201 protein-coding genes, 3 pseudogenes and 2 riboswitches (2 of these 206 cut by a window edge) are annotated in these 230,686 nt (G+C 69.9%); of the genes and pseudogenes, 118 read left to right on the top strand and 86 right to left on the bottom strand.

Going from position 1 to position 230,686, the window contains the following annotated elements; translation table 11 throughout:
• From OG966_RS11920 to OG966_RS11885, 8 genes and pseudogenes are all read left to right on the top strand, one after another.
• Window positions 1–413 carry the 3' portion of an extracellular solute-binding protein gene (locus tag OG966_RS11920; protein ID WP_326649527.1) on the top strand. The gene continues 859 nt to the left of window position 1, outside the view, so 413 of the gene's 1,272 nt are visible here — the last part of the coding sequence; its start codon lies beyond the left edge, outside the window; its stop codon occupies window positions 411–413.
• 133 nt (window positions 414–546) lie between these two features.
• Window positions 547–1,545: a carbohydrate ABC transporter permease gene (locus OG966_RS11915; RefSeq protein WP_326649525.1), complete on the top strand. Its 999-nt coding sequence runs from the start codon at window positions 547–549 to the stop codon at window positions 1,543–1,545.
• Window positions 1,546–1,606: 61 nt separating this feature from the next.
• Window positions 1,607–2,533, top strand: a complete 927-nt coding sequence (locus tag OG966_RS11910; RefSeq protein ID WP_326649524.1) for a sugar ABC transporter permease — start codon at window positions 1,607–1,609, stop codon at window positions 2,531–2,533.
• A gap of 87 nt (window positions 2,534–2,620) precedes the next feature.
• Window positions 2,621–4,288, top strand: coding sequence for a glycoside hydrolase family 13 protein (locus tag OG966_RS11905; protein ID WP_326649523.1), 1,668 nt, complete (start codon window positions 2,621–2,623; stop codon window positions 4,286–4,288).
• The gene (locus tag OG966_RS11900; protein ID WP_406732292.1) at window positions 4,273–5,343 is read left to right on the top strand and encodes a LacI family DNA-binding transcriptional regulator; all 1,071 of its coding nucleotides are present in this window, start codon (window positions 4,273–4,275) and stop codon (window positions 5,341–5,343) included. The genes OG966_RS11905 and OG966_RS11900 overlap by 16 nt, the downstream gene beginning before the upstream one ends.
• Before the next feature lie 333 nt (window positions 5,344–5,676).
• Window positions 5,677–7,059, top strand: a pseudogene (locus OG966_RS11895) (alpha-amylase); the annotation flags it as partial.
• Window positions 7,060–7,320: 261 nt separating this feature from the next.
• Complete coding sequence (gene pulA / locus OG966_RS11890; RefSeq protein WP_406733895.1) at window positions 7,321–12,597, top strand: pullulanase-type alpha-1,6-glucosidase; 5,277 nt, start codon at window positions 7,321–7,323, stop codon at window positions 12,595–12,597.
• Window positions 12,598–12,664: 67 nt separating this feature from the next.
• The gene (locus tag OG966_RS11885; RefSeq protein WP_326649519.1) at window positions 12,665–14,260 is read left to right on the top strand and encodes a fused response regulator/phosphatase; all 1,596 of its coding nucleotides are present in this window, start codon (window positions 12,665–12,667) and stop codon (window positions 14,258–14,260) included.
• Window positions 14,261–14,280: 20 nt separating this feature from the next.
• Here OG966_RS11885 and OG966_RS11880 read toward each other — a convergent pair whose 3' ends face one another.
• A complete protein-coding gene (locus OG966_RS11880) occupies window positions 14,281–14,790 on the bottom strand; it encodes a GNAT family N-acetyltransferase (RefSeq protein WP_326649518.1) in 510 nt (169 codons plus the stop codon).
• A gap of 114 nt (window positions 14,791–14,904) precedes the next feature.
• On the opposite strand from OG966_RS11880, the gene OG966_RS11875 reads away from it, so the two are divergent.
• A complete protein-coding gene (locus OG966_RS11875; RefSeq protein WP_326649517.1) occupies window positions 14,905–15,030 on the top strand; it encodes a hypothetical protein in 126 nt (41 codons plus the stop codon).
• On the opposite strand, the gene OG966_RS11870 is transcribed toward OG966_RS11875, so the two are convergent.
• The 4 genes from OG966_RS11870 to OG966_RS11855 form a co-directional block, all read right to left on the bottom strand.
• A complete protein-coding gene (locus OG966_RS11870) occupies window positions 15,015–15,764 on the bottom strand; it encodes a TetR/AcrR family transcriptional regulator (RefSeq protein WP_326649516.1) in 750 nt (249 codons plus the stop codon). The genes OG966_RS11875 and OG966_RS11870 overlap by 16 nt on opposite strands.
• Before the next feature lie 108 nt (window positions 15,765–15,872).
• Window positions 15,873–17,909, bottom strand: a complete 2,037-nt coding sequence (locus OG966_RS11865; RefSeq protein ID WP_326649515.1) for a hypothetical protein — start codon at window positions 17,907–17,909, stop codon at window positions 15,873–15,875.
• Between the two features lie 47 nt (window positions 17,910–17,956).
• Window positions 17,957–18,757, bottom strand: coding sequence for a tyrosine-protein phosphatase (locus OG966_RS11860; protein ID WP_326649514.1), 801 nt, complete (start codon window positions 18,755–18,757; stop codon window positions 17,957–17,959).
• Window positions 18,758–18,884: 127 nt separating this feature from the next.
• Window positions 18,885–21,971 carry an alpha-N-acetylglucosaminidase gene (locus tag OG966_RS11855; protein WP_326649513.1) on the bottom strand — a complete coding sequence of 1,029 codons (3,087 nt, stop codon included), beginning with the start codon at window positions 21,969–21,971 and terminating at the stop codon, window positions 18,885–18,887.
• A gap of 104 nt (window positions 21,972–22,075) precedes the next feature.
• Between OG966_RS11855 and OG966_RS11850 the strand changes: the two genes are divergently transcribed.
• A complete protein-coding gene (locus OG966_RS11850) occupies window positions 22,076–22,570 on the top strand; it encodes a hypothetical protein (protein WP_326649511.1) in 495 nt (164 codons plus the stop codon).
• A gap of 80 nt (window positions 22,571–22,650) precedes the next feature.
• On the opposite strand, the gene OG966_RS11845 is transcribed toward OG966_RS11850, so the two are convergent.
• A complete protein-coding gene (locus OG966_RS11845; protein ID WP_326649509.1) occupies window positions 22,651–24,207 on the bottom strand; it encodes a DUF1996 domain-containing protein in 1,557 nt (518 codons plus the stop codon).
• 197 nt (window positions 24,208–24,404) lie between these two features.
• Between OG966_RS11845 and OG966_RS11840 the strand changes: the two genes are divergently transcribed.
• Window positions 24,405–24,938, top strand: a complete 534-nt coding sequence (locus OG966_RS11840) for a GNAT family N-acetyltransferase (RefSeq protein WP_326649507.1) — start codon at window positions 24,405–24,407, stop codon at window positions 24,936–24,938.
• 95 nt (window positions 24,939–25,033) lie between these two features.
• Here OG966_RS11840 and OG966_RS11835 read toward each other — a convergent pair whose 3' ends face one another.
• Both OG966_RS11835 and OG966_RS11830 read right to left on the bottom strand, forming a co-directional pair.
• Window positions 25,034–25,690 carry a response regulator transcription factor gene (locus tag OG966_RS11835; protein WP_326649506.1) on the bottom strand — a complete coding sequence of 219 codons (657 nt, stop codon included), beginning with the start codon at window positions 25,688–25,690 and terminating at the stop codon, window positions 25,034–25,036.
• A gap of 92 nt (window positions 25,691–25,782) precedes the next feature.
• Window positions 25,783–27,051: a sensor histidine kinase gene (locus tag OG966_RS11830; protein WP_326649505.1), complete on the bottom strand. Its 1,269-nt coding sequence runs from the start codon at window positions 27,049–27,051 to the stop codon at window positions 25,783–25,785.
• 218 nt (window positions 27,052–27,269) lie between these two features.
• Here OG966_RS11830 and OG966_RS11825 point away from each other — a divergent pair, with 218 nt between their 5' ends.
• Window positions 27,270–29,441 carry an MMPL family transporter gene (locus tag OG966_RS11825; protein ID WP_326649504.1) on the top strand — a complete coding sequence of 724 codons (2,172 nt, stop codon included), beginning with the start codon at window positions 27,270–27,272 and terminating at the stop codon, window positions 29,439–29,441.
• Between the two features lie 472 nt (window positions 29,442–29,913).
• Here the strand turns inward: OG966_RS11825 and OG966_RS11820 are convergent, their stop codons facing one another.
• On the bottom strand, window positions 29,914–30,909 hold the full coding sequence (locus OG966_RS11820; RefSeq protein ID WP_326649502.1) for an SDR family oxidoreductase: 996 nt from the start codon (window positions 30,907–30,909) through the stop codon (window positions 29,914–29,916).
• Between the two features lie 112 nt (window positions 30,910–31,021).
• On the opposite strand from OG966_RS11820, the gene OG966_RS11815 reads away from it, so the two are divergent.
• Window positions 31,022–31,633 carry a hypothetical protein gene (locus OG966_RS11815; RefSeq protein WP_326649501.1) on the top strand — a complete coding sequence of 204 codons (612 nt, stop codon included), beginning with the start codon at window positions 31,022–31,024 and terminating at the stop codon, window positions 31,631–31,633.
• A gap of 45 nt (window positions 31,634–31,678) precedes the next feature.
• Entirely contained in the window at window positions 31,679–33,091 is a 1,413-nt protein-coding gene (locus OG966_RS11810) for a PepSY-associated TM helix domain-containing protein (RefSeq protein WP_326649500.1), read from the top strand.
• Between the two features lie 146 nt (window positions 33,092–33,237).
• On the opposite strand, the gene OG966_RS11805 is transcribed toward OG966_RS11810, so the two are convergent.
• Both OG966_RS11805 and glnII read right to left on the bottom strand, forming a co-directional pair.
• On the bottom strand, window positions 33,238–33,855 hold the full coding sequence (locus tag OG966_RS11805) for a winged helix-turn-helix domain-containing protein (RefSeq protein WP_326649498.1): 618 nt from the start codon (window positions 33,853–33,855) through the stop codon (window positions 33,238–33,240).
• Window positions 33,856–34,261: 406 nt separating this feature from the next.
• Window positions 34,262–35,281: a glutamine synthetase gene (glnII, locus tag OG966_RS11800; RefSeq protein ID WP_326649497.1), complete on the bottom strand. Its 1,020-nt coding sequence runs from the start codon at window positions 35,279–35,281 to the stop codon at window positions 34,262–34,264.
• A gap of 324 nt (window positions 35,282–35,605) precedes the next feature.
• On the opposite strand from glnII, the gene OG966_RS11795 reads away from it, so the two are divergent.
• Window positions 35,606–36,520: a Gfo/Idh/MocA family protein gene (locus OG966_RS11795; protein WP_326649496.1), complete on the top strand. Its 915-nt coding sequence runs from the start codon at window positions 35,606–35,608 to the stop codon at window positions 36,518–36,520.
• A gap of 81 nt (window positions 36,521–36,601) precedes the next feature.
• Here the strand turns inward: OG966_RS11795 and OG966_RS11790 are convergent, their stop codons facing one another.
• On the bottom strand, window positions 36,602–37,309 hold the full coding sequence (locus OG966_RS11790; protein WP_326649495.1) for a hypothetical protein: 708 nt from the start codon (window positions 37,307–37,309) through the stop codon (window positions 36,602–36,604).
• A gap of 95 nt (window positions 37,310–37,404) precedes the next feature.
• Window positions 37,405–38,838 carry a MocR-like pyridoxine biosynthesis transcription factor PdxR gene (gene pdxR / locus OG966_RS11785; RefSeq protein ID WP_326649493.1) on the bottom strand — a complete coding sequence of 478 codons (1,434 nt, stop codon included), beginning with the start codon at window positions 38,836–38,838 and terminating at the stop codon, window positions 37,405–37,407.
• A gap of 47 nt (window positions 38,839–38,885) precedes the next feature.
• Here pdxR and OG966_RS11780 point away from each other — a divergent pair, with 47 nt between their 5' ends.
• Both OG966_RS11780 and OG966_RS11775 read left to right on the top strand, forming a co-directional pair.
• Complete coding sequence (locus OG966_RS11780) at window positions 38,886–39,371, top strand: carboxymuconolactone decarboxylase family protein (RefSeq protein ID WP_326649492.1); 486 nt, start codon at window positions 38,886–38,888, stop codon at window positions 39,369–39,371.
• Between the two features lie 256 nt (window positions 39,372–39,627).
• On the top strand, window positions 39,628–40,251 hold the full coding sequence (locus OG966_RS11775; RefSeq protein ID WP_326649491.1) for a TetR/AcrR family transcriptional regulator C-terminal ligand-binding domain-containing protein: 624 nt from the start codon (window positions 39,628–39,630) through the stop codon (window positions 40,249–40,251).
• Here the strand turns inward: OG966_RS11775 and OG966_RS11770 are convergent.
• On the bottom strand, window positions 40,248–40,610 hold the full coding sequence (locus tag OG966_RS11770; protein ID WP_326649490.1) for an arsenate reductase family protein: 363 nt from the start codon (window positions 40,608–40,610) through the stop codon (window positions 40,248–40,250). The genes OG966_RS11775 and OG966_RS11770 overlap by 4 nt on opposite strands.
• 121 nt (window positions 40,611–40,731) lie before the next feature.
• Here OG966_RS11770 and OG966_RS11765 point away from each other — a divergent pair, with 121 nt between their 5' ends.
• Window positions 40,732–41,001, top strand: a complete 270-nt coding sequence (locus OG966_RS11765; RefSeq protein ID WP_326649489.1) for a hypothetical protein — start codon at window positions 40,732–40,734, stop codon at window positions 40,999–41,001.
• 294 nt (window positions 41,002–41,295) lie between these two features.
• The gene (locus OG966_RS11760) at window positions 41,296–42,630 is read left to right on the top strand and encodes a glycoside hydrolase domain-containing protein (protein ID WP_326649488.1); all 1,335 of its coding nucleotides are present in this window, start codon (window positions 41,296–41,298) and stop codon (window positions 42,628–42,630) included.
• Window positions 42,631–42,652: 22 nt separating this feature from the next.
• Here OG966_RS11760 and OG966_RS11755 read toward each other — a convergent pair whose 3' ends face one another.
• Window positions 42,653–43,495, bottom strand: coding sequence for an MOSC domain-containing protein (locus tag OG966_RS11755; protein WP_326649487.1), 843 nt, complete (start codon window positions 43,493–43,495; stop codon window positions 42,653–42,655).
• Between the two features lie 146 nt (window positions 43,496–43,641).
• On the bottom strand, window positions 43,642–44,235 hold the full coding sequence (locus OG966_RS11750; protein ID WP_326649486.1) for a GNAT family N-acetyltransferase: 594 nt from the start codon (window positions 44,233–44,235) through the stop codon (window positions 43,642–43,644).
• Between the two features lie 265 nt (window positions 44,236–44,500).
• On the opposite strand from OG966_RS11750, the gene OG966_RS11745 reads away from it, so the two are divergent.
• From OG966_RS11745 to OG966_RS11730, 4 genes are all read left to right on the top strand, one after another.
• Window positions 44,501–44,824, top strand: a complete 324-nt coding sequence (locus OG966_RS11745) for a winged helix-turn-helix transcriptional regulator (protein ID WP_406733897.1) — start codon at window positions 44,501–44,503, stop codon at window positions 44,822–44,824.
• Between the two features lie 244 nt (window positions 44,825–45,068).
• Window positions 45,069–45,938: a HalD/BesD family halogenase gene (locus tag OG966_RS11740; RefSeq protein ID WP_326649483.1), complete on the top strand. Its 870-nt coding sequence runs from the start codon at window positions 45,069–45,071 to the stop codon at window positions 45,936–45,938.
• 69 nt (window positions 45,939–46,007) lie between these two features.
• Complete coding sequence (locus OG966_RS11735) at window positions 46,008–46,931, top strand: class I SAM-dependent methyltransferase (protein ID WP_326649482.1); 924 nt, start codon at window positions 46,008–46,010, stop codon at window positions 46,929–46,931.
• A gap of 28 nt (window positions 46,932–46,959) precedes the next feature.
• Window positions 46,960–48,771, top strand: a complete 1,812-nt coding sequence (locus OG966_RS11730) for a choline/carnitine O-acyltransferase (RefSeq protein WP_326649481.1) — start codon at window positions 46,960–46,962, stop codon at window positions 48,769–48,771.
• A gap of 216 nt (window positions 48,772–48,987) precedes the next feature.
• Here the strand turns inward: OG966_RS11730 and OG966_RS11725 are convergent, their stop codons facing one another.
• The 4 genes from OG966_RS11725 to OG966_RS11710 form a co-directional block, all read right to left on the bottom strand.
• Complete coding sequence (locus OG966_RS11725) at window positions 48,988–49,545, bottom strand: HAD domain-containing protein (RefSeq protein ID WP_326649480.1); 558 nt, start codon at window positions 49,543–49,545, stop codon at window positions 48,988–48,990.
• The gene (locus OG966_RS11720) at window positions 49,484–50,248 is read right to left on the bottom strand and encodes a class I SAM-dependent methyltransferase (RefSeq protein ID WP_326649479.1); all 765 of its coding nucleotides are present in this window, start codon (window positions 50,246–50,248) and stop codon (window positions 49,484–49,486) included. The genes OG966_RS11725 and OG966_RS11720 overlap by 62 nt, the downstream gene beginning before the upstream one ends.
• Window positions 50,249–51,160 carry an aminoglycoside phosphotransferase family protein gene (locus tag OG966_RS11715; protein WP_326649478.1) on the bottom strand — a complete coding sequence of 304 codons (912 nt, stop codon included), beginning with the start codon at window positions 51,158–51,160 and terminating at the stop codon, window positions 50,249–50,251.
• Between the two features lie 71 nt (window positions 51,161–51,231).
• On the bottom strand, window positions 51,232–51,972 hold the full coding sequence (locus OG966_RS11710) for a hypothetical protein (protein ID WP_326649476.1): 741 nt from the start codon (window positions 51,970–51,972) through the stop codon (window positions 51,232–51,234).
• Window positions 51,973–52,201: 229 nt separating this feature from the next.
• Between OG966_RS11710 and OG966_RS11705 the strand changes: the two genes are divergently transcribed.
• Window positions 52,202–53,560 (top strand): tetratricopeptide repeat protein, encoded by a 1,359-nt coding sequence (locus OG966_RS11705; RefSeq protein ID WP_326649475.1) that lies wholly within the window; start codon window positions 52,202–52,204, stop codon window positions 53,558–53,560.
• Window positions 53,561–53,593: 33 nt separating this feature from the next.
• On the top strand, window positions 53,594–54,094 hold the full coding sequence (locus tag OG966_RS11700; protein WP_326649474.1) for an NUDIX domain-containing protein: 501 nt from the start codon (window positions 53,594–53,596) through the stop codon (window positions 54,092–54,094).
• A gap of 580 nt (window positions 54,095–54,674) precedes the next feature.
• Here OG966_RS11700 and OG966_RS11695 read toward each other — a convergent pair.
• Together OG966_RS11695 and glnA are read right to left on the bottom strand one after the other, a co-directional pair.
• On the bottom strand, window positions 54,675–55,319 hold the full coding sequence (locus tag OG966_RS11695; protein ID WP_405811326.1) for an SAV_6107 family HEPN domain-containing protein: 645 nt from the start codon (window positions 55,317–55,319) through the stop codon (window positions 54,675–54,677).
• Between the two features lie 920 nt (window positions 55,320–56,239).
• On the bottom strand, window positions 56,240–57,649 hold the full coding sequence (glnA, locus tag OG966_RS11690) for a type I glutamate--ammonia ligase (RefSeq protein WP_326649473.1): 1,410 nt from the start codon (window positions 57,647–57,649) through the stop codon (window positions 56,240–56,242).
• 208 nt (window positions 57,650–57,857) lie between these two features.
• On the opposite strand from glnA, the gene OG966_RS11685 reads away from it, so the two are divergent.
• Window positions 57,858–58,325 carry an RDD family protein gene (locus OG966_RS11685; protein ID WP_326649472.1) on the top strand — a complete coding sequence of 156 codons (468 nt, stop codon included), beginning with the start codon at window positions 57,858–57,860 and terminating at the stop codon, window positions 58,323–58,325.
• Between the two features lie 102 nt (window positions 58,326–58,427).
• On the opposite strand, the gene OG966_RS11680 is transcribed toward OG966_RS11685, so the two are convergent.
• The 4 genes from OG966_RS11680 to lipB form a co-directional block, all read right to left on the bottom strand.
• Window positions 58,428–59,135, bottom strand: a complete 708-nt coding sequence (locus OG966_RS11680) for a DUF4191 domain-containing protein (RefSeq protein WP_326649471.1) — start codon at window positions 59,133–59,135, stop codon at window positions 58,428–58,430.
• 19 nt (window positions 59,136–59,154) lie between these two features.
• Window positions 59,155–59,364 (bottom strand): SCO2195 family GlnR-regulated protein, encoded by a 210-nt coding sequence (locus OG966_RS11675; RefSeq protein WP_326649470.1) that lies wholly within the window; start codon window positions 59,362–59,364, stop codon window positions 59,155–59,157.
• 272 nt (window positions 59,365–59,636) lie between these two features.
• A complete protein-coding gene (lipA, locus tag OG966_RS11670) occupies window positions 59,637–60,602 on the bottom strand; it encodes a lipoyl synthase (protein ID WP_326649468.1) in 966 nt (321 codons plus the stop codon).
• 102 nt (window positions 60,603–60,704) lie between these two features.
• Entirely contained in the window at window positions 60,705–61,499 is a 795-nt protein-coding gene (gene lipB, locus OG966_RS11665; RefSeq protein ID WP_326649466.1) for a lipoyl(octanoyl) transferase LipB, read from the bottom strand.
• A gap of 249 nt (window positions 61,500–61,748) precedes the next feature.
• On the opposite strand from lipB, the gene OG966_RS11660 reads away from it, so the two are divergent.
• Window positions 61,749–63,209, top strand: coding sequence for a regulator (locus OG966_RS11660; RefSeq protein ID WP_326649465.1), 1,461 nt, complete (start codon window positions 61,749–61,751; stop codon window positions 63,207–63,209).
• Window positions 63,210–63,287: 78 nt separating this feature from the next.
• Here OG966_RS11660 and OG966_RS11655 read toward each other — a convergent pair whose 3' ends face one another.
• Both OG966_RS11655 and OG966_RS11650 read right to left on the bottom strand, forming a co-directional pair.
• The gene (locus tag OG966_RS11655; RefSeq protein ID WP_326649464.1) at window positions 63,288–64,613 is read right to left on the bottom strand and encodes an NAD(P)/FAD-dependent oxidoreductase; all 1,326 of its coding nucleotides are present in this window, start codon (window positions 64,611–64,613) and stop codon (window positions 63,288–63,290) included.
• 171 nt (window positions 64,614–64,784) lie between these two features.
• A complete protein-coding gene (locus OG966_RS11650; RefSeq protein WP_326649462.1) occupies window positions 64,785–65,684 on the bottom strand; it encodes a TIGR01777 family oxidoreductase in 900 nt (299 codons plus the stop codon).
• Window positions 65,685–65,720: 36 nt separating this feature from the next.
• Here OG966_RS11650 and OG966_RS11645 point away from each other — a divergent pair, with 36 nt between their 5' ends.
• Complete coding sequence (locus tag OG966_RS11645; RefSeq protein ID WP_326649461.1) at window positions 65,721–66,230, top strand: GNAT family N-acetyltransferase; 510 nt, start codon at window positions 65,721–65,723, stop codon at window positions 66,228–66,230.
• A gap of 9 nt (window positions 66,231–66,239) precedes the next feature.
• Here the strand turns inward: OG966_RS11645 and OG966_RS11640 are convergent, their stop codons facing one another.
• On the bottom strand, window positions 66,240–66,761 hold the full coding sequence (locus OG966_RS11640) for a DUF4240 domain-containing protein (RefSeq protein ID WP_326655165.1): 522 nt from the start codon (window positions 66,759–66,761) through the stop codon (window positions 66,240–66,242).
• Between the two features lie 111 nt (window positions 66,762–66,872).
• Here OG966_RS11640 and OG966_RS11635 point away from each other — a divergent pair, with 111 nt between their 5' ends.
• The gene (locus OG966_RS11635; protein WP_326649459.1) at window positions 66,873–67,790 is read left to right on the top strand and encodes an SDR family oxidoreductase; all 918 of its coding nucleotides are present in this window, start codon (window positions 66,873–66,875) and stop codon (window positions 67,788–67,790) included.
• Window positions 67,791–67,795: 5 nt separating this feature from the next.
• On the opposite strand, the gene OG966_RS11630 is transcribed toward OG966_RS11635, so the two are convergent.
• The 6 genes from OG966_RS11630 to OG966_RS11605 form a co-directional block, all read right to left on the bottom strand.
• Complete coding sequence (locus OG966_RS11630; RefSeq protein ID WP_326649457.1) at window positions 67,796–68,761, bottom strand: helix-turn-helix transcriptional regulator; 966 nt, start codon at window positions 68,759–68,761, stop codon at window positions 67,796–67,798.
• 184 nt (window positions 68,762–68,945) lie between these two features.
• Window positions 68,946–71,624, bottom strand: a complete 2,679-nt coding sequence (aceE, locus tag OG966_RS11625; RefSeq protein ID WP_326649456.1) for a pyruvate dehydrogenase (acetyl-transferring), homodimeric type — start codon at window positions 71,622–71,624, stop codon at window positions 68,946–68,948.
• Between the two features lie 364 nt (window positions 71,625–71,988).
• A complete protein-coding gene (locus OG966_RS11620) occupies window positions 71,989–72,612 on the bottom strand; it encodes a GntR family transcriptional regulator (protein ID WP_326649454.1) in 624 nt (207 codons plus the stop codon).
• A 160-nt stretch (window positions 72,613–72,772) separates the two neighbouring features.
• Window positions 72,773–74,554, bottom strand: coding sequence for a 2-oxoglutarate dehydrogenase, E2 component, dihydrolipoamide succinyltransferase (sucB, locus tag OG966_RS11615; protein WP_326649453.1), 1,782 nt, complete (start codon window positions 74,552–74,554; stop codon window positions 72,773–72,775).
• 53 nt (window positions 74,555–74,607) lie between these two features.
• Window positions 74,608–75,996 carry a dihydrolipoyl dehydrogenase gene (gene lpdA / locus OG966_RS11610; protein WP_326649452.1) on the bottom strand — a complete coding sequence of 463 codons (1,389 nt, stop codon included), beginning with the start codon at window positions 75,994–75,996 and terminating at the stop codon, window positions 74,608–74,610.
• 282 nt (window positions 75,997–76,278) lie between these two features.
• The gene (locus OG966_RS11605) at window positions 76,279–77,847 is read right to left on the bottom strand and encodes a leucyl aminopeptidase (RefSeq protein ID WP_326649450.1); all 1,569 of its coding nucleotides are present in this window, start codon (window positions 77,845–77,847) and stop codon (window positions 76,279–76,281) included.
• Window positions 77,848–78,121: 274 nt separating this feature from the next.
• On the opposite strand from OG966_RS11605, the gene OG966_RS11600 reads away from it, so the two are divergent.
• From OG966_RS11600 to OG966_RS11580, 5 genes are all read left to right on the top strand, one after another.
• Entirely contained in the window at window positions 78,122–80,176 is a 2,055-nt protein-coding gene (locus OG966_RS11600; RefSeq protein ID WP_326649448.1) for a hypothetical protein, read from the top strand.
• A gap of 64 nt (window positions 80,177–80,240) precedes the next feature.
• Window positions 80,241–81,692: a GT4 family glycosyltransferase PelF gene (gene pelF, locus OG966_RS11595; RefSeq protein ID WP_326649446.1), complete on the top strand. Its 1,452-nt coding sequence runs from the start codon at window positions 80,241–80,243 to the stop codon at window positions 81,690–81,692.
• Complete coding sequence (locus OG966_RS11590) at window positions 81,689–83,299, top strand: hypothetical protein (protein WP_326649444.1); 1,611 nt, start codon at window positions 81,689–81,691, stop codon at window positions 83,297–83,299. The genes pelF and OG966_RS11590 overlap by 4 nt, the downstream gene beginning before the upstream one ends.
• Window positions 83,296–83,943 (top strand): spherulation-specific family 4 protein, encoded by a 648-nt coding sequence (locus tag OG966_RS11585; protein WP_442806683.1) that lies wholly within the window; start codon window positions 83,296–83,298, stop codon window positions 83,941–83,943. The genes OG966_RS11590 and OG966_RS11585 overlap by 4 nt, the downstream gene beginning before the upstream one ends.
• Entirely contained in the window at window positions 83,940–84,836 is an 897-nt protein-coding gene (locus OG966_RS11580; protein WP_326649441.1) for an endo alpha-1,4 polygalactosaminidase, read from the top strand. Before OG966_RS11585 ends, OG966_RS11580 begins: the two co-directional genes overlap by 4 nt.
• On the opposite strand, the gene OG966_RS11575 is transcribed toward OG966_RS11580, so the two are convergent.
• Entirely contained in the window at window positions 84,833–85,597 is a 765-nt protein-coding gene (locus tag OG966_RS11575; protein WP_326649440.1) for an adenosylcobinamide-GDP ribazoletransferase, read from the bottom strand. The two genes, OG966_RS11580 and OG966_RS11575, sit on opposite strands and share 4 nt — an antisense overlap.
• Before the next feature lie 117 nt (window positions 85,598–85,714).
• On the opposite strand from OG966_RS11575, the gene OG966_RS11570 reads away from it, so the two are divergent.
• Entirely contained in the window at window positions 85,715–86,470 is a 756-nt protein-coding gene (locus OG966_RS11570; RefSeq protein ID WP_326649438.1) for a hypothetical protein, read from the top strand.
• Here OG966_RS11570 and OG966_RS11565 read toward each other — a convergent pair.
• The 4 genes from OG966_RS11565 to OG966_RS11550 all read right to left on the bottom strand — a co-directional run bounded on the left by OG966_RS11565 (window position 86,419) and on the right by OG966_RS11550 (window position 91,429).
• A complete protein-coding gene (locus tag OG966_RS11565; RefSeq protein WP_326649437.1) occupies window positions 86,419–87,129 on the bottom strand; it encodes a hypothetical protein in 711 nt (236 codons plus the stop codon). The genes OG966_RS11570 and OG966_RS11565 overlap by 52 nt on opposite strands.
• Window positions 87,126–88,901, bottom strand: a complete 1,776-nt coding sequence (locus OG966_RS11560) for a phosphatidylglycerol lysyltransferase domain-containing protein (protein ID WP_326649436.1) — start codon at window positions 88,899–88,901, stop codon at window positions 87,126–87,128. The genes OG966_RS11565 and OG966_RS11560 overlap by 4 nt, the downstream gene beginning before the upstream one ends.
• Window positions 88,902–88,980: 79 nt before the next feature.
• Window positions 88,981–90,042, bottom strand: a complete 1,062-nt coding sequence (gene cobT, locus OG966_RS11555; protein WP_326655164.1) for a nicotinate-nucleotide--dimethylbenzimidazole phosphoribosyltransferase — start codon at window positions 90,040–90,042, stop codon at window positions 88,981–88,983.
• Between the two features lie 187 nt (window positions 90,043–90,229).
• Window positions 90,230–91,429 (bottom strand): bifunctional adenosylcobinamide kinase/adenosylcobinamide-phosphate guanylyltransferase, encoded by a 1,200-nt coding sequence (locus OG966_RS11550; RefSeq protein ID WP_326649435.1) that lies wholly within the window; start codon window positions 91,427–91,429, stop codon window positions 90,230–90,232.
• A 91-nt stretch (window positions 91,430–91,520) separates the two neighbouring features.
• On the opposite strand from OG966_RS11550, the gene OG966_RS11545 reads away from it, so the two are divergent.
• The gene (locus OG966_RS11545) at window positions 91,521–91,730 is read left to right on the top strand and encodes a hypothetical protein (RefSeq protein WP_326649434.1); all 210 of its coding nucleotides are present in this window, start codon (window positions 91,521–91,523) and stop codon (window positions 91,728–91,730) included.
• Window positions 91,731–92,348: 618 nt separating this feature from the next.
• On the opposite strand, the gene OG966_RS11540 is transcribed toward OG966_RS11545, so the two are convergent.
• Together OG966_RS11540 and OG966_RS11535 are read right to left on the bottom strand one after the other, a co-directional pair.
• Window positions 92,349–93,143, bottom strand: coding sequence for a class I SAM-dependent methyltransferase (locus tag OG966_RS11540; RefSeq protein WP_406733900.1), 795 nt, complete (start codon window positions 93,141–93,143; stop codon window positions 92,349–92,351).
• Complete coding sequence (locus OG966_RS11535) at window positions 93,143–93,742, bottom strand: DUF3043 domain-containing protein (protein WP_326649433.1); 600 nt, start codon at window positions 93,740–93,742, stop codon at window positions 93,143–93,145. Before OG966_RS11535 ends, OG966_RS11540 begins: the two co-directional genes overlap by 1 nt.
• 304 nt (window positions 93,743–94,046) lie before the next feature.
• On the opposite strand from OG966_RS11535, the gene OG966_RS11530 reads away from it, so the two are divergent.
• The 5 genes from OG966_RS11530 to OG966_RS11510 all read left to right on the top strand — a co-directional run bounded on the left by OG966_RS11530 (window position 94,047) and on the right by OG966_RS11510 (window position 100,435).
• Window positions 94,047–94,832 carry a PspA/IM30 family protein gene (locus OG966_RS11530; protein WP_326649432.1) on the top strand — a complete coding sequence of 262 codons (786 nt, stop codon included), beginning with the start codon at window positions 94,047–94,049 and terminating at the stop codon, window positions 94,830–94,832.
• 9 nt (window positions 94,833–94,841) lie between these two features.
• Complete coding sequence (pspAA, locus tag OG966_RS11525) at window positions 94,842–95,120, top strand: PspA-associated protein PspAA (protein WP_326649431.1); 279 nt, start codon at window positions 94,842–94,844, stop codon at window positions 95,118–95,120.
• A 123-nt stretch (window positions 95,121–95,243) separates the two neighbouring features.
• Window positions 95,244–96,464 (top strand): sensor histidine kinase, encoded by a 1,221-nt coding sequence (locus tag OG966_RS11520; RefSeq protein ID WP_326649430.1) that lies wholly within the window; start codon window positions 95,244–95,246, stop codon window positions 96,462–96,464.
• Window positions 96,461–97,147, top strand: coding sequence for a response regulator transcription factor (locus tag OG966_RS11515; RefSeq protein WP_326649429.1), 687 nt, complete (start codon window positions 96,461–96,463; stop codon window positions 97,145–97,147). The genes OG966_RS11520 and OG966_RS11515 overlap by 4 nt, the downstream gene beginning before the upstream one ends.
• A 156-nt stretch (window positions 97,148–97,303) precedes the next feature.
• Complete coding sequence (locus OG966_RS11510; RefSeq protein ID WP_326649426.1) at window positions 97,304–100,435, top strand: efflux RND transporter permease subunit; 3,132 nt, start codon at window positions 97,304–97,306, stop codon at window positions 100,433–100,435.
• 84 nt (window positions 100,436–100,519) lie between these two features.
• Here OG966_RS11510 and nadA read toward each other — a convergent pair whose 3' ends face one another.
• Window positions 100,520–101,710 carry a quinolinate synthase NadA gene (nadA, locus tag OG966_RS11505; protein WP_326649425.1) on the bottom strand — a complete coding sequence of 397 codons (1,191 nt, stop codon included), beginning with the start codon at window positions 101,708–101,710 and terminating at the stop codon, window positions 100,520–100,522.
• Window positions 101,711–101,955: 245 nt separating this feature from the next.
• Here nadA and OG966_RS11500 point away from each other — a divergent pair, with 245 nt between their 5' ends.
• Complete coding sequence (locus OG966_RS11500; RefSeq protein ID WP_326649424.1) at window positions 101,956–102,312, top strand: HesB/IscA family protein; 357 nt, start codon at window positions 101,956–101,958, stop codon at window positions 102,310–102,312.
• A 93-nt stretch (window positions 102,313–102,405) separates the two neighbouring features.
• Here the strand turns inward: OG966_RS11500 and OG966_RS11495 are convergent, their stop codons facing one another.
• Window positions 102,406–103,875: a hypothetical protein gene (locus OG966_RS11495; RefSeq protein ID WP_326649423.1), complete on the bottom strand. Its 1,470-nt coding sequence runs from the start codon at window positions 103,873–103,875 to the stop codon at window positions 102,406–102,408.
• 93 nt (window positions 103,876–103,968) lie between these two features.
• On the bottom strand, window positions 103,969–104,175 hold the full coding sequence (locus OG966_RS11490) for a hypothetical protein (RefSeq protein ID WP_326649422.1): 207 nt from the start codon (window positions 104,173–104,175) through the stop codon (window positions 103,969–103,971).
• 131 nt (window positions 104,176–104,306) lie between these two features.
• On the opposite strand from OG966_RS11490, the gene OG966_RS11485 reads away from it, so the two are divergent.
• Window positions 104,307–105,281, top strand: coding sequence for a carbohydrate kinase family protein (locus OG966_RS11485; RefSeq protein WP_326649421.1), 975 nt, complete (start codon window positions 104,307–104,309; stop codon window positions 105,279–105,281).
• A gap of 7 nt (window positions 105,282–105,288) precedes the next feature.
• On the opposite strand, the gene OG966_RS11480 is transcribed toward OG966_RS11485, so the two are convergent.
• Window positions 105,289–106,671: a cysteine desulfurase/sulfurtransferase TusA family protein gene (locus OG966_RS11480; RefSeq protein WP_326649420.1), complete on the bottom strand. Its 1,383-nt coding sequence runs from the start codon at window positions 106,669–106,671 to the stop codon at window positions 105,289–105,291.
• A 249-nt stretch (window positions 106,672–106,920) separates the two neighbouring features.
• Between OG966_RS11480 and ctaC the strand changes: the two genes are divergently transcribed.
• The 4 genes from ctaC to OG966_RS11460 all read left to right on the top strand — a co-directional run bounded on the left by ctaC (window position 106,921) and on the right by OG966_RS11460 (window position 111,386).
• Window positions 106,921–107,883 carry an aa3-type cytochrome oxidase subunit II gene (gene ctaC, locus OG966_RS11475; protein WP_326649418.1) on the top strand — a complete coding sequence of 321 codons (963 nt, stop codon included), beginning with the start codon at window positions 106,921–106,923 and terminating at the stop codon, window positions 107,881–107,883.
• Window positions 107,880–109,619 carry an aa3-type cytochrome oxidase subunit I gene (ctaD, locus tag OG966_RS11470; RefSeq protein WP_326649417.1) on the top strand — a complete coding sequence of 580 codons (1,740 nt, stop codon included), beginning with the start codon at window positions 107,880–107,882 and terminating at the stop codon, window positions 109,617–109,619. The genes ctaC and ctaD overlap by 4 nt, the downstream gene beginning before the upstream one ends.
• A complete protein-coding gene (locus OG966_RS11465; RefSeq protein ID WP_326649416.1) occupies window positions 109,616–110,014 on the top strand; it encodes a cytochrome c oxidase subunit 4 in 399 nt (132 codons plus the stop codon). Before ctaD ends, OG966_RS11465 begins: the two co-directional genes overlap by 4 nt.
• Before the next feature lie 118 nt (window positions 110,015–110,132).
• Window positions 110,133–111,386 carry a L,D-transpeptidase gene (locus tag OG966_RS11460; protein ID WP_326649415.1) on the top strand — a complete coding sequence of 418 codons (1,254 nt, stop codon included), beginning with the start codon at window positions 110,133–110,135 and terminating at the stop codon, window positions 111,384–111,386.
• Between the two features lie 66 nt (window positions 111,387–111,452).
• Here the strand turns inward: OG966_RS11460 and OG966_RS11455 are convergent, their stop codons facing one another.
• Entirely contained in the window at window positions 111,453–111,854 is a 402-nt protein-coding gene (locus OG966_RS11455; protein WP_326649414.1) for a hypothetical protein, read from the bottom strand.
• 170 nt (window positions 111,855–112,024) lie between these two features.
• Here OG966_RS11455 and ctaE point away from each other — a divergent pair, with 170 nt between their 5' ends.
• The 6 genes from ctaE (at window position 112,025) to OG966_RS11425 (ending at window position 119,373) form a co-directional block, all read left to right on the top strand.
• Complete coding sequence (gene ctaE / locus OG966_RS11450) at window positions 112,025–112,645, top strand: aa3-type cytochrome oxidase subunit III (protein WP_326649413.1); 621 nt, start codon at window positions 112,025–112,027, stop codon at window positions 112,643–112,645.
• A 77-nt stretch (window positions 112,646–112,722) separates the two neighbouring features.
• The gene (gene qcrC / locus OG966_RS11445) at window positions 112,723–113,532 is read left to right on the top strand and encodes a cytochrome bc1 complex diheme cytochrome c subunit (protein WP_326649412.1); all 810 of its coding nucleotides are present in this window, start codon (window positions 112,723–112,725) and stop codon (window positions 113,530–113,532) included.
• Complete coding sequence (gene qcrA / locus OG966_RS11440) at window positions 113,529–114,581, top strand: cytochrome bc1 complex Rieske iron-sulfur subunit (protein WP_326649411.1); 1,053 nt, start codon at window positions 113,529–113,531, stop codon at window positions 114,579–114,581. Before qcrC ends, qcrA begins: the two co-directional genes overlap by 4 nt.
• Window positions 114,578–116,206 (top strand): cytochrome bc1 complex cytochrome b subunit, encoded by a 1,629-nt coding sequence (gene qcrB, locus OG966_RS11435; protein WP_326649410.1) that lies wholly within the window; start codon window positions 114,578–114,580, stop codon window positions 116,204–116,206. Before qcrA ends, qcrB begins: the two co-directional genes overlap by 4 nt.
• A 130-nt stretch (window positions 116,207–116,336) precedes the next feature.
• Window positions 116,337–117,401 carry an anthranilate phosphoribosyltransferase gene (gene trpD / locus OG966_RS11430; RefSeq protein WP_326649409.1) on the top strand — a complete coding sequence of 355 codons (1,065 nt, stop codon included), beginning with the start codon at window positions 116,337–116,339 and terminating at the stop codon, window positions 117,399–117,401.
• Window positions 117,402–117,499: 98 nt separating this feature from the next.
• A riboswitch (SAM riboswitch) is annotated at window positions 117,500–117,617 on the top strand.
• Between the two features lie 229 nt (window positions 117,618–117,846).
• On the top strand, window positions 117,847–119,373 hold the full coding sequence (locus tag OG966_RS11425) for an aminotransferase class V-fold PLP-dependent enzyme (RefSeq protein ID WP_326649407.1): 1,527 nt from the start codon (window positions 117,847–117,849) through the stop codon (window positions 119,371–119,373).
• Between the two features lie 60 nt (window positions 119,374–119,433).
• Here OG966_RS11425 and OG966_RS11420 read toward each other — a convergent pair whose 3' ends face one another.
• Window positions 119,434–119,715 (bottom strand): Lrp/AsnC family transcriptional regulator, encoded by a 282-nt coding sequence (locus tag OG966_RS11420; protein ID WP_005318592.1) that lies wholly within the window; start codon window positions 119,713–119,715, stop codon window positions 119,434–119,436.
• Window positions 119,712–120,437, bottom strand: coding sequence for a rhomboid family intramembrane serine protease (locus OG966_RS11415; RefSeq protein ID WP_326649406.1), 726 nt, complete (start codon window positions 120,435–120,437; stop codon window positions 119,712–119,714). Before OG966_RS11415 ends, OG966_RS11420 begins: the two co-directional genes overlap by 4 nt.
• 150 nt (window positions 120,438–120,587) lie before the next feature.
• On the opposite strand from OG966_RS11415, the gene OG966_RS11410 reads away from it, so the two are divergent.
• From OG966_RS11410 to OG966_RS11390, 5 genes are all read left to right on the top strand, one after another.
• Complete coding sequence (locus OG966_RS11410) at window positions 120,588–120,830, top strand: hypothetical protein (protein ID WP_326649405.1); 243 nt, start codon at window positions 120,588–120,590, stop codon at window positions 120,828–120,830.
• Between the two features lie 35 nt (window positions 120,831–120,865).
• Window positions 120,866–122,227, top strand: a complete 1,362-nt coding sequence (locus OG966_RS11405) for an NYN domain-containing protein (protein WP_326649404.1) — start codon at window positions 120,866–120,868, stop codon at window positions 122,225–122,227.
• 321 nt (window positions 122,228–122,548) lie between these two features.
• Complete coding sequence (locus tag OG966_RS11400; RefSeq protein WP_326649403.1) at window positions 122,549–123,574, top strand: C40 family peptidase; 1,026 nt, start codon at window positions 122,549–122,551, stop codon at window positions 123,572–123,574.
• Between the two features lie 205 nt (window positions 123,575–123,779).
• Entirely contained in the window at window positions 123,780–124,808 is a 1,029-nt protein-coding gene (locus OG966_RS11395; RefSeq protein WP_326649402.1) for a C40 family peptidase, read from the top strand.
• Between the two features lie 67 nt (window positions 124,809–124,875).
• Window positions 124,876–126,075, top strand: a complete 1,200-nt coding sequence (locus OG966_RS11390; RefSeq protein WP_326649401.1) for a hypothetical protein — start codon at window positions 124,876–124,878, stop codon at window positions 126,073–126,075.
• Here OG966_RS11390 and OG966_RS11385 read toward each other — a convergent pair.
• Window positions 126,076–126,228: pseudogene (locus tag OG966_RS11385) on the bottom strand (PadR family transcriptional regulator); the annotation flags it as partial.
• 146 nt (window positions 126,229–126,374) lie between these two features.
• Window positions 126,375–127,622, bottom strand: coding sequence for a glycosyltransferase 87 family protein (locus OG966_RS11380; protein WP_326649400.1), 1,248 nt, complete (start codon window positions 127,620–127,622; stop codon window positions 126,375–126,377).
• Window positions 127,623–127,722: 100 nt separating this feature from the next.
• Here OG966_RS11380 and OG966_RS11375 point away from each other — a divergent pair, with 100 nt between their 5' ends.
• Both OG966_RS11375 and OG966_RS11370 read left to right on the top strand, forming a co-directional pair.
• Complete coding sequence (locus OG966_RS11375) at window positions 127,723–128,865, top strand: glycosyltransferase family 4 protein (protein ID WP_326649399.1); 1,143 nt, start codon at window positions 127,723–127,725, stop codon at window positions 128,863–128,865.
• A 262-nt stretch (window positions 128,866–129,127) separates the two neighbouring features.
• Window positions 129,128–130,747, top strand: a complete 1,620-nt coding sequence (locus tag OG966_RS11370) for a GMC oxidoreductase (RefSeq protein WP_326649398.1) — start codon at window positions 129,128–129,130, stop codon at window positions 130,745–130,747.
• Window positions 130,748–130,771: 24 nt separating this feature from the next.
• Here OG966_RS11370 and OG966_RS11365 read toward each other — a convergent pair whose 3' ends face one another.
• Window positions 130,772–132,568 carry an AMP-dependent synthetase/ligase gene (locus OG966_RS11365; RefSeq protein ID WP_326649397.1) on the bottom strand — a complete coding sequence of 599 codons (1,797 nt, stop codon included), beginning with the start codon at window positions 132,566–132,568 and terminating at the stop codon, window positions 130,772–130,774.
• A 281-nt stretch (window positions 132,569–132,849) separates the two neighbouring features.
• On the opposite strand from OG966_RS11365, the gene OG966_RS11360 reads away from it, so the two are divergent.
• The 6 genes from OG966_RS11360 (at window position 132,850) to OG966_RS11335 (ending at window position 137,850) form a co-directional block, all read left to right on the top strand.
• Window positions 132,850–133,617 carry a metallophosphoesterase family protein gene (locus OG966_RS11360; RefSeq protein ID WP_326649396.1) on the top strand — a complete coding sequence of 256 codons (768 nt, stop codon included), beginning with the start codon at window positions 132,850–132,852 and terminating at the stop codon, window positions 133,615–133,617.
• A 91-nt stretch (window positions 133,618–133,708) separates the two neighbouring features.
• A complete protein-coding gene (locus tag OG966_RS11355; RefSeq protein WP_326649395.1) occupies window positions 133,709–134,158 on the top strand; it encodes an SRPBCC family protein in 450 nt (149 codons plus the stop codon).
• Window positions 134,158–135,432 carry an ArsA family ATPase gene (locus OG966_RS11350; RefSeq protein ID WP_326649394.1) on the top strand — a complete coding sequence of 425 codons (1,275 nt, stop codon included), beginning with the start codon at window positions 134,158–134,160 and terminating at the stop codon, window positions 135,430–135,432. Before OG966_RS11355 ends, OG966_RS11350 begins: the two co-directional genes overlap by 1 nt.
• A gap of 74 nt (window positions 135,433–135,506) precedes the next feature.
• On the top strand, window positions 135,507–135,947 hold the full coding sequence (locus OG966_RS11345; protein ID WP_326649393.1) for a DUF5304 domain-containing protein: 441 nt from the start codon (window positions 135,507–135,509) through the stop codon (window positions 135,945–135,947).
• Between the two features lie 67 nt (window positions 135,948–136,014).
• Window positions 136,015–136,956, top strand: coding sequence for an ROK family glucokinase (locus tag OG966_RS11340; RefSeq protein ID WP_326649392.1), 942 nt, complete (start codon window positions 136,015–136,017; stop codon window positions 136,954–136,956).
• 126 nt (window positions 136,957–137,082) lie between these two features.
• Window positions 137,083–137,850 carry an endonuclease/exonuclease/phosphatase family protein gene (locus tag OG966_RS11335; RefSeq protein ID WP_326649390.1) on the top strand — a complete coding sequence of 256 codons (768 nt, stop codon included), beginning with the start codon at window positions 137,083–137,085 and terminating at the stop codon, window positions 137,848–137,850.
• Between the two features lie 111 nt (window positions 137,851–137,961).
• Here the strand turns inward: OG966_RS11335 and OG966_RS11330 are convergent, their stop codons facing one another.
• Both OG966_RS11330 and OG966_RS11325 read right to left on the bottom strand, forming a co-directional pair.
• Window positions 137,962–138,537: a hypothetical protein gene (locus OG966_RS11330; RefSeq protein WP_326649389.1), complete on the bottom strand. Its 576-nt coding sequence runs from the start codon at window positions 138,535–138,537 to the stop codon at window positions 137,962–137,964.
• On the bottom strand, window positions 138,530–139,309 hold the full coding sequence (locus OG966_RS11325; protein WP_326649388.1) for an alpha/beta hydrolase: 780 nt from the start codon (window positions 139,307–139,309) through the stop codon (window positions 138,530–138,532). The genes OG966_RS11330 and OG966_RS11325 overlap by 8 nt, the downstream gene beginning before the upstream one ends.
• A gap of 202 nt (window positions 139,310–139,511) precedes the next feature.
• On the opposite strand from OG966_RS11325, the gene OG966_RS11320 reads away from it, so the two are divergent.
• The 4 genes from OG966_RS11320 to OG966_RS11305 all read left to right on the top strand — a co-directional run bounded on the left by OG966_RS11320 (window position 139,512) and on the right by OG966_RS11305 (window position 143,395).
• Window positions 139,512–140,273, top strand: coding sequence for a lysophospholipid acyltransferase family protein (locus OG966_RS11320; RefSeq protein WP_326649387.1), 762 nt, complete (start codon window positions 139,512–139,514; stop codon window positions 140,271–140,273).
• A 30-nt stretch (window positions 140,274–140,303) separates the two neighbouring features.
• On the top strand, window positions 140,304–141,515 hold the full coding sequence (gene macS / locus OG966_RS11315; RefSeq protein WP_326649386.1) for a MacS family sensor histidine kinase: 1,212 nt from the start codon (window positions 140,304–140,306) through the stop codon (window positions 141,513–141,515).
• Window positions 141,512–142,222: a response regulator transcription factor gene (locus tag OG966_RS11310; protein ID WP_326649385.1), complete on the top strand. Its 711-nt coding sequence runs from the start codon at window positions 141,512–141,514 to the stop codon at window positions 142,220–142,222. The genes macS and OG966_RS11310 overlap by 4 nt, the downstream gene beginning before the upstream one ends.
• A gap of 144 nt (window positions 142,223–142,366) precedes the next feature.
• Window positions 142,367–143,395 carry a 6-phosphofructokinase gene (locus OG966_RS11305; RefSeq protein WP_326649384.1) on the top strand — a complete coding sequence of 343 codons (1,029 nt, stop codon included), beginning with the start codon at window positions 142,367–142,369 and terminating at the stop codon, window positions 143,393–143,395.
• A 75-nt stretch (window positions 143,396–143,470) separates the two neighbouring features.
• Here the strand turns inward: OG966_RS11305 and OG966_RS11300 are convergent, their stop codons facing one another.
• Entirely contained in the window at window positions 143,471–145,408 is a 1,938-nt protein-coding gene (locus OG966_RS11300; RefSeq protein WP_326649383.1) for an anthranilate synthase family protein, read from the bottom strand.
• Between the two features lie 103 nt (window positions 145,409–145,511).
• Complete coding sequence (locus OG966_RS40790) at window positions 145,512–145,568, bottom strand: trp operon leader peptide (protein ID WP_351454571.1); 57 nt, start codon at window positions 145,566–145,568, stop codon at window positions 145,512–145,514.
• A 285-nt stretch (window positions 145,569–145,853) separates the two neighbouring features.
• Here OG966_RS40790 and OG966_RS11295 point away from each other — a divergent pair, with 285 nt between their 5' ends.
• Both OG966_RS11295 and OG966_RS11290 read left to right on the top strand, forming a co-directional pair.
• A complete protein-coding gene (locus OG966_RS11295; RefSeq protein ID WP_326649382.1) occupies window positions 145,854–147,206 on the top strand; it encodes a class II 3-deoxy-7-phosphoheptulonate synthase in 1,353 nt (450 codons plus the stop codon).
• Between the two features lie 143 nt (window positions 147,207–147,349).
• A complete protein-coding gene (locus OG966_RS11290) occupies window positions 147,350–147,598 on the top strand; it encodes a (2Fe-2S)-binding protein (protein ID WP_326649381.1) in 249 nt (82 codons plus the stop codon).
• A 14-nt stretch (window positions 147,599–147,612) separates the two neighbouring features.
• Here OG966_RS11290 and bfr read toward each other — a convergent pair whose 3' ends face one another.
• Window positions 147,613–148,092, bottom strand: coding sequence for a bacterioferritin (gene bfr / locus OG966_RS11285; RefSeq protein WP_326649380.1), 480 nt, complete (start codon window positions 148,090–148,092; stop codon window positions 147,613–147,615).
• A gap of 155 nt (window positions 148,093–148,247) precedes the next feature.
• On the opposite strand from bfr, the gene OG966_RS11280 reads away from it, so the two are divergent.
• Entirely contained in the window at window positions 148,248–148,880 is a 633-nt protein-coding gene (locus tag OG966_RS11280; RefSeq protein WP_326649379.1) for a sulfite oxidase-like oxidoreductase, read from the top strand.
• A gap of 25 nt (window positions 148,881–148,905) precedes the next feature.
• Here the strand turns inward: OG966_RS11280 and OG966_RS11275 are convergent, their stop codons facing one another.
• From OG966_RS11275 to thiO, 6 genes are all read right to left on the bottom strand, one after another.
• Window positions 148,906–149,409, bottom strand: coding sequence for a DUF4396 domain-containing protein (locus tag OG966_RS11275; protein ID WP_326649378.1), 504 nt, complete (start codon window positions 149,407–149,409; stop codon window positions 148,906–148,908).
• A gap of 83 nt (window positions 149,410–149,492) precedes the next feature.
• Window positions 149,493–150,341, bottom strand: a complete 849-nt coding sequence (locus tag OG966_RS11270) for a deoxyribonuclease IV (protein WP_326649377.1) — start codon at window positions 150,339–150,341, stop codon at window positions 149,493–149,495.
• Window positions 150,342–150,346: 5 nt separating this feature from the next.
• Entirely contained in the window at window positions 150,347–152,299 is a 1,953-nt protein-coding gene (gene pknB / locus OG966_RS11265; RefSeq protein WP_326649376.1) for a Stk1 family PASTA domain-containing Ser/Thr kinase, read from the bottom strand.
• 285 nt (window positions 152,300–152,584) lie between these two features.
• A complete protein-coding gene (locus OG966_RS11260; protein ID WP_326649375.1) occupies window positions 152,585–153,379 on the bottom strand; it encodes a thiazole synthase in 795 nt (264 codons plus the stop codon).
• A gap of 6 nt (window positions 153,380–153,385) precedes the next feature.
• Window positions 153,386–153,610: a sulfur carrier protein ThiS gene (gene thiS / locus OG966_RS11255; protein WP_326649374.1), complete on the bottom strand. Its 225-nt coding sequence runs from the start codon at window positions 153,608–153,610 to the stop codon at window positions 153,386–153,388.
• Window positions 153,607–154,764, bottom strand: a complete 1,158-nt coding sequence (thiO, locus tag OG966_RS11250; protein WP_326649373.1) for a glycine oxidase ThiO — start codon at window positions 154,762–154,764, stop codon at window positions 153,607–153,609. Before thiO ends, thiS begins: the two co-directional genes overlap by 4 nt.
• Window positions 154,762–154,874, bottom strand: a riboswitch (TPP riboswitch). (Overlaps the previous gene by 3 nt.)
• 51 nt (window positions 154,875–154,925) lie before the next feature.
• Between thiO and OG966_RS11245 the strand changes: the two genes are divergently transcribed.
• From OG966_RS11245 to OG966_RS11220, 6 genes are all read left to right on the top strand, one after another.
• Window positions 154,926–155,267: a hypothetical protein gene (locus tag OG966_RS11245; protein WP_326649372.1), complete on the top strand. Its 342-nt coding sequence runs from the start codon at window positions 154,926–154,928 to the stop codon at window positions 155,265–155,267.
• 28 nt (window positions 155,268–155,295) lie between these two features.
• Window positions 155,296–156,531 carry an NAD(P)/FAD-dependent oxidoreductase gene (locus OG966_RS11240; RefSeq protein WP_326649370.1) on the top strand — a complete coding sequence of 412 codons (1,236 nt, stop codon included), beginning with the start codon at window positions 155,296–155,298 and terminating at the stop codon, window positions 156,529–156,531.
• Between the two features lie 43 nt (window positions 156,532–156,574).
• The gene (locus tag OG966_RS11235) at window positions 156,575–156,940 is read left to right on the top strand and encodes an Rv2175c family DNA-binding protein (RefSeq protein WP_326649369.1); all 366 of its coding nucleotides are present in this window, start codon (window positions 156,575–156,577) and stop codon (window positions 156,938–156,940) included.
• 87 nt (window positions 156,941–157,027) lie between these two features.
• On the top strand, window positions 157,028–157,723 hold the full coding sequence (thiE, locus tag OG966_RS11230) for a thiamine phosphate synthase (RefSeq protein ID WP_326649368.1): 696 nt from the start codon (window positions 157,028–157,030) through the stop codon (window positions 157,721–157,723).
• Window positions 157,724–157,790: 67 nt separating this feature from the next.
• The gene (gene metF, locus OG966_RS11225; RefSeq protein ID WP_326649367.1) at window positions 157,791–158,708 is read left to right on the top strand and encodes a methylenetetrahydrofolate reductase [NAD(P)H]; all 918 of its coding nucleotides are present in this window, start codon (window positions 157,791–157,793) and stop codon (window positions 158,706–158,708) included.
• A 51-nt stretch (window positions 158,709–158,759) separates the two neighbouring features.
• The gene (locus OG966_RS11220; RefSeq protein ID WP_326649366.1) at window positions 158,760–159,623 is read left to right on the top strand and encodes a hypothetical protein; all 864 of its coding nucleotides are present in this window, start codon (window positions 158,760–158,762) and stop codon (window positions 159,621–159,623) included.
• 15 nt (window positions 159,624–159,638) lie between these two features.
• On the opposite strand, the gene OG966_RS11215 is transcribed toward OG966_RS11220, so the two are convergent.
• The 7 genes from OG966_RS11215 to OG966_RS11185 all read right to left on the bottom strand — a co-directional run bounded on the left by OG966_RS11215 (window position 159,639) and on the right by OG966_RS11185 (window position 167,766).
• Complete coding sequence (locus tag OG966_RS11215) at window positions 159,639–161,126, bottom strand: phytoene desaturase family protein (protein ID WP_326649365.1); 1,488 nt, start codon at window positions 161,124–161,126, stop codon at window positions 159,639–159,641.
• 66 nt (window positions 161,127–161,192) lie between these two features.
• Window positions 161,193–161,810 carry a DUF4126 domain-containing protein gene (locus OG966_RS11210; protein ID WP_326649364.1) on the bottom strand — a complete coding sequence of 206 codons (618 nt, stop codon included), beginning with the start codon at window positions 161,808–161,810 and terminating at the stop codon, window positions 161,193–161,195.
• 443 nt (window positions 161,811–162,253) lie between these two features.
• Window positions 162,254–162,865, bottom strand: coding sequence for a TetR/AcrR family transcriptional regulator (locus OG966_RS11205; protein WP_326649363.1), 612 nt, complete (start codon window positions 162,863–162,865; stop codon window positions 162,254–162,256).
• Window positions 162,866–162,894: 29 nt separating this feature from the next.
• Window positions 162,895–164,982, bottom strand: a complete 2,088-nt coding sequence (locus tag OG966_RS11200) for a YhgE/Pip domain-containing protein (RefSeq protein ID WP_326649362.1) — start codon at window positions 164,980–164,982, stop codon at window positions 162,895–162,897.
• Entirely contained in the window at window positions 164,954–165,847 is an 894-nt protein-coding gene (locus tag OG966_RS11195; protein WP_326649361.1) for an ATP-binding cassette domain-containing protein, read from the bottom strand. The genes OG966_RS11200 and OG966_RS11195 overlap by 29 nt, the downstream gene beginning before the upstream one ends.
• A gap of 77 nt (window positions 165,848–165,924) precedes the next feature.
• A complete protein-coding gene (locus OG966_RS11190; protein WP_326649359.1) occupies window positions 165,925–166,884 on the bottom strand; it encodes an MASE1 domain-containing protein in 960 nt (319 codons plus the stop codon).
• Window positions 166,885–166,938: 54 nt separating this feature from the next.
• Complete coding sequence (locus OG966_RS11185) at window positions 166,939–167,766, bottom strand: PP2C family protein-serine/threonine phosphatase (protein WP_326649358.1); 828 nt, start codon at window positions 167,764–167,766, stop codon at window positions 166,939–166,941.
• A gap of 161 nt (window positions 167,767–167,927) precedes the next feature.
• Here OG966_RS11185 and OG966_RS11180 point away from each other — a divergent pair, with 161 nt between their 5' ends.
• From OG966_RS11180 to OG966_RS11170, 3 genes are all read left to right on the top strand, one after another.
• Window positions 167,928–168,467: an SAV_6107 family HEPN domain-containing protein gene (locus OG966_RS11180; protein ID WP_326649357.1), complete on the top strand. Its 540-nt coding sequence runs from the start codon at window positions 167,928–167,930 to the stop codon at window positions 168,465–168,467.
• Between the two features lie 135 nt (window positions 168,468–168,602).
• On the top strand, window positions 168,603–169,361 hold the full coding sequence (locus OG966_RS11175; RefSeq protein WP_326649356.1) for a class I SAM-dependent methyltransferase: 759 nt from the start codon (window positions 168,603–168,605) through the stop codon (window positions 169,359–169,361).
• Between the two features lie 249 nt (window positions 169,362–169,610).
• Complete coding sequence (locus tag OG966_RS11170; protein WP_326649355.1) at window positions 169,611–170,012, top strand: DUF3040 domain-containing protein; 402 nt, start codon at window positions 169,611–169,613, stop codon at window positions 170,010–170,012.
• A 143-nt stretch (window positions 170,013–170,155) separates the two neighbouring features.
• On the opposite strand, the gene OG966_RS11165 is transcribed toward OG966_RS11170, so the two are convergent.
• The 4 genes from OG966_RS11165 to OG966_RS11150 all read right to left on the bottom strand — a co-directional run bounded on the left by OG966_RS11165 (window position 170,156) and on the right by OG966_RS11150 (window position 175,721).
• Window positions 170,156–172,579, bottom strand: coding sequence for a transglutaminase TgpA family protein (locus OG966_RS11165; protein ID WP_326649354.1), 2,424 nt, complete (start codon window positions 172,577–172,579; stop codon window positions 170,156–170,158).
• Complete coding sequence (locus OG966_RS11160; RefSeq protein ID WP_326649353.1) at window positions 172,576–173,931, bottom strand: DUF58 domain-containing protein; 1,356 nt, start codon at window positions 173,929–173,931, stop codon at window positions 172,576–172,578. The genes OG966_RS11165 and OG966_RS11160 overlap by 4 nt, the downstream gene beginning before the upstream one ends.
• On the bottom strand, window positions 173,931–174,977 hold the full coding sequence (locus OG966_RS11155; RefSeq protein WP_326649352.1) for an AAA family ATPase: 1,047 nt from the start codon (window positions 174,975–174,977) through the stop codon (window positions 173,931–173,933). The genes OG966_RS11160 and OG966_RS11155 overlap by 1 nt, the downstream gene beginning before the upstream one ends.
• A 201-nt stretch (window positions 174,978–175,178) precedes the next feature.
• Window positions 175,179–175,721 carry a beta-class carbonic anhydrase gene (locus tag OG966_RS11150; protein ID WP_326649351.1) on the bottom strand — a complete coding sequence of 181 codons (543 nt, stop codon included), beginning with the start codon at window positions 175,719–175,721 and terminating at the stop codon, window positions 175,179–175,181.
• Window positions 175,722–176,060: 339 nt separating this feature from the next.
• On the opposite strand from OG966_RS11150, the gene rsmH reads away from it, so the two are divergent.
• The 16 genes from rsmH (at window position 176,061) to OG966_RS11070 (ending at window position 194,058) form a co-directional block, all read left to right on the top strand.
• A complete protein-coding gene (rsmH, locus tag OG966_RS11145) occupies window positions 176,061–177,014 on the top strand; it encodes a 16S rRNA (cytosine(1402)-N(4))-methyltransferase RsmH (protein ID WP_326649350.1) in 954 nt (317 codons plus the stop codon).
• Window positions 177,011–177,706, top strand: coding sequence for an FtsB family cell division protein (locus tag OG966_RS11140; protein WP_406732359.1), 696 nt, complete (start codon window positions 177,011–177,013; stop codon window positions 177,704–177,706). Before rsmH ends, OG966_RS11140 begins: the two co-directional genes overlap by 4 nt.
• Before the next feature lie 4 nt (window positions 177,707–177,710).
• Complete coding sequence (locus OG966_RS11135) at window positions 177,711–179,645, top strand: peptidoglycan D,D-transpeptidase FtsI family protein (RefSeq protein ID WP_326649349.1); 1,935 nt, start codon at window positions 177,711–177,713, stop codon at window positions 179,643–179,645.
• A 58-nt stretch (window positions 179,646–179,703) separates the two neighbouring features.
• Entirely contained in the window at window positions 179,704–181,371 is a 1,668-nt protein-coding gene (locus OG966_RS11130; RefSeq protein WP_326649348.1) for a UDP-N-acetylmuramoyl-L-alanyl-D-glutamate--2,6-diaminopimelate ligase, read from the top strand.
• 4 nt (window positions 181,372–181,375) lie between these two features.
• Complete coding sequence (locus tag OG966_RS11125) at window positions 181,376–182,791, top strand: UDP-N-acetylmuramoyl-tripeptide--D-alanyl-D-alanine ligase (RefSeq protein WP_326649347.1); 1,416 nt, start codon at window positions 181,376–181,378, stop codon at window positions 182,789–182,791.
• Window positions 182,788–183,858, top strand: a complete 1,071-nt coding sequence (gene mraY, locus OG966_RS11120; protein WP_326649346.1) for a phospho-N-acetylmuramoyl-pentapeptide-transferase — start codon at window positions 182,788–182,790, stop codon at window positions 183,856–183,858. Before OG966_RS11125 ends, mraY begins: the two co-directional genes overlap by 4 nt.
• The gene (murD, locus tag OG966_RS11115) at window positions 183,855–185,273 is read left to right on the top strand and encodes a UDP-N-acetylmuramoyl-L-alanine--D-glutamate ligase (protein WP_326649345.1); all 1,419 of its coding nucleotides are present in this window, start codon (window positions 183,855–183,857) and stop codon (window positions 185,271–185,273) included. Before mraY ends, murD begins: the two co-directional genes overlap by 4 nt.
• 90 nt (window positions 185,274–185,363) lie before the next feature.
• Window positions 185,364–186,932: a putative lipid II flippase FtsW gene (gene ftsW, locus OG966_RS11110; RefSeq protein WP_326649344.1), complete on the top strand. Its 1,569-nt coding sequence runs from the start codon at window positions 185,364–185,366 to the stop codon at window positions 186,930–186,932.
• Between the two features lie 6 nt (window positions 186,933–186,938).
• Window positions 186,939–188,033 (top strand): undecaprenyldiphospho-muramoylpentapeptide beta-N-acetylglucosaminyltransferase, encoded by a 1,095-nt coding sequence (murG, locus tag OG966_RS11105; protein WP_326649343.1) that lies wholly within the window; start codon window positions 186,939–186,941, stop codon window positions 188,031–188,033.
• A 15-nt stretch (window positions 188,034–188,048) separates the two neighbouring features.
• On the top strand, window positions 188,049–188,855 hold the full coding sequence (locus tag OG966_RS11100) for a cell division protein FtsQ/DivIB (protein WP_326649342.1): 807 nt from the start codon (window positions 188,049–188,051) through the stop codon (window positions 188,853–188,855).
• 274 nt (window positions 188,856–189,129) lie between these two features.
• Window positions 189,130–190,335, top strand: a complete 1,206-nt coding sequence (gene ftsZ / locus OG966_RS11095; RefSeq protein WP_326649341.1) for a cell division protein FtsZ — start codon at window positions 189,130–189,132, stop codon at window positions 190,333–190,335.
• Window positions 190,332–191,087: a peptidoglycan editing factor PgeF gene (gene pgeF / locus OG966_RS11090; RefSeq protein WP_326649340.1), complete on the top strand. Its 756-nt coding sequence runs from the start codon at window positions 190,332–190,334 to the stop codon at window positions 191,085–191,087. The genes ftsZ and pgeF overlap by 4 nt, the downstream gene beginning before the upstream one ends.
• Before the next feature lie 9 nt (window positions 191,088–191,096).
• Window positions 191,097–191,816, top strand: a complete 720-nt coding sequence (locus OG966_RS11085) for a YggS family pyridoxal phosphate-dependent enzyme (RefSeq protein WP_326649339.1) — start codon at window positions 191,097–191,099, stop codon at window positions 191,814–191,816.
• Between the two features lie 124 nt (window positions 191,817–191,940).
• Window positions 191,941–192,546, top strand: a complete 606-nt coding sequence (locus OG966_RS11080; protein WP_326649338.1) for a cell division protein SepF — start codon at window positions 191,941–191,943, stop codon at window positions 192,544–192,546.
• Window positions 192,547–192,614: 68 nt separating this feature from the next.
• Window positions 192,615–192,911, top strand: coding sequence for a YggT family protein (locus tag OG966_RS11075; protein ID WP_326649337.1), 297 nt, complete (start codon window positions 192,615–192,617; stop codon window positions 192,909–192,911).
• A gap of 49 nt (window positions 192,912–192,960) precedes the next feature.
• Window positions 192,961–194,058 carry a DivIVA domain-containing protein gene (locus OG966_RS11070; RefSeq protein WP_326649336.1) on the top strand — a complete coding sequence of 366 codons (1,098 nt, stop codon included), beginning with the start codon at window positions 192,961–192,963 and terminating at the stop codon, window positions 194,056–194,058.
• Window positions 194,059–194,515: 457 nt separating this feature from the next.
• Here OG966_RS11070 and ileS read toward each other — a convergent pair whose 3' ends face one another.
• Window positions 194,516–197,653: an isoleucine--tRNA ligase gene (gene ileS, locus OG966_RS11065; RefSeq protein WP_326649335.1), complete on the bottom strand. Its 3,138-nt coding sequence runs from the start codon at window positions 197,651–197,653 to the stop codon at window positions 194,516–194,518.
• Window positions 197,654–198,222: 569 nt separating this feature from the next.
• Here ileS and OG966_RS11060 point away from each other — a divergent pair.
• From OG966_RS11060 to OG966_RS11040, 5 genes are all read left to right on the top strand, one after another.
• The gene (locus OG966_RS11060; protein ID WP_326649334.1) at window positions 198,223–199,257 is read left to right on the top strand and encodes a TraR/DksA family transcriptional regulator; all 1,035 of its coding nucleotides are present in this window, start codon (window positions 198,223–198,225) and stop codon (window positions 199,255–199,257) included.
• 73 nt (window positions 199,258–199,330) lie between these two features.
• Complete coding sequence (gene lspA / locus OG966_RS11055; RefSeq protein ID WP_326649333.1) at window positions 199,331–199,897, top strand: signal peptidase II; 567 nt, start codon at window positions 199,331–199,333, stop codon at window positions 199,895–199,897.
• A 17-nt stretch (window positions 199,898–199,914) separates the two neighbouring features.
• Window positions 199,915–200,856, top strand: coding sequence for an RluA family pseudouridine synthase (locus tag OG966_RS11050; RefSeq protein WP_326649332.1), 942 nt, complete (start codon window positions 199,915–199,917; stop codon window positions 200,854–200,856).
• Window positions 200,853–201,326 carry a GNAT family N-acetyltransferase gene (locus OG966_RS11045; RefSeq protein WP_326649331.1) on the top strand — a complete coding sequence of 158 codons (474 nt, stop codon included), beginning with the start codon at window positions 200,853–200,855 and terminating at the stop codon, window positions 201,324–201,326. Before OG966_RS11050 ends, OG966_RS11045 begins: the two co-directional genes overlap by 4 nt.
• A gap of 264 nt (window positions 201,327–201,590) precedes the next feature.
• Entirely contained in the window at window positions 201,591–203,177 is a 1,587-nt protein-coding gene (locus tag OG966_RS11040; protein WP_326649330.1) for a Na+/H+ antiporter, read from the top strand.
• 37 nt (window positions 203,178–203,214) lie between these two features.
• Here OG966_RS11040 and OG966_RS11035 read toward each other — a convergent pair whose 3' ends face one another.
• The gene (locus OG966_RS11035) at window positions 203,215–204,381 is read right to left on the bottom strand and encodes a mechanosensitive ion channel family protein (RefSeq protein ID WP_326649329.1); all 1,167 of its coding nucleotides are present in this window, start codon (window positions 204,379–204,381) and stop codon (window positions 203,215–203,217) included.
• A gap of 50 nt (window positions 204,382–204,431) precedes the next feature.
• On the opposite strand from OG966_RS11035, the gene OG966_RS11030 reads away from it, so the two are divergent.
• The gene (locus tag OG966_RS11030; protein WP_326649328.1) at window positions 204,432–205,010 is read left to right on the top strand and encodes a dienelactone hydrolase family protein; all 579 of its coding nucleotides are present in this window, start codon (window positions 204,432–204,434) and stop codon (window positions 205,008–205,010) included.
• A 61-nt stretch (window positions 205,011–205,071) separates the two neighbouring features.
• Here the strand turns inward: OG966_RS11030 and OG966_RS11025 are convergent, their stop codons facing one another.
• The 5 genes from OG966_RS11025 to OG966_RS11005 form a co-directional block, all read right to left on the bottom strand.
• Complete coding sequence (locus OG966_RS11025; RefSeq protein ID WP_326655161.1) at window positions 205,072–206,022, bottom strand: zinc metalloprotease; 951 nt, start codon at window positions 206,020–206,022, stop codon at window positions 205,072–205,074.
• Window positions 206,023–206,370: 348 nt separating this feature from the next.
• The gene (locus OG966_RS11020) at window positions 206,371–208,023 is read right to left on the bottom strand and encodes an alkaline phosphatase D family protein (RefSeq protein WP_326649327.1); all 1,653 of its coding nucleotides are present in this window, start codon (window positions 208,021–208,023) and stop codon (window positions 206,371–206,373) included.
• A 266-nt stretch (window positions 208,024–208,289) separates the two neighbouring features.
• On the bottom strand, window positions 208,290–209,111 hold the full coding sequence (locus OG966_RS11015) for a DsbA family protein (protein ID WP_326649326.1): 822 nt from the start codon (window positions 209,109–209,111) through the stop codon (window positions 208,290–208,292).
• Between the two features lie 57 nt (window positions 209,112–209,168).
• Window positions 209,169–209,855 carry a hypothetical protein gene (locus tag OG966_RS11010; protein ID WP_326655160.1) on the bottom strand — a complete coding sequence of 229 codons (687 nt, stop codon included), beginning with the start codon at window positions 209,853–209,855 and terminating at the stop codon, window positions 209,169–209,171.
• Between the two features lie 110 nt (window positions 209,856–209,965).
• A complete protein-coding gene (locus tag OG966_RS11005) occupies window positions 209,966–211,300 on the bottom strand; it encodes a DUF2252 domain-containing protein (RefSeq protein WP_326649325.1) in 1,335 nt (444 codons plus the stop codon).
• 196 nt (window positions 211,301–211,496) lie between these two features.
• On the opposite strand from OG966_RS11005, the gene dnaE reads away from it, so the two are divergent.
• On the top strand, window positions 211,497–215,036 hold the full coding sequence (gene dnaE / locus OG966_RS11000; RefSeq protein ID WP_326649324.1) for a DNA polymerase III subunit alpha: 3,540 nt from the start codon (window positions 211,497–211,499) through the stop codon (window positions 215,034–215,036).
• Between the two features lie 104 nt (window positions 215,037–215,140).
• On the opposite strand, the gene OG966_RS10995 is transcribed toward dnaE, so the two are convergent.
• Complete coding sequence (locus OG966_RS10995; protein ID WP_326649323.1) at window positions 215,141–215,323, bottom strand: hypothetical protein; 183 nt, start codon at window positions 215,321–215,323, stop codon at window positions 215,141–215,143.
• A 250-nt stretch (window positions 215,324–215,573) separates the two neighbouring features.
• On the opposite strand from OG966_RS10995, the gene OG966_RS10990 reads away from it, so the two are divergent.
• From OG966_RS10990 to OG966_RS10975, 4 genes are all read left to right on the top strand, one after another.
• Window positions 215,574–216,809, top strand: a complete 1,236-nt coding sequence (locus OG966_RS10990; protein WP_326649322.1) for an NYN domain-containing protein — start codon at window positions 215,574–215,576, stop codon at window positions 216,807–216,809.
• An 81-nt stretch (window positions 216,810–216,890) separates the two neighbouring features.
• Window positions 216,891–217,865, top strand: coding sequence for an ABC transporter ATP-binding protein (locus tag OG966_RS10985; RefSeq protein WP_326655159.1), 975 nt, complete (start codon window positions 216,891–216,893; stop codon window positions 217,863–217,865).
• A 119-nt stretch (window positions 217,866–217,984) separates the two neighbouring features.
• The gene (locus OG966_RS10980) at window positions 217,985–218,713 is read left to right on the top strand and encodes an ABC transporter permease (RefSeq protein WP_326655158.1); all 729 of its coding nucleotides are present in this window, start codon (window positions 217,985–217,987) and stop codon (window positions 218,711–218,713) included.
• A 34-nt stretch (window positions 218,714–218,747) separates the two neighbouring features.
• Complete coding sequence (locus OG966_RS10975; RefSeq protein WP_326649321.1) at window positions 218,748–219,428, top strand: ABC transporter permease; 681 nt, start codon at window positions 218,748–218,750, stop codon at window positions 219,426–219,428.
• Between the two features lie 261 nt (window positions 219,429–219,689).
• Here the strand turns inward: OG966_RS10975 and ybaK are convergent, their stop codons facing one another.
• From ybaK to OG966_RS10955, 4 genes are all read right to left on the bottom strand, one after another.
• Window positions 219,690–220,193 carry a Cys-tRNA(Pro) deacylase gene (gene ybaK / locus OG966_RS10970; protein WP_326649320.1) on the bottom strand — a complete coding sequence of 168 codons (504 nt, stop codon included), beginning with the start codon at window positions 220,191–220,193 and terminating at the stop codon, window positions 219,690–219,692.
• Between the two features lie 15 nt (window positions 220,194–220,208).
• On the bottom strand, window positions 220,209–220,949 hold the full coding sequence (locus OG966_RS10965; protein WP_326649319.1) for an LON peptidase substrate-binding domain-containing protein: 741 nt from the start codon (window positions 220,947–220,949) through the stop codon (window positions 220,209–220,211).
• An 11-nt stretch (window positions 220,950–220,960) separates the two neighbouring features.
• Window positions 220,961–221,983, bottom strand: a complete 1,023-nt coding sequence (locus OG966_RS10960) for a hypothetical protein (RefSeq protein WP_326649318.1) — start codon at window positions 221,981–221,983, stop codon at window positions 220,961–220,963.
• 117 nt (window positions 221,984–222,100) lie between these two features.
• Window positions 222,101–223,702, bottom strand: a complete 1,602-nt coding sequence (locus tag OG966_RS10955) for an oxidoreductase (RefSeq protein WP_326649316.1) — start codon at window positions 223,700–223,702, stop codon at window positions 222,101–222,103.
• 149 nt (window positions 223,703–223,851) lie between these two features.
• Between OG966_RS10955 and hisD the strand changes: the two genes are divergently transcribed.
• The 9 genes and pseudogenes from hisD to OG966_RS10910 all read left to right on the top strand — a co-directional run.
• A complete protein-coding gene (gene hisD, locus OG966_RS10950) occupies window positions 223,852–225,201 on the top strand; it encodes a histidinol dehydrogenase (protein ID WP_326649315.1) in 1,350 nt (449 codons plus the stop codon).
• On the top strand, window positions 225,198–226,343 hold the full coding sequence (locus tag OG966_RS10945; RefSeq protein WP_326649313.1) for a histidinol-phosphate transaminase: 1,146 nt from the start codon (window positions 225,198–225,200) through the stop codon (window positions 226,341–226,343). Before hisD ends, OG966_RS10945 begins: the two co-directional genes overlap by 4 nt.
• The gene (hisB, locus tag OG966_RS10940; protein ID WP_326649311.1) at window positions 226,340–226,933 is read left to right on the top strand and encodes an imidazoleglycerol-phosphate dehydratase HisB; all 594 of its coding nucleotides are present in this window, start codon (window positions 226,340–226,342) and stop codon (window positions 226,931–226,933) included. Before OG966_RS10945 ends, hisB begins: the two co-directional genes overlap by 4 nt.
• 4 nt (window positions 226,934–226,937) lie before the next feature.
• Window positions 226,938–227,105: a hypothetical protein gene (locus OG966_RS10935; protein WP_326649310.1), complete on the top strand. Its 168-nt coding sequence runs from the start codon at window positions 226,938–226,940 to the stop codon at window positions 227,103–227,105.
• Window positions 227,102–227,743, top strand: coding sequence for an imidazole glycerol phosphate synthase subunit HisH (gene hisH / locus OG966_RS10930; RefSeq protein ID WP_326649309.1), 642 nt, complete (start codon window positions 227,102–227,104; stop codon window positions 227,741–227,743). Before OG966_RS10935 ends, hisH begins: the two co-directional genes overlap by 4 nt.
• Complete coding sequence (gene priA / locus OG966_RS10925; RefSeq protein ID WP_326649308.1) at window positions 227,743–228,468, top strand: bifunctional 1-(5-phosphoribosyl)-5-((5-phosphoribosylamino)methylideneamino)imidazole-4-carboxamide isomerase/phosphoribosylanthranilate isomerase PriA; 726 nt, start codon at window positions 227,743–227,745, stop codon at window positions 228,466–228,468. The genes hisH and priA overlap by 1 nt, the downstream gene beginning before the upstream one ends.
• Window positions 228,465–228,881 (top strand): RidA family protein, encoded by a 417-nt coding sequence (locus OG966_RS10920; protein ID WP_326649307.1) that lies wholly within the window; start codon window positions 228,465–228,467, stop codon window positions 228,879–228,881. Before priA ends, OG966_RS10920 begins: the two co-directional genes overlap by 4 nt.
• A complete protein-coding gene (hisF, locus tag OG966_RS10915) occupies window positions 228,878–229,633 on the top strand; it encodes an imidazole glycerol phosphate synthase subunit HisF (protein WP_326649306.1) in 756 nt (251 codons plus the stop codon). The genes OG966_RS10920 and hisF overlap by 4 nt, the downstream gene beginning before the upstream one ends.
• A gap of 224 nt (window positions 229,634–229,857) precedes the next feature.
• Window positions 229,858–230,686, top strand: a pseudogene (locus tag OG966_RS10910) (MFS transporter); it runs 405 nt beyond the window's last position.

Below are 230,686 nucleotides of genomic sequence, written 5' to 3'. Positions count from 1 at the left end.
TGGGCATCTCCAACGTCCCGGCCACCGGCTCCGGCAAGGCCGGCGCCCCGACGGGCGGTCACAACCTCTCCGTGTACGCCGGCTCCGACAAGGCGCACCAGGCCGCGGCCCAGAAGTTCGTCGGCTTCATGACCTCGGGTGAGACCCAGGCCAAGATCGCGCTGAAGAACGGCACGCTGCCGACCCGCACCTCCGCCTACACCGCCGAGGTCAAGGCCACCCCCGGCATCACCGAGTTCCAGGCGATCCTCGCCGGCTCCGCCCGGCCGCGTCCCGAGCTGCCCGAGTACAGCTCGCTCTTCGCCGACCTCGGCACCAACCTCACCGCGATCCTTCAGGGCAAGGTGAGCACCCAGAAGGGCCTGGACACCACCGCCGAGTCCTACAAGAAGCTGCTCAAGGACTTCTCCTAAGGCGGCCGCCGGCCGTCCGGACCGCCCCCGAACAGGGGCGGGCCGGACGGCCGCCCGTGGTGGTACGGCCGGGATCCCGGCCGTACCACCACGCCGTACACCCGCTCAAGAATCTGTCGTAAAGGTGTCGAAGATGACCGTCGCCGTCGAGGGCGGAAGCCGAAAGACCCAGCGTGGCGCCGGGCCGCGCCGCGGGCCGATGAGCCGTATCAGGCAGTCGTACAACCGGAATTGGTACGCCTGGGCGATGGTGGCCCCGGTGGTCGCGGTCATCGGCGTGCTGGTGCTCTACCCCCTGGTGCGCGGCATCTATCTGTCGCTGACCGATGCCAACAGCAACAACGTCGGCCGGACGATCGGCGTCAACGAGATCCCCGACAGCTTCTCGTGGGTGGGTTTCGACAACTATGCGGAGATCCTCTCCGGTGGCGACCATCAGTTCTGGCCCCACTTCATATGGACCATCGTCTGGACCGCCATCTGTGTGGCGCTGCACTACGGGATCGGCATGGGCCTCGCCCTGCTGCTCAATCGCAAGATCCGCGGCCGCACCTTCTACCGGATGGTCCTGATCCTGCCGTGGGCGGTGCCGACCTTTGTCACCGTCTTCGCCTGGCGGCTGATCCTCGCCGACGACGGCGGTGTCCTCAACATGGCTCTGGAATGGGCGCATCTGCCCACGCCGGCCTGGCTCAGTGAGCCTTTCTGGCAGAAGACCGCCGCCATCATGGTCAACACCTGGGTCGGCGTCCCCTTCATGATGGTCTCTCTGCTCGGCGGTCTGCAGTCGATCCCGCCCGAGCTCTACGAGGCCGCCGAGGTGGACGGCGCCACCCCCTGGCAGCGCTTCCGCCATGTGACGATTCCCGGCCTGCGCTCGGTGAGCAGCACGGTCGTCCTGCTCGGCGTCATCTGGACCTTCAACCAGTTCGTCGTCATCTTCCTGCTGTTCGGCAACAACTCGGGCACGGACGCCCAGATCCTCGTCACCTGGGCATACCGCCTCGGCTTCGGACAGGACCCGCGCGACTACGCCGGCTCCGCCGCGTACGGCGTCATCATCCTGTCGATGCTCATCGTCTTCGCCTCCTTCTACCGGCGATGGCTGGCCCGCAACGAGAAGGCCGTCTGACGGCCCGCCCAGGGCAACCGGGCAATCAGCACCAGCCATGACGAAAGAGAGGGCCAACCCCATGAGCACCACAGCAGATGTCCGGGTCGCGGGAGCGGCCGAGTCGGCCACCGCCGGCCCGCCCCGCAAGCGGGCCGCGGGCAGGCGCCAGTTGAAGCGCGGAGAGCGCCCCCGTTCCGTATCCCTGCTGATCCACGGCGCGCTGATCATCGCGAGCTTCATCGCGGCATTCCCGATCGGCTGGATCGCCTGGATCTCGCTCGGCCCGGACAAGACCGACTTCCTGCACCCCGGCGACATCGCCGACAAGATCAGCTTCGAGAACTACACGACGGTCCTGAACGACACCTCGTTCCTCCAGTGGTTCGTCAACTCGCTGATCGTCGCGCTCGGTACGTGCGTGCTGGGTGTCTTCATCGCCGCCAGCTCCGGCTACGCCGTCTCCCGGATGCGTTTCCCCGGACACCGGCAGCTCATGTGGACCTTCCTGGTCACCCAGATGTTCCCGGTCGCCATCCTGATGGTGCCGCTCTACAACATCCTGGCGAACCTGGGTCTGCTCGACACCTACTGGGCCCTGATCCTGGTCTACTGCACCACGGCCATCCCGTACTGCGCCTGGCTGCTCAAGGGGTACTTCGACACCATCCCGGCGGAGATCGACGAAGCCGGCCGGATCGACGGTCTCACTCCGTTCGGCACCTTCTACCGGCTGATCCTGCCGCTCGCCCGGCCGGGCATCGCGGTGGCCGCGTTCTACACCTTCCTCACCGCCTGGGCGGAGGTCGCCTACGCGTCGGTCTTCATGCTCAGCGAGGGCAAGTACACCCTCGCCATCGGCCTGACCACCTTCATCAGCGAGCACGACACCCAGTGGGACCTGATGGCCGCGACCTCCGTACTCATCGCCATCCCCGCGTCGCTGTTCTTCTACCTGGTCCAGCGCCATCTGGTCACCGGCCTCACCGCCGGTGCCGCCAAATCCTGACCCGTACGAACCCCGGCACCCGGCCCGGCCGGCCGGGTGCCCCGGTCTTGCCCCGAATCGCTGCACCGAGCCTCAGAGGGATCGAGAATGACCCAGTACCTGGCTGACGCCCATCGCGCCGACCTGCCCGCGGCTTCCGCGGACTGGTGGAGAGACGCCGTCATCTACCAGGTGTACCCGCGCAGCTTCGCCGACGGGAACGGCGACGGCATGGGCGACCTTCCGGGCATCCGCAGCAGACTGCCGTACCTCAGGGAACTCGGCGTCGACGCCGTGTGGCTGAGCCCCTTCTACGCCTCCCCGCAGGCCGACGCCGGCTACGACGTCGCCGACTACCGGGCCATCGACCCGATGTTCGGCACGCTGCTGGACGCCGACGCGCTGATCCGGGACGCGCACGACCTCGGGCTGCGCATCATCGTCGACCTGGTGCCCAATCACTCGTCGGACGCCCACGAGTGGTTCAAGCGCGCTCTGGAGGAGGGCCCGGGTTCCGCGCTGCGCGACCGCTACCACTTCCGTCCCGGCAAGGGTGATGACGGCGAACTCCCGCCCAATGACTGGGAGTCCATCTTCGGCGGCTCCGCGTGGACTCGTACCGAGAACCCCGACGGCACCCCCGGCGACTGGTATCTGCACCTCTTCGCCCCCGAGCAGCCCGACTTCAACTGGGAACACCCGGCCGTCGCGGACGAGTTCCGCTCGATCCTGCGCTTCTGGCTCGACATGGGCGTCGACGGCTTCCGGATCGACGTCGCCCACGGCCTGGTCAAGGCACCGGGTTTGCCCGACATCGGCGGCAGCGACCAGCTGAAACTGCTGGGGAACGATGTCATGCCCTTCTTCGACCAGGACGGCGTCCACGAGATCTACCGCGCCTGGCGCAAGATCCTCGACGAGTACCCGGGCGATCGCATCGCCGTGGCCGAGGCATGGACCCCCACCGTCGAGCGCACCGCCAACTACGTGCGCCCCGACGAGCTGCACCAGGCCTTCAACTTCCAGTACCTGGGCACCCATTGGGTCGCGGACGAGCTGCGCCGGGTGATCGACGAGTCGCTTGACGCCATGCGGCCCGTCGGCGCCCCGGCCACCTGGGTGCTCTCCAACCATGATGTGACCCGCCACGCCACCCGCTTCGCGGGCCCGCCGGCGGGGACCCAGATCCGTGAGGCCGGCGACCGGGAGCTGGGACTGCGACGCGCCCGCGCCGCCACCCTGCTGATGCTGGCGCTGCCCGGATCCGCCTATCTCTACCAGGGCGAGGAGCTCGGTCTTCCCGACGTCACCGACCTGCCCGACGAGGTCCGGCAGGACCCGGCCTTCGGACGCACGGAGGGGCAGGACGGCTTCCGCGACGGCTGCCGGGTGCCGATCCCGTGGACCACCGAGGGCTCGTCGTACGGCTTCGGCACGGGCGGCAGCTGGCTGCCCCAGCCGGACAGCTGGGCCGGGCTCAGCGTCGAGGCGCAGACCGGTGACCCGGACTCGACCCTGGAGCTGTACCGCAGTGCCCTCGCGGCCCGCCGCGCGCACCCGGCGCTGGGCACGGGCGACGCGGTCGAGTGGCTGGCGGCGCCCGAGGGCGTGCTCGCCTTCCGCCGGGAAGGCGGCTTCGTCTGCACCGTCAACACCACGGGCACGGCCGTACGGATACCGGCACCCGGCCGCGTACTGCTGGCCAGCAGCGCTGCTCGGACGGCCGAGGGCGAGGCCGAGCTGCCCGCGGACACCGCTGTGTGGTGGACGGTGTGACGATTCCCCCGGCGCGGGGCGGCGTCGTCCAGACCGGCACCGCCCCGCGGCTCGCGGACATCGCGGCTCAGGCCTCCGTCAGCGAGGCGACCGCGAGCCGGGTGATGAACGGCAAACCGGGCGTGGCGAGCGGCACCCGCCAGCGGGTGCTCGCGGCGCTCGACGTGCTCGGATACGAGAGGCCCGTACGGCTGCGGCAGCGCAGTGCCGGTCTCATCGGCCTGCTGACCCCCGAGCTCACCAACCCGATCTTCCCCGCGTTCGCCCAGGCCGTCGAACAGGTCCTGGCCGGGCACGGCTACACCCCGGTGCTCTGCACCCAGCTGCCGGGCGGCGCGACCGAGGACGAGCTGGTCGAACAGCTCCAGGAGAGCGGCGTCAACGGCATCGTCTTTCTGTCCGGACAGCACTCCGACACCTCGGCCGATCACACGCGGTACGCCGAACTCGTCGCCCGGGGAGTTCCGTTCGTCCTCATCAACGGGTACAGCGAGCACATCAGCGCGCCCTGCGTCTCCTGCGACGACCGGTCGGCGATGCGTATGGCTGTGCACCATCTGGCGGAGCTGGGGCACGAGAGGATCGGTCTGGCGATCGGTCCGGGCCGCTATGTGCCGGCCCACCGCAAGACCGAAGGCTTCCTGGACGGTCTCGCCTCCATCCTCGGTTACACCGACGCCGCTGCCGAACAACTGGTCCAGCGTTCCCTGTTCAGTGTCGAGGGCGGCCATGCGGCGGCCGGTGCGCTGCTGGACAAGGAGTGCACCGCCATCGTCTGCGGCAGCGACATGATGGCGCTCGGTGTAGTCCGGGCGGCCCGGGAGCGCGGCCTCGATGTGCCGTACGACCTCTCGGTGGTCGGGTTCGACGACTCGCAACTGGTGGCGTTCACGGATCCGCCGCTGACGACGATCCGCCAGCCGGTGAAGGCGATGGCGGCCGCGGCGGTCGGCGCGCTGCTGGAGGAGCTGCAGGGAAGTCCGGTACAGAGCACGGAGTATGTGTTCCAGCCGGAACTGGTGGTCCGGGGCACCACCGCGCAGGCGCGTCGGTAGACGCGTAATCCGGTGGACGCGTAACCGGACCGGCCGGCCGAGCGCGTGGGGACCGGAGCTGCCGGGCCCCCGGCCGGCCGGCCCGGAGCCATGGCTGAAAGTAGCACCACTGCAAGCCTTGCGTAAGGTCTTGCAGTTGGGAAACGGCAAGATTTCCGCAGTGCGACGAGAGTGTGTCCGAAGGGTTGACCCCGGACCAGGAGGCTCGTACGGTCGCGACCGCAATAACTTTCTGCTGCCTTGCAGCAAGAACTCTCAAAGGCCTTACGGGCACGGCGCGTTGCCGGACAAGGCTGCACCGTCACCCGCACCTCCCCCCATGCAGGAGGAAAAATGGCCGGCAAACCTCTGGCCGCGGCGCTCGCCCTTGTGGCGGGCGCCGCGGTGAGTGTGGTTGCACCGACGGGCGCCGCGCAGGCGGCCCCGCCGGGGGACAGGGACGTCACGGCTGTCCTTTTCGAGTGGAATTTCGCGTCGGTCGCGAAGGCGTGCACCGACACCCTGGGGCCGGCCGGCTACGGCTATGCCCAGGTCTCTCCGCCCCAGGAGCACATTCAGGGCGGGCAGTGGTGGACCTCGTACCAGCCCGTCAGCTACAGGATCGCCGGGCGGCTCGGCGACCGCACCGCGTTCCGGAGCATGGTGAGCACCTGCCACGCGGCGGGTGTGAAGGTCGTCGTCGACAGCGTGATCAACCACATGGCGTCCGCGTCCGGTACCGGCACCGGCGGCTCCTCGTACGACAAGTACAACTACCCGGGCACCTACTCCGGCGCCGACATGGACGACTGCCGGTCGAACATCACCAACTACGGCGACCGCGCCAACGTCCAGAACTGTGAACTCGTCGGGCTCGCCGACCTGGACACCGGCGAGGATTACGTGCGCGGCCGCATCGCCGCGTATCTGAACGACCTGCTCACCCTGGGCGTCGACGGCTTCCGTATCGACGCCGCGAAGCACATGCCCGCCACGGACCTCGCCAACATCAAGTCCAGGCTCAGCAATCCCGGCGTGTACTGGAAGCAGGAAGCGATCTACGGGGCCGGCGAGCCGGTCTCGCCCAGCGAGTACCTGGGGAACGGCGACGTCCAGGAGTTCCGGTACGCCCGTGACCTCAAGCGCGTCTTCAACAACGAGAACCTCGCCTATCTGAAGAACTACGGCGAGGGGTGGGGGTACATGGAGTCCGGCAAGTCCGGGGTCTTCGTGGACAACCACGACACCGAGCGCGGCGGCGACACCCTCAATTACAAGGACGGCGCCAACTACACCCTCGCGAATGTCTTCATGCTGGCGTGGCCGTACGGATCGCCGGACGTTCACTCCGGCTACGAGTGGTCGGACAAGGACGCGGGACCGCCCAACGGCGGGACGGTGAACGCCTGCTGGCAGGACGGCTGGAAGTGCCAGCACGCCTGGCCCGAGATCAAGTCCATGGTCGCCTTCCGCAATACGGCGCGCGGTCAGGGCGTCGTCAACTGGTGGGACAACGGCGGGGACCAGATCGCGTTCGGGCGGGGTTCGAAGGCGTACGTCGCCATCAACCACGAGTCGTCGTCACTCACCCGCACGTTCCAGACGTCGCTGCCCGCGGGTGGTTACTGCGATGTGCAGTCGGGCCGTCCGGTGACGGTCGGCGCCTCGGGCCAGTTCACGGCAACGCTGCCCCCGAACACGGCGGTGGCGCTCCACGCGGGAGCCCGCGCCTGCGGCTAGCCCTTGCCGGGGCGGGGCTCCTGTTGGGGCTCCGCCCCAAGCCCCGCGCCTCAATCGCCGGCGGGGCTTGATTTGGCACCGTCCGACCTGGGGCTCCGCCCCAGACCCCGCGCCTCAACCGTCGGCGGGGCTGAATTCCGCCGGACCGGCGGGAATTTCAGCCCGTCCGGCGATTGAGGACACGCCCGAAGGGCGTCCCCACCCAAGGAGAACCAACCGGTGACCACCACCCCCCGCGTCAGCGCGGCCGGCACCGCCATAGGCACCGCCGCCGCCCTCCTCGCGGCGCTCATAACCGCCGGGCCGGCCGCCGGCGCGCCAAGACCCCCCGCCCCGCCCTCGGACAAGGCGCTCGCCGCGCAGCCCGCGCGACATGATCTGACGCGGGAGCAGTTCTACTTCGTCCTCCCCGACCGGTTCGCCAACGGCGATACGGCCAACGACCGTGGCGGGCTCACCGGTTCGCGGCTGGAGACCGGGTACGACCCCACCGACAAGGGCTTCTACCAGGGCGGCGACCTCAAGGGTCTGACGAGCAAACTCGACTACATCAAGGGCCTGGGCACCACCGCCATCTGGATGGCGCCCATCTTCAAGAACCGGCCCGTCCAGGGCACCGGCAAGGACGCGTCCGCCGCGTACCACGGGTACTGGATCACCGACTTCACCCAGGTCGACCCGCACTTCGGCACCAACGCCGACCTCGAGAAGCTGATCGACAAGGCCCACTCCAAGGGCATGAAGGTCTTCTTCGACGTCATCACCAACCACACCGCCGACACCGTCGACTACGCGGAGAAGAAGTACGGCTACCGCCCCAAGGGCGCCTATCCGTATCTGGACAGCAGCGGCCGCCCGTTCGACGACCGGGCGGGGACCGGGAAGGTCGACGCCGGCTCCTTCCCGTACACGCCAAGGACCAGCGGGAAGAAGGTGCCCGCCTGGCTCAACGACCCGACGATGTACCACAACCGCGGCGACTCGACCTTCGCGGGCGAGAGCTCCGAGTACGGTGACTTCTCCGGTCTCGACGACCTGTGGACCGAGCGCCCCGAGGTCGTCAGGGGCATGGAGGAGATCTACGAGAAGTGGGTCCGCGACTTCGACATCGACGGCTTCCGCATCGACACCGTCAAGCACGTCGACATGGACTTCTGGACCCAGTGGGCCACGGCGCTCGACGCCTACGCCGCCAAGCGCGGCCGGGACGACTTCTTCATGTTCGGCGAGGTCTTCGCCGGGGACACGGCGATCACCTCGCCGTACGTCACGCGCGGCCGGCTCGACGCCACACTGGACTTCCCCTTCCAGGGGGCTGCCCGCGCCTACGCCTCGCAGGGCGCGTCCGCCGACCAGCTCGCCGGCGTCTTCGGGAACGACTACCGATACACCAGCGACAAGGCCAACGCCTATGAGCAGGTGACCTTCCTCGGCAACCACGACATGGGCCGTATCGGCACCTTCCTCAAGCAGGACAATCCGAAGGCGGGCGACGCCGAGCTGCTGAAGCGGGCGCGGCTCGCCAACGAGCTGATGTTCCTGTCCCGCGGAAATCCGGTGATCTACTACGGCGACGAGCAGGGCTTCACCGGCGCGGGCGGCGACAAGGACGCCCGCCAGAGCCTCTTCGCCTCCCAAACCGCGGACTATCTGGACGACGACCAGCTCGGCTCGGACCGTACACACGCGTCCGACGCGTACGACACCTCGCACCCCGTCTACCGGTCGATCGCCGCGCTGTCGAAGCTCACCAAGGAGCATCCGGCGCTGCGCGACGGTGTCCAGACGGAGCGGTACGCCAAGGACTCGGTGTACGCCTTCTCCCGCACCGACGCCAAAGCGCGCACCGGTTCCATCGAGTATCTCGTCGCCGTCAACAACGCGGACACCGCGAAGACCGTGACCATCCCGGCAGACGCCAAGGACTTCCGTACGCTGTACGGCGGCTCGGGCGCGGTGCACGCTGTCGACGGGAAGATCACCGTCACCGTGCCGGCGCTGTCATCCGTCGTGCTCCGGGCCACGAAGCCGCTCGCCGGGCCCGCCGCCAAGCCCACGCTCACCCTCAAGGCGCCGGCCGCCGGCGCCACCGGCACCGTCGAGATATCTGCCGACGTGAACGGCGGAGGCCTCAACCGCGTCGTCTTCGCCGCCCAGGCCGGCAACGGCAAGTGGCGCACCCTCGGCTCGGCCGACCACGCCCCGTACAAGGTCACTCAGTACCTCGATACGGCGGCCGGAACCCCCCTGCGCTACAAGGCGGTTGTGGTGGACAGCGCGGGCCGTACCGCCAGTGACCGGGCGGAGACGACCGCCGGCCAGGCCCCGCCGCCGGAGAAGCCGGTGGCTGTCGAACGCGACTACGCGGTCGTCCACTACCAGCGGCCCGACGGCGACTACGACGGCTGGCAGCTCAGCACAGGCACCCGGCGGACCGCCTTCACCGGCCGTGACGCGTACGGCGCCTTCGCCTGGATCAAGCTCGCCGAGGGCGTCACGACCGTCCCGTACACCGTCGAGAAGAACGGCACCGTGGACGGCCCGCAGCGCACCGTCGAACTGGCCCGCACCGGCCAGGTCTGGATCGCGCAGGGCAGGGAAGGCCAGTCGGACACCGCGCCCGACGGTGCCTACCCGCCGCAGGACAGGACGAAGGCCGTCCTCCACTACAACCGCGCCGACGGCGACTACGACGGCTGGGGTCTGCACACCTGGACCGGCGCCGCATCGCCCACGGACTGGTCCAAGCCGCTCCAGCCGGTGAGGAAGGACGCGTACGGAGTCACCTTCGAGGTGCCGCTCGCCGCCGGCGCGACCTCGCTCAGCTACATCCTCCACAAGGGCGACCAGAAGGACCTGCCGACCGACCAGTCCCTGGACCTCGCGACGTACACGAACGAGGTCTGGCTGCTCGCCGGGCAGCCGAAGTATCTGCTGCCGCAGACCGGCGGCGCGCCCTCGCTCGACCTCGCCAGGGCCGAGGCCCAGTGGATCGACCGGGACACCGTCGTCTGGAAGGTGAAGGCGAGCGATGCCACCAGTCAGCAGCTGGTGTACGCGGCGGACGGCGGTATCACCGTCAAGGACGGCGCACTGTCCGACGAGGGCCGGTGGCTGCGTCTCACCTCCGCCGCCCTGACCGACGCGCAGAAGGCGAAGTACCCGCACCTCAAGGACTATCCGGCGTTCACCGTCGACACGCGCGACCGGGACCGGGTCCGGCAGTCGCTGCGCGGCCAGCTCATCGCCACCCAGCGCGCGGCCAACGGCGCGCTGCTCGCCGCCACCGGCGTCCAGACGGCAGGGATCCTCGACGACCTGTACGCGGCCAAGGCCACCAAGGCCGCCCTCGGACCGGTCTTCGACCGCGGCCGCCCCACCCTCTCCCTCTGGGCTCCCACCGCTCACTCCGTCTCGCTCGAACTCGACGGCCGGACGGTCGCCATGCGACGGGACGAGGCGAGCGGCGTCTGGTCCGTCGCCGGCCCCAAGGGCTGGGCCGGAAAGCAGTACAGATACGCGGTGAAGGTCTGGGCGCCCGGCGTCCAGAAGCTCGTCACCAACAAGGTCACCGACCCGTACTCCACCGCCCTGACCACCGACTCGGCTCGCAGCCTCGTCATCGACCTCGCCGACCCGAAGCTCGCCCCGGCGGGGTGGACCGGTCTCAGGAAGCCGGCCGCGACACCGCTGCGCGACGCGCAGATCCAGGAGCTCCACATCCGCGACTTCTCGGTCGCGGACCGCACATCGAAGCACCCGGGCCAGTATCTGGCCTTCGCCGACCGTGACTCGCAGGGCATGAAGCATCTGCGCGCGCTCGCCGCCGCCGGTACCTCCTACGTCCACCTCCTGCCCGCCTTCGACATCGGCACCATCCCCGAGAAGAAGTCCGACCAGACCGTGCCCGACTGCGATGTGAAGGTGTACGCCCCGGACTCGGACGAGCAGCAGGCGTGCGTCGCGAAGGCCGCCGCCAAGGACGCCTACAACTGGGGCTACGACCCGCTGCACTACACCGTCCCGGAGGGCTCGTACGCCTCCGACCCGGAGGGCACCAGGCGTACGCTCGAGTTCCGGCAGATGGTGCAGTCCCTGAACTCCAGTGGCCTGCGCACCGTCATGGACGTCGTCTACAACCACACCGTGGCGAGCGGACAGGCCGACAAGTCCGTGCTCGACAAGATCGTGCCCGGCTACTATCAGCGGCTGCTCGCCGACGGCACAGTCGCCACCTCCACCTGCTGTGCGAACACCGCCCCCGAGAACGCCATGATGGGCAAGCTCGTCGTCGACTCGGTCGTCACCTGGGCCAAGGAGTACAAGGTCGACGGCTTCCGCTTCGACCTGATGGGCCACCACCCGAAGGCCAATATCCTCGCGGTGCGCGCGGCGCTCGACGCGCTGACGCCCGCGCGCGACGGCGTGGACGGAAAGAAGATCATCCTCTACGGCGAGGGCTGGAATTTCGGGGAGATCGCGGACGACGCCCGCTTCGTCCAGGCCACCCAGAAGAACATGGCAGGCACGGGGGTGGCGACCTTCTCCGACCGGGCCCGTGACGCGGTGCGCGGCGGCGGGCCCTTCGACGAGGACCCGCGCGTGCAGGGCTTCGCCTCCGGCCTCTACACCGACCCCAACTCCTCGGCCGCGAACGGAACTCCGGCCGAGCAGAAGGCCCGGCTGCTGCACTACCAGGACCTGATCAAGGTGGGTCTGACGGGCAATCTCGCCGCGTACTCCTTCACCGACAGCTCCGGCCGGAGTGTCAAGGGATCCGAGGTCGACTACAACGGCGCCCCGGCCGGGTACGCCGCCGCTCCCGGCGACGCCCTCGCCTACGCGGACGCCCACGACAACGAGTCGCTGTACGACGCCCTCGCCTTCAAGCTCCCGCCCGCCACGTCACCGGCGGACCGGGCCCGTATGCAGGTACTGGCGATGGCGACCGCGGCTCTCTCCCAGGGACCGGCGCTCTCACAGGCCGGGACCGACCTGCTCCGTTCCAAGTCGCTGGACCGCAATTCGTATGACAGCGGTGACTGGTTCAACGCGATCCACTGGGACTGCCGGGACGGCAACGGCTTCGGCCGCGGGCTGCCGCCGCAGGCCGACAACAAGACCAAGTGGCCCTATGCGAAACCGCTGTTGACGGCCGGCTCACTGACAGTGGGATGCCCGCAGATCAACGGCGCGTCGGCCGCCTACCGGGACCTCCTCACCATCCGCCGTACCGAGAAGGCTTTTGGTCTGAGCACGGCCGGTGAGGTGCAGTCCGCGGTTTCCTTCCCGCTCTCCGGCAAGGACGAGACCCCGGGAGTGATCACGATGAGGGCCGGCGATCTGGTCGTGGTCTTCAACGCCACACCGGAGCGGCAGACGCAGCGGGTCACGGCACTGGCCGGGAAGGCGTACGCGCTCCACCCGGTGCAGCTCGCGGGCGCGGATCCTATCACCAAGTCAGCTTCATACGAAGGGAGTTCTGGCACCTTCACCGTACCGGCGCGTAGCGTCGCCGTCTTCTCCCACAGTTGACCGCAGCGCGCTAGCGTGGTGGGCCGACTACGGAGCGGGGTTTCCTCCGTCCGAGGAGATGCGCGACATGAGCGAAGCCGACGGCGCCACTGTGCTGGTCGTCGACGACCTCGAGGCCAATCGCTACGCCATGGGCGCGGTACTGCGCCGGGCAGGTCACCGGGTGGTGCCCACCGCGAGCGCCGGCGACGCACTGATCGAGCTCGATACGAGACTCAGGTCGGGTGCGTTGCCGGACGCCGCGCTGGTCGACATCGGCCTGCCCGACATGAACGGCTTCGAGCTCTGCCGCCGGATCAAGGCTCACCCGGTGATCGCCGCGATGCCTGTGGTGCACTTCAGCGCCGCGGCGATCACCCCGCGCGACCGCAGCCGCGGTCTGGACGCGGGCGCCGACGCCTATTTGACGATCCCGGTGGAACCGGAGGAGATCGAAGCGGTGATCAGGGCCGCGCTGCGCGGGGCCCGCTCCCGCCACGACGCCGAGGCGCAGGCGAGCCGGCTGACCCGGCTCGCCGCCGCGATCACGGAGGTGCACTGCGCGCACGGCCCGCAGGAACTGGCCGATCTCGCCGCCGTCGCCACCGCCCGGCTCACCGCCGGCCCGGCGGCGGCCTTTGTCTTCGGCCCCGGGGACGCGCTGTACGCGGGCAGCCTGCGCTGCGACTTCCCGCCGGACTCCGGCGCCCGCACGGCCGTGGCCCAGCTGCTGCAGCGGTGCATGGCGGGCCGCTCGGGCGTACATCCCGTGACAGCGCCGGCGCCGCTGTGGCCGCCGGGATTCCTCGTCCCCGAAGTCAGCGGCGGCGCGGCCCTGTTGCTGGCCCGCAGCCGGGCGGACCAGCCGCCGGTCTGCCTGGCCCGCCCGGCCCGCGCCTCCGACGATCCGGACACGGCACACCTGCTCGGTCGGCTCGCCCAAGCCACGGCCCTCACCGCCGAGACGCTGCGCACCACCGCCGAGGAACGCCATGTGGCGCTGACCCTGCAGCGCAGCTTCCTGCCCCAGCGGCCGCCGGCGCTGCCCGGGGCCGACCTGGCTCTGCGCTATGTGCCCGCCTCCCGGAACGCCGAGATCGGCGGCGACTTCTATGTCGCACTCTCCACCCCCGCCGGACTGCTGGTCGGTGTCGGCGACGTCGTCGGCCACTCACTGGACGCGGCGACCGTGATGGTCGAACTGCGACACGCCCTGCGCGCGTACGCGACCGACGAGAGCGACCCTGCCGTTCTGCTGCGCCGCCTCGACCGGATGCTCCAGCGCTACCACCCGGAGGCCACGGCCACCGTCTGCCTGGCCCTGATCGACCCGCACACCGGCCGCGCCCGGATCGCGAACGCCGGCCATATCCGCCCGCTGGTCGTCACGGACGACGGAGAGGCGTCCTACCTGGCGGTCTCCGGCCCATTGCTCGGTCTCGAGCTGGATCATCCGCATCCGGCAGAGGTCCAACTGGCTCACGGTGAACGGCTGTTGATGGTCACCGACGGACTGATCGAGACCCGCGGCACGGACCTCACGGTCTCCCTCGAACGACTCCGCCGCGCCGCGGCGCACGCGCCGCAGGGCGTCGCCGCGCTCTGCGACGCCTTGCTGGACTGCTTCGGCACCCGCGAGGACGACGTCGCGCTGCTGGCCCTTCAGCTGACCGGGTTCAGCTGACCGGCCCCGATCGACCGGCTTCAGCTCACCAGCTTCTCCAGCAGGACCACTCCGTAGCGGCTGCCGTCCTTCCCCACCTTGCCCGGCTCCTCACCGGCGACGCGGTAGCCGGCAGCCTCGTAGTACGTCCGCAGCCCGGGATTGTTCGACAGGCAGTCCAGCCGTACGAACTCCCGCCCGGTATCGGCGATCCGCTGCTCCGCGTGCGCGAGCAGCAGCCGGCCGAACCCGGCCGGAGCCGTATCCCGGTCGATCATCAGCCGGTGTACGTACCCGGCCACGGGAGGCTGGATTCCCCAGGCGGCCTGGTCCTCCCACCACAGTTCGTACGCCCCGATCGTTACGCCGTCCCCGGTCTCCGCGATCCAGACCTCCCCCTCCTTCATCCAGTGCCCGAAGTGATCGGCGTCCTTGTCGCCGGGCTTCCACTGGGCGATGCCGTTGAGCTGCATCCAGCGGGCGGCCCCGTCGAAGAGAGCGACAAGGGTTTCCACATCGGTGTGGGCGGCGAGCCGGCAGATGATCTTCATCCCCGCATTATTGACGGGATCACGGAGGCCTGCGTAAGGGTGGAGTCCCGCAACTGCCCGACCGGGCCCCGACCGTGCCCCGACCATCCCTCGTCACCCGTGCTGGAGCGCCCGATGCCGCAGATCACCGTCGACGAATCCGCGAACCTGGAATCCACCGGCGAACCGAAGCGGGCCGAGGGCGTAGCGCCCGTCTGCGCCGAGGTGCGCGACCTGGAAGCGTCCTACCGCAGGCGCTGAGCGGGCACCTCGGGGAGCGAGGGCTTCAGCGTCATGAGCCGGCCGACCAGATCGCCGAACGGGCCGTCGGCCGGCTCGTCCACGAGTACGCGGATCAGGATGTCCGCCATCTCTTCGTCGTACGCCGCACTCACCGCACACAGCGCCGCGAAGTCGTGCACCAGCTGCAATTCCAGCTCGCCGCGCGGAATGCGCCGTCCGTCCAGCCAGATCAGCGCCGTCGACTCGGCGAGCGACACCCAGGACCGTACGACCAACTCCAGGCGGGGTGAGGGCGTATCGACCCCCAGATGGGTCAGGATCTGCTCGTACGCGGCCTGCCGCACATCATCGATCATGGCGTTCGTCGCCGACAGCGCATTCCTTGAGCAGGCTCCGCCCGCGGGGACCGCGGGACCGCCCCGCATCAGCGCCGAGAACCCGGCCCCGTGGTCGTCCACGAAGTCGAAGAACCGTCCCATGACCCGCAGCAGCCGCGCGCCGAGAGGCCCCTCGGGCGGCTCCCTGAACCGCCCGGCCAGCTCGTCGGCGGCCCGCCGCAGCGCGGCCTCGTACAGGCTCTGCTTGCCCGGGAAGTAGTGGTAGACGAGCGGCCGCGAGATACCGGCGGCCGCGGCGATCTCGTCGATCGACACATCGTCGGGCGAGCGGTGGCTGAACAGCTCCAGAGCCACCCGGATCAGCTGCTGCCTGCGCTCTTCGACGTCCATCCTGCGGCGTACCCCGGTCGTCATGCGAACACCCTAACGGGCGGCGAACGTACGTCGGGAAGATGGTCGGTGCGGCCCGAGTGGTCCGGACCGGCCTCGAGGGAGCCGGGGCCGCCCGCCGGCGGGAGCCGCTCAGTGCAGCGCGCCCACCCGACTGCCGTCCTCCAGGCGGCCGTTCAGCTCCGCCCGTGCACCCTCCTTCGCCGGTACCGCCAGCAGATGCCCCTTCGCGCTGCCGTCCACCCCACCGGAGGTGGCCAGCGAAGCGAACTGCTCGCTTCCCGCCGCCAGTACGAACCAGTGCCCGGCCCGCGACTTCCACAGCACACCCGCCAGCACCCGCGGATCCCGCACTCCGCAGGACGGCGTGTCCTCGGCCCGCGCCGCGATCGCGCCCGGCGCACCCGCCCGGGCCCCCGGCGCCTGGAACTGGGCCATGACCCGGCTCCCCGTACCCCGCCAGGTCTCCGCACGCGTGCACAGCCAGGCCGCCGTGCCGTTCGACTCGGGCAGCGACTGCTGCGCGTACTGCCACGAGTTGACGCTGCGCACACCGTGCACGCGCACCCCGGACAGCAGACAGCCCGTACGGGCCCACGCGGCGCGGGCCCCCTGACCGGTGACGTCCTTCGGGGCGGACGGCGGCCCCGAGGTGAGCCGGGCGGGGGTCAGTTCACCGAGGTCCGTCAGCAGCCGGTCGGCCGTGTCGTCGCGCAGCTCGAGCACGTCCCAGGACCGGCAGTCCCGCGCCTGCGCGGGGCTCGGCAGCGGACCGGTCACGCCGTCGGTACCCCGCTGGAGGGGACGCGGACTGCCCGCCGGGTCGAGCAGATCGCGTACGGACGTCTTCTGCACCCACGGAGCCGTCAGATAGCGGACACTGCCGTCGGTACGGCCTGCCACGAGCGCGCCCGAGGAGGCGGCGTCGGCGCCGTCCGTCCGCGCGAAGTCGAGCGCCACACCGCCGGTTCCGTCCTTCGGCTCGGCATAGCGGACCACCCGCAGCCCGTCGTGGAGCAGCACCACACGCGCCTGGTCGACCTCGCCCGCGTACAGCAGTTGCGGCGAGCCCATCGGCGGTCCCGGCGGAGTGCCGGGTGTCGCCGAGACCTGCACCGCGTTGCCGGGCCTGGCCCAGACCACGAGCGCGCGGCGCAGCAGCGCCTCGTCATCGGTGAGACCGCCGCGGGCCGGCCAGACGGAGAAGTCCGTACGGGAGGAGCGCTGCCACGCCGTGGCGGGGACCCGGGTCAGCAGCGCCGGGTCCAGGGCGGACTCGGCCGCGGGGTTACGCGCGTACGGGGGCGCGGCCGCACCGTCCCTGCCCCAGCCGTCGCCCGGCAGCCCGAGCAGCGCGCCGCACACCGCGAGGGCCGCGGCCGCCACCACGGCCGCCTTGACATGCTGGCGGCGGCGCATCAGATCGGTGGGGCGCGCCTGCAGAGAACACGGGTCGAACTCGGAGGACTCGAGAAGAGCGGCGGCGCCCTTTCCGCCGGTGCCCGTTCCCTCGGCGCCCCTGCTCTCCGTGCCCCCTCCCTCCGGGCCCACTCCCGCGGCCGGGTCCAGGCCGTCCGCCTCGGCCAGCGCGGCCTGCGGATCACCGACCCCGGCCGCGCCGAGGGCCTGCTGTACATCGGCGTCGGACAGCCCTTCCAGACCGCGCAGCACATAAGCGGCCCTCGCGGGCCCCGAAAGCGCGGAGAGCCACTGGTCCAGGGCGAGTTCATCGGCACCGCCCGAGCGCGGGAAGACCCGCAGACCCCACACGTGCGGCAGCAGCGGCGGGAGCTGCGAGCGCTTCGGCCAGGCCAGCCGCCGCAGCGGGAGTCCGGCGTCCAGGGCCTGGCGCAGCACCCTTCCCCGCACATACGCATATCCGGGGTCGGCGTCGCCCGGCGCCCGACGGGAGGCAGGGATCGCGGTGTCCATGGCGTCTGTGGCGCCCGCGGGAGCGGTGCGGCCGCGCGGCAGCGAGCGCTGCGCGAGGGCGTGCGCGGTCAGCACGCGGCGGTTGCGGCCGAGTGACGGCGGCAGTACGAGATACGCGATCCGTACGAGCCGGGGATAGTGCTCGACAAGGGCCGCCTCGGCCTGTTCGACCTCGACACGGCCGGCGGTGGGGGAGGGGGCGGGAGCGGGAGGGGTGACGACATCCTGTGGGCGCACGTTCAGCAGAACGAGCGAATCGTCTTACGGTCACCAGGCCCGGGAACTCAGCCGGTCGTTGTCAGTCGCTCCCGGATGCGTTCGATCGCCTCCGGCGGGACGCCGAGCCCTTCGCGTACGTACCTCTCCATCGTGCCGTGGCGGGCAGCGACCTCGTCCAGCGCCGCCGCCAGATACTCCGGGAAGACACCGATGACCGCGAGGGCGATCTCCGGGTCGCCGCCCTGCGCGGTGAAACCCTCCACCAATGAGGCGAAAGCCTGCCGTACCGCCGTATTGACGGAGAGGTACTCCGCCTCGACGGTCTCCGGGGTCGCGCCGAGGAGGGTGAGCAGGATCGTCGTCGCCCAGCCGGTGCGGTCCTTGCCCGCCGTGCAGTGGAAGAGCAGCGGTCCCGCGCCTTCCTCGGCCAGTTCGCCGAGAAAGGCGCCGTAGGCGTGCCGCGCGGAGTCACTGCCGACGAAGGCGCGGTAGGTGCGCGCGAAGAGCTCCTGCGCACGGCCGCCGCCCAACTCCCGCTCGGCGAAGGCCGGATCGCTCAGCACCTGCTTGAGCTGGGCCGCGGCCGGCGTCCGGCCGAAGGCCACCTGGTCGGCGAAGACGTCGGCGAGCAGAAGCCGCCCGCCCGCGGGGACGCGGTCGGGGCGGGAGCGGCGTTCGGCCTCGGTGCGGAAGTCGACGACCGTACGGATCCCCAGCGCGGCGACGACCGGATCGGCGGCGGCGTCGAACCGGTCTAGCATCCCCGAGCGGAAGGCGAGGCCGGAGCGTACGGAACCGCCGCCGGCCAGCGCGATGGAGCCGAGGTCGCGGAGATTGGCGACGGTGTGGGCGGGGATCGCGGTCATCGCGGGAAGGCTCCCTGACTGATCGTGCGGGTCGATATCTACCGAATAGCCGTGCTCTGTGCGGAACGGTAGTCGACGGTCGGGCCACCGGCGCGGCACCGGCTGTGCCGGTGCTGCCCGCAGCGGATCACCCCGCGGTGACCGACCAGCCGCTGAAGTGCACCGTGCCCCTGACCCCGCTGCCACCGCCGGCCGCGCTCATGAAGAGCCCCACGTCCTGGACCGCGGCGGACCCAGGCACGGAGACGGTGGCGACCGTGCGCCAGGTGGCACCGCCGTCCGTGGAGCAGGCACCGGTGAAGGAGACCCCGGCGTCGCGGGTGAGCCGCAGCAGCACCGGAGCCTTGATACCGGTGATGCGCCGGTATGTGTCCAGGGTGCCGTCGGCGTTGGTGTCGTACGAGAGCACGATGCCCTGGCCGGGAGTCGCGGCCAGATTCAGGAATCCGGTGTCTTGCGGTTTCGCCAGACTGTTGCGTACGACAATGCCGGACCGGGCCCAACTGCTGGTGTTCTCCTGGGAGTCCACCCGCAGGACCACGCTCGCGCCTTCGGTGAGCGCGCCTTCCCGGTAGGCGGCGCCGAACTGCGTGGTGCCCCTCCACAGGTCGTTGCCCGCGCCATTGATCGCGAAGCGGTCGCCGACCTGCCCGAAGACTGCCGCATTGCTGGTGCAGGTGCGCCACTCGGGATCCAGCGGCGCCGCCAGGTGCAGCTTGCCCTTCTGCGTGACGGCCACCCGCTCCTCGCCACGCGGTCCGTACTGCGTGCGCAGCCCGTAGTCCATGGCGACCAGTGGCTCGGTGAGCGGTTCGGGGGGCGCCGTCACCCGCCAGGAGACCGTGCCGGTGCCGCCGGCGGGCACGCTCTTCAGGAAGGTCGCGCCCTGCGGCTCGGCGGCCGGGCCGGTCAGGGCGAGGTCGACGCGGCCGGTGGGGCGCAGCCCGTTGAAGTTGCGGAAGGCCGCGGCGACAGTGCCTGTGCTGCCGGGGGTGAAGGCCGGCGGGTCCGCGCTGACGGCGACGAAGCCCTGGTACGGGGCGGTGGCGAGCGTGTCGTACACGCGCTGGGCGGTGCGGTACGCGTCGCCCGTCTCCCGCACCGGATAGGCGCGCCGGTCCTTCGTCCACGCCTCCTCCGCCGGATACCAGTCGAAGGACCTGGGGGCGCGGCCCTCGGTCATCGCCGCGGCCTGCTCCTCCAGATACGCCTCCCACTGCGGCACATGGACGTCGTTGATCAGCCCGTGCCAGTCGCGGTTGGCGTAGTTGCTGAGCTGGTTGGCGGCGGTCCGGTCCGCCCAGGTGGTGATCAGCACACGGGCGGTGCGCTCCAGCTCCACCGCCTCGGCCGGACCGGTGGCCAGCCGCTTGGCATCCTCCAGCCAGGGACCGAGCAGGAACGAGCGATGGCAGCCGGCCATGGTGTCGCTCAGCCGCATCAGCTTCAGCCAGAGCGCGGACAGGGCACGGAAGGTGTCCACGTCCTTGTCCAGGTAGGCGGCGCGCAGCGGGAGCTGGAGCGTGCGCGAGCGGTTGGCGAGCGCCTGGCGGGCCAGATCGGTCACGTCGTGGCGGTACGCGTCACAGTCGCGCAGCGAATGCCGTACGTCCAGCAGCGCGGCGAAGGCCCGGTCGAACCCGGCCGGGTCGAAGGCGGTGCCGATGGAGGAGGTCATGCTGGGCCGACGGCAGAACAGTGAGTCGTACGGGCGGCCGTCGGTGCTGGTCAACTTGTACGCGGTCGCGGCGAGCGCGGCGAAGGCCGTGCGCGCGGAGCGGTCCTCGCCGCCGTAGCGGATGTCGGCGTACTGCGCGAACCACGCGTCGCGGTCGATCTGCTCCTCGCGCCAAGCGAGCTCGCTGAACAGCTCCAGGGCCGCGGGATCGCGCTCGGCCGCCTCCGGCATGTACGCGGTGCCGGCCAGCGCGCTGCCCGGCTTGTCCCGCCAGGCGGTGAACTTCGCGGTCCACCGGTCGGTGTTCGCGCCGATCGTCGTACGCCCGCCGAAGTTGGGGATGGTGCCGAAGGCGTACGGCGCGCCGCCCCACTCCGTCTCCCGGTCGGTGACCGTGTCCAGGTCGGAGAGGCCGTCGACGATCAGCACCCGGTCGGTATCGATCGCGTCGAGCAGCGCGGGCCGCGGATTGGACTGCCAGCCGAGGATCACCCAGGTCGCGCCGGGACGGGCGGTCCGGAGCGACTTCTCGACGGCACGGGCGGCGTCGGCCACCGGGACGTCCCCGGCGGTGCCGCCCTCGTGCAGCAGATCCATCTTGAAGTGGCCGGCCTCGCCGAAGAGTTCCGACTGGTGCCGGTAGAAGGCCGCGGCGACGTCGCTGAAGCTCGCGGTGCGGGGGTCGAGCCAGTCGGGGCGGCGCCTGCCGTTCCAGGTGCCCTGCGGGACGACGCGGGCGCCGGGGTTGCGGGCGACGAAGCCGTCCGGGACCGTTCCGAAGTAGCCGGGCAGGACGGGGTGCATACCGAGTTCACGCATCCGGTCGGTGATCTGTCGGCCGAGGCCGGCGCGTCTCTCGATGAGTGCGGGGCTGAGCGGGCCGCCGTACTCGCTCATGTTCTGCAGCAGCCACCACGGCTGGTGGGAGGGCGCGGGGAGCCAGGTGCGGGCCTCCGTGTCCGTGTACCCGAAGTCCTGCAGGAGCCGGTGGTAGACGGCCTCCTGGCCGGGGGTGACCAGGACCTCGTTGCAGCCGTGCAGGGCGAGGACATCGAGCAGCCGCTCCCAGCGGGCCCAGTCGGCGTACGGGGCGGTGTAGCCGTCGTGCGTGTCGTTGCACGCGAACCGGTGCGGGACGGTCGCCGAGCGTTCGAGCGCGTCACGGGGCGCGGGCAGCAGTCCGGGCAGATCGAGCTGGCTGCCGGACCAGGAGATGTGCGCCCGGCAGGTGTACTTGAGGTACCAGTGGACTCCGGTGAGCAGCACGGCGGGACTGGTGCCCGCGACCTCGATACGGCCGGTGGAGCCGGTGACACGGAAGCGCTCGGGGCCTTCGAGAGCCCGTAGCCGGAACTGGCGGGCGTGGCGGGGAAGCAGCCGCTGGAGTGCCGCGTGGGCGGGTGTCGTGGAGAACGCCGGGGCCGGGGCCGGGACGGCGGCTCCGGCGGCGGCCGCGGGCGTGTGCCCGGCTAACGCCGCGCCGATGCCGATCGCTCCTGCGGTGCCCAGCAGAGTACGTCTCGACAGCTCGTTCATCAGCGCTCCTCCATGTTGCTCGAGTGACAACAGGTGCGTGCGTGTCGCGCAGGTTACCCGGCGTTCGGCTACCCGACAGGAGGGCGAGAGGGCACGATGGCCGGATGAGTACGAGTACGAACACCGGCGCGAGGCGGACGGCCCGGGCAGCACTGGCAGTTCTGGTGCTGACCCTTACCGCGGCCTGCGGAGCGGGCGATGACGGCGACGGGCGTGGCGGCGGCGACAAGAGTCCCGAACCTCCGAAGACGGCGACGGGCAGCCTTGAGCAGCTGGCGGCGAAGGCCGAGTGCAAACCGAACATCCAGACGGATGCGGCCGAGCTCCGGCAGGCCAACTGCACCACGGGTGACGGAAAGTATGTGCTGGCCACCTTTGCCACCGACCGCGGCCAGCGCGAATGGATCAACGAGGCCAACGACTACGGCGGCACGTATCTCGTCGGCAGGAAGTGGGTCGCGGTCGGCGACGCGAAGGTGGTCACAGCGCTGCGCGGCCGGCTCGGTGGATCGGTGGAGACCGGCTCGCAGCACCACTCGGGGAGCAGCGGTGACAGTGGGGAGAGCCAGGGGGGCCACTCGGGGCACCACGGGAGCTGACCGCGCAGGTACTTGGTGGGGGGCCGACCACAGCGGAGCGGCCCCCCAGCCAGGGGGGCCGCTCCGTCCGGGTCAGTGGATCACGTGCACTTCTTGCCGCCGTTGATGCAGTTCACCACCTTGTTCATCAGGTTGTCGTCGAAGACGTTGATGAAGTCACCGTGGTCGGTGACCGGCTTGTGCAGCTGCTCCGGGAAGGAGTCGACCGCGAAGCCGGGGCCCGGCGGGACGTCGTACACGATCCGCTGGACCAGCTGCGGGATCGCCTTGAACCCGTTTCCGCAGTTGCCGTTGTTGTCCGCGAAGGCCACATGGGTGCGGTGATTCGCACTGTCGGTGTTCTGGCCGTCCCAGCAGCTCTGGAACTTGAACGAGCGCACCACCTGGCTGCCCTCGGGGCAGATCGGGTACTTGTCCTTCAGCTGACGGTCCTCGAATCCGGTGCAGCTCCAGGACGCATTCGCGTTCGCATCGCCGTTGGTGAATGCCTTGGCGTCACCGGTGATGATCCGCAGGAAACGAGGCATTGCGGTGACCTTGCTCACCGGATTGCCGACGAAATTCAGCGTGACCTGGGACGGAGTCTGGATCTCTCCGATGTTCTGGTCCTTGCCACCGCCGTCCGCCTGGGCGTCGTTCTCGTCCTGCCCGTTCTGCAGTCGCAGTACAGGCCAGTAGTACGTGGACTTGTCGCCCTGGTTCTGGCAACTGGTGTCACCGTTTGCGAGGTCGTCGTCACTGGCGAATGCGTCATTGGCCTGGTTGCCGACGTAATCGTGCATATGGTGCGCGCCATTGCTCACACCAGGGGCGACGATGACATTGTCCGGATTGAACTTGCCGTTCTCGTTCTTTCCGCACTCGGTGACGAAGGATCCCTTGGAGCCGCCCTGCTGCTGCTGGGGCTGGGCGACGTTCGGCTGGACCGACTGGATGTCTACGAAGTCGGCGGCCTCGGGGCCGTTGCCCTGTGCGCCGCCGTTCCCCTGGCCATCGCCCTGACCCTGGCCATTGCCCTGGTCACCGCCCTGACCGTTGTCCTGGCCGCCATTCTGGTCACCATTCTGACCACCGTCCTGGCCGGTGTCACCCTGCCCGGCGCCGTCGTTCCCGTCGGCCTGGCCGCCTGCGTCACCCTGGCCGTCGTCCTGCCCGTTGGGGTCGTCGGCCTGAAGCGAGCAATCGGCGAGGTCTTCCATGCCCTGCGGACGCTGGGCGTTCCGGCCGATGGCCGTGGCAATCCGGTCGATGCTCGCCCGCCGCTTGTCCCTGAGGGGATTCAGGATGGCGTTCTTGCCGAATTGGGGATCGCTCTCGACCTGCTGCTTCTGGTCGGCGAATCTCTTGTACGCGTCGGTGATCTGGCTGTCCATCTTGGCCAGCTCACCGTCGACTTCCTGGCGTGCCTGGGGCGGCACGTCCGGGAGGTCGTTCGCGACTTCGGGGCAGTCGATGGTGGACACCTGCTGCCCCTGCCCGGCTTTCTTGGTCCACTCGGAGCCCTGACCGGAATGGTTTTCGCCCGCGGATGCATACACATTGACCGCGACCAGCCCACCCCCGCCCAGGATCAATGCGGCGGAGGCGACGATCGCCCTGTTCGCCAGCGTCGAGCGTTTTCTCGTTGCGTGTCCCATGGAACTCCTCTGCTTCGTCGCCGGGTGTGGGTTAGGGGGGTACCGGCTGAGGGAGAAGCGCGTCGTTCCATACGGGTGTGGCTCATGGGGTGTTCAAGCCGCGTGGTTCCGGATCGGGAATTCGTAGAATTCTCCATCAGCAAAACCGTCGTATTGCGCTGAAGTCGGACGCGCCCGCGGATGGCAGGATGGGGCCCATGACCGAGATCCAGACTCCCCGACTCCTCCTCCGCCGCTGGCACGAGGACGACCTTGCCCCGATGGCCGAGATCAACGCGGACCCGGAGGTCATGGAGTGGATCGGCGACGGCTCGGTCCGCGATCTCGAGCAGACCGCCGAGGACATCGAGCGATGGGAGGAGGAGTGGGACGAGGAGGGCTTCGGCCTCTTCGCCGTCGAGCTCCTCGCCTCGGGCGAACTGGCAGGCTTCGTGGGCCTGTCCGTCCCTGAGTTCCTGCCGGAGGTGCTGCCCGTGGTGGAGATCGGCTGGCGGCTCGGCCGCCAGTTCTGGGGCCAGGGGTACGCCTCCGAAGCCGCCCACGCCTCACTGGAGTTCGCGCTCCAGGACCGCGGCCTGGACCGCGTGGTCAGCATCGCGCGGACCGGCCACGAGGCATCGGAGAATGTGATCCGCAAGCTCGGCATGGAGCTGGTGCGCCAGACGACGCACCCGCAGTACGGCTTCCCGCTGAGCGTCTATGCGATCGACCTCACGGAGTACGAGGCCTGAGGGCCGCCCCGCGTTTCAGAAGTGGTGCCGTCCGCCCGCCGGGCTGGGGGCCCCGGACGAAGTCCGGGGGAGGGACTTCTCGAAAACGCTGCGGATCACTGCAACTGGCCGCGGTCCAGATACGCCAGAACCGCCAGCACCCGGCGGTTGTCGTCGTCCGACACCGGCAGATCCAGCTTCCCGAAGATGTTCGAGGTGTGCTTGGCCACCGCCCGCTCCGTGACCACCAGCTGCCCCGCGATCGCGGCATTGGAACGGCCTTGCGCCATCAGCTCCATGACCTCCAGCTCGCGCGGGGTCAGTCCGCCCATCGGCTTGTCCTGCGCCCGCCGCGAGAGCAGCTGCGAGATCACCTGCGGATCCATCGCCGTACCGCCGGCGGCCACCCGCCGTACCGCGTCGATGAACTGCTCCGCGTCGAAGACGCGGTCCTTGAGGAGATAGCCGACCCCGCCGTTTCCGTCCGCCAGCAGCTCACGCGCGTACAACTGCTCCACATGCTGGGAGAGCACGAGCACCGGCAGCCCGGGTCTGGCCCGCCGCGCCGCCAGGGCGCACTGCAGACCCTCGTCCGTGTGCGACGGCGGGAGCCGGACATCGACGACGGCGACGTCCGGCTCCAGCTCCGCGAGCGCTTTGGTGAGTTCGGGCCCGCTCTCCACGGCGGCCAGGATCTCGAAGTCGTAAGCCTCGAGCATGCGGACCAGGCCGTCACGCAACAGGAACAGATCTTCGGCCAGGACAACGCGCAAGGGGGGCTCCATCTTCAGGGTTGTCGGCTGCGGTGCCGCTCGCCGGACTGCGGCCGGCCGGCATGCCGTCGCACGTCAATGATCCGCGCCCGCTAGGACAACTCGCAAGGGATCTCCATGGTGACCATGGTGGGACCGCCTGCGGGACTGCTGACGGCCAGGACGCCGTCAAATGTGCCGAGCCGGCGTTCGATACCGCTCAGGCCGGAGCCGGTTCCGATGGTGGCGCCGCCCCTGCCGTTGTCGGTGACCGCGATACGCAGCGAGCCGCCCGAGTGGCTGACGTCGACCCAGAACCGTTCCGCGCCCGAGTGCTTGACCGCGTTGGTGAGAGCCTCGCTGACCGCGAAGTACGCCGCCGACTCGACCGGCGCGTCCACCCGGCCGGACAGCTCCACGTCCACCTCGGTCATGACCGGCAGCCGCAGCGCCAGGGCCTTGACCGCGTCGCCGAGGCCCCGTTCCGCCAGCACGGGCGGGTGGATGCCGCGGACCAGGTCGCGCAGTTCGGTCAGCGCCTCGGCGGAGGACTTGCGGGCGCTGGAGATGAGCTCCTTGGCCTGCGCCGGATCCTTTTCGATGAGCGCCTCGATGGCGCCCAGGTTCATTCCCATGGCGACCAGCCGGGCCTGTGCTCCGTCGTGCAGATCCCGCTCGATACGGCGCAGTTCGGCTGCCGAGGTGTCCAGGGCGTCGTGACGGGTCTCGGTGAGGCGGTCGATGCGCTGCTCGAGCTCGAGGTCGAGGTTCGGGGCGAGCATGGCGCGGGTGAGCCTGAAATGGGTGCGGATCAGCAGCCCGCCGGCGTTCATGGCGACGGTCAGCCAGACCAGACCGAGCAGCGCGGCCAGACCGGCCGTGCCCCAGCCGGTGACCGGGACGAACGAGTACCAGTAGGTGCCGCTCGCACTGACGATCGGCTGCCACAGCCCGGCCGGCAGCAGCAGCCCGAAGACGCCCTCCAGCACCAGCGCAGGAGGGAAGATCGCGACGACGGCCCCCGCCGTCATGTCCACCACCAGCCACTGCATATCGCGCCACGTCGCAGGGTCTTTCAGCATCAGCGTGCAGCGCTCGACCCGGCCGGTGATGCCGGTGCGCATATCGCGGGGGAAGGGGCGGTACGGGAGGGGGATGCGTACCGAGGACCACTGGGCAGCCAGCAGCCGCCGCCTGTTGGCGTGGGCCCGCACCAGGTGCAGAACGGCGGGTGTGGTGAAGACACCCACACCGATCGGGACGAGCGTGATGGAGACCACCGCCAGGACGAAGACCGTGACCGAGCCGACCAGCGCCATCAGTGCCAGCGCAAGTCCCTGTGCGCCGGCCAGCACCGCGGCACGTGCCTTCGTCGCGTTCATCGGATTCCCCTCGTTGTCCGTTCCCGGACACCAGTGTGGCCGGTGCCGGTTTGTCACGGCACTGGGCCCGGACACCAACTGGGGGTGTACCTGGCACCACCCCCCTGTACTCGCCTTTCGTCTCCGCGGAAGGGGGCCTTGACGGCTGGGACGGCGGGGCGCGGATTTCTAGGGTCGTACTCGACTCATCCGGCGCTTACCAATGGGGGAGAAACGCCATGCGGCGTAACCTCGCGACACGTATCGGTGTGTGGAGCGCACACCACCGCAAAACGGCGATCATCGGCTGGCTGCTCTTCGTCGTCCTGGCCACGGCCGTCGGCGGGGCGTCGGGCATGGTCGAGATGTCCCAGTCCGAGCAGAACACCGGCGACTCCGCACGAGCCCAGAAGATCCTCGACGACGCCGGCCTGGTTCAGCCGGCCGGCGAGCTGGTCCTGGTCAGCAGCGGGACGGCCGGCGGCTGGAAGGACGCGGCGCGCGAGCTGGCCGTGGCCATCGAGAAGACGGGCGAGGCACAGAAGATCGAGGCTCCGCTCGCCTCCGAGAACGGCAGGGAAGCGCTGATCCGCTTCCAGATCAAGGGCGACTCGAAGACGGCGGCGGACCGTGTGCAGCCCGTGCTCGACGCCGTACGGGACACGGACAAGGCCCAACAGGGCGTCGAGATCCATCAGTTCGGGCAGGCCAGCTCGGAGAAGTGGCTGGGCGATCTGCTCGCCGAGGACTTCCAGAAGGCCGAGTTCACCGCCGTACCGCTGGCGCTCGGCATTCTGCTCGTAGCCTTCGGGGCCGTCGTCGCGGCGCTGCTGCCGGTCGTTCTCGCGCTGACCGCGTGCATGGCGGCCTTCGGCCTGCTCTCGCTGGCCAGTCACCAGTTGCACCTCTTCCAGACCACCTACTCCGTGATGTTCCTGATGGGGCTGGCGGTCGGCGTCGACTACTGCCTCTTCTATCTGCGGCGCGAGCGTGACGAGCGGGCCGCCGGGCACGACGCCGAGACCGCGCTGCGGATCGCTGCCGCGACCAGCGGGCGGGCCGTCCTCGTCTCCGGTGTGACCGTGATGCTGGCGATGGCCGGGATGTTCCTGTCCGGGCTGATGCTCTTCAAGGGCTTCGCGCTGGCCACGATCATCGTTGTCTTCATCGCGATGCTCGGCTCGGTGACGGTGCTGCCGGCGCTGCTGTCCTGGCTCGGGGCCCGGATCGACGCGGGACGGATTCCGTTCCTGAACCGGCGCGGCAAGAAGGGCGCGCACGAGAGCGGCGCGGTGGCGGGCGCGGTACTCGGGCCCGTACTGGCCAGGCCGAAGCTGTTCGCGTTCGGCGCGGTCGCCGTGCTGCTGGTGCTCGCGGCGCCCGCGCTGGGCATGAAGACCGAACAGCTCGGGATGGAGAAGCAGTTCGGCTCCGACGCCGCCCTGACCGTCGCGTACAAGAAGATCACCGAGGCGTTCCCCGGCGGTCCGGAGCCGGCACGGGTGGTCGTGAAGGCCGACGACATCGACTCCGAGCGGATGCGGGGTGCGCTCGCGAAGTTCGACGCGACGACCGACAAAGTGACGGTGCACAAGGCGCGGAACATCGCGGAGATCGAGGTGGCGCTGGCCGGCAACGGCAGCGACGACCGCTCCAAGAACGCGCTGGCGGACCTGCGCGAGAAGCGGGTGCCCGCGGCGTTCGCCGGGACCGGGGCGCAGGTGCATGTGGGCGGCGAGCTGGCGGGGTCCGTCGACTTCAACGACCAGCTGAAGCGCGGCATCGTGCCGGTCTTCGCGTTCATCGCGGCGGTGACGTTCCTGCTGATGCTGTTCTGCTTCCGGTCGTACGTCATCGCGCTGACGTCGATCCTGCTCAACCTGCTCTCGGTGGCGGCCGCGTACGGCGTCATGGTCGCCGTCTTCCAGTACGGCTGGGGGGCGTCGGCGCTCGGTGCGGAGTCGGTGGGCGCCATCGAGGGCTGGCTGCCGCTGTTCGTCCTGGTGGTGCTGTTCGGTCTGTCGATGGACTACCACGTATTCGTGGTGTCGCGGATCCGCGAAGCGCGTGACAGCGGGAAGGACACGCGCGCGGCGATCAGCGAGGGCATCCGCCGCACGGCGGGCGCGGTGACGGGCGCGGCGGCGATCATGGTGGCGGTGTTCGCGGTCTTCGGAACGCTGTCCATGCAGGACATGCAGCAGATGGGCGTGGGCCTGGCGGTGGCGGTGCTGCTGGACGCGACGATCGTACGGATGGTCCTGCTGCCGTCGGTGATGGCGCTGCTGGGCGAGCGGAACTGGCGCACGCCGAGGGGTCTGAGGTGGCTGCCGCAGCTGGAACACGGCGAGTCGGACGTGCGGCCGGCGCCGCAGGGCCGCCGGCCGGCACCGGTGAGCGCGGGCCGCTAGGGGCGTGTGGAAGAAGTCCGTCCCCCTGGACTTCGTCCGGGGGGACCCCCCAGCCCCGGGGCAGGTGACGACACCGAAACAGGCCCGCGCCGGAGGCGCGGGCCTGTCGGGCCGGGTGACGGCGTCCCCCCGCCCCCTCGGTTGCGGCGGCTTCGCGCCGCGGTGCCCGGCGAACCGCTTCGGACGGCGGGACCGTCGCCCGGCGTGACCCGGTCGGGCCGCACCCGCTCGCCGGCGATGCGGGCCTGTGCCTCAACTGCCGTGACAGGCCTGTCCGCAGGCCGATCCCCCAGACTGATCCCCCGACCGATCCGCAGGCCGATCCGCAGGCCGTCCGTCCGGCGGATCCTCAGCGGATTCGTGCCCCGGCGACGGGCATGCGCGGCCCCGTGCCCGCTGCGGACTTGGTCCTGCAGGGCGCCGCCTTGACGGTGCGGGACTGTGGCCCGTCCCGCCCGGCCGGCGCTGTCACCTACAGCCCCAGCACCTTCGCCTCGACAGCCGGGTCCAGGCCCAGCACCGGGCGGTCCGGTCGCTGGGGAGGGGTGCCGCCGATGGACTGGAGCCAGGTCCAGGTGTCCGTCACCGTGTCCGTGGGCGGACGGCAACTCAGGCCCGCGGCAAGCGCCTTGGTGACATTCACTTGGTGGATCGCGCGGTGGAGCTCCGGCTGCGGCTCCCGCGGGATCCAGATCGGGAGGTCCGTCCAGGGTTCGATGCCTGCCGTCAGGATCGCCTCCGGGGACGTCCAGCGCAGTTCCGCGTCCGAGCCGGTGGCTCGCGCACACGCCTCCAGCAGTTCGCCGATGGTCGTGTGGCCCTGCTCGCTCACCAGGTTGTACGGGCCGCTCAGGCCCCGTACCGACGCATCGAGTATCCACTCCGCGAGGTCGCGTACGTCGATGTACTGCAGCGGGGTGTCCCGCGGACCCGGCGCCAGCACCGGGCCGCCGCGGGCCATCCGCCGCAGCCACCACGGCAGTCGGCCGATGTTCTCCCACGGGCCGATGATTAGCCCCACCCGCACCAGCAGCGAACGCTCCTCGCCGAACGAGTCCAGCACCGCCAGCTCTCCGCCACGCTTGGCCTCCGCGTACGGGACTTCGACCGCGTCGGGTGAGGCCTCCACCACCGGACCGGTCTCGTCGTTGCCGGCCGCGGGCGGCCAGGCGTACACCGAGCAGCTCGATACATAGACATAGCGACCGACCCGCCCCGCCAGCAGCCGGGCCGCGTCCCGTACCACCGACGGCGCGGCCGACCAGGTGTCGACGACCACGTCCCACTCGCCCTCCGCGAGCGCCGCGAGCCCGTCCGGCGCCGTGCGGTCGCCGAGCAACGAGGTGACACCCGCCGGTGCTTCGTGCCGCCCGCGATGGAAGACCGTCACCTCCCAGCCGCGCGCAAGGGCAGACTCGACCACCGCACGGCCCGCGAACTCCGTACCCCCCAGAACCAGAAGTCTCATACCCGTGACTCTGCCTGCCGGGACGCTCGGGACGAAAGAGATTCCGCTGCCAGTGGAAGCGAACGCAGGCCCCTCCCGGACCTGGGCCCCGGGATGGCAACATGTGCAGACCATGACAGATGCCCGGTCGCCGATGCGCGCCCTTCGGGCCGCGCTCTTCGCGGCGGTGTCCGTCATTCTGGCCGCCGTCGCGCATGCGCGTATGCCGGCGGATCACATCCCGTTCACCGCGCTGCTCGCCGCCTTCGCCGCGACCGGGACCGCGGGCTGGCTCGCCGGCGGGCGGCGCCGCGGCGTACCGACCATCGGCACCGGCCTGCTCGCCGTACAGGCCACGCTGCATCTGATCTTCTCCGGAGCCGGCGGAGCCACGGCCGGGCAGCACCACCACCATCCGCAGTACGAGCCCGCCACTGCGGTGATGGACGCGGATGCCGGCATGCTCGCCGCCCACCTGCTCGCCGCGGCCGTCTGCGCGCTCTGGCTGGCCCGCGGCGAGGCCGCGTTCTTCCGGCTCGCCCACGCCATCGGCACCCTCGCCTTCACTCCACTGCGGCTGCTGCTGACCGCCGTCCGGATGCCCGAAGCCCCGCGGCCCCCGGCGCGTCCCCGGCCGTCCCGCACCCTCCGGCTCCCCGGCGTCGTACTCGCCCACACCCTGGTGCGCCGCGGCCCGCCCGCTTTCCCCGTACCCCGCGCCACGGCCCCCGGAGCAGCCGTCTGACCTGGGGCCGGTTCCCCATGTCGACGCCAACTCCCTAGGAACACCATGGCCATTGACGCCCCCGCGCAGAACACCGAGAATCCACCGGAGACCGGATCGGGATCCACCTGGAGCTCACTGCGCCCCCTCATCCTCCGGCTCCACTTCTACGCCGGCCTGCTCATCGCGCCGCTGCTCCTGATCGCCGCCGCCAGCGGACTGCTCTACGCCCTCTCCTTCCAGGCCGAGAAGATTCTCTACAGCCATGAGCTCGAGGTACCGGTCGGCGACCGCGCCCTCCCGCTCGGCACCCAGGTCGAAGCCGCCCGCAAGGCCCGACCCGAGGGCACGGTGACCGCCGTCTGGCCCTCGAACGAGGACGGCGCGACCACTCGCGTCCTGATGACCACCCCCGACATCGAGGAAGGCAAGTCCCTCGCCGTCTTCGTGGATCCGTACACCGCACAGGTGCGGGGCGAGCTGACCTCCTACGGCGGTTCGGGCGCCCTCCCGCTGCGCACCTGGCTCGACCAGCTCCACCGCGATCTGCACCTGGGCGACCTCGGCCGTAACTACAGCGAAATGGCCGCCAGCTGGCTCTGGGTCGTCGCTCTCGGCGGACTGCTGCTCTGGCTCGGCCGCAGGCGTACGACGAAGCGCGCCCTGTTCGTCCCCCAGCGCGGCGCCAAGGGCCGCCGCAGGACCCTCTCCTGGCACGGCTCGGTCGGACTGTGGGCCGTGACCGGGCTCGTACTGCTCTCCGCCACCGGACTGACCTGGTCGCGCTACGCGGGCGAGAACATCGGCGCGGTCCAGGACCAGCTCGGCGGCGCCACGCCCACCGTCTCCGCGACCCTCGAGGGAGCCGGCGGCACGGGCGGCGGACACGAGGGCCACGGCAGCGGCCACGGCGGCGCGCACCAGGGCGCGGACGTCGGCATCGACAGGGCCGTCGCCTCCGCACGCGCCGCGGGAGTCGACACGAAGATCACGGTGACCCTCCCGGAGGAGGGCAACGGCTATGTCGTCAAGGAGAGGGACACCCAGTTCCCCGTCCATCTCGACTCGGTCGCCGTCGACCCGTCCAACGGCAAGGTCATCGACGAACTGCGCTTTGCCGACTACCCGCTTCTCGCCAAACTGACCCGCTTCGGCATCGACGCCCACACCGGTGTCTTCCTCGGCCTCGCCAACCAGCTGGCGCTGGCCGCGCTCGCGCTCGCCCTCATCCTGCTGATCGTGTGGGGCTACCGGATGTGGTGGCTGCGCAGGCCGACGAAGGAGCGCAGGCTGAGCGTCGGCCGGCCGATGCCGCGCGGAGCATGGCGCAAGGTGCCGCTGCCGGCGCTGCTGCCGATAGCCGCGGCCACCGGGCTGATCGGCTGGTTCGTACCGATGCTCGGCGTCAGCCTGCTGCTGTTCCTGGCCCTCGACATCACGCTGGCCGCCGTGCCCCGGTTCCGCGGGCGGACCGGCTAGGGGCGTGTTCCACAAGTCCCTCCCCCTGGACTTCGTCCGGGGGGGGACCCCAGCCCTGGGGGCGAACGGCGCTGCTTCTCAAACACGCCCCGGGACACGACGGAGCCCCGCCTGCCGTCGGGCAGGCAGGGCTCCGTGCGGACTGCTCAGGGCGCGTACTTGTAGCCGACCCGCCGTACGGTCTGGATCGTACGGCGGTGCTCGGCGCCCAGCTTGCGCCGCAGCCGGGCCACATGGACGTCGACGGTCCGGCCGTCGCCCACATGCCCGTAACCCCAGACGGTGGTCACCAACTGGTCGCGGGTGTGCACCCGGTGCGGATGCGCCACCAGGTGCGCGAGCAGCTCGAACTCGAGGTAGGTCAGATCCAGCGCCTGCCCGTCCACCAGGGCGGTGCGCTGGACGCTGTCGATGGAGACCGGTCCGGCGCCCTCCTGGGCCTGGGCCGGCGCGACGGACGGCACCAGGGCGGACGGCGCCAGAGCGGACGGCGGCTGCTGATCGGCCGGTACGAGAACGAGGTAGCCGATCATCGGCGGCTGATCCGGCAGTGTGGGCAGAGTGTGCTGGGGCGCGGGCAGCCATGTGGCACCCGGCGGAAGGAAGTCCACCACCTGCGCGGTGGTCACGACCTCGTCCCGGTCGACGGCACGCAGCCGGTGCCGGCCCGGGCTGATCGGATACTGGTTGACGGCGGTCGCAGCGGGGACGGCGGAGACGGCGGAGACGGCGGAGACGGCGGAGAAGGAACGGGAGTTCGCCATGAGAGGTCAGCTCTTTCGCGCGGAGGAGTCGTCGAGTCGATGAGACGGACGTACGTCGTGCGCGCTGGCCGAAGACCGGGATGAGCGGCTTTAGAGGGCCTGCGCGTTCACCGCGCGGCAACACACCCGGTCGAAGTCATGGTGCTGCCGGGAAGGCCAGAACGGCTCAAGGTCGCTGCGACCTGTCGCGATGTGCTGGAAGCTGGCCATGTCCCCATTGAAGCAGATGTCGTCCGGCGGCAGCAGTGGCCTTCCGCACGTTGATACGGACGTTGACACCGACCTGACGGTCACCTGGCGCGATCCACGCCGAAGAAAACCCTCTCGCGAAAGGGCGCCGGCATGCCGAAGGGCGCCCACCGGCGGGACCGGCGGACGCCCTCGTGTGTGCGGCACGGCAGCGCGATCAGACCTGGCCGGCCTTCTCCAGCGCGGCGCAGCAGGTGTCGACGATCAGCCGCGTCACCACGTACGGGTCGACGTTGGCGTTCGGGCGGCGGTCCTCGATGTAACCCTTGCCGTCCTGCTCGACCTGCCACGGGATACGGACCGAGGCGCCACGGTCGGAGACGCCGTAGCTGTACTCGTTCCACGGGGCCGTCTCGTGCAGACCGGTGAGGCGGTCGTCGATGCCCGCACCGTAGTTCTTGACGTGGTCGAGCGGCTTGGAGCCCTCGCCCAGCGACTCGCAGGCGGTGATGATCGCGTCGTAGCCCTCGCGCATCGCCTTGGTGGAGAAGTTGGTGTGCGCGCCCGCGCCGTTCCAGTCGCCCTTCACCGGCTTCGGGTCGAGCGTCGCGGAGACCTCGAAGTCCTCGGCGGTGCGGTACAGCAGCCAGCGCGCGATCCACAGCTGGTCGGAGACCTCCAGCGGAGCCAGCGGTCCGACCTGGAACTCCCACTGGCCGGGCATGACCTCGGCGTTGATACCGGAGATGCCGAGGCCCGCCTTCAGGCAGTTCTCCAGGTGGGCCTCGACGACGTCACGGCCGAAGATCTCGTCGGCGCCGACACCGCAGTAGTAGCCGCCCTGCGCGGCCGGGAAGCCGCCCTCGGGGAAGCCCAGCGGGCGGGAGCCCTTGAAGAAGGTGTACTCCTGCTCGATACCGAAGATCGGCTCCTGGGCGGCGAACTTCTCCGAGACCTCGGCGAGCGCCGCGCGGGTGTTGGAGGCGTGCGGAGTCATGTCGGTGTTGAGGACCTCACACATCACCAGGACGTCGTCGCCGCCGCGGATCGGGTCCGGACAGGAGAAGACCGGCTTGAGCACGCGGTCGGACGCATGCCCCTTGGCCTGGTTGGTGCTGGACCCGTCGAAGCCCCAGATGGGCAGCTCCGCCCCGTCCGTCAGTATCTTCGTCTTCGAGCGAAGCTTGGCGGTCGGCTCGGTGCCGTCGATCCAGATGTACTCAGCCTTGAAGGTCACGGGGCCTCATCCTTTGCGGGTGCAGCGGTATGCCGCGCAGCTTCGCAATCCGGGATTTCCCGACCGTTGCCCATTTGTGAACCCCACGTTACGCCGCGCCGATGGCCGGTCGTGTCCGTCGGTGAGCGAGTTCGGCCGCGGCCGCGAGCGTGCGTCCGCGCTCGCCGAGCAGGGACTCCAAGCCCGCGGCACGGATCCGGCGGAGAGCCGGGAGGCCGCGTCGTATACGGGGTTCAGCGGGACACTCGCCCCGACGGGGCCGAGAAGGCGCAGCCCTGTTCGGGACGTCGCGGGTGATTTTCTGCACGGGGCACACTGGGCGGCATGACGAAGCCCGCGAAGCAGCTGCGTGTCGGACTCCTGGGTACCGGACCCTGGGCGGAGCGCACCCAGGCCCCCGCGCTCGCCGCCCATCCGGATGTCGAGCTCGCCGGCGTGTGGGGGAGGCGGCCCGAGGCGGCCGCCGCGCTCGCCGCAGCCCATGACACGGCGGTGTACTCCGGCGACGACGGAATCGACGCGCTCTTCGCCGCCTGCGACGCGGTGGCCTTCGCGCTGCCGCCGGACGTCCAGGCGCCGCTCGCGGCCCGGGCGGCCGCGGCCGGCTGCCACCTGTTGCTGGACAAGCCGGTCGCGACGACGGTGGCCGGAGCGCGTGAGACGGCGGAGGCGGCGGAGCTGGCCGGGGTCGCGTCGGTGGTGTTCTGCACTTTGCGCCACGCCGCCGAAACCGCGCCCTGGATCGCCGAACAGGCGGCGGTGGACGGCTGGTTCACAGCCCATGCGCGGTGGCTCGGTTCGCTGTACGGATCCGGCGAGGACAGCCCGTACGCGGCTTCGCCCTGGCGGCGCGAGAAGGGTGGGCTGTGGGATGTCGGCCCGCATGTGCTGTCCGTACTGCTGCCGGTGCTCGGCGATGTGACGGAGGTGGCCGCGGCTCGTGGCCCGGTCGACACCGCGCATCTGGTGCTGCGGCACGTGTCCGGGGCGTCGAGCACGGCGACGCTGGGCCTGAGCGCGCCGGTGAAGGCCTCGGGGGTGAGCATCGAATTCGTCGGTGACCAGGGGACGGCGGTGCTCCCGGCCTGGGGCGACGCGGTCGGCTCGTTCCATACGGCCGTCGACGCGCTGCTGGAGTCGGCACGGACGGGGCGGCCACACGACTGCGACGTACGGTTCGGGCTGCGGCTCACCGAGATCCTGGCGGAGGCGGAGGCGGAGCTTCTGCGGCGTGGTTAGGGCCGCGGCTCAGGTGGTGAGCGCGGTGGCCGGGACGGTGCCGTACGCAGGAGAACGGCACCGTCCCGGAATCCGTCGGTGTCAGCCGACGCGCTCGATCCGCGCCTTGCGGATGAGGAACTTGCCGGGCTCGCGGACCTGCTCGAAGGCCGCGTTGTTCAGCAGGGCGCAGCTGCCGGAGACGGAGGCGACCTTGACGGTCGTCGACTTGTTGTTGTCGAGGTTGGTCACCTTGAGGGTGGTGCCGACCGGGAATTGGTTGCTGGAGGCGGCGGGGGCGCCGCCCTCACCGGAGAGCGTCACGGTCGAGCCGGCGCAGACGACCTCGCCGGCGTTGCCCTGGTCGCCTGCCTGGTCGCCGCCCGCTTGGTCGCCTGCCTGGTCGCCGCCTGCCTGGTTGCCGGCGCCCTGGTCGCCGCCTGCCTGGTCGCCGCCTGCCTGGTCGTCCGCGGGGGGCTGCTCCGCGGCCGGGGGCGCGGCGGGCTGCTCCGCGGCCTCGCCACCACCCGCTCCCGCGCCCACCTCACAACCGGAAGCGGCCTGCTGCCGCTTGATCTGCTCGATGACGGCCTGCCGGTTGGCGATCCGTGCCTCGGACTGAGCATCCGGATTGGCACGCTGGTCGGCGATGAACTTCTCGTTGTTCTGCAGGGCGGTGACCAGTCCGTCGCAGGCCACCGACGCCTGACTGGTACCGGTCATGACAATTGCCGTACCGCCCGCGAGGGCGGCGGCGCCGACGAGCAGAGCGATCTTCTTCTTCCCGCTGAGGGTCTTCTTGCGCGACACGTGGGGCTCCTGTCGGGTCGGTTCCGTGTGCCGTTACGTACGAGTAGCAATTCCGTTCTTCTCAGCGGTCTCACCTACAACTTCCTTAACTTTCCTTAAGGTTGTTGCTGCTCATCGGGTGGTAGCGCCCGGCACAGCGCGTCCAGCGCCGCGGCGTAGATGTGCTCCGGCGGCGTCGCGTAACCGACGACCAGTCCGTCCCGCCCGTCCGCGGGAAAGTCGGCGTGCCGGTAGCCGGCGAGCCCCTCGACGGCGAGCCCCTGCCAGGCCGCCGCTTTAAGCACCGCCCGCTCGGACCCCGCCGGAAGTTCGAGCACGGCGTGCAGCCCCGCCGCGATCCCGGTCACCCGCACCTGCGGCGCCCGCTCCGCCAGGACCGACACCAACTGGTCGCGCCGGCGCCGGTGGCGCTGCCGCATCTTGCGCACATGACGGTCGTACGCCCCCGAGGTGATGAAGTCCGCGAGAGTGAGCTGCTCCGTGGCGCTCGACCACTGCTCGCGCGCACCCTTCGCCGCCACCACCGCCGCCACCAGATGCTCGGGCAACACCATCCAGCCGATGCGGAGGGAAGGGGAGAGGCTCTTGCTCACCGACCCCATCAGCACCACCCGGTCGGGATCGAGGCTCTGCACCGCCCCCACCGGCCGGCGGTCGTAGCGGAACTCGCCGTCGTAGTCGTCCTCCAGAACCAGCCCACCCGTCGACCGCGCCCAGTCCACGACGGCGGCGCGCCGCGCCGGATGCAACGGACCGCCGGTCGGGAACTGGTGCGCGGGAGTCAGCAGCACGGCGTCCACCGTGCCCAACTCGCTTGTCCGGGCGCCGTTTTCATCGATCGGCAGGGGAGTGGTGCGTACGCCGCCGTCCGCCAGCAGCCCGCGGTGGAAGGGCAGCCCGTACGACTCCACGGCCCACCGGCCGCCCGCGACCGCCGCCATCAGCCGCAGCGCATGTGCGGTCCCGGAGCAGACGACGATCCGCCGCGGATCGGTCCGCACCCCACGCACCCGGGCCAGATACCCGGCCAGCGCCTCCCGCAGCTCGGGCCGTCCACGCGGATCGCCGGGCCCGAAGGCATCGTGCGGCGCGGCGGTCAGCGCCCGCCGCGCGGAGGCGAGCCAAGCACCGCGCGGAAAGACGGAGGGGTCGGGCTGCCCCTGTACGAGGTCGTACGCCGGCCGGACGGTCCTGGCCGCGGTGCGCTGCCCGGGTACGGGAGCACCCCTTCTCCTGCCCTGCGGCGGGGAGGCCAGATGCGCGACCCGGGTCCCGGAACCCTGGCGCGCGGTGAGCCACCCCTCGGCGACCAGCTCGGCGTACGCGTCGGCGACGGTGTTACGGGCGATCCCGAGGTCGGCGGCGAGGGAGCGGTAGGGCGGCAGCTTCGTGTCGGGGGCCAGCCGCCCGCTCCGGACGCCCTCGCGCAGGGCCCGCATCAGAGCGGCGCGCCGACTGCCCGGACCCGTCAGCTCCAGATGCAGATCCGCACCTAGGATCTCCGCCGAATTGACCCATGTTTCTGCCACTGAAATGCACCCCGTCACCGGTCGCTTGAGCTTCTAGATTCGTACACATGACGACGACAGAGATCAACCCGACCACCGGCCGCACCACCGCCCGCGTCAACTTCGCGAAGCTGGCCCCGAAAGCCTTCCGCGCCGTGATCGGCCTGGATGCAGCGGCCCGCGAAGGCCTGGACCCGACGCTGGTCGAACTGGTCCAGGTCCGCTCCTCGCAGCTCAACCACTGCGCGTACTGCCTGCACATGCACACCACCGACGCGCGCAAGGCGGGCGAGAGCGAGGAGCGCCTGCACATGACCGGCCTCTGGCGGGAGGCGAAGCACTTCTTCACGGAGAAGGAGCAGGCGGCACTCGCCCTGACCGAGGCGGTCACCCTGGTCGCGGACGGCGGAGTGCCCGACGCGGTGTACGCGCATGCGGCGGCGCACTTCGAGGAGCAGGAGCTGGCTCACCTGCTCGCCCTGATCCTCACCATCAACACCTGGAACCGGATCGCGCTGGCCACGGGCAAGGTGCCGGGCACGGACGAGCGCTGAGGGCCGGTGGGCGGTGAGTCCGCAGAGGTGAGCCCGATGCGCGGGAGCCGTTCAGAACCACCCGAGGTGGAGCCCGTGATCCCGGCGGGCTCCACCCACCGCGCCCTCCCGCTCGAGGCCCCCGCCGGGCCGGATCACCGGATCGGGGACTTCCCGGGCGGCTGACGAGGCAGGCGAAGGGGACGTGCAGGTCTGGTGCCCATTAGGTTGAGCGGGACGCAAGCCGGCCCACCCACCCACCAGGCAGCCCAGGACCATGACAGAGCGACCACCTCACGGCTCGGCCCGTCCCGGCGGGCGGACGGCCCGCACCCGCGCGGCCGTGCTGGCCGCCGCCTTCGAAGAGCTCGACGCGCACGGGTTCGGCGCGCTCACCCTGGACAAGCTCGCGCAGCGCTCCGGAGTCCACGTCTCGACCATCCGCCGGCGCTGGCGCACCGTCGAAGGTGTCATCGGCGATCTGCTGGCCCAGCACAGCACAACCATCCCGACCCCCGACACGGGAGACTTCCGGCAGGACCTGCACCAACTGGCCCAGGTGATCGCCGACTTCCACGCCACCCCGCGCAACCGCAACCTCATCGAGGGAATCGTCGCGGCGGCCGCCCACGACCCACAGGTCGCACAGATCGTCCATGACGCGTTCGCGGGCCGCACCGAGCACGTCACCCAGCTCGTGCGGCGCGCGATCGACCGCGGCGAACTCTCCCCGGACACCGACGCCACAGACGTCATCGCCGCGCTGAGCGCGCCCTTCTACTACCGGCTCCTCATCAACCGCCGCCCCATCGACGCCCGCCTCGTCCACGCCGGCGCCGAAGCCGCCTACCATGCCGCCCGCGCCGGAGTCTTCAACGGCAGGTCGAGCCCGGCGCCCTAGGACCGGCCGAGCGCGCCCCTTACCGCCTCGTCCGTACGCGCCACGACGGCCGTCCCGTCCTCGGCCGTGATGATCGGCCGCTGGATCAGCTTGGGGTGCTGCGCGAGCGCCGTGATCCACCGCTCCCGCGAACCGTCGTCGCGCGCCCAGTCCTTGAGCCCCAGCTCCTTCGCCGCAGCCTCCTGGGTACGCGTGATGTCCCACGGCTCGAGCCCGAGCCGCCCGAGGACAGCCCGGATCTCCTCTGCGCTCGGCACGTCCTCCAGATAGCGGCGGACGGTGTACGTGGCGCCCTCCTCGTCGAGAAGGTCGATGGCGCTGCGGCACTTGGAACAGGCCGGATTGATCCAGATCTCCATGCCCCCACAGTACTGGCTCGCCCCCTCGCAAACACCGTCTGGCCAGCGGCGATTGTCAGTGGTGGGCAGTAGAATGGACAGTAGTTCGGGATGGTCCCGCCACCGTGCCAGGAGGTTGCCGATGGCCGTTGCCACACTCACGACGAAGCCCGTGTACAAGCCGCTGAAGAAGAAGGCACTGCCGGCCGGACAGCCGCGCGAGTGGTATGTGTCGCACAATCGCCGACTGAAGGCCATGCGCCTGGCGATCGCTCTGCTCGACTCCGGCGTCTATCACCCGGCGACCGCGGACAACCGCAAGATACATGCGACGGCGGAGCGCATCGGAGTCCACCCGCCGTCCGACACGACGTGCCGGATGGTGCGGGCACTGATCCGCTACGGCCGCTGAACAGACCGAACAAGCGCAAGTAACCGAACAAGCGCAATTGACCGAACAAACTGAACATCTGAACAACGGCGTCCCGCTGCCGTCACCCGAGGTGACGGCAGCGGGACGCCCGCGTCCGCGGGAACCGGCACAGCCGGACGTCCCTACGTGACGCATGGGGCACCCGCGCCGCCTGTCCGCCACGGGTCTCGACCGACCACAGGTTCCTCGTAACAACCCGTGTGGCGAGGGGTGCAGTTGGCGCAGACTGGGGCATTCTGGACCCATTCGGTTCGAGCCGCCCCGGGGGGAGACATGTCTCATCCGCACCGCGTCCTTCGTCGATTCCTCGCCTTCCTGGCCGCCGGCGTACTCGGCGCCGGCACCTCGCTCACCTTCGCCCCGCCCGCCGCCGCCGAACCGGCGACGTCGGTCCCCTATCCCGTGGGAGCGAGCGCAACCCGCTACTCGGGACTGGCCTTCGACACCTGCACAGCGCCGCCGCTGTCCGTCATCCAGGCGTGGAGCGCATCCCCGTACCGGGCTGTGGGTGTGTACATCGGCGGCATAAGCCGCACCTGCGCCCAACCGGCACTGACCGCGTCGTGGGTGGCGTCCGTGTCGGCGCTCAACTGGCGTCTGCTGCCCATCTACAAGGGCCTGCAACCGCCTTGCGGAGGTAAACCCACCGACGCCAAGATCAGCCGGGCCGCCGCGACCGCCAAGGGCCAGGGCACCGCGGCGGCCGCCGACGCCGTCGCCGCGGCGGAGGCGCTCGGCATGCAGCCCGGCAGCGCCCTCTACAACGACATCGAGCACTACACGCAGACCGACGCCACATGCCGGACCGGAGTGCTGGCCTTCGTCTCCGCCTGGACGAAGGAACTGCACCGGCTCGGCTATGTGTCGGGCGTCTACATGAACCTCAACCTCGGGGCGAAGCAGCTCTCCGACGTCTTCACCTCCACCTCCTACGCCCGTCCCGACGCGCTGTGGATCGCCCGCTTCGACGAGGTCGACTCGCTGAAGGGCTGGACCGGCATCGCCGACTCCAACTGGGCGGTCCACCAGCGAGCCAAGCAGTTCAAGGGCGACCATGACGAGACCTACGGCGGCGTCACTCTCAACATCGACACCGACCGGCTCGACGCGCCGGTCGCCACCGTGGCGTACACCTACACGGCGACGAGCTCCACCGCGCTGCACGCCCGCACCGGCCCCTCGACGGGCTACCCGGTCTCCACGTCGTACGCGCCCGGGTCCGCCCTCAAGGTGGTGTGCCAGGCGCCCGGTTCCGCCGTCGGCACCACCGCCGTATGGGACAAGCTCTCGGACGGAACCTACGTCACCGACTACTACGTCAGCACCCCGTCCAACACCGGCTACAGCGCCCCGCTGCCGCGCTGCACGTACCCCTACCAGACCACCGCGACCAGCGGCCTCGCCGAGCACACTGGCGCCGGCACCTCGTCCGCCGTCCGTGGCACGTCGCCCAACGGGTCCCTGGCGTGGGTGGTCTGCCAGCAGGCAGGCTCGGCGGTCGGCACCACCAAGATCTGGGACCGACTCGACAACGGCCGCTACGTCTCGGACTACTACGTGGCCACACCCAGCAATACGACCTACAGCAAGCCCGCTCCGCCCTGCTGACCCACGCGCCCGGGGCGATCGCTCAGACGGCCGCCCCGGCCGCCCACGTCGCCAGTGCCGCATCGCCGATGCTCAGCGTCCCGTGCCGCAGGACGGCCGCCTTCATACCGAAGCTGACCTTGTTCTCGTACTCCGGCTCCCGTCGGTACGCCGCGAGCGTACGGATCGGCTCGGGACCGGCGCGGAGCCCTGTGAGCTGGTCGACCATGGGGACACTGCAGCGCATCGCCCGGACCGCGTAGGCGAGCCGGACGGTCCCGATCTCCAGCCGTCGCATCCCGTCCTCGGCGTGCGGCTCCGTGCAGCCGTCGAGGACGATGTTCGGCCGGAAGCGGTCCATCGGCACCGGAGCCGCGCCACGCTCCGCGATCCGCGCGTTCAGCCCGTCCAACGACGCCTGGGACGCCACCAGCACCGCATGCGCGTCCGCGAACCCGACCTTGCCCGGCGTCTCGCCCCAGCCGTCCCGGTCGAAGTCCGAAGGCACCCGCACCAGCCGGGACTTCACCCCCAGCACCTCGGAGAACCACTCCGCGGCGGCGCCCCCCTGATCCGCGCCCTGCCCGATGGCCCGCCCGAACATCCTCACCGGCCGCCGCTCGCCGTCCGGGTCGGCCTCCAGCAGTACGCTCTCGACCCCGTCGGCGGACAGCCGCAGCGACGCACCCCCGTCGACGATCCCGGGCCGGATCGCGGCCATGGCAGGCAGCGTGCGCTGACTGCGGAACGTACCGTCCGCGGCGTCGACGACCATGAAGGTGCGGTCGTGCTCGAGCCCCGTCTCGCCGACCCGGGCGGAGTCGACTTCCGTACCGGCACAGCCCTTCACCGGGTAGTACGTCAGATTCTGCACAGTGATCCCCATGCCGGTCGATCGTACGTGCGTGCGGCGGCTTCCGGCGAGACGATCACCCCGACGGGCCGCGCCCGTGAGGGAAGAGGCGCAGGCCGTTGCGCCGGGCCGAGAGACGGCGCCGTCCCCGGCCGGTCGCCGCCTCGCGACCCGGCGGGTCAGATCCGGGCGCCGAGGCGCGCCTTCGCGGCCGGCCACTCCTCCGCGAGGAGCGAGAAGTAGACGGTGTCCCGCCACGTACCGTCGGGGCGCCGGCGGTGGCGGCGCAGCACACCCTCGAGCTGGGCCCCCAGACGCGCGATGGCGGCCTGCGACCGTTGGTTCATATGGTCCGTCTTCAACTGGACACGCCCCATGCCCAGATCCTCGAAGGCGTGCGTCAGCAACAGCAGTTTCGCCTCGGTGTTGACCTCCGTGCGCCAGGACGCGCGCCCGTACCAGGTCCAGCCGATCTCCAGACGCTCGTTCTCCGCGTCGATGTCCATGAAGGTGGTCCAGCCGACCGCCCGGCCGGTCGCGCGACGGATGACGGCGAACGGTATGTACGTGCCGTGTTCCGCGGCTTCAAGCAGTTCGCCGAGCTTGAAACCGAGTTCGTCCCGCGTACGCGGCGTCGGCCCGCCCTGCCAGCGCCAGACCTCGTCGTCTTTGCCGCCCGCGGCGAAGAGGTCGCCGAGATGCTCCATCGTCAACGGTTCGAGGCGCACATGGCGGCCGGTCAGTGTCACGGACACAGGTGTCTTGGCTGGCATGGCTCGAACGGTAGCTCCTTTCTGCACTAGCGGCAATTTTATTTTGCACTAGTGCAATTACATTTCCCTCGGTGGACGACCAGTGGACGACCAGTGGACGCACGGGCTGTGTCAGCCCTACCGATTAGGCTTGTCGCGGGCCCCGAAGCGATCAAGTACGCGCTCCGAAGTGGGTGGTTGGCCAGGGCGAGCGAGCAGGCGGAAGGGGTGGGGCGTGGGGAAGTTGGGGAGACCGGGGGCGTACGTCTGCGGGATCGACGCGGCGATGGACGTGGTCGGCGGGAAGTGGAAGGTACTGATCCTCTGGGCGCTCAACCAACAGACATGCCGCTTCGGGGAACTGCGCAGGCTGGTGCCTGGCGTGACCGAGAAGGTCCTCTCCTCCCATCTGCGGGAGCTGGAGGCGGACGGCATTGTGCATCGCGTGGTCCACGCCGAGGTGCCGCCTCGCGTCGAGTACTCGCTGACCTCGCTCGGCGTCTCGCTCAATGACGCGCTGGCGCCGCTGGGTGCTTGGGGACGGGAGAACATACTCGCGGTCGCGGTGGACGCCCGCCCGCCGCAGTCCTGGGCATGCCCCGCTGAGTAACCGGTGACTTCAGGGCGGAGTGAGTATGCCGCATCGGCACAGTGTGACGTGTCACAGACAATGCGGCGGTGCTGTGGGAACTTCAACTGTGGTACTCCCCCATGGAGTTGCTGAAGAGCCGAGCGTGAGGACCGGACGGCACGCGGACCGCATCGGTCGCCCCGCTGGGGCGTCGGAGACGGAGACGCGCGGCGGACGGCGGCATCCGGCTCGAAACGGTCTGCCCGCACGTGGAGAGGATCGAATGAGCACTCTGGAAGCCATGACGCTCGACCAGGTGGTCGACACGGCTCGCTATCCCCTGCCGGAAATCGAGAGCGCCGAGGGACAGGCCGTGGTTGCCCGTGCCCAGCGCGAATTGTCGACTCTCGGCTGCACCGTGCTGCCGGACTTCATCCGTCCGTCGCTCCGAGATGTCCTGCAAGAGGAGTGCTCGGCCATCGCCCCCCGGGCGCACTTCGACGTCGAAACGGTCAACGTCTACAACATCGCGGTGGACTCGGCCCTGCCGGAGGACCACCCGGGCCGGACGAGCTTCGAGCGGGGCAACGCGTTCGTGGCGCGGGACCGCATCCCCGCGGACTCCCTCATCAGCCTGCTCTATTCCCACCCGGTGTTCCAGCGCTTCGTCGCCCGCTGCTTCGGACTGCCGCACCTGCACGAGCTGGCGGACCCGCTCTCCGGGCTGGTTCTCAACGTCGTCGCGCCGGGCATGGAGCACCCCTGGCACTTCGACACCAACGAATTCACCGTGAGCATGCTCACCCGGCAGGCGCAGGCCGGCGGCGTCTTCGAGTACTGCCCGAACATCAGGTCCGCGCACGACGAGAGATTCGACGACGTCCGGGACGTACTGGACGGCCGGGGCGAGCGGTTGACCAGACGGCTCTCCCTGCAACCTGGTGACCTGCAGCTGTTCAAGGGCCGCTACTCGCTGCACCGGGTGAGCCCCGTGCGGGGCGAGGTCGCGCGCCACTCCGCGATATTCGCGTACAGCGAGCGCCCCGGCGTCATCGGAAGCGTGGCACGGACCCGGCAGCTCTTCGGCCGGGTGCTGCCCGAGCACCTGGCGGCCGAGGGCCGGGCCGTCCGGGGCGACCGACTGCTGGATTAGCGAGCGGCGAGGACGTGCAGTCGCCGCAGGCCGTTTTCCCACGCTGAGATCCACCGAGGAGTAAGCCCTGTGCGTTTCGACGCGACCGGAAAAGTCTCGCTCGACCACATCTACACCCAGCCCGATCCGCGCAGCTATTTCAGCGTGCTGCGCCCGCTCGGTTACTGCGTTCCACAACTGGCCAAGCCCTACTTCGCGAAGCTCATCAAGGAGTACCGGGAGTCCCAGCACGTCGACGTGCCGAAAGTGCTGGACATAGGCTGCTCGTACGGAATCAACGCCGCCCTGCTGAAGTACGACGCGACGATGGACGAGCTGTACGCGCGCTACTGCGGCGCGGACGGCGACGCCGACGCGCTGGGCGACGCGGAGACCGAGTCGGTGGGCGGCGTGGAGACCGGGACCGTGACTCGTGCGGCCCTGCTGGCGCGGGACCGGGAGCTGTCCCGGTCGCGCCAACCCGCCCACGGCATCCGCTTCGTCGGCCTGGACACCTCGGGCAGCGCGTTGTCCTACGCGCTCGAGGCCGGGTTCCTCGACGACGCGGTGCACGCCGACCTGGAAGCGCACGAGCCGACACCGCGGCAGCGCGCCCAGTTCGCCGGGACGGACCTGGTGATATCGACGGGCTGCCTCGGCTATGTCACCGAGCGGACACTTATGCGCGTCGTCCGGGCGCAGGGCGACCGCCTGCCCTGGATGGCGCACTTCGTGCTGCGGATGTTCCCGTTCGACCCCGTCGAGAGCGCGCTGGCAGGACTGGGATACCGGACCATCCGTGTCGAAGGGGTTTTCAAACAACGGCGGTTCGCCTCCCCGCAGGAGCAGGCGCTCGTGCTGGACAGAATGTCGGCCGCAGGGGTGGATGCGCAGGGCCTGGAGGCGGAAGGCTGGCTCTACGCACAGCTCTACCTCTCCCGCCCGTACGGCACATCAGGCCCTCCGAACGGGGGCCTCGCCGCCCGCGAGGAATCCACCGCCCCCACGATCTGAATCGAGAGCAGATTTGAACAGTCAGGGAATGGCAGACATCGCGACCTTCGCTCAGGAGGACAGCCTGCCGCGCATTCCGCTGCCTACGCTGGAAGCGAGCTGCGAGAGGTTTCTCGCCTGGTGCGCTCCGCTGCTGACCGCCGACGAGCTGGCGGCGACCGAAGCGGAGGTCGCCGCCTTCCTCCGGCCCGACGGCCCCGGCCGGGCGCTGCACGCGGCGCTGGAGGCGTACGACGCCACCAAGGGCGTAGACAGCTGGCTCGACACCTTCTGGCCGTACCGCTACCTGGGCCGCCGGGACCGGATCGCGCTCAACGCCAACTTCTTCTTCCTCTTCAAGGATTCGGGCCAGGCGCAGGTGGAGCGGGCAGCCGGGCTCATCGCCGGGGCCGTCAACTACAAGCGGAAGCTCGATCAGGGGCTCATTGTGCCGGTGGCGCAGCGCGGGCGGCCCCAGTCGATGGTGCAGAACAAGTTCCTGTTCTCCGCCACCCGGATTCCCGGCGCGCAGCAGGACACCGTCCGCAGCCCCTACACCGAGGAGTGGCCAGGCCCGTCCGAGGCACGGCACATCGTGGTGTTCTTCCGGGGCGGCATGTTCAAGCTGGACGTATTCGGTCCGGGCGGTGTCCCGCACAGCCTGGACGACCTCGAGGCGGGGCTGCGGGCCGTGATGAAGGCCGGCGCCGAGCCGGCCGCCGCGGACACCTCGGTGGGCCACCTCACCACCATGGCGCGCGCGGAGTGGGCGGCAGCCCGGGAGTCCCTCCTCGCCTGTCACCCCCGTAACGCCGACGCACTGGACGACGTCGAGACCGCGCTGTTCTGCGTCGCACTGGAGGACTTCGCACCCGCGGACACCCAGGAGACCTGCGACCAGTTGCTGTACGGCGACCGCGGCAACCGCTGGTTCGACAAGGCCGTGTCCTTCATCGTCTTCGCCGACGGCCGGGCGGGCATCAACGTCGAGCACTGCGAGCTGGACGGGACCACCATCCTCAGCTTCACCGACGCCTTGCTCAGCGCCCCGGCCGAGGAACAGTCCCGGCAGTCCGGAGCCCGTCCGCAGGGTCTGCCGACGCTGGCGCCGGTCGTGTTCGAGCTGGACGACGTCCTGCGGGCTCAGGTGCGCTCCGCCGCCGACGCCTTCGCGGCGTACGGGGCGGCCACCGCGACCGGCACGGTGTCGTTCGAGGACTTCGGCAGCAAGGCGGCCAAGGCGCTTCGGGTCTCTCCGGACGCGTTTGTCCAGGTCGCCTACCAGCTCGCCCATCAGCGGGCCAAGGGGCACCTGGGCGCCACGTACGAGTCGATCGCCACCTTGCAGTACCGCCGCGGGCGGACGGAGGCGATGCGCGTCGTCACCCCGGAGGCGCAGGAGTTCGTGGCGGCGATGGACGACCCTGCGGCGAATGCGCAGACCCGGCGCGCCGCGTTCCGGGCCGCCGCCGAGAAGCATGTGGCGCGAGCGAAGGAGTGCCAGAACGGGCAGGCGCCCGAGCAGCACCTGTGGGAGCTGGAGCTGATCCAGCGCCGGCGCGGGGCGGAGCTGGGCGTGACGGAGCAGCCTGCGCTGTACCGGACGCCGGGCTGGCTCACGATGCGGGACGACTACCTGAGCACGAGCTCCGCGCCGTCCGAGAACATCCAGTACTTCGGTTTCGGCTCGACCAGCAGCCGCTGCATCGGCGTGGCCTATGTGCTGCTGCCCGAGAGGTTCAACATCTATCTGAGCACACCGCTGGCGGTGGCCGACCAGATGCGGACGTTCGCGGACCGGCTGCGTGAGGCGGTGGGCGAACTGCGGGAACTGCTGGCGTCCGAGCGGTCCGAGGACTGATCCGGACCGGGCGCACAGAACGGCCGTCGGCCGTGCCTTCCGGCGAGGGAAGAGCACGGCCGACGGCCCACAGACGGCCCGGGGTTCGCTTGTGCCATCGAGATCGGATACGCGGCCGCACTCGGCGACGTACGTGACGGCAAACTCGAGGCAGACATCAGAGAGTGGCGACCGGACCTGTTCGAAAAATGAGCCTGCGCCCACGCGCCCGAAAGACTACGCGGCGTCGGCAGCCTCTCGCGTCTCCCGAAGGCGAGCGGCCCACTCTCGGACCAGAGTCAGGTGGTCCGGTTGGAGGCCGGCGTACGGGTCGGGCTGCACCAGCAGCGTCGGATCGCCGCGGGAGATGCGTTCAGCGGCCCAGATGTGGTCGAGGGCGGTGAAGTCGTCGTCGATCCAGACGACGGGGTTTCTGCCGATCCAAGGGTCGACATGGTCGCGTTTCCAGAGGTAGCCGTTCGGGTGGCTGGTGGTGATCTGGGGGCGGGGGAGGTCGAGGTAGGGGAAGTCGGGCAGGCCAAGGAGGGGCCCGATGATCGTGGTCGCGTCCTTGCACCAACTCGTGCACCACACGGGGATGACGAGGCCGCTGGTCAGGAGGGCGGTGAGGAGGCCGCCGTGGTTCGGGTCGAGCCAGACGTGAACAGGGTCGTTGAGGTGCCGACCGGTGGGCAGGACGGTGTGGCGGGCATGGGTGGGCGGTGTGCTGCCGTCAGCAGCCGGGAACGGTATGAGGACGCCGTCGATGTCCAGCAGCAGGTAGGGCAGGGTCATCGGTGCCTCCGGGGCGTTTGCGGGTGGTGATCAGCAGGGTGGTCGGCCACGAGTCGCGGCGCGGGTGGCGAAGCTCCAGAGCTGCCGTGATGCGCAGGCCGGTCCGGGCGAGGTGGGCGCCCCAGCGGTGGGCGTCGAACTCCCATCGGGCGATGGGTAGTCGGGTGTGGTCGGGCATGGTGACGTAGTCCTCGCGCGGACGATCGTCAGCGGATGGATGTCTTCCAGCCCATGCCGGGTGCGGGACGGAGAAAGCCAGGACACCGCCCGGCTTCAGGCGGCGCGAAATGGCGGCGAGCAGGAGTTCGGGGTCTACGAGGCCGATGGCGCCGAAGACGGAGTAGATCGCGTCGAAGGTCTGGCCGGTGGCCTGCAGGTGGTGCAGTGCGTGGTCGGCGGCGAACGTGGCGCCGTCGATGTGTCCGTAGTGGGAGCGGGCACGGCGTATCTGGAGCCCGACCAGGTCCACGCCGGTGACGCGGGCCTCATGGCCTTTCGCGAGGTGGGCTACGTTGTGGCCGGGGCCGCAGCCCAACTCCAGGATGCGCTTGCGGCGCAGGTCCGGGCCGAGAATCTCGGCGCCGGGACCGAGGCCCGGGTGGGTGCTCCATTCCATCCGGGTCGGTGCGGTGAACGCGTGGGCGGGAGCAGCGGCTATGCGCTGGGCAGCGTGGGCGTACCAAGGGGAGACCTGGGCGAGCACCTAGACCTCCAGGAGCTGGACCACGTCGTTCAGGTGGCGGCGGACGACGGGGATGTACGCGGGGTCCTTGGCCGGGTCGTTGATCCAGCGAATGGCCTGGTCCATGAACCACTCCACTGCCCACATGCGGTGCCAGCCCAAGGCCCATGCCTCGGCCGCCAGGCCGCCCCGGGCGGCGAGGGCGTCCTCGTGGCCGCCTGCGGTGACGTACTGCTCCAGGAACACCCGCAGTCGGATGGGGCTCGGCGCGTCGGTGGTGCCGTGGTAGGAGGCGAGGTCGAGCAGGCCGGGGCCGGTGAAAGCACGGGCGAAGTCGAGTAGACGCCAGCCGTGATCCCCGATGTGGAGGCTGGTGGGGTGGAACTCGGAGTGCACCCAGCCGAACGGGGCGAGCGTGGTGCCGGTGGCTCGGGAGCCAGCGGCCTTGGCGATCTGGTCGAGCATGTCTGCGATGTCGGCGGTGTCTGGCCAGCGGTCGGTGGCGCGGAGCTGGTCAAGGTGCTGGGCGGCACGCACGGGCAGGCCGCTCAGGCGCCCCTCATCGAGCAGAGACAGGGCTGGCGCGGTGCGGGTGTCGTGGAGGACCACGGCCGCAGCGACACCGTCGAGGTCATCCGCCTCGCGGGTAGGGGCGCCGAGGTCTTCGAGAAGCATGCCGAGGCAGCTGTCCAGGATCGCCGTCGCGCGCAGTTCGGGGACGGGGACGCCGAGGGTGTGGGCCAGGCGCAGGGCTTGGGCTTCGTTGTCGAAGGGCTGCTTGGCGTACTTGAAGATGGCGGTCGTGCGGTCGGGAAAGGTGACGCGTTCGACGCCGGACATCGACCACACCCGCACTTCGGCGCGCTCGGGCAGGGGCAGCCCCTTGACCGCGCACAGGTGGGTCAGGAGTTCGGTGGTCAGCTTCTCGTCCATGGAGGGCTCCGTGGATTGGTGGCGTCCGGGGCGGGCTAGGTGGCCGGCCCGCCCCGGAGCCTGGTCGGGTGTTAGGCGGCGGGGTCGCTCACGCGGTGGGCGTAGACCTGCTCGATCCATCCGGCCTTGAACTGGGCAAGGTCGTCACGGAATTTGGCCATCGACGCACCGTAGGGTGCGACGACGCCGCCGGACTGATCCGGCACGGACTGGCAGCCGTGCACAAGGCGTCCGCCGAGCGCGGAGTGGGCCTTGATGGCTTCGATGCGGCGGTGCTCGTTGAACCAGCCGCCGTGGTAGACCTCGTCGAGCATCCCGCCGGTCTCGTCGTCCAGGTCGAAGACGACGGAGGTGGCAGCGGGGAAGAACCAGCACGGGCCGACGTTCGAGATGTGCCCGTCCAGCTCGACCTTGTTCAGGGCCATCAGCGTGGCCGCCTCGCGCAGCATGCGCAGGTGGCTGGCGGTGATCTGCGGCACGCGGAACAGGTAGGCGTACACCTCGTACGCGGTGGCCAGGACACGGGCCGCATCCGAGGTGGAGGTGGCGTGGGCCTTGATGAAGTCGAGGGCGAGCTGCTCGACCGCACTCTCTGTGGTCTCGTCTGCCTCCAGGAGCTGGGACTTGACGAGCTCCCAGTCGGCGACGAGCCAGGTGTTGGACTCGAAGCGGAAGAAGTACTCTGCCGGGTCGATGGTGATGCGCCGGCCTTCGACCTGGATGCCGGGCAGGCGGCTCCAGCGCTCGTCGAATGCCTCGGGCAGCGCGACTGTGATCGCCGTGGTCGTGGCGGTGGTGTCGATGATGGTCACCGGGGTCTCCGTCTCTGATCGGCCGGGTTCGGGCACAGGAATGCCCGAACCCGGATCGGGCGTACGGAACTTGGGGCCGCTCGGCCAAGTGGGGAGCCTGGATTCACGGTCGGATGTAGAACCGTTCCGGGCGGCTGATGATTAGTGAACCGCCGGTCACCCTCAGTGGGTACGGTGAAGGGCAGGCCAAGCGGTATACGCGGTTTACAGCCCCGGAGCGGAGGCGGTCGTGGCAGCGCCGAGAGAGCCCAACTCCCGTCTGCGCGAGACCATCGAGGCCGTCGGCTGCACCTTCGAGGCCCTGGCCAAGGACGTCCGCCGCGTCGCCGCGGAGAACGGCGAGATGCTGCAGACCAACAAGTCGGCCATCTCGCACTGGGTAAGTGGAGCTCGCCAGCCCACCGGGAGGACCGGCCAGTACCTTGCCGAAGCCCTCTCCCGCCGGTCGCACAGGACCATCACTCAAGTCGAGCTCGGCCTGGCCGCACCGGAATCCACGGCCGACGAATCAGATCCGGACCCGGTCCTTGCCGCAACGGACCTCGGCCGCGCCGATGTCGAACGCCGCCGCTTCCTCGCTATTGCCGCGTTCACCACTGCCGGCGTCGCCATGCCCCTCGCGTACGACCATGAAGCCACCGCCCGCATGCTCCGCGCCCGCACCGGCACGGCCCTGGTGGGAGCGGAGGACGTGGACGTCGTACGCCAGATCACTGTCGCCTTCAGCGCCGCCGACGAACGCCTGGGCGGAGGCCACGGCCTGACCACCGTGACCGCCTACCTCGCCGACACCGCAGCCCCCATGCTCCGCGCCCGCTTCCCAACCGAAGTCTTACGCCGGGCCGCCTTCGGCGCGGTCGCCGAACTCGCCTACCTGGCAGGCTGGAAGCACCACGACCTCGGCCAGGAGGGCGCCGCCCAGCGTTACTACCAAGTCGGCTACCAGCTCGCCTGCGAGGCGGACCCGCACGGCCACGCCGCCTGGATGATGCGCGCCCTGGCCCACCAGGCCCTCAGCCTCAAACAGCCCCACCACTGCATCGACCTCGCCGAAGCCGCGCTCGCCGGCGGACTCGGCCACATCGACGGCCAGACCGAGGCCCTGCTCCACATCACCCACGCCCGCGCCTACGCAGCCACCGGCGAGAGGCCGCACGCCGCCCGCGCCCTACTCGCAGCGGAAGACGCCCTGCTCCGCGAGGATGGCCCGCAGCCGAGCTACTCCCGCGTCAGCGGCCCGGCCGCCGGCACCGTCGCCAGCCACACCGCCCGCACCCTGACCGACCTCGCCGACCACGTCGGCACCGAACAGCAGCACCGCGATGCGCTCACCCATTGGGACCCGGAGAAGTACAAGCGCGTCCACGCCCTCACGTACGCCGATCTCGGCGACAGCCTGGCCGCACAGACCCGCGCCGACGAAGCCGTCGCCGCCTGGTCCCAAGCGCTGACGTTGATGGAGGGCATGACCTCCGACCGCACCCGCAAGGCCATCACGTCGCTCAGATCCACCCTCGCCGTCTACCACCGTCGCGGCGTCCCCGGAGCCGCGGAACTCACCCGCCGCGCACGCGAAGCACTCGCCTAAGCTGCCAACAAACCGGCCGACGAAGGGAAGATCGTGGCTCAGCCGACAACCGACGAACAGCAGCCCAAAGCCCTCAAGCCCGCCCTCGAATCCATGACCCTGCTGGTCGCTGCTGTCATCGTCCACGACAAGGCCACCAACCGCGTCGTCCTCCTCCAGCGCAGCCAGGACGCCAAGTTCGCCCAGGGCAAGTGGGACCTCCCCGTCGGCAAGAGCGAACCCGGCGAGCCGATCACTGAGACTGCGGTGCGGGAGCTGTACGAGGAGACCGCGCTGACGGTGAAGCCGGAGGCGCTGATGGTCGCCCACATCATCCACGGGGCGTGGGGAGTCGAGGCGCCCAACGGCTTCCTCACGGTCGTTTTCGCCGCTCATGAGTGGACCGGGGAACCCGAGAACTGCGAGCCGCACAAGCATGCGCAGGTCCGCTGGGTCGATGCCGCGGCCATCCCCGAGGAGTTCGTGGACACGACGGCCAGCGCCTTGCACCGCTATCTCAACGATGGCCCGGAGGTTTCCCTCGACGGTTGGTGACCGACGGGACCTGACCGGTGAAGGGCCGGGCCCGAAGGCAGGTTCGCCGCACCGACAGTGGACCCCGGTCCTCAGAATTGGATTCCGTCCAGGTCACGACAGCCGGGAAAACTCCTGGAAGGTCACGGCGGAGGGGGCGCTGCAGCTTGGATTGTATTGGCTTGTGCTCGCGCCACCGCCCGAGTTTGGGCAGCATCGGATCGGCGTAATACGAACAGCGACGCAAGAGCTAATACGCTGGGGCCGGATAGCATCGAAGCCAGTCCAACATGCCCCTGCATTCCCACCAGTACTGCCGCGACAAGCATTCCTGCGCTAAGTAGAAATCCTGCCACTAGGCCAGTAATTAGCAGGAAGTGAGACCGTCGAGCTGTCCTCTCCCGAGTTTCGAGGCGGAGGCTCTCCAGTTGCATCTGTTGAAGAGCGGATTGTTGCGCCATTCTCAACTCGTGCTCACGGCGCAGTTGGGGCTCTAGTGCTTTGAGGGCTACCTGCAAGTGCTCAGCGGGTAGATCCGCCCACTGCATGGCAATATCAAGGCCAGTCTGCTCGTGCCGCGGTATGTTCGAAGCCTCACGCGTCATCGCTCAGTTCCCCCGCCGCCATCGCCCACAGTTTGCTTCTGCCTCAGCCCGGGAGGTGGTGGCCCTAGGGCTCTGAACAGATCGTCGAAGCCCTCCGACAGGTGTCGTACTGCCGTGTTTGCGTCGCGATTTTCTGTCAATTCGATCAGGTCAATCGAGGTTGGCTGATCAGGCTTTGGTGCTACGAGCATTCGCTCGACCAGTCGGAGGAACATCGACGCATCGCGCATTATTTCGTCGGCGTCCCTCTGCGTGGCTGCATTCTCAATTCCAGCCTCCGCCCGGGCTCTACGTCTCGCGCCGGAAGCAAATAAGGCGCTCCAATCTGCCAACTCGGGGGCTATCTCAGGTAGTACTTCCCACGCGCTCCTGATTCGATTTCGGCGACGCGGAGTGCCTTCAGGACGTCCCCGGGTTGCTAGAACTGCAGCAGCGGTCCGCAAAGCAGCGAGGTGGGCGGCCGCATACCGTGAATTCGAATCTTCAATGGTTGATGCGTCTTTGAGTCCCGAATGGGCCTGCGCGAGGAGATCGAGTGCAGAGGGCGGAACCGTGGACCGCCTCAGGACCGGATGTACTTCGCGGGGTTCGCGACGGCTTAGCTGTGCGTGGTGTGCGGGGGAGGGTTGCTTCGTCGGCAGCTCTCTCTTGTGGACCTCGTCCCAGCGCGCGTGGAGGTCGGTGAGCTGCCCCCTTCCAGCATCCTCCGTTGCTAGCCATGCATTGTCGCCCACCGCGCGTAGGGCTTGCCTGTAGGCATCCAGCAGAATTTGCTCAGGTGGCCGTGGCGGAGCATGTGAGCCACGTCGTTTCTCATGGGCTTCTCTGTAGAGCCTCCATGCGCCATATGCGGCGAAGGCCGCCAGTAGAGCGATGCCTGGTCCTAAGAACCATTCCATGGGCCCCTCCGAGACGCTCGGCCGAGCATCAGTCCACGCAGTTCTCTTGCCTTAGCAGCGTGCCAGAGGCTCTCAGGCTCCGGAGGTAGATCGCGCAGAATGACGGGAACAAGCCTTCGGCGTACGACTGACTCGCTTGAGCGTCTGCTAGGGCCCAGCCCAACCCTTGGTCAACTGCGCAGTCGGTTCCTGGCCGTTGAGTGCGACAACCGGCAGTGCTGAGTGGGGCGCTGGGTGACGCTGTCAGAGTTGTGCTGCGCACGTGCTTAACGGCCTGGTCAGCGTGCCTCTCTGCGTGAGCGATGCGTGGGCGGACGGCTCAGCACCCGCTGGATCGGACGTCACACGGTCGAACCCTGCAATCCTCTGACCAGGTGAAACCGGATCGGACGTGATCATGGCTCATCACCCGTCACGACCTTGCAGGCCCACGTGAGTAGGTCTCGGGTGCGGCCGCGCCATAAAACGAGTGAGGCCGCCACCCCGATGGGGAGTGGCGGCCTCACTATAACTGACGCTACGTCAGAGGATCGGTCGGGCGGTGCACACGCGGTGCACAAGGGGGCGGAAAGCAAGCGGGAACAGCGAGCATTGCTGAGTAGTGTTTTCGCAGGTCAACACATGTTTTCAGGATTCCCGCCCAGGTCGCCCGGACCTGATCTTTAGATGTCGAAGTAGAGCTCGAACTCGTGCGGGTGCGGCCGCAGCTGGATCGGCGCGATCTCGTGCGTCCGCTTGTAGTCGATCCACGTCTCGATCAGGTCCGACGTGAAGACCCCGCCGGCCTGCAGGTACTCGTTGTCCGCCTCCAGCGCTTCCAGCACCGCCGGGAGCGAGGTCGGGACCTGCGGGACGCCCGCGTGCTCGTCCGGGGCCAGCTCGTAGAGGTCCTTGTCGATCGGCTCGGCCGGCTCGATCTTGTTCTTCACACCGTCGAGGCCCGCGAGCAGAAGCGCCGAGAACGCCAGGTACGGGTTCGACGACGGGTCCGGGGCGCGGAACTCGACGCGCTTGGCCTTCGGGTTCGAGCCCGTGATCGGGATACGCATCGCAGCGGAGCGGTTGCGCTGCGAGTAGACCAGGTTGACCGGGGCCTCGAAGCCGGGGACCAGGCGGTGGTACGAGTTCACCGTCGGGTTCGTGAACGCCAGCAGCGACGGCGCGTGCTTCAGGATGCCGCCGATGTAGTAGCGGGCGGTGTCCGACAGGCCCGCGTAGCCCTGCTCGTCGTAGAACAGCGGGACGCCGCCCTGCCACAGGGACTGGTGGACGTGCATGCCCGAGCCGTTGTCGCCGAAGATCGGCTTCGGCATGAAGGTCGCGGTCTTGCCGTTGCGCCACGCGACGTTCTTCACGATGTACTTGAAGAGCATCAGGTCGTCGGCCGCGGCGAGCAGCGTGTTGAACTTGTAGTTGATCTCGGCCTGGCCGGCGGTACCCACCTCGTGGTGCTGGCGCTCGACCTGGAGGCCCGAGGCCTCCAGCTCCAGGGAGATCTCGGCGCGCAGGTCGGCGAAGTGGTCGACCGGCGGGGCCGGGAAGTAGCCGCCCTTGTAGCGGACCTTGTAGCCGCGGTTGTCCTCGATCGCACCGGTGTTCCAGGCGCCGGCCTCGGAATCGATGTGATAAAAGGCCTCGTTCGCCTTGGTCTCGAAGCGGACGCTGTCGAAGACGTAGAACTCGGCCTCGGGGCCGAAGTACGCGGTGTCCGCGATGCCGGTGGAGGCGAGGTACGCCTCGGCCTTCTTGGCGATGTTGCGCGGGTCGCGGCTGTACTGCTCGCCCGTGATCGGGTCGTGGATGAAGAAGTTGATGTTGACCGTCTTGTCGCGCCGGAAGGGGTCGACACGGGCGGTCGACAGGTCCGCGCGGAGCGCCATGTCGGACTCGTGGATGGCCTGGAATCCGCGGATCGACGAGCCGTCGAAGGCCAGCTCCTCGGCCGGGTCGAACGCCTTTGCCGGGATGGTGAAGTGCTGCATCACACCAGGCAGGTCGCAGAACCGGACATCGACGAACTTCACGTCTTCGTCGGCGATGAACTTCTTCGCGTCGTCGGCGTTCTGGAACATCCAACTCCTCCTACTCCCGACCCGGGAGGGGCGGGGTTGCAGCTCGGTCGTGCGGCCAGTGCGGTGGCACACGCTGGACCCGACGATAGGCAGACGGGATTTCTCCAGCATGACCCATTTGTTTCGCCGAAGTTAACCGGACCAGGGTCGGTGCCGCGTCACGGCCCCGCCCGCAGGTGGGTGAAACCGGGCGCAGTACCGTGTACGGGTGGACAACAGGCAAGCAATCGGATCGTGGCTCTCCGGGCCCCGCGCGGCGGCCGAGGACATGGGCGCCGACTTCGGTCACCGGGGCGAGCGGCTCGGCCTGCCGGAGGCGGGGCCGGGCTCCATCGCCCCCCTCGGGCGGCGGTTCGGCGCCGTCTTCGTCGACTGGGGGCTCTGCCTCCTGATCGCATACGGGCTGCTCGCGAATGGTGACCGGCAGGCCGTCGGAAACTGGGCGCTCAGCATCTTCCTCGTACTCAGTGTGCTGACCGTGGGCTCGGTCGGTTTCACCCCCGGCAAGCGGATCTTCGGTCTGCGCGTCGTCGCCGAAGGCGGCGGCCGGCTCGGGATCGTCCGGGTTCTCCTGCGGAGCCTGCTGCTCTGCGTCGCGATCCCGGCGCTCATCTGGGACCGCGACGGGCGCGGGCTGCACGACCGCCTCGCCCGCGCCGTACAGGTGCGGATCTAGAGGCGAGCGAGAAGACGGGAAAGACCGGCAACACGAGCGGCGAGACAGAGTGAGGCGGCCCCGGACGCGTACGTCCGGGGCCGCCTCCGTGTCTGTCGTAGGTCAGCGCTGCTTTCCGCCGCGAGGCATCCGCGTGCCCTTCGGCATCGGACCCTTCGGCAGCGGCATATTGCTCATCAGGTCGCCCATCGCCCGCAGCCGGTCGTTGGCCGCCGTGACCTGCGGTCCGCTGAGCACCCGCGGCAGCTTCAGCATCGTGGTGCGCACCTTCTTCAGCGGCACCTGGCCCTCGCCGTCGCCGACGATGATGTCGTGCACCGGTACGTCCAGGACGATGCGCGCCATCTTTTTCTTCTCGGCTGCCAGCAGCGTTTTCAACCGGTTCGGGTTACCTTCCGCCACCAGGACGATGCCGGCCTTGCCCACCGCCCGGTGCACCACGTCCTGGCTGCGGTTCATCGCCACCGCCGGGGTCGTGCTCCAGCCGCGTCCCACGTTCTGCAGCACCGCGGCCGCCGCGCCCGGCTGGCCCTCCATCTGCCCGAAGGCCGCTCGCTCGGCACGGCGTCCGAAGACGATCGCCATCGCGAGGAAGGCCAGCAGGAAGCCGAGGATGCCCAGATAAACGGGGTGGTCGATCAAGAAGCCGATGGCGAGGAAGACACCGAAGGTGACGATTCCCACAGCCGCTAGGACAAGACCGATCTTGGAATCGGCCTTTCGGGTCATCTTGTACGTCAGAGCGATCTGCTTCAGTCGCCCAGTGTTCGCAGCAGCGTCAGTGCTGTCGGAGTTTGCCTTCCTCGCCATGTCTGGAAGTTTACGTGGCCTAGGAAGTGCGGCCGGCCACACCCTCCAGTACATGCTGCGCCTCGACCCTGTCCTTGGCCCGGCGCCGGTCTTCGAGGACCGCCGTCCATGCGTTCCGGCGGGCAGTGCGCTGTCCGCCGCCCAGGAGCAGCGACTCCATGGCGCGCAGAGCATCGGTGACGGACGGAATGGCGGTAGCGCGTACGGGACGTACCGGCGCGGCCTGCATGGTTGAGGTCCCCCTAAGGGTGAGCGTCGACGATGAGTGGAAGCGCTGCAGTGCGGTGCGGTGCACTGCGGTGCCGTGAGCGGTGAGTGCTGTGCGTAGACCCAATGTCACTGATTGGTGTTACCAGTGCATGACCGAGCGGTCAAACACCGATGAAACCTTTATGCGCCATCCGCAAACGCTGACGCGGCCCATACACCGCCCCGACCTGCGGGGAGGGCATGCGCCGCGTCAGTCGCTGATTACTCAGCGGTAGTTGCTTGTGCCTGAATTCACACAGTCTGCGGGGCGGTCACGGCACCCCGCCGCTCCATCGCCTGCTGGTACAGCCGGCCCGCGCGGTACGAGGAACGGACCAGCGGCCCCGACATCACACCGGAGAAGCCGATCTCCTCGGCCTCCTCCTTGAGCTCCACGAACTCGTGCGGCTTCACCCAGCGCTCGACCGGGTGGTGGCGTACCGAAGGACGCAGATACTGCGTGATCGTGATCAGCTCGCAGCCGGCGTCGTACAGGTGCTGCAGTGCCTCGCTGACCTCTTCACGCTCCTCGCCCATGCCGAGGATGAGGTTCGACTTTGTGACCAGGCCCGCCTCGCGGGCGCGCGTGATCACCTCGAGCGATCGCTCGTAACGGAAACCGGGGCGGATCCGCTTGAAGATCCGCGGCACGGTCTCGACGTTGTGCGCGAGCACCTCGGGGCGCGAGGAGAAGACCTCGGCCAGCTGCTCCGGCACCGCGTTGAAGTCGGGGATGAGGAGCTCGACCTTCGTACGGCCCGCCTCGCGCTCCGACGTCATCGCGTGGATCCGGCGCACCGTCTCCGCGTACAGCCAGGCGCCGCCGTCCTCCAGGTCGTCGCGCGCGACACCGGTGATCGTGGCGTAGTTCAGGTCCATCGTGACGACCGACTCGCCCACGCGGCGCGGCTCGTCGAGATCGAGCGCGGCGGGCTTGCCGGTGTCGATCTGGCAGAAGTCGCAGCGCCGGGTGCACTGGTCGCCGCCGATGAGGAAGGTCGCCTCGCGGTCTTCCCAGCACTCGTAGATGTTCGGACAGCCGGCCTCCTGGCACACCGTGTGCAGGCCCTCGCTCTTCACGAGCTTCTGCATCTGGGTGTACTCGGGCCCCATCTTCGCCCGGGTCTTGATCCACTCGGGCTTGCGCTCGATGGGGGTCTGGCTGTTCCGGACCTCGAGGCGCAGCATCTTGCGTCCGTCGGGTGCGACTGCGGACACGTCCGGCTCCCTACGACTTCGATTCTTCGGCGGACACCAGGGTACGCCCGTTATTTGTGTGGCCTTACGTCTGGCCAACCCTTGGCCAGAGGGGCGCATTCCCTAGACGGCTGCCCCGACGGCCCGCGGCCGCGGTTCGGCGTTCTCCAGGACGTCGCGGAGATGCTTCTCGATGACCGGGAGAACCTCGGCGATGGTGATCTCGCGGCCCAGTTCGTACGAGAGCGAGGTCACGCCCGCGTCCCGGATGCCGCACGGCACGATCCTGTCGAACCAGGTGTTGTCCGGGTTCACATTGATCGCGAAGCCGTGCATCGAGACGCCCTTGGCGATACGGATGCCGATCGCGGCGAGCTTGCGGTCCTCGCGGCGCTGGCCGGCGTTGGAGGGGGCGTACTCCGGGCCGTTCAGCCGCGGGTCGAACTCCTCGTCCTGCAGCCGCGGGTCGAAGTGGAGCGAGAGACCGCCGATCGCCGGACGCTGCTCGACCGGGTCGCCGAGGACCCATACGCCGCTGCGGCCCTCGACCCGGCTGGTCTCCAGGCCGAACTCCGCGCAGGTCAGGATCAGCGCGTCCTCGAGCCGGCGTACATGCGCGATGACGTCCACCGGGCGCGGCAGTTTCAGGATCGGGTAGCCGACCAGCTGGCCGGGGCCGTGCCAGGTGATCTTGCCGCCGCGGTCGACGTCGACGACGGGAGTGCCGTCCAGAGGGCGTTCGCTCTCCGCCGTGCGCCGGCCCGCCGTATAGACGGGCGGGTGCTCGAGGAGCAGGCAGGTGTCCTCGATCTCGTCGGCGAAGCGGGCGGCGTGGACCTCGCGCTGCTTCTGCCACGCCTCCTGGTACTCGACGGCTTCCTCGCCGAACCCCAGTTGGACGAACCGCAGCTCACTCACGGCTGTGCCTCCCTAGAACCTTCACCCTGCACTCATCGCGCCTAGCCACTGTACGGCGGCTCCGGAAACGGCGGCCGGGCAGGTGCCGGGCAGTTCCCGGTCACGCGGCGCCTGTCAGCGACGTCCCCAATCCTCACACGATCGGATGAATGTGGGGCGAAGCTGGCGGGCCGAGCCGTAGGGGCGGCTAAATTCGCGCCGTTCCATGAGGGCTGCTCCAGGCCCGGAAGGCAGGAGACCGCACAGCTGATGACGGAACGACCTCCGCAGCGCATCCCCAACCGACAGCTCGCCGCGCTCATCGCAGAAGCCGGATTCTCCAACGCAGGCCTAGCCCGCAGAGTGGACCAGCTCGGCCTCGAGCACGGCCTGGATCTGCGCTACGACAAGACCTCCGTGACCCGCTGGCTGCGCGGCCAGCAGCCTCGCGGCACGACCCCCGCCCTGATCGCCGAGGTGTTCACACGGCGGCTCGGCCGCCGGCTCTCGGCGCAGGACCTGGGTCTGGACGCCTGTGCGCCCGTCTACGCCGGTCTGGAGTTCGCGGCCACGCCCGAGGAGGCCGTGGACATCGTGAGCGGCCTGTGGCGCAAGGACTCCGGCAGCCACGCGGAGCTGCGGAAGATCGCCTTCACTCCGGCCGGGCTCGTGGTGCCGAGCAGGGACTGGCTGATCGGCCGGGCCGACGAGCGGGTGAGCCGGGCCGACGAGCGCCGGGCGGACGCGGTCCAGAACGGGACCGCCCGTATCCCCGCCCAGGGCAGGATCGCCGTCCCACGGCAGCGCGGCACGGACCGGGGCCCCGGCCAGAAGGTCTCCAGCGGCGACATCGCGGCGCTGCGCTCGGTCGGCGAGCTGTTCCGGACCCTCGACCACGCCTACGGCGGCGGGCACGCCAGGCAGGCGCTGGTGCGCTATCTCGAGCACGAGGCCGAGCCGATGCTGCGCGGCACCTACGGGGAGGTGACCGGGCGGCGGCTGTTCGCCGCGGCGGCCGATCTGACCCGGCTGGCCGGCTGGACCTCGTACGACATCGCGGCCCACGGCCTCGCCCAGCGCTACTTCGTCCAGGCGCTGCGGCTCTCCCAGGCGGCGGGCGATCGGGCATACGGCGCGTATGTGCTGGTGACCATGAGCCGGCAGGCGGTCTATCTGGGGCATGGACGCGAAGCGGTGCAGCTGACACGCGTCGCCCAGCAGGGAGTCGGCTCGGCGGCTCCGCCGGTGGTGCAGGCGCTGCTGCACTCCGTCGAGGCGCGCGGGCACGGCGTGCTGGGCGAGGCGCGGGCGTGTACGGCCTCGCTCGTACGGGCGGAGCGGGCGCTGGAGACGGCGCGGCCCGGCGACGATGTGCCGCACTGGGCGCGATTCTTCGACGAGGCGCAGCTCGCCGACGAATTCGGGCACTGCCACCGGGATCTGCAGCAGTACCGGCCGGCGGTGCAGCATGCCGAGCGCTCGCTCCAGCTGCGCGCCCCGGCGTTCGCGCGCAGCCGCCTCTTCTGCCGCGTGGTGCTGGCCTCCGCCCGGCTCGGACTGGGCGAGCTGGACCAGGCATGCGCGCTGGGGGCGGAGGCGGCGCTGCAGGTGTCGGAGATGCGGTCGGCGCGGGCGGTGGAGTACGTACGCGAATTCGAGCGGCGGCTCGAGCCGTACCGGGACGCGGCGGCGGTACGGAACTATCGCGACCGGGTCGCCGCGCTGGGCTGAACCCGGGGTCCGGGGCGGGCCCCCGGGTTCAGCCCCGGACCCCGTCCGCGATCGCGGACGGGGCCTGATGGTGCCGGCCTAGGCGACCGCCGAGAGCGCGACCGTTTCGTACCCGGGCTGCTGGAGGCCGAAGTCGCGCAGGATCGCGTCCGCGGCCCGGCGGCCCGAGAAGAGCGCGCCCTGGACCGTGCTCGTGTCGCGGTGGTCGCCGCAGACGTAGAGGCCGGACAGCAGCCGCACCGGACGGCGCAGATCGTGCGGCGGCGGCATCGCTGGCACCGCCTCCGGGTCGTGGTGGACGGCGAGCAGTTCCCAGTCGTCCGTGGGCGTGCCATAGAGCGTGGCGAGGTGGGTGCGGACGGTGCGGTCCAGATCCGGCGGAGGAGTCCCGAGCACGGTCGACGAGATCAGTACGCGGCCGTGCGGGGCGCGCGACGGATCGACCTCGCTCATCACCGCCGTGTGCGAGACGGGACCGCCGTGGTCCGCGTCCAGCAGGAGCGCCGGGTCGCTCAGCGGCGGCGCGGGCGCCGTGTGGTGAAGGACCGTCACGGGGTGGAAGGGCGGTACGCGCAGGCCCGGAAGGAGCTCCGCGGCCGCGCGGGCGCCGGTGGCCAGCACCAGGGCACGGCAGCCGATGTCGCCGTACTCCTTGGTCGTGACCTGCGTGATCGAGGCGTCGGTGACCCACACCCCGGTATGTACGGTGCCGGACGGCAGCGACGCCGCCAGCCGCTCGGGCAGCGCCGCGGCACCGCCTTCGGGGACGCACATCCGGCCGCGCGCGAAGCCGCGCAGCGCCAGATCGGCGCACCGGCTGGAGGTGTCCAGCGCCGGGTCGCAGAGCAGCGCCGAGAGCAGCGGGCGCAGGAAGCCGTGGACCGTACGGGCCGGGAGGCCGCGGGCGCAGAGCGAGTTCGCGGTGGGCCGCTCGGGGCGGGCGAGAAGGCGCTCCACGGGAGTGGCGGCGAGGCGGGCGAGAGATGCGCCGAGCCGGGCCTGGTCGAGCGGCCGGGGGGCGCTCGCGAGGGCGCGCGCCACGGTGAATGCGCCCCCTACGCCCCGCAGGGCGTGGGGGGACCCCCGCCGTGCGCTCCCCGCTTCACCGGTCCGCCGGAGCCGCCCTCCACTGTGCACGAGCACACCGGGCGAGAAGGGCCGCAGGACGACATCGCCGAGCCCCGCCGAGCGACGCAGCTCCGGATACGAGGTGTTGAGCAACTGGCCTATGCGGTCGAGCCGGAAACCGTCGATCTGCTGGGTGGCCATCCGTCCGCCCACATGAGGGGCGGCCTCCAGAACGCTGACCGAGACGCCTGCGCTGGTCAGTTGATGAGCCGCCGAGAGACCGGCGATCCCGGCCCCGACGATGACGACATCCGCATGGTGAGCGCTGCTGAGCACGTGCCCCTCCCCGAGGTCGGCGCGGCTGGTGGGAGGCTCATGCCCCCACCATGCCCCCGGAATACCCGAGTTCGGACCGAGACTAGGGAGCCGTCGCCGTACCGCGAGTCGCGCACGCCGTGGAGCACCGGAGCGCGGGGGCGCACACGGCGGCCGGCCGGCCGCAAGGCGCTACCGCAGCGCCGCGCCGACCGCCTCGTCGATGCCCGGAAAGGCGAACGAGAAGCCCGACTCCAGCAGCCGGGCCGGCAGCACCCGCTGGCTGCTCAGAATGTCCCCGGCCAGCTCGCCCAGCGCGATCCGCAGCGCGGGCGCGGGGACGGCGAACACCGTCGGCCGGTGCAGCGCCCGGCCCATCGCCGCCGTCACCTCGCTGTTGGTGACCGGGTCAGGGGCCGTGAGATTCACCGGCCCCGACAGAGACTCGGTGTCGAGGATGTGCCGCAGCGCCGCGACCTCGTCATGCAGGGCGATGAAGCTCCAGTACTGCCGGCCGTTGCCCAGCCGCCCGCCGAGGCCCGCTTTGAAGAGCGGGAACATCCGGCCCCACGCGCCGCCCTTGCGGGCCACCACAAGACCGGTACGCGCGAAGGCGGTCCGCACGCCCGCCTCCTCGGCCGGGGCCGCCGCCTCCTCCCACTCCACGCACATCTTCGACAGGAACCCGTCCCCGGCCGGCGCACCCTCGTCCACCGCACGCTCCCCGGTGTCGCCGTAGTAGCCGACGGCGCTCCCGCAGACCAGCACCCTCGGAGGTACGTCCAGTGTGGCGACGGCCTCAGCGATCGCCGCCGTGCCGAGCACCCGGCTGTCCCGGATCTCCTTGCGGTACGCATCCGTCCAGCGGCGCGCACCGACACCGGCCCCGGCGAGATTCACCACGCCCTCGCAGCCCACCAGGCCGGCCACGTCGACGTACTGCCGGTGCGGGTCCCACTCCACCTCGTCCCCGGCCCGCGCGGGTCGCCGCACCAGGCGCACCACCTCGTGCCCGTCGGTGCGCAGCGAGCGCACGAGTGCCGTACCGATGAGTCCGGTGGAACCGGTGACCGCGATCCGCATGGCCCCCATCCTGCCCCCGCGCGGCCCCGTGGCACAGTGACGCCCATGTCCCTGTCGCACATACGCCCCGCACGTCACACCGACGAAGCAGCGCTCGGTGCGCTCGACCGGGACACCTGGTCGCCGCTGCACGCCGTGCAGCCGAGGCCGAAGCCGCCGTACGACCCTTTCTTCGATGCGAACCACCGGCCCGAGGACTTCCTGGTCGCTGAGGACATCGCCGAGGACGGTGACGGCACGATCACCGGCTACATCCGGCTGATCCCGCCCACCCCGCTCGCCTGCAACCGGCATGTGCGGCAGATCCAGGGCCTCGCCGTGGCCGGACACGCGCGCGGCCGCGGCATCGCGCGAGCGCTGCTGCGGGCGTCGTTCGACGAGGCGCGCCGCCAGGGCGCGGTCCGGATGACGCTGCGGGTGCTCGGACACAACACGCCGGCCCGCACGCTGTACGAGTCGGAGGGCTTCGCGGTCGAGGGCGTACTGCCGGGGGAGTTCTGGCTGGAAGGGCGGTACGTCGACGATGTGATGATGGGCCGCAGCCTCACCCTCTGAGGACCGTTCTCACACGTTTCCGAAGCGCTCCCAGAGCCGGGGGAAACGTTGCGCCAGAGCCGCGTCGTCGTCGAAGTCGAACGGCGTGCCCAGCGGCTCGGCGGTCTGCGGCGGGATCCCCAGATCCGGTGCCACCACACCGGTGAGCTGCTCGTACGCCTCGTCCGCCGCGTACCCCAGCTCCTCGCCGTCCCCGTCGATGTCCTCGTCGAACTCGTCCAGCAGCTCGGCCAGCGAGTCCGGGTCGTGCAGCGCGCCCTCGAAGATCTCCCGGCCCTGCCCGATCAGCCAGCAGCGGAAGTAGTCGAAGGCGTCGTCGCTGGCACCGGCGAGCAGCACGGCGGCCGCACCCCACAGATCCCAGCGGTACGCGCGGTTGTAGCGCGCCTCGAAGTGCCGGGCGAAGTCCAGCACGGAGTCGGGGTCGAGCTGCAGCAGCCGCTCGACCAGCAGATCGGCATGGTCCTCGGGGTCGCCCTCGGCGGCCTCGCGGGTGCTGTCGATGATCTCCCAGAACTCCGTCTCGTCCATCACGGGACAAGCATCGTGGTTGGCGGGGGGCGGCGCACGCGGAGCCGCCGAAATGCTGACTCTTTCGAATGGCGGACAGAGGATGTCGGGTATACGTGCGACGGTCGGCGTATGACGACGGACACACCACTGGCAGGGAAAATCGCACTGGTCGCCGGCGCGACCCGGGGCGCGGGCCGGGCCATCGCCGTACAGCTGGGCGCCGCGGGCGCGACCGTGTATGTGACGGGACGGACCACCCGCGCGCAGGTCAGCGAGGTCGGCCGGGCGACCGAGACCATCGAGGAGACGGCGGAACTGGTCACGGCGGCGGGTGGCGAGGCCGTCGCCGTACCGACGGACCATCTGGAGCCGGAGCAGGTACGGGCGCTGGTCGAGCGGATCGAGAGGGATCACGGCCGGCTCGACATCCTGGTCAACGACATCTGGGGCGGCAACCACCTGCTCGACTTCAACACGAAGATGTGGGACGTCGACCTGGACCGCGGGCTGCGGATGCTCGAACTCGGCGCGAAGAGCCACATCATCACCAGCAGCATCGCGCTTCCCCTGATGGTGCGGCAGCCCGGCGGTCTGGTCGTCGAGGTCACCGACGGCACGGCCGAGTGGAACACGCGCTTCCGGGAGAACTTCTACTACGACCTCGCCAAGAACGCCCCGATCCGGATGGCCTTCATCCTCGGCGAGGAACTGAAGAGCGTCGGCGGCACGGCGGTGGCGGTCACCCCGGGCTTCATCCGCTCCGAGGAGATGCTCGACATCATGGGCGTCACGGAGGAGACCTGGCGCGACGCGATCGCGAAGCAGGCGCACTGGGCACTCTCCGAGACGCCGGACTACACCGGCCGGGCCGTCGCGGCGCTCGCCGCGGACCCGGAACGGGCCCGCTGGAGCGGCCGGTCGCTCGACAGCGGGCAGCTGGCGAAGGTATACGGCTTCACGGACACGGACGGCAGCCGGCCGGACGTCTGGGCCTTCATGCTGCAGGAGGCGGTGGGAGCGGAACCCTCCTTGACGGATTACAGATAGCGCGGCTACCTGTAGAGCCGGGCCGCCCGCTCCGACGAATCGGCGAACAGCGCACGCAGCTCCGGCGGTTCCAGGAGCTCCACGTCCGGGCCCAGCGCGAACAGCTGCCCGTACGCCACCTCATGGGACTCCACCGGCAGAGTGAGCGTCATCCGGCCCTGCCCGTCCGGCCCTTCCGCCGCCGCCAGCGCCTCGCGGGCCGCTGCCCGGTCCGTGACATACGGCAGCCGCCGCGCGCCTTCCTCAGTGACCCGGACCACCACCTCGGCGCGGAGGATGGAGCGTACGAACCGGGCCGCTCGGTCCTCCCAGAAGGCTGGCAGGTCGAAGTCCTCGTCGCGGTCGAAGAGTTGGCCGTCCATGTCCACCGCCGTGAACCGGTCGATCCGGTACACCCGGAAGGCCGTGCGGGCGCGGGCGCACAGGTACCAGACGCCTGCCTTGAGAACGAGTCCGTACGGCTCCAATTCTCGTTCCACCTCGGCGTCCCGGCGTCGGTATCGGGCCTTGATACGGCGGTCGTCCCAGACCGCCTCGGCGACCGCGGGCAGCAGCTCCGGCGTCTTGGGCTCCTGGTACCAGCCGGGCGCGTCCAGATGGAACCGCTGCGCCGCCGAATCGGAGGCGTCCCTGAGCGACGGCAGCAGCGCCGCGGACACCTTCAGACGTGCCGCGGACGCCGCGTCCTCGAGCCCCATCTCCCGCAGCGCGCCCGGGAGCCCGGAGAGGAAGAGGGCCTCGGCCTCACTGCGCCCGAGCCCGGTGAGCCGGGTGCGGTAGCCGCCGACCAGCCGGTAGCCGCCGGCCCGGCCCCGGTCGGCGTAGACCGGGACACCGGCCTCCGAGAGTGCGAGGGCGTCCCGGGTGATGGTCCGCTCCGACACCTGAAGTTCCCGCGCCAGCTCCGCGCCGGTCATGGAGGGCCTGGCCTGGAGCAGCAGCACCATCTTGATCAGCCGGGCAGCACGCATGCCTCCATCATTGCGCAGCTCGGGCGAGCGGCTCCTGGGGTTCGGTCATCCCGGGCCGGGTGCCCGGCCGGCAGCGACCGTGCACCCCGCGTGCACCAGGTTTGCGCCGTCGCCCCCGGCGCGTCCTCGTCATACGCGACCCCCCGGCGGCCGTCGGGGGGTCGCCGGGGGTTGCTCAGGCCTGCTACAGGCCGTAGCGCTCGCGCGCTTCCTTCACGGCCGACGCAGGCACCTCGCCGCGCTTGGCCAGCTGGGCCAGCGCCGCGACCGTGATCGACCGGGCGTCGACGCCGAAGTGGCGGCGGGCCGCGTCACGGGTGTCGGAGAGACCGAAACCGTCCGTGCCGAGCGAGGAGTAGTCCTGCTCGACCCACTGGCTGATCTGGTCCGGGACCTGGCGCATCCAGTCGCTGACCGCGAGCACCGGGCCCGGAGCACCCTCCAGCGCCTGGGTCACGTACGGAATGCGCTGCTCGCCGCGCAGCAGCGCCTCGTCGCACTCCAGCGCGTCACGCCGCAGCTCGCCCCAGGAGGTCGCGGACCAGACATCGGCCGTGACTCCCCAGTCGGCGGTGAGCAGTTCCTGCGCCTCGAGGGCCCAGTGGATCGCCGTGCCGGAGGCCAGCAGCTGCAGCCGCGGCGAGTCCGCGGACGTGGCCACGCCCTCCTTGAAGCGGTAGAGACCGCGCAGGATCCCCTCCTCGACACCCTCCGGCATCGGGGGCTGCGGCTTCGGCTCGTTGTAGACCGTCAGGTAGTAGAAGACGTTCTCGTTGTCCTCGGGTGCCTGGCCGTACATCCGGCGCAGGCCGTCCTTGACGATGACGGCGATCTCGTACCCGAAGGCCGGGTCGTAGTTGAGCGATGCCGGGTTCGTGGCCGCGATCAGCTGCGAATGGCCGTCCGCGTGCTGCAGGCCCTCGCCGGTGAGCGTCGTACGGCCGGCGGTCGCGCCGACGATGAAGCCCTTGCCGAGCTGGTCGGCGAGCTGCCACATCTGGTCGGCCGTGCGCTGCCAGCCGAACATCGAGTAGAAGATGTAGAACGGGATCATCGGCTCGCCGTGCGTCGCGTACGACGTGGCGGCGGCGATGAAGTCGGCCATGGCGCCGGCCTCGGTGATCCCCTCGTTGAGGATCTGGCCGTCCTTGGCCTCCTTGTAGTACATCAACTGGTCGCGGTCGACCGGTTCGTACGTCTGGCCCAGCGGGGAGTAGATGCCGGCCGAGGGGAAGAGTGACTCCATGCCGAAGGTGCGGGCCTCGTCCGGGACGATCGGAACCCAGCGCTTGCCGGTCTCCTTGTCCCGCATCAGGTCCTTCACCAGGCGTACGAAGGCCATGGTGGTGGCCATCTCCTGCTTGCCGGAGCCCTTTTCGAGCGCCTTGAAGCCGCGCTCCTCCGGCTCGGGCAGTGCCACGGCCTGCACCCGGCGGGCCGGGGCCGGACCGCCGAGTGCCGCGCGGCGCTCGGTCAGATAGCGGACCTCGGGGGAGTCGGCGCCGGGGTGGCCGTAGGGCACCAGGCCGTCGGCGAAGGCACTGTCCGGGATCGGGAGTCCGAGCAGATCCCGCATGCCCTTGAACTCGTCGACGGTCAGTTTCTTCATCTGGTGGTTGGCGTTCTTCGACTCGAAGCCCTTGCCGAGCGTGTAGCCCTTCACCGTCTGCGCGAGGATCACGGTCGGCGCGCCCTTGTGCTCGACCGCCGCCCTGTACGCCGCGTACACCTTGCGGGCCTCGTGGCCACCGCGGGAGGTGTAGAAGCACTCGGCGATCTTCGCGTCGCCGAGCAGCTTCGCCAGCTCGACGAGCGCGGGTTCGGCGCCGAAGAAGTGCTCGCGGATGTACGCCACATCACGCGTCGCATACGTCTGGAACTGGGCGTCCGGCACCTCGCGCAGCCTGCGCACCAGCGCACCCGTGGTGTCGAGCCGGAACAGCTCGTCCCAGGCGGAGCCCCACAGTGTCTTGATGACGTTCCAGCCGGCGCCGCGGAACTGGGCCTCCAGCTCCTGCACCACACGGAAGTTGGCACGGACCGGACCGTCGAGGCGCTGCAGATTGCAGTTGATGACGAAGGTCAGGTTGTCGAGCCGCTCACGGGCCGCGAGGGCGAGGGCGGCGGTCGACTCGGGTTCGTCCATCTCGCCGTCACCGAGGAAGGCCCAGACATGCGAGCCCGCGGTGTCCTTGATGCCGCGGTTGGCCAGATAGCGGTTGAAGCGCGCCTGGTAGATCGCGGAGAGCGGGCCGAGGCCCATGGAGACCGTGGGGAACTCCCACAGCCAGGGCAGCCGGCGCGGGTGCGGGTAGGACGGTAGTCCGTTGCCGCCCGCCTCCTGCCGGAAGTTGTCGAGCTGCTGCTCGGACAGGCGGCCGTCGAGGAAGGCGCGGGCGTAGATGCCGGGCGAGGCGTGGCCCTGGATGTAGAGCTGGTCGCCCGAGCCGTCGCCTTCCTTGCCGCGGAAGAAGTGGTTGAAGCCGGTCTCGTAGAGCCAGGCGGCGGAGGCGAAGGTGGCGATGTGCCCGCCGACGCCGAAGCGGGAGCCGCGGGTGACCATGGCGGCCGCGTTCCAGCGGTTCCATGCGGTGATCCGGGCTTCCATCGCCTCGTCGCCGTCGAAAGCGGGCTCGGCGGAGGTGGGGATGGTGTTGACGTAGTCCGTCTCCAGCAGCCGGGGCACGGGGACACCGGCCCTCTCGGCGTGCTGAAGGGTGCGGCGCATCAGATACGCGGCGCGGTGAGGTCCTGCGTGCTCGGTGACGGCGTCGAGGGATGCCGCCCACTCGGCGGTTTCTTCGGCATCACGATCCGGGAGCTGGTCGAGCTCGCTCGGAAGCTTGCCTACGGGGTCGGTCATGATCGCCGCCTTCCGGACAGGAGGGGGGTGGAGACAAGGAGCCTTGTCTGGCAGGACAGGGCTGGGGGTACCCCCGACGCAGTCAGGGGGAAGGTTGGTGAACCCGGCGCCAACTGTAAGTCCCTGATCGATGATCGATCAAAGCTTGGCGGGAAATTGGCATCCAGTGCCGCGAAATGGGGCACAGGGTGTCGCCGCGAAGCGGGGCGTATGGGGCGTTCCGGCGAGGGTGAGTCCCAGGCCCCACGTGCCCGGGATTGTCAGGCCCCGCAGGCGATCGAGGCGCGGGGGCCGGGGCGGAGCCGCGGTCCGGCGCGTTGCGCCGGGGCCGGTGATGGAGCCGTCGGAGATGCGCGGTGCCCGGTCAGGCGCGCGGGGCGCAGCCCAGGACGTGGGCCTTCACCAGCGGGCCGATCTCCGGGTCCTGGCGCCGGAACGCCTCGACCAGAGCCTGGTGCTCCTCGGCGTACGACTTCTGCACCGTGCCGAGCCACCGGATCGACAGCGCCGTGAACACCTCGATGCCGAGCCCCTCCCAGGTGTGCAGCAGCACGCTGTTCCCGGCGGCCCGCACCAGCTCCCGATGGAAGCCGACGGTGTGCCGCACCTGCGCGGCCGAGTCACCGGCCCGGTCCGCCTCGTACAGCGCGGCCACATGAGGCTCCAGCGCGGAACAGTCCTGGGCCAGCCGCGCGGCCGCCAGTTCGGCGGCGATCTGCTCGAGCCCGGCCCGCACCGGATAACTCTCCTCGAGATCGGCGGCGGTGAGATTGCGCACGCGTACGCCCTTGTTGGGCGCGGACTCGATCAGCCGCAGACTCTCCAGCTCGCGCAGAGCCTCGCGCACCGGCGTCTGGGAGACCTCCAGCTCGGTGGCGATCCGCCGCTCGACGATCCGCTCCCCGGGCTTCCAGCGGCCGCTGACGATCCCCTCCACGATGTGCTCGCGGATCTGTTCGCGCAGCGAGTGGATGACGGGCGGGGTCATGAGTGCTCCTCCGGGGCGACAGGCACCCCTGACAATACGGCGGCCGTTGTCGGCAGGCTGCCCAAGGGTGCGCCGGAGCAGGCCTGATGAGTCCTCGCGAGTACGGCAGTGCCCCGCCCGGAGAGTTCCGGACGGGGCACTGCCGTACTGCTGGTGAGCTTTACAGGCCGAGCTCGACCTCGAACTCGCCCGCCTCCAGGATCGCCTTGACGGCCGTCAGGTAGCGGGCCGCGTCGGCGCCGTCCACCAGGCGGTGGTCGTAGGAGAGAGCCAGGTACGTCATGTCACGGATGCCGATGACGGTGCCCTCGGCGGTCTCGATGACCGCCGGGCGCTTGACGGTGGCGCCGATGCCCAGGATGGCGACCTGGTTCGGCGGCACGATGACCGTGTCGAACAGCGCACCGCGCGAGCCGGTGTTGCTGATGGTGAAGGTCGCACCGGAGAGCTCGTCCGGGGTGATCTTGTTGCCACGGACCTTGCCCGCCAGCTCCGCCGTCTTCTTGGCGACACCGGCGAGGTTGAGGTCGCCGGCACCCTTGATGACCGGCGTCATCAGACCCTTCTCGGAGTCCACCGCGATACCGATGTTCTCGGTGTCGAAGTAGGTGATGGTGCCCTCGTCCTCGTTGATCCGGGCGTTGACGACCGGGTAGGCCTTCAGCGCCTGGGCCGCGGCCCTCACGAAGAACGGCATCGGGGAGAGCTTGACGCCCTCGCGAGCGGCGAACGCGTCCTTGGCCTGGTTGCGCAGCTTCATCAGCTTGGTGATGTCGACCTCGACGACCGAGGTCAGCTGGGCCTGCGAGTGCAGCGCCTTCATCATGTTGTCGCCGATGACCTTGCGCATGCGGGTCATCTTGACCGTCTGACCGCGCAGCGGCGACGTCTCGAGGGCCGGGGCCTTCGAGACGGCGGCCGGAGCGGCGGCGGCCGGGGCCGGAGCGGCGGCCTTGGCGGCCTCCGCGGCGGCGACGACGTCCTGCTTGCGGATACGGCCACCGACGCCGGTGCCCTTGACCGCGGAGAGGTCCACGCCGTTCTCGGCGGCGAGCTTACGGACCAGGGGGGTCACGTACGCGCCGTCGTCACCGGCGGGGGCGGCCGGAGTCACCGGGGCCGGAGCGGCAACCGGGGCCGGAGCGGCAACCGGGGCCGGGGCGGGCGCCGGAGCGGCTGCCGGGGCCGGTGCCGGAGCAGCAGGCGCGGCCGGGGCCGCGGGAGCCGCAGGGGCTGCCGGGGCCGGGGCCGGTGCCGGAGCAGCAGCGGGGGCCGGGGCAGCCGGAGCGGGCGCGGCGGCAGGCGCGGCACCAGGGGCGCCGATCACTGCCAGCTTGGCGCCGACCTCGGCGGTCTCGTCCTCGGCCACCACGATCTCCAGCAGCACACCGGAGGCCGGGGCGGGGATCTCGGTGTCGACCTTGTCCGTGGAGACCTCGAGCAGCGGCTCGTCGGCCTCGACGGACTCGCCGACCTCCTTGAGCCAGCGGGTGACGGTGCCCTCGGTGACGCTCTCGCCGAGCGCGGGAAGGACGACGTCGGTACCGGTGGCGCCGCCCGCGGGGGCGGGGGCCGGAGCGGGCTCGGCGGCCGGAGCGGGAGCCGCGGGGGCCTCCGCGACCGGGGCCGGAGCGGCGGGGGCCTGGGCCACCGCGGTCTCGGTCTCGGCAGCAGCCGGGGCCGGAGCGGCAGCGGGCGCGCCCGTGCCGTCGTCGATGACGGCCAGCTCGGCGCCGACCTCAACGGTTTCGTCCTCGGCGACCTTGATGGACGCGAGGATGCCGGCAGCCGGGGCGGGGATCTCGGTGTCGACCTTGTCGGTCGACACCTCGAGCAGCGGCTCGTCGGCCTCGACGCGCTCTCCCTCGGCCTTCAGCCAGCGGGTGACAGTGCCCTCGGTGACGCTCTCGCCGAGCGCCGGAAGGGTTACGGAAACCGCCATGGTTTCAGTTGCTCCTTACGAATGTGCGGAAGTGGTCGTCGCGCCCGGGACTACTAGTCATGGGAGTGCAAGGGCTTGCCGGCCAGGGCCAGGTGGGCCTCGCCGAGCGCCTCGCTCTGCGTCGGGTGCGCGTGGATCAGCTGCGCGACCTCGGCCGGCAGAGCCTCCCAGTTGTAGATGAGCTGAGCCTCGCCGACCTGCTCGCCCATACGGTCACCGACCATGTGGACGCCGACCACGGCACCGTCCTTGACCTGGACGAGCTTGATCTCGCCCGCGGTCTTGAGGATCTTGCTCTTGCCGTTGCCGGCGAGGTTGTACTTCAGAGCGACGACCTTGTCGGCCCCGTAGATCTCCTTGGCCTTGGCCTCGGTGATACCGACGGAGGCGACCTCCGGGTGGCAGTACGTCACCCGCGGCACACCGTCGTAGTCGATCGGAACGGTCTTCAGACCTGCCAGCCGCTCCGCGACCAGGATGCCCTCAGCGAAGCCGACATGCGCGAGCTGGAGCGTCGGGACGAGGTCGCCGACCGCCGAGATCGTCGGCACGTTGGTCTGCATGTACTCGTCGACCAGGACATAGCCGCGGTCCATCGCGACGCCCTGCTCCTCGTAACCGAGACCGGCGGAGACCGGGCCACGGCCGACCGCGACCAGCAGCAACTCGGCGTCGAAGGTCTTGCCGTCCGCGAGGGTGACGCGGATGCCGTCCTGGGTGTACTCGGCCTTCTCGAAGAAGGTGCCCAGGTTGAACTTGATGCCGCGCTTGCGGAACGCGCGCTCAAGAAGCTTGGAGCTGCTCTCGTCCTCGACCGGCACGAGGTGCTTCAGACCCTCGATGACCGTGACATCGGTGCCGAAGGACTTCCACGCGGAGGCGAACTCGACGCCGATGACGCCGCCGCCCAGCACGATCGCGGACTGCGGGACGCGGTCCAGCGTCAGCGCGTGGTCCGAGGAGATGATGCGGTTTCCGTCGATCTCCAGGCCCGGCAGCGACTTCGGTACGGAGCCGGTGGCGAGAAGGACGTGGCGGCCCTGGACACGCTGGCCGTTGACGTCGACGGAGGTGGGGGAGGACAGTCGGCCCTCGCCCTCGATGTAGGTGACCTTGCGGGAGGCGATCAGACCCTGGAGACCCTTGTAGAGCCCCGAGATCACCTCGTCCTTGTACTTGTGGACGGCCTTGATGTCGATGCCCTCGAAGGTGGCCTTGACACCGAACTGGTCGGCCTCACGTGCCTGGTCGGCGATCTCGCCGGCGTGCAGCAGTGCCTTCGTCGGGATGCATCCGTTGTGCAGGCAGGTGCCGCCGACCTTGCCCTTCTCGATCAGGGCGACGTCCAGGCCCAGCTGAGCTCCACGCAGCGCCGCAGCGTAACCGCCGCTACCACCGCCGAGGATCACTAGGTCGAAAACGGTGCTGGCGTCGTTCGCCACGTCACGTCCTCCATGCATGTGCGCCGGTCGCCGGTCGTCGACGACCGGGCGGCGGCTGGTGTTCGGCCGCTGTATTTTCGGCCCTGTGGTGGGGGCCCTGTCCTGCCGAGAACCCATCTTCGCACTTGTTGACGGGAGGCGGGACGCGGGGCCGGGGTGTGAGACGCATGACGCACCGCCCCAAGGAGTTACTGGCCCGTACGAATGTACGGATTTCGTAGAAAGCGAAGGGGGAAACACCGACGGCCCCGGGCGTATGCCCGGGGCCGTCGGTGCCCGTCCTCAGCCCAGGTCGCCGGCGGCGGTGCGCTCGGCGAGCTTGACCAGCGTGCGGATGGCGGAGCCGGTGCCGCCCTTGGGGGTGTAGCCGTACGGCGCACCCTCGTGGAAGGCCGGGCCCGCGATGTCCAGGTGGGCCCAGGTGATGCCCTCGCCCACGAACTCCTGCAGGAACAGACCGGCCACCAGGCCGCCGCCCATCCGCTCGCCCATGTTGGCGATGTCGGCGGTCGGGGAGTCCATGCCCTTGCGCAGCTCGGCGGGGAGCGGCATCGGCCAGGACTGCTCGCCGACCTCCTCCGCGATCTCGTGGATCGAGGTACGGAACGCGTCGTCGTTCGCCATGATGCCGAAGGTGCGGTTGCCCAGCGCCATCACCATCGCGCCGGTCAGCGTCGCCACATCGACGATCGCGTCCGGGTTCTCCTCGGACGCCTTGGTGAGCGCGTCCCCGAGCACCAGGCGGCCCTCGGCGTCGGTGTTGAGCACCTCGACCGTCTTGCCGCTGTACATGCGCAGTACGTCACCCGGGCGGGTGGCCGAACCGGACGGCATGTTCTCGGCGAGCGCCAGCCAGCCGGTGATGTTGACCGCGAGGCCGAGCCGGGCGGCCGCGACGACAGCGGCGAACACCGCGGCCGCGCCGCTCATGTCGCACTTCATCGTCTCGTTGTGACCGGCCGGCTTCAGGGAGATGCCGCCCGAGTCGTAGGTGATGCCCTTGCCCACCAGCGCCAGGTTCTTGGCCGCCTTGGAGTGGGTGTAGGAGAGCTTCACCAGACGCGGCGGGTTCTGCGAACCCTGGCCGACGCCGAGGATGCCGCCGAAGCCGCCCTTGGCCAGCGCCTTCTCGTCGAAGACCTGCACCTTGATGCCGTGCTCCTTGCCGGCGGCGGTGGCCACGGCGGCGAAGGACTCGGGGTAGAGGTCGTTCGGCGGGGTGTTGACCAGGTCGCGGGCGCGGTTGATCTCCTCGGTCAGCGCGATCGCACGCTCGGCCGCCGCCTTGTACGCCTTGTCGCGCGGCTTCGCGCCGAGCAGGGCGATCTCGCCGAGGGGCAGCTTCGCGCCTCCCCCGGAGCCTCCGGCCTGGGAGGTGCCCCCGCCGTTCTTCGAGTTCTTCGCGTCCTTCTCGCCGCTCCGGTACGCGGTGAAGGCGTAGGCGCCGAGCAGAGCGCCCTCCGCGATGGCCTCCGCGTCCTCGGCCGCCTCGACCGGCAGGGCGAAGGCGGCCTTCTTCGAACCGGTCAGCGCACGGGCCGCGGCACCCGCGGCACGGCGCAGCGCCTCGGCGTCGTACGACTCGTCCTTCTCCGGGACCGGGCCGAGCCCGACCGCGAGGACGACCGGGGTCTTGAGGCCGGCCGGTGCGGGGAGCTTGGTCACTTCGCCCTCGCCACCGGTGGCGCCGAGGGTCTCCAGGACGGCGGCGAGTTTTCCGTCGAACGCCTTGTCCACGGCCTCGGCGCCCGGCGCGACGACCGGCCCCTTGGCGCCCTTCGCGACGCCGACGACGAGGGCGTCCGCGCGCAGTGTCGCCGCTCCGGCAGTGCTGAGAGTGAGAGCAGTCACGGTGGTGAAATCTCGCTTCCGTTGAGTCCAGGGCCGTAGAAGGGGATGGATCGACATCCCACGCCGGACAAGAGCCTACGCGCGGTCACATGTTTCGCTCACGGCGGCGGCAATTCACTCGTCCGTGGCGTCTCTTTCATGTTTTCGCGAACTCCGGCGAGACCTCAGTCACACTCACGTCGTTCAGGCAAGGGAGCGAGGGGCTTCTTTGCATCATCTCCACAGGTCCTCCGCATGCTTCTGTGTGCCGAGGGATCGTGCGAGGGGGGAAGTCATGGGGTTCCACGGACTGCGCGCGGGCAGATCGGCCGCGGTGGCACTGGCCGCCGGAGTACTGGCGACGGCCGTTCCGTCGTCGGTCGCGGCAGCTGCCGCCGCGCCGGCGCCGCGCATCGATCTGACGGTACTCGTCGTCGACGACGGAGGCGGCGCGGTCGGGGCGATCGTCTCGGAGCTGAAGGACACCGGGGTGCCGTACCGGACGGTGCGCCTCGACGATCCGGGGCGTCCCGTCGTCGACGCCGCCTTTCTCAGCGACACCGTGAGCGGCCGGCCGCGAGCCAAGTACCAGGGCATCGTCGTCCCCGACGAGGATCCGTTCGGCGCGGACTCGACTGCCGGAGCAGCGGAGAACGCCGCGCTCTTCGCGTACGAGCGGACCTTCGGCATCCGCCAGGTCGACGCCTACACGTGGTCCCATCCGGGTGTCGGTCTCGAGTACGTCGACAACGGCGGCTACGCGGGGGTGCTCGACGGCGCGCAGAGCGCGGTCACCGCCGCCGGGCGTACAGGTCCCTTCGGCTATCTCGACGGGCCGGTCCGGTTCGAGGACAACTCCGCTCTGGTCGCCGAGAGTTACGGCTTCGCCGGCAAGCCCAGGGAAGGCTTCACCAGCTATCTCGACACACCGGTCGGCGACGGCGCCGCCCGCGGCAGCCTGGTCGGCGAGTACGCCCACGACGGACGCAGCGAGCTGGTCGTCACGTTCGCCTACAACCAGTACCAGCGGCAGTTCCGGGTACTGGCCCGCGGCATCGTCGAATGGCTCACCCAGGGCATCCACCTCGGCCAGAGTCGCAGCTACTTCTCCGTGCACGTCGACGACGTCTTCGCGCCCGACGCCCGCTGGGACAAGGACCGCAACTGCACGCCCGGCGACATCGACTGTGGCGACGGGGGCGAGGAGACCACCACCGACATCCGGATGACCGCCGCCGACGCGCAGTACGCCAGGCAGTGGCAGCAGACCAGCGGATTCACTCTCGACATGGTCTACAACGCGGGCGCCGGCGAGGAGTGGAAGACCGAGCACGGCGGCACCGACGCGCTCGCCGCACAGCTGGTGGCCGACCGCGCGCAGTACCGCTGGGTCAACCACACCTATACGCACCTCTTCCTCGGCTGTGTCCAGGACGTCTCGGTCGTGCCGTGGCAGTGCGCCAAGGACACCACGGGCAACACCCGGTGGACGAGCCGGGCCGACATCTCCGCGCAGATCCGCGACAACTACAACTGGGCCGTCGGCAAGGGCATCCCGACCGACCGCACCGAGCTGGTCACCGGCGAGCACTCCGGTCTCATGACCCTGCCGCAGCAGCCCCAGGACAATCCGAACCTCGCCGGGGCGCTGGCCGACAACGGCGTGAAGTGGGTCGCCAGCGACAACTCCCGCGAGCCGCAGCAGCGGAAGGCCGGAGCGGCGCTGACCGTGCCGCGCCACCCGATGAACGTGTACTACAACGTCGGCACCGCGGCCGAGATGGCGGACGAGTACAACTGGATCTACACCGCCGAGGGCGACGGGGGCAGCGGCGTCTGCGAGACGAACCCCGCCTCCACCTGCCTGGCCGAGCCACTGGACACCGCCACCGGCTACGCCTCGTACATCGTGCCGCAGGAGGCCCGTACCGCGCTGAGCCATGTCATCGCCAACGACCCGCGGCCGCACTACGTCCACCAGTCCAACCTTGCCGAGGAGCGCATCCTCTACCCGGTGCTCGACAAGGTGCTGGCCGACTACCGCGCGCTGTTCGCCGACAGCGCCCCGCTCGTCAACCCGAGCCAGCGCGACGCCGGTACGGAGCTTCAGCGCCGGGCCGCCTGGAACAAGGCGCTCGCGGACGGCAGGGTGACCGCGTACCGCATCGGCGCCACTGTCACCGTGCAGGCGCCCTCGGGTGTGACCGCGCCCGTCACCGCGCCGGAAGGCACCCGTAAGCAACTGTTGGTGGGCACGGCTGTGTTCGGGACTCCGTACGCGGGAGCACGCTCGGCCTGGACCTCGCCCGAGCTGCTCCAGTCGGCCGTCACGCTCAAGCTCCCGGTCTGAGCGCAGCCGACCGTCATCGCTGTCCAGGGGGGACAACATTCTGAGCCGCGGCAGTCATGTCACCATGCTCACCGAAGGCACCTATCCACACGTCCACGGGGGTGTGTCGACCTGGTGCGACCAGCTCGTACGCGGAATGCCGGAGGTCGACTTCAATGTCGTCGCCCTCACCGGCACCGGCCGTGAGCCGGTCACCTGGGAGCTGCCGTCGAATGTCTACCGGCACTCGGCCTTCCCTCTATGGGGGCCGGTGCCGGGGCGGCGCCGGCCCCTCTTCGGGCGGAAGCGGCGCCGCTTCACCGACATCTACGAAAGCTTCCTGCTGTCAATACTCGACCCGTCGGCGGGCTGCGACTTCGGCGCGGGACTGTACGAACTGGCGCTGCTGGCCCGCGCGGGACAGCTGTCGGAGGCACTGCGCTCGGAGTCCGTACTGCGCTCGCTGATGTGGATCTGGACCATGCCGCATCTGGAGATATCCGCGTCCCGGCCGACCGTGCACGACGCGCTGACCGCCACCGATCTGCTGGAGCACGCGCTGCGGCCGCTGGCGGTACGGATACCGGACGACTCGATCGCGCACGCCGTCAGCGCGGGGCTCGCCACGCTGCCCGCGCTGGCCGCGCAGCGCTTCGAGGGTGTGCCGTTCCTGCTCACCGAGCACGGCATCTATCTGCGCGAGCGCTACCTCGGCTACCGCGCCGAGGCGCAGCGCGCGCCGGTCAAGGCGCTGATGCTGGGCTTCTACCGGGAGCTCAACTCGCTGGGCTACCGGCGCGCCGATCTGATCACGCCCTGCAATCAGTACAACCGGCGGTGGGAGGAGCGGGGCGGGGCGCCCGCGGACCGTATCCGCACCGTTTACAACGGCGTCGACCCGCACGCCTTCCCGCAGGCGGGTCCCGAGCCGGACGTGCCGACGATCTCCTGGGCCGGACGGATCGACCCGATCAAGGACCTGGAGACGCTGATCCGGGCGTACGCCATGGTCCGCGCCGAACTGCCCGAGGTGCGGTTGCGGTTGTTCGGCGGCGTGCCGGCGGGCGGCGAGGCGTACCGGACACGGCTGGAGAAACTCGCCGCGGAACTGGGCGTCGTGGACGGCATCAGCTGGGAGGGGCGCGTCAGCGATGTGTCGCGCGCCTACGCCTCGGGAAGCGTGGTGCTGCTCTCCAGCATCAGCGAAGGGTTCCCGTTCTCACTGATCGAGGCGATGTCGTGCGGCCGCGCCACGGTCTCCACGGACGTGGGCGGAGTACGGGAAGCGGTCGGTGACACAGGGCTTGTGGTGCCGCCGCGCGAGCCCGCGCTGATGGCGGAGGCGACTATGGGCCTGCTGCGGGACCCCGAACGGCGGGCCGGTCTTGGCGGGCGCGCGCGGCAGCGGGTCGTGGACCAGTTCACGCTGCGCCGCTCGGTGGACGGTTTCCGGCGTATCTACCTCGAGCTGGCGGAGGGTCTGCCCGGGGCTGAGGACGCGGACATCCGGCAGGCCACCGAGTGGGCGCTGGGATGAGCGGGCCGCTCTGGCAGGGACCCGGCCAACAGGTCGACACGCTGCCGGTGCTGCCCCGGCAGCGGGGCGGCCGCGCCGCCGATCCGCTGGAGGAACTCGCGGTCCGTCTGGAGGAGGTGGTCGCGGCGGCCGTCCATCCGGACGAGATCGCCGCGATCCTCGAGTCCGACGGCATGACGGACGACCACATTCGCCTCACATACGGCCGCGAGGACTCCTTCACGCTCGCCGAAGAGCTGTACGCCCGGATCCCGCGCCGCTATTCCGAGCCGCCCGGCCCGCCCGTCGACCCCTGGCACGTGGGGCTGCTCGGCTGCCTGTTGCGCGGCCTCGTCTTCGCGCTGCCGGGCCTTGCCTACGTGCTGGGAGCACCGCTGCTGCGGGGCGCGGGCCTGGCCCCGCTGCTCGCGGGCGCGCTGACCGGCTGGGTGTGGAACCAGGCGTTCTCGCACCGCGCCTACTCCTGGCTGGGCCTGGGCGACCGCGAAGCGGCCGCCCGCGCGCTGCTGACGGGCGCTCCGGCGGGCGCGCTGCTGGGCTCGGCGACGGCGGCGATCGCGGCGGCGGTGTCGTCAGGCCCCGGCGAGTGGCCCGCGGCGGCGTTCGCGTCGGCCCAGGCGCTCTATCTGGCGGCGGCGACGGTCCTGTTGGTCATGGGCCGCGAACGGGCGCTGTTCTGCGCACTGTTACCGATGACGGCGGGTGCCGCACTGGCACTGTCGTACGACCTGGCGGTATCGCTGCGGACGGGCTTGCTGCTGCTGTCGCTGGTGTGCGCGGTGGTGCTGGCGGGGGGCACGCTGGCGCGATGCATCCCGGGTTCGCGGGAGCGGCAGCCCCCTTCCGGGGCTTCGCCCCGAACCCCGCTCCTCAACCGGCGGAGGAGGGGCCTGTCTTCATCATCTCCGGCCGGGCCGATCGCCGCCGGCGCGGACGGATCTTCCCGCCGGACGGGCGGGAAAATCCAGCCCGTCCGGCCATGGAGGACACGGCCGCGCCGCCGGGACACGCGGGCCGCTCCCCGCGTCGCCGCCTCCCTCCCGTACGGGCTCTTCGGGCTCGGCACCGGCGTCCTCGTCCTCTACACCGCACTCGGCGATGTCCTCGCCGGCGGACCCGGCGCGGTCGTCTCCGCGCCCTCCGCCGTAGCGCTGACGCTCAGCATGGGGCCGGCCGAATGGCTGCTGCACCGCTTCCGCGGCGGGAGCCTCGCCGGGCTGCGCGCGAGCACCACGTCACGCGCCTTCCGGCGGGGCTCCGCCGCCGTGCTCGCCGAGTGTCTCGCCGGATATCTCACCGTTCTGTTCGTCCTCGCCGTCGCGGGGACGGTGCTGTGGCCCGACGCCCCCGCGCTCGGCGGCGGGCGTCTTGCCACCCTGCTGCTCATAGGGACAGTGCTGTGGACCGGGCTGCTGCTCCAGTCGTTCGGCGCGGTGCTCCGCGCGGCCGCGGTGTGCGTGGCTGCGGCCCTGGCGCAGGCGCTGGCACTGCTCACCGGCACGGGCGGCCCTGGGCTTGTCGGGCTCGTTGTCGCGGCGGTGGCGGCGGTGCTGCTGGCGGGGATGGTCTGTGTTCTGCTGGGCCGTGCGAGCGCCCACCGCGTATGAGGAACGGTTTTGTGAAGAGACTGCTGGTGCCGTACTACGAGCATCCCGCCGAGCAGCCCGAAGCCTGGGACACGCTCATCGCCGCCGCGCCCCGGCTCTACGGCGTGGTGATCAACCCCGCCAGTGGCCCCGGCGCGGCCGCCGACCCGGAGTTCGCGGCGGTCGCGGAGCGGCTGCGCGGGGCCGGGGTCCGGGTCCTCGGCTACGTCGACACCGACTACGCGCGCCGCCCGCACGCCGCCGTCGTACGGGATCTGCTGCGCCACCGCGACTGGTACGGCGCGGACGGTGCCTTCCTCGACCAGGCATCCGCGGACCCCGACGCGCTGCCCCACTACCGCCGCCTCGCCGTCGCCGCCCGCGCGGTGGGAGCCCGCACGCTCGTCCTCAACCACGGTGTCCACCCCGACCCGGCCTACACGGAACTCGCCGAGCTGCTGGTCACGTTCGAGGGCCCCTGGGACACCTACCGCAGCCTGATCGTCCCGCTGTGGACTGCGGCCCACCCGCCGGAGCGGTTCTGCCATCTGGTGTACGCGGCCCCGCCAGAAGCCCGCGCCGCTGCCGCCGTCCACTGCCTTGTCCCGGGAGCCGGGGCCCACCCCTGGAGCACCCTCCCGTCCGCACTGGAGCCGTCCCGGTGAGACGCGTACGCCCGGTGACACACGTACGCTCGGCGAGACGGGTACTCCCGGTGCTCGTGCTGCTTGTCCTGCTGCCGGCGGGCTGTACCACCCATTCCGACGGGAAGCCGCCTGCCGACCGCTGGCAGCCGGAGCCGGGAATGGCCTGGCAGTGGCAGCTCAGCGGCCGTCTCGACCCGACCGTGGACGTACCGGTGTACGACATCGACGGCTTCGACCACCCGAAGTCCGCCGTCGCCGATCTGCACCGCCGCGGCCGCAAGGTCATCTGCTATCTCTCCACCGGCGCCTGGGAGGACTTCCGCCCGGACGCGGCGAAGTTCCCCAAGGAGGTCCTCGGCCGCGGCAACGGCTGGGACGGTGAGCGCTGGCTCGACATCCGGCGTACGGACATCCTCGGACCGCTCATGGCCGAGCGCATGGACATGTGCCGGGACAAGGGCTTCGACGCCGTCGAGCCCGACAACATGGACGCGTACGCCAACCGCACCGGCTTCCCCGTCACCGCCGCCGACCAGCTCCGCTACAACCGCACGATCGCCGGCCTCGCCCACGACCGGGGCCTGGCCGTCGGCCTCAAGAACGATCTCGACCAGATCCCGCAGCTGGTGGGGGACTTCGACTTCGCGGTCAACGAGCAGTGCGCGGAGCACGACGAGTGCGAGGCGCTGACACCGTTCATCCGCGCGGGCAAGGCGGTCTTTCATGTCGAGTACGAGCTGGACACCGGCGACTTCTGTGCCGAGACCCGGCGGCTGAAGCTGAGCTCGATGCTGAAGAAGTACGAGCTCGGGGTGTGGCGCAAGCCCTGCTGGAGCCGGGGGACACTCGGAGCCGGAGGACCACACAGCGCGCGGGCGCCCGCCCGAGGGCCACGGAAGGGTGAAACCTAGCCGAGCACCAGCACGACGAGCGCCGCCGTCGCCGCCGTCTCGGCCAGCGCGCCGAACACATCGCCCGTCACCCCGCCGAAGCGGCGAACGCAGTGGCGCAGCAGCAGATGCGCCGCGACGAGTCCGGCTGCCACCGCCAGTGCGTGGTGCACTGCGCCGTACGCGCCGAAGAGGGTGCCCGCCGCCGCGCAGACCGCGGTGACCACCGCGGCCACGGCCAGTGCGACGGGTACCGGAACGACTTCCGCGACCGCCGCACCGAGGCCTTCCGGGCGGGCCGCCGGCACGCCCGTGCGGGACGCGAGGGTGAGGGCGAGGCGGGCGGTGACCCCGGAGACCGCCGCCGCGACCGCGCCGTGCGCCCAGCTCTGCCCGTACAGCCCGGTCAGTGCCGCGCATTGGGTGAGCAGCACGAACAGCAGGGTGATGACCCCGAACGGGCCGATGTCCGACTGCTTCATGATCCGCAGTGCGTCCTCGGCGGGCTTGCCACTGCCGAGGCCGTCGGCCGTGTCCGCGAGACCGTCCAGATGGAGGCCGCGGGTGAGGGCTGCGGGGACGGCGGCCGTGGCCACCGCCGCGAGCAGCGGGCCCGAGCCCAGCAGCATCAGCAACCCGCCTAGAGCCGCCGCGAACACGCCGACCACCAGTCCGGCCAGCGGCGCGCAGAGCATTCCGTCGCGTGCCGCCGCACGGTCCCAGCGGGTGACGCGGACCGGGAGCACGGTCAGCGTGCCGAAGGCGAAACGTATGCCGTCCATGGAGTCCTTCACCGGGGGCCGGCGGTCGTCCACCGGGTGAGCGCAGTATCGCGCGAAGGGTAGCCCGGCCGGACTGACGGTAAGTTGCGCATAACGCGCGAATCGGGAGCGGGTGGCATGGGTCACTGGTTTTACCGCAACATCGTCGAGCCGGGGAAGCTCCCGATGCTGCTCGCGCTGGCCTCCTTCATGCTCACCTTCCTGGTGACGCGCACGGTCACCCGGCTGATCAGGGCAGGCCGGGGGCCGTTCAAGAACATCACGCCCGGCGGCATGCACATCCACCATGTCGTCCCCGGCGTCATCCTGGTCGTGATCGGCGGCTTCGGGGCGGTCGGCAACGGCCGGGACGGCCCCGCCGCAGTGGTCTTCGCGATCCTCTTCGGGATCGGCGCGGGCCTCGTGCTCGACGAGTTCGCGCTCATCCTCCATCTCGACGACGTCTACTGGACCGAGCAGGGCCGGCAGAGCGTGGAGGTCGTGGTGATCGCCTCGGCCCTGGCGCTGCTGGCACTCGGCGGCTTCTCGCCGCTCGGCGTGGACCAGCTCACTCCCGACGAACGCCAGGACCGCGCCTCGCTGATCCTGACGCTGGCGTTCAACTTCCTCTTCGTGATCATCGCGCTCTTCAAGGGCAAGCTGCGGATGGCGCTCATCGGCACGCTCATCCCGTTCGTGGCGATCTTCGGTGCGCTACGGCTGGCCCGGCCCGGCTCGCCCTGGGCCCGCCGCTTCTACCGCAACCGGCCCAAGGCGCGCGCCAGGGCCGGGCTGCGCTCCTTCCACCACGACCGCCGCTGGGACCGGCCGCGCCGCAAACTTCAGGACCTGATCGGCGGGGCTCCCGACCGGCTTCCGGTGCGCAAACGCTGACGCCTGAGCCGCAGCCGTCGGCGCAGCGCCGAAAGCCCGCACACCGCCAGCACCGCCGCGATCGCCGCCAGATGCTCCTTGCCCGCGAGATTGTTCTTGAAGAGCACCTCGCCGACCATCAATACGGCCACCAGCACCGCCGTGCACCAGGCCCGGTAGCGCCAGCAGACGAAGACCGCGAGGCCGACGACCGCCGCCGACGGGCCGGTGTCGACGACCACGGCGTCCGAAGGGGGAAGCCCGAAGAGGCCCTCGGGGTCGAGTGAGACACCGATCCGTGCGTACGTCGTGCCGGCCAGCGTCGACACATACGCGATCACCAGCGTCCGCCACCGGCCCAGAGTGATCTCCGCGATCCCGAAGACCAGCAGGACCTGTGCCAGCGCACCCCACACCGGCAGATCCAGCGCCGGGACGAACAGCGACAGCGGGGTACGCAGCAACGCCAGCCAGAGTGGGTCATCGGCCTTCACGAAGCCGAGGTTGCGCACCGGGCCGAAGCCCCAGGACTGGTTCTGCACCAACTGGAACAGGGCCGTGAGACAGACCGCCCCGAGCGTCATCGGGATCGCCCGCCACTTCCTCGTGACGAGTGCCCTGCGCACGGTCACGTACAGCGGCCCCCACTCACAGCGGGCGAACGCGCTCACCGTGTTCAACGCTTGGTCTCCAGGTGTCTGCGGTGCAGCCACTTGGGCAGTCCCGGCGCCTCGAGGAAGCCCTCGGCGCGGCCTGCCGCCAGGCCGATGCGCAGCAGGTCGGCGCTCTTTTCGAAGAGCATGAAACGTGGCTCCCAGATCGGTCGGTACTTGGCATTGGCGCGGTACAGCGACTCGATCTGCCACCAGCGGGAGAAGAAGCTGAGGAGCGAGCGCCACAGTCTCAGTACCGGACCGGCGCCGAGCTTCGAGCCACGTTCGAAGACCGATCTGAACATCGCGAAGTTCAATGACACCTGAGTGATCCCGATCTCCCTCGCGCGCTGCAGGAGCTCGATGACCATGAATTCCATCAGGCCGTTCTCGGAGCCCCGGTCACGCCGCATGAGATCGAGCGAGAGCCCCTTGGGGCCCCAGGGCACGAAGCTCAGCACCGCCCGCAACTCGCCCTGGCCGTCCGTGCACTCGAGCATCACGCAGCGGCCGTCGCCGGGATCGCCGAGCCGCCCCAGCGCCATCGAGAAGCCGCGCTCGGTGGCTCCGTCGCGCCAGTCGTCGGCGCGCCCGAGCAGTACGGCCATCTCCTCGGGCGGGATGTCCTCGTGCCGGCGGATCCGCACCTCGTACCCGGCGCGCCCGACTCGGTTGTAGGCCTGGCGCACGGTCCGCATCGCGCGGCCGTCCAGAGTGAAGTCGTCGGTCTCCACGATCGCCTCGTCGCCGAGCTCCAGGGCGTCCAGACCGTGCCGCGCGTAGATCGTCCCTGCCTCCTCGCTCGCGCCCATCACCGCGGGGATCCAGCCGTGTTCACGCGCCTCGGCCAGCCAGGGGTCGATCGCGCCGGGCCATGCCTCCGGGTCGCCGATCGGGTCGCCCGAGGCGAGCGACACCCCGCCCACCACGCGGTACACGACGGCGGCCTTCCCGGTCGGTGACCAGACAGCGCTCTTCTCGCGGCGCAGCGAGAAGTAGCCGAGCGAGTCACGGTCGCCGTGGCGCTGCAGCAGGACGCGCAGCCTCTCCTCGTCGTCCTCGGTGAGCGCGTCGACGGCCCGGCGGGAGCGGAAGGCCGCGTACAGCACGGCGAACAGCAGCAGCGTGGAGAGCACGTTGATGGTGACGTTGACCCAGCCGGGCGTGCTGATGCCGGCGATGCGGGAGTCGTCCGCGGCGAGCGAGACCAGCCGCATCAGGCCGTAGTACCAGCGCTCCAGGAAGGTGGACCGGCCGGCCGCGGTATTGGTGACGGTGACGAGTATCGCGGCGAGCAGCGAGGTGACCAGGAGCCCGCCGACCGCGACGGCCGCGGCCAGCTTGGGGTTGGAGCGGTCACCCTTCGCGTAGAACTCCCGCCGGCCGAGCACCAGCGCGAGTACGAAGGCGGCGGTCAGGACGAGCGAGATCCAGTTCTGCGCGTGGTCCCGGATTTCGGGGTCGACGCCGATCGCGAGAACGAAGAGCAGCAGGAAGAGTCCGGCCAGTACCAAGTTGAGGATCCAGGCGGCGCGCTTTCGGCGGCGCATGGTGATGGCCAGGAAGAGCGTGAAGGCGCCGGAAGCGAAGCCCGCGGTGAGCAGATACGGCGTGAAGTAGTCATCGATGTTGTGCCGCCGGAGATCCTGGAGGAGTGAAACCCACACAGCACTCAGGAGGTTGATGAACGCGACGGCGCGCAGATACCAGACGGCGAACGTCGCGCTGCGCCGCGAACGGACGGTGCTTCGGCTCGTACTGCGGCTCGCCTCTTCGCTGGACAAGCGGACCTCTCCCATGAAACGCGATGATATGGGGCATCGCGCATCAAGGTGGGCGAGGGTGCGGCCGCCCGGTGGTGGCGGCCGCACCGACGCGTCAGTCCGTGTCGCTCTCCACCGGCTCCGTACGCTCCGGCAGTTCGGCCGCGAGCACGGCCGAAGCCTGCACGAGGGGGAGCGCGAGCAATGCCCCGGTTCCTTCCCCCACAGTGACGCCATGATCGAGCAGCGGGTTGAGCGCCATACGGTCCAGCGCCTTCGTCTGCGCGGGTTCGCCGCTCACCTGACCCGCGAGCCACCAGTCCGGCGCTCGGAATGCCGCCCGCTGGCCGACCAGCGCACACGCCGCCGAGACCACTCCGTCGAGGATCACGGGCATCCGCCGTACGGCACTCTGCAGCAGGAATCCGGTCGTCGCGGCCAGATCCGCGCCGCCCACCGTCGCCAGCAGCTCCAGCTGATCGCCGAGCACCGGCCGGGCGCGCCGCAACGCGTCCCGGATCGCCGCGCACTTGCGCATCCAGGCCAGGTCGTCGATGCCGGCGCCGCCGCGGCCGGTGACCACGGAGGCGTCCGTGCCGCACAGCGCGGCGATCAGCGTGGCGGCGGGCGTGGTGCCGCCGACACTCAGATCGCCGAGGACGACCAGGTCGGTGCCGGAGTCGGCCTCTTCGTCGGCGATCGCCATACCGAGGCGTACGGCCTGCTCGGCCTCCTCGACCGTCAGCGCGTCCTCGACGTCGATACGTCCGCTGCCGCGGCGCACCCGATGACGTACGACCTCGTCCGGCAGCAGTTCCGGATCGCAGTCCAGACCGGCGTCGACGATCCGCACCGGCACGCCCATCCGGCGGGCCAGTACGGCGACGGGGCTCGCGCCCTCCAGCGTGGCGCGCACCAGCCGGTGCGCGGAGCCGGACTCCCGCCCGGAGACGCCTAGTTCGGCGACCCCGTGGTCACCGGCGAACAGCACCACGCGCGGCTGGTCGATGGCCTTGACCGGCACGGAGGCCTGCGCGGCCGACAGCCACTCACCCAGCTCATCGAGACGGCCGAGGGAACCGGGCGGAACGATCAGCCGCTCGCGGCGTTCTTCGGCGTCACGCCGCATACCGTTGTCGGGGCGCTCGATCAGGTCGGAGAAGTCATCGAGATTCAGCCTGCTCATTCGCCGAACAGTACCGTTAGCCGGTCTTGGGGTGTGGGTGGGCCGGTGGCGCAGTCACCCGGTCATGTGGCTGAGGTGGGCCGGGGGCGTTGGTGGTTGCTGTCCGGTGGGTGGTTTCCTCGTGGGCAGCCGGGAGGCGCCCCGGCACCTGGTCGGCGGGCTTGCCGAGTTGGGGTGGTCAGCCGCGGAGGACGAGGGCCTGGCCCGCGACGACCAGCAGGACGTGTTCGCACTCGGCGGCGAAGGCGGCGTTGAGACGGCCCAGTTCGTCGCGGAAGCGGCGGCCCGACGCGGTGGCGGGGACGACGCCGCTGCCGACCTCGTTCGTCACGGCGACGACCGTGCGCGGGGTCTGCCGTACCGCGGCGACCAGTTCGGCGACGCGCGCGTGCAGCGCGTGCTCGCCGTCCGCCGCCCACTTCGCGTCGTCCCACGCGCCCACCCGGTCCATCGCGTCGGTGAGCCAGAGCGAGAGACAGTCGATCAGCATCGGCGGCCCGTCCTCGGCGAGCAGCGGTACGAGATCGCAGGTCTCCACGGTGTCCCAGGCCCCGGGGCGGCGGTCGCGGTGCAGGGACACCCGGGCCGCCCACTCGGGGTCGCCGTCCCTGCTGCCGCTCGTCGCCACGTACAGCACCTCGGCGAAGGTCTCGAGCCGGCGCTCGGCCTCCACCGACTTGCCGGAGCGGGCGCCGCCGGTGACCAGGGTGCGGCGGGGTACATCCGGTACGGCGTGGTACTCGCCGACGGTCAGCGTGGTCCCGTCGGGCACGGCCCGCGCGCCCGCGGCCGCGAGTCGCCGGGACAGTTCGGGGCCGCCGGGCACGTCGTGGTCGAGGTGTACCGCGATGACATCAGTGCTCGACCCGATCGCCCCGGCGGCGCGCAGCCGCGCGATCGCGTCCGGCCGCCCCACGACATCGGCGACGACCATGTCGTACGCGGCCCGCCCTTCGGCGAGACCGGCAGGCGCTCCGCCGGGGGGCAGATAGAGGAGCCGCTCGCCCTCCAGAGAGGTCACCTCGTACCCCGTGCCCGGGTTGTCCATCGGTACGGCACGCACCCGGTGCCCGCTGATCAGCGTCAACTCCTGTCCGTCCGGGACCCGTCCCGCCGCAGGCAGCCCGGCGGGCAGATCCACGGGGGGTCCGTCGTGCGGATGCGTCAGCAGCACCTGCCGTACGCCGACGAGTGAGCGCCCGGCCCGAGCGGCGGCCATGGCGGCGCCCGGGGTGAGGTCGAGCAGCAGCGCGCTGTCGACGAGCAGCGAGGTGGCGGCGCGGGCGAGCGGGCCGCGGGCGGTGGCGCAGGCGGCGCACGGGCAGTCGGGCCGGGGGAGTCCGGCGGGGGCGCCGGTGCCGAGCAGAGTGAGTTCCACGCTCACGATCCTCCCGCGTCACCGCGGGGCGTGCGCGCCCGGCTACGCTGCGGGCAGCAAGGAGATCACTGGTGGGCCTTGGGAGGCGGACATGGCATGGACGTGGCGTTTCGAGAAGTCCGACGGGACGGAGGTCCAGCCGGCGGTGCAGCCGGAGGAGTTCACGACGCAGGGGGACGCGGAGTCGTGGATCGGTGAGTTCTGGAAGGACCTGCTGGAGGGCGGGGCGGACCAGGTGATCCTGTCGGAGGACTCGACGAAGATCTACGGCCCGATGAGCTTGCACGCGAACGAGGCGTAGCCCGCGCGGTCCTCGCGGGGGCGGGTGCCTTGCGGGGGCGGGCCGGGGTGCTGGTCCTCGCGGGTGCGGGTCCCTTGCGGGGGTGCCGTGGTCCCGGGGTGTGGTGCTTTGCGGGGTGCGGGGCTTGGGTGTGGTGCCTTGCGGGGTGCGGGTTTTGGGTGCTTGGGCGTGTCCGGTCTTGGGCGGGTGGCCGTCCGGGGTCCGCGCTCCTGGGCTCGTGTCCGGGACTGCTTTCCTCACCGCGCTTCGCGCGAGTTGCGACGCTTTACGTCCCGGACACGACCCCTGCGCGTCCCCCTGCCAGGGGCGGGCCCATTGGCTCCTCGGGTGGCCGCACCCGAGCGGTGTGAGGGGCCGCGACGCGGAGCCGGTGGCCGTAGGTGGGCGAGGCGGCGCTGCCGCCGGAACGTCCCGCCGCGGGCGGTCTCGGGCCGGTGGCAGTCCGGGGGACCAATTTCCGCAGCGCGCTTCGCGCGAGTTGCGACGCCGACCCCTGCGTGTCCCCCTGCCAGAGCCGGCCCGCGCCCCCGACGTTCTCGCCCGCTGCCGGGGGCCGGGTCCGCGCCCGTGGTCCGCGGTGCGGAGAGCCGCCGCTCGGGTGTGCCCAAGGGCCGCGGCTCAGCCGCGTACGCCGCACAGGTGCAGCAGCGCGGCCACTCCGCGGTACGGCTCCGTGCGCCCCGCGCGGTCCTCCGTCGCCAGCAGCCGCTCCAGCTCCTCGGCGGGCGGCAGGTCGGCCTCGTCGGGGACGTTGTCGGTGAACACCCGCACCCCGTACCAGGCGTGCAGCGGCGCCGCGATCCCCGCCAGCGTCGCCGTCAGCGCCTCGAGCCGGTCCGCGCGTACCGGAAGCCCGAGACGGTTGGTGTACGCATCGGTGTCGAACGCGGTTAGCGCGGCCGACCAGTCCCCGGCCAGCCCCGGCCGCATGGCCAGCGCGTCCGCGTTCCGTACGAGCAGTGAGAGAAGACCGCCCGGCGCCAGCATCCTGGCCATGCCGGCCAGCATCGCGTCCGGCTCTGTGACGTACATCAGCACTCCGTGGCAGAGCACCACGTCGAAGCTGCCGGGCAGGAAATGCACCCCGGTGTCCCGGCCGTCGCCCTCGATCAGCCGGACCCGCTCACGGATTCCGGCCGGCTCGGCGGCCAGCGAGGTGCGAGCCGCCTTCAGCGTCGCGGGATCGGACTCCAGACCGGTCACCTTGTGACCCGCCCGGGCGAGCCGCAGCGCCTGGGTGCCCTGCCCCAACCCCACATCGAGGATGCGCAGCCGCTGCCCGACCGGGTAGCGGGCGGCTATCTGCTCGTCGAGCTGGCGGGCGACAAGCTCCTGGCGGACGGTGTTGCGCAGTCCGCCGAGCCCGGCCAGCCAGTCGGCCGAAGCGCCCCCGAAGCCGGAGACCGCCGTGATCAGGGCCGCTCTCCGCGCTTGACCTGCGGCTTCGGCAGGCGCAGTCGGCGCATCTGGAGCGTACGCATCAGGCCGTAGGCGATCGCGCCGCGCTTGGACTCGTTCGGGAAGCGCTCGTTCAGCTGCTTCTTCAGACGGAACGCCAGACCGATCGAGTCGATGACGATCAGCACGATGACGCCGAGCCAGAGCAGCAGCGCGATGTTCTGCAGCGAGCCGATCCTGACCATGCTCAGCACCAGGATCACCACCGCGAGCGGCAGGAAGAACTCGGCGATGCAGAAGCGGGAGTCGACGAAGTTGCGCACGAAGCGGCGTACCGGTCCCTTGTCACGGGCCGGCAGATAGCGCTCGTCGCCACTGGCGAGGGCCTCCCGCTGCTTGGCCATGTCCACGCGGCGGGCCTCCCGCTGGCGCTTCGCGGCCTCCTTGCGGTCGGTCGGCGCCGAGCTGGAAGCACGGCGCCGCTGGGTCTGTGCCTCACTCCGCTTGGGCGTGGGGCGGCCCTTCGGGGCCTCGGGGTCACGGGGCTGCTTGGAGAGGTCTGCCTGCACCTTGTCGGTGGGGGACTTCTCTTCCTTGGAACGGCTACCAAACACAAAGCCCAAGGGTACGGGGTGAAATGCGGGGACCCAACGCCGGTGGGGAACGATCCCGCAACACCGTGCGTCTGTAGGGGACAGAAGCCGGCCGTAAGCCGGACAGAGCGGACGTTGCCCGTGGTTTCCCTGACGGCCACCTACTCCTTGCGCCGGATCGAAGCCGTACGCAGTCGTCCTTGGGGAGGAGCGCATCCGCGCTGGAACAGTGCGGTAATGGATGCAGGGCCCGTACTGTGGGTTCTGTTGGAGTGCTGAAGCTGAGTCCGTCAGAAGGGGGCGCGCGAAGCCCATGAGCGGTGTCATGAAGCGTATGGGGATGATCTTCCGCGCGAAGGCAAACAAGGCCCTCGACAGGGCCGAGGATCCGCGCGAGACCCTCGATTACTCGTACCAGAAGCAGCTCGAACTGCTGCAGAAGGTGCGCCGCGGAGTCGCCGATGTGGCGACCTCCCGCAAGCGGCTCGAGCTGCAGCTGAACCAGTTGCAGGGACAGTCGACCAAGCTGGAGGACCAGGGCCGCAAGGCGCTGGCGCTCGGCCGTGAGGACCTGGCGCGCGAGGCGTTGTCCCGTCGCGCATCGCTGCAGCAGCAGGTCAGCGACCTGGAGACACAGCACACCACACTGCAGGGCGAGGAGGAGAAGCTCACTCTCGCCGCCCAGCGGCTGCAGGCCAAGGTCGACGCCTTCCGTACGAAGAAGGAGACCATCAAGGCCACCTACACCGCGGCCCAGGCGCAGACCCGGATCGGCGAGGCCTTCTCCGGCATCTCCGAGGAGATGGGCGACGTCGGCCTGGCGATCCAGCGGGCCGAGGACAAGACCGCGCAGTTGCAGGCACGGGCCGGCGCGATCGACGAACTGCTCGCCTCCGGCGCCCTGGACGACCAGTCCGGGATGGCGAAGGACGACATCGCCGCCGAGCTGGACCGCATTTCCGGTGGTACAGATGTAGAGCTGGAGCTGCAGCGGATGAAGGCCGAGCTCGCGGGCGGCTCGGGTCCGCAGCAGGCGATCGAAGGCGGTGCCGCAGGCCGGCAGGACGCCGCCCCGCAGCAGAACACCCCGAACAAGTTCGACAAGCAGTAGGGACTCGTCATGATCGTACGGATCATGGGGGAGGGCCAGGTGAAGTTGGCGGACAGCCACTTCACCGAGCTCAACAAGCTGGACGACGAGCTGCTGGCCGAGATGGAGCGCGGTGACGATGAGGGCTTCCGCCGGACTCTCAACGCGCTCCTGGACAGGGTCCGCGAGCTCGGCGAACCCCTGCCGGACGACGCCCTGGAGCCGTCCGAGCTGATCCTGCCGGCCCCGGACGCCACGCTTGAGGACGTCAGGGAGATGCTCAGCGACGACGGTCTCATCCCCGGCTGACCACGCGCACTCCAACAGCCGAACGGCCCCGCCCCGGATCGGTCCGGAGCGGGGTCTTCCGCTGTCTTCTGCCGTGTACGCGGGTGTACGCGGCCGTCGCGGCACGCCGTACCGTTGCTGGATGTGACCTCACTCGCCACCGGGTTCGCCCGCACCCAGCGCTGGCTGCGCGCGCATCCGATGGCGTTCGACGGCGCGCTCGCCCTGGCCGTACTGATCTGCATGGTCGTCGGCTCCTTCGCCGATCCGAACGGACCGCACGGTCCGGCCTTCTTCAGCCGTACGCCCGAGCCGCGCAGCCTGGTGCTGATGGTCCTGGTCGCCGGGGCCCTCGTCTTCCGTCGCCGCAACCCGATGGCCGTGCTCGTGTTCACCACCGCGATCTCGGTCGTCGAGCTCGTCGTGGGCGATCCGGCCGCCCCGGTCGCGATGAGCGCCGTGATCGCCCTCTACACCGTCGCCTCCTGCACCGACCGCCCCACCACCTGGCGCGTCGGCCTGCTGACCATGGCCGTGCTGACCGGCGCCGCGATGTTCTTCGGTTCGACCCCCTGGTACACCCAGGAGAACCTCGGCCTCTTCGCCTGGACCGGGATGGCGGGGGCCGCGGGCGACGCCGTTCGCAGCCGCCGGGCCTTCGTCGATGCGATACGCGAGCGGGCCGAGCGCGCCGAGCGCACCCGCGAGGAGGAGGCCCGCCGACGGGTCGCGGAGGAGCGGCTGCGGATTGCCCGCGACCTCCACGATGTGGTCGCGCACCACATCGCCCTGGTCAACGTCCAGGCGGGCGTCGCCGCGCATGTCATGGACAAGCGGCCGGACCAGGCCAAGGAGGCCCTCGCCCATGTCCGCGAGGCCAGCCGCTCCGCGCTCAACGAACTGCGCGCCACGGTCGGCCTCCTCCGCCAGTCCGGCGACCCGGAGGCCCCCACCGAACCGGCTCCCGGCCTCGATGTCCTTGATGAGCTGGTCATCACCTTCCGGCAGGCCGGTCTGCCGGTCGAGGTGGCCCGTGCCGACGACGGGATCCGGCTGCCCGCGGCCGTCGACCTCGCGGCGTACCGGATCATCCAGGAGTCGCTGACCAATGTGCAGAAGCATGCGGGCACGGAGGCGAAGGCCGAGGTGAGCGTGGTGCGGGTCGGCCGCACCGTGGAGGTCACGGTGCTCGACAACGGCGCCGAGGCCGAAGGGCCGGCGGACGGCGGCGGCCACGGTCTGCTCGGTATGCGCGAGCGGGTCATCGCACTCGGCGGCACCCTCACCGCGGGCCCCCGCTACGGCGGCGGCTTCCGGGTGCAGGCGATACTGCCGGTCAAGACCCGCGCGGGGGAGGACACATGACGATCAGGGTGCTGCTCGCCGACGACCAGACACTGCTGCGCAGCGCGTTCCGGGTCCTGGTGGACTCCGAACCCGACATGAATGTCGTCGCGGAGGCGGCGGACGGCGCCGAGGCGGTGGCGCTCGCCCGTTCCGCCAAGCCCGATGTCGTCCTGATGGACATCCGGATGCCCGGGACGGACGGGCTCGCCGCCACCCGCATGATCAGCGCCGACCCCGAACTGGTGAACGTACGCGTCGTCATGCTCACCACCTTCGAGGTGGACGAGTACGTCGTGCAGTCGCTGCGGGCAGGCGCATCGGGCTTCCTCGGCAAGGGAGCGGAACCGGACGAACTGCTCAATGCCATCCGTATCGCCGCTGCGGGCGAGGCGCTGCTCTCGCCGGTCGCCACCAAGGGCCTGATCGCCAAGTTCCTTGCGCAGGGCGGCACTTCGGACGACGGGCAGAAGGCCCGGGAGCACTCCGAGCGGCTCTCCGCGCTCACCGTGCGCGAGCGTGAAGTCCTCGTCCTGGTCGCCGGCGGCCATTCCAATGACGAGATCGCCGAACGGCTCGAGGTCAGCCCGCTGACCGTGAAGACGCATGTGAACCGCGCGATGGCGAAACTCGGTGCCCGCGACCGCGCCCAATTGGTGGTTATCGCGTACGAATCGGGCCTGGTACGTCCGAGGGTGGAGTGAGCCGCAGCTCCGAGTACTCCAGCTGCGGTATGCGCGAGATAAGGAACTGGACCTGGGATCGAGGATAGGACCTCCTCGAATGCCTGATCGTATTAACGGGCAGCCGACTGCGCCCTCATGTCCTTCCTGCCGCGTAAGCCACAGAAGAGAGACCTCATGTCCTGGCTGTCCAGATTCAGCCTGTCGCAACGAGCCCTGATCGGTCTGATGTCGATCGTCGCGATCGTCTTCGGAGCGATCGCCATCCCGCAGCTCAAGCAGCAGCTGCTGCCCTCCATCGAACTGCCGATGGTGTCGGTGCTGGCCCCGTACCAGGGCGCGTCCCCCGATGTGGTCGAGAAGCAGGTCGTCGAACCGCTCGAGAGCACCATCAAGGCCGTCGACGGCATCAAGGGCATCACCTCCACGGCGAGCGAGGGCAACGCCGTGATCATGGCCAGCTTCGAGTACGGGGACGGCTCCAAGCAGCTCGTCGCCGATGTGCAGCAGGCTGTGAACCGGGCCCGTACCCAGCTGCCCGACGACGTCGACCCGCAGGTCATCGCCGGTTCGACGGACGACATCCCGACCGTCGTCCTTGCCATCACCTCCGACAAGGACCAGCAGGCGCTCAGCGACCAGCTGGAGCGCACCGTCGTGCCGGCGCTCGAGGACATCGACGGCGTCGGCCAGGTCTCCGTCGACGGCGTCCAGGACCTCCAGGTCTCCGTCACTCCCGACAACAAGAAGCTCGCCTCGGCCGGGCTGGACACCATGGCGCTCGCCGAGGCGCTCAAGGCGGGCGGCGCGACGCTGCCGGCAGGCTCCTTCTCCGAGGACGGCAAGAGCCGTACGGTCCAGGTCGGTGGCGGCTTCACCACGCTGAAGCAGATCGAGGACCTGCGCGTTTCCCCGGCGAAGGGCAAGCCGGTACGCCTCGGCGAAATCGCCACGGTGAAGCAGGAGGAGTCCCAGCGGGTCTCCATCACCCGTACGGACGGCAAGCCGAGTCTCGCCGTCCTCGCCACCATGGACAACGACGGCAGCGCGGTCGCCATCTCCGACGCGGTCAAGGACAAGCTGCCCGAGCTCCGCAAGGACCTTGGCTCCGGTGCTCAGCTGACCGTCGTCTCCGACCAGGGCCCTGCCGTCTCCAAGTCGATCTCCGGTCTGACCACCGAAGGCGCGCTCGGACTGCTCTTCGCGGTCATCGTGATCCTTCTCTTCCTGGCCTCGCTCCGTTCCACGCTGGTCACGGCGGTCTCCATCCCGCTCTCGGTCGTCCTCGCGCTGATCGTGCTCTGGACGCGTGATCTGTCGCTCAACATGCTCACGCTGGGCGCGCTGACCATCGCGATCGGCCGGGTCGTCGACGACTCGATCGTGGTTCTGGAGAACATCAAGCGGCACCTCGGCTACGGCGAGGAGCGGCAGTCGGCGATCATCACCGCGGTGAAGGAAGTGGCGGGCGCCGTCACCTCGTCGACGCTGACGACCGTCGCCGTCTTCCTGCCCATCGGTCTGGTGGGCGGCATGGTCGGTGAGCTCTTCGGCTCGTTCTCGCTGACCATCACCGCGGCCCTGCTGGCCTCGCTGCTGGTCTCGCTGACCGTCGTCCCCGTCCTGTCGTTCTGGTTCCTGCGCGCGCCGAAGGCCGTACGGGGCATCGACCCGGACGAGGCCCGGCGCAAGGCGGAGGAGAAGGAGGCGCGCAGCCCGCTGCAGCGGATGTACGTGCCGGTGCTGCGTTTCGCGACCCGCCGCCGCGTCACCAGCGTCGTCCTCGCGCTCGTCGTGCTCTTCGGCACCTTCGGTATGGCCGGGCTGCTGAAGACGAACTTCTTCGACCAGGGCGAGCAGGAGGTCATGTCCGTCAAGCAGGAGCTGGCCCCCGGCACCAGCCTGGAGGCGGCGGACGCCTCCGCGAAGAAGGTGGAGAAGGCCCTCGACGGAATCGACGAGATCAAGGACTACCAGGTCACGGTCGGCTCCTCCGGCTTCATGGCGGCCTTCGGCGGCGGTACGGGTGCCAACCAGGCCTCCTACCAGCTGACCCTGAAGGACGCGTCGTCGTACGAGAAGACCCGCGACCGTATCGACGAGGAGCTCGGCAAGCTCGACGGCATCGGCGACACGACGATCGCGGCGGGCGACGGTTTCGGCAACCAGGACCTGAGCGTCGTGGTGAAGGCGTCCGACGCGGACACGCTGAAGAAGGCGTCCGAGGCGGTACGGGCCGAGGTGGCGAAGCTCGACGACGTCACCGACGTGCAGAGCGACCTGGCGCAGAGCGTCCCGCGGATCTCGGTCAAGGCGAACGCGAAGGCGGCGGACGCGGGCTTCAACGAGACCACGCTGGGTCTGGCCGTCGGCCAGGCGGTGCGCGGCACTCCGTCGGCCAAGGCGATCCTGGACGACACCGAGCGCGATGTCGTGATCACCTCGGCGAAGCCGGCGAAGACGCTGTCGGACCTTCGTAACCTCCCCCTGGGCCCGGTGAAGCTCGGTGACATCGCCGATGTGAAGCTCGTCCCCGGACCGGTCTCGATGACGCGGATCGACGGCTCGCGGGCCGCGACGATCACGGCGAAGCCGACCGGTGACAACACGGGCGCGGTGAGCGCGTCGCTCCAGAGCAAGCTCAAGTCGCTGGACCTCCCGGACGGTGCCACGGCGAGCATCGGTGGTGTCTCGTCCGACCAGGACGATGCCTTCGCCTCGCTGGGCCTGGCGATGCTGGCGGCGATCGCGATCGTCTTCATGCTGCTGGTCGCGACGTTCCGCTCGCTGGTCCAGCCGCTGATCCTGCTGGTGTCGATCCCCTTCGCGGCTACGGGCGCGATCGGCCTGCTGATCGTCACGGGTACGCCGATGGGTGTCCCGGCGATGATCGGCATGCTGATGCTCATCGGCATCGTGGTCACCAACGCGATCGTGCTGATCGACCTGATCAACCAGTACCGGGCACAGGGCCTGGGCGTGGTGGAAGCCGTCGTCGAGGGCGGTCGCCACCGGCTGCGCCCGATCCTGATGACGGCCCTGGCGACGATCTTCGCGCTGCTCCCGATGGCCCTGGGCGTCACGGGAGAGGGCGGCTTCATCGCCAAGCCGCTGGCGGTGGTGGTGATCGGCGGCCTGATCACCTCGACGCTGCTGACGCTGCTGCTGGTCCCGACGCTGTACGCGATGGTGGAACTCCGCAAGGAGCGCCGCGCCGACAAGAAGGCCGCGAAGCGCGCGTCCAAGTCCCCCGCCCCGCGGGGCGAGGCGGACGCGGAGCCCGCGGCCCAGGAACCGGCCCAGGTCTGAGCCGGTCGCGGACGCGACACAGGGGTGCCCCCGGCCCGAACGGCCGGTGGCACCCCTGTATGCGGTCCGAGCCCGGGGCGGGCGCTACGGCAGCGCCAGCATCCGCTCCAGCGCCAGCTTCGCGAAGCTCTCCGTCTCCTTGTCGACCTGGATCCGGTTCACCAGATTTCCTTCAGCCAGCGACTCCAGCGCCCACACCAGGTGCGGCAGGTCGATGCGGTTCATCGTCGAGCAGAAGCACACCGTCTTGTCGAGGAAGACGATCTCCTTGTCGGGATGTGCGTTCGCGACCCGGCGAACCAGGTTGAGCTCCGTCCCGATCGCCCACTTCGAGCCGGCCGGAGCCGCCTCCAGTGTCTTGATGATGTACTCGGTCGAGCCGACATAGTCCGCGGCCGACACGACCTCGTGCTTGCACTCGGGATGGACCAGGACATTCACGCCCGGGATCCGCTCCCGCACGTCGTTGACCGAATCCAGCGAGAAGCGGCCGTGCACCGAGCAGTGCCCACGCCACAGGATCATCTTCGCGTCGCGCAGCTGCCCGGCCGTCAGTCCGCCGTTCGGCTTGTGCGGGTTGTAGAGGACGCAGTCGTCGAGAGACATCCCCATCTCCCGCACCGCGGTGTTCCGCCCCAGGTGCTGGTCGGGCAGGAACAGCACCTTCTCGCCCTGCTCGAAGGCCCAGTCCAGCGCACGCTTCGCGTTCGACGACGTACAGATCGTCCCGCCGTGCTTACCGGTGAAGGCCTTGATGTCGGCCGAGGAGTTCATGTACGACACGGGCACGACCTGCTCCGCGATGCCGGCCTCGGCCAGCACGTCCCAGCACTCGGCGACCTGCTCCGCGGTGGCCATGTCGGCCATCGAACAGCCGGCGGCCAGGTCGGGCAGTACGACCTTCTGGTCGTCCGAGGTCAGGATGTCCGCGGACTCGGCCATGAAGTGCACGCCGCAGAAGACGATGTACTCGGCCTCCGGCCGCGCCGCGGCGTCCTTGGCCAGCTTGAAGGAGTCCCCGGTCACGTCCGCGAACTGGATGACCTCGTCGCGCTGGTAGTGGTGCCCCAGGACGAAGACCTTGTCCCCGAGCTTCTCCTTGGCTGCACGAGCGCGCTCCACCAGGTCCGGGTCGGACGGGGAGGGCAGGTCGCCGGGGCACTCCACACCGCGCTCGCTCCTGGGGTCGGCCTCGCGGCCGAGCAGCAGCAGGGCGAGCGGCGTCGGCTGGACGTCGAGCTCCGGGCGGGCTTGGGCGGTGGTCACGACACGCACCCTTTCTTTTCTGCAGACAGACCTTTTCGTCTATTTGACGTTATCTATCATAACTGCTTCACGTCACTTTGACGATCGCCATAGCGTCTATGTGACGCACCCCCTGTCGACAGGTCGGCGCCTCCCGGCAGTCCGGTGTGCGAGCATGAAAGGGAACGACATGCCCTCGGCCCCGGAATGAATCCGTGGCCATGCCGGTTGCAACCGTCGGCAAGTAGTCTCCGTACAACCCGGGAGAGAAGCAGATGTCCGTATCGGACGAGACCACCACCGTGAGCGACGGCATCCTCCTGTCCGACGCCGCCGCCGCCAAGGTCAAGGGCCTGCTGGAGCAGGAAGGCCGGGACGACCTCGCGCTGCGCGTCGCCGTTCAGCCCGGCGGCTGCTCCGGCCTGCGCTACCAGCTGTTCTTCGACGAGCGTTCGCTCGACGGCGATGTCGTCAAGGACTTCGACGGCGTCAAGGTCGTCACCGACCGGATGAGCGCCCCATACCTGGGCGGCGCCTCCATCGACTTCGTCGACACGATCGAGAAGCAGGGCTTCACGATCGACAACCCGAACGCCTCCGGGTCCTGCGCCTGCGGTGACTCCTTCAGCTAAAGCTGAGCCCAGTCGGACGAAAGGCGGCGTCCCCGATCTCCGGGGCCGCCGCCTTCGTCTGTCCGGCGTCCCTGCGGACGCCCGGAGCAGGTGCTATTTGGGCGGGACGGCCTCACCCGTCCGCGCGTCCACGACCCTCCGGTCGCCCAGCGGCTTGTGCAGGGTCACCTTCTCCGTCAACTGCTTCGCCATCATGACGCAGATCCGCTTCGGGTCGGGATTCGACTCGACGACCCGGACCTTCACCTGGCTGTCGCTCTCGCTCGCCGTCGCCGCGTAGTCGCTGCACACGCCACCCCAGAAGGTCACGGACAGGACCCGCCCGTTCACGCTGTACGACATGACGCTCCGCTCGGACCCCGCGACAGGATTCTTCGGCGGCTCGGTCGGCTTGACGTTCTGCTCCGGCGGTGCGGACTTCGACAGGAACTTCGGGTCCACCGCCGTCTGGGTGACCGTGAACGGCTGGGCGCCGCCCTTCGGCTTCACCTCGAACAGCCACGACGGTACGAGCGCCTGCTGCCCGTCCACGTACTGGGCTGCCAGTCCGAAAACCGCCTTGCCTACCGTCAGCCGCTCAGGGCCGGCCGCCTTGCTCTTCGGCTCGCAGGGTGCCGCGGGCTTCTGTTCGCCCTCCACCGGCACCGGGGTGGCGCACCCGCCGATCCCGACCCGGCCCGCGCCCTCACCGGCCTTGTTCAGCTGCTTCAGCGCCTCCTGCGCCGAGACCACCGGATACTCGTCGCTCTTTTCGGGCTTCTTCAACTGCCCGCTGCCGCCGACCACTTGACCGTCCGCGCCGACCTGGATCCCGGTCGTCCAGCCGTACGTCGGCAGCCCGCCGACCACCGGAGCGGCATTCACCACCCGTACCGCGCCCATCAGTTGGCGCGCGTCCAGCTCGGCGTCGCCCTGGCCGACCGCCTTCAGTACGGGAGCGGCGGCCTTCCTCGCGGCGGCCTCGCTCACCGCGGGGCCCCCGGCCGCCCGTCCCGGCTCGCCGCGCGACGGACACGCCTTGCCCTTCAGGCAGTTGTCACCGCCCGGTGAAGCCCCGAACCGGGCGAACGTCCAGGTGCCCGGCGCCTGCTTGTTGATCTGGAGCAACGGGCCCGCGCCGTCCTTGTCGGCCCCGATCTTCCAGGCCGGGCCGGCGAGCCGCGGTGTGCCCGGCAGCCCGAGCGCCTTCGCCAGCCGGGTCGCCTCGGCCTCGGTGACAGTCCCGTTCGGACGGTAGACAGGTGCCGAATCCGGCCCCTCCGGCAGCTTGCCCTCGGCCCGGTAGACGATCCCGCCGTTGGGGTCGGGCTCGCCGGGCGCGATGCCGGGGCCGCCGCTGCCCGAAGAGCTGCCGCCGCCCGTAGAGGCGTCCAGCGAGAGCAGCGGCGGTGTCATATCGCGCGGCGCATCGCTCCCGGCGTCCGCGCTGCGGCCGCCACCGAAGCCGGCCGTCGCGAAGTACGTACCGCCTCCCGCGACCAGCACCGCCGCCGCTACCGAGGCGACGGCGAGCGGGGAACGCCGGCGGCGGGGGCTGTCGTGAGTGTTCTCCGTGCTGCTCACCGCATCGCTCCTTGTCTCATGCCCCCTTCTGCCGGGGGCACGGATGGGACGGAGCGAGGGGGCGCACGGTTCCCTCGGTGCGCCTCTTGCGCGTCAGTCGCCGTATTCGGACATTGCGTCGATCAGCCGGGCGGAAGCCGCTGTGACTACGACACCATGGATGCGGGACGGCGGCACGGGCGCGGGCACAGCGGCCGCCGGCACAACCCAGTGCGGAGCCATCCGCGCGCAGTCACCGCGCAGCTGGGCCAGGCTGATTTCGGACTCTCGCTGTTCGCGCGGGGCGATGTGCTTCGTCATATCCGCACCGTACGCAGGGGGGAGTCCAGGAAAAAAGACCTACTATCGGGTAGTTTCCGCACTTCAGGACAGGTGCTTCGACCCGGTAGCGTTAACTGTCAACGCCACCCCGCCACAGGAGCGTCCTCGCCGTGCGAATCGCAGTCACCGGCTCCATCGCCACTGACCATCTCATGACCTTCCCCGGCCGCTTCGCCGACCAGCTGGTCGGGGACCAGTTGCACACGGTCTCCCTCTCCTTCCTCGTCGACAACCTTGACGTACGCCGGGGCGGTGTCGGCGCCAACATCTGCTTCGGCATGGGCCAGCTCGGCACCAGGCCCATCCTGGTCGGCGCGGCCGGAGCCGACTTCGACGAATACCGTGCCTGGCTCGACCGGCACGGTGTCGACACCGGCTCGGTCCGAATCTCCGAGGTCCTGCACACCGCCCGTTTCGTCTGTACGACGGACGCCGACCACAACCAGATCGGGTCCTTCTACACAGGCGCGATGAGCGAGGCCCGCCAGATCGAGCTCAAGAAGGTCGCCGACCGGGTCGGCGGCCTCGACCTGGTTCTGATCGGCGCGGACGACCCCGAGGCGATGCTCCGGCACACCGAGGAGTGCAGGACCCGCTCGATCGCGTTCGCCGCGGACTTCTCCCAGCAGATCGCGCGGATGAGCGGCGACGACATCCGCACTCTCCTCGACGGGGCCACCTACCTCTTCTCCAACGAGTACGAGAAGGGGCTCATCGAGTCCAAGACCGGCTGGAGCGACGAGGAGATCCTGGGCAAGGTCGGCCACCGCGTCACCACCCTGGGCTCACGCGGCGTCCGTATCGAGCAGGCCGGTGAGGACATGATCGAGGTCGGCTGTGCGGAGGAGGAGGCCAAGGTCGACCCGACCGGCGTCGGCGACGCGTTCCGCGCGGGCTTCCTCTCGGGCCTGTCCTGGGGTGTGAACCTGGAGCGCGCGGCCCAGATCGGCTGCATGCTGGCGACTCTCGTCATCGAGACCGTGGGCACCCAGGAATACACGTTGCGCCGCGCCCACTTCATGGACCGCTTCACCAAGGCGTACGGCCACGAGGCCGCGGCCGAGGTCCAGGTGCACGTCGGCTGATCAGGAGTTACGAGCGCCGGCGGACCACATAGGCCACGCCCCGGTCCGCCGGCTGCTCGCCCACGTACTCCTGGTCCCGCATCTCGCACCACGCCGGGATGTCCAGGCGTGCCGCCTCGTCGTCCGCGAGGACCGTCACCGTGCCACCGACCGGGACGTCGCCGATCACCTTCGCCAGCTCGATCACCGGGATCGGGCACAGCTTGCCGAGCGCGTCCACGACCAGCGACGCCTCCTTACCGGTCCCGCCGGCCGCGACGGGCGCGCCGAGCCGCTCGCGCACCCCTGACACCACCCCCGGCAGCACCTCGAGAAAGCGGTCCACCTCCGCCTCGGTCGTACCGAGAGGGAGCGAGACGCGGACATTTCCCTCCGACAGCACACCCATCGCCCGCAGCACATGGCTCGGCGTCAGTGTGCTGCTCGTGCAGGACGACCCCGACGAGACCGAGAAACCCGCCCGGTCCAGCTCGTGCAGCAGAGTCTCTCCGTCGACATAGAGACAGGAGAAGGTGACGAGATGGGGGAGCCGGCGCACCGGGTCACCGACCACCTCCACATCCGGGACCAGCTCCGGGACGCGGGTCCGGATCCGGTCCACCAGAGCACGCAGCCGTACGGCCTCGTCCGCCGCCTCCGCCCGTACCGCCCGCAGCGAGGCGGCGGCCGCCACGATCGCCGGGATGTTCTCGAAGCCGGCCGTCCGCCCCGACTCCCGCTCGTCGGCGGGCTCTTGAGGGGCGAACCGGACACCCTTGCGCACGGCGAGCAGCCCGACTCCCGCAGGGCCGCCCCATTTATGGGCACTTGCCGCGAGCAGCGACCAGTCACCCTCCACCGGCCCCCAGCCGAGCGACTGCGCCGCGTCCACCAGCAGCGGCACCCCGGCCGCCCGGCACGCCTCGGCGACCAGGTCCACCGGCTGCTCGGTGCCCACCTCATGGTTGGCCGACTGCAGACAGGCCAACGCGGTGTCCTCACGCAGCGCGGCCGCGTACGCGGCAGCAGAAACCGCCCCGGCCCGGTCCACCGGTACCTCGGTCACCGCGCCGCCGCCCGCCGCCTCGTGCGCCGCCGCCGAATGGAGCACCGAGGAGTGCTCGACCGCGGAAACGACCAGGTGGCGCCCGACACGCCGACGGCCCGCGAGTGCGCCGGAAATTCCCAGGTGAATCGCGCGCGTCCCCGAAGGGGTGAAGACCAGCTCGTCCGGACGGCAGCCGACCGCGTCCGCCGCCGCCTCCCGCGCCGCGTCCAACAGCAGCCGGGCGCGCCGCCCCTCACGGTAGAGCCGGGCCGGGTCGGCCCAGCCCTCGTCCAGGGAGGCCTGCAGGGCCTGCCGGGCAACCGGGTGCAGGGGAGCGGAGGATGCGGCGTCGAAGTAGGGCACGCCGCCACGCTAACCCCCGTACGCGGAGAGGCCGTCAGATGCCCGCCGGAGGCCTGTATTCCGGGGTGATTCCACCCCTTCGGGGAGTCGGGCGGCGCGTTGGGCACCCTCCCCGCGCGACCCCAAATAGCGTCCAGTAGGGTTTGGTCCGCATAAACATCCAAACCCCTGCCCGCGTCAGGGCCGGCGACCGACCAGCGTGACGGCCGCGGCATGCCGCGCGGGCCGAGACTCTCGGGAAGGCGCTACGTGAGTCCCAACGGCTCCGACCGCTCGTCGCGGCGCCCGATGCGGCGGAAGCTGCTCCAGGTGCTGACCGCGGGTGTAGTCCTGTCGACCGCCTCCGGTTGCACATATGAGGACTTCCCCCGCCTGGGAATGCCCACCCCGGTAACGGAAGAGGCCCCTCGGATCCTCTCCCTCTGGCAGGGCTCGTGGGCGGCAGCGCTCATCACGGGCGCGCTGGTGTGGGGTCTGATCATCTGGAGCATCGTCTTCCACCGGCGCAGCCGCACCAAGGTGGAGGTACCCCCGCAGACCCGGTACAACATGCCGATCGAGGCTTTGTACACGGTGGTCCCGCTCATCATCGTTTCGGTGCTCTTCTACTTCACCGCGCGTGATGAGTCGAAGCTCCTCTCCCTCTCCGCGAAGCCCGCCCACACGGTCAACGTGGTCGGCTACCAGTGGAGCTGGGGCTTCAACTACATCGAGAACCTGGACGGCGACGCCAAGACCGGCGCCGGGGTCCCCAAGGAGCTCGACGCCATTCCGGACAGGTTCCAGAAGCAGTTCCCCGAAGGCGCCGAAGGCGTCTACGACGCCGGTATCCCCGGCACCAGGAACCCGCAGACCGGAAACCCGGGTCCGACCCTCTGGCTGCCCAAGGGAGAGAAGGTCCGGTTCATCCTGACCTCTCGGGACGTCATCCACTCCTTCTGGGTGATCCCGTTCCTGATGAAGCAGGACGTCATCCCGGGTCACACCAACTCCTTCGAGGTGACTCCGAACCACGAGGGCACCTTCATGGGCAAGTGCGCCGAGCTCTGCGGCGTCGACCACTCCCGGATGCTCTTCAATGTCAAGGTCGTCTCCCCGGAGCGCTACCAGCAGCACCTGAAGGAGCTGGCGGAGAAGGGGCAGACCGGCTTCATCCCGTCGGGCATTGAGCTGACGGACCCGGCCAGGAATGCGGAGAAGAACAAACTGTGAGCATCCTCAACGAACCTCAGGGTGCCGCCGCAGCAGCTGACGACTCGTACGAGAACGAGCTGCCGGTACGGCGCAAGCAGCCGGGCACTGTGATCGTGAGCTGGCTGACGACCACCGACCACAAGACCATCGGCACGATGTACCTGGTCACGTCGTTCGCGTTCTTCTGCATCGGCGGAATCATGGCGCTCTTCATGCGCGCCGAGCTGGCCCGTCCCGGCACGCAGATCATGTCGAACGAGCAGTTCAACCAGGCGTTCACGATGCACGGCACGATCATGCTGCTGATGTTCGCGACGCCGCTGTTCGCCGGATTCGCGAACTGGATCATGCCGCTGCAGATCGGCGCGCCCGATGTGGCGTTCCCGCGGCTGAACATGTTCGCGTACTGGCTGTACCTCTTCGGCTCGCTGATCGCGGTGGCCGGCTTCCTCACCCCGCAGGGTGCGGCCGACTTCGGCTGGTTCGCCTACTCCCCGCTGTCGGACGCGGTCCGCTCGCCGGGCGTCGGCGCCGATATGTGGATCATGGGTCTGGCCTTCTCCGGCTTCGGCACGATCCTCGGTTCGGTCAACTTCATCACCACGATCATCTGCATGCGAGCCCCCGGCATGACGATGTTCCGGATGCCGATCTTCGTCTGGAACGTGCTGCTGACCGGTGTGCTGGTCCTGCTCGCCTTCCCGGTGCTGGCCGCCGCGCTCTTCGCGCTGGAGGCGGACCGTAAATTCGGTGCGCATGTCTTCGACTCCGCCAATGGCGGGGCCTTGCTCTGGCAACACCTCTTCTGGTTCTTCGGCCATCCAGAGGTGTACATCATCGCCCTGCCCTTCTTCGGGATCGTCTCCGAGATCATCCCGGTCTTCAGCCGTAAGCCGATGTTCGGCTACATCGGTCTGGTGGCCGCGACGATCGGTATCGCGGGACTGTCCGTGACGGTGTGGGCGCACCACATGTACGTCACAGGCGGCGTACTCCTGCCGTTCTTCTCCTTCATGACCTTCCTGATCGCGGTGCCGACCGGTGTGAAGTTCTTCAACTGGATCGGCACCATGTGGAAGGGCTCACTGTCCTTCGAGACACCCATGCTCTGGACGATCGGCTTCCTGGTCACCTTCACCTTCGGTGGACTGACCGGCGTCATCCTGGCCTCGCCCCCGATGGACTTCCACGTCTCCGACTCGTACTTCGTCGTCGCGCACTTCCACTACGTCGTCTTCGGCACCGTGGTCTTCGCGATGTTCGCCGGATTCCACTTCTGGTGGCCGAAGTTCACCGGCAAGATGCTGGACGAGCGGCTCGGCAAGATCACCTTCTGGACGCTGTTCATCGGCTTCCACGGCACGTTCCTGGTGCAGCACTGGCTGGGCGCCGAGGGCATGCCGCGTCGTTACGCGGACTACCTCGCCGCCGACGGCTTCACCACGCTGAACACCATCTCCACGATCAGCTCGTTCCTGCTCGGCCTGTCGGTCCTGCCGTTCATGTACAACGTCTGGAAGACAGCCAAGTACGGCAAGAAGGTCGAGGTCGACGACCCGTGGGGCTACGGCCGTTCGCTGGAGTGGGCGACCACCTGCCCGCCGCCGCGGCACAACTTCCTCACCCTGCCGCGGATCCGCAGCGAATCCCCGGCGTTCGACCTGCACCACCCGGAGATCGCAGCTCTCGACCAGCTCGAGCACGGCGGCCACGGAGCCAGCGTCCTCACCGGTGACAAGGAGGACGGCAAGTGAAGATCCAAGGCAAGATGTTCCTCTGGCTGAGCGTCTTCATCCTCGCCGTCGCCGTCCTGTACGGCGTCTGGTCCAAGGAGCCGGCCGGTACCACCGCGCTGTTCCTGGCCTTCGGCCTGAGCGTCATGATCGGCTACTACCTGGCCTTCACGGCCCGGCGAGTGGACGCCATGGCGCAGGACGACAAGGAGGCCGACGTAGCGGACGAGGCCGGCGAGGTGGGGTTCTTCTCCCCGCACAGCTGGCAGCCGCTCGCGCTCGGCATCGGTGGCGCGCTCGCCTTCATGGGCGTCGTCTTCGGCTGGTGGCTGATGTACTTCTCCGCCCCGGTCATCATGATCGGCCTGTTCGGCTGGGTGTTCGAGTACTACCGCGGTGAGAACCAGAACCAGTAACACCGCGTCAGCGGCGCACGGGTCGGCCCGGATCCCCTTCACTCGTGAGTGGGATCCGGGCCACTCGTTTGCAGTCACCCGGCGCGCCGTTACTGACAGATCTTCATAGCGTGTGGTTATGAACAACACGCCGCGCATCCGCACCGTCGTCAGCTGCACCCTGCTGGTCGTGTCCCTCGGGGCGGGCGCGACCGCGTGCCTCGATTCCGACGGCCACCCGCTCGCCGCGAAGCCGTACGACGCGACGGAACAGATCTCCTTCAACGCGCCGTCCGGCGATGCCAAGGCGGACCCGGACAAGCCGCTCGAGGTCACCGTCGAGGACGGCGAGGGCCGGATCACCGATGTCAGGGTGACCGACGAATGGGGTCACCACCTCGCCGGCGAACTCTCCGCGGACGGCGGCCGCTGGCGCTCCACGGCGCCCCTGGCGGCCGGCGTCAAGTACACCGTCAAGGTCTCCATGGAGGACGAGGACGGCGCCCCGGGCACCCGGACGATCACCTTTGAGACCGCGCCGTCCAAGAAGCTCCTGACCGTCCAGTTCGGCCCGAAGGCGGGCACGTACGGGGTCGGCCAGCCGATCACCGCGGACCTCACCGCCCCGGTCACGGGCAAGGAGGCCAGGGCGGTCGTCGAAAGCGCTCTGAAGGTCGAGTCCACGCCCGCCGTGGAGGGCACCTGGCACTGGGTGGACGACAAGACTCTGCACTTCCGCCCGAAGGAGTACTGGCCCGCCGGCGCCACCGTCACCGCGGTCAGCAACCTCCAGGGCGTCAAGGTCGCCAACAAGCTCTACGGCGGCGCCTCGAAGCCGCTGAAGCTCACCATCGGCGACCGAATAGAGGCGATAACCGACGCCGGCTCGCACCAGATGACGGTCAAGCGCAACGGAGAAGTGATCAACACCATTCCGGTGACCACGGGCAAGCCCGGCTTCTCCACCCGAAACGGAATCAAGGTCGTGCTCGGCAAGGAGTACTTCGTACGGATGCGCGGTACCACCGTCGGTATCTCCGAGGGCAGCGCGGACTCGTACGACCTGCCCGTCTACTACGCGACGCGCGTCACCTGGAGCGGTGAGTACGTCCACGCCGCGCCGTGGTCCGTCGGCTCACAGGGGTACGCGAACGTCAGCCACGGCTGCACCGGGATGTCCACGAGCAACGCCGCCTGGTTCTTCCGGACCGTGCGCGAGGGCGACATAGTCAAGGTCATCAACAGCTCCGGCGCCGAAATGGCCCCCTTCGGGAACGGCTTCGGCGACTGGAACCTCTCCTGGGACATATGGCGCAAGGGCAGTGCCCTGGTGGCCGAGACCAGGGACGGCAGCAGCCCCGTCGACGTGGCGCGACTGCGGCCCCAGGTGTGACCCGGACCGACAAGGTGCGACCCGGACCGACAAGGTGTGACCCGGACCGACCCGGGCCGGGCGGCCTCAGGCCTGAACAGCGAGCCTGCGGCGCAGCAGAGCGGCCAGGGAGTCCGCGAACTCCACCGGCTCGACCGGAAGCGTCACAGCGGCCTCCGCGCGGCTCCAGGTGGCCAGCCAGGCGTCCTGCGGGCGCCCCATCAGCAGCAGCACGGGCGGGCAGTTGAAGATCTCGTCCTTGATCTGCCGGCAGACGCCCATGCCGCCCGCGGGGACCGTCTCGCCGTCCAGCACGCAGACGTCGATACCGCCCTCGTCCAGCGCTTTGAGGACGGCGGGCAGGGTCGCGCACTCCAGGAACTCCACCGGCGGCAGATCGGCGGCCGGCCTGCGTCCCGCTGCCAACCGCACCTGCTCGCGGGTGCCCGAGTCATCGCTGTAGACCAGCACCGTGGCAGTCGCCTGCATTGTTCCTCCGCCTCGTTGGATCAGGAACCGATGCGGCGGATGCTACTCCGTCCGACTCACTGTCAACAGCGGTTCGGACACCGCTTCGATGGGCCGTTCGGGCAGGACACACCCCACTGACACACCGAACGGCACCCCCCGGGGTGAGGGCGGGATAAGCGACCGACATAATGTCGGTCGTGGCGACAGCAACGACAGTAGAAACCGGGCACGCGCACCCGTCGGTCAATCGGCCGAACCTCACCAGCGTCGGAACCATCATCTGGCTGAGTTCCGAGCTGATGTTCTTCGCGGCCCTCTTCGCGATGTACTTCACCCTGAGATCGGTGACGGGCGCCGAGCACTGGAAGGAAATGGCTTCGGCCCTGAACTTCCCGTTCTCGGCGACGAACACCACGATCCTGGTGCTCTCCTCCCTCACCTGCCAGCTCGGCGTCTTCGCCGCGGAGCGGGGCGATGTGAAGAAGCTCCGCACCTGGTTCACGATCACGTTCGTGATGGGTGCGATCTTCATCGGCGGTCAGGTCTTCGAGTACACCGAACTGGTCAAGAAGGACGGCCTCTCGCTGTCCTCGGATCCGTACGGTTCGGTGTTCTACCTGACCACCGGCTTCCACGGCCTGCACGTGACGGGCGGCCTCATCGCCTTCCTGCTGGTACTCGGCAGGACGTACGCGGCGAGGAGATTCACGCACGAGCAGGCAACCGCCGCCATCGTCGTGTCCTACTACTGGCACTTCGTCGATGTCGTCTGGATCGGCCTCTTCGCCACGATCTACATGATCAAGTAACGGCGCAGGCACTCGTTGCCTGAAGCAGACACAGTCCAGAAGCATCGACGCAGAAGATCCTGACACCGGGGTAATCCGTGAAAAAGCTCTCCGCACGACGACGCCATCCGCTGGCGGCGGTCGTCGTCCTACTCCTCGCGCTGGCGGCCACTGGGGGGCTGTACGCCGCGTTCGCACCCGCGGACAAGGCGCAGGCCGATGAAACTGCCCAGTCACTCGCCATCGAGGAGGGCAAGAAGCTCTACACCGTAGGCTGCGCAAGCTGCCACGGGATCGGCGGTCAGGGGACCACTGACGGCCCGAGCCTCGTCGGCGTGGGCTCCGCCGCTGTCGACTTCCAGGTCGGCACCGGCCGGATGCCCGCCCAGCAGCCCGGCGCCCAGGTGCCGGCGAAGAAGGTCATCTACTCGCAGAGCGAGATCGACCAGCTCGCGGCGTACGTGGCCTCCCTCGGCGCGGGCCCGATCACGCCGACCGAGAAGCAGTACAGCCCGGAAGGTGCGGACATCGCCAAGGGTGGCGACCTGTTCCGTACCAACTGCGCCCAGTGCCACAACTTCACTGGTGAGGGCGGTGCGCTGACGAACGGCAAATACGCCCCGAACCTTGAGGGCGTGGACCCCAAGCACATCTACGAGGCCATGCAGACCGGCCCGCAGAACATGCCGTCCTTCCCCGACACCACGCTGCCGGAGAAGGAAAAGCAGGACATCATCGCGTACATCAAGACGGTGAACGGCGACGACTCCGAGAGCCCCGGCGGCCTCAAGCTCGGTGGCCTCGGCCCCGTCAGCGAGGGTCTGTTCGGCTGGATCTTCGGTCTGGGTGCGCTGATCGCAGTCGCCATCTGGGTCGCGGCCCACACCGCTAAGGCCAAGAAGTCATGAGCAGCCAAGAGAATCCAGAAGAGAACCTGCCGTCAGAGCAGGACTCCGCGCACGGCGCGGTAAAGGTCGCGGACGATCCGTTCGCGGACCCGGGGCTGCCGGCCCACAAGCCGCGCATCCAGGACATCGACGAGCGGGCCGCCAGGCGCTCCGAGCGCGCTGTCGCCTTCATGTTCACGCTGTCGATGCTGGCCACGATCGGCTTCATCGCCTCGTACGTGATCTTCCCGGTCGACAAGATCGTCTTCATCTTCCCGTTCGGGCATGTGAGCGCGCTCAACTTCTCCCTGGGTATGACCCTCGGTGTGGCGCTCTTCAGCATCGGCGCGGGAGCGGTCCACTGGGCCCGCACCCTGATGTCCGATGTGGAGGTCGCCGACGACCGACACCCCATCGCTGCCGATTCCGAGGTCAAGGCCAAGGTCATGGCCGACTTCGCCGCAGGCGCGGAGGAGTCCGGCTTCGGCCGGCGCAAGCTGATCCGCAACACCATGTTCGGTGCGCTGGCCCTGGTGCCGCTCTCCGGTCTCATGCTGCTGCGCGACCTCGGGCCGCTGCCCGAGGAGAAGCTCCGCAAGACGATGTGGGCCAAGGGCAAGCTGCTCGTCAACATGAACACCCATGAGCCGCTGCGTCCCGAGGACGTCGCCGTGGGTTCGCTCACCTTCGCCATGCCCGAGGGCCTGGAGGAGGACGCGGAGGACTTCCAGAAGCAGATCGCCAAGGCGGCCCTGATGATCGTCCGGATCCAGCCGGACGAGATCAAGGACAAGCGCGAGCTCGAGTGGTCACACGACGGCATCGTGGCGTTCTCCAAGATCTGCACGCACGTCGGCTGCCCGATCAGCCTGTACGAGCAGCAGACGCACCACGTGCTCTGCCCGTGCCACCAGTCCACTTTCGACCTCTCCGACGGCGCCCGCGTCATCTTCGGCCCGGCCGGTCACGCCCTTCCGCAGCTGCGGATCGGTGTGAATGACGATGGAAACCTCGAGGCGCTCGGCGACTTCGACGAGCCCGTCGGTCCTTCCTTCTGGGAGCGCGGATGAGTACTGCGACCGACGACAAGAACCGCAAGGCGCCCGCAGGTGAGCGGGTCGCCGACTGGGCGGACGGCCGGCTCGGGATCTACTCCCTGGCCAAGTCCAACATGCGGAAGATCTTCCCGGACCACTGGTCCTTCATGCTGGGTGAGATCTGCCTCTACAGCTTCATCATCATCATCCTCACGGGTGTGTATCTGACGCTGTTCTTCCACCCGAGCATGAACGAGGTGGAGTACCACGGGACCTACGTCCCGATGCAGGGCATCCGGATGTCCGAGGCGTATGCCTCGACCCTGGACATCAGCTTCGAGGTCCGCGGTGGTCTGCTGATCCGGCAGATCCACCACTGGGCGGCGCTGATCTTCGTCGCGGGCATGCTCGTGCACATGATGCGCGTCTTCTTCACGGGCGCCTTCCGCAAGCCGCGCGAGATCAACTGGCTCTTCGGCTTCCTGCTGCTGGTGCTCGGCATGTTCACCGGCTTCACCGGCTACTCGCTCCCGGACGACCTGCTCTCCGGTACAGGTGTGCGCTTCATGGAGGGCGCGATCCTGTCGATGCCGATCGTCGGCACGTACATGTCGATGTTCCTGTTCGGCGGTGAGTTCCCGGGCGGTGACTTCGTCGCGCGGTTCTACTCGATCCACATCCTGCTGCTGCCGGGCATCATGATGGGCCTGCTGGTGGCGCACCTGATCCTGGTCTTCTACCACAAGCACACGCAGTTCGCGGGCCCCGGCCGTAACAACAAGAACGTCGTCGGCATGCCGCTGCTGCCGGTCTACATGGCCAAGGCCGGAGGCTTCTTCTTCCTGGTCTTCGGTGTCATCTCGATCATCGCGGCCATCGCCTCGATCAACCCGATCTGGGCGCTCGGACCGTACCGCCCGGACCAGGTCTCCACCGGCGCCCAGCCCGACTGGTACATGGGCTTCTCCGAGGGTCTGATCCGCGCGATGCCCGGCTGGGAGATCAATTTCGCGGGACACACGCTCGCTCTGGGTGTGTTCGTACCGCTGATGATCTTCCCGCTGATCCTGGTCGCGATCGCGGTCTACCCGTTCATCGAGTCCTGGATCACTGGGGACAAGCGCGAGCACCACATCCTGGACCGCCCTCGCAACGCCCCGACCCGTACGGCTTTCGGTGTGGCCTGGCTGACCTGGTACGTCATTCTGTTGATCGCCGGTGGCAACGACATGTTCGCCGTCTTCTTCCACCTGTCGATCAACGCCATCACCTGGTTCGCCCGGATCGCCTTCTTCGTCGCCCCGGTGATCGCGTTCGTCATCACCAAGCGGATCTGCATGGGTCTGCAGCGGCGTGACCACGACAAGGTGCTGCACGGGCGCGAGTCCGGCGTCATCAAGCGGCTGCCGCACGGTGAGTTCGTCGAGATCCACGAGCCGCTCTCGCAGGAGCAGCTCTACACGCTCACCGCGCACCACCAGTACAGGCCCGCCGAGATCGGCCCGACGGTCGACGAGAACGGTGTCGAGCGCAAGGTGAGCCGCCTGCAGAAGCTCAGGGCCAAGCTCAGCAAGGGCTACTACGGCGAGGGGAACCAGCTCCCCAAGCCGACCAGCGAGGAGTACAAGGAGATCACCAGCGGCCACGGCCACCACTGATCGCCAGTACTGATCCCAGCTGATCGCCACAGCGGGAGCCCCGTCCATTCGTTGGACGGGGCTCTTCGCCGTCTGCGGGGCTGGATAGGGTGGAGCCATCCCTATTCGGCTGTGGACCCTGGAGTGGACCATGAACGTTGTGACCCCGGTTGGCGGCGACAGCGTGGCGGACCTCTCCTGGCCCCGCGTTCTGGACGCGCTCCTCAGCAACCGTGACCAGGGCGCCGACGCGACCGCCTGGGCAATGGACCGCATCCTCAGCGGCGAGGCGACGAATGCCCAGATCGCCGGTTTCGTGGTCGCGCTGCGTGCCAAGGGCGAGACGGTCGAGGAGATCTCCGGTCTCGTACGGACCATGTACGCGCACGCCAACCTGATCGAGGTGCCGGGCCCCAGCGTCGACATCGTCGGCACGGGCGGTGACGGCGCCAAGACCGTGAACATCTCCACGATGTCCGCGATCGTCGTCGCCGGTACGGGCGCGAAGGTCGTCAAGCACGGAAACCGCGCCGCGTCGTCGGCCAGCGGCGCCTCCGACGTACTGGAGAAGCTCGGCGTCAATCTCGAACTCACCCCGCAACGGGTCGCCGAGGTCGCGGAGGAGGCGGGGATCACCTTCTGCTTCGCGGTCAAGTTCCACCCGGCACTGCGGCATGTGGCGGCCGCCCGCAGGGAGCTGGGCATCCGCACCACGTTCAACTTCCTCGGCCCGCTCACCAACCCGGCGAAGGTGAAGGCCCAGGCCACCGGTGTCGCGGACGCGCGGATGGCGCCGATCCTGGCCGGAGTGCTGGCCGAGCGCGGCTCCTCGGCGCTGGTCTTCCGCGGCGACGACGGTCTGGACGAGCTGACGACGACAGCCACCTCCCGGGTGTGGGTGGTACGGGACGGGGCGGTGCGGGAGGAGGCCTTCGACCCGCGGGACGTCGGCATCGACCTGGTGCCCGTAGAGGCTCTGCGGGGCGCGGACGCCTCGTACAACGCCGATGTCGCGCGCCGGCTGCTGAGCGGCGAGAGCGGGCCCGTACGGGATGCCGTGCTGCTCAACGCGGCCGCGGCCCTGGTGGCGCTGGAGCCGACGGACCAGAGCCTGAACGAACAGCTCGCGGCGGGCATCTCGAAGGCCGCGGCTGCGATCGACTCGGGCGCGGCCAAGGCGGCACTCGAGCGGTGGATCGCCGTCAGCAACGCCTGAGAGAGCAGTGGCGCGACGCAAGGCGCGGTTCCTCTTCCTGTCTCAGGAACTGGACCGCGCCTTGCGCGTTGTGGGACGTGTGGCAGGATGCTTTCCAAGGTCATGAGTGACAGCGATTAAGGCCCCGGCTCGCTGTCCGGCAACCCTCCGTCCGTGGCGGGGTGCCCCGGGTGAAGACCAGGCCGTAGGCAGTGAGGTCTACGGCAAGCGCGGACCCCTGCACACCCTGGGGTCCTGGTCCTCAAGGGAGCAGTCTCGTGAGCAAGCGAATGCGATAGGGCTGGCAAGCCCCTTCTTCAGCAGACCCTCCGTACGGCGATCGCCGTGACGTGCGAGGGCATCCCCGTACACAGAGCCTTCAGCCGGCTGCCGTGCGGGTCCGTCGAAGCCTCCCCCTGACTCCGTCGGGGGGACCCCCAGCCTTGTCCTGCCGGGAGATACCGCCATGTCCGCATGCCCGAACACCGTTGAGACCGCCACCGCCACCGCGACTGCCACCGCGACTGCCACTGCGACCGTCTCCGCCACCGCTGCTTCTGCAGAGTCCGCCGACCCCGCCTGCGCAGCGCCGCTGCCGGTACTCGGCCGTGATGTGACCGTTCCGCTGGTCACCGGCGGCGAGGTCACCTACGCGGCCCTCGACTACGCGGCGAGTGCCCCGGCCCTGCAGCGGGTGTGGGACGACGTGGCCGCCTACGCCCCCTACTACGGCAGCGTGCACCGCGGTGCCGGGTACCTCTCGCAGCTCTCCACCGACCTTTTCGAGAGCAGCCGCACGACGGTCGCGGAGTTCCTCGACTGCCGCGCCGACGACCAGGTCGTCTTCACCCGTTCCACCACCGACTCGCTGAACCTGCTGGCCGCCGCGCTCCCCGCCGACTGCCAGGTCTTCGTCTTCGAGACCGAGCACCACGCCGCGCTGCTGCCGTGGGGGTCCCCCCGCGCCGCAGGGCGTAGGGGGAGCGAGGCCCGGGTGACCTTTCTGGACGCACCGCGTACGCCGGCCGAGGCGGTCCAGGCGCTGGAGCGCGCGCTCGCCGACCGCACCGCGTCTATTCACCAGGGGCGCGGGCCCGCCCTGGTCTGTGTGACCGGAGCGTCGAATGTCACCGGTGAACTGTGGCCGGTGAAGGAGCTGGCCGCCGTGGCACACGCCCACGGCGCGCGAATCGTGCTCGACGCGGCCCAGCTCGCGCCCCACCACCCTGTCTCCGTACAGGAGTTGGACGTGGACTGGGTCGCCTTCTCGGGGCACAAGCTGTACGCGCCGTTCGGCTCGGGCGTGCTCGCCGGGCGCGCGGACTGGCTGCGGGACGCGGAGCCGTACCTCGCGGGCGGCGGTGCGTCCCGCAAGGTCGCCCGGCGTGCGGACGGCGGCGTGGACGTCGACTGGCACACCACGGCCGCCCGGCACGAGGCCGGTTCGCCGAACGTCATCGGCGTGTACTCCATCGCCTCCGCCTGCAAGGCGCTCACCGAGGCCGGCTTCGACAGCCTCGTCGCCCGTGAGCGGCAGCTGGTCGCCAAGGTCCGTACCGGTCTGGCGGAGGTGGAGCAGGTCAAGGTGCTCTCGCTCTTCGGGGACGACGCGCCGCGCGTCGGCGTCATCTCCTTCGTCGTCGAGGGCTGGAACAGCTCGCACTTCGCGGCCGCGCTCTCGGCGGAGTACGGGATCGGGGTACGGGACGGACTCTTCTGCGCCCACCCGCTGGTGCGGACCCTGCTGGGCAGCGACCCGCAGGACCTGGGCGAGTGCGGTGCGCCGGAGGCCGATCCGGGCGAGCTCTCCCAGCCTTCGGCCGACGGAACCCCTCTCCCGCTTCGCTCGCTCAACGCGATCCGGGTCAGCTTCGGCGCCGGTACGCCGGACGAGCACGTGGAGCGTTTCCTGCGGGCGGTGAAGGAACTCGTCAGCGACGGTGCGCGGTGGAACTACCGCACGCAGGACGGCCGCTGCGTCCCGGCCGTCTGAGCCCTGATGGACGACGAGCCCCCGGACCAACCGGTCCGGGGGCTCGTCGTGCAGCGGGCGTTACGCGTCGAGGCCGATCGCGAAGGCCGCCTCGAGGTCGTGCTGCGAGTAGGTGCGGAAGGCGACATGCGTATCGGTTCCCTCGACGCCCGGGATCTTGCTGATCCGGCCGGGGATGACATCCGCGAGGTCGTCGTGCTTGGCCACTCGCACCATGGCGATCAGGTCGTACGTACCGGTGACGGAGAAGACTTCGCTGACGCTGTCCAGCGCGGCGATCGACTCGGCGATCTCGGGGATCCGGTCCACGCTGGTCTTGATGAGCACGATCGCGGTGATCACGGTTGGCTTTCTCCCTCGGTGGCCGCTGCTTGGGCCTTCACTCTAGTCCCCTGCCGGAATCGTCCCCAGGCATAGAGAAAGCCCAGCCCGAACCCCACCAGATGTGCGAGATACGCGACTCCCGGGCCGCTGCCCGCGCCCCGCGCCGCCAGCCACTGCAGGACGAACCAGAAGATCAGGACGATCCAGGCGGGGAGGCGCAGCGGCAGGAAGAAGAGGAACGGGAAGAGACTGGTGACCCGGGCCTTCGGGAAGAGGTAGAGGAAGGCGCCGAGCACGCCCGAGATCGCCCCGGACGCTCCCACCAGGGTCTGCTCGGAGCCGGCGTTGGCCGCCGCGTAGGCGAGCAGTGCCAGATATCCGCAGCCCAGATAGAAGAGGGCGAACTCCAGCTGTCCCATCCGCTCCTCGGCCATCGCCCCGAAGACGTACAGGAAGAGCATGTTGCCCAGCAGATGCAGCCAACTGCCGTGGACGAAGAGGGCCGTGAGGGGTGTGATCAGCGCGCGGGGGGAGGAGCTGCTCATCAGTTCGACGGGGATGACGCCCCAGCGTGCGAAGTATGTGCTCTGCCCGGTGAGCAGCGCGTCACCGGTGCCGTACACGGGATTGAGGCCGGAGGCGGGACTGAGGACGAACACCGCACAGCAGACGGCGATCGCGCCGTACGTCATCGCAGGTCCCGAGGCCGCGCCCCGGATCGCACCCCACCAACCGATCATGGACAGAGCATGGCGTAGTGGGGCCGAACGGTACAGAGTGCCTCGCCGCGGCAATGGGGACCCGCGAGGCCGTAGGGTTACAGGCAGTACATCCGCAGTTCGACGGCGCACAGCGGCACCCGCAACCGCACCACGAAAGAGGACGGCACGATGACGACGGTTCCCCGGCCGACGGCCGAGACCCGCTGGCGCTGCACGCTCTGCGGCAACCTCACCCGCTTCGATGTCACCCGTTCCTCCAAGGTCGTCGAATACGTCCATCTGGACCTGGCCGGAGAGCCGACGGTCGAGGAGCGCGAGGTGGTCAGTGAGACCATCGAGTCGGTGCGCTGCCGGTGGTGCAACGCGGTGGACCAGATCGAGCTGGTGGACAGGCCGGGCGCTGCTTCCTGACGGAGCGGCCCGAACGGGTAGTGGGGTGACGGATTGTGGAGCAGCCTGCAAGCGGCGATGAGCCGGCCGGTGCGGCCGGTGACGCCGCCGAGGCGCTCGACCGCCCGCTGCCGGAAGGCGTACGGCGCAGGGTCATGGCGCTGGTCTCGGACGCCTTCGGCGGCCTGACCGTCGCCGAACTTCCGTCCCAGTTGCGGCAGTACGCCCGTTTCACCCCGTCCCGGCGCGCCAAGTACGCGGGCAATGCGATGGCCGCGGCCCTGGAGAGCGACCCGGTCTTCCGGCAGCGTATCGGCGAGCGGCTCAGCCAGGCCCAGCCGGAACTGTCCGGGGCGCTGGAGACGGGATCGCCGCCCGCGGCCGCCGATCCTGTCGATGTCGCGGCCGCCGCCTATGTCCTGCGGCCCACCGGATGGGTGAAACTCGTCGCCGCCGCGGGTGAGGAGGCCCAGCGGGCCGACGCCGAGCGCGCCGACGAGGCGGGCAGGCGTGAGCTGGAGCGGCTGCGCGAGGAGCTCGCCGAGGCGCGCAGCCAGATCAAGAGCGAGACCGAGCGGCTGCGTACGGAGCTGGAGACGGCCCGCAAGGAAGCCGAATCGCTTCGCCGCAAGCTGCGCAGTGCCCAGAGCGATGTGAAGCGCGGTGAGGCCGCCCTGCGCCGCAGGGACGCCGAGACCGAGACGATCAGGTCTGAGGCCGCGGTCCAGGTGTCGGCGGCCGAGAGCGAGAGCCGGCGGCTGAAGGCGCGCCTCGGCGAGGCCGAGGCGGCCGTGGAGGCCGGCCGCCGGGCCGCCCGTGAAGGCCGCTCGGTCGAGGACATGCGGCTGCGGCTGCTGTTGGACACGGTGCTCGACGCGGCTCAGGGCCTGCGCCGCGAGCTGGCCCTGCCGCCGGCCGGTATCCATCCCGCGGACACGGTCGACGCGGTCGAGCCGGGCCGGATGTCACCCAAGGACATCGCGGCCCGCGCGCTTTCCGAGACCGATCCCGCCCTGCTCGAGCAGCTGCTCGCGCTGCCGCAGGCGCATCTGGTGGTGGACGGCTACAACGTCACCAAGACCGGCTATCCGACGATGCCGTTGGAGAAGCAGCGGCTGCGGCTGCTCGGCGGGCTCTCGATGCTCGCGGCACAGACCGGCGCCGAGATCACCTGTGTCTTCGACGGTGCGGAACTGGCGGCGCCGGTGCTGCTGGCGCCGCCGCGCGGGGTGCGGGTGCTGTTCTCGAAGGCGGGCGTGACCGCGGACGAGCTGATCCGTCAGCTGGTACGGGCGGAGCCGCCGGGTCGGCCCGTGGTGGTGGTCTCCACCGACCGTGAAGTCGCCGACGGGGTGGCGAAAGCGGGTGCCAGGCCGGTCGCGTCCGCCTTGTTGCTGAAGCGGCTTTCGCGCGTCTAGTAACTACCGCGCCAAATGCCCGAATTAGTGGTGTCTCTGGCGGACGTAGTGTCAAGTGGCCACTACTACGCGTGTGATGAATGTAAAGAATGCGCTCGCGGACCCAGATTTTTCTCATCAGGATTTGAACTGATCACAAGAAGGTCACTAGGGTCGGGCCTCGAACCTTCGCGCGGTTGATTGCCCATCCGGGGCGACAGCGAAGGAACCGCCGAGTTCGTGCAGTTCATCCCTTTTCTTCCGGGGAATCGACGTGCGGACGCCGGGGATTCAACCCCCCACAGCCCGGTAGGCGGCTCGAGGAAGAAGGAGCTCGCCTTCGTGGCGTCCCACCGTCGTCCCAAGCAGCCGAGCCGCACCCGTGTGACCGTGCTCACCGCGACCGCCGCTGCGGCCGTAGCTCTGACCTCCCAGGCCGCCCAGGCCGACCCGAAGCCGAGCAAGAGCGAGGTCAAGGAGAAGGTCGACAAGCTCTACGAAGAGGCGGAGAAGGCCACCGAGAAGTACAACGGGGCCAAGGAGCAGCAGTCGAAGCTCGACAAGCAGATCGACGCGCTGCAGGACAAGGTCGCCCGCGGCCAGGACGAGCTCAACACCCTGCGCGACGGTCTCGGTTCGGTGGCCAGCGCCCAGTACCGCTCCGGCGGCATCGACCCCGCCGTGCAGCTCTTCCTCTCCGCGGACCCGGACAGCTACCTGGACAAGGCCTCCGCGCTGGACCAGCTGGGCGCCAAGCAGACCGAGGCGCTCGCCGAGATCCAGGCCAAGCAGCGGACCCTCGCGCAGCAGCGCAAGGAGGCCCAGGACAAGCTCGGCGACCTGGCCGACACCCGCAAGCAGCTTGGCGAGAAGAAGAAGGAAGTCCAGACCAAACTCGCCGCCGCGCAGAAGCTCCTGAACTCGCTCACCGCGAAGGAGCGCGCCGCGCTCTCGGCCGACGAGTCCCGCGCCAACCGCGACAACTCGCGTGCGGATCTCGGCAATGCGGTCCCGGCCTCGCAGCGGGCGTCCGCCGCGTTCTCCGCGGCCCAGAGCAAGATCGGTTCGCCGTACGTCTACGGCGCCTCCGGCCCCAGCTCCTTCGACTGCTCCGGACTGACCTCCTGGGCGTACGCGCAGGCCGGTGTCTCCATACCGCGCACCTCCCAGTCGCAGGCCAACGCCGGCACCCGCATCTACTCGCAGGGTGCGCTCCAGCAGGGCGACCTGGTCATCTTCTACGGCGACATGCACCACGTCGGCTTCTACGCGGGCAACGGCCAGGTGCTGCACGCCCCCAAGCCCGGCGCGAGCGTGCGCTACGAGTCGATCGGCAACATGCCGTTCCAGTTCGGTGTACGCATCTGACGCGGCCCTGACCGCCGTCGGCCCGCTTCCACTTCCGCCCAAACGGGGGAATTCGGTCAACTCTCGCTGACGCCGCGCCCCGCCGATGACCTGTGGTCTCCGGCGGGGCGTCACTTTGTGTGCCCGGCACGGCCTTTGGCCGCTCCGTGGTCGTCCGGTTACTCTCTGCCGCGCAACATCCTTACAGCGGAAGGGAGCGCGGCCTGTGGCGTCCCATCGCCGACCCTCACAGTCCGGCCTCACTCAGAGCGCTCGGGTCACCGTCCTGTCCGCCGCGGCGGCAACGGCCGCGGCAGCCCTCGGCGCCGCACCGGCGAGCGCCGACCCGCACGACGCCACCGAGGGCGGCCGGGCCAAGGTCGACCGGCTGTACGAGGAGGCCGAGCAGGCCACCGAGCACTTCAACAAGGCCGGTGAGCGGGTGGAGCGGCTGCGCGAGCAGGTGACACAGGCGCAGGACCGCGTGGCTCGCGGCCAGGAGCGCATCAATCGCATGCGCGGAGCGCTCGGTTCGGTGGCGGGGGCGCAGTACCGTTCGGGCGGTATCGACCCCGCGCTCGCCCTGCTGCTCTCCGCGGACCCGGAGACCTACCTCGACAGGGCGGAGACCCTGGACCGCATCAGTGAGCGTCAGACGACCGCCCTGCACGATCTCCAGCGGGCGCAGCGCAGACTCGGCCAGGAGCGCGCGGAAGTCACCCGCGATCTCTCCGAGCTGGAGCGCAGCCGGACCGCCGTCGCCCGCCACAAACGCACCGTCGAGCGCAAGCTCACCGAGGCGCGGCGGCTGCTGAACTCCCTGCCGTCCGCGGAACGCGCTGCCTTCGACCGGATCTCCCGCTCCGGCCGCGGCTCCATGCCCGAACTCTCCGGCCTCGCGCCCGCCTCGTCGCGGGCGGCCGTGGCCGTGCGGGCGGCCCGCAGCGCCGTCGGCCGGCCCTATGTGTGGGGCGCCAACGGGCCGTCCGGTTTCGACTGTTCCGGCCTGATGCAGTGGTCATACGCCCAAGCGGGAGTAGGGCTGCCGCGCACCTCGCAGGCGCAGCGGTACGCCGGCCGGCAGGTCTCCCTGGCCGAGGCGCGGCCCGGTGACTTGGTGGCATACCGCAGCGATGCCAGCCATATCGCGATGTACATGGGAAACGGGCAGGTGGTGCACGCCCCGTACCCGGGCGCACCGGTGCGCTACGACCCGGTGGGCATGATGCCTGTCTCCTCGGTGACGCGCGTCTGACCTTTCCGCGTTCCGTACGATCGGCAGGGTGGCAGGTCAGGGGCGCACGAGGCGTCGGGTTCGGGCTGTGCGGCGTGTGGCGGGGCTGGGCCTCGCCGCGGCGCTGCTGGTGTCCGGCTGCGCGGCCCCCGAGGCGCCCGGCACCGCCGTGCGGGACATCCGGCGGACGCTGGACGAACGCGCGGCCGCCGTCCTCGGCCACGACCGGGGCGCCTATCTGGACGCTCTCGCGCCCGAGGCCACGCGGCTGCGGGCCACGGCGGGCAAGGAGTTCGAGAACCTCGCGGACGTGCCGCTGCGCTCCTGGGAGTACCGGCTGGGGCAGGTGCGGCGCCAGGGATCGCGAGCCGTCGCGGAGGCCGAACTGCGCTACCGGATAGACGGCTACGACACCGCGCCCGTGATCGCTTCCCGCAGGCTGGAGCTGGCCGAGCGTGACGGCCGCTGGTACGTGACGGCCGACCGCGCGGCCAAGGGCGCCGCCCAGCAGCTCTGGCAGCAGGGCGACGTCCAGGTCGTACGGGGCAGACACAGCATCGTCCTCGCCGTCGGCCAGAAAGCCGAACGGCTGCGCTCGCTCGCGGCGACGGCCGACCGCGCCGTGCCCGCCGTATCAAAGGCCTGGCACTCGAAGTGGACGGGCCGTGTGGTCGTCCTCGTCCCCGCCTCGCTGGACGCCATGGGCGCGCTGCTGGGCGCGCCGGCCGCCGGATACCGGGGGATAGCCGCGGTCACCACCGGCGAGACCGGAGCGGCCGGGAAGGCGCCCGCGGACCGGGTGATCGTCAACCCGGAGGCGTACGGAGTGCTCGGCGACTTCGGCCAGGGCGTCGTGCTCATCCACGAGACCACCCATGTGGCCACCCGCGCCCATACTTCGGCGGCCACGCCGATGTGGCTCTCGGAGGGCTTCGCGGACTGGGTGGCGTACCGGGACACGGGCCGTACGGCGGGCCAGGCCGCCCCGGAACTCCAGCGCGCGGTCCGGCGAGGCGACGTGCCCGCCGCGCTGCCGGACGACGCTGACTTCGCCTTCGGCGGGGACGCGGACGGGCTGGCGCAGGCGTACGAGGGCGGCTGGCTGGCCTGTGAGCTGATCGCCGCGCGATGGGGCGAGGAGCGGCTCACCTCGTTCTACCGGGCCGTCGGGGAGGGGAAGGACCGGGCGGGTGCGGTGGAGAAGGCGATGAACGACGTACTCGGCACGACGCCCGCGGACTTCACGGTGCGGTGGCGCGAGTATCTGCGGGAGCGGCTGGAAGGCTGATCAGGGCCGGAGCTGCGCGATGGCCTCGCTGAGCCACCGCTTCTCCTCGTCGCCCGTAGCGCGGGCGATCCGCAGCATCCCCTGCCGGAAGAGATCGCCGGCCTCCTCGGCCCGTACGGGGCTGCCGTCGCGGTAGAAGAAGCTCGCCGGTGTCCCGGCTGCGTCGTCCAATTGCCGCTCGCCCATGCCCTGACGGGGCTCGGACTGCCGGGGGTATGCCTGGCGATGGGAGTGGCCACGGCGCTGCAGGGCGGGGTGCTCGGGCGGCTCTTCGGGCGGATGCGAAGTCAGGCGCGGGGTCAGGAAGCGAGCGTCGCGGTGTCGCGGGTCGGCTGATTCGGCAGGGGGCGGCGGCCCGGCCCGCTCACCGTCCGGCACCACAGCCGTCGGCAGGCGGTCAGTGCCGCTGCGACCAGTAGTCCGTTGCGTACGGCGAGCAGCAGCACGCCCAGCGGGTCGCTCGCCACCACATGCGAGAACAGAAGCGGGAACTCCAGCTGCGTCGTCCCTGTGGCGGCCAGCACCAGCCAGGCAGGCAGCGCCATCCGGCTCGCCCGGAAGGTGAGGCAGGCGGCGGCCGCACCGACCAGCCAGATCAGGTACTGGGGGCTGATCACCCGGCTCGTGGCGGTGAACAGCAGCAACGCGGCGAAGGCCGCGTCGCACGGTGTGCCCGGCCCGAACACCTTCGCCCGCAGCCGCCACCACACCAGCCAGCCGAGGGCGAGGAAGCTGAGGGCGAGCGCGAGGACGGAGACGAGAGGGACGTACGGGCCGAGGAACTCCACCGAGCCGTAATTGAGCAGCGCCTCGCCCCGCCAGCCGAAGTGCCTCGCCACATGGAAGGCCAGCCCGCCCAGAGACTCGATCTCCGTGCCCCGGTCGCGCTGGGAGGTGATGAACGCCGGCGCGCCCGGCAGTACCCCGCAGAGCAGCAGTGTCAGCCCTGCCGCGGTGATCGCAGCGGTGGTCCAGGAGCGGCGGGTGGACCGGCCGCGCGGGGTGCCGACGAGCAGCAGTAGCGGCCAGATCTTCAGCAGCGCCCCGAAGCCCGCCAGCGCGCCCAGCGTCCGCGGACGGCGCGCGCCGGCGAGCAGCGCGGTGACGGCGACGGCCGTGACCATCAGGTCGTAGCGGGCGTACGCGGTGGGGCCGAGCAGTGGCACGCCCCAGGTCCACACCCACAGGCCGCGCCGCGATTTTCCGGGCCGCCCGGCCGCGTACAGCAGCAGGCCGAAGACGAGCGCGTCACAGTACAGGATGAGGACGAAGAAGGCGGAGGCGTAGCCGAGCCAGGGGAGCACGGCCGGGGAGAGGATCGCGAGCGCGGCTGCGGGCGGGTACTGCCAGGTGACGTCGTCCAGCGGAAATGTGCCGGCCTTCAGCACCTCGTACCAGCCCTGGTAGATCACCGAGACGTCGCTGGTGACATCCGGGCCCGGCAGTTCGACGACCTTGAAGACACAGAGCAGCAGCGCGGTCCTGCTGAGGATCCACACCGCGATGGAGAGCCGGGTGCCGCCGTTGCCGCCGCGTACGCCTGCCATGCGCGCCTCGTCCCTTTCGTCCCGGTCCGGGGGTGCCCATGATGCCTGGCAGGGCTGTGCGGGAGCGATCAGGCAGGGCCGTTCGGTACTGTCGGCGACGATGCACAAGACCTTGATCGTGACCAACGACTTTCCGCCCAGGCCCGGCGGCATCCAGGCGTTCCTGCACAACATGGCGCTGCGTCTGGACCCCGAGCAGCTCGTCGTCTACGCATCTACCTGGAAGCGCGGCCGCGATGGCATCGAGGCGACCGCCGCGTTCGACGCCGAGCAGCCCTTCACCGTCGTACGGGACCGTACGACGATGCTGCTGCCGACACCGCGTGTCACCCGACGGGCCACCCGGCTGCTGCGCGAGCACGGCTGCGAATCCGTGTGGTTCGGGGCGGCGGCCCCGCTCGGGCTGATGGCCCCCGCCCTGCGCAGGGCGGGGGCGCGCCGACTGGTGGCCACCACCCACGGCCATGAGGCCGGCTGGGCGCAACTGCCCGCGTCCCGGCAGCTGTTGCGCCGGATCGGCGAGGGCACGGACACGATCACCTATCTCGGTGAGTACACCCGCTCCCGGATAGCCGCCGCTCTGACACCCGAGGCCGCCGGCCGGATGACCCAACTGCCACCCGGCGTCGACGAGAAGACCTTCCATCCGGGTTCGGGCGGGGATGTGGTCCGCGAGCGGCTCGGTCTCGCCGGCCGGCCGGTGGTCGTCTGTGTGTCCCGGCTGGTGCCGCGCAAGGGCCAGGACACCCTGATCCTCGCGATGCCCGCGATCCTGGCGAAGGTGCCCGCCGCGGTGCTGCTGATCGTCGGCGGCGGTCCGTACGAGAACGATCTGCGAAAGCTGGCGAGCGAGAGCGGGGTCGCGAAGTCCGTGCGCTTCACCGGCTCCGTCCCCTGGGAAGAGCTGCCCGCCCACTACGGCGCGGGTGACGTCTTCGCCATGCCCTGCCGTACGCGCAGGGGCGGTCTCGATGTCGAGGGCCTCGGCATCGTGTATCTGGAGGCGTCGGCGACCGGGCTGCCGGTCGTCGCCGGCGACTCGGGCGGCGCCCCCGACGCCGTACTCGACGGAGAGACGGGCTGGGTGGTCCGCGGCGGCTCCGCCGAGGAGTCGGCCGAGCGGATCGTCGCGCTTCTCGAGGACCCGGGGCTGCGCCGGCGGATGGGGGAGCGCGGCCGGGAGTGGGTCGAGGAGAAGTGGCGCTGGGATCTGCTCGCGGAGAAGCTCAAGACGCTGCTCTGACGCGGCCTGAACGCGCCCTGAGCCTGCAAGCGCCCCGGAGAGCTCCCTGACGCTCTCCGGACGGTTCCCGGCCGCCGTGGGGCTCACTCTCGGACGGCGGCCGGCCGAGCCGCCGGCTGAGCGCGTCACGGTTTCCGGCCCGCCGGCCCGTCCGTGGCCGAAGCCTGCGGACCGCACGGCCGAAGACGCACTCTTGACGGCCTTTCAGATTGGGTCCGCGCGACATATAGGCGGAGTCGGATATTCCGCTCATGATGCGCCCATGACATCACATCTGACGCGCCGTCAACTGCTGGGCCTGGCAGCCCTGCAGGCCGCGGCCGCGTTCGGCTTCACCCGCATTGGTCTCTCCTCGGCAGCCGCCGTGGAGCCTTCCGCCGCCGACTACGCCCCCGCCGTCGTGATCGGCTCCGGCTACGGCGCGGCTGTCGCCGCACTCCGCCTCGGCGAGGCGGGCGTCCGCACGGTCGTCCTGGAGATGGGCCGGCTCTGGGACACCCCGGGCCCGGACGGAAAGATCTTCTGTACCACCGGAGCGCCCGACCAGCGCTCGATGTGGTTCCGCACCCGAACCGAGGCGCCGCTGGCCACGTTTCTCTGGCTGGACGTCGTCAACAAGAACATCAGCAGCTACCCCGGCGTACTCGACCGCGTCCGCCACGCCGAGATGTCGGTCTTCGTCGGCCGCGGCGTCGGTGGCGGATCGCTGGTCAACGGCGGAATGGCGGTGACCCCGCTGCGTTCGTACTTCTCCGAGGTTCTGCCACAGGTCGACGCCACGGAGATGTACGACACCTACTTCCCACGGGCCCGCGCGATGCTCGGCGTCAACACGGTCGACCCGGCCTGGTTCGAGTCCACCGAGTGGTACCGCTTCTCGCGGATCTCCCGCAAGCACGCCCACAACGCCGGGCTGAAGACCGTCTTCGTCCCGAACGTCTACGACTTCGGCTACATGCAGCGCGAAGCCACCGGCCAGGCCACCAGGTCGGCGCTCGCGGGCGAGGTCATCTACGGCAACAACCACGGCAAACGCAGTGTCGACAAGACCTACCTCGCGGCCGCCCTCGGCACCGGCAACATCACCATCCAGACCATGAACCGGGCCAGAGCGATCCGGACAGAGCCCGACGGCAGCTACGTCCTGACCGTCGATGTGACGGACAACGCGGGCCGGGTCGTGGAGACCAGAGAGCTCGGCTGCAGACAGCTCTTCCTCGGCGCCGGCAGCCTCGGCACCACCGAACTCCTGGTGCGCGCCCGGGAGACCGGCACGCTGCCCGCCCTCAGTACCGAGGTCGGCAGGGGCTGGGGTCACAACGGCAATGTGATGACCGGCCGCGCCAACCACATCTGGGACACCGTCGGGGCGAACCAGGCGACCATGCCCACCATGGGCATCGACGACTGGGCCAACCCCACCAACCCCGTCTTCGCGGAGATAGCGCCGCTGCCGATGGGGTTCGAGCACTGGATCAGCCTCTATCTGGCGATCACCAAGAACCCTGAGCGCGGCACTTTCTCGTACGACGCCGCCACCGACTCCGCGAAGCTCAACTGGACCCGGTCCCAGAACCAGCCCTCCGTCAACGCGGCCAAATCGCTCTTCGACCGCATCAACAGGGCCAACGTGACCATCTACCGGTACGACCTGTTCGGCGGCAACAAGACCTTCGCCGACGACTTCACGTACCACCCGCTCGGCGGCTGCGTACTGGGCCGGGCCACCGACAACTACGGCCGCGCCAAAGGATATTCGGGGCTCTACGTCACCGACGGCGCCCTGGTCCCCGGCTCGATCGGGGTCAATCCGTTCGTCACGATCACCGCACTCGCCGAACGGAACATGACCCGGATCATGGCCGAGGATCCCAGGGGCTGAACAGAGGCATACCTACCGAGGCGCTCAGCCCCGGTAGATCGCCTCGATCTCGTCGGCGAAGTCCTTCGCCACCACATTGCGCTTCAGCTTCAGCGACGGCGTTATGTGCCCCGCCTCTTCAGTGAACTGGGAGGAGAGAATGCGGAATTTCCGCACCGATTCCGCCTTGGACACGGCCGCATTGCCGTCGTCCACCGCCTGCTGGACCTCCGCCAGCAGATCCGGGTCGTCGCGCAGCTCCGCCGCCGTCGAACCGGTCGGCTTGCCGTTGTCCGAGGCCCACCGCCCGAGGAACTCCTCGTCGATGGTGACCAGCGCGCCCACGAACGGGCGGCCGTCGCCCACCACCATGCACTCCGCGACCAGCGCATGCGCGCGGATGCGGTCCTCGATCACCGCGGGAGCGACGTTCTTGCCGCCCGCGGTGACGATGATCTCCTTCTTGCGGCCCGTGATCGCGAGGTAGCCGTCCTCGTCCAGGGTGCCGATGTCGCCCGTGTGGAACCAGCCGTCGGCCAGCGCGTCAGCGGTGGCGGCCTCGTTGTTCCAGTACCCCTGGAAGAGATGCTCGCCGTGCAGCAGCACCTCGCCGTCATCCGCGATCCGCACCACCGAGCCCGGCAGCGGCTGACCGACCGTGCCGATCTTCTGGCGGTCCCACGGGTTGAACGCGGTCGCCGCACACGACTCGGTGAGGCCGTAGCCCTCGAGCACAGTGAAGCCGATACCGCGGAAGAAGTGGCCGAGCCGCTCGCCCAGCGGAGCGCCGCCGGAGACCGCGTACTCACCGCGCCCGCCGAGGACCGCCCGCAGCTTGCTGAAGACGAGCCTGTCGAAGACCTTGTGCTTGATCTTGAGGCCGACCGACGGGCCTTCGGGAGTCCCCAGCGCGCGGCTGTAGGTGATGGCCGTCTGCGCGGCCTTGTCGAAGATCTTGCCCTTGCCGTCCGCCTGGGCCTTCGCCCGTGCCGAGTTGTAGACCTTCTCGAAGACGCGCGGCACACCGAGGATCAGCGTCGGCCGGAAGGAGGCCAGCTCATCGGTGAGGTTCTTGATGTCGGGCACACAGCCGAGCTTGATCGGCGCCATCACGGCCGCGAGCTCGACCATGCGGCCGAAGACATGCGCGGCCGGGAGGAAGAGCAGCACGGAGCTCTCGCCCGTACGGAACAGCGGCTTGAGGCGCTCGACCAGGTTGCCGCACTCCGCGAAGAAGCTGCGGTGGGTCAGCACACAGCCCTTGGGGCGGCCGGTGGTGCCCGAGGTGTAGACGATCGTCGCCGGATCGTCCGCCTTGGCGGTGGCGCTGCGCTCGTCGACGGTCTCCTCGCTGACATCGGCGCCGGCCGCGATCAGTTCGTCGACCGCGTCCTTCTCGATCTGCCAGACATTCCGGAGACCGGGCAGCCGGTCCCGTACGGAATCCACGGCGGCGGCGTGCGCGTCACCCTCCACGATCACCGCGACCGCGCCCGAGTCGCCAAGGATCCACTGGACCTGTTCGGCGGAGCTGGTCTCGTACACCGGGACGGTGACCGCGCCGGCGCTCCAGATCGCGAAGTCGAGCTGCACCCACTCGTATCTGGTGCGGGACATCAGGCCCACCCGGTCACCGGGCTGGACACCCGCGGCGATCAGGCCCTTGGCTGCGGCCCGCACCTCCGCGAGGAATTGCTTGGCATTGACGTCCGTCCAGACGCCTGCCACTTTGCGGCCCATGACGGCGACATCGGGATGCTGAGTGGCATTGCGGCGGATGAGATCCGTCAGGTTGCCGTCCGAAGGGACCTCGTACAGGGCCGGAAGGCTGAACTCGCGCAAGACTGCTGCTCCTCATCGGGCGCCGGCGCCACGGCTCTGTGTGATGCACCGGCAGCGGTCCAAGATCGGGCAGGTGCTCATGTGGGGTGAGCACGACCGGACTGCCCGGACGTTACCCATCAGTACTCGGTTCCGGATAGGGGGTTCCGGCCAGATGTTCGGTGCGTCACACGCGTATGGCAGTGCTTCGCGCAGAGTAGTCCACGCTCGAGACGGCTCGGTAGAACGGCTGATCCGTCCCGTACTACCCAGGCGCCACAGGGCGTCCTAGGGTGATCGTCATGCGAGTCAATGTGGTCAGTGACGTGCACGGCAACGCCAAAGATCTCGCCATGGCGGGCGACGGCGCCGATGCCCTCATCTGTCTCGGCGACTTGGTGCTCTTCCTCGACTACGCCGACCACTCGCGCGGCATCTTCCCCGACCTCTTCGGCGTCGACAACGCCCACTTGATCGTGGAACTGCGCACGGCCCGCCGCTTCGACGAGGCCCGTGAGCTGGGGCGCAGACTATGGACCGAGCTCGAGATGGACCGGGAGAGCGCCATCGAGTCGGCCGTACGACGCCAGTACGCCGAGATGTTCGCGGCCTTCCCCACGCCGACGTACGCCACCTACGGCAATGTCGACATACCGTCTCTCTGGCCGGAGTACGCACACCCGGGCACCACCGTCCTGGACGGCGAGCGCATCGAGATCGGCGGCCGCGTCTTCGGCTTCGTCGGTGGCGGACTGCGCACCGAGATGCGCACCCCGTACGAGATCTCCGACGAGGAGTACGCGGCCAAGATCGAGGCACTCGGAGAGGTCGATGTGCTCTGCTCGCACATCCCGCCCGAGGTTCCCGAGCTGACCTACGACACCGTCGCGCGCCGCTTCGAGCGGGGCAGCCACGCCCTGCTGGACGCGATCCGCCGCACCCGGCCCGCGTACGCGCTCTTCGGCCATGTCCACCAGCCGCTCGCCCGCCGGATGCGCATCGGCAGGACGGAGTGCGTCAACGTCGGCCATTTCGCGTCGACCGGGCGACCTTGGGCCCTGGAATGGTGAGACCGGGCCGTGGAGTGGCGGCCGGTCGGGTCGCGGTAGCCTGCACACCACACCACCCCCGGTCCGAACCGCACTGTGAGGAGCCGCAGCGATGGCGGAACACACCAGCTCGAGCATTACGATCGAGGCGGCGCCGGCCGATGTGATGGGCGTGATCTCCGACTTCGCCCGCTACCCGGAGTGGACCGGCGAGGTGAAGGAGGCCGAGGTGCTCGCCACCGACGCCAAGGGCCGCGCCGAGCAGGTCCGGCTGGTCCTCGACGCCGGCGCGATCAAGGACGACCACACCCTCGCGTACACCTGGAACGGCGAGAACGAGGTCAGCTGGACGCTGGTGAAGTCCCAGATGCTGCGCACCATCGACGGCTCGTACACCCTCGCCGCGGTCGGCGGCGGTGACCGCACCGAGGTCACCTACCAGCTGACCGTCGACGTCAAGATCCCCATGCTCGGCATGATCAAGCGCAAGGCCGAGAAGGTCATCATCGACCGCGCCCTGGCCGGTCTGAAGAAGCGCGTCGAGAGCGGGCCCGCCGCCTGATGCGCATGGTCCTCGTCACCGGCCTCGGCGGCGCGGGCCGTACCACCGTCGCCGCCGCCACCGCGCTTGCCGCGGCCCGGCGCGGCAAGCGAGCACTGTTCCTCTCCGCCGAGCCCGGTGAGGTTCTCGGTGTGCCCGTCACCGGCCGTCCCGGCGAACCCGCCGAGGTCACCGACGGCCTGTGGGCCGCGCGGGTCGACTCCGGCGCCGACTTCCGCGCCGAGCTGCTCACCCTCCAGGAGCGCAGCACCGCCGTGCTCGATCTGCTGGGCGCGGCGCGGCTGGAGGACGAGGAGCTGACCGAGCTTCCGGGCAGCGACCAGTTCGCGCTGCTGCGCGCGCTGAGGACCGCCGCCGGTGGCGACTGGGATGTGGTCGTCGTCGACATGCCGCCGCTGCGCGAGACCATCGCCCTGCTCGCCCTGCCGGAACAGCTGCGCCGCTATCTGCGCCGACTGCTGCCGGCCGAACGGCAGGTCGCCCGCGCGCTGCGTCCGATGCTCGCCCAGCTCGCCGGCGTACCGATGCCCGCGCAGTGGCTCTACGAGAGCGCCGGGCGCTGGGACACCGAACTGGCCGGTGTCCAGACGGTGATCGAATCCAGCAGCACGACCCTGCGGGTCGTCGCCGAGCCCGGACCCGGGGCCGCCGATGCCCTGTGCGCGGCCCGCGCCGGACTCGCGCTGCACGGACTGCGGATCGACACCGTCGTACCGAACCGGATCCTGCCGCTGGACTCGGCCGACACCTGGCTCGCCACCCTCTCCGCACAGCAGGGCAAGTATCTGCGCCAGTGGTACGAGGAGTGGGCGCCCGAGGCCTCGCTCAGCGAGGTGCGGCACCTCGGCCGCGACCCGCGCGGCCTCGACGACCTCGCGCTCCTCGACACGCGGTCCGCACCCACCACCTTCGAGGCGGCAGGCACGGGCAGCGGACTCCCCCTCGAGTGCGCCGGCGAGGGACTCGCCGTCGCACTCGAGGGGGAGTCCGAAGAGCGCCGCGACGACCCCTGGCGGGTCGAGTACGCGGGAACGGCGGACGACGAGGACGACCTGCGCTACGTCTGGTGCCTCCGCATGCCGGGCGCCGTGAAGGAGGACGTCTCGCTGGTGCGTCGCGGCGACGAACTGCTGGTTACCGTCGGTCCGTTCCGCAGGATCGTTCCGCTGCACTCCGTGCTCCGGCGCTGCACCGTCTCGGGCGCGGGCCTCGCCGACGGGGTACTGACGGTCCGCTTCACCCCTGACCCCGAGCTGTGGCCGCGGGCCCGCTGAACGCGGCGCCTCCATTCGGGTAACGTCGAGGGTACGAACCCTCCGTTCCGCCCGCCCTTCCGCAGGAGTACGCCATGAGCGATGCCACTGAGCGTCCCGCCGTCGACGACGACGCCTGGGCCAAGGCGTGCGCCGAGGACCTGGAGGCGGAGAAGGCCCGCCGCCGCGCGCAGTCCGGGGCGACGCCCGGCTCCGCGGGCGAGGAGCTGCGCAAACTGCTCGACGCGGTCGCCGACAAGGTCTCCTCGTTCCAGACGTCGTTGCCCGGCATGGCCGCGCAGAACGCCGTGCAGCAGCTGGTCAACCAGGCGAAGTCCGCCGTCGAGCCGGTCATCGAGCGCAACCCGGAGATCTTCGACCACCTCGCGGCGGCCGGCGGCGAGCTGCTCGCCGCCTATCGATCCGCGGTCGAGGGGCATGAGCGACGCTGGACACAGGGGCCGAACTCCTCCGCCGACGCCAAGGACCCGCGGGACGAGGGCCCGGGGCCGAGCGAGCACGTCGACCTGGACTGACACGGGACGGTGCCCGCCCTCGGGTACGGTTGGCCTTAGCGGGGCTCGACCGAAAACTGAGGGACACATGGGACTCACCATCGGCGTCGATATCGGCGGCACGAAGATCGCGGCGGGGGTCGTCGACGAAGAGGGCACCATTCTCGAGACGCACAAGGTGCCCACCCCGTCGACGCCCCCGGCGATCGTCGACGCGATCTGCGCTGCTGTCGCCGGGGCCGGCAAGGGGCACGTCATCGAGGCCGTCGGCATCGGTGCCGCCGGATACGTGGACGACAAGCGCGCCACCGTCCTGTTCGCGCCGAACATCGACTGGCGCCACGAACCGCTCAAGGACAAGGTCGAGCAGCGCGTCGGGATGCCGGTGGTCGTGGAGAACGACGCCAACGCGGCCGCCTGGGGCGAGTATCGCTTCGGCGCCGGTCAGGGCCACGAAGACGTCATCTGCATTACGCTCGGCACCGGTCTCGGCGGCGGCATCATCATCGGTAACAAGCTGCGCCGCGGGCATTTCGGCGTGGCCGCGGAGTTCGGCCACATCCGGGTGGTCCCGGACGGTCTGCTGTGTGGCTGCGGCAGCCAGGGCTGCTGGGAGCAGTACGCCTCGGGGCGGGCCCTCGTCCGCTACGCCAAGCAGCGCGCCAACGCCACTCCGGAGAACGCCGCGCTGCTCCTCGGGCTCGGCGACGGCACGGTGGAAGGCATCGAGGGCAAGCACATCAGCACGGCCGCCCGGCAGGGCTGCCCGGTCGCGATCGACTCCTTCCGTGAACTGGCGCGCTGGGCGGGCGCGGGCCTGGCCGATCTGGCCTCGCTCTTCGACCCGTCGGCGTTCATCGTGGGCGGCGGTGTCTCGGACGAGGGCGAGCTGGTCCTCGACCCGATCCGCAAGTCCTTCCGCCGCTGGCTGATCGGCGGCCAGTGGCGCCCGCACGCCCAGGTGCTGGCGGCCCAACTGGGCGGCAAGGCGGGCCTGGTGGGCGCGGCGGACCTGGCGCGCCAGGGCTAGTTTCCGACCTGAACCGTTTTCTCTCCGCAATCGCCGGGCGGGCCGAATACCGGCCCGCCCGGCGATTGTGGTCCGGGGTCCGGGGCGAAGCCCCGGAAAAGGCCCGCACCGACGTATCTTGCTCACATGGCGATCACCGGGATTCCCGACTCCCGCACCGAGCCGGACGGTTCGGCCGTGATCCGGGTACTCAGCTACAACATCCGCTCGATGCGCGACGACGAGGACGCACTGGTCCGGGTCATCCGTGCCTGCCGGCCCGACCTCGTGTTCGTCCAGGAGGCCCCGCGCTTCTTCCGCTGGCGCAAGCACGCGGCGCGGCTCGCTGCCAGGAGTGAGCTTGTGATGCTGTCCGGCGGAGCGACCGCGACCGGGCCGATGCTGCTCTGCTCACTGCGCGCGACCGTGGAGCGTACGGAGGATGTGCTCCTGCCGCACACCCCGGGTCTGCACCGGCGGGGCTTCGCCACCGCGGTGGTACGGATCGGGTGTGCCCGGATCGGGCTGCTGAGCTGCCATCTGAGCCTGCAGACGGACGAGCGCTTTGCACAGTCCGGGATGCTGCTGGACCGGCTGACGGCGATGGACGTGCCGTACGCGATTGCGGCCGGCGACCTCAACGACCGGCCCACCGGGCGGAGCTTTCGCCGGCTGGCGGCGGAACTGCAGGACTGCTGGGCGGTCGCGCCATGGGGTGGTGAGCACACCTCGACACCCGAGAACCCGCATCAGCGGATCGACGCGATCTTCGCGACCGAAGGTGTCGAAGTGCTGGGCTGCGGAGTGCCGTTGGACCTCCCGGGCATCACCGCGTCCGACTTGCGCGCGGCGACGGACCATCTGCCGGTGCTGGCGGCGCTGCGCGTCCCCGCGGTCGGAGCGCGTGCCGCCTGAACCGCGACCGGCGGACGGAGTCCCGGCGGAGGGAAATCAGACTGAGTCCCGGCGGAGGGAAATCGACAGACAAGAGAGAGATCAGCAGAAAGGAATCAGCGGAAGAGTCATTCAGACGACCGCGCCGCGGCCCGGGTCGTCGTCCTCATCGTCATCGTGGGACATCCGCGCCACCAGGGTCGCGAAACCGCCCAGGAAGCCGCCGACGCACAGCGTGGTCAGCCACCATGTCATGTCCCACTGCAGCAGCACGGCGACAAGCATCAGTACCGGACCGCCGACGACCGCGAGCCAGGCGAACTTGGCCGTGACATCGGCATCCGGCAGCGGCGGCGGCTCCGGCGGTACGAAGTGGCCCTCGTCGCTCTCGTCGAGGTCGTCGTCCTTCGCCTCGGCCACGCCGTAGTCGCGCGGGCCGCCGACCCCGGGCGCGAAGGTGATCGAGCTGCCCAGGGCGGGCCTGTCCGCACCGGAGCCGGGCTCGGACTCCGGGGTCGGGTCGTCCTCCGGAGCCTTGGGAGCCTCGTTCACCTCGCCCGCGAGCATGGCGAGGTCCTCCACCGACTTGAACGGCTTCGCCCCCGGCGGGTCTGTCGGCTCGTCGCCGTACCCGGCGACGATGGCCGCCCAGGCGGCCTCCTCGTCTATCGGCTGCGGCTCACGGTCCGCGTCGTGCTGCTCAGCCACCGGTGGTGCTCCCCTTCTTCCCGACACTCGGAGCGAGCCGGCCGATGAACGCGTAACTCTCGTCGAAAATCCGCTCCGCATCGTGGTCCAACGTCGCCACGTGGTAACTCTGTTCCAGGAGGATCTCCGAAACATCCGTGGACGAGACCCGGCTGAGGATCCGGGCCGAGTCGACGGGCGGCACCACATGGTCCTGCGGGCTGTGCAGCAGCACCATCGGCTGAGTGACCTGCGGCAGCTCGCCGTCCACCAGCCGGAAGAACTGCCGCAGCGAGTGCGCGGCGTGCATCGGCACCCGGTCGTACCCGACCTCCTCCGAGCCCGCGAGGGCGATATCGCTCGTCACCCCCTTGGTCGTGCGCACGAAGTGGCGGGCGACCGGCAGGGCGTACGCCGCCAGGCCGTGCACCTTGTTCGCCGGGTTCACCACGACGATTCCACTGACCGCGTCCCCGTGCTTCGCGGCGAGCCGCAGTGCGAGCGCCCCGCCCATCGAGAGCCCGAAGACAAAGACCTGACTGCACCGCTCCAGCAGCACCCGCAGTTCGCGGTCCACCTCCGCGTACCAGTCCTGCCAGCCGGTGACCTGCATGTCCTGCCAGCGCGTGCCGTGTCCGGGCAGCAGCGGCAGGGACACCGTGAGACCGCGCTCCGCGAGATGGTCGGCCCAGGGACGCAGCGACTGCGGGGAACCGGTGAAGCCGTGGCAGAGAAGTACGCCGACCTCTCCGCCTTCGTGGCGGAACGGCTCGGCTCCAGGGAGGACCGGCACCGGGGTCTCCTTTCGGTGTTCGGGGCCCACGGCGAAGCCGCTGATGTGACAGCCCCGGTAGGTCACAGCGTGAGTGTCTGAGGGTGTAGTTCACCGTACGCGACCGGACTGACACCGACCAGGTCCGTAGGCCCCCCGGAGCGGGTAGCACGGACCGACCACGGGATAAGGTCTGTTCGACAGCACACAGGAGGCATTCGAGTTGATCTACGGCGCAATGAAGTTCTCCATAGGGGGCTCGCTGAAGCTTGCCTTCAGGCCTTGGGTGGAGGGCCTCGAGAACATTCCCGCGGAGGGACCGGCGATCCTCGCGAGCAACCACCTGTCTTTTTCGGACTCGTTCTTCCTGCCCGCGGTCCTGGACCGCAAGGTCACCTTCATCGCCAAGGCGGAGTACTTCACCTCGCCCGGAGTGAAGGGCAAGCTCACCGCTGCCTTCTTCAAGGGCGTCGGACAGCTCCCGGTGGACCGTTCGGGTGCCCGCGGCGCGGGTGAGGCGGCGATCAAGGCCGGTATAGAGGTCATCCAGAGCGGCGGTCTGTTCGGTATCTACCCGGAGGGCACCCGCTCGCCGGACGGCCGCCTCTACCGCGGCAAGCCGGGTGGCCTCGCGCGCGTGGCACTCGCCACCGGCGCTCCGGTCATCCCGGTCGCGATGATCGACACCGAGAAGATCCAGCCGCCCGGCAAGGTGATACCCAAGCTGATGCGCCCGGGGATCAGGATCGGCAAACCGCTCGACTTCAGCCGCTACCACGGCATGGAGAGCGACCGCTTCATCCTCCGCTCGGTCACCGACGAGGTCATGTACGAGATCATGAAGCTTTCCGGCCAGGAGTACGTCGACATCTACGCGACCGCCGCGAAGCGACAGCTCGCGGAGGAGAAGGCGGCGGCGGAGAAGGCCGAGAAGGCGGCGGCGAAGGCGGACAAGGCAGAGAAGACGGAACGCCCGGCCGCGTAGCCGCGTTGTCCGTCCCGGGGGGTGGGGGAAATGGCCAAGCGCGAGCATGTAGTGCGGATGTCGGTCGAGCTGCCGTTGTGGCGTGCGCTCGCCGCCTACCGCGTACTGACGATGATCTACGCGGTGCTCCTCTTCGTCTTCACCCGCGGCAAGTTCGAGCATCCCTGGGTGGCGGTCGCCTTCCTCGCGGTGATGACCGTCTGGACGCTGGTCACGCTCCCCAAGGTCACCAACGCCACCCGCTGCACCAAACGCTTCCTCGGCGCCGACCTCGCCATCGCGCTGACCGGCATCATGCTCACGCCGCTCGCCGACGCCCAGGCACAGACCGTCGACGGCCCCACCCTGCCGACGATATGGACCGCCGGATCCGTGCTCGCCTTCGCCATCAAGGGCGGCTGGCGCTGGGCGGGCTTCGCGTCCTCGTTCGTCGCCGTCGCCAATATCGTCGAGCGCGGCCACCCCAGCCGGGACACCTTCCACAACGTCCTGCTGGTCTGGGTCGCCTCCATCGCCATCGGTTACGTCGTCGAGGTCGCGCGGGCCTCCGAGCTCACCCTCGCCCGCGCTCTGGAGATCGAGGCTGCGACCCGCGAGCGGGAACGGCTGGCCCGCGACATCCACGACAGCGTGCTCCAGGTGCTGGCGATGGTGCAGCGGCGCGGTACGGCACTGGGCGGCGAGGCCGCCGAGCTGGGCAGAATGGCCGGGGAGCAGGAGGTCGCCCTGCGCACCCTGGTCTCCAGCGGTCTGGTGCCCACCACCCGCGCCTCCGAGGACATCTCGCTCGGCGCCGTGGTCCGTACCGTCGACGTCGAAGACGCTCCGCCGCACGGGCCCGAACTGTGCGATCTGCGCTCGCTGCTCGCCCGGCACGCCGGGTCGAGGGTCACCTTGTCGGAGCCGGGCGCCCCGGTGCTGCTGCCGGCCGGCGCGGCGGCGGAGCTCGCGGCCGCTGTCAGTGCCGCACTGGACAATGTCCGCAGACATGCGGGTGACGACGCCCAGGCCTGGATCCTCGTCGAGGACTGGCCCGAAGAAGTGATCGTGACGGTACGGGACGACGGGCCGGGCATCCCGGAGGGCAGGCTCGCGCAGGCCGAGGGGGAGGGGCGGCTCGGTGTCGCGCTCTCGATCCGCGGGCGGCTGCGGGAGCTGGGCGGCAGGGCCGAGCTGCTCTCGGTGCCGGGCCAGGGCACAGAAGTCGAATTGAAGGTTCCACGGGGGAAGGCAGGCACATGACGAACCAGCAGGCGGGCGGTCGGACGGACCCGCAGACGGACCGGCAGACGATCAGGGTGATGGTCGTCGACGACCACCCGATGTGGCGGGACGCGGTCGCCCGCGACCTGGCCGCGGCCGGGTTCGACGTGGTGGCGACGGCGGGCGACGGACCGCAGGCCGTGCGCCGGGCCAAGGCCGTCGCGCCCGACGTTCTCGTCCTCGACCTCAATCTGCCCGGGATGCCCGGCGTCCAGGTCTGCAAGGAGCTCGTCGGCTCCCACCCGGCGCTGCGGGTCCTGGTCCTCTCCGCGAGCGGCGAGCACGCCGACGTACTGGAAGCGGTGAAGTCCGGCGCCACCGGGTATCTGCTCAAGTCGGCCAGTACGGAGGAGCTGACGGACGCCGTGCGGCGCACCGCCGTCGGTGATCCGGTCTTCACACCGGGCCTCGCCGGTCTCGTGCTCGGTGAGTACCGCCGGCTCGCCTCCGAGCCCGTACCCGCGTCCGGCGGCGACGAGCCGAAGGCCCCCCAGCTGACCGAGCGCGAGACCGAGGTGCTGCGGCTGGTCGCCAAGGGGCTCTCGTACAAACAGATCGCCGAGCGTCTGGTCATCTCGCACCGCACCGTCCAGAACCACGTCCAGAACACCCTCGGCAAGCTCCAGTTGCACAACCGCGTGGAGCTCGTGCGGTACGCCATTGAGCGGGGGCTCGACGACGCGTAACCCCCGCCCCCTACTCGTACGAGTGAAAGCCGGGCGTCAACCTCCGCATGACGTACAGGAATTGACCTTTCGTCCCATCCCGTAGTGACCTGGATCACCATTAGCGTGGCGGTCCTACGGCTCACCAGGCGAAGGGAATCTTCCATGCGCGTCGGAGTACTGACCGGGGGCGGCGACTGCCCCGGGCTCAATGCGGTCATCCGTGGCGTCGTCCGCAAGGGCGTGCAGGAGTACGCGTACGAATTCGTCGGCTATCGCGACGGCTGGCGCGGACCCCTCGAAGGCGACACGGTTCCACTCGACATCCCGGCCGTACGCGGCATTCTGCCCCGCGGCGGCACCATCCTCGGCTCTTCGCGCACCAACCCCCTCAAGGCGGAGAACGGCATCCGCCGGATCAAGGACAACCTCGCCAAGGCCGAGGTGGACGCGTTGATCGCGATCGGCGGCGAGGACACCCTCGGTGTCGCGGCGCGGCTCCACGACGAGTACGGCATCAAATGCGTCGGGGTGCCCAAGACCATCGACAACGACCTGTCCGCCACCGACTACACCTTCGGCTTCGACACGGCGGTCGGCATCGCGACCGAGGCCATCGACCGGCTCCACACCACCGCCGAATCACATATGCGCGTCCTGGTCGTCGAGGTGATGGGGCGCCACGCGGGCTGGATCGCGCTCCACTCCGGTCTGGCCGGCGGCGCCAATGTGATCCTCATCCCGGAGCAGCGCTTCGACGTCGACCAGGTCTGTGCCTGGGTGACCTCGCGTTTCAAGGCCAGTTACGCCCCGATCGTCGTGGTCGCCGAGGGCGCCATGCCCAAGGACGGCGAGGCGGTCCTCAAGGACGGCACGCTCGACTCCTTCGGTCATGTCCGGCTCTCCGGCGTCGGCGAGTGGCTGGCCAAGGAGATCGAGCGGCGTACCGGCAAGGAGGCCCGCACCACCGTCCTCGGCCATGTCCAGCGCGGCGGCACCCCCAGTGCCTTCGACCGCTGGCTGGCCACCCGCTTCGGTCTGCACGCCATCGACGCGGTGCGGGACGGGGACTTCGGCAAGATGGTCGCGCTGCAGGGCACGGACATCGTGCGCGTCCCGATCGCCGAGGCGACGGCCAGGCTCAAGACGGTCGACCCGAAGCTGTACGAGGAGGTCGGGGTCTTCTTCGGCTGACCACTCGGCACGGCGAGCCCTGGGTATGGGCCGTTATGCGCCTTGTCCGGCCCATACCCCTGGTCCCACCGCTGATCAACCGACGAGCACGCCCGCGAGCAGTGCCGCGGTGAGCGCCGCCCCGTCCGTCGTGAGCACCGATTCCGGGTGGAACTGCAGACCGGCGAAGCCCGGACCGCGCATCGCGTGCACCTCCCCGCTCGCCTCGTCGCGGCTGAGCTCGATGCGGTGCGTTGCCAGCTCCGCGGCGGTCTTCTCGTCGCAGCGCGCGGTGAAGCTGTTGTAGAACCCCACCGTCTCCTCGCGCCCGAAGAAGTCGATCCGCTCCTGCGCCCCTTGGTGCGGTGCGTCCTTCCGTACGATCTCCAGGCCCAGTTCGGCCGCCATCAGCTCATGGCCGAGGCAGACGCCCAGCAGACCGTGGCGGTGCTCGCGCAGCAGATCGGCGGCGAGCGCACGCAGGAAGCGCATCTTCGGGTCACCGGCATCGGCGGGATCGCCGGGGCCGGGACCGAGCACCACCGGTCCCTCATGGGCGCGCACCGTCTCCCGCAGGCCCGGTTCGTCGTACCGCCGGACCGTCACCTCCAGGCCCGAGGAGCGCAGCAGGTGCGCCAGCATCGCGGTGAAGGTGTCCTCGGCGTCGACGACCAGGGCATGGCCGGTCAGCTGGGCGCAGCGCTCCTGCATCCGCAGCCAGAAGGGCGCGAGGTCGGCGCGACGGGCGTCCAGGGCGGCCCGCACCCGCGGATCGTCGGCGAGCTTCGGGCGTTCGGCCTGCTCCTGCGGCCGCCCGGGACGCACCCCCAGCGCGGCCAGTACCCCGGCCGCCTTGGCGTGCGTCTCGGCGACCTCGCCCGCCGGGTCGGAGTGCCGTACCAGGGTCGCCCCGACCGGTACCCGCAGGGAACCATCGGCGTCGATGTCGGCGGTGCGGATGAGAATGGGCGAGTCGAGGGTCTGCGCGCCGACCTGTCCTTCCCGCCCGCCACCCGCGCTCCTGCCGATCAGCGCCAGCGCGCCCGCGTAGTAGCCGCGGCCGCCCACCTCATGGCGCTCGATGACACGGCAGGCGTTCTGTACCGGCGATCCGGTGACCGTCGCCGCGAACATGGTCTCCTTCAGCACCTCCCGTACATCGAGCGACGAGCGCCCCCGCAACTCGTACTCGGTGTGCGCGAGATGAGCCATCTCCTTGAGCCGCGGCCCGATGACGACACCGCCCATGTCGCCGACGGTGCACATCATCTTCAGCTCCTCGTCGACGACCATGGAGAGCTCCTCGCGCTCCTTGCGGTCGTCCAGGAAGCCGAGCAGCGCCTCGGGGGTCGGACCCTCGGGCGGATAGCGGTACGTCCCGCTGATCGGATTCATCACGACGGTGCCGCCGCTCATCCGGACATGGACCTCGGGGGAGGCGCCGACCAGGGTGCGCCCGCCCGCCTCCCGCCGCCGCCCATCGGGGGAAGGCCCTTCGGGCCCCCTGTTTCCGGTGTGCACGACGAAGGTCCAGTACGCGCCGCGCTCGCCGGCCAGCAGCCTCCGGAACAGCGCCAGCGCGTCGGCCCGGCCGAAGCCCGGGATCCTGCCGGTGTACGTACGGCGGATGACGAAGTTCGCGCCCTCGCCCTGTCCGATCTCGTCCTCGATGACGCGCCGGACGATGCCCGCGTACTCCTCGTCGTCGACGTCGAAGGCTCCGTCCTCGACCCGTACGTCGTGCGCGGGGAGTCTCTCCAGGGCTTCGGCGAGAGGGAGTTCATGGCACTCGTCGGCGACGAGCACGGTCAGTGGCGTCCCGTCGTCGCGTACGTCGAAGCCGCGTTCCCTGATCTGGCGGAACGGGACCAGGGCGAGTGAGGGGCGGTCGCCGACCGGGATGTCGGCGAGCCGCTCGGCCTCGTGGACGGTGCCGATCAGGACCTCGACGGTGTCGTGGTCGTGGCCGGGGGTGCGCCTGCGCAGCAGGGCGAAGGGCGGGCCGTCGTCGTCCAGCAGCCGGCTGATGAGCATGGTCGTGTTCCTTCCGAGTGGGAGGAACGGCCGCTGTCCCGGGACCCCGGGAAACACTGAAGGCCGCCCCTCGGGCGGCCTTCGCGACTGGGTGTACGCGCAGTCAGTGGGCCGCCGGATGAGCGGTCCACCACCAGTTCTGAGTCGGTTGCGCGAACATGACGCCGACCATAACGCATCAGCCCGCGGATCCGCAGCGCGTCCGGGGGTGGCTGTAGGGAGTGGCTGTGACGCGGCCGGCGACGACCCGGCGGTCCTGGCGGCCCCGGCGTACCGCGCCGCCGGACCGCCCGTGACGGGCGAGCCGATCCTCGAGCCGCACTGAGGAATGCGCCCGGATCCGAGCCGGATCCGATACGGGCAGCAGTCGTGCTCCGAGTCCACTCCTGTCTCATTTGGTGGGCGGTCGGAGGTACGTCCGCAGAGACCCCGTAATGTTGACGGCGTGACCGTGAACGCTAAGACCACCGCTGCCGGTGGCAACACCTGGCGAGACCTTCCCGCGGCGCAGCAGCCCGAGTACCCCGATGCCGAGGCCCTGCGCGATGTGATCGCGGACCTCGAGTCGTATCCGCCGCTCGTCTTCGCGGGCGAGTGCGACCAGCTGCGCGCCCGACTGGGAGCCGTCGCCAAGGGCGAGGCGTTCCTGCTGCAGGGCGGCGACTGCGCCGAGGCCTTTGACGCGGTCTCCGCCGACCAGATCCGCAACAAGCTGAAGACCCTCCTCCAGATGGGCGCGGTGCTCACCTACGCCGCGTCCGTCCCGGTGGTGAAGGTCGGCCGGATCGCGGGCCAGTACTCCAAGCCGCGCTCCAAGCCGACCGAGACCCGCGACGGCCTGACGCTCCCGACCTACCGGGGCGACTCCGTCAACGGCTTCGACTTCACCGAGGCGGCCCGTATCCCGGACCCCGAGCGCCTGAAGCGGATGTACAACGCCTCCTCCGCGACGCTCAACCTGGTGCGTGCCTTCACCACCGGCGGTTACGCCGACCTGCGGCAGGTGCACGCCTGGAACCAGGACTTCGTGAAGACGTCGCCCTCCGGTCAGCGCTACGAGCAGCTCGCCCGCGAGATCGACAACGCGCTGAACTTCATGAAGGCCTGCGGCACCGACCCGGCGGAGTTCCGCACGGTCGAGTTCTATGCCTCCCACGAGGCGCTGCTGCTGGACTACGAGTCGGCGCTGACCCGCGTGGACTCCCGTACCGGCGATCTGTACGACGTCTCGGGCCACATGGTCTGGATCGGTGAGCGCACCCGCCAGCTGGACGGCGCGCACATCGAGTTTGCCGCGCGGATCCGCAATCCGATCGGTGTGAAGCTCGGCCCGACGACCACGGTCGACGAGGCGCTGCAGTACATCGACAAGCTCGACCCGGAGCGCGAGCCGGGCCGGCTGACCTTCGTCGTCCGTATGGGCGCCGACAAGGTCCGCGACAAGCTCCCCGAGCTGGTCGACAAGGTCACGGCCTCCGGCGCCACGGTGGCCTGGGTGACCGACCCGATGCACGGCAACACCTTCGAGGCGGCCTCCGGCCACAAGACCCGCCGCTTCGACGATGTGCTCGACGAGGTCAAGGGCTTCTTCGAGGTCCACAAGGCGCTCGGCACGCACCCGGGCGGCATCCATGTCGAGCTCACCGGTGACGATGTCACCGAGTGCGTGGGCGGCGGCGACGAGATCTTCGTCGACGATCTGCACCAGCGCTACGAGACGGCCTGCGACCCGCGGCTGAACCGCAGCCAGTCTCTTGACCTGGCCTTCCTGGTCGCCGAGATGTACCGGGACCAGTAGTCCGGATGACGACTGTGGGGCGCGGATCGATGTGATCCGCGCCCCACAGTCATATCCGGGGCTTTTGCGCACCGGGTCCGGCGGGTAAGGTTAGGTAAGCCTCACCGATCATCGGGAAAGGCGCCACGATCCCGACCGGGGAGGTGAACCGCGTGTACGTCTGCTCATGCTTCGGCATCACCGAGAAGCAGGTGAAGGAGCACGCGGATGCCGGTGCCTGCACCCCGCGCCAGATAGCGTCGGTCTCCAAGGCGGGCACCGACTGCGGGTCGTGCGTACGCCGCATCCAGGGGCTTCTCGGCCGGGGTGCGTGCCCGCGCCGCGAGCTGCTCGACCAGGGTGAATCGGCCGCCGTGCTCGCCGTGGACCCGGAGCTCAGCGAGGCCGCCTAGCCCCACGAGGCGATTCAGCTCTCCGGCTGCTCGATCAGCTGGGCGATGTAGAGCGCTTCACCGAGTTTCTCGACCAGCTCCAGCTGGGTGTCGAGATAGTCGATGTGATGCTCCTCGTCCGCCAGGATCGACTCGAAGATGTTCGCCGACGTGATGTCGCCCTTGCCACGCATGACCTCGATGCCGCGCCTGAGGCGGTCGATCGCCTCCACCTCGACCTGCCGGTCGGCCTGGAACATCTCGGTGACCGTCTGGCCGACGCGCACATGGAAAAGGCGCTGGTAGTTCGGCAGGCCGTCGAGGAAGAGGATCCGGTCGGTCAGTACTTCCGCGTGCTTCATCTCGTCGAACGACTCGGCGCGGGTGTACTTGGCGAGCTTCGTCCAGCCGAAGTTCTCCTGCATCTTCGCGTGCAGGAAGTACTGGTTGATGGCGGTCAATTCGGCGGTCAGCTGCTCATTGAGAAACTCGATGACCTCGTGGTCGCCCTGCATCGCAGAGGCTCCTTCCGCACGTATGACTGGGGCAGGTGCGCGCATCCTCGCACCGCGACCGAGGGGCGTCCAGTAAGTGCATGCTTAGTACGAGTTGCCCGAATCGGCTCAGACCTGGTCATGACCACCCCTCCTGGTCTGTCACCATTGAAGGCATGGGTCAGCCGGAGAGCCGGGAATACCGCGCATCAGAGGAGTCCGAGCTTCCTCCGGGGCAGCGACTTCAGCGTGGCTGGCCGGTCACCCACTACGGCCCCGTACCCAAGTTCAAGCCGGACCGCTGGGAGTTCAGGGTCTTCGGCGCCACGGCGGACGGCGACAAACGCTGCTGGAACCATGAGGAGTTCTCGGCGCTGCCCTTCTCCAGCGTCGTCGCCGATCTGCACTGCGTGACGAAGTTCAGCATGCAGGGGGCCGAATGGGGCGGTGTGTCCGCCCGTACGCTGATGGACTTCGCGCCGCCGGCACCGAACGCCACCCATGTCATGGTCTGGGCCGAGTACGGCTACAGCGCCAATCTGCGGCTCTCCGACTTCGCCTCGGAGCGCACGATCTTCGCGACCCACAAGGACGGTGAGCTGCTCACCGCCGAGCACGGCTTTCCGCTGCGGCTGGTCGTGCCGCAGCTGTACGCCTGGAAAGGGCCCAAGTGGGTCCGGGGCGTGGAGTACATGACCGCCGATCGCCGGGGCTTCTGGGAGGAGCGCGGCTATCACAACCTCGGAGACCCGTGGCGCGAGCAGCGCTACTCGTACCAGGAAGAGCCCGGGGACGGCCCCGAGCTCTGAGTCCTGGTGCTGGTGCTGGTGCTGGTCAATGGTGGTACCGGTGGGCCACCGCGTGGCCCCTGCCGCGGCCGATCATCCACTTGTTGACGGGTGTGGTGACCACAAAGGCGAGGACGAGTGAGGCGGCGAGGGCGCCCCAGAACAGCGCGTCCGAGAGATGCGCGTCCATGGCGTTCGGCCAGAGCGCGATCACGCCGTTGTCGATCAGTTCCATCACGGCGATGGACAGGGTGTCGGCGGCCAGTGCCACCCGGACCGCGGTACCGAAGCCGACGCCGGCCTTGAGGACGCCGCGCAGTGTGAGTGAGTAGCCGAAGAAGAACGCCAGCACGATCGCCAGGATCATCGTCGGCGCATTTCCCCAGCCGAACGCGGTGCCGAGCACCATCCCCAGGACCTCGCCGATGGCGCAGCCGGTGAGGCAGTGGAGGGTTGCCCGGGCTGCCATGGACCAGCTGACCCTGCCGATGTCGTGCGGGTGCTCTTCGTGGGTGTGGTGAGCGGGCGCGGTGTGGGTGTCGTGCTGCATGAGAAGCCCCCGGAGTCAGATGGCGGTTCCTGTCGACAGCAAGAAACCGTATACCCCTGGGGGGTATTCCCGATGGAGGTCCCTCAGCGGAGTTTCTTCAGCAGCGCCACATCCGCCGCGTGCCCTTCCCGGCCTCCGGGCGTCTCGGTGATCAGCGGTATGCCCTCGGTCGACGGGTGCCGCATCAGCTCCCGGAACGGCTCCACGCCGATGTGGCCGGAGCCAATGTTCTCGTGGCGGTCCTTGCGGGCACCGGCCACATCCTTGGAGTCATTGGCATGGATCAGCTTCAGCCGCCCCTCGCCGACCGTGTCCACCAGCAGATCCAGAGTCTGCGCCATCCCGTGCGGGCCGGCGAGATCGTGCCCGGCCGCGAAGATGTGGCAGGTGTCCAGACAGACGCCCAGCTTGGGATGGAAGTCCAGCGCCTCGAAGTACGGGCCGAAGTCCCAGGTCCTCGAGCAGAGCGACGAGCCCTGTCCTGCCGTCGACTCCAGCAGCAGGAACGGGTCGTCGTCGTGCGTCAGCTCCTCGAGCAGCGGCAGTATCCGCTCCCGTACCTGCGCCAGCGCCAGCTCGCGGGAACGGCCGCCGGTCGCCGAGCCGGTGTGCACCACCACACCCAGCGCGCCGATCTCCCGGCCCCGGCGCAGCGAGTGCCGCAGGGATTCCACGGACTTCTCGACGGTCGCCTCGGTGTGCGAGCCGAAGTTGATCAGATAAGGCGCATGGACGTACGCCGAGATCCCCTCGGCCGCGCACTCCCTGCGGAACTGCTCGTCCTGCGCCGGGTTTCCGGTGGGCGTCGCCCAGCCGCGCGGATTGGCGACGAAGACCTGGACCGTCTCCGCCTCCAGCTCACGGGCGTAGCCGAGACCGGTCGTGGCGAGGCCGCCCGCCACGGGGACATGGCCGCCGACGGGGTTGCGCATCAGAACTACAGTCCCTTGGTTTTGATGATGATCGTACTGCCTTCGGGGGCCTGACCGCCGCCCGCCACCGACTGGCTCTCGACCTTGTCGCCGAGGAACGGGAAGTTCTTCTCGACCTTGACCTCGAAGCCGGCCGCCTCGAGCTTGCTCGTGGCCTCATCGACCTTCTTGCCGACCACATCGGGCACGTCGATCATCCGCGGGCCCTTGGAGACCGTCAGAGTGATCGTGTCGCCGCGGGCCAGCTGAGTGCCCTCGGCCGCGGACTGCTCGGCGACGGAGCCCGCCTCCTCCGGGGAGTTGATCTGTCCGGAGGCGACCTTGACCTTGAACCCGGCAGCTTCGAGCTCGCTGGTGGCGTCCTGAAGCGAATCGCCCCTCACGCCGGGGACATCGATCGGAGCGCCCTTGCTGACGACGAGGGCGACCGCGGAATCGGGGCTGCGCCCGGTCCCGGCCTCCGGGTCCGTGCTGATCACCGAGCCCTGCGCGATCTCCTCGCTGAACGTCTTCGTCACCACTCCCGGGGCGAGGCCGAGTTTTTTCAGCTCGCGCTCGGCCTTGGCGAGCGGCTTGCCCTTGAGCTCGGGGACCTTGACGATCTCCGGGCCGCGCGAGACGACGATGGTCACCGAGCCATTGCCGCGGATGCGCTCGTTGGTCGCGGGGTCGCTGTTGATGACCGTGCCGCGCTTGACCGTCTCGCTGAAGTCGAAGCGGACCTTCTTCACGTCCAGGCCGGCGGCGTTCAGCTCCTGCCTGGCGTCCTTCTCGGTCTTGCCGATCAGGGCAGGGACACGGGTGAACTGCCCGGAGTTGATGTACCAGACGCCGGCGCCCACGCCGAGGAGCAGGAACAGCGCGACCACCAGCGCGAGGATGCCGCGCCGGGGGATGGCGCGCCGACCGGACTGCTCCGGGGGGCGCGGCGGAGCCGGGGGCATCGCCAGCCGGGATGTGCGGTTGACCTCCGGCTCCTCGCGCGGGAGCACACGCGGGATCACGCTCGTACGGTCCTCGGAGTCGGGGACCTCGTCCGTGCGCCGCTCCCCGGACCGGTCCTGTGCCTGCTCCTCGGTGTGCGCCTGGGGCGGCACCAGGTCCAACTGCTCGTCACCGAGCTCCGCACGGGCCTCGCGGACGTGCGCGAGCAGCGCCACCGCGTCGTCCGGTCGGACCTCGGGGTTACGGGCGGTGGCGCTCGCCACCAGCTCGTCGAGCTCGACGGCAAGCCCGGGGACGAGTGCGGAAGGCGCCGGAACGTCTTCGTTCAGATGCTGGAAGAGGACCTGGCCCGGGGTGTCGCCGGTGTGCGGCTTGGCGCCGGTGAGCATCTCGTAGAGGACGACCCCGCAGGCGTACACATCGGCGCGGGTGTCGGCTGTGCCGTACTCGATCTGCTCGGGAGCGAGATAGGAGACCGTGCCGAGCACCGTGCCGGTGGTGCTGGTGACGGAGCCCACGGCCCGTACCAGACCGAAGTCGGCGACCTTGACCCGGCCGTCGTCACCTATCAGCACGTTCTCCGGCTTCATGTCCCGGTGCACGAAACCTGCCCGGTGCGCGGCGCCGAGCGCGGCCAGCACGGGCTCCATGATGTCGAGCGCGGCCCGCGGCTGGAGCGCCCCGCGCTCGCGCAGTACGTCGCGCAGCGTGCAGCCCGCGACGTACTCCATCGCCAGATAGACGTACGCGCCATCGGCGCCCTGGTCGAAGACCCCCACCACATTGGGGTGGGCGAGGTGCGCCACGGACTTGGCCTCGCGGATGAAGCGCTCCACGAAGGAGGCGTCGGTGGCGAGGGCGGGATGCATCACCTTGAGCGCGAGCACCCGGTCCAGCCGGGTGTCGACGGCCCGGTAGACCGTGGCCATCCCGCCGACGGCGATGCGCGCGTCGACGCGGTAGCGGCCGTCGAGCACATGCCCGACGAGGGGGTCCTTGAGGGTCGTATCCACGCGGGAGAGTCTACGAGCCACCGCGGACAGCCCCGACGCCCCGGGGCGGGACCGGGGCCGTACTGCAGCCGAGCTGTGACAGCGCCGGGCCTTCCCGGGACTCGCTCCGGAGCGCATTCCTCGGCCGAGGATGCAGCCCGTCCGGTGATGGAGAACACGCCCGGAGCGCCCGGGGCAACATTCGGCCTTCCGGCGATTGAGGACACATGCCCGGAGGGCGTCCAGGGGTCCGGGACGCAGCCCCCGTCACGGGCAGGGCGGGGTGGGCGAAACGCCCCCCGCAGGTCAGAACGCCGGGCGCTCCGGGTCGAGGGCCGCGCGGCCCTCGTGTGGGGAGGACGCCTCCGCGAAGTGGCGGCGCGGGATGCGGCCCGCCCGGCGCGCGAGGCGTCCCGCCTCGACCGCGTGGCGCATCGCCTGAGCCATGAGCACCGGCTCCTGCGCCCGGGTCACCGCCGAGGCCAGCATCACCGCCGCGCAGCCGAGCTCCATCGCCAGCGCCGCGTCGGAGGCCGTGCCCGCGCCCGCGTCCAGGATCACCGGCACGCGCGCGTGCTCGACGATCAGCTGGAAGTTGTGCGGATTACGGATGCCGAGGCCGGAGCCGATCGGCGAGCCCAGCGGCATGATCGCCGCGCAGCCCACATCCTCCAGCTTCCGGGCCAGGATTGGGTCGTCGTTCGTGTACGGCAGGACCGTGAAACCGTCGTCGACCAGGATCTCGGCCGCGTCCAGCAGCTCGATCGGGTCGGGCAGCAGTGTGCGCTCGTCCGCGACGACCTCGAGCTTGATCCACTGTGTGCCGAGCGCCTCCCGCGCGAGCCGTGCCGTCAGCACGGCCTCGCCCGCCGTGAAGCAGCCCGCCGTATTGGGCAGCACACGGATGTTCAGCTTCTCCAGGACGGACAGCACAGAGCCCTGGACGGTCGGGTCGAGACGGCGCATCGCGACGGTGGTCAGCTCCGTGCCGCTCGCGACGAGGGCGCGTTCGAGTACGTCGAGGCTGGGCGCCCCGCCCGTTCCCATGATCAGCCGGGAGTCGAAGGCGGTGCTGCCGATGGTGAGACGGTCGTCGGCCATGGCTGATCAGCCTCCCTGCACTGCGGTGAGGACTTCGACGCGGTCGCCGTCGCCGAGCCGTGTGCCGGTCCACCGGCTGCGCGGGACGACCGTCTCGTTGACGGCGGCGGCGACTCCCGACCGGGCGGCGGTGAGGGCGGTGACCAGGGCATCCAGCGTGGTGCCGGTGGCGAGCTCGCGCGTCTCGCCGTTGACGGAGACGGTGATGGTGAGCGACACGGGGACGTTCATGCGGGCTGCTCCTGCGGTACGGGGGAGAAGCGGCGAGGAGTGAAGGGGCGGGCCTCGTCCGGCAGCCCGCCGGTGACCAGCACCGTGGCCATCACATCGCCGGTGACGGGTGTGAGCAGCACCCCGTTGCGGTGGTGGCCGGTGGCCAGATGCAGGCCCGGCAGGGCCGTCGGTCCGAGCAGCGGCGCATTGTCGGGAGAGCCGGGGCGCAGCCCGGCGCGGGTCTCGGTGAGCGGCAGCTCGGTGATGCCGGGCACCAGCTCGTGAGCGTCGCGCAGCAGCTCGTACACCCCGCCTGCCGTCACCGTGGTGTCCCAGCCGAGCTCCTCGCTGGTCGCGCCTATGACCAGCTCGCCGTTCTCGCGAGGCACCAGATAGACGTCGCTGCCGCGCACCATGGCCCGCACGGTCCGGGAGAGGAACGGTGCGTACGCGCGGGGCACGGTCAGCCGCAGTACCTGGCCCTTCACCGGCCGTACCGGCGGCAGCACATCCGCCGGTACCCCGCCGAGCCTGCCGCTCAGACTGCCGCACGCCAGCACCACCTGGTCCGCGGTGAGCTCGCTGCCGTCCGTCAGTACGACTCCGGCCGCCCGGTCCCGTACCACCGACAGCCGCTCGGCCCAGCCGCGGTGGAAGACCACCCCGGCCCGCTCGCAGGCCGCCACCAGCGCTGCGGCCAGCCGCCGCGGATCGACCTGGTGGTCGCCGTCCACCCGCAGACCCCCGCGCACGCCGGGTGCGAGCATCGGCTCGAGTCGGCGGCATTCGCGCCCCGCCAGCCACTCCGACTCCAGGCCGGACTGACGCTGCAGGGCGTGCAGTTCACGAAGATGCGCGCGATCGTCGGCGTCGAGCGCGACGGCGAGCGTGCCACAGGCGCGATAGCCGACGGACTGCCCGCTCGCCTCCTCCAGCTCGGCGACGAAGGAGGGATAGCGCCGTGCGGATTCCAGATTGAGGGCGAGCAGCGTCTGCTCGCCGTAGTGCAGTTCGGTGACGGCGGCGAGCATGCCCGCCGCGACCTGCGCGGCACCGCCGCCGGGCTCCGGATCCGCGACCGTGACCCGCAGCCCGCGCTGCGCCGCACGCCAGGCCGTGACCAGGCCGATGATTCCGCCCCCGACAACGAGGACGTCTGAGGTACGCGACATGGGCGTCCAGCCCCTCCCTTCGCCGGCATGACCCGGATCAGGTTCGTACGGTCGGAGGCCGTCCAGCCTCCCTCTCAGCCCGGTGCGTCCGGACTCCCGCGAGTGCCTTACGGTGGCCACCCTAACCCCAGGCCCCAACTCGCAGTAAGGGAGCAGCCACTGTGGCAGGGTCGCTCGACAATCTCGTGCTCTCACCGGTCGTGGACCAGGCTCCGGGCCAGGTGGGGACCCGGACCCGGTTCACGTACCACGAGGAGAACGGCCGGATCTGGGCCGAGTACGAGGGCGGCGATGTGCTCCGCGGCCATCTTGTGGGCACCAGGGAGGGCGACCGGCTCGACTTCCGTTATGTGCAGCTGAAGGCGGACGGCGGGACGTCCTCAGGACACTGCGTCTCCACCGTGCTCGAGCTCGAGGACGGGCGGCTGCGGCTTGAGGAGAGCTGGGAATGGGAGTCTCAGGAGGGCAGCGGGACGAGCGTCGTCGAACAACTGCCTTCCTGATGATCCGTCAGGTGCGTAAGGTTGTCGGGTGAGCGAGCAGCAGACAGCACAGAGGCAGCGGCGCGTGGTCGTCGTCGGCGCGGGAATGGCCGGTGTACAGACCGCGGTGGCACTGCGCGAGCAGGGTTTCACCGGTCCTGTCACCCTGATCGGTGCCGAACCTCATCAGCCGTACGACAGGCCCCCGCTCTCCAAGGCGATCCTGCTCGGCAAGGCGGAGGGCTCGGCTTTCGACATCGACTTCGAGGCGCTCGGCATCGAGCTGCGGCTGGGCTGCGAGGTGACCGGCGTACGGCCCGGGGCGCATGAGCTGGACACAGAGGCAGGTCCGGTCCCGTACGACGACCTGGTCATCGCCAGTGGTGCGGAACCGGTCAGCCTGCCGGGCGCCGTGGGCGTTCCCGGCGTTCATCTGCTGCGCACCCTCGACGACGCCGCGCGGCTGCGCCCCGTCCTCACGGAGCAGCACGACATCGTGGTCGTCGGCGCGGGCTGGATCGGCGCGGAGTTCGCGACGGCCGCCCGCGAGGCGGGCTGCGCGGTCACCGTCGTCGAGGCCGCCGAGCGTCCGCTGGCCGGAGCCCTGCCCGCCGAGGTCGCCGGCCCGATGGCCGACTGGTACGCGGAGTACGGGGTCGAACTGCTCACCCACGCGCGCGTGGCGGACATCGAGCCCGGCTCGGTGATCCTGGCCGACGGCCGGCAGCTTCCGGCGGGCGCCGTGGTCGTGGGCATCGGCGCCCGGCCCGCCACCGCCTGGCTCGCCGGATCCGGCATCGCACTGGGCCCGGACGGCGCAATCGCCGCGGACGCGTATCTGCGCACCTCGCTGCCCGATGTGTACGCGGTCGGGGACTGCGCCTCCTTCCCGTCCGGCCGCTACGGCGGGCGGCTGCTCGTGCACCACTGGGACAACGCCCTGCAGGGGCCGCGCACGGTCGCCGCCAATGTCATCGGCGCCGCGCCGGGACAGGAGCCACCGGAGGTCTACGACCCGGTGCCGTACTTCTGGTCCGAGCAGTTCGGCCGCTTTGTGCAGTACGCGGGCCATCACGAGGCCGCCGACACGATGGTGTGGCGCGGCGATCCCGCGGGCGCGGCCTGGTCGGTGCTGTGGCTGCGGGACGGCGCTCTGGTCGCGCTGCTCGCCGTAGGCAGGGCCCGGGATCTGGCGCAAGGGCGCAAGCTCATCCTGTCCGGAAACCGGCTGGATCCGGCACGCGCAGCCGATCCCTCCGTCCCTCTGAAGGCGGCGGCGGACTAGGGCCCGGCTACCGACTGTCAGTCCGGGATGGCACGCTTGTCCTGTGACCGAGATTGACGCAAAGATCGATGCTCTCGTCCCCGCCTGGCTCCACCTTCCTGACATCGCGGAAATGCTCGATGTCGAGGTGACGCGCGTCCGGCAGCTGGTCAAGGAAGGCCAGCTGATCGCCGTACGCCGTGGTGAGAACCGGGCGCTTCAGGTGCCTGCCGCCTTCATCGACGGCGACAAGGTGGTCAAGGGTCTCGCAGGGACCCTGACGCTCCTGAGGGACGACGGCTTCACCGACGAAGAGATGCTGGAATGGCTCTTCACCTCCGACCCGAGCCTGCCCGGCACGCCGGCGCAGGCGCTCAGCGAGAATCGCGGCACGGAGGTGAAGCGCCGGGCCCAGGCGCTCGCCGTCTGACGTCCTGACGACAACAACACGCGGTGTGCGGGCCGGGGGGCAGTGCCGCCCTGCCCGTACGCCGCCGACCCATCGGGGGGAACCGCCATGTCCACGGCCCGTATGCAGCTGTCCGACGCCCGGCTCTATCTGTGCACGGACGCCCGGAAGAAGCAGGGCGACCTCGCGGAGTTCCTCGACGCCGTGCTCGCCTCAGGGGTCGACATCGTGCAGCTGCGGGACAAGGGCATGGAAGCGGGTGAGGAACTGGATCACCTCCAGGTCTTCGCCGACGCCTGCCGCAGGCACGGCAGGCTGCTCGCCGTGAACGACCGGGCCGATGTGGCGCACGCCATCGGCTCCGACGTGCTGCATCTGGGACAGGGTGATCTGCCGGTTCCGGCCGCCCGCGCGATCGTCGGTGGCGAGGTGCTCATGGGCCGCTCGACGCACGCCGAGGCCGAGGTGGACGCGGCCGCCGCCGAGCCCGGTGTGGACTACTTCTGCACGGGCCCCTGCTGGCCCACCCCGACCAAGCCCGGCCGGTATGCCCCGGGACTGGGTCTGGTGCGGTACGCGGCCGCGCTGGAGACCGACCGGCCCTGGTTCGCGATCGGCGGGATAGACGCCGGAAATCTGGACGAGGTGCTGGACGCGGGCGCGCGCAGGATCGTCGTCGTACGGGCCATCACCGAGGCCGGCGATCCGGCCGCGGCGACAGCGGCGCTGGCGAAGCGCGTGCGGGAGCGTGCGGGGGAGCGGACCGGCCAAGTGTCCGAGGGGTGGACAGTGCGTGGACAGTAGGCCGACAAAACCGGCATATTTCCGTGATCCGGTTGGGTGACCGGCGAGGCGTGGTTAACCTGCGGGTATGGCCCTCGGTACAGCTTCGACCAGGACGGATCGCGCACGAACGGTGCGCGAGCTGCTCGCGACCGGCAAAACGTCGTACTCTTTCGAGTTCTGGGCGCCCAAGACCGAGAAGGGCGAGCGGAACCTCTGGAACGCGCTGCGCAGGGTAGAAGCAGTGGCCCCCAACTTCGTCTCGGTGACCTACGGCGCCGGCGGCTCGACGCGCGCCGGCACGGTCAAGGCCACCCAGCAGATCGCCGCCGACACCACGCTCACCCCGGTCGCGCACCTCACCGCGGTGAACCACTCCGTGGCCGAGCTGCGCAACATGATCGGGCAATACGCTGATGCGGGGATCCGCAACATCCTCGCCGTCCGTGGCGACCCGCCCGGCGACCCCATGGGCGAGTGGGTCAAGCACCCCGACGGTGTGCGGTACGCCGCCGAGCTCGTACAGTTGATCAAGGAGTCCGGGGACTTCTGCGTCGGCGTCGCGGCCTTCCCCGAGATGCACCCGCGCTCGGAGGACTGGGAAACCGACATCCAGCACTTCGTCGACAAGTGCCGGGCCGGCGCCGACTACGCGATCACACAGATGTTCTTCCAGCCCGAGGACTATCTGCGGCTGCGTGACCGGGTCGAGGCCGCGGGCTGCGCGACCCCGATCATCCCGGAGATCATGCCGGTCACCAGCGTCAAGCAGCTCGAACGGTTCGCGCAGCTCAGTAATGCCGAGTTCCCGCCCGAGCTCAAAGAGAGCATCCTCACCGTCAAGGACGATCCCGCCGCTGTACGCTCCATTGGCATCGAGTTCGCGACGGAGTTCTGCGCCGGGTTGCTCTCCGAGGGCGTCCCCGGTCTGCATTTCATTACACTCAACAACTCCACGGCGACGCTCGAGATCTACGAGAATCTCGGACTGCACGAGCAGTCGTGATCGGCCGAACCCGCTCCGACCCGGAGCGGCGGCCGCAGGAGAGGGGCGGGCATGGGCTGGACGGTCCTCTATATCGCGTTCGGCGTCGTCGCGCTGTGGCTGCTCGGTGAGGTGCTGCTGCAGTACAAGGCACGGCTGCGCTGGCGGCTGCTCGCCTTCGCCGGCTTCCTGTGCGTGGTCCTCGGCGTACTGACGCCCTCCGTCGTGGTGATCGCGCTCGGCGCGATCACCTTCGCCGTCGGCCAGACATACGTCACGCTCTCCTTCCGCAAGGGCTTCTCCACCGGCTGGGCGCTCGGCGGCAGCCCGGGAGCGAGCCGTCGGCGCAAGTCCGGCGGCAAGCAGGACCCGGCTGCCTCGCGCGAGCCGACGCTGGAGGTCTCCGACCTCGCGTACGAGCCCGTTGACCTCGCGTACGAGAGCGTTCCCGCGGCATCCGAGCCCGAGGCGGTCTACGAGCCGCAGCCGCTGCCGGACGACACCGGCCAGTACGGCGTGTACAGCGAGGCCGCGTATGCCGCGGAGCAGCAGGACCAGAGCCAGAACCACACCACGTACGGCACGGGTTACGACACCTACTCCGGCTACGGTCAGCAGCCGGCGGGCCAGGACATATACGCCGGGCAGTACGACTACGGGACCGGGCAGCAGGAGGAATACGCCGCGTACTCCGACCCCTACGTCGGCGGTCAGCAGTACAACGCGTACCAGCCCTACACCAGTTACGACAGTTACGGCGGCCAGCAGCAGTACGCCGACCCGTACGCCCAGCAGCCGTACGGCGAGACGCCGCCCGGCGGGGTGTGGGTCCCGCAGCAGCGTGACGGCGAGCAGCAGGCCCCGCCAATGCCGCAGGAGCAGCCTTCTCCCTACGGCTACGACCCCGGGTACAACGAGCAGCAGTACCGCTACTGAGGCACCGGCGATGGCTCACTGAGAGCCACGGAAGTCCTTGCCCTCCACGATCAGTCCGGCCACCAGCGCCCCCGACATTCCGGCATGCGCCAGTCCGCCGCCCGGGTGCGACCGGCCGCCCACCAGATACAGACCGGGCAGCCGGGTGCTGTTCGCCGGGTGCAGATAGCGTCCGCCGACCCCGGCGAGCGCGGGCGCGGGCAACGCACCCGTCTCAGCGGGCGTACGGATCTCGTGCCACAACAGGCGCTCGCGTATCTCTCGCACGGCCGCGCCCGCGGCGTCGATGAGCAACCCGGCGTACCGCTCGCGCAGCTCCGCTTCCGTCCAGTCGACCTGGCCGCCGTGTGCCGCGACGGTCGCCGAGAGGGTCACCGCCTCGTGCGCGTCGTCCGGGCGGGTACGCGGATCGTCCGGTCGCAGCACGGTGACGGTGGGCCGCTCGGCCGTCCGGCCGCCGAAGACGGCCAGAGCCTCGGCGCCGGTGTCGGGTGAGTGGACCACGCTCCGGTGGACGGCGGACGCGGGCCGTGTCCCGCGCAGCGCCAGCAGCACGGTGAACCTGCCGGGCAACTGTGAACCGCCGGCGGTCCCTTGGGGCCGTACGTCTTTGTCCTGCCAGAGCTCATGTGCCACCAGATCGGCGGCCTCGACGCCTGCCACCACATGGTCGGCCCCGGCGACCGCCCCGCCGACGAGCTCGACTCCCGCCGCCCGCCCGTCCTTCTCGACGATGCGGGCCACCTCGGTCCCGAAGACGAACTCCACCTTCCGGGCCAGACACCGCTCGTACACCGCGCGGGCCAGCTCCCGCATCCCGCCCTCGACGTACCAACTGCCGAAGGTCTGTTCCATGTACGGCAGCAGGGCGGCACCCGCCGGGGCATGCCGGGGATCCAGGCCGTACGCGAGGGCATACCCCTCGAGGAGCGCGGCCAGCCGCGGGTCGGCCAGCTCCCGGGCGCCGACCTCGGCGACCGTGGACGCCTGCCGGGTGCGCAGCAACTTGCGCTGCCGCGGCGCCGGATAGGGATCGCGTGCGAGCACCTGCCAGTCGGTCCGCAGGGGCTCCTCGAGCAGGGGGCGCCGGGAACGGTCCCAGGCGTCCCGGGCCCGGCCCAGGAACGCGCCCCACCGCTCGCCCGCTCCCGCGCCCAGCGCGGCTTCGAGCGCGGAGACGACTCCGGCCCGCGAGGCGTTCGGCAGGGACACCTCGGTGCCGTCGGCGAAGAGATGCCGGCCCGCCGGGTCCACCTGGACGAGCCCGACGCACCGCTCCAGCGGTTCCTTGCCCGTCTTGATGAACAAGTCCCGCCAGACGGCGGGCAGATGCAGCAGACCGGGTCCGGTGTCGAAGACGAAGCCCTCGCGCTCGAACCGGCCCACCGCGCCGCCGTAGGTCGCCGAGCGCTCGTACACCGTCACCCGGTGGCCTGCCACGGCCAGCCGGGCGGCAGCCGCCATGGCGCCCATCCCGGCGCCGATCACCGCAATCCGTGCCATGTCCGCGACTTTATCGGCCACCACTGACAGTCCGTCGCGGTGGCTCTTCCGAGCGGTCCGGTCCGGTCACCAGGGCGCTCTGGACGCTTCCGCGCCCGCCGGCCGTCTCTCCTCGCGGCGCTGTGCTCTGCGCCGCAGGAAACGGCGGATCTTCGTGGCGAGGAAGGCCAGTATCACGATGCCCAGCAGGAGCAGCGTCCCGGCGACGAGCGCGGCCGCCAGCGGATGGAAGATCGCGAAGGTGATGATCCCGGCGACGCCCAGATCCTCCGCCATGCTCACCGCGACATTGCTGAACGGCTCGGGCGAGGTGTTGACCGCCATCCGGGTGCCGGCCTTGACCAGGTGGCTCATCAATGCGGTCGAGCCGCCGACGGCGCCCGCCGCGAGCTCCGGAAGCGAGCCGCTCTCCCCGGCCAGCAGCGCGGCCACGACCGCGCCCGCCACCGGCCGGATCACGGTGTGCGCGGTGTCCCATACGGAGTCGACGTACGGGATTTTGTCCGCCACCGCCTCGCAGAGGAACAGCACGCCCGCAACGATCAGGACATCGGTGCGCTGCAGTGATGCGGGCACCTCGTCGGTGAGCCCGGTCGCGCCGAAGATGCCGAACAGCAGGACCACCGCATAGGCATTGATCCCGCTGGCCCAGCCGCTGATGAAGACGAGAGGGAGTACGGACACGGACGCGATCGTAACCAGACCCCGGCGCGCGCGGGTGGGGTTGAGCACGGATGGCTGAGTATCCGTACCTAGGGGGCGAGATGAGTACGCGCGCGGATGGGGTCCTACCTGCGCAGAAGGAAGAGTGGTGACCACGGAAGGGGCGCAGCGCCGGCACCGCCGACACGGGGCGGCGGAACGGCGCGGCTCCCCGGACGGAGCGGGGGGAGCACGACGGAGAACCCAGTGACCACGGGGAAAAACGGGGGTAACGGGTTCTTCGGCACGACGGGGGCCAACGGGGGGCCAACGGGGGGACACGGGGGAAACGCCGGTCGGGCGAGGCTCGGGGGGATCGAGCCTCGCCCGACCGGCACTTTTCTGTCCCTGTCCGTCTCTGTGCGGCCGCGTCTGCCCCGACTGTCTTCGTGCGACGTCTTCGTCCGGGCCGCCGTATGGAAGGTCTAACGGCCACTCACACGGCCGTGCAGCAACCGCGACAGCGCCGAGTGCACATCCTCGAGCGACCGTTCCGGCTGGAACGCCTGCCAGTCCAGCGCTGCCACCAGCACCATCCCGACCAACGCGGCGGCCGTCAGCGGCACATCGATCTCCTCGCTCAGCTCGCCGCTCTCGACTGCTTCCCGCAGGACCGTCTCGACCACGGCCACCGCCTGCTGCCGTACGACGAGAAGCGTCGACTGCCAGGCCCGGTTGGTGCGCCACAGCTCGGCGACGTACAGCTGGGTGAAGGCCGGATAACGCTCGATGAAGCCCAGACCGGCCTTGATCATCGCGTCCAGCGCCTCGACCTTGGTGCCGCCGTGCTCCGCCGTCTCGTCGGCGGCGGACTGCAGTGAGGCTGTCAGCAACCCGACGCCGTACCGCAGCAGCTCCTCGAAGAGCTCGGTCTTGCTCTTGAAGTTGTAGTAGACCGTGCCCTTGGCGACCCCGGCGCGTTCGGCGATCTCGTCCACCGTCGTGGCGGAGAAGCCCTGCTCGGCTATGAGCGTCACCGCGGCCTCGTAGAGCTTTGCCCGGGTCGCCCGGCGTCTGGTGCTGGTGCTGCTGTCCATGGCGTCGATTCTCACAGGTCCGCCCGCTCCTACAGACTCAGCTCGGGGTGCAGACGGTCTATCGTCCACACCTGCTTGCGCCGCGCCGACACGGCAGTCAGCGCGATCGCGCCCCCGGTGAAGGCGGCCAGTACCGCGCACGCCTGCCACACCGGGCCGAGGCCGCCGCCCGTGATGAGCGTGCGCAGCGCCCCGACGACGTAACTCATCGGGAGGAAGGGATGGATCGCATTGAAGAACGCCGGACTGGTCTGTACGGGGTAGGTGCCGCCGGCCGAGGTCAGCTGGAGCATCAGCAGCGCCAGTACGAGGATCCGGCCCGCTGCTCCGAAGCGAGCGTTCAGCCACTGGATGATCGCGGCGAAGCAGCAGGTCACCAGTGCCAGGAAGCCGATCGCGCCGGCCGCGTACGCCATCTGCAGGCCGAGGCCCCAGTGCAGTACCGACATCAGCGCACCGACCTGCAGCAGGCCGATCGCGGCGACGGGCAGCCAGCCGGCCAGCGCGATCCGCCAGGCGGAGGTGCCCGTGGAGAGGGCCCGCCGGTTGAGCGGCTGGATGATCATGTACGCCACCATCGAGCCCACCCAGAGGGAGAGCGGGATGAAGTACGGGGCGAAGCCGGTGCCGTAGTTGGGCGCCTTGTGCAGGGCCTGGCCGGCCAGCTTCACGGGGTCGGCCATCACCTCGGTACGGCGGTCGCGGTCCTTCTTGCCGTAGTCGGGGATCTTGTCCACGCCGCTGTTCAGTCCGCCGGCCAGCTCGGTCGAGCCGTCAGCGATCTTGAAGAGCCCGCCGTCCAGTTTGCCCGCGCCCTTCTTGAGCCTGCCGACGCCGGTGTCGAGGTCACTGGAGCCCGTCTTGGCGCTGCTCAGCCCGGTGTGCAGCTTGTCCGCTCCCTGAGCGACCTTCTTCGCACCCGAGTTGAGCTCGTTGATCTTGTCGACGGCCGACTCCAGATCCTCGTCGAGACGCGGTGAGCGCCTGGCGAGGTCTGTCGCCTTCTTCTGCAGGTCGGCGAGGTGGCCGTCCAGCTTCTTCAAATCGCCCTTGTTGTCCTTCACCAGCACGTTGACGTCGTCTGCGACCTTGGCGACATCGGCCGCCGTGGTCTTGGCGCGCTTCAGTGCGGGGCAGACGGTCGGGTCGGGCAGCAGCGCGTCCTCACAGTGCGTCTTGTAGATCGCGCTCAGCTCGTCCGCCGACTTGTGGGCGAGGACGGCCGATCCGGGAGCCGTCTTCACGAGGATGTCGAGGTTGTGGCGGACCGCCTGGGAGGAGTCGGCGACCAGCCGGGCCGTGTCACCGATCGTCCTGCCGTTGTCCTTGAGGTACGGACGTACGTCGGCGGCCATCCCGTTGACCTTGCCGGCGAGCATCTGGGTGCCTTCCCAGACCTGCTTGGATCCGGTCTCGAGATCGCTCGCGCCCTTGTTGAGCTTGGAGAGGCCGCCGACCAGCTTGCCGCTGCCGTCCTTGGCGTCCTTCAGCCCGTCCGCGAGGTCCTTGGAGCCCTTCTTCGCCTTGCCGACCCCGTCCTTGAGCCGGTCGGCGCCCTTCGCGGCCTTCTCCGTCGCGTCATGGATGTCGGAGAAGGAGATGAAGATCCGGTCGAGGAAGGAGCGGGAGGCGTTGGTCGAGGCGGCGGTACGGACTTCGGAGAAGACCGTCCGCGAGATCTGCCCGACGATGTAGTTGTTGGCGTCGTTCGTGCGTACCTGAAGGGCGCCGGTCTCGGGAGAGTCGCCGGAGCTGGACGCGATGCGCTTGCTGAAGTCCTTCGGCATGGTCAGCGAGAGGTAGTACGCGCCGTCCTCGACGCCCTTGCGGGCATCGGCGGCGCTGGCCTCGTGCCATTCGAAGACCTTGCTCTCCAGCAGGCCTTTGGTGATCTCGTCGCCGGCCGCGACCTTCCTGCCTGCGGCGGTGGCTCCCTTGTCGTCGTTGACGAGCGCGACGGGTATCCGGTCGAGCTGACCGTAGGGATCCCAGAACGACCACAGGTACAGGGCGCCGTACAGCAGCGGCAGCAGCAGGACTGCGACGAGCGCGGCGCGCGGCAGCTTCCCCCTGCCGAACCGCTTCAGCTCAAGCGCGGCCAGTTTCGGCGAGCGCATCGGCCGCCCCCTCCTCGTTGGTGTCCTCGATCGTGACTTCGGGCTTCGGCCGGACCGTGCTTTCGGGCTTCGGTCCGGTCGGGTCTTCGGACTTCGGCCGGGCCGTGCCTCCTGGCGCGTGCCCGGTCGGGTCTTCGCTCCTCGGAGCGGTGTCCGCGAGGGTGCGGATCGTCGTCGTGCCCTCGGGGGCCTGGCTGCAGACGGCGAGCACGGTCGTACCGCCGTCGGCGACGGAGCGGAGCAGCTTCCAGGCCTCGGCCCGGTCGCTGTCGGAAAGTTTGAGATCGGTGTCGTCGACGGCGAGCAGCCGCGGACGGCCGACCAGCGCGAGGGCGACGGACAGGCGCAGCGCCTCAAGGCGCTCCAGATCGCGTACGGCCGTGCGCTCCTCCTTGGCCAGAGTGGCCAGGTCCAGCCCCGCCGCCTCCAGTGCCTCGGCGATACGGCTCCGGGCCGCGGCGACCCGCTCGGCGCGGGGCCGCAGCAGGGTGCGCAGCGAGCCGTCGAAGCGGCGCTGCAGCAGAGCGCGTTCGCGCAGATGTTCGGCGACGGTCAGCGCCGGGTCGAGCTCGCTGACGCCCGCTACCGGGCCGAGTGCGCTGATCCGGCGTACGGCGGCCATCTTCCGCGGCAGCTGCAGGCCGCCGGCCTCGCCCCGGCCCTCGGTGGGACGCATCCGGCCGGTGAGCGCGAGCAGCAGACAGGTACGGCCGGATCCGGACGGGCCTTCGATCGCGATGAGTGAGCCGGGTTCCGCCTCGATGCTCACCGAGCGGAACGCCCAGCCGCGCGGGCCCTTGAGCCCGAAGCCCTCGGCCGTGACGGCTGCCCCGTGACTGCCGTCGGGGCTGACAGGGCTGTCCATGTTCCCCCCAAAGTTTTTGAACTGACTGGTCAGTTCAAAAACTACCCCAGCTGTGGACCGAAGCAAAACCCGGCTGGTCAGACGTCGTTCGAATCCGGGCGCGGCTCGATGTCGGCCACCATCCCGGCGAGCCGTGTGCAGACCCGTGCGAGCTCCTCATGGGTCTTGTTCCGCTCGGTGATGACCGCCGCGAGCAGCAGGGCCGTCAGCGCCGTGATGCCGTTGAAGGCCTGCAGCGTGACCATGCTGTCGAACAGGTCCTGACCGGCGAACGGGCCGGTCTCCGCGGCCGCGGCGAGGATCGCCAGCGTCGACACCCCCAGGGCGCACGGCGCGGCACCGGCCAGCTGGAAGCGGAAGGCGGCCCAGATCAGGAACGGGAAGACCACGAAGAGCAGGGACGAGTTGGTGGTGTGTGTCGCGAGAATCGTCGCGAAGAGCGTGCCCAGCGCCAGCGCCACCGCCTCGATCCAGCGGACGAGCCCGGCGCGCCGCGGCCACCGGGCCCTGCGGAGGGTGAGCAGGAACGGAGTGACGACAAGGACCCCCATCGCGTCGCCGGTCCACCACACCGACCACGTCGGCCAGAAGGCGCTCGCCTTCAGCGCCCCGGCCAGCACCAGCACACCGCTGCCCACGGTCGAGCTGATCAGCATCCCGGCCAGCGCGCCGAGGAAAACGAGTGCCAGTACGTCCCGCAGCCGGTCCAGTTGCTCGCGGAACTCCGCACGGCGCAGCATCAGGTACGCGCAGATCGGGGCCAGGGTGTTGCCGGCGACGATGCCCAGCACGGCGAGGGGCGAAGGGCCGATGGACGCATTGGCCAGGAAGGCGCCGAGCGCGATGCCCGGCCAGATCCGCAGACCGAGGACGAGCAGACCGGCCAGGGCCACCCCCGTCGGCGGCCACAGGGGCGTGACCTGACCGCGCACCAGCTGCTGAAGAAGCCCGAGCCGGGCGGACCCGTAGTAGACGGCGGCGACAGCGAGGATCCGCAGAGCAGCAGACCCATAACCACCGATCTCCGCATTGCGCACCACTGCAGTCTGCGCTCCCGGTGGGCCCGCGGCGACTCAGGTGGCGCCGAGCGGTTACCGGGACTCCGGCGGGCCGTCGTAGCGCACAACGAGAACGGCGGCATCGTCACGGTGGCCGGTCCGATCCGCCACCTTGACGACGGCTGAGGCCAGTACGTCGGGGTCGGCGTCGAATCCCGCGCGCACGAGCTGATGCACCTCGGCCAGACCGGCCTCCATCGGGTAGTGCGGTCCTTCCACGACCCCGTCGGTGAGCAGGACGAGGACTCCTGCCTCCAGTAGCCGCCGGTGGGTCACCGGATAGCGCTCGCCGGCCACGACGCCGAGGGGCGGGCCGCCGCGGTCCAGGGCGATGCCGGAGCGGCCGCCGGCGGTGGCCCAGACCATCGGCACATGACCGGCCCGGGACACGGTGAGATCGCGGCTGAGCGGGTCGAAACGCAGGAAGCAGCAGGTCGCGAAGAGGCCGAAGCTCATCGAGATCAGCAGGTCGTTGGCGCGGCTCAGTACCTCGCTCGGATCGCTCGTCGCCTCGGCGAGGGCCCGCAGGCTGGTGCGGACCTGTCCCATGAAGGCGACGGCCTCCACATCATGGCCCTGCACATCTCCGATCGAGAGCCCGAGCGACCCGTCCATCATCAGAAAGGCGTCGTACCAGTCGCCGCCCACGTCCAGCCCGTCCCGTGAGGGCGCGTACTTGGCCGCGATATGCACACCGAGCAGCTCCGGCAATTCGGGCGGGAGCATATGGCGCTGCAGGGCCATGGCCAGCTCTACCCGAGCCTGCTGGAGCTTGATCCGCTCCAGGGCCTGGTCGACGAGTCGCCCGAGGGTGATCAGGAGTTGCGCATTGTCGGGCGGGTCGTTGCGATGTCCGCGCATTGAGCGCTCCGGTGTCCCACAGCCTCCTCCTCTCACTCTAGCCGTCGTCCCCCGCACACCACCTCCAGAGGGAAGGGGGAGGTCAGAGCGATTGTCAGTGGCGCCCCTCACGATGGACACATACGGCCACAGCGCCGTCACACGACGACAGGAGGTTCGTCATGGCCAGCTCCTACGCAGCAGCCGCACACCGGCGCCGCGCCACCGGCCCTGCCCCCTCACCGACCGGACCGGCGAACGACGTGCACCCCGTCCTGCGGCGGGCCTCGGCACCGCCCGCCGCCCTCGACCTGCTCGCCCAGGCCCGCACGGGCCTCGACGAGGCCGCCACTCTCGAAACGCCGAACGAGCGTTACGCCACCGCACATCTGGCCGCCCTGCGCACCGCAGCCGCGGTCCTCGCCGCCCGCGGCCGCCCGGAGACCAGCGAGCGCCGCAGGCAGCGGATCCGCAGCGCCTGGGAAGTCCTGCCCGAGATAGCTCCGGAACTGTCCGAGTGGAGTGTTCTGTTCGCCTCCGGGGCCCGGCGCAGGGCGCGCGCCGAGGCCGGGATCCATGGCGCGGCGAGCAACCGCGACGCCGACGACCTGCTGCGCGACGCGGCCATGTTCCTGCGCCTGGTCGAGCGGATGCTCGTGCTGCAGCCGGTGCTGCCCCAGCCCCGGACGGAGCGACCGGAGACGGGTGACGCCGTGGGGTGATCCGGAGCTGGGGCGCCCGACGGAGGCAATAGGGTGGACTGCGTCTTCAACGTGTTCACCGCTTCACGGTGTTCGTCCGTCCGCCCCCTCACGCCCCGCACAGCCGGGGCGGCACCGTCCGAGGAGTCAACTGCCGTGTCGGACCCGATGCGACCCCGCGCCTCTCTCCGTACCGCCGTGGTCTGGGAGGTCCTCAAGGAGGCCCTCGACCGCCGGGTCAAGGCGGTCGGGACGGAAGCCCTGGACGTCCTCGACACCGGCGGCGGCAGCGGCAACTTCGCCGTGCCCGCGGCCAAGCTGGGGCACCGCGTCACCGTCGTCGACCCCAGCCCCAACGCGCTCTTCGCGCTGGAGCGCCGGGCCGCCGAGGCCGACGTGGCCGACCGCGTGCGCGGCGTCCAGGGCGACATCCACGGCCTCTTCGAGGTCGTCGAGCGCGGTGGCTACGACGCGGTGCTCTGCCACGGAGTCCTCGAGTACGTGGACGACCCCGCCGAGGGCGTACGGAACGCCGTGGACGCACTCCGGCCCAACGGCGCGCTCAGCCTGCTCGCCGCCGGGCTCGGCGGGGCTGTCCTGGCCAGGGCGCTGGCCGGGCACTTCACCGAGGCCCGCAACGCGCTGACCGACCCAGCGGGCCGGTGGGGCACCGGCGACCCGGTGCCGCGGCGCTTCACCGCCCAGCAGCTCACCGAACTCGTCAGTGCGGCCGGTGCCGAAGTCGGTGCCGTGCACGGCGTTCGGGTCTTCGCCGACCTGGTCCCGGGTGTCCTGGTGGACACCGAGCCCGGCGCTCTCGACGCGCTGCTCAAACTGGAGGCGGCGGCCGCCGAGCTGCCGGCCTTCCACTCGGTCGCGACCCAGCTCCACGTACTGGGCGAGAAGCGGGGCTGATCAGCGGCGCAGCCGCACATGGAGTACGCCACAGACCCCCCGATCGTGGCCTCCGCCCCGTATGATCGGTGGACACCATCCGGCATGACGGATCGGAGGTTGGGGAATTTACGCCTCGACACCGAGCCGGCATGGCGGCCCGGACTGGCGATTTGGCGTAGACGGCGGGTTTCACGGGGGCGATTCCCTGCCTATCCTGAAAGGGCCGCATACCGGTCGCCCCCCGCGACCGACGACTAGGAGGACTCCGTGCCGCTCTCGGAGCACGAGCAGCGAATGCTCGAGCAGATGGAGCGAGCGCTGTACGCCGAAGATCCCAAGTTCGCTACAGCGCTTGAGGGAAGCGGGCTGCGTACGTACACCCGGCGACGGGTCTACCAGGCGGTCGCAGGCTTCCTGGTGGGTATCGCGCTCCTCATGGCCGGAATGGTCGCGCAGCAGATCTGGATCAGCGTGGTGGGGTTCCTCGTCATGCTCGGCTGTGCGGTTCTCGCGGTCACCGGCTGGCGCAGAGCGCCCAAACCGGGTGAGCAACAGCCCCAGGGGGACCCGGCGGCATCAGCTCGCCGCCAGCCCCGCCGGCGCAGGTCGATGATGAACCGGATCGAGGAACGGTGGCAGCGTCGCCGCGACGAACAGGGCGGCCACTGAGCACCGCGGCTTCGTCGAAGTGACGTAGCAGAGCCGCGGTCCGGGTTCGTACGAGGCCGCGCTCATACACAAAAGCTTGCTGTACGGGTGAGGGGCGACGCTCAAGAGCGTCGCCCCTCACCCGTACTCGGATCCGCCTGGTGTCAGCCTCGCTGCCGGGACGGGCGGCGCAGAAGTGCCGTCCACCGGTCCAGGCGCCAACGGGGCACGCCCCACCGATCGGTGAGGGTCGCCCAGCGGGCCGAGAAGGCCCACATCACCCGAATGGCGGAACGGGGCGCGAGCAGTGCCCGCAGCCGCGTCACCCGGCTCGCCGCGTCGCCCAGCCCGGCCCGGATCAGCTCGGCGTCATCGGCCAGCCCCGTACCGGGCCGGGGCTCAGGGGCGTACAGCACCTGCTCCACCGCTCCGGCCACCCGGTGCACCGCGTCCGCCGCTTCGTCCTCCAGCCCTCCCAGCCGGACGATGCGCGCGGCCGCCTTTCGCTGTGTCTGCGAGTCGTCGGGCGTGATGCCGTGGTCCCAGGCCGTATCGGTGATCTCCTGCCAGGCCGCCAGCGTCCGGGCCGCGGCGTCCGCCGGCGTACGCCCACCCGAGCCGAGCCGTCGCGCACGCACCCTCATCCGCCAGAGCATCGGCAGCATCGGCAGCACCACCACCGCCAGCACGGCAAGAGCCACGCCCAGCACGGTCCCCAGCGAAGTCCCGGGGTCGGCGGGCGGCAGGATGTCCTGCGGCGCGGCCGCTCCGCACTCGCCGATCCGCTTCGCCTGCGCCGGGCAGTTGTCCTGGGCGGAGGGCGCTGCGGAGGGCGTCGGCGAGCTGCTGGCCCCGGGCTGCGCCGGGGTGGTCGGCTGACCGGACGGCGACTGCGCCCGCGTGTACTCGGGCGCGGAGCCCCGGGTCGGGGTCGGCTCGAACCGCGTCCATCCCACACCCTCGAAGTACAGCTCCGGCCAGGCGTGCGCCGCCTGCAGACCCACCGACATGGTGCCGTCCGACCGCGGGGCGCCCGGGGTGAAGCCCACCGCGACCCGCGCCGGAATCCCCAGCGTCCTGGCCATCGCGGCCATGGAGAACGAGAAGTGGACGCAGAAGCCTTCCTTCTGCCTCAGGAAGCGGGTGATCGCGGTGACACCCGTACCCGACTGGACCTGGGTGTCGTAGCTGAAGCCACCGTTCACGGCGAACCAGTCCTGCAGCTTGACGGCCCGCTCATAGTCGTTCGTGGCGCCCTTCGTCACCCTGCGCGCCGTGTTCCTGACCTCGTCGGGCAGCACATCGGGCACCTTGGTGTACTCGCGCAGCAGCGCGGCCGGCGGCGCTGGCGCCTTGGCCAGCTGGTCCGGCGTCGGCTTCACCAGCAGGCTGGTGACCGAGTACTGCGCTCCACGGGTGTTCTGGCCGCGGTCGCCGACCAGGGTCCGGCCGGTGGGCTCGTACCGCCAGCGGCCGTTGATCTGCACCTTCGTCGCCGGGTACGGGAGCGGCAGCCAGCTCTGCTTGTACGAGCCGGCCGCCGAAATGTTCGTCTTGATCTCGGTGGCGCCGACCGACGGACTCAGCCCGTCCGGCCGGGGCAGCTCGTCCGGTACGTCCTTGACCTTGCGCTCGGAGGACTTCCAGGCCGTGCCGTCGAACTGGTCCAGCGCGACGATCCGCAGATACAGGTCCTGGGTGTTCGTCGCGTTGGTGCGATACCGGATGACCTCGCGGTCCTCGGGCTGATTGAGGCTGTCCTGCAGCGAGACCAGCGGGTTCACCGCGGAGATGGTGCCGCCGCCCGCGCCCTGTCCGTCCCCGCTGCCCGCACTGCCCAGCAGCCCGCCGTCCAGCGCCGGCAGCGCCGCCGGGACCACGAGTGCCACGCCCAGCGCGAGCGCGCCGATACGCCGACCGGTACGGACCGGTGCCAGCGGATGGCCGCCCGCCGAGTCGAATCCGACCGCGGTACGCGCCTGTGCCGACGCGGCTCCGCCGAAGACCCGGCCCCACTGGGAGAGCCGGTCCCGGCCCTCGGCCAGCAGAAGCACCAGATATCCGGAGGCTGCGAGCAGGAACCAGAGCCAGCTCGCGTCGCCGCCGGAGAGCCCCGCGGCCACCGAATAGAGCGCCAGCAGCGGCAGCCCGGCCGGGGCCGAGCTGCGGAACGTCACCGCGAGGGCATCCACCGCGAGGCCGATCACCAGCACGCCGCCGATCACCATCAGCCTGATGCCGTCGGTCGCCGGCGCCGGGATCGCGTACCGCCCGACATCCTCGGCGCCCGCGTTCAGCAACTGGCCGAACTGCTCGATCGCCTCGGGCCCCGGCAGCAGCCCGAGGATCGCCTGGCCCCGGGCGAAGACCACGGTGAGCAGCAGCAGCGTGACGAGCGCCTGCACCGCCACCGTCAGCGGCCTGGCCAGCGGAACCCGCCGGGCGAGCGCGCCCACCCCGCTCTGGATCGCCAGCAGGAACGCCGCCTGCAGCATCCAGGAAGCCGGTTCGACCAGCGGCAGCATCGCGCCCGCCGCCATCAGCGTGGCGGCGAAGGCGCAGAGTGCCAGCCTTCCGCGACCGCTCATGACCAACCCCCAGAGAAACCGTTCGTACTGCCGCCGGGAGACTCGACGCGCTGCCGGCCGGCCTGCTGCCACAGATCGGACAGCGGTGTCCCGGGCGGCACGGCGAGCGCCGTCCAGCCCGCCTCGGACAGCTGCCTCAGCCGCTCGTCGACCGCCCCTGCGACCGCGCCGCTCGTCACCCAGGTCCCGCTGTCCAGGACGAAGGCGACAGCCGCGCCGCTGCGCTGCCGCATCCTGGCCGCGACGGCAGCCTGCTCCTCGTCCAGATCGCCGAAGAAGGCGATCAGCAGTCCTTCGTTCCCGCCGCGCAGGACGTCGTACGAGGGCGAGAGCCCCGCCCCGTCGGAGTGGTCGACAACCGCGAGCGTGTCCATCATCAGCCCCGCGGAGTCCGCGGACTCCTGGGTCGATCCGGCGAAGCCGTCGGCGCCCTCACCCGGCACCGAGTTCCCCGTGTCCGTCAACAGCCGGACCGCGAAACCCCGTTCCAGCATGTGCACCAGTGCGGAGGCCGCGCCCGAGACCGCCCACTCGAAGGCGGAGTCGGGACCGGCGCCCTGGTAGGCGACCCGCCGGGTGTCGAGCAGCACCGTGCATCTGGCGCGTTGCGGCTGCTCCTCGCGGCGCACCATCAGCTCGCCGTAGCGCGCGGTGGAGCGCCAGTGCACCCGGCGAAGATCGTCGCCGTAGCGGTAGGCGCGCGGGATGATGTCGTCGTCGCCCGCCAGCGCCAGCGAGCGCTGCCGCCCGTCGCCGTACCCCGAGGCCTCGCCCGCCAGCTTCACCGGAGGCAGCGCCTCGGTGTGCGGAATGACGGTCAGGGTGTCGTACGCGCTGAAGGAGCGGGTCAGCTCGCACATCCCGAACGGGTCGCTCAGCCGCAGCTGGAGCGGCCCGAGCGGATAGCGCCCGCGCAGATCCGAGCGCACCCGGTACGACACCTCGCGCCGGCCGCCCGCCTCCACCTGGTCGAGAACGAATCTGGGCCGCGGTCCCAGTACGTACGGCACATGGTCCTGGAGCATCAGCAGGCCGGTGGGCAGCCGCGAGACATTGTCCATTCGCAGATGCACCCGCGCCTCGGACCCCGCGGGCACCCGCAGGGGCGAAAGGCGCCGGCTGCCCGCGACCCGGTAGCGGGTGCGGTACAGCACGGCCACACAGACCAGCGGCAGTACGCCGAGCAGCAGTCCGACCCGCAACAGGTCGCCCTGCCCCAGGACATACGCGCACACCGCCGCGGCCACCCCGGCCGCGAGGAAGGAACGGCCGCGCGTGGTCAGCCCGCCCAGGGCCGCCCGCACCCCGCTGGTGTCCTTGCCTTCCGCGGCGGTGGGCGCCCCGGCCGACATCACAACCGCCGGGCGCCGGGCTGCTGGCCGTAGAGCGGCGACTGAGCCGGCCGGCCCGGGACATAAGAGCTCTCCGAGCCCCCGGCGGTGGGCACGGGGATGCGCTGCATGATCTCCAGCACGACCTGCTCGGCCGTACGGCGGTTCAACTGCGCCTGCGCGGTGGGCAGCAGCCGGTGCGCCAGCACCTGCACCGCCAGCGACTGGACGTCGTCCGGCAGGGCGTAGTCACGGCCGCTGAGCGCGGCTGTGGCCTTCGCGGCGCGCAGCAGATGCAGCGTGGCGCGCGGCGACGCTCCGAGTCTGAGATCCGGGTGGTTACGGGTGGCCGCCACCAGCTCCACGGCGTACCGCCGCACGGAATCGGCGACATGGACCGTACGCACCGCGTCGATGAGCTTCACGATGTCGTGGGCGTGCGCCACCGGCTGCAGATCGTCCAGCGGCGAGACGCCACCGTGCACATCGAGCATCTGCAGCTCGGCGTCCGCGCTGGGATAGCCGATCGACACCCGCGCCATGAAGCGGTCGCGCTGCGCCTCCGGCAGCGGGTACGTGCCCTCCATCTCCACCGGGTTCTGGGTGGCCACCACCATGAAGGGGCTGGGCAGTTCGTACGTGTGCCCGTCGATGGTGACCTGACGCTCCTCCATCGACTCCAGCAGCGCCGACTGGGTCTTCGGCGACGCGCGGTTGATCTCGTCGCCGATCACGATCTGGGCGAAGATCGCGCCCGGCTTGAACTCGAAGTCACGCCGTTGCTGGTCGAAGATCGACACACCGGTGATGTCCGACGGCAGCAGATCCGGTGTGAACTGGATACGCCGCACCGAACAGTCGATGGATCTCGCCAGCGCCTTGGCCAGCATTGTCTTGCCCACGCCCGGTACATCTTCGATGAGCAGATGCCCCTCGGCGAGCAGCACGGTCAGCGAAAGCCGTACGACCTCAGGCTTGCCCTCGATCACACCCTCCACCGACCTGCGGACACGCTCCGCTGTGGTGGTCAGATCTGTGAGGCTCGCTCGATCGTCATAGGTCGTCACCCGGCCCTCCTCGGCCCGTTCTGCGGGCCGGTTGCTCTTCGGACGGCCCGGCCCACCCCAAAACACGGACACCTTCTCCGGATGGTTCCGGAAGGGTGCCACACACGCATTCTTGTTGCCGCTACCGCGTCGTGTCACTCGCCTGTGGATAAGAGGGTGGGATATGCCGAGTTTGGTGTGTTTTCTCAGGTGTCCGACCGGTCACACTGCGGGGTCGATCTCCCGCAACCGACCGACCGTCACATCGAAGACGAAGCCGCGCACGTCGTCGGTGTGCGGAAGGAACGGTGAGGTGCGCACCCGCTGCATCGATTGCCGTACGTCCTGATCGACGTCCCGGAACGCCTCGACCGCCCAGGCCGGCCGCTGCCCGACCTCGTCCTCCAGCTCGTGCCGGAAGTCCTCGGTGAGCGACTCCAGGCCGCAGTTGGTGTGGTGGATGAGTATCACGCTGCGGGTGCCGAGCGCCCGCTGGCTGATGGTCAGCGACCGGATCACATCGTCCGTGACCACGCCGCCCGCGTTGCGGATCGTGTGGCAGTCGCCCAGCTCCAGGCCGAGCGCGTCGTGCAGGTCGAGCCGGGCGTCCATGCACGCGACCACGGCCACCTGCAGCACGGGACGCGCGTCCATCCCGGGGTCCTGGAAACGGGCGGCGTAGCGCAGGTTCGCCTCGACGAGACGGTCGGTGACCGTGTGGCCGGAACGTGCTGCGTCGGCGGAGTGGTGCGCGGAAGTCGACATAGGGACGACGGTAATGGTCACTGGCAGTCGAGGCCTGCTGTGAGACGGGACAAAGAACATCAATGAGGCTTGTTGTGAGCTAACCCACACGCGGGATGCGGCCGCGTCCGTACGGGTGAACCGTCACGTCCCGGAACCCGTCCTCACCCGCTCCGCGCCACGCGCCCGCCGGTTGATTGACCGGAAAGATGTGTGGACTAAAGTGACGCGAAGTTCACGGACACATCCTGCACATCCTGCAAGTTTGACGTTTTCCCCGCGTGTGCTGCGTACGTACGACCCTTCTGAGCGGGCGGGGACCCGGCAGTACGCACGCCCGCGCAGGACCTGAGAGGGCGCATGAGCCAGACCCGACACGTCCCGGTGATGCTCCAGCGGTGCCTGGACCTGTTGGCCCCGGCGCTGGACCGGCCGGGCGCGGTCGTCGTCGACTGCACCCTCGGCCTCGGCGGACACAGCGAGGCCCTGCTCACGCAGTTCCCCGAGGTACAGCTCGTCGCGCTCGACCGCGACACGGAGGCGCTGCGGCTGTCGGCCGAGCGGCTCGCGCCGTTCGGCGACCGGGCCACCCTGGTGCACGCCGTCTACGACGAGCTGCCCGACGTCCTTGAGCGCCTGAAGATCCCGAAGGTCCAGGGCATTCTCTTCGACCTCGGCGTCTCCTCCATGCAGCTCGACGAGGCGGACCGCGGATTCGCGTACGCCCAGGACGCCCCCCTCGATATGCGCATGGACCAGACGACCGGCATGAGCGCCGCCGAGGTCCTCAACACCTACCCGCCGGGCGAGCTGGTGCGGATCCTGCGCGCGTACGGCGAGGAGAAGCAGGCCAAGCGGATCGTGTCCGCGGTCGTACGGGAACGGGAGAAGGAGCCTTTCTCCAACAGCGCCCGGCTCGTCGAGCTGATCCGCGACGCGCTGCCGCAGGCAGCCAAGCGCACCGGTGGCAACCCGGCCAAGCGCACGTTCCAGGCGCTGCGTATCGAGGTCAACGGCGAACTGGCCGTTCTGGAGCGGGCCGTCCCGGCCGCCGTTCAAGCGCTCGCGGTCGGCGGCCGGATCGCCGTGCTCTCGTACCACTCGCTCGAGGACCGGCTGGTCAAGCACGTTTTCGCGGCCGGCGCGGCCAACACCGCGCCGCCCGGACTGCCCGTCGTACCCGAGCAGTACCAGCCACGGCTGAAGCTGCTGACCCGCGGCGCGGAACTCCCGACGGAGGAAGAGGTCGCCGAGAACCGCCGAGCGGCACCCGCGCGGTTCAGGGGAGCGCAGCGCATCCGGGAGGACGTGTGAGCGCAGCGGCCAAGCAGCTGAAGGGGCGGGCGGCGCGGCTCGCGCGGCTGATGCCGTCGGGGCCGAGCACCGCCGCCCGCACCCCCTTCGTCCTGCTGGTCGTGCTCCTCCTCAGCGGCGGGCTGATCACGCTGCTCCTGCTGAACTCCGCCCTCAACGAGGGCTCGTTCAGGCTGAGCGAGCTCAAGAAGCAGACCACCGAGCTCACCGACGAGGAACAGGCGCTGCAGCGGGACGTGGACAACCGTTCCGCCCCGGACGCGCTCGAGCGCCGGGCCCGCGAGCTCGGCATGGTGCCCGGAGGCAGTCCCGCTTTCCTGGACCCGGACGGCACGGTCCGCGGAGTGCCCCGCGAGGCCAAGGGGCAGCCCCGCCCGGAACCGTCTCCCATGGAGATCCAGCAACCGGTGGCGCCGACGCTCCCGGCATCCCCGGCGCCGTCCGCCTCCCGCCCGGACCGGGCTCCCGCCGCGCACCCCTCCGCATCCGCCCCGCCCACCGGGCAGGCACAGCAGTCCGCGCCCGCAGCCCCGCCCGCGCCTCGGACCCCCGCGCCCGCCCCGCCCGCCAAGCCGGCGCCCGCCCCGCCCGCCAAGCCCGCGCCCCCCGCGCCCGCCAAGCCCCCGCCCGCCAATGCGGCCAAGCCGTCGCAGGAACCCGCGAAGCCGCCCCCGACGACCCCCGGCAGGTGACGCAGTGCCCCTCAAGGAACCACCGCGCCGCCGCGTCCCGGGCCCCGCACGGCGGCCGTCCGCACGTCCTGCGGTCCGTCGGCGGCCGCGCCCGGCGGCCCGCCCGATCCGGCTCGGCAGCCCCCGCCCCCGGCTGCGGCTGGTCAGCCTCGGCCTGACGCTCGTCATGCTGGCCTTCGTCGTCCGGCTGCTCCAGGTGCAGGCCGTCGACGCCGGCGCGTACGCCGCCAAGGCGGAGAAGAATCGCTACCTCAGCCACAAGCTGACGGCGGAGCGCGGCGAGATCACCGACCGGGCCGGAATCGCCCTGGCCACCAGCGTCGACGCGTACGACATCACCGCCGACCCGAAGCTGTTCACGCCCGAGGAGAGCAAGGCTCCCAACGCTCCGGAACAGGCGGCCGCGCTGCTCGCCCCGATCCTCGGCAAGGACGTCAACGAGCTGGCGAAGAAGCTCAGGACGCCCAAATCCCGGTACACCGTGCTGGCACGCCGCCAGACCCCTCAGGTCTGGAACCAGATCAAGGACCTCAAGGGCGTCTTCGCCGAGAAGGCCAGGGCCGACGAGGCCGAGGGAGGCCCCGGCGCCAATGTGCTGAGCGGCGTCTTCCAGGAGCCGAGCAGTAGGCGCGTCTACCCGAACGGCGATCTCGCCGCCGGGATACTGGGCTATGTCACCGGTGACGGCAAGGGAGGCGGCGGCGTCGAGTCGATGCTCGACAAGGTCCTCGCCGGTCAGGACGGACAGATCACCTACGCCCAGTCCGGCGGCCGGCGGGTCCCCACCGCGGGCTCCCGCGAGGTCCCCGCCGTCCCCGGCTCCGACATCGAGCTGACCATCGACCGCGACATCCAGTGGGCCGCCCAGCAGGCCATCGCCGACCAGGTGAAGAAGTCGAAGGCCGACCGCGGCTACGTGATAGTGCAGAACACCCAGACCGGCGAGGTCCTCGCCATGGCCAACGCGCCTGGCTTCGACCCCAATGATCTCTCCCAGGCCAACTCGGCGGCCATGGGCAACGCCGCGCTCCAGGACGCGTACGAACCCGGCTCCACCGCCAAGGTGATGTCGATGGCCGCCGTCCTCGAGGAGAAGGCCGCCACCCCCGGAACGCATGTCGTTGTGCCCAACCGGCTGCACCGCGGCGACCGGCTCTTCAAGGACGACATCGACCACCCCACCTGGCACCTGACGCTCAACGGCGTGCTCGCCAAGTCCAGCAATATCGGCACGATCCTCGCGACCGGCCAGCTCGGCGGGACTCAGGCGGCGGCGAATCGGGTGCTGTACTCCTATCTGCGGAAATTCGGTCTGGGCAGCCCGAGCGGGATCGGCTACCCGGGCGAGACGCCCGGCATCCTCGCCAAGCCGCAGAAGTGGTCCACCTCGCAGCAGTACACGATCCCCTTCGGCCAGGGCCTCTCGCTCAACGCCATGCAGGCGGCCTCCGTCTACTCGACGATCGCCAACGGCGGCGTACGCATCGAGCCCACCCTGATCCGCGGCACCAAGGGGCCCGACGGGCGCTTCACCCCGGCCCCCGCCCCCAAGAAGACCCGTGTGGTCAGCGAGCCGACCGCCAGGACGCTGGCCACCATGCTGGAGTCGGTCGTCGGTGACGAGGAGGGCACCGGCGCCAAGGGCCGTATCCCCGGCTACCGCGTCGCAGGCAAGACCGGAACCGCCAACCGTGTCGACCCGGAACTGGGCCGCTACAAGGGCTACACCGCCTCCTTCGCCGGCTTCGCGCCCGCCGACAAACCGCGGATCACTGTTTACTGCGCCATCCAGAACCCCACCAAGGGCAGCTACTTCGGCGGCCAGATCTGCGGGCCGATCTACCGGAAGGTCATGGAATTCGCCCTCAAGACCCTCCAGGTCGCACCGACCGGCAACGATCCCGCCCGGCTGCCCGTCACCTTCGAACCCGGCGAGTGACCGGAGGAACCACCAGTGACAACCTTCGAACCCGGCGAGTGACCCGGAGGAACCACCAGTGACAAGCATCACCTCCGATTCCGGGAACCTGCCGGAGAACCGCGCCGCCGCAGCCCCCTCACTTCGCCCCGGGCCGGGTGCGCCCGGTACGCTCACCGCCGTGTCACACGCTGATCAGTACCGAACCACCGAGCCGGACGCCCCCGCGAAACACCCGGGAGCGCCCCGACCGGACCGGCCCCGCCCGACACCCCTGGGGGAGCTGGCCGCCCGGCTGGGTGTGCAGAGCCCCGGCACCGCTGGCGTCACCGGCATCACCCACGACTCACGGGCGGTACGCCCCGGTGACGTGTACGCCGCCCTGCCCGGCGCCCGCCTTCACGGGGCCGACTTCGTGGCGCAGGCCGCGGACCTCGGAGCGGCCGCGATCCTCACCGACCCGACCGGCGCCGAACGCGCCGCCGGGACCGGTCTGCCGGTCCTGGTCACCGAGAACCCGCGAGGCCGCATGGGCGAGCTCGCCGCCGAGATCTACGGACATCCCGGCGAGGACCTGCTCCAGATCGGCATCACCGGAACCTCCGGCAAGACCACCACGGCGTACCTCGTGGAGGGCGGGCTCAAGGCGGCGGGCCGCTCGACCGGTCTGATCGGCACGGTCGAGATGCGCATCGGCGAGGAGCGCATCAAGTCCGAGCGCACCACCCCCGAAGCCACCGACCTCCAGGCCCTGTTCGCCGTCATGCGTGAGCGCGGCGTCGATTCGGTCGCCATGGAGGTCTCCAGCCACGCCCTCGTGCTCGGCCGGGTCGACGGCTGCGTCTTCGACGTCGCAGTCTTCAACAACCTCAGCCCCGAGCACATGGAATTCCACTCCGACATGGAGGACTACTTCCAGGCGAAGGCGCAGCTCTTCACGCCGAAGCGGAGCCGGCTCGCGGTCGTCAACTTCGATGACGAGTACGGCCGCAGGCTGCTCAAGGAGGCATCCGTCCCGGTCACCACCTTCTCCGCCGAGGGCCACCCGGACTCCGACTGGCGGGCCGAGAACGTCGAAATCAGCGCAGTCGGCTCGATTTTCACCGCGGTCGGTCCCCGGGGCGAGCGCGTACGCGCCGAGGCCCCGCTGCCCGGACCGTTCAACGTTGCCAACACCCTGGCGGCGATCGTCACCCTCGCCGTGGCCGGCCTCGATCCGCAGACCGCCGCCGACGGCATTGCCGCAGTCCCCGGCGTGCCGGGCCGCCTCGAGCGCGTCGACGTGGGCCAGCCGTACCTCGCCGTCGTCGACTACGCCCACAAGACGGACGCCGTCGAATCGGTCCTGCGGTCCCTGCGCAAGGTCACCGAGGGCAAGGTGCATATCGTGCTCGGCTGCGGCGGCGACCGCGACCAGACCAAGCGCGGCCCGATGGGCGCCGCCGCCGCACGACTCGCCGACACCGCCGTACTGACCTCCGACAACCCCCGGTCCGAGGACCCGCTCTCGATCCTCGCCGCCATGCTCGCGGGCGCCGCCGAGGTGCCGATCCACGAGCGTGGCGATGTCCTGGTCGAGGCCGACCGGGCCGCGGCCATCGCCGCGGCCGTGGCCCGCGCGCAGCCCGGTGACACCGTGCTGATCGCCGGCAAGGGCCATGAGCAGGGCCAGGACATCGCCGGAGTGGTCCGCCCCTTCGACGACCGTCAGGTACTTCGCGCAGCTATCCAGAACAGTCAGGGGTGACCAAGTGATCGCCCTCTCTCTCGCCGAGATCGCCGAAATCGTCGGCGGGCAGTCGCACGACATACCGGATCCGGCCACACGGATCAGCGGTCCCGTCGTGATCGACTCCCGCGCGGTCCAGCCCGGCAGTCTCTTCGCCGCCTTCGCCGGCGAGCACGTCGACGGCCACGACTACGCCCGGAGCGCCGTGGCGGCGGGTGCGGTGGCCGTGCTGGCGACCCGCCCCGTCGGGGTACCCGCGATCGTCGTGCCGGACGTCACCGCCGCGCTCGGCGCCCTCGCGCGCACCGTCGTCGAACGCCTCGGCACCACCACGGTCGCGCTCACCGGCTCGGCCGGCAAGACCAGCACCAAGGACCTCATCGCCCAACTCCTCGAGCGCAAAGGCCCCACCGTCTACCCGGCAGGCAATCTCAACAACGAGATCGGCCTGCCGCTGACCGCGCTGCGAGCCGGCGAGGACACCGAGCACCTCGTCCTCGAAATGGGCGCCCGCTATATCGGCGACATCCGCTACCTCACCAGTCTGGTCCCGCCGAAGGTCGGTCTCGTACTGAACGTCGGCACCGCCCACATCGGCGAGTTCGGCGGCCGCGAGCAGATCGCCGAGGCCAAGGGGGAGATCATCGAATGCCTTCCCCCGGCGGCAGCGGGGGGCATCGCCGTACTCAACGCCGACGACCGTCTCGTACGCGCCATGGCCTCCCGTACCAAGGCCCGTGTGGTCCTGTTCGGAGAGGCCGAGGACGCCGACGTACGTGCCGAGAATGTCCGGCTCACAGACAACGGACAGCCCGCTTTCAGGCTCCACACACCCTCCGGGTGCAGCGACGTGACCATGCGGCTGTACGGTGAGCACCACGTGTCGAACGCGCTCGCCGCGGCCGCCGTCGCCCATGAGCTGGGCATGTCCGTCGATGAGATCGCCCGCGCGCTCTCCGAGGCGGGCACCCTCTCCCGCTGGCGGATGGAGGTCACCGAGCGTCCGGACGGCGTGACGATCGTCAATGACGCCTACAACGCGAACCCCGAGTCCATGAGAGCGGCGCTGCGTGCGCTCGCGGCCATGGGCCAGGGGCGGCGGACCTGGGCGGTGCTCGGCCAAATGGCCGAGCTCGGCGACGAAGCGCTCGCCGAGCACGACGCTGTCGGACGGCTGGTCGTCCGGCTCAACGTCAGCAAGCTCGTCGCAGTCGGGGGCAGGGAAGCGTCCTGGCTGCAACTGGGCGCATATAACGAGGGTTCGTGGGGTGAGGAGTCGGTGCACGTGTCCGACGCGCAGGCGGCGGTCGACCTGTTGCGCAGTGAGCTGCGTCCGGGAGACGTCGTGCTGGTGAAGGCTTCCAGGTCGGTCGGGCTCGAGCGGGTGGCCCAGGCACTGCTCGAGAACACCACCGAGGGTGAGGTCACCGGCCGATGAGGCAGATCCTCTTCGCGGGGGCCATCGGGCTCTTCCTGACCCTGGTCGGTACTCCGCTGCTGATCAAACTCCTGGCCCGCAAGGGATACGGGCAGTTCATCCGGGACGACGGCCCGCGCAGCCACGGCAGCAAGAAGGGCACGCCCACCATGGGCGGCATCTCCTTCATCATGGCCACGCTCATCGCGTACGCCCTCGCCAAGGTGATCACCGGCGAGGACCCGACGTTCTCGGGTGTGCTGGTGCTCTTCCTGATGGCGGGCATGGGCCTGGTCGGCTTCCTGGACGATTACATCAAGATCGTCAAGCAGCGCTCGCTCGGTCTGCGGGCCAAGGCGAAGATGGCCGGACAGCTGATCGTCGGCATCGCCTTCGCCGTGCTGTCACTGCAGTTCGCCGACAGTCGCCACCAGACCCCCGCATCCACCAAGCTGTCGTTCATCACGGACTTCGGCTGGTCGATCGGCCCGGTGATCTTCGTTGTCTGGGCGCTGTTCATGATTCTCGCCATGTCCAACGGCGTGAATCTGACGGACGGTCTGGACGGTCTGGCCACCGGCGCGTCGGTGATGGTCTTCGGCGCGTACACCTTCATCGGGCTCTGGCAGTTCCAGGAGTCCTGCGCCAACGCCGTGACGCTGACCAACCCCAACGCCTGCTTCGAAGTACGCGATCCACTCGATCTCGCGGTCGTGGCCTCCGCCCTGATGGGCTCCTGCTTCGGCTTCCTGTGGTGGAACACCTCGCCGGCCAAGATCTTCATGGGCGACACAGGGTCGCTCGCACTCGGCGGAGCGCTGGCGGGTCTGGCGATCTGTTCCCGTACGGAGCTTCTGCTGGCCCTCCTCGGCGGACTGTTCGTCCTGATCACCATGTCCGTGGTCATTCAGGTCGGCTCCTTCAAGATGACCGGCAAGCGCGTCTTCCGGATGGCGCCGCTCCAGCACCACTTCGAACTCAAGGGGTGGTCCGAGGTCCTTGTCGTGGTCCGCTTCTGGATCATCCAGGGCATGTGCGTCATCGTGGGACTGGGGCTCTTCTACGCGGGCTGGGCGGCCGACAAGTGAGCACGCAGGACTGGCAGGGCAAGCGGGTGACGGTCGCGGGACTCGGCGTCTCCGGGATCCCGGCCGCCCGGGTGCTGCACGGCCTCGGCGCCCTCGTCACGGTCGTCAACGACGGCGACGACGAGCGCTCACGTACACAGGCCGCCGAGCTGGAGGCCGAGGGAATCACCGTGCGCCTCGGCGACGGCGCGACGCTGCCCGCAGGCACCGAGCTCATCGTCACCGCGCCCGGCTGGAAGCCGGACAAGCCGCTCTTCCTGGCCGCCGCCGAGGCGGGCGTCGACATCTGGGGCGACGTCGAACTGGCCTGGCGGCTGCGCGGGCCGGGGGCGGCGCCGTGGCTCGCGGTCACCGGCACCAACGGCAAGACCACGACGGTTCGGATGCTCGCCTCGATCCTCGAGGCCGCGGGCCTGCGCACGGCGGCCGTCGGCAACATCGGCGTCTCGCTGCTGGACGCGGTCCTCGGCGACGAGACGTACGACGTACTCGCCGTCGAACTCTCCAGCTACCAGCTGCACTGGGCGCCTTCGCTGCGCGCCCACTCCGCCGCCGTGCTCAACCTGGCGCCCGACCACCTCGACTGGCACGGCTCCATGGAGGCCTACGCCGCCGACAAGGGCCGTATCTACGCAGGCAACACGGTCGCCTGCGTCTACAACGCCGCCGACAGGGCGACCGAGGACCTGGTGCGCGAGGCAGACGTGGAGGAGGGCTGCCGGGCCGTCGGATTCACCCTCGGTTCGCCCGGGCCCTCCCAACTCGGGGTCGTCGAGGGCCTCTTGGTGGACCGCGCCTTCGTCGACAACCGGCAGAAGCAGGCCCAGGAGCTCGCCGAGGTGGCGGACGTCAATCCGCCGGCCCCGCACAACGTCGCCAACGCCCTCGCGGCTGCCGCGCTGGCCCGCGCCTTCGGCGTCGCGCCCGCCGCCGTACGCGACGGACTGCGCAACTTCCGCCCCGACCCCCACCGCATCGAGCATGTCGTGGACGTCGACGGCGTCGCGTACATCGACGACTCCAAGGCCACCAACACGCATGCCGCCGAGGCGTCCCTGGCCGCCTACGACCCGATCGTGTGGATCGCGGGCGGTCTGGCCAAGGGCGCGAGCTTCGACGAACTCGTCGAGAAGTCGGCAAAGCGACTGCGCGCCGTCGTACTGATCGGCGCGGACCGCGCCCTGATCCGTGAAGCCCTCGCGCGACACGCCCCCGAGGTCCCGGTCGTCGACCTCGACCGGACAGACACTGGGGCGATGCCGGCGGCGGTCCAGGAAGCAGCACGACTCGCCCGGCCGGGAGACACCGTTCTGCTGGCCCCGGCCTGCGCCTCGATGGACATGTTCACCAACTACAACAAGCGAGGCGAGGCGTTCGCGGACGCGGTCCGCGCACTCGCCGCCGAGCGCGCCTGAGCCCGACCCCCGCGCCGTGCTGTGCACCCCGGGGGGGCCGCCCCGGGACCGCGGCAGCCGCGCCAGGCCCGACTGGAGGGGACAGCGATCATGCCGGCCGATGACACCGCCCCCGCCGCGCGGAGCGCGGCCCGTCCGAAGCGGCGCCCGGCTGAGATTCAGCCCCGCCGACGTCTGAGGCGCAGGGTCTGGGGCGGAGCCCCGGCCGGGCTCGGGACCGTCCTCGCCGGACCCCGGCTCCCGGACGCCGTGCGCGCGCTGCGCCGAGGTGCCGAGGCGCTCGGGCGTGCCGTTGTGCCCGCGACCGTCCCCGCTCTCGCCGGCCCGGCGCCGGCCCACACGGGACTCGCGCTGCGGATCAGGGCCGGGGGAGCCGTACGCCGTCCGCCCGCCGGCCGTGGCGGAAGCCGCGGGCCAAGCGCTCCGCGCCCGCCACGGCGGCTGTACGAGCAGGCGCGACGGGCCTGGGACCGGCCGCTGACCGCGTACTACCTGATCCTCGGCAGCAGCCTCCTGATCACCGTGCTCGGCCTGGTGATGGTCTACTCCGCCTCGATGATCAAGGCACTCGAGCTCTCGCTCCCGGCCTCGTACTTCTTCCGCAAGCAGTTCATCGCCGCCGTACTCGGCACCTGTCTGCTGCTGGCCGCCTCCCGGATGCCGGGCAAGCTCCACCGGGCCCTGTCGTACCCGCTCCTGATGGGCACCGTCTTTCTGATGGTGCTCGTCCAGATCCCCGGGATAGGGCATGCGGTCAACGGCAACCAGAACTGGATCTATCTGGGTGGCCCGTTCCAGCTCCAGCCCAGTGAGTTCGGCAAGCTGGCGCTGATCCTGTGGGGCGCCGATCTGCTCGCCCGCAAGCAGGACAAGCGGCTGCTGACCCAGTGGAAGCACATGCTGGTGCCGCTCGTCCCGGTCGCCTTCCTGCTGCTCGGCCTGATCATGCTCGGCGGCGACATGGGTACGGCGATCATCCTCACCGCGATCCTCTTCGGTCTGCTGTGGCTGGCCGGAGCGCCGACCCGGCTCTTCGCGGGTGTACTCGCAGTCGCCGGCTTTGTCGGTTTCGTGCTCATCAAGACCAACGAGAACCGCATGTCACGGCTCTCCTGCATCGGCGCCATCGACCTCGGCCCCCAAGGCGAGTGCTGGCAGGCCGTGCACGGCATCTATGCTCTAGCCTCCGGCGGATGGTTCGGTTCCGGCCTCGGTGCAAGTGTGGAAAAATGGGGTCAACTCCCCGAACCGCACACCGATTTCATCTTCGCGATCGCCGGTGAGGAACTGGGCCTGGCGGGGACGCTGTCGGTGCTCGCCCTCTTCGCGGCTCTAGGCTATGCGGGTATCCGCGTGGCCGGACGCACGGAGGACCCCTTCGTGAGGTACGCGGCGGGAGGTGTGACCACCTGGATCACGGCCCAGGCCGTGGTCAATATCGGTGCGGTGCTCGGTCTGCTGCCGATCGCCGGTGTCCCGCTCCCGCTGTTCTCCTACGGAGGATCGGCCCTGCTGCCGACCATGTTCGCGGTAGGGCTGCTGATCGCTTTCGCGCGGGAGGATCCCGCCGCGAAGGCGGCCCTCGCCATGCGGCGGCCCGGGGTGAGATGGAAGACGATGAGACGGCGCGTCAAGAAGCGTCCGTCCGGAGAGCGGTGAATTTCGGTGCATGTCGTACTCGCCGGTGGGGGGACCGCCGGCCACATCGAGCCCGCGCTCGCCCTCGCGGACGCCCTGCGCAGGCAGGACCCGACCGTGGGAATCACGGCCCTGGGCACGGAGAAGGGGCTCGAGACCAGGCTCGTACCCGAGCGGGGTTACGAGCTGGCGCTCATCCCGGCCGTTCCGCTGCCTCGTAAGCCCACCCCTGAGCTGATCACCGTCCCCGGACGGCTCCGCGGCACCATCAAGGCCGCCGAGCAGATCCTGGAGCGCACGAAGGCGGACTGCGTCGTCGGCTTCGGCGGCTATGTCGCGCTGCCCGGCTATCTGGCCGCCAAGCGGCTCGGTGTGCCGATCGTGGTGCACGAGGCCAACGCCCGTCCCGGCCTGGCCAACAAGATCGGTTCGCGGTACGCGGCCGGGGTCGCCGTCGCCACCCCGGACAGCAAGCTGCGCAACTCCCGCTACATCGGCATCCCGTTGCGCCACACCATCGCCACACTGGACCGGGCCCGGGTGCGCCCCGAGGCGCGTGCCGCCTTCGGTCTCGACCCCAACCTGCCGACGCTGCTGGTCTCCGGCGGCTCGCAGGGCGCCCGCCGCCTCAACGAGGTGATCCAGCAGATCGCTCCGGTGCTCCAGCGCTCCGGAATCCAGATCCTGCACGCGGTCGGCCCGAAGAACGAACTGCCGCGTGTGGACAACATGCCCGGTATGCCGCCCTACATCCCGGTACCGTACGTGGACCGGATGGATCTCGCGTACGCCGCGGCCGACATGATGCTCTGCCGCGCGGGCGCGATGACCGTCGCCGAACTCTCCGCCGTCGGGCTGCCCGCCGCGTATGTACCGCTGCCGATCGGCAACGGCGAACAGCGGCTCAACGCCCAGCCGGTCGTGAAGGCCGGCGGCGGACTGCTGGTCGACGACGCCGAACTGAGCCCCGAGTGGGTCCAGGGCAACGTCCTTCCGGTGCTCGCCGATCCGCACCGGCTGTACGAGATGTCCCGTGCCGCCGCCGAGTTCGGCCGCAGGGATGCCGACGACCTGCTCGTCGGCATGGTGTACGAGGCGATCGCTGCACGCCGCAAGGCGTGAGAAGGGCAGGGGAGCGTGGCCGGACCGACCACCGCCGAACGCGGGGCAGGCAAGTCCCCCGGTGGGTACGCGGGGTCGGCCCGCCCGCCCGGCCAGGGCTCCGATGCCCGTCGGCCGCGCCTCCCCGGCCGCCGTTTCCTGCTGATCGCCGCCGCCTTGGTGCTGGCCGTCGCGGCCGGAATCTGGGTGCTCTACGGCTCCGACTGGCTGCGCGTGGAACGGGTGAAGACCACCGGAACCGAGGTTCTGACACCGGCCGAGGTGATGGCCGCGGCGGCGGTTCCGGTCGGAGCGCCACTGATTTCCGTCGATACGGACGCCATTGAGGCCCGGCTGCGGCATAAGCTGCCCCGTATCGACTCGGTGGATGTCGTCCGGTCATGGCCCGACGGGATCGGTCTGAAAGTGACCGAGCGAAAGCCAATCCTGCTTATCGAAAAGGGCGCAAAGTTCATCGAAGTGGACGCGAAGAGCGTTCGGTTCGCCACGGTGGACAAGGCTCCCAAGGCTGTTCCGCGACTGGAATTGACCGTGGAACAGTCCCCAAGTCTGCGGCGTTTCGGCGCGGACCGGCTCCTTGAGGAGGCGGTACGGGTCAGGGGTGAACTCCCCGGCGAAGTCGTGGCGGACACCAGAGTTGTGACAGTGCGCTCATACGACTACATCTCCCTGGAGTTGAGCCGGGACCGTACGGTGGTCTGGGGCAGCGCCGAGGAGGGCGAGGCGAAGGCGCGCGCACTCACCGCACTGATGAAAGCCGCGCCGAAGGCCAGGTACTTCGATGTGAGTGCTCCCACCGCCCCTGCGGCGGCAGGGAGTTGACGCGCATTTGCGCTGGCCAGCACCCTGGTTGGTCAGCGCTATGGGTGATCACATAGGGTGAAAAGAAAAACGGGAGGTTCGGCGTGTTCGTTGAACGTGCGCCGCTTGTCGACTTAGTGTCCTGTTCGGAGAGTCCAAGAAGCAGACACACTGGCAACCCTAAACTTCAGCGTTAGGGTTTGGGTCGGCGTTCGGACCGTCCCATCGGCATCCGTCGTCGCGACGCGGCAACCGCGAAGCGACGACACGTAACTCGAGGCGAGAGGCCTTCGACGTGGCAGCACCGCAGAACTACCTCGCAGTCATCAAGGTCATCGGTGTCGGCGGCGGTGGTGTCAATGCCATCAACCGAATGATCGAGGTCGGTCTCAAGGGCGTCGAGTTCATCGCCATCAACACCGATGCGCAAGCACTGTTGATGAGCGACGCCGACGTCAAGCTCGACGTCGGCCGTGAACTCACCCGAGGCCTCGGCGCCGGAGCGAATCCGGCAGTCGGTCGTAAGGCGGCAGAAGATCACCGCGAGGAGATCGAGGAGGTCCTCAAGGGGGCCGACATGGTCTTCGTCACCGCCGGCGAAGGCGGCGGCACCGGCACCGGCGGCGCACCCGTCGTCGCCAATATCGCGCGCACGCTCGGCGCCCTGACGATCGGTGTGGTCACCCGGCCGTTCACCTTCGAGGGCCGCCGTCGCGCCAACCAGGCGGAGGACGGTATCGCTGAACTCCGCGAAGAGGTCGACACCCTCATCGTCATCCCCAACGACCGGCTGCTGTCCATTTCGGACCGCCAGGTCAGCGTGCTTGACGCGTTCAAGTCCGCGGACCAGGTGCTGCTCTCCGGTGTCCAGGGGATCACCGACCTCATCACCACGCCGGGTCTGATCAACCTCGACTTCGCCGACGTCAAGTCCGTGATGTCCGAGGCCGGATCCGCGCTCATGGGAATCGGCTCGGCCCGCGGCGACGACCGCGCGGTGGCCGCGGCCGAGATGGCGATCTCCTCGCCGCTGCTCGAGGCGTCCATCGACGGTGCCCGGGGTGTGCTGCTCTCCATCTCCGGTGGCTCGGACCTCGGCCTCTTCGAGATCAACGAGGCCGCCCAGCTGGTGAGCGAGGCCGCCCACCCCGAGGCCAACATCATCTTCGGTGCGGTCATCGACGACGCTCTCGGCGACGAGGTGCGGGTCACGGTCATCGCGGCCGGCTTCGACGGCGGACAGCCGCCGACCCGCCGGGACACCGTTCTCGGCGCCGGCGCGAGCAAGCGGGAGGAGCCGGTGGCCTCGTCCCGTGGTTCGGAGACCTCGCGGGCGGGCGGCGGACTCGGCACCGTACCCGCGCGCGAGGAGTCCCTGGCCCCGGCCGAGCCCGCGCCCGTGGCGAACGACCTGAACTCCGGGTCCGCGCAGGTTCCGCCGGCCCGTCCGTACCAGGACAGCCAGGCCGAAGAGCTGGACGTTCCGGACTTCTTGAAGTGACAGTGCGGCACGACGCGATACACGCGAGCGGCGCGCACTTCGCCTTCACCGACAGGTGGGGCGGGGTGAGCGCCGTTCCGTACGAGGAGCTCAACCTCGGCGGCGCGGTCGGCGACGACCCCGCGGCCGTACTGGCCAACCGGAAGATCGCGGCGAAGACGCTGGACCTCGACCCGGACCGGGTCGTCTGGATGAACCAGGTCCACGGCAGGGACGTCGCCGAGGTGGACGGGCCCTGGGCCGCCGGGCCGACTCCGCCGGTGGACGCTCTCGTCACCGCGCGGCGCGGGCTGGCCCTCGCCGTACTGACCGCGGACTGCACCCCCCTACTGCTGGCCGACCCGGTCGCGGGTGTCGTGGCCGCCGCGCACGCGGGCCGTCCCGGGATGGTCGCGGGCGTCGTGCCCGCCGCCGTGGAGGCGATGAAGGCGCTGGGCGCGGAGCCGGCCCGCATCATCGCCCGTACCGGACCCGCTGTCTGCGGACGCTGCTACGAAGTTCCCGGGCAGATGCGGGCCGAGGTGGCCGCGGTCGAACCGGCCGCCTGGTCCGAGACCAGCTGGGGCACCCCGGCCGTCGATGTCACCGCCGGAGTCCATGCCCAGCTCGAAGCGCTCGGCGTGCGGGACCGGCAGGCCTCGTCGGTCTGCACAATGGAATCGGGCGACCACTACTCGTACCGTCGCGATCGCACCACCGGACGGCTCGCCGGATACGTCTGGCTGGACGGACGGGATGACGGACAGGAATGACGGACGGCAATGACGGACCGTAAGACCGAACTCGCCAGGAATCTGGCAATGGTGGAGGAACGTATCGCCTCCGCCTGCGCGGCCGCCGGCCGCAAGCGGGAGGAGGTGACCCTCATCGTGGTCACCAAGACCTACCCGGCGAGCGATGTGCGGCTCCTCCATGAACTCGGCGTGCGCCATGTCGCCGAGAACCGTGACCAGGACGCGGCCCCCAAGGCCGAGGCCTGCTCGGATCTGGATCTCATCTGGCACTTTGTCGGACAGTTGCAGACAAATAAGGTCCGCTCTGTGGCGGGTTATGCCGATGTGGTGCAGTCCGTCGACCGTCTCAAGCTCATCTCGTCGCTCTCCGCTGCGGCAGTACGAGCGGAGCGTGAGCTCGGCTGTCTGATCCAGGTCGCTCTCGACGCCGAATCGGGCGAGCGCGGGGAGCGGGGCGGCGTCGGGCCCGACGGCATCGAGGAGTTGGCCGCAGCGGTGGCGAAGTCACCGGGACTGCGACTCGACGGACTGATGACCGTCGCGCCGCTCACCGGGCCGTACGCGGGGCGGCAACAGGCGGCGTTCGAGCGGCTGATGGAATTCTCATCCAGCCTGCGCGCCGGGCATCCGGCTGCGAACATGGTGTCAGCAGGGATGAGTGCGGACCTCGGGGAAGCCGTGGCGGCCGGAGCGACACATGTGCGCGTCGGCACTGCGGTACTCGGAGTCCGACCCCGGCTCGGGTAGCGTCGCTAAGCAAGTCGGACCACAGCAGAAAATATGGTCATTCCCGTCACACAGCGGGCGGACCGAGTGGATCGCGGGCGCTTGGTGACGACGCCGATCCACCACAGAGCGGAGGACTCAGAGAATGGCCGGCGCGATGCGCAAGATGGCGGTCTACCTCGGCCTCGTGGAGGACGATGGCTACGACGGCCGGGGTTTCGATCCCGATGACGATTTCGAACCCGAGCCGGAGCCCGAGCGGGACCACCGGCGGCACCAGCCCCCGCACCAGGTGGAGCGGGAGGAACCGGTGAGGATGGTGCAGCCGCCCGCGCAGCGCGAGCCGGTTCCGCTTCCCGCTGAAAGCGGACGTCCGGCACGAATTGCCCCCGTGGCATCCATCACACCTGAACGTCCGAGCCTGGAGAAGAACTCGCCGGTGATCATGCCCAAGGTTGTGTCCGAGCGGGAGCCTTACCGCATCACCACGCTGCACCCGCGGACCTACAACGAAGCCCGTACCATCGGGGAACACTTCCGCGAGGGCACCCCGGTGATCATGAACCTCACGGAGATGGACGACACGGATGCGAAGCGACTTGTCGACTTTGCTGCGGGACTCGTCTTCGGCCTCCATGGCAGCATTGAGCGGGTGACGCAGAAGGTGTTCCTGTTGTCGCCTGCTAACGTCGATGTCACGGCGGAGGACAAGGCCCGCATCGCAGAGGGCGGGTTCTTCAACCAGAGCTGAGAGACACGACACCGGAACGACCCGGCCGCAAGGCCGGACTGGAGAGCCAGGGGAGAGGGAAGCGCGGGATGGGCGTCGCACTACAGGTTGTCTACATCGCGCTGATGTGCTTCCTCATCGTGCTCATTTTTCGGCTGGTCATGGACTACGTCTTCCAGTTCGCCCGCTCATGGCAACCCGGCAAGGCGATGGTGGTCGTTCTTGAGGCCACCTACACTGTCACCGATCCACCGCTCAAGCTTTTGCGGCGGTTCATTCCGCCGCTGCGTCTCGGGGGCGTGGCACTCGACCTGTCCTTCTTCGTTCTGATGATCATCGTCTACATCCTGATCTCCATCGTGAACAACTTTGCGAGCCGGATGTGAGCGATACGGTCTTGCCGACTGCCGACGACTACGTAGAGGTGAAGAAGAGATGCCGCTGACTCCCGAGGACGTGCGGAACAAGCAGTTCACGACCGTCCGCCTTCGAGAAGGCTATGACGAGGACGAGGTTGATGCCTTCCTCGACGAGGTCGAGTCCGAGCTGACCCGCCTGCTCCGCGAGAACGAGGATCTGCGCGCCAAGCTGGCCGCGGCGACCCGTGCGGCGGCGCAGAACCAGCAGCAGCAGGGCATGCGCAAGCCGCCGGAGCCGCAGGACGGCCGTGGACCGGGTGCACCGGTACCCGCCGCCATATCCGGACCGCCGGTCCAGCAGCAGCCCCCGCAGATGGGTCCCCCCCAGCTGCCCGGTGGTGCTCCGCAGCTGCCCGCCGGTCCCAGCCACGGTGGCCCGCAGGGGCCTGGCGGCCCGATGGGTCCCGGCCCGATGCAGGGCGGCATGGGTGGCCCGATGGGCGGCCCCATGGGCGGCCACGGCCCGCAGATGCCGCAGCAGGGCCCCGGCGGCGACAGCGCCGCGCGTGTGCTCTCGCTGGCGCAGCAGACCGCCGACCAGGCGATCGCGGAGGCCCGTTCCGAGGCCAACAAGATCGTCGGCGAGGCTCGCAGCCGTGCCGAGGGTCTGGAGCGCGACGCCCGTGCCAAGGCCGATGCGCTGGAGCGGGACGCTCAGGAGAAGCACCGCGTCGCGATGGGCTCGCTGGAGTCCGCGCGTGCCACGCTGGAGCGCAAGGTCGAGGACCTGCGAGGCTTCGAGCGTGAGTACCGGACGCGGCTGAAGTCCTACCTGGAGAGCCAGCTGCGTCAGCTGGAGACCCAGGCGGACGACTCGCTGGCTCCGCCGCGGACCCCCGCGACCGCGTCGCTGCCGCCGTCCCCGTCGATGGCTCCGGCCGGTGCGGGTGCGATGGGTCACACCATGGGCGGCAACCCGTCGATGGGTCAGTCCATGGGACAGCAGATGGGCGGCAACCAGTCCATGGGCGGTGGCCCGTCCTACGGTGGCCAGCAGCAGATGTCGCCGGCGATGACCCAGCCGATGGCACCGGTGCGGCCGCAGGCGCCGCAGCCGATGCAGCAGGCTCCGTCGCCGATGCGCGGCTTCCTGATCGACGAGGACGACAACTGACGGCGGGTCGCGCGTATCGCGCGTAGCCGTCGGCAGGCTGAAGGGCCGGGCCCGGGACTGATGTCCCGGGCCCGGCCCTTTTGCGTACGACGCCCGCACCCGCCCGTCCGGGGGCTCGGTCCCCCGTCCCCTGCGCCGCAATCGTCGGCGGGGCTGGTTTTTCGGGGCTCGGTCCCCGGCCGCCTGCGCCTGAATCGCCGACGGGCCTGGTTGTCGGGGCTCCGCCCCCGGATCCCAGCGGCTCGACTGCCGGCGGGGCTGGTGTTGGGGCTGCTGTTGGGGCTCCGCCCCCGGACCCACGCCTCAGTCGCCGGCGGGGCTTGAGTTTGCCGGTTCGGCGGACATGTGAGCCCGTCCGGCGACTGAGGACAACGCCCGAAGGGCGTGCGGGGTCCGGGGCTTGCCCCCGGTTCGGGAAGGGGCGGGGTGGGGGCAAGCCCGCCGCAGGGGGCCGGAGTCAGGCCTTGCGGAGGCGGAACGTCAGGGACAGGCCCTCGTCCGTGAACGGGGCCCCGTACGTGTCGTCCGCCGGGTCCGTGGTGAACGTCGTCGCCAGCACCTCGTCCGCGATCAAGCCGGCATGCTCTGTCAGGGCCTGGGTGGTGGACGGATCCGTTGAGGACCAGCTCACCGCGATACGGTCCGAGACGTCGAGGCCGCTGTTCTTGCGTGCCTCCTGGATCAGCCGGATCGCGTCACGGGCCAGGCCCGCGAGACGCAGCTCCGGAGTGATCTCCAGGTCCAGCGCGACCGTCGCGCCCGAGTCCGAGGCCACCGACCAGCCCTCGCGCGGGGTCTCCGTGATGATGACCTCCTCCGGGGAGAGGGACACCGTACGGCCGTCGGCCTCGACCGACGCCGTGCCCTCGCGCAGGGCCAGCGACAGCGCCGCGGCGTCCGCCTCGGCGACCGCCTTCGCCACTGCCTGGACGCCCTTGCCGAACCGCTTGCCCAGCGCACGGAAGTTCGCCTTGGCCGTCGTGTCGACCAGGGAGCCGCCGACCTCGGAGAGGGAGGCCAGGGACGAGACGTTCAGCTCTTCCGTGATCTGGGCGTGCAACTCGGGCGAGAGGGACTCGAAGCCCGCCGCCGCCACCAGCGCGCGGGAGAGCGGCTGGCGGGTCTTCACACCCGACTCCGCACGCGTCGCGCGGCCCAGTTCCACCAGGCGGCGGACCAGCGCCATCCGGGATGACAGGGTCGGGTCGATGGCGCCGAGGTCGGCCTCGGGCCAGGTCGAGAGGTGGACCGACTCAGGGGCGTCCGGCGTGACCGGGACGATCAGGTCCTGCCAGACCCGCTCCGTGATGAAGGGGGTGAGCGGGGCCATGAGGCGGGTCACCGTCTCGACCACGTCGTGCAGGGTGCGCAGCGCCGCCTTGTCGCCCTGCCAGAAGCGGCGCCGCGACCGGCGTACGTACCAGTTGGACAGATCGTCGACGAACGCCGACAGCAGCTTGCCGGCGCGCTGGGTGTCGTAGGCCTCCAGGGACGAAGTGACCTGATCCACCAGCGCGTTGAGCTCGCTCAGCAGCCAGCGGTCCAGGACCGTGCGCTCCGCCGGTGCCGGATCCGCCGCGGACGGCGCCCAGTTGGACGTACGGGCGTACAGCGCCTGGAAGGCCACCGTGTTCCAGTACGTCAGAAGGGTCTTGCGGACCACTTCCTGGATCGTGCCGTGGCCGACCCGGCGGGCGGCCCACGGGGAGCCGCCGGCCGCCATGAACCAGCGGACCGCGTCCGCGCCGTGCTGGTCCATCAGCGGGATCGGCTGAAGGATGTTCCCCAGGTGCTTGGACATCTTGCGGCCGTCCTCGGCGAGGATGTGGCCCAGGCACACCACGTTCTCGTACGAGGACTTGTCGAAGACCAGCGTGCCCACGGCCATCAGCGTGTAGAACCAGCCACGCGTCTGGTCGATGGCCTCCGAGATGAACTGCGCCGGGTAGCGCTTCTCGAAGAGCTCCTTGTTCTTGTACGGATAGCCCCACTGCGCGAACGGCATGGAACCCGAGTCGTACCAGGCGTCGATGACCTCGGGGACGCGCGTCGCGGTCTGCCGGCAGGTCGGGCACGGGAACGTGACATCGTCGATGAACGGACGGTGCGGGTCCAGCGCCGACTGGTCCGTGCCGGTCAGCTCGGTCAGCTCGGCGCGCGAGCCGACGCACGTGAGGTGGTTCTCCTCGCAGCGCCAGATCGGCAGCGGCGTACCCCAGTAGCGGTTTCGCGACAGCGCCCAGTCGATGTTGTTGTTCAGCCAGTCGCCGTACCGGCCCTGCTTGACCGAGTCCGGGATCCAGTTGGTGTTCTCGTTCTCCTCGAGCAGCCGGTCCTTGATGGCCGTGGTGCGGATGTACCAGGACGGCTGCGCGTAGTAGAGCAGCGCGGTGTGGCAGCGCCAGCAGTGCGGGTAGCTGTGCTCGTACGGGACGTGCCTGAAGAGCAGCCCGCGGGTCTGCAGGTCGTCCACGAGGGTCTCGTCGGCCTTCTTGAAGAAGACGCCGCCGACCAGCGGGACGTCCTCCTCGAAGGTGCCGTCGGGGCGGACCGGGTTGACCACCGGCAGGCCGTACGCGCGGCAGACCTTGAGGTCGTCCTCACCGAAGGCGGGGGACTGGTGAACCAGACCCGTACCGTCCTCGGTCGTCACATACTCGGCGTTGACGACGTAATGCGCCGGTGAAGGGAACTCGACCAGGTCGAAGGGTCGGTCGTACGTCCAGCGCTCCATCTCGGCGCCCGTGAAGGACTGCCCGGTGGTTACCCATCCCTCGCCCAGCGCCTTCTCGAGCAGCGGCTGCGCGACGACGAGCTTCTCCTCGCCGTCCGTCGCGACGACGTACGTGACCTCGGGGTGCGCGGCGACGGCGGTGTTGGAGACCAGGGTCCAGGGAGTCGTCGTCCACACGAGGAGGGCCGCTTCGCCGGCCAGCGGGCCGGAAGTCAGCGGGAAGCGCACGAAGACGGACGGGTCGACGACCGTCTCGTACCCCTGCGCCAGCTCATGGTCCGAGAGACCGGTGCCGCAGCGCGGGCACCACGGGGCGACGCGGTGGTCCTGGACCAGCAGGCCCTTGTTGAAGATCTCCTTCAGCGACCACCAGACCGACTCGATGTACGACGGGTCCATGGTGCGGTACGCGTCGTCGAGGTCGGTCCAGTAACCCATCCGGGTCGTCAGCTCGGCGAACGCGTCCGTGTGCCGGGTCACCGACTCACGGCACTTGGCGTTGAACTCCGCGATGCCGTACGCCTCGATGTCCTTCTTGCCGGAGAAGCCGAGCTCCTTCTCGACGGCGAGCTCGACCGGCAGACCGTGGCAGTCCCAGCCGGCCTTGCGGGCGACGTGATAGCCGCGCATGGTGCGGAAGCGAGGGAAGACGTCCTTGAAGACCCGGGCCTCGATGTGGTGCGCACCGGGCATGCCGTTGGCGGTCGGCGGGCCCTCGTAGAACACCCACTCGGGACGGCCCTCGGAGTGCTCGAGGCTCTTGGCGAAGATCTTGCTCTCGCGCCAGAAGTCGAGCACGGCGTGCTCGAGCGCGGGCAGGTCGACCTGGGCGGGCACCTGGTTGTACTGGGGTGGCGTCATCGGCGAGCTCCTCCAACGGACAAAGTCTGTTCCGTCGGAGGGACGAGAGCGCGTGCTCCCGCGGTACCACCCTCCTTGGCCCGCCGACCGTGCCGGTGAGCCCCCTCATTGGGGTCGCGATGCCGGGTCTAGTCGCCCGCGGTCGTGCTGCGGGCTTTCTTCCGACGGCTCAGGGGTGATGCTTCACCTCGTGCTCGCCCCCGGGCTCTCACCGTCCCCGGGTCGCTCATGGCTGCGTACGAAGCTACTCGTCCCCATCCACGCCTTTCGCTGCGCCCAGTGTACGGGCCCGTACGGCGGGGGGCCGACCGCATTTCACCGGGCCGTCCCCGGCTCGCCCGCGGGCCACGCGGTTGACCCGAATGGCCATACGTCCTCCGGCGAGCTCCGGCTCCGCCCGGCCGGCGGATTACCGGGCGGGGAGCTGGGCACAACGGATGCAGGTTCGTCTTGCCCCGGCCGAGGCGGGGCGAATCGGCGGCGTGCCCCGTTTGCCGCGGGGCTGGGGTCGATTTATCGTCCCAGCACGATTCGCGAGCGATATCACAGTATGTGAAGGGGCCGCGGCCATGGTGGCGAAGAAGACTGCCGAGAAGTCGGCGTCCGCAAGATCCACCGCCGCTGAGGCGGCGGCCAAGGACACGAACGGGAAGAAGAACGCCGTCGCGAAGAAGGCCGTCGCAGGCACCGGCAAGGCGGCTGTGAAGAAGACCGTGGCCGCGAAGAGGACCGTGGCGGCGGAGAGAGCGGTGACGAAGAAAGCGTCGGCGGGTAAGGCACCCGCGAAGGAGGCGCCTGCTCGGAAGACGAGGTCGGCGAAGACGACGACCGGGAAGAAAGCCTCGGCCCGGAAAGCATCCGCCAAGACGACCACCTCGAAGAAGACCACCTCCAAGAAGTCCACCTCCAAGACGACGACCGGGAAGAAGGCGACGGCCGTGCAGGAGACGGCCGCATCGGTGCCTCAGGTGGCACCGGTGAAGAAGGCACCTGCGAAGAAAGCCGCGGCCAGAAAGGCGGCGCCCGCTGGGGCGACCGCCAAGAAGGCCGCCAAGAAGGCCGCACCTGCGGCCAAGGGGGCGGCCCAGGCCGCCAAGCAGACAGGAGCCAGAACGGTGGGAGCGAAGAAGACCGCGGGTACGGCAGCAGCTGCCGGCAAGAGCACGACAGCGTTGTCCACGGCCCCTACAGCGGCCGCGACACCGCCGGAGGAGCTCGCCGTACGGCCCGGCGAGGACCCGTGGACCCCGGAAGAGGTCGCCGGTGCGCGCGCCGAGCTGGAGGGCGAGGTCACCCGGCTGAACAGTGAGCTCACCTCCTCCGAGGCGGCGCTGGCCGGGCTGATGCGGGACTCCGGGGACGGTGCAGGCGACGACGACGCGGACACCGGGACCAAGAACATCACGCGCGAGCACGAGATGTCGCTCGCCGCCAACGCCCGGGAGATGCTGGAGCAGACCGAGCGGGCGTTGCTACGGCTCGACGCGGGGACCTACGGGCTCTGCGAGATCTGTGGCAAGCCGATCGGAAAGGCCCGTATGCAGGCGTTCCCGCGCGCCACACTCTGCGTGGAGGACAAGCAGAAGCAGGAACGGCGGGGCTGACCGCGGGGCTGAGACTCCGTACGTGTGTGCCGTACCCTCGTGCTCAGTCAGGCACCTAGGTTGAGGGACTCACGTGGCAGAGGCGGAGCGCACCATCGGTACGTCGAATCCAGCGGGAGCCGACGAGGCTGCGGCGCCCGCCGAGCAGCCCAGGGGCAGCCGCAAGATCGCTGTGCTGTTCGGCGTGGCGGTCGTGGCCTACCTGATCGACCTCGTCAGCAAGATGCTCGTGGTGGCCAAGCTGGAGCACCACGAGCCGATCGAGATCATCGGCGATCTGCTGAAGTTCGAGGCGGTCCGGAACCCCGGCGCGGCCTTCGGCATGGGCGAGGCCTTCACCGTGATCTTCACCTGTATCGCGGCGACGGTGATCATCGTGATCGCCAGGCTGGCGCGCAAGCTCTACAGCCTGCCCTGGGCGATCGCCCTCGGGTTGCTGCTCGGCGGTGCGCTCGGCAATCTCACCGACCGGATCTTCCGTGCGCCGGGCGTCTTCGAGGGGGCGGTCGTCGACTTCATCGCGCCCGCGCACTTCGCGGTATTCAACCTCGCCGACTCCGCGATCGTCTGCGGCGGCTTCCTGATTGTGATCCTGTCCTTCAAGGGGCTGGACCCCGACGGGACAGTCCACAAGGACTGACAAGGCATACTCGTCGGGTGAGTACAGTTCCCGAGATCCGCACCCTGCCCGTACCCGATGGCCTTGAGGGCGAGCGCGTCGACGCCGCCATCTCCCGGATGTTCGGGTTCTCCCGTACGAAGGCGGCCGAACTGGCAGCTGCCGGGAAGGTGCTGGTCGACGGTTCGGCCGTCGGAAAGTCCGAGCGTGTGCACGGCGGCGCGTGGCTCGAGGTGGAGATGCCTCAGGCGCCCGCCCCGGTACAGATCGTGGCCGAGCCGGTCGAGGGCATGGAGATCGTGCACGACGACGACGACATCGTCGTGATCATGAAGCCGGTGGGCGTGGCCGCGCATCCGAGTCCGGGCTGGACCGGGACGACGGTGATCGGCGGTCTCGCGGCGGCCGGGTACCGGATCTCGACGTCGGGCGCGGCTGAGCGGCAGGGGATCGTGCACCGGCTGGACGTCGGCACGTCCGGCCTGATGGTCGTCGCCAAGTCGGAGCGGGCGTACACCCTGTTGAAGGCGCAGTTCCGGGACCGGGTCGTGGACAAGCGGTACCACGCGCTGGTGCAGGGGCACCCGGACCCGATGAGCGGGACGATCGACGCGCCGATCGGCCGGCACCCGACCCACGACTACAAGTGGGCGGTCACGGCGGAGGGCAAGCCTTCGGTGACGCACTACGACCTGATCGAGGCGTACCGGGCGGCGTCTCTGCTGGACATCAAGCTGGAGACGGGGCGCACGCACCAGATCCGAGTGCACATGGCGGCGCACAAGCACCCGTGTGTGGGCGATCTGACCTACGGCGCCGACCCGACACTGGCGAAGCGGCTGGGACTGAGCAGGCAGTGGCTGCACGCGGTGCGGCTCGGCTTCGAGCACCCGTCGGACGGGCAGTGGGTCGAGTTCGGGAGCACGTACCCGGACGATCTGCAGGAGGCTCTGGACAAGATCGCGGCGGAGAGCGAGTGAGCGTTTTCGCGGTGCGTGAGGCGGTCGGCCCGGCCGACCGTGAGGCGTGTTTCGCGGTCCGGAAGGAGGTCTTCGTCGTCGAGCAGGGGGTGCCGGCGGAGATCGAGTACGACGCGTTCGACGCGGAGGACGCGGCCACGGTGCATGTCCTCGCGGTCGGCGCGGACGGGGTCCCGCTGGGTACCGGTCGCCTGCTCTACGGCCCGGACGCGGCGGGAAAGACCGGCGGTGACGATGCGGTGGGCTCGCTGGGCCGGCTCGCGGTGAGCAAGGCGGCGCGGGGACTCGGCGTGGGCGTGGCGCTGGTGCGGGGCATCGAGAGGGCGGCGCGGGAGCGCGGGCTGGCGGCGGTGGATCTGCATGCGCAGACGCAGGCGGTGGGGTTCTACGAGCGGCTGGGTTACGTGGCGTACGGGGCGGAGTTCCTGGACGCGGGGATCGGGCATCGGGCAATGCGCAGGGCGTTGTAGCCGAGGCCGGGGGCCGTTCCCCCGACCCGGAGGGCGGTGGCCTCGCGCCATCGGAGGGAGCCCCCGCAGCGCGCCGCCCAGCGTGCCCGGCCCCGTCAGGTCGGCAGGCCCCACCTCGTCCGGTCTTCCGTTGCGGGGACATCCCCCGGGCCCTCCGGGTGCGCGCCTGGTGCGGTGATCACGGCCGTTGGGGTGGTTGGGGCTATGTGCGTGGCAGGCTTGAAGTCTTGATCGTTGAGGTTTCGAGCCGCCGGAGGGCGCACCATGGATCAATTGGCGCTGCTGTTCCTGCTGTTGCTCGGGGCCGTGGTGACAGTGCCGCTGGGGGAGCGGCTCCGGCTGCCCGCGCCCGTGCTGATGACGGTCGGCGGGATCGTCCTGGCGTTCCTGCCCTTCGTACCGAATGTCGAACTGCCGCCGGAGTTCATCCTGCCGCTGTTGCTGCCGCCTCTGCTGTACGCGGCCGTACAGCGCACCTCCTGGCGGCAGTTCACGGCCAACATCCGGCCCATCCTGCTGCTCGCGGTCGCGCTGGTGTTCGTCACGATGGCGGCGGTGGCGGCCGTCGCCCACGCGATCGTGCCCGGGTTGCCGATCGCCGCGGCGTTCGCGCTCGGCGCGCTGGTGGCGCCGCCCGACCCGGTCGCGGCGACCGCGGTCGCCGGGTCGCTCGGGCTGCCGCGACGGCTGATCTCCATCCTGGAGGGGGAGGGGCTGTTCAATGACGTCACGGCGATCGTGCTCTACCACGTGGCGATCGCGGCGGCGGTGAGCGGAACGTTCTCATGGCCGGACGCGGCGGGGGACCTCGTGCTGTCGGCCGTGGTGGCCGTCGCGGTCGGGCTCGGGCTCGGCTGGCTCTCCAACAAGCTGATGGGCATGCTCGGCGACGCGACGCTGCAGATCGGCCTGTCGCTGATGGTGCCGTTCGTCAGCTATGTGCTGGCGGAGGAGTTGAAGGGGTCGGGCGTGCTCGCCGTCCTGACCACCGCGCTCTTCCTCGCCGAGCACACCGCCGACGCGGACGATGTGATGGGGCGGCTGGCCGGTACCACGTTCTGGCAGATCGTCGACATGCTGGTGACCGGGGTCGCGTTCGGCCTCATCGGCCTCGAACTGCACAACGTCTTCGGCACGGCGGGCGGGCGCGAGGTGCAGATTCTGGGCTGGAGCGCCGCGATCATCGGGGTTGTCGTGGTCGTACGGCTGCTGTGGCTGATGCCCGCGACGTGGCTCGCCAAGCGCCTGCACAAGCTGCGGGACTACGACGAGGAGATCCCCGTGAGCTGGCGGGAGACCGTCATCATGTGGTGGTCGGGGATGCGGGGCGTGGCGTCGGTGGCGCTGGCGCTCGCCATCCCGCTGAAGACGGAGAGCGGAGCGCCTTTTCCGGCCCGGGACGAGATCATCTTCATCGCGTTCGCGGTCATCCTGGCGACGCTTGTGCTCCAGGGTCTCACCCTGCCGTGGCTGGTCCGGCGACTCGGTGTGCGGGCGGACGCGGACGCGGAAGGCGAGCTGGAACGGAACCTCGCGATTCGCGCGGCGAAGGCGGCGAAACGCCGGCTCAGGGAGATCGAGGCGGTGGAGGACCTGCCCGAGGACATCAGCGAACGGCTGCTGCGCACGGCGTACGACATGGGGGCGAGGATCAGCCCGGACATCGTCGACGACGAGCGGCGCGAGTGGTTCGCGAAACGGGTGGAGCGCCTCAGGACGGTGCAGCGGATCCAGCGGGAGATGCTGTCGGCGGCGCGCCACGAGGTGCTCTCGGCGCGCAACGAACCGGGCGCGGACCCGGAGGTGGTGGACCGGATCCTGCGGCACCTCGACGTACGCAGCCTGCGGTGACGGGTGGGTGCGGCGGACGCAATGCGGCGACCGGACGTCAGCCCCGGCCCGTCCGCGGCTGCGTTCCTCCGGCGTGGTCTCCGTCGCTCCGCTCGGGACCCGGCTCCACGACCGGTGCGGGCTCCGGGCGGGCCAACCACGATCCGTTCGGCGGCAGCACACCCGGCGGCAGCACCCCCGGCGATGTCGCGATCCGCGGCAGCGCGTACGGATGCTTCTCGCACAGCCACGTGATCATCTGCTCCCGTACGGCGCACCGCGCCGTCCAGATGTCGTCGGCGTCCTTGGCCGTGACCACCGCCCGTACCTGCATCGTGCTCGGCGTGGTGTCCGTGACCGCCAGGCTCCAGTCCCGGCCGTCCCACGCCGCGCACTCCCGCAGGATGTCCCGCAGCTTCTCGCGCATCAGGGCCACCGGCGCCGAGTGGTCCAGATGGAAGAAGACCGTTCCGGTCATCTGCGCCCCGCCGCGTGACCAGTTCTCGAAGGGCTTGCTGGTGAAGTACGACACCGGCATGGTGATCCGCCGCTCGTCCCAGGTCCGTACCGCCAGGAACGTCAGCGTGACCTCCTCGATGACCCCCCACTCACCGTCCACCACCACCGTGTCCCCGATCCGCACCATGTCGCCGAAGGCGATCTGGAAGCCGGCGAAGAGATTGCCGAGCGTGGACTGTGCGGCGACACCGGCGACGATGCCGATGATGCCCGCGGAGGCCAGCATCGAGGCGCCGACCTTCTCCATGCCGGGGAAGGTCAGCAGCATCGCGGCGACCGCCACCACCACGACGACCGCGATGACGATCCGCATGATCAGCGTGACCTGCGTACGCACCCGGCGTACCCGGGCCGGATCGCGGGTCGAGGACGCGTAGCGGGCGTAGGTGGACTCCACGGCGGCGGAGACGATGCGTACCACCAGCCAGGCGCCGGCGCTGATCAGCACCAGCGACAGGATGTGCCCGATGCCGGCCTCCTGCTTCTCGATGAGCCGCCACTTCGTCTCGCGGTAGGACCCTCTCAGCAGGGCGGTGAGCAGGACGACCTGGAGGGGCAGCCGGCAGCGGCGCAGGAGCCCCCACAAGGGGGTCTCGGGGTGGCGGTCGTCCGCCCGGCGCAGCAGCAGGTCGACGACCCAGCCGAGCAGCAGGGTGAGCACGACCGAGCCACCGATCACGGTCAACGGGCGCAGTGCGTTCTCCATGACTCCCTTTGACTCCGTTTGACTCAGACACCAACTGGCAGGATGGCCGAATGAACATCATGCTTTTTCATTCGGTCTACGGTGTGCGTCCGGCGGTGCACGCGGCAGCCGAGCGGCTGCGCGCAGCCGGGCACCAGGTTCGCGTGCCCGACCTCTTCGAAGGGCAAACCGCCGAGACCGTCGAAGAGGGCAGGGAGCTCAAGGAGAAGATCGGCCAGGAGGAGCTGCTGCGCCGCGCGGTCCTGGCGGCCGCGCCCTACTCGGACGAGGGGTTGGTGTACGCGGGGTTCTCCCTCGGGGGCTCGATCGCGCAGAACCTCGCGCTGGGCGACGAGAAGGCCCGCGGGCTGCTGCTCATGCACGGAACGTCCGACATCGCGGAGGGTGCGAGTGTGGACGAGCTGCCCGTACAGCTCCATGTCGCCGACCCCGACCCGTTCGAGCCGCACGACTGGCTGAGTGCCTGGTATCTGCAGATGCAGCGGGCGGGCGCGGATGTGGAGATCTACCGTTACCCGGGTGCCGGGCATCTGTTCACCGACCCCGGTCTGCCGGACTACGACGAGGAGTCGGCCGAGCTGACCTGGCGGATCGCGCTCGGCTTCCTGGAGACGCTCCAGGAGGACTAGGTGTACTGCCCGGTGAGGTGGGGAACGGCTGCCCGCCGCGGGTGCGGCGGGCAGCCTTCGGTCAGCCCGCCCGGTAGGCGGTCCAGCTGTCCTTCATCCGCTGCACCTGACCCGCGGTGAACTGGTACATGCACGGGTCGTAGGTGTAGTCCATGAAGTTGTGGATCGGGTCCACACCGGTCTTGTTGGCGCAGCTGTCACGGCCGGTCGGGCATGCCGTCGCGGCGGTCTTCTCGGCCGGGGTGTCCGAGACGTAGTCGCCGCTGCCGGTGCAGCCGCCCTGGAAGGTGTGGTAGAGCCCCATCCAGTGGCCGACCTCGTGGGTGGCGGTGTCGCCCTCGTTGTAGTTGGTCGCGGAGCCGCCAGGCAGCGAGGTGTCGAGGACCACCACACCGTCGTCGGACGGGTCGGAGGAATACGAGGAAGGGAAGGTGGCCCAGCCGAGCAGGCCGCCGCCGAGGCTGGCGGTGTAGAAGTTGAGGGCGCCGGCGCCGCCCTTGCGCAGCTGCGACTTCATCGCCGTCTCGGCGGAGGAGCCCGGCTGGATGCCGTTGTACCAGGTGGAGTTGTCCGTGTAGTCCGTGCCGGCCAGCGAGAACTGGAAGCTCGAGTTGGTGTTGCCGGTGCCCTGGCCGGCGTAGGCCGCGTTGAGGACCGAGATCTGCCGGGAGATGTCGGTGGCGGTGAGCTTGCCGGTCGAACCGCTGTGGATGACGTGGAAGTAGACGGGGATGGTGGTCGCGGCGGCGACCGAGAGTCTGCGGCCGTCGGCCCGGGCCGCCCCGATTCTCTTCTTCAGATCCGCGTCCATGGCCTTGGCCTTGGCGGCGGTGACCTCGTTGGGCTCGTGGGCCTGGGCGTTGCCGACGGGGCGGGCCTTACGGGCGACCGCGCTCGTGCCGGTGTCCTCGGCGCATTCGTCGGAGACCTTGGACACCTTAGCGGCGGGTGCCTTGGCTGCGGCGACGCCCGCGGGGGCGGAGAGCGGTGAGAGGGCCAGGGTTCCGGCCATGATTGCCGTACCGAGTGCGCGGTTGCGCAAACGTGGCGATATTCGGGCAAGAGTAAGCACAGTGTCTCCTCGCGTGGGGGGTTGGGGAAGTGGCCTTTTTCTGGCCACCGCGGGGAGATTACGGGTGCATGACAGGGCCTGATGAGAGGTGATCAGGCCCAATCAACTCGCGTAGAACTGAGGACAACAGGGATAAACGCCTTTGTGTCATCCGGGGGTTGAGATCCCCGCGTAACACGTGGGGATACAGCGACGGGTGGTGTGTCCGTATTCAGGCCACGGAACACACCACCCGTCGTGGCGATGTGATCACTGGTTAACACATCGCGGTGTGGCTGGAATTCGCCGTCAGCGCACCGGCTGATTCACTCGCTCGACCTTCTGCGTTCCACTGAGCGTCCGGTAGGAGCGAGCCCACTTCGAGGTCGCGTCCTGCTTCGTCTTGTCGGACAGGACGTAGTAGTCCATCTGCGAGCGCTCGGCGGTGACGTCGAGTACGCCGTAGCCGTGCGAGTCCATGTCCAGCCACTTCACATGGCGGTTGGCCGCCTTGACGGCCGCGGAGGCCACCAACGAGACCGTGCCCGGCGCGACATGGAGGATGTCGTCCAGGTTGTCGGAGGTCACCGACGTTACCACGAACTCGGTCGCGGCGGACTGCGAGAGGGGATACGTCGCGGCCTTGACCGGGACGTCGTTCGCCCAGGCCATGTGGATGTCGCCGGTGAGGAAGACGGTGTTCTCGATGCCGCGCTGCGTCAGATGCGCGAGCAGCTCCTTGCGGTCGTCCGTGTAGCCGTCCCACTGGTCGACGTTGACCGCGAGGCCTTCCTTGGGCAGGCCGAGCAACTCTGCTATCGGGCCCAGCAGATGGGCCGGTACGGAGCCGAAGGCGACGGGCGAGATCATCACCGAGGTGCCGACCAGCTTCCACGCCGCGTCGGATCCGGCCAGACCGGACTTCAGCCAGTCCAGCTGGGCGCGGCCGGTGATCGAACGCTCCGGGTCGTCCACGCTGCCGTTGCCGATCGTCGTCTGCTGCGAGCGGAAGGACCGCAGGTCGAGCAGATGCAGATCGGCGAGCTTGCCGAAGCGCAGCCGACGGTAGACGGTGCCCTCGGTGGAGGCGCGTACGGGCATCCACTCGAAGTAGGCCTGGCGGGCGGCGGCGGCGCGGGCCGCCCAGTCGCCCTCGGTGCCCGGGGTGTGGTTCTCCGCGCCGCCCGACCAGGCGTCGTTCGCGAACTCGTGGTCGTCCCAGATCGCGATCACCGGATGCGCGGCGTGCAGTGCCTGCAGGTCGGTGTCCGTCTTGTATGTGGCGTGGCGGGTGCGGTAGTCGGCGAGCGTGATGATCTCGTTCTTCGGCGAGTGCTGCCGTACGACGTACTTCGGCTCCGGGTAGCCGCCGGTGGCGTACTCGTAGATGTAGTCACCGAGATGGAGGATCGCGTCGAGGTCGGCACGGGCGGCCAGATGCCGGTACGCGGAGAAGTAACCGGACTCCCAGTTGGCGCAGGAGACCACACCGAAACGGACACCGGGTGTGGCGGCGTCGGTGGCCGGGGCGGTGCGGGTACGGCCGACGGGGGAGAGGGCGGTACCCGAGGTGAAGCGGAAGTAATACGCGGTCGCCTGGCGCAGGCCCCTTACGTCAACCTTGACGGTGTGGTCGGAGGCCGCCTTCGACGTGGTGGTGCCGCGGGCGACGATGCGGGTGAAACCCTTGTCCTCGGCGACCTCCCAACCCACCGCGGTGTCCGGGCCCTTGCCCGAGCCGGGCACGGCGTCGGGGGTGGGCGTGATGCGTGTCCACAGCAGCACGCCGTCGGGCAGCGGGTCGCCGGAGGCTGTGCCGTGCAGGAAGGCCGGGGCCTCCTCGGTGGAGGCGGCGTTGGCGGAGGAGGCGGCCGCGAGGGCGGGAGCGGCGATGACAGCGGTGGCGGCGGCGGCCTTGACGACCGTGCGGCGGCTGGGAGTTGAGGAAAATCGACTGGTCACGGCCGATCAGACTACTGATCGGTAGGACGAATGGGTGAGCGAACGGCGAAAGTTCGCCGGGCGATGGCGAACGGTCTACCGCGGCGTTGCTCATGGGTCGGGTGGAGGCGTGGCGGTAACCGGGCAGAACAGGGTGAACGGGGTGAACAGGCGGAACGGGGCGGATGAGGTTTCCCCTGCAGCGCCGCTCCCCGAAGCGGGGGCGATTCGCAGCCCCCGGGGGGAGGTTGGGCGTGGGGACGACGCCCCCACGCCCCTCCGCGCGGTCAGGCCTTCAGAGCCTTGGCCATCGCCGCGTTGAACTGTTCCACCGCCATGGGCGGGTTCTTGCTGCCCTCCGCCGTGACCGTCTTGCCGTCCATCTTCAGCGTCGGCGTGCCCGTGACCCCGCTCTTGTTGAACGCGTCCGTCATCTTCATCGCCCACGCGTCGAAGGTCCCGTCCTCCACGTTCTTCTTGAACTCGCTGTTGTCCTTCAGCGCCGGCACGGTGTCCGCGATCTCGAGCAGATACGAGTCCTTGGAGAACTTGTCGTCCGTCTCCTTCGGGTGGAACTTCGCCGAGTACAGGGCGGTCTTGTACTCGGCGAACGCCTCCGGGCTCACATTCAGCGCCGCGCCCAGCGCGCTCAGGGCGTTCTTCGAGCCCTGGCCGTTGATGGACTTCGCGCCGTCGATGAACGTGGCACCGATGTACTTGATCTTGTACTTGCCGGCGTCGACATCCTTCTTCACCGTCGCGCCCACCGTCTGTTCGAAGCTCGCGCAGACCGGGCAGCGCGAGTCCTCGTACAGCTCCAGGGTCTTCTTCGCGGTCGGCTTGCCGATGACGACGGTCGTCCCGTTCTCACCCGTGGTGTTCTTCGGCGCGGTGACGTTCTTCTCGGCCTTCGCCGACTCCCAGTGGGTCGGCTTGTTGGCCTGCATGATCGCGTAACCGGCGCCACCCGCGATCGCGAGGACCAGGACCGTCGAGCCGATGACGATCAGCTGCCGGCGGGTCTTGTCCTTCCTGGCCTGGCGCTCACGCTCCTGGCGCAGCCGCTCGCGGGCCGCCGCCTTGTTGGCCTGGCTGTTGCGTGCACTCATGCTCATTCACTCCGTGTGATGTCGTATCAGGAGATACGGAAAAGGGGGACTGCGGGCTCAGCCGAAAACTGCGGCCGAGCGGGGTGGTCCCCGCCGTCCGACGGAGTGCACCAGCAGACGGGTGCCGGAGGTACGGGGCCGGCGCGGCGCGGGGCGCGCTCCGCGGCGTACGGAACGGTGGGCCGCGTCCACCGCTACGACCGTGAGCCGCAGCGGCCGGAACGCGAACGCGCCGACGGCCCGCACCAGTCCGGCCAGGGCCGACTCCCCGCGCCGCAGCCAGGCCGCGGCGAGCAGCCCGACCGACACATGTGCGGCGAGCAGCAGCCAGGGCAGGGCCGGGTCCGTGGAGTGCAGCAGCGCGGCCGCGCCCCGCTCGGGTACGCGCACCCCGGGCAGTGCCGTGCCGACGCTGCCGCCGCACAGCACATCGAAACCGACCGCGCGCAGCGAACCGGCGACCGGTCCGCCGCCGGGGCCGTAACAGACGTCCTGGCCGGTGGTGAAGACGGTGTCGGCGGCCAGCTCCAGTGGAACGAGCATGCCCGCGATCCGCCAGAAGCCACGCTCCCGGCCGCACAGCGCGTATGCGACGGCGAAGACTCCCGCCGCGAGTCCGGCGACGGTCGTCAGCTGCAGCGGGACCCGCGACAGCAACACATGGGAAGCGGCGGACAGCGTCACGACCAGTGCCGTGAAGATCGCTGCCCGCAGCCCCCTGAGCCGCGTCTCGCCCATGTCCATCACCGGGGAGTGTCCCATGCGTCCGTGTAAACGCCCCCTAAGGACCCGGCCTGCGCCCCGCCCGGACCGGGCAGGGACCGGGCCCGGACCCCGTCGGGATCCGGCCGGCCCTAGAGACCCGGAATCCTTCCGTTACGGAAGAGGTCCACGAAGATCTGGTGGTCCGCCCGCGCCCGCGCGCCGTAGCGGTGCGCGAACTCCACCAGCAGCTCGCCGAAGCCGTCCTCGTCGGCCGCGATCGCCGCGTCGATGGCCCGCTCCGTCGAGAACGGCACCAGCGAGTGACCGCTCTCCTCGTCCGCCGCGCCGTGCATCGTGGCCGTCGCCCGGCCGAGGTCGGCGACGACCGCCGCGATCTCCTCCGGGTCGTCGATGTCCGACCAGTCCAGATCCACCGCGTAAGGCGAGACCTCGGCCACCAGCTGGCCCGAGCCGTCCAGCTCGGTCCAGCCCAGCCACGGGTCGGCATGGTCCTGGAGCGCGCGCTGCGAGATCACCGTGCGGTGACCCTCGTGCTGGAAGTACTCACGCACGGTGGCGTCGGTGATGTGCCGGGAGACCGCCGGGGTCTGTGCCTGCTTCATATAGATCACGACGTCGTTCTCGAGGGCGTCGCTGTTGCCCTCGAGCAGGATGTTGTACGAGGGCAGGCCCGCCGAGCCGATGCCGATGCCACGCCGCCCCACGACGTCCTTGACCCGGTACGAGTCGGGCCTGGTCAGGCTGGATTCGGGAAGGGTCTCCAGATAGCCGTCGAAGGCGGCGAGCACCTTGTAGCGGGTGGCCGCGTCCAGCTCGATGGAGCCGCCGCCGGGCGCGAAACGCCGCTCGAAGTCACGGATCTCGGTCATCGAGTCCAGCAGCGAGAAGCGTGTGAGTGAGCGGGCGTCGCGCAGCACCTCGAGCAGGGGGCCCTCGGCGGTGTCCAGCGTGAAGGGCGGCACCTCGTCGTTCTTGGCGCCGGTGGCCAGGGCGTGGATGCGCTCGCGGTAGGCGGCGGCGTAGATCCTCACCAGCTCGGTGATCTGCTCGTCGCTGAGCGCCTTGGTGTAGCCGACCAGCGCCAGCGAGGCGGACAGCCGCTTCAGGTCCCAGGTGAAGGGGCCGACGTACGCCTCGTCGAAGTCATTGACGTTGAAGATCAGCCGGCCGTTGGCGTCCATGTACGTGCCGAAGTTCTCGGCGTGCAGGTCGCCGTGGATCCACACCCGGCCGGTGCGGTCGTCGAGGAACGGTCCGCCGTGCTGTTCCTGCTCCAGGTCGTTGTAGAACAGGCAGGCGGTGCCGCGGTAGAAGGCGAAGGCCGAGGCGGCCATCTTCCGGAACTTGACCCGGAACGCGGCCGGGTCGGCGGCCAGAAGCTCGCCGAACGCGGTGTCGAAAACGGTGAGAATCTGCTCACCGCGCTCTTCAGCTGTGACCTCGGCGGGTCGCGGTACCGACATCGCTGGGTGCCTCCTGGTGCATGACGAACGTGGGGGTCCCCCCAGCGGTGGCGAGGGGGAGGGCAGTTCCGCCCCTTCAACGGACGACGGTACCCGGGAGTGCCCGCCCACTGTCAGTGCGGAGACGTAGACTTCCAGGCTGTCCCCCCAGACTGTCCGCAGCCTGTCGTCCACCGTTCTCCGGAGGCACTCCGCCGTGACCAAGCCGCCTTTTACGCACCTTCACGTCCACACCCAGTACTCCCTGCTGGACGGTGCCGCGCGGCTCAAGGACATGTTCGACGCCTGCAACGAGATGGGCATGTCGCACATCGCCATGACCGACCATGGCAACCTCCACGGCGCGTACGACTTCTTCCATCAGGCCAAGAAGGCGGGCGTCACGCCGATCATCGGCATCGAGGCGTACGTCGCCCCCGAGTCCCGGCGGAACAAGCGGAAGATCCAGTGGGGTCAGCCGCACCAGAAGCGGGACGACGTCTCCGGTTCCGGTGGCTACACCCACAAGACGATCTGGGCGGCCAACAGGACCGGTCTGCACAACCTCTTCCGGCTCTCCTCCGACGCGTACGCCGAGGGCTGGCTGCAGAAGTGGCCGCGGATGGACAAGGAGACCATCGCCCAGTGGTCGGAGGGGCTCATCGCCTCCACCGGCTGCCCGTCGGGCGAGCTCCAGACGCGGCTGCGCCTCGGCCAGTTCGACGAGGCGCTCAAGGCGGCATCCGAGTACCAGGACATCTTCGGCAAGGACAAGTACTTCCTGGAGCTGATGGACCACGGCATCGAGATCGAGCGCCGGGTCCGCGACGGCCTCCTGGAGATCGGCAAGAAGCTCGGCATCCCGCCGATCGTCACCAACGACTCGCACTACACCTACGCGCACGAGGCCGGCGCGCATGACGCCCTGCTCTGCATCCAGACCGGCAAGAACCTCTCGGACCCGGACCGCTTCCGCTTCGACGGCACCGGCTACTACCTCAAGTCCACGGACGAGATGTACGCCGTGGACTCCTCGGAGGCCTGGCAGGAAGGGTGCGCCAACACCCTCCTGGTCGCGCAGCAGATCGACACCGAGGGGTGGTTCGAAGAGCGCAACCTGATGCCGAAGTTCGAGGTGCCCGAGGGCTACACCGAGGTGACCTGGTTCCGCGAGGAGACCATGCGCGGCATGGCCCGGCGCTACCCCGGCGGCATCCCGGACGACCGGCTCAAGCAGGTTGAGTACGAGATGGGCATCATCATCGACATGGGCTTCCCGGGGTACTTCCTCGTGGTCGCCGACTTCATCATGTGGGCCAAGAACAACGGCATCGCGGTGGGCCCGGGCCGGGGCTCCGCGGCCGGCTCGATCGTCGCGTACGCCATGGGCATCACCGACCTCGACCCGATCGAGCACGGCCTGATCTTCGAGCGCTTCCTCAACCCCGAGCGCATCTCCATGCCCGATGTCGACATCGACTTCGACGAGCGTCGGCGTGGTGAGGTGATCAGGTACGTCACCGAGAAGTACGGCGCCGACAAGGTCGCCATGATCGGTACGTACGGCAAGATCAAGGCCAAGAACGCCATCAAGGACTCCGCGCGGGTGCTCGGCTACCCGTACGCGATGGGCGACAGGCTCACCAAGGCGATGCCCGCCGACGTCCTCGGCAAGGGCATCGACCTCAACGGCATCACCGACCCGAAGCACCCGCGCTTCAGCGAGGCCGGCGAGATCCGCGGGATGTACGAGAACGAGCCGGACGTGAAGAAGGTCATCGACACCGCCAAGGGCGTCGAGGGCCTGGTCCGGCAGATGGGTGTGCACGCGGCCGGCGTGATCATGTCCAGCGAGACGATCACCGATCATGTCCCGGTCTGGGTCAGGCACACCGACGGCGTGACCATCACGCAGTGGGACTACCCGAGCTGTGAGTCGCTCGGCCTGCTGAAGATGGACTTCCTGGGCCTGCGGAACCTGACCATCATGGACGACGCCGTCAAGATGGTGAAGGCGAACAAGGGCGTCGAGCTCGACCTGCTCGCGCTCCCGCTGGACGACCCCACGACGTACGAACTGCTCTGCCGCGGTGACACGCTCGGCGTCTTCCAGTTCGACGGCGGCCCGATGCGTTCGCTGCTGCGGCTGATGAAGCCCGACAACTTCGAGGATATTTCCGCCGTTTCGGCCCTGTACCGTCCGGGCCCGATGGGCATGAACTCCCACACGAACTACGCGCTGCGCAAGAACGGGCAGCAGGAGATCACTCCGATCCACCCGGAGCTGGAGGAGCCGCTCAAGGAGGTCCTCGGCCTCACCTACGGCCTGATCGTCTATCAGGAGCAGGTGCAGAAGGCCGCCCAGATCATCGCGGGGTACTCGCTCGGCGAGGCCGACATCCTCCGCCGCGTGATGGGCAAGAAGAAGGCCGACGAGCTGGCGAAGAACTTCGTCCTCTTCCAGGCCGGCGCCAAGAAGAACGGCTTCAGTGACCAGGCCATCCAGGCCCTGTGGGACGTGCTCGTCCCCTTCGCCGGATACGCCTTCAACAAGGCGCACTCCTCCGCGTACGGACTGGTCACCTACTGGACCGCATATCTCAAGGCCAACTACCCGGCCGAGTACATGGCCGCGCTGCTCACCTCGGTCAAGGACGACAAGGACAAGTCCGCGGTCTATCTGAACGAGTGCCGCCGCATGGGCATCAAGGTGCTGCCGCCCAATGTGAACGAGTCGCAGTCCAACTTCGCGGCCCAGGGCGACGATGTGATCCTCTTCGGTCTCTCCGCCGTCCGGAACGTCGGCACGAACGTCGTCGACTCGATCATCCGCTGCCGTAAGTCGAAGGGGAAGTACGCGACCTTCCCGGACTTCCTCGACAAGGTCGAGGCGGTCGTGTGCAACAAGCGAACAGTCGAATCGCTCATCAAGGCCGGGGCCTTCGACGAGATGGGCCACACCCGCAAGGGCCTGGTCGCGCACCACGAACCGATGATCGACAACGTGGTCGCGGTCAAGCGCAAGGAGGCCGAGGGCCAGTTCGACCTCTTCGGCGGGATGGGCGAGGAGGACAGCAGCGAGCCGGGCTTCGGCCTCGACGTCGAGTTCTCCGACATCGAGTGGGACAAGTCGTATCTGCTCGCGCAGGAGCGCGAGATGCTCGGTCTCTACGTCTCCGACCATCCGCTCTTCGGTATCGAGCATGTCCTGAGCGACAAGACGGATGCCGCGATCTCCCAGCTCACCGGCGGTGAGCATGCGGACGGTGCGGTCGTCACCATCGGTGGCATCATCTCCGGCCTGCAGCGGAAGATGACCAAGCAGGGCAACGCCTGGGCGATCGCGACCGTGGAGGACCTGGCCGGCTCCATCGAGTGCATGTTCTTCCCGGCGACGTACCAACTGGTGTCGACCCAGCTCGTCGAGGACACCGTGGTGTTCGTCAAGGGACGGCTCGACAAGCGCGAGGACATCCCGCGCCTCGTCGCCATGGAAATGCAGGTCCCCGACATCTCCTCGGCAGGGACCAACGCCCCGGTGGTCGTCACCATTCCGACGGTGAAGGTCACCCCGCCGATGATCAGCAGGCTCGGTGAGATCCTCAGCCATCACAGGGGCAACACCGAGGTGAGGATCAAGCTGCAGGGCCCCCGCAAGACCACGGTGCTCCGGCTCGACCGGCACCGAGTCCAGCCGGACCCGGCTCTCTTCGGCGATCTGAAGGTGCTGCTCGGCCCGTCCTGCCTGGCCGGCTAGTTCGGGTACAGAGGCACACGCGCAGAGGGCACACGCGAAGGCCATACACGCGCAAGGGGCGCGCCCGTCGTCACGGGCGCGCCCCTTGCGGCTTTGCTGCGCGATCAGTTGTGGCCGAAGCGCCGCTGGTGTTTACGGGCAACATCCGCCGGACTTCCCTGGGCCTGCGACTGCGGCTGCGCATGGGACTCGTAGGCGGTGGACTTGGCCTGCTCGCCACCGTGCTCGGCGGCGGAGGGGCGGTCCTGCTGCTGGCTGCTCTGCTTGCGGTTCTTGTTCTTGGCCATGGTGTGCCTCCTGTGGGATTTCTCGGGGCCAGGGCCGCTGTCAGACTCACATACCGGCAGAACTGCCGCATTTTGGATCATTGCGGTGGGTAAAGGGCCCATGTCGCGCCATGTGCCGCGTTCCGCCACGCCGATGATCGAGTTCCGGCCGTTAACCCTCCCGTGGTCGGGCAGACTCCAAGGAAACCCGGAACAATCCCCGATCCGGAACCTTCCCCGATCCCGAAGTTCCCGAAAGAGGGTGGAACGCGTGGACCGCTGCGTTGTCCTGGTGGACGCCGGATATCTACTGGGCGCTGCCGCGAGCCTTCTCGCCGGAGAACCGGCGCGTTCCCGGATCACCGTCGACCACGCCGCCCTCATCCAGGGCCTGCGCGACCTCGCCGAAGCCGATACCCAGCGACCGTTGTTGCGTATCTACTGGTTCGACGGCGCCCCCGACCGCGTACCGCAGCCGGAGCACCGGCGGCTGCGCGTCATGCCGCGGGTGACGGTCAGGCTCGGCGCACTGACCCGCAGCGACGGCCGCTGGGCGCAGAAGGGCGTGGACGCGGCCATGCACGCCGAGCTCACCGAGCTGGCCAGAAATCGCGCTTGCTCGGACGTCGTGCTGGTGACCGGGGACGGAGACCTGCTCCCCGGGCTGATGTCCGCCAAGGAGCACGGCGTGGCCGTGCATCTCTGGGCGGTGCAGGCCGCCGACGGCGACTACAACCAGTCCGAGGATCTGGTCGCCGAGGCCGACGAGCGGCGGGTGCTGGACCGGGTGTGGATCACCAGGGCCGTGCGACCCAAGGAGCTCACCGGCATCTGCGCGCCGCCGCCCGTGCCCCGCCCCGAGATCGCGGCGATCCTCTCCGCGCCGCTGCCCGAGTCGGCGCTCGCCGCTTCGCAGGAGCGGTCGGCCGAGGCCGTACACAACGGATCGCAGCCCGCGACCTCCGAGAACGGCGTCGAGGCTCCGGTCACCGCCTCCACCAAGGGCGTCCCCACCCCCAAGGACCTGGCGAGCCTGCGCGCGCCGAGCCCGCTCACCGGACCGCAGCCGACGAGCGCCACCCTGCGCTGGTCCTCCGACAAGGGCTGGGTCGAGCGCCCCGGTGGCAACGGCGGCGCGCTGGGCGAACCGGCGGAGACCGCGTCGCTGCCGACACTGGCCCAGCTCACCAGCGCCGAGCAGCGCTGGGCCGACCGCGAGGAGGACATCACCACGGTCGGCGGCGACCCCTTCGAGGTCGGACAGGTGTTCGCCCGGCGCTGGATGGAACGGCTGCCGGAGTCCAGCCATGTGCAGAAGCTGTCCACCATGTACCCGCGGATCCCGCACCGCATCGACGGTGAACTGCTGCGGTACGCGGCCCGCTTCGGGCTGCTGGCGCACAAGGACGACCAGATCGACGAGCACGACCGCTATGCGATCCGGGCCGGATTCTGGCGCGAGATCGACGTACGGGCGGCCGCCGAGCATGCGCCGGCGGGTGAGTAGCGTCGCGACGGCACGGCAGTAGCCGGGGCCCGAGGACGTTCCGGGCGGCCGGACCCCGTAGTCTCGTACCTCGTGAGTACGGTGTGCGTGGTGCGGGATCTCGTCAAGACGTACCCCGCCGTGCGCAGCAGGCGGGGTACGCCGGGGACTCCTGAGGTGCGTGCCACCGATGGGATCTGTCTCGATGTCCGACGCGGCGAGATCTTCGGCCTGCTCGGGCCCAACGGCGCCGGCAAGTCCACCCTCGTACGACAGTTCACCGGCCTGATGCGCCCGGACGCGGGCAGCGTCGAGGTGCTCGGCCACGATCTCGTACGCCACCCGGAGCGGGCCTCCCGGCTCATCGGCTATCTCGGGCAGGAGTCCACCGCGCTCGACGAGCTGACCGTCGCGCTCGCCGCCGAGACGACGGGACGGCTGCGCGGACTGTCCGCGCGGGACGCACGGGCCGAGCGCGACGCCGTACTGGAGGAGCTCGGGCTGACCGGGATCGCCACGCGCCCCCTGAAGAAGCTGTCCGGCGGGCAGCGACGGCTGGCCTGCTTCGCGACCACGCTGGTCGGAGAGCGGCCGGTGCTGGTACTGGACGAGCCGACCACCGGCATGGACCCCGTCGCCCGGCGAGCGGTATGGGCCGCGGTCGACCGGCGGCGCGCGGAGCACGGCGCGACCGTGCTGCTCGTCACCCACAACGTCATCGAGGCCGAGACCGTCCTCGACCGGGTCGCCGTACTGGAACGGGGCCGTGTCATCGCCTGCGACACCCCGACCGGGCTGAAGGAACACGTCGCGGGCGAGGTACGGGTCGAGCTGGTGTGGCGCGAGCGGGCACCGCTGGATGTGCCCGAGGTCGCCGCGCTGTACGGGTCCGCGCAGGAGTCCGGGCGCCGCTGGGTACTCAGGCTCGCGCCGGACGAGGCACGGGCGGCGGTCGCGGCGGTGACGGGCGGCGCGGCGTTCGCGGCGCTCGACGACTTCACGCTGGCCACGCCCAGCCTGGAGGACGTGTACTTGGCGCTCGGCGGGAACGCGATGAAGGGGCTGGTCAAGGCGTGAGCACCGTGCGCGCGGAGGCGGTGGCCGGACAGACCGAACAGGTCGGACAGGCCGGACAGACCCGAGCGGAGAGCGGGGCCGCGCCCGCGGCCGCCGCGCCGCTCGCGCCGCGGGCGCGGCTGCTGCCGGCGCTCGGTGCCGTGTACCGCGCGCAGCTGTCCCGGGCACGGGTCGCCCGGATCCCGCTGCTCTTCGTTGCGACCTTCCAGTCGATCGGGATCATGGTCCTGATGCGCGGGGTCGTCGACGGCGGCGCGGAGGCGCGGGCCGTCGTCGCGGGGTCCAGCGTGCTCGTCGTCGCCTTCGTCGCGCTCAATCTGCTCGCCCAGTACTTCGGGCAGCTGCGGGCCAGCGGCGGCCTCGACCACTACGCCACGCTGCCGGTGCCGCCGGCCGCGGTGGTGCTCGGCGCTGCCGGCGCGTACGCCTCCTTCACCGTGCCCGGCACGGTGGTCACGGCGGTGGTCGGCAGCGTGCTGTTCGAGTTGCCGCTGACACATCTATGGGTGCTGGCCGCGGTGATCCCGCTCGCCGGTGCGGCTCTCGCCGGGCTGGGCGCGGCGCTCGGGCTGCTCGCGCCCCGCCAGGAACTTGCCACGCTGCTCGGCCAGTTGGGGATGTCCGCGGCGCTGCTGCTGGGGGTGCTGCCGGCCGACCGGCTGCCGGGACCGATCTCGTACGCACGTGATCTGCTGCCCTCCACATACGGCGTGGAGGCGCTCGCCAGGACTTTCGACGACCATCCGGACTGGGCGGTCGTCGGGCTCGATCTTGCGGTCTGCGCGGTCGTCGGTGTCGTCTCGCTGACGGTCGCGACCTGGGCGTACCGGCGGGCGGCGGTCCGGTGAGGCGGCCTTCCGGCACGCCTGGCACGATGGCGGTGTGACCGCACCTCTGACACCGCCCCACCAGCCTCATCAGCCTTCGCCGGACAATGGCCCCTGGCGGTCGCCGCCGACGGGTCACGCGTCCTTGCACACGAAGGACGCTACGGACGCGGAGGAGAATCCCGAGCTGAAGACCGACCTGCGGGACGCGGCCGTGGTGCTCGTGGCCGTCGCGATTCTGGGCGTGGCACTGGGACTGCTGTGGCTCTGGCTGGCGCCGCGGGTGCCGCTGATCTCGAACGGCAAGGCGGTCTTCCTCAAGGACACGGAGGGCGAGGAGGCGGTGGGCGCGGACGGTACGTTCGTGCTGCTGGCACTCGCTTTCGGCGCAGTCAGCGCAGCGGCGGTCTTCTGGTTGCGCAGGCGCGGCGGCATCGCGCTGGTGGTGGCGCTGGCCGTGGGCGGACTGCTGGGCTCGCTGCTGGCGTGGGGCATCGGTGTGTGGTTCGGCCCCACGCACGATGTGGTCGCGCATGCGAGGGCGGTCGGCGAGGGGGTGACCTTCGACGCGTACCTGGAGCTGAGGGCGAAGGGGGCGCTGCTGGCGTGGTCGGTGGCGGCGATGGTGGTCCACCTGGCGCTGACGGCCCTGTTCGGTCCGCGGGACCCGGAACCGGAGTGGCCCTCGCAGTACGGGGCGCCGGGGCGGGTGCCGCCGGGGGACGGCAAGGCGTGATGCCGGGGGAGTCTCCCCGGGCCCGTCCGCTTCGGTGACAACGCCCGGGGTCCTCTGGGCCCCTGAAGGCGCGGCGGCCTCGCGCGGCGGGTGCGGGGATGCTCTCCCCCGGCCCGAGCTGTCAGGCCGGGCGGCGGCCGTGGTTCGCCCGGTGCTTGCGGATGCGCCACTTCCGTTTGCGGGTGCGTTTGGACATGCGCCGTCCTCTCCCGTCGGACCGTTCCTACGGTCGTAGCCGAGGACAGCCGCCCCGTCGAGCCCCTACGCGCGCCCGATCGGTGCCAGTACCGCCGACGTCAGCGTCCGCAGGTCCGCCGGGGAGAGTTCGACCTCCAGGCCGCGGCGGCCCGCCGAGACGCAGATCGTGGCATGGGCGGAAGCCGACGCGTCCAGGACCGTACGCAGACGCTTCCGCTGGCCCAACGGCGAGATACCGCCCCGGACATAGCCTGTCGTACGTTCCGCCGCCGTCGGGTCCGCCATCGTCGCGCGTTTGCCGCCGACCGCCGCCGCCAGCGCCTTGAGGTCCAGCAGGCCTGCCACCGGGACCACCGCCACGGTCAGTTCACCGTCGACGTCCGCGACCAGGGTCTTGAAGACCCGGTCGGGGGAGATGCCGAGAGCCTCGGCCGCCTCCTCGCCGTACGAGGAGGATGCCGGATCGTGGTCGTACGCGTGCACGGTGAACTCCGTGCCCGCGGCGGCCAGCGCCACCGTGGCGGGCGTGCCCCCGGGGCCGCCGGACTTCCTGGTTTTTTTCGGCACCGCAGGCTGCTCCCGTCAGTTGGGGCTCGTCGGCGCCCGGGTCAGATCGACCGCGGGCAGCGACGGAAGATGGCGGATCACCGCGGTCTCCGAGCGCAGGAGCGTCAGCTCCTCCCGCAGACGGGTCGCCGTGTCCGGGGCCTGCAGCAGCCGCTGCTTCGCGGGAGTGTCCAGTACGGCCGCCGCGGCGACCAGATACGAGACCACCGACGGTTCGTCGGGCAGATCGGCCGCGGTCGACAGCGAGCGCTCACGTGCGCCGGCCAGCCGTTTCTGGTAGCTGCGGAAGGCCCGCAGCACGCCCTCGGCGAGCGCGCCCGCGCCGTCCCCCGAGTCCTCCGGGATCTCCTCGAGCTCGGCCGTCAGATACGGGCCGCTCGCGTCGACCGAGAGAAGCTTGACCCGCGTCGTCCCCGTCGCGAGCACCTCGAAGCTGCCGTCCGCGCGTTCGCGGATCGTTGCCGCGTCCGCGACACAGCCCACTGGGTGGAAGGCCTGGATCGGGTCGGAGCCGAAGCCCGCCGCCGGGCCGCGTTCGGGCAGCGCGGTCGGGTCCGGCATGCCGGGCGCTGTCGGCGCGACCTCGCCGCCGTCGCGGATGGCGACCACGGCGAAACGGCGGGGCTCGGACTCGTCCGTCTTCAGCAGCTCGCGCATCATGGCGCGATACCGCTCCTCGAAGACGTTCAAGGGCAGGACGAGGCCCGGGAACAGGACTGAGTTCAGCGGAAAGAGGGGCAGACGTGCGGTGGTCACAACGGTCAAGCCTAATGGCCGAAGGACCAGCTTCGTCCGGCCTGTCCACGCAGTGGCATGGATGAGGCGATCTGGATCCGTACTCCGTCCCTCGCATCGAGGAACCGGCCCAGCGGATCGTCGGTCACCAAGTTCCAGGGGAAGGACGTGGCGTACGGGCCGATCAGCCGGAACTGCTCCAGCGCCTCCGCCCACCGCCCGCGCCCCACCAGAACGTAGGTCAGCAGATTGCGTACCTCGGCCGGCCAGGGATCCCCGGCCTCGTAGTCGGCGGAGAGGGCGATCGCGAGATCCGCCGCCGCGTCGATCCGGTCGTCCTGGACGGAGGTGGTCTCCCCGGTCAGCAACTGCGCGAAGGCGGCGCGCACCGGCAGCGCCTGCACCAGTGAGCCCGGCAGCGCGTCCGCCGCCGCCTGCTCGGCGAAGTCGAAGCACTCGCGGTGTGAGCCGTACCACTGGGCGGACAGATACTGCAGCGCCGCGACATGGCAGCCGTAATGGTGCGAGGAGCGGCGCACCGCCTGCTCCCAGAGCGACTCGAAGGCCGTGTGTGTCGCATGCGTCCCGCGCGCGTGGTCCAGCGAGATGCGCCACGGCACGGGGTCGTTCGCATCCCCGTCCGCCGCCGCGTCGATCAGCGGCCCGACCTCCCGCAGCCGCTCGCCGCGCGCGGGCGACTCCCAGGCCTTGCGGACCGCGAGTTCGGCCTTGAGGACCAGCGCGTCGGGGTCGCGGGGCGCGGCGGCGAGCCAGCTTGTCAGCCACTCGTCCCGGTTCAGTGCGAAGGTCGCGAGCCGCGTGACGTACCGGTCGCGGTTCTCCCACTCGGCGCCCTCGCGCGTGGTGGCGAGCAGCTTGGCGGCCGGCTCGTACTCGCCGAAAGCGGCCGCGACCAGCGCCGGGCCCAGCCGCTCGTCGGGGGCGTCGAGCAGCACCGCGGCGTCCGGCGGCAGGCCGTCGGCGAGCTGCGGCGTATGACGGATCATGCGCGCGGTACGGATCAGGGCGCGGAGCAATGACATGGTGTGGACCATTGAAAACTGCAGGTCCAAGGCGCGCCAGAGGGCAGCTGTGAAGCTTTCGTAGCGGCCGAATGGTTGTCCTGGCGAAAGTCAAGAGAGCGTAAAGAAAGAGGCCGTGCGGCAGGTGGTTCAGCCGCGTCTGAGTAGGCGGGAGGCCCCTGCCGCGACCGTGGTCGCGAGGATCCAGCCGAGCAGGATCAGCGCGGCCGAGGCCCACTGCCAGCCGCCGTCCAGCCGCCAGTAGCCGTCCTGGCCGAGATCGATGACCGGCACCAGCAGATCCAGGGCGTACAGCGCGGCATTCCACTGCGGATGTTCGTCGACCTTGATCGGCGCCGGATCCACCTGCGCGAAGGCGACCGCGCCCAGCGCCCAGAGCACAGCCATCCACAGGGCTGCCCGGCCGGGGCGGTAGCCGTATGCCACCGTCCAGTCCTGGAGATAGCCCCAGAGCTTCGCGGCCAGCGGCAGCGTCTCACGTCGGCGGCGCTGCTTGGCGAGCAGCACCTCGCGCGCGTCCGCGTCCTCGCCGCTGTTGCGCAGCACGGTCGCCAGCCGTTCGTACGGCTCCGGTGAGTACTCCGGGGTCGCCGACGCCACCCAGTCCAGGCGCCGACCGAGCGGGAACTCCTCGTACGGGACAAGGTTTTCGTACACGAAGCCGCCCATCGCCAGGCCGCCGGGGCCCGGCCAACTCGCCGCCATGTCGATCAGCGTCACCACCTTCGCGCCGTTCAGTACGACGCGCCCCTCCTCCGGGCGCTCCGCGTTGAACCGCAGCTCCGGAGTGACGATCCTGCGCAGCGACAGTTCCTCGCGCGGGCTCAGGACGAACCGTGCGCGGTGTAAGTCGACCGCGTCGCCGAACCGCCCGTCGTCCAGCCGCACCCCGCCGTGGCACTCGAAGGGCTGCAGCCGCGTGCCGCGGGACGGCGTGGCCGTATTGCCGATACCGAAAGGGGGCGTCGCGCCCTGATTGCCCGTGGACTCGCTCACCCACGCGCCCGTCATATAGAGCGTCCGCTCCACACTCAGCTGCGGGGCATTGAGCGCACGCCGCTCCGCCGCCGCCCGCAGCCGACTGCCGCGCAGGCTCAGCGAGACCCCGACCTTCGCGCCGCGCAGACTGAACTCGCCGTAGGTCTCTATCAGTTCGGCCTGCAGATCCTGCGCGACCGACATCCCGTCCGCGGTGATCGCGCGGCCGCGCCGGTCCGGCCTGACATTTATCTGGTTGATCAGCAGATCCGTGCCGATCTGCGCGTCGGTGAGCCGGATGCCGTGCTCCACCCGGCAGCGCGGCAGATGCAGATCGCCCTCGGTACGCAGCCGGGCCGCCTCGAGCCGCGGGATCGCGCAGCCGACCATACGCACCGTGGTGAAGTGCGCCTCGGGCATGAGCACTTCGCTCTCGAAGCGGCAGCCGTTCAGCTCGACGTACGGGGCAACGCTGCCGCCCGCGAGCTTGAGCGTCCCGGTTATCTGGACCCCGCGAAGCTTGAGCGCGGCGACCCGGCCGGGCCGCGCGGCCGGCCCGCTGAGCAGCAGCCGGGCGACGATATTGGCGCGCACACTGCGTTCGGGGCCCCAGGGGCGTGGGGAGAAGGGATCGTTCAGCAGGGGATTGGTGTCGCTCAGGTCGCACGTACTCCCGTTCCGAAAGGCGTTCCACATCTGCAGCTCGGTCGGGCTCAGCCCGTCCGGAGGCCCGTCGTCCAGCGGCTCGGTCACTGCCGCTCCTCCGCTTCCTTGGCTCGTACAGCTGTTCTTCCCGCTGAGTGACGGACTGAACGCTAGTGGTCATGAACATGTACTGGGACATGTATCAGCCAGTGATACGGGCGACCGGCGGTGGATTCCGGTCTGAGAGAATTGGTTCCGTGATCTCACGAATCGATCTGCGTGGCGACGCCCTCCCCGAGGGTGCCGCTCTGCGCGACCTGCTGCCCCGTGCCGAGTTCGACGTGGAAGCCGCCCTGGAGAAGGTGCGGCCCATCTGCGAGGCCGTGCATCATCGCGGCACGGCGGCGCTGATCGACTACGCGGAGAAGTTCGACGGTGTGAAGCTGGAGCGGGTGAGGGTGGCCGCGAAGTCCCTCACCGAGGCCCTGGAGCAGCTCGACCCCGAGGTCAGGGCAGCTCTGGAGGAATCGATCCGGCGCGCCAGGATCGTCCACCGTGCACAGCGCCGCAGCGAGCACACCACACAGGTCGTCCCCGGCGGCCGCGTCACGGAGAAGTGGGTGCCGGTCGAGCGCGTCGGGCTGTACGCACCGGGCGGCCGCTCCGTCTACCCCTCCTCCGTGATCATGAACGTGGTGCCGGCCCAGGAGGCGGGCGTCGACTCCATCGCGCTGGCATCCCCGCCGCAGAAGGAGTTCGGCGGCCTTCCGCACCCGACGATCCTCGCCGCGTGCGCGCTGCTCGGTGTCGACGAGGTGTATGCCGTGGGTGGCGCACAGGCCGTCGCGATGTTCGCGTACGGCACCGAGGACTGCGCCCCCGCCAATATGGTCACCGGGCCGGGCAATATCTGGGTCGCCGCTGCCAAGCGCTACTTCACCGGACGGATCGGCATCGACACCGAGGCGGGACCGACAGAGATCGCGATTCTCGCCGACTCGACCGCCGACCCGGTGCACGTCGCCGCCGACCTGATCAGCCAGGCCGAGCACGACCCGATGGCCGCCGCGGTGCTGGTCACCGACTCCACGGAGCTGGCGGACGCGGTCGAGAAGGAGCTCGTGACGCAGGTCGCGGCCACCAAGCACATCGAGGACCGGATCGTCCCGGCGCTGAGCGGCAAGCAGTCCGCGATCGTCCTGGTCGACGGCGTCGAGGAGGGCCTGCGGGTCGTCAACGCGTACGGTGCCGAGCACCTTGAGATCCAGACCGCCGACGCCTCCACGGTCGCCGCCCGGGTCCGCAACGCCGGCGCGATCTTCGTCGGTCCGTGGGCGCCGGTCTCGCTCGGCGACTACTGCGCGGGCTCCAACCACGTCCTGCCGACCGGCGGCTGCGCCTGCCACTCGTCCGGCCTCTCCGTACAGTCCTTCCTGCGCGGCATCCACATTGTGGACTACACGCGAGACGCCCTGGCCGAGGTGACGCACCACGTGGTGACGCTCGCCGAGGCCGAGGACCTGCCCGCGCACGGTGCGGCCCTGAAGGCGCGTTTCGGCGAAGGCGAACTGGATCGGCGCAGCGAGTGGAAGGCGCCCGGCAAGTGACCTTCGGCATCGACGACCTCCCCATCAGGGACGAGCTGCGCGGCAAGTCCCCCTACGGCGCGCCCCAACTCGACGTCCCCGTACGTCTGAACACCAACGAGAACCCCTACCCGCTGCCCGAGCCGCTGGTCGAGCGCATCGCCGAACGCGTCCGCGAGGCGGCCCGTGAGCTCAACCGCTACCCCGACCGTGACGCGGTCGAGCTCCGCACCGAGCTGGCCCGCTATCTCACCCGCACGGCCGGGTACGAGGTCGCCCTCGACAACGTCTGGGCGGCCAACGGCTCCAACGAGGTCATCCAGCAGCTGCTGCAGACCTTCGCCGGACCGGGCCGTACCGCCATCGGCTTCGAGCCCTCGTACTCCATGCACGGCCTGATCTCGCGCGGCACCGGCACCGGCTGGATCTCCGGGCCGCGCGGCGAGGACTTCACCATCGACGTGGCGGCCGCCGGGGCCGCCATCGCCGAGCACCGGCCCGACGTCGTCTTCGTCACCTCGCCGAACAATCCCACGGGGACCGCGGTCGAGGCCGACACCGTCCTCGCCCTGTACGAGGCGGCGCAGTCGGCCAGGGCCGGCACTGCCGGGGCGATAGTCGTGGTCGACGAGGCGTACGTCGAATTCAGTCACCGCCCCTCGCTGCTGCCGCTGATCGAGGGCCGGCCGAATCTGGTGGTCTCACGCACCATGTCCAAGGCCTTCGGCGCGGCCGGTCTGCGCCTGGGCTATCTGGCCGCGCACCCGGCGGTGGTCGATGCCGTCCAGCTGGTGCGCCTGCCGTACCACCTGTCCGCCGTCACACAGGCCACCGCGCTCGCCGCGCTGGAGCACACCGATACGCTGCTCGGGTACGTGGAGCAGCTGAAGACCGAGCGGGACCGCCTGGTCGGCGAGCTGCGGGCGATCGGCTACGAGGTCACCGAGTCCGACGCCAACTTTGTGCAGTTCGGACGCTTCGACGGCGAAGGGGCCGCCCACGAGGTCTGGCAGCAGATCCTCGACCGGGGCGTGCTGGTCCGTGACAACGGCGTACCGGGGTGGCTGCGGGTCACCGCGGGAACCCCGGCAGAGAACGACGCGTTCCTCGAGGCGGTTCGCGCCCTCATGAAGGAACGCAGCGAGAAGGAGCAGAGCGCATGAGCCGCGTAGGACGGGCCGAACGCACCACCAAGGAGACCTCCGTCGTCGTCGAGATCGACCTCGACGGTCACGGAAAGGTCGATGTGTCGACCGGGGTCGGCTTCTACGACCACATGCTCGACCAGCTCGGCCGCCACGGCCTGTTCGACCTCACCGTGAAGACCGAGGGCGATCTGCACATCGACTCGCACCACACCATCGAGGACACGGCCCTCGCGCTCGGTGCCGCCTTCAAGCAGGCGCTCGGCGACAAGGTCGGCATCTACCGCTTCGGCAACTGCACCGTGCCGCTGGACGAGTCCCTCGCCCAGGTCACCGTGGACCTCTCGGGACGTCCGTATCTCGTGCACACCGAGCCCGAGAACATGGCGCCGATGATCGGCTCGTACGACACGACGATGACCCGGCACATCCTGGAGTCCTTCGTCGCGCAGGCCCAGATCGCGCTGCACGTCCACGTCCCGTACGGCCGCAACGCGCACCACATCGTGGAGTGCCAGTTCAAGGCGCTGGCCCGCGCCCTGCGTTACGCCGCCGAGCGCGACCCGCGCGCCGCCGGCATCCTCCCCTCCACGAAGGGCGCCCTCTAAGCTCATGACCGGCCTCTCCACCATCCTCATCGTCGTCGGTCTCTTCCTCGCCGGCGGTGTGTACTCCTTCTCCAAGCAGAAGATGCCCATGGGCCTGATCGTGCTCCTCGGTATCGCATCCGCGATGTGCCTGGTCGCCGGTGTCCTGCGGATTCAGGGGGTCTGGGAATGACCGTGTCCAAGAAGGTCGTCGTCCTCGACTACGGATTCGGCAACGTCCGCTCGGCCGAGCGCGCCCTCGCCCGGGTCGGCGCGGACGTCGAGATCACCCGTGACTACGACAGGGCGATGAACGCCGACGGGCTCCTTGTCCCCGGCGTCGGAGCCTTCGCCGCCTGCATGGACGGCCTCAAGAAGGCCCGTGGCGAGTGGATCATCGACCGCAGGCTCTCCGGCGGCCGCCCCGTGATGGGCATCTGCGTCGGCATGCAGATCCTCTTCGCACGCGGTATCGAGCACGGCGTCGAGACCGAGGGGCTCGACGAGTGGCCCGGCACGGTCGGCCCGTTGACGGCCCCGGTCGTCCCCCACATGGGATGGAACACCGTCGAGGCGGCCGACGACAGCCGGCTCTTCGCCGGAGTCGACGCCGACGCCCGGTTCTACTTCGTGCACTCCTACGCCGTGCACGCATGGGACCTGGAGGTCACCAACCCGGCCATCCGCGCGCCCCAGGTCACCTGGGCCACGCACGGCGAGCGCTTTGTCGCCGCAGTGGAGAACGGCGCGCTGTGGGCGACCCAGTTCCACCCCGAGAAGTCCGGCGACGCCGGCGCCCAGCTGCTGACCAACTGGATTGAGACGCTGTAATGCCGAAGCTTGAACTCCTCCCCGCAGTCGACGTCCGCGACGGCCAGGCCGTCCGCCTCGTCCATGGCGAGTCCGGTTCGGAGACCTCGTACGGCTCTCCGCTCGAAGCCGCCCTGACCTGGCAGCGATCGGGCGCCGAGTGGCTGCATCTCGTCGACCTGGACGCGGCCTTCGGCACCGGAGACAACCGCGCGCTGATCGCCGAGGTCGCCGGCGCCATGGACATCAAGGTGGAGCTGTCGGGCGGCATCCGCGACGACGCCACGCTCGAGGCCGCGCTGGCCACCGGCTGTACCCGGGTCAACCTGGGCACCGCCGCGCTGGAGACCCCCGAATGGGTCGCCAAGGTCATCGCCGAGCACGGCGACAAGATCGCGGTCGGCCTCGACGTACGCGGTACGACGCTGCGCGGCCGCGGCTGGACCCGCGACGGCGGCGATCTGTACGAGACGCTCGCACGCCTCGACTCCGAGGGCTGCGCCCGCTACGTCGTCACCGACATCGCCAAGGACGGCACCCTCCAGGGCCCCAACCTCGTGCTGCTGCGCAATGTGTGCGCGGCGACCGACAAGCCCGTTGTCGCCTCCGGCGGAGTCTCCTCACTCGACGATCTGCGGGCGATCTCCTCACTCGTCCCCGAGGGCGTCGAGGGTGCGATCGTCGGCAAGGCGCTGTACGCCGAGGCGTTCACCCTCGAAGAGGCCCTCGCGGCGGTGGCGGAATGACCGATCCCTTCTCCGATTCCCCCGCCGTACGGCGCATCGGCTCCGACGGACCGTGGGAGGACGCCTTCGGCTACTCCCGCGCGGTCGAGCTGCCGAACGGCCTGGTCCTGGTGTCCGGCTGCACCTCGGTCGTCGGCGGCCAGATCGCCGCCGGCAGTCCCTACGACCAGGCGCTCTGCGCCTTCGCCGTCGCCTTCGACGCCTTGAAGGAACTCGGCCTGGGCCGGGAGGACGTGGTGCGTACGCGGATGTACCTCACCCACGCCCGGGACGTGGACGAGGTCGGCCGTGCCCACAAGGAGCTCTTCGACACGGTCCGTCCCGCCGCGTCGATGCTCATCGTCTCCGGCTTCGTCGATCCGAGCCTGGTCGTCGAGGTCGAGGTCGAGGCGTACCGAGGAGGTGCCGGATGACTCTCGCGATCCGAGTGATCCCCTGCCTGGACGTGGACAACGGCCGGGTCGTCAAGGGCGTCAACTTCCAGAATCTGCGTGACGCGGGCGACCCCGTGGAGATGGCCAAGCTGTACGACGCCGAAGGCGCCGACGAGCTGACCTTTCTCGACATCACGGCCTCCTCCGGCAACCGTGAGACGACCTATGACGTGGTGCGCCGCACCGCCGAGCAGGTCTTCATCCCGCTGACCGTGGGCGGCGGCGTGCGCAGCGCCGACGACGTCGACAAGCTGCTGCGGGCCGGCGCCGACAAGGTGGGCGTCAACACCGCGGCGATCGCCCGCCCCGAGCTGATCCGCGAGATCGCCGAGCGCTTCGGACGCCAGGTACTGGTCCTGTCGGTCGACGCCCGCCGTACTCCGGAAGGCTCCTTCGAGGTCACCACCCACGGCGGCCGCAAGGGCACCGGTATCGACGCCGTCGAATGGGCCCACCGGGCCGCCGAGTTGGGCGCGGGCGAGATCCTTCTCAACTCGATGGACGCGGACGGCACGAAGGACGGCTACGACACCGAGATGATCGCCGCGGTACGGAAGCACGTCTCCGTCCCGGTCATCGCCTCCGGCGGCGCCGGCAAGCTCTCCGACTTCCCGCCGGCCATCACGGCGGGCGCGGACGCGGTCCTGGCGGCCTCGGTCTTCCACTTCGGCGATCTGCGGATCTCCCAGGTCAAGGACACCCTCCGCGAGGCGGGGCACCCCGTCCGCTGACAGCCGTGGACAACTGACCCGCAACTCGCGCTCGTTGACGAGACGGGCCGGGTCAGCGTGCCGTTCGACCCCGAAACGGGCGAACGGTATGACGGCCCGGCCCATCGTCGGTCCGCTCGGGCTCAGCCCGGATTTCGTACGTGACCCCCATCCCGTCCACGCCCGGCCGCGCGCCGGCTTCCCGTTCCACGCCCGGGGCATCCGAGAGGACGGAACAACTCCCCATGTCCGCCGCGCAGACCAAGGCCATAGGCCCTGCCGTCGAGCGCCCCGCGTACCGCGACGCAAATGTGCTGCGCTGGCTCTGCGCGTACGCAGCCTCGGCGGTAGGCGACACCATCTACTACCTCGCCCTCTCCTGGGCCGCCACCCGAGGCGGCAGCCCGGCACGGGCAGGCGTGGTGCTCGCGATCAGCGCCGTGCCGCGCGCACTGCTGATGCTCGGCGGAGGAGTCCTCGCCGACCGTCTCGGCCCGCGCCGGGTCGTCATCGCCAGCGACGCCGCCCGCAGCCTGATCGTCATCGGAGTCGCGGCTCTGCTGCTCGTGTCCAGCCCGGGGCTCTGGCTGCTTGCCGCCGTCGCCGTGGTCTTCGGCGTCCTCGACGTGCTCTTCATGCCCGCCGTCGGTGCCCTGCCGCCCCGGATCGCCCCGCCGGGGCAGCTCGCCAGGATCCAGGGCATGCGCGGACTCCCCTCACGCGTCGCCACCGTCGTCGGCGCCCCGCTCGGCGGTATCGCCGTCGCCCTCGGCGGCTCGGTGACCGCCTTCGGTGTGGCCGGGCTGCTCTTCGCCCTCTCCCTGCCGCTGCTGCTCGCCGTACGGATCACCCCGCTGCCCGCCGACGACAGCCGGCCGGAGGCCCCCGCACTGCGGGACCTGACGGACGGGCTGCGCTACGTCCGCCGCCACCGTGTCCTCGCACCGCTGCTCGTCGTCATCGCCCTCGGCGACCTGGGCTTTGTCGGGCCGCTGAACGTCGGTCTGGCCCTGCTCGCGGACGAGCGCGGCTGGGGCGCGTCCGGCATGGGCTGGATCCTCGCCGGGTTCGGCG

This window comes from Streptomyces sp. NBC_01750 (assembly GCF_035918095.1).
In the GTDB taxonomy this organism is placed as follows: domain Bacteria; phylum Actinomycetota; class Actinomycetes; order Streptomycetales; family Streptomycetaceae; genus Streptomyces.
This window is presented reverse-complemented; position numbering and strand designations above follow the sequence as displayed.

Coding starts and splice junctions, on each gene's coding strand:
- OG966_RS11085 (WP_326649339.1), top strand. CDS start 191,097: ATGACGGACCGTAAGACCGAACTCGCCAGGAATCTGGCAATGGTGGAG.
- ctaE (WP_326649413.1), top strand. CDS start 112,025: ATGTCGGTCGTGGCGACAGCAACGACAGTAGAAACCGGGCACGCGCAC.
- glnA (WP_326649473.1), bottom strand. CDS start 57,649: ATGTTCCAGAACGCCGACGACGCGAAGAAGTTCATCGCCGACGAAGAC.
- OG966_RS11850 (WP_326649511.1), top strand. CDS start 22,076: ATGAGTACGAGTACGAACACCGGCGCGAGGCGGACGGCCCGGGCAGCA.
- OG966_RS11515 (WP_326649429.1), top strand. CDS start 96,461: ATGACGATCAGGGTGCTGCTCGCCGACGACCAGACACTGCTGCGCAGC.
- bfr (WP_326649380.1), bottom strand. CDS start 148,092: ATGCAGGGCGACCACGAGGTCATCGAGTTTCTCAATGAGCAGCTGACC.
- OG966_RS11305 (WP_326649384.1), top strand. CDS start 142,367: ATGCGCGTCGGAGTACTGACCGGGGGCGGCGACTGCCCCGGGCTCAAT.
- OG966_RS11750 (WP_326649486.1), bottom strand. CDS start 44,235: ATGCCAGCCAAGACACCTGTGTCCGTGACACTGACCGGCCGCCATGTG.
- OG966_RS11060 (WP_326649334.1), top strand. CDS start 198,223: ATGGTGGCGAAGAAGACTGCCGAGAAGTCGGCGTCCGCAAGATCCACC.
- OG966_RS11755 (WP_326649487.1), bottom strand. CDS start 43,495: ATGGGGATCACTGTGCAGAATCTGACGTACTACCCGGTGAAGGGCTGT.
- OG966_RS11300 (WP_326649383.1), bottom strand. CDS start 145,408: ATGCTCATCAGCCGGCTGCTGGACGACGACGGCCCGCCCTTCGCCCTG.
- OG966_RS11870 (WP_326649516.1), bottom strand. CDS start 15,764: ATGACGACCGGGGTACGCCGCAGGATGGACGTCGAAGAGCGCAGGCAG.
- OG966_RS11360 (WP_326649396.1), top strand. CDS start 132,850: ATGCGAGTCAATGTGGTCAGTGACGTGCACGGCAACGCCAAAGATCTC.
- OG966_RS11160 (WP_326649353.1), bottom strand. CDS start 173,931: ATGTCGGCCGGGGCGCCCACCGCCGCGGAAGGCAAGGACACCAGCGGG.
- OG966_RS11760 (WP_326649488.1), top strand. CDS start 41,296: ATGTCTCATCCGCACCGCGTCCTTCGTCGATTCCTCGCCTTCCTGGCC.
- OG966_RS11350 (WP_326649394.1), top strand. CDS start 134,158: ATGCGCATGGTCCTCGTCACCGGCCTCGGCGGCGCGGGCCGTACCACC.
- OG966_RS11620 (WP_326649454.1), bottom strand. CDS start 72,612: ATGACCCCGCCCGTCATCCACTCGCTGCGCGAACAGATCCGCGAGCAC.
- OG966_RS11380 (WP_326649400.1), bottom strand. CDS start 127,622: ATGGCAGGCGTACGCGGCGGCAACGGCGGCACCCGGCTCTCCATCGCG.
- OG966_RS11600 (WP_326649448.1), top strand. CDS start 78,122: ATGGGGTTCCACGGACTGCGCGCGGGCAGATCGGCCGCGGTGGCACTG.
- thiO (WP_326649373.1), bottom strand. CDS start 154,764: ATGTCGCGTACCTCAGACGTCCTCGTTGTCGGGGGCGGAATCATCGGC.
- OG966_RS11200 (WP_326649362.1), bottom strand. CDS start 164,982: ATGCGCTCGCCGAAACTGGCCGCGCTTGAGCTGAAGCGGTTCGGCAGG.
- OG966_RS11415 (WP_326649406.1), bottom strand. CDS start 120,437: ATGATCGGTTGGTGGGGTGCGATCCGGGGCGCGGCCTCGGGACCTGCG.
- OG966_RS10920 (WP_326649307.1), top strand. CDS start 228,465: ATGACCGATCCCTTCTCCGATTCCCCCGCCGTACGGCGCATCGGCTCC.
- OG966_RS11455 (WP_326649414.1), bottom strand. CDS start 111,854: ATGCAGGCGACTGCCACGGTGCTGGTCTACAGCGATGACTCGGGCACC.
- OG966_RS11560 (WP_326649436.1), bottom strand. CDS start 88,901: ATGGGAGAGGTCCGCTTGTCCAGCGAAGAGGCGAGCCGCAGTACGAGC.
- OG966_RS11460 (WP_326649415.1), top strand. CDS start 110,133: ATGAACAACACGCCGCGCATCCGCACCGTCGTCAGCTGCACCCTGCTG.
- OG966_RS11185 (WP_326649358.1), bottom strand. CDS start 167,766: ATGCGCGGACATCGCAACGACCCGCCCGACAATGCGCAACTCCTGATC.
- OG966_RS11195 (WP_326649361.1), bottom strand. CDS start 165,847: ATGGACAGCCCTGTCAGCCCCGACGGCAGTCACGGGGCAGCCGTCACG.
- OG966_RS11280 (WP_326649379.1), top strand. CDS start 148,248: ATGGGTCAGCCGGAGAGCCGGGAATACCGCGCATCAGAGGAGTCCGAG.
- hisH (WP_326649309.1), top strand. CDS start 227,102: ATGACCGTGTCCAAGAAGGTCGTCGTCCTCGACTACGGATTCGGCAAC.
- OG966_RS11075 (WP_326649337.1), top strand. CDS start 192,615: ATGGGCGTCGCACTACAGGTTGTCTACATCGCGCTGATGTGCTTCCTC.
- OG966_RS11345 (WP_326649393.1), top strand. CDS start 135,507: ATGAGCGATGCCACTGAGCGTCCCGCCGTCGACGACGACGCCTGGGCC.
- thiE (WP_326649368.1), top strand. CDS start 157,028: ATGTCCACGGCCCGTATGCAGCTGTCCGACGCCCGGCTCTATCTGTGC.
- OG966_RS11510 (WP_326649426.1), top strand. CDS start 97,304: ATGTCCTGGCTGTCCAGATTCAGCCTGTCGCAACGAGCCCTGATCGGT.
- OG966_RS11010 (WP_326655160.1), bottom strand. CDS start 209,855: ATGGACATGGGCGAGACGCGGCTCAGGGGGCTGCGGGCAGCGATCTTC.
- OG966_RS11025 (WP_326655161.1), bottom strand. CDS start 206,022: ATGGCCGGAACCCTGGCCCTCTCACCGCTCTCCGCCCCCGCGGGCGTC.
- OG966_RS11165 (WP_326649354.1), bottom strand. CDS start 172,579: ATGAGCGGTCGCGGAAGGCTGGCACTCTGCGCCTTCGCCGCCACGCTG.
- OG966_RS11915 (WP_326649525.1), top strand. CDS start 547: ATGACCGTCGCCGTCGAGGGCGGAAGCCGAAAGACCCAGCGTGGCGCC.
- OG966_RS11860 (WP_326649514.1), bottom strand. CDS start 18,757: ATGACCGCGATCCCCGCCCACACCGTCGCCAATCTCCGCGACCTCGGC.
- OG966_RS11815 (WP_326649501.1), top strand. CDS start 31,022: ATGACAGATGCCCGGTCGCCGATGCGCGCCCTTCGGGCCGCGCTCTTC.
- aceE (WP_326649456.1), bottom strand. CDS start 71,624: ATGACCGACCCCGTAGGCAAGCTTCCGAGCGAGCTCGACCAGCTCCCG.
- OG966_RS11575 (WP_326649440.1), bottom strand. CDS start 85,597: ATGGACGGCATACGTTTCGCCTTCGGCACGCTGACCGTGCTCCCGGTC.
- OG966_RS11355 (WP_326649395.1), top strand. CDS start 133,709: ATGGCGGAACACACCAGCTCGAGCATTACGATCGAGGCGGCGCCGGCC.
- OG966_RS11005 (WP_326649325.1), bottom strand. CDS start 211,300: ATGTCGGTACCGCGACCCGCCGAGGTCACAGCTGAAGAGCGCGGTGAG.
- OG966_RS11780 (WP_326649492.1), top strand. CDS start 38,886: ATGACGACGACAGAGATCAACCCGACCACCGGCCGCACCACCGCCCGC.
- OG966_RS11770 (WP_326649490.1), bottom strand. CDS start 40,610: ATGGAGATCTGGATCAATCCGGCCTGTTCCAAGTGCCGCAGCGCCATC.
- OG966_RS11410 (WP_326649405.1), top strand. CDS start 120,588: ATGACGACGGTTCCCCGGCCGACGGCCGAGACCCGCTGGCGCTGCACG.
- OG966_RS11905 (WP_326649523.1), top strand. CDS start 2,621: ATGACCCAGTACCTGGCTGACGCCCATCGCGCCGACCTGCCCGCGGCT.
- OG966_RS11340 (WP_326649392.1), top strand. CDS start 136,015: ATGGGACTCACCATCGGCGTCGATATCGGCGGCACGAAGATCGCGGCG.
- rsmH (WP_326649350.1), top strand. CDS start 176,061: ATGAGCCAGACCCGACACGTCCCGGTGATGCTCCAGCGGTGCCTGGAC.
- OG966_RS11675 (WP_326649470.1), bottom strand. CDS start 59,364: ATGCAGGCCGCGCCGGTACGTCCCGTACGCGCTACCGCCATTCCGTCC.
- OG966_RS11080 (WP_326649338.1), top strand. CDS start 191,941: ATGGCCGGCGCGATGCGCAAGATGGCGGTCTACCTCGGCCTCGTGGAG.
- OG966_RS11530 (WP_326649432.1), top strand. CDS start 94,047: ATGAAGCGTATGGGGATGATCTTCCGCGCGAAGGCAAACAAGGCCCTC.
- OG966_RS10960 (WP_326649318.1), bottom strand. CDS start 221,983: ATGGTCCACACCATGTCATTGCTCCGCGCCCTGATCCGTACCGCGCGC.
- qcrA (WP_326649411.1), top strand. CDS start 113,529: ATGAGCAGCCAAGAGAATCCAGAAGAGAACCTGCCGTCAGAGCAGGAC.
- OG966_RS11570 (WP_326649438.1), top strand. CDS start 85,715: ATGGGTCACTGGTTTTACCGCAACATCGTCGAGCCGGGGAAGCTCCCG.
- OG966_RS11830 (WP_326649505.1), bottom strand. CDS start 27,051: ATGAACGCGACGAAGGCACGTGCCGCGGTGCTGGCCGGCGCACAGGGA.
- OG966_RS11745 (WP_406733897.1), top strand. CDS start 44,501: ATGGACGTGGTCGGCGGGAAGTGGAAGGTACTGATCCTCTGGGCGCTC.
- OG966_RS11590 (WP_326649444.1), top strand. CDS start 81,689: ATGAGCGGGCCGCTCTGGCAGGGACCCGGCCAACAGGTCGACACGCTG.
- OG966_RS11680 (WP_326649471.1), bottom strand. CDS start 59,135: ATGGCGAGGAAGGCAAACTCCGACAGCACTGACGCTGCTGCGAACACT.
- pelF (WP_326649446.1), top strand. CDS start 80,241: ATGCTCACCGAAGGCACCTATCCACACGTCCACGGGGGTGTGTCGACC.
- OG966_RS11205 (WP_326649363.1), bottom strand. CDS start 162,865: ATGGACAGCAGCACCAGCACCAGACGCCGGGCGACCCGGGCAAAGCTC.
- hisB (WP_326649311.1), top strand. CDS start 226,340: ATGAGCCGCGTAGGACGGGCCGAACGCACCACCAAGGAGACCTCCGTC.
- OG966_RS11425 (WP_326649407.1), top strand. CDS start 117,847: ATGTCCGCATGCCCGAACACCGTTGAGACCGCCACCGCCACCGCGACT.
- OG966_RS11180 (WP_326649357.1), top strand. CDS start 167,928: ATGGCCAGCTCCTACGCAGCAGCCGCACACCGGCGCCGCGCCACCGGC.
- OG966_RS11635 (WP_326649459.1), top strand. CDS start 66,873: ATGACGACGGACACACCACTGGCAGGGAAAATCGCACTGGTCGCCGGC.
- OG966_RS11715 (WP_326649478.1), bottom strand. CDS start 51,160: ATGGACGAGAAGCTGACCACCGAACTCCTGACCCACCTGTGCGCGGTC.
- OG966_RS11035 (WP_326649329.1), bottom strand. CDS start 204,381: ATGGAGAACGCACTGCGCCCGTTGACCGTGATCGGTGGCTCGGTCGTG.
- OG966_RS11810 (WP_326649500.1), top strand. CDS start 31,679: ATGGCCATTGACGCCCCCGCGCAGAACACCGAGAATCCACCGGAGACC.
- OG966_RS11310 (WP_326649385.1), top strand. CDS start 141,512: ATGACGAACCAGCAGGCGGGCGGTCGGACGGACCCGCAGACGGACCGG.
- OG966_RS11630 (WP_326649457.1), bottom strand. CDS start 68,761: ATGCGTGCTGCCCGGCTGATCAAGATGGTGCTGCTGCTCCAGGCCAGG.
- OG966_RS11825 (WP_326649504.1), top strand. CDS start 27,270: ATGCGGCGTAACCTCGCGACACGTATCGGTGTGTGGAGCGCACACCAC.
- OG966_RS11030 (WP_326649328.1), top strand. CDS start 204,432: ATGAACATCATGCTTTTTCATTCGGTCTACGGTGTGCGTCCGGCGGTG.
- OG966_RS11070 (WP_326649336.1), top strand. CDS start 192,961: ATGCCGCTGACTCCCGAGGACGTGCGGAACAAGCAGTTCACGACCGTC.
- OG966_RS10995 (WP_326649323.1), bottom strand. CDS start 215,323: ATGGCCAAGAACAAGAACCGCAAGCAGAGCAGCCAGCAGCAGGACCGC.
- OG966_RS11855 (WP_326649513.1), bottom strand. CDS start 21,971: ATGAACGAGCTGTCGAGACGTACTCTGCTGGGCACCGCAGGAGCGATC.
- hisF (WP_326649306.1), top strand. CDS start 228,878: ATGACTCTCGCGATCCGAGTGATCCCCTGCCTGGACGTGGACAACGGC.
- mraY (WP_326649346.1), top strand. CDS start 182,788: ATGAGGCAGATCCTCTTCGCGGGGGCCATCGGGCTCTTCCTGACCCTG.
- OG966_RS11650 (WP_326649462.1), bottom strand. CDS start 65,684: ATGGGGGCCATGCGGATCGCGGTCACCGGTTCCACCGGACTCATCGGT.
- OG966_RS11150 (WP_326649351.1), bottom strand. CDS start 175,721: ATGTCGACTTCCGCGCACCACTCCGCCGACGCAGCACGTTCCGGCCAC.
- OG966_RS11645 (WP_326649461.1), top strand. CDS start 65,721: ATGTCCCTGTCGCACATACGCCCCGCACGTCACACCGACGAAGCAGCG.
- OG966_RS11875 (WP_326649517.1), top strand. CDS start 14,905: ATGCCGCAGATCACCGTCGACGAATCCGCGAACCTGGAATCCACCGGC.
- ftsW (WP_326649344.1), top strand. CDS start 185,364: ATGCCGGCCGATGACACCGCCCCCGCCGCGCGGAGCGCGGCCCGTCCG.
- OG966_RS11885 (WP_326649519.1), top strand. CDS start 12,665: ATGAGCGAAGCCGACGGCGCCACTGTGCTGGTCGTCGACGACCTCGAG.
- OG966_RS11660 (WP_326649465.1), top strand. CDS start 61,749: ATGACGGAACGACCTCCGCAGCGCATCCCCAACCGACAGCTCGCCGCG.
- pspAA (WP_326649431.1), top strand. CDS start 94,842: ATGATCGTACGGATCATGGGGGAGGGCCAGGTGAAGTTGGCGGACAGC.
- OG966_RS11220 (WP_326649366.1), top strand. CDS start 158,760: ATGGGCTGGACGGTCCTCTATATCGCGTTCGGCGTCGTCGCGCTGTGG.
- OG966_RS11740 (WP_326649483.1), top strand. CDS start 45,069: ATGAGCACTCTGGAAGCCATGACGCTCGACCAGGTGGTCGACACGGCT.
- OG966_RS11840 (WP_326649507.1), top strand. CDS start 24,405: ATGACCGAGATCCAGACTCCCCGACTCCTCCTCCGCCGCTGGCACGAG.
- OG966_RS11640 (WP_326655165.1), bottom strand. CDS start 66,761: ATGGACGAGACGGAGTTCTGGGAGATCATCGACAGCACCCGCGAGGCC.
- OG966_RS11795 (WP_326649496.1), top strand. CDS start 35,606: ATGACGAAGCCCGCGAAGCAGCTGCGTGTCGGACTCCTGGGTACCGGA.
- OG966_RS11730 (WP_326649481.1), top strand. CDS start 46,960: ATGGCAGACATCGCGACCTTCGCTCAGGAGGACAGCCTGCCGCGCATT.
- trpD (WP_326649409.1), top strand. CDS start 116,337: ATGAACGTTGTGACCCCGGTTGGCGGCGACAGCGTGGCGGACCTCTCC.
- qcrB (WP_326649410.1), top strand. CDS start 114,578: ATGAGTACTGCGACCGACGACAAGAACCGCAAGGCGCCCGCAGGTGAG.
- OG966_RS10935 (WP_326649310.1), top strand. CDS start 226,938: ATGACCGGCCTCTCCACCATCCTCATCGTCGTCGGTCTCTTCCTCGCC.
- OG966_RS11375 (WP_326649399.1), top strand. CDS start 127,723: ATGCACAAGACCTTGATCGTGACCAACGACTTTCCGCCCAGGCCCGGC.
- OG966_RS11040 (WP_326649330.1), top strand. CDS start 201,591: ATGGATCAATTGGCGCTGCTGTTCCTGCTGTTGCTCGGGGCCGTGGTG.
- OG966_RS11765 (WP_326649489.1), top strand. CDS start 40,732: ATGGCCGTTGCCACACTCACGACGAAGCCCGTGTACAAGCCGCTGAAG.
- OG966_RS11910 (WP_326649524.1), top strand. CDS start 1,607: ATGAGCACCACAGCAGATGTCCGGGTCGCGGGAGCGGCCGAGTCGGCC.
- OG966_RS11805 (WP_326649498.1), bottom strand. CDS start 33,855: ATGGCGAACTCCCGTTCCTTCTCCGCCGTCTCCGCCGTCTCCGCCGTC.
- thiS (WP_326649374.1), bottom strand. CDS start 153,610: ATGAACGTCCCCGTGTCGCTCACCATCACCGTCTCCGTCAACGGCGAG.
- OG966_RS11845 (WP_326649509.1), bottom strand. CDS start 24,207: ATGGGACACGCAACGAGAAAACGCTCGACGCTGGCGAACAGGGCGATC.
- OG966_RS11015 (WP_326649326.1), bottom strand. CDS start 209,111: ATGAGTGCACGCAACAGCCAGGCCAACAAGGCGGCGGCCCGCGAGCGG.
- OG966_RS11260 (WP_326649375.1), bottom strand. CDS start 153,379: ATGGCCGACGACCGTCTCACCATCGGCAGCACCGCCTTCGACTCCCGG.
- OG966_RS11215 (WP_326649365.1), bottom strand. CDS start 161,126: ATGGCACGGATTGCGGTGATCGGCGCCGGGATGGGCGCCATGGCGGCT.
- OG966_RS11335 (WP_326649390.1), top strand. CDS start 137,083: ATGGCGATCACCGGGATTCCCGACTCCCGCACCGAGCCGGACGGTTCG.
- macS (WP_326649386.1), top strand. CDS start 140,304: ATGGCCAAGCGCGAGCATGTAGTGCGGATGTCGGTCGAGCTGCCGTTG.
- OG966_RS11275 (WP_326649378.1), bottom strand. CDS start 149,409: ATGCAGCACGACACCCACACCGCGCCCGCTCACCACACCCACGAAGAG.
- OG966_RS11270 (WP_326649377.1), bottom strand. CDS start 150,341: ATGCGCAACCCCGTCGGCGGCCATGTCCCCGTGGCGGGCGGCCTCGCC.
- OG966_RS11820 (WP_326649502.1), bottom strand. CDS start 30,909: ATGAGACTTCTGGTTCTGGGGGGTACGGAGTTCGCGGGCCGTGCGGTG.
- OG966_RS11490 (WP_326649422.1), bottom strand. CDS start 104,175: ATGACGAAGCACATCGCCCCGCGCGAACAGCGAGAGTCCGAAATCAGC.
- OG966_RS11725 (WP_326649480.1), bottom strand. CDS start 49,545: ATGACCCTGCCCTACCTGCTGCTGGACATCGACGGCGTCCTCATACCG.
- metF (WP_326649367.1), top strand. CDS start 157,791: ATGGCCCTCGGTACAGCTTCGACCAGGACGGATCGCGCACGAACGGTG.
- priA (WP_326649308.1), top strand. CDS start 227,743: ATGCCGAAGCTTGAACTCCTCCCCGCAGTCGACGTCCGCGACGGCCAG.
- OG966_RS11775 (WP_326649491.1), top strand. CDS start 39,628: ATGACAGAGCGACCACCTCACGGCTCGGCCCGTCCCGGCGGGCGGACG.
- OG966_RS11880 (WP_326649518.1), bottom strand. CDS start 14,790: ATGAAGATCATCTGCCGGCTCGCCGCCCACACCGATGTGGAAACCCTT.
- OG966_RS11370 (WP_326649398.1), top strand. CDS start 129,128: ATGACATCACATCTGACGCGCCGTCAACTGCTGGGCCTGGCAGCCCTG.
- OG966_RS11585 (WP_442806683.1), top strand. CDS start 83,296: ATGAGGAACGGTTTTGTGAAGAGACTGCTGGTGCCGTACTACGAGCAT.
- OG966_RS11500 (WP_326649424.1), top strand. CDS start 101,956: ATGTCCGTATCGGACGAGACCACCACCGTGAGCGACGGCATCCTCCTG.
- OG966_RS11545 (WP_326649434.1), top strand. CDS start 91,521: ATGGCATGGACGTGGCGTTTCGAGAAGTCCGACGGGACGGAGGTCCAG.
- sucB (WP_326649453.1), bottom strand. CDS start 74,554: ATGGCGGTTTCCGTAACCCTTCCGGCGCTCGGCGAGAGCGTCACCGAG.
- ileS (WP_326649335.1), bottom strand. CDS start 197,653: ATGACGCCACCCCAGTACAACCAGGTGCCCGCCCAGGTCGACCTGCCC.